This window comes from Micromonospora sp. NPDC049175 (genome assembly GCF_043197345.1).
Lineage (GTDB): Bacteria > Actinomycetota > Actinomycetes > Mycobacteriales > Micromonosporaceae > Micromonospora.
On sequence record NZ_JBICSY010000004.1, the window covers coordinates 57672 to 288357 of the forward strand.

At 71.4% G+C, this 230686-nt stretch carries 169 protein-coding genes, 32 tRNA genes and 3 pseudogenes (2 of these 204 only partly in view); 116 read left to right on the top strand and 88 right to left on the bottom strand.

The window, feature by feature from the left end; genetic code table 11:
- The 3 genes in view from ACGFH8_RS17475 to ACGFH8_RS17485 are tightly spaced (at most 41 nt apart) and all read right to left on the bottom strand, a layout consistent with a single transcriptional unit that may run on beyond the window.
- A protein-coding gene (locus ACGFH8_RS17475; protein ID WP_393368073.1) for a hypothetical protein crosses the window boundary here: on the bottom strand, nt 1-219 show its 5' portion. Its footprint begins 531 nt before the window's first position; the window shows 219 of its 750 coding nt (coding positions 1-219); the start codon lies at nt 217-219; the stop codon falls past the left edge of the window.
- Between the two features lie 41 nt (nt 220-260).
- Nucleotides 261-578 (bottom strand): hypothetical protein, encoded by a 318-nt coding sequence (locus ACGFH8_RS17480; protein ID WP_393368075.1) that lies wholly within the window; start codon nt 576-578, stop codon nt 261-263.
- 9 nt (nt 579-587) lie between these two features.
- Entirely contained in the window at nt 588-1277 is a 690-nt protein-coding gene (locus tag ACGFH8_RS17485; protein WP_393368076.1) for a hypothetical protein, read from the bottom strand.
- A gap of 172 nt (nt 1278-1449) precedes the next feature.
- On the opposite strand from ACGFH8_RS17485, the gene ACGFH8_RS17490 reads away from it, so the two are divergent.
- Nucleotides 1450-1905 carry a GNAT family N-acetyltransferase gene (locus ACGFH8_RS17490; RefSeq protein WP_393368078.1) on the top strand — a complete coding sequence of 152 codons (456 nt, stop codon included), beginning with the start codon at nt 1450-1452 and terminating at the stop codon, nt 1903-1905.
- Here ACGFH8_RS17490 and ACGFH8_RS17495 read toward each other — a convergent pair.
- Together ACGFH8_RS17495 and ACGFH8_RS17500 are read right to left on the bottom strand one after the other, a co-directional pair.
- On the bottom strand, nt 1860-2204 hold the full coding sequence (locus ACGFH8_RS17495; RefSeq protein ID WP_393368079.1) for a hypothetical protein: 345 nt from the start codon (nt 2202-2204) through the stop codon (nt 1860-1862). The genes ACGFH8_RS17490 and ACGFH8_RS17495 overlap by 46 nt on opposite strands.
- A 154-nt stretch (nt 2205-2358) precedes the next feature.
- A complete protein-coding gene (locus ACGFH8_RS17500; protein WP_393368081.1) occupies nt 2359-2733 on the bottom strand; it encodes a VOC family protein in 375 nt (124 codons plus the stop codon).
- A 173-nt stretch (nt 2734-2906) separates the two neighbouring features.
- Here ACGFH8_RS17500 and ACGFH8_RS17505 point away from each other — a divergent pair, with 173 nt between their 5' ends.
- Nucleotides 2907-3611, top strand: coding sequence for a hypothetical protein (locus ACGFH8_RS17505; RefSeq protein WP_393368082.1), 705 nt, complete (start codon nt 2907-2909; stop codon nt 3609-3611).
- Between the two features lie 281 nt (nt 3612-3892).
- The gene (locus tag ACGFH8_RS17510) at nt 3893-5107 is read left to right on the top strand and encodes a sialidase family protein (RefSeq protein WP_393368083.1); all 1215 of its coding nucleotides are present in this window, start codon (nt 3893-3895) and stop codon (nt 5105-5107) included.
- Nucleotides 5108-5188: 81 nt separating this feature from the next.
- Here the strand turns inward: ACGFH8_RS17510 and ACGFH8_RS17515 are convergent, their stop codons facing one another.
- Together ACGFH8_RS17515 and ACGFH8_RS17520 are read right to left on the bottom strand one after the other, a co-directional pair.
- A complete protein-coding gene (locus ACGFH8_RS17515) occupies nt 5189-5725 on the bottom strand; it encodes a hypothetical protein (protein ID WP_393368085.1) in 537 nt (178 codons plus the stop codon).
- 11 nt (nt 5726-5736) lie between these two features.
- Nucleotides 5737-5913 (bottom strand): hypothetical protein, encoded by a 177-nt coding sequence (locus ACGFH8_RS17520; protein WP_393368086.1) that lies wholly within the window; start codon nt 5911-5913, stop codon nt 5737-5739.
- A gap of 356 nt (nt 5914-6269) precedes the next feature.
- On the opposite strand from ACGFH8_RS17520, the gene ACGFH8_RS17525 reads away from it, so the two are divergent.
- Genes ACGFH8_RS17525 through ACGFH8_RS17565 form a run of 9 tightly spaced genes read left to right on the top strand, consistent with a single transcriptional unit; the run spans nt 6270 to nt 31949 of the window.
- On the top strand, nt 6270-9782 hold the full coding sequence (locus ACGFH8_RS17525; protein WP_393368088.1) for an AMP-binding protein: 3513 nt from the start codon (nt 6270-6272) through the stop codon (nt 9780-9782).
- Entirely contained in the window at nt 9779-12868 is a 3090-nt protein-coding gene (locus ACGFH8_RS17530; RefSeq protein WP_393368090.1) for a thioesterase domain-containing protein, read from the top strand. The genes ACGFH8_RS17525 and ACGFH8_RS17530 overlap by 4 nt, the downstream gene beginning before the upstream one ends.
- Nucleotides 12865-13023: a hypothetical protein gene (locus ACGFH8_RS17535; protein WP_393368092.1), complete on the top strand. Its 159-nt coding sequence runs from the start codon at nt 12865-12867 to the stop codon at nt 13021-13023. The genes ACGFH8_RS17530 and ACGFH8_RS17535 overlap by 4 nt, the downstream gene beginning before the upstream one ends.
- Complete coding sequence (locus ACGFH8_RS17540; protein ID WP_393368094.1) at nt 13020-16625, top strand: amino acid adenylation domain-containing protein; 3606 nt, start codon at nt 13020-13022, stop codon at nt 16623-16625. The genes ACGFH8_RS17535 and ACGFH8_RS17540 overlap by 4 nt, the downstream gene beginning before the upstream one ends.
- A 14-nt stretch (nt 16626-16639) precedes the next feature.
- Nucleotides 16640-22111: an SDR family NAD(P)-dependent oxidoreductase gene (locus ACGFH8_RS17545; protein ID WP_393368096.1), complete on the top strand. Its 5472-nt coding sequence runs from the start codon at nt 16640-16642 to the stop codon at nt 22109-22111.
- 22 nt (nt 22112-22133) lie between these two features.
- On the top strand, nt 22134-23087 hold the full coding sequence (locus ACGFH8_RS17550; protein ID WP_393368098.1) for a TauD/TfdA family dioxygenase: 954 nt from the start codon (nt 22134-22136) through the stop codon (nt 23085-23087).
- A complete protein-coding gene (locus ACGFH8_RS17555) occupies nt 23087-23275 on the top strand; it encodes an MbtH family NRPS accessory protein (RefSeq protein ID WP_355031384.1) in 189 nt (62 codons plus the stop codon). Before ACGFH8_RS17550 ends, ACGFH8_RS17555 begins: the two co-directional genes overlap by 1 nt.
- Complete coding sequence (locus tag ACGFH8_RS17560) at nt 23272-26385, top strand: amino acid adenylation domain-containing protein (protein WP_393368101.1); 3114 nt, start codon at nt 23272-23274, stop codon at nt 26383-26385. Before ACGFH8_RS17555 ends, ACGFH8_RS17560 begins: the two co-directional genes overlap by 4 nt.
- Nucleotides 26385-31949, top strand: a complete 5565-nt coding sequence (locus ACGFH8_RS17565; RefSeq protein ID WP_393368102.1) for an amino acid adenylation domain-containing protein — start codon at nt 26385-26387, stop codon at nt 31947-31949. Before ACGFH8_RS17560 ends, ACGFH8_RS17565 begins: the two co-directional genes overlap by 1 nt.
- An 11-nt stretch (nt 31950-31960) precedes the next feature.
- Here ACGFH8_RS17565 and ACGFH8_RS17570 read toward each other — a convergent pair whose 3' ends face one another.
- A complete protein-coding gene (locus ACGFH8_RS17570; protein WP_393368103.1) occupies nt 31961-32908 on the bottom strand; it encodes a helix-turn-helix domain-containing protein in 948 nt (315 codons plus the stop codon).
- Nucleotides 32909-33009: 101 nt separating this feature from the next.
- Between ACGFH8_RS17570 and ACGFH8_RS17575 the strand changes: the two genes are divergently transcribed.
- From ACGFH8_RS17575 to ACGFH8_RS17590, 4 genes are all read left to right on the top strand, one after another.
- Nucleotides 33010-34053, top strand: a complete 1044-nt coding sequence (locus tag ACGFH8_RS17575) for a saccharopine dehydrogenase family protein (protein ID WP_393368104.1) — start codon at nt 33010-33012, stop codon at nt 34051-34053.
- 559 nt (nt 34054-34612) lie between these two features.
- Nucleotides 34613-37264 carry a PKD domain-containing protein gene (locus ACGFH8_RS17580; protein WP_393368106.1) on the top strand — a complete coding sequence of 884 codons (2652 nt, stop codon included), beginning with the start codon at nt 34613-34615 and terminating at the stop codon, nt 37262-37264.
- A gap of 58 nt (nt 37265-37322) precedes the next feature.
- Complete coding sequence (locus ACGFH8_RS17585; protein ID WP_393368108.1) at nt 37323-37826, top strand: hypothetical protein; 504 nt, start codon at nt 37323-37325, stop codon at nt 37824-37826.
- Entirely contained in the window at nt 37823-38404 is a 582-nt protein-coding gene (locus tag ACGFH8_RS17590; protein WP_393368110.1) for a hypothetical protein, read from the top strand. Before ACGFH8_RS17585 ends, ACGFH8_RS17590 begins: the two co-directional genes overlap by 4 nt.
- A 168-nt stretch (nt 38405-38572) precedes the next feature.
- On the opposite strand, the gene ACGFH8_RS17595 is transcribed toward ACGFH8_RS17590, so the two are convergent.
- Nucleotides 38573-39514: a hypothetical protein gene (locus ACGFH8_RS17595; protein WP_393368112.1), complete on the bottom strand. Its 942-nt coding sequence runs from the start codon at nt 39512-39514 to the stop codon at nt 38573-38575.
- Between the two features lie 246 nt (nt 39515-39760).
- Complete coding sequence (locus tag ACGFH8_RS17600) at nt 39761-40354, bottom strand: hypothetical protein (protein ID WP_393368114.1); 594 nt, start codon at nt 40352-40354, stop codon at nt 39761-39763.
- Between the two features lie 495 nt (nt 40355-40849).
- On the opposite strand from ACGFH8_RS17600, the gene ACGFH8_RS17605 reads away from it, so the two are divergent.
- From ACGFH8_RS17605 to ACGFH8_RS17615, 3 genes and pseudogenes are all read left to right on the top strand, one after another.
- A complete protein-coding gene (locus tag ACGFH8_RS17605; RefSeq protein WP_393368116.1) occupies nt 40850-41275 on the top strand; it encodes a transposase in 426 nt (141 codons plus the stop codon).
- Entirely contained in the window at nt 41272-41643 is a 372-nt protein-coding gene (locus ACGFH8_RS17610) for a hypothetical protein (protein ID WP_393368118.1), read from the top strand. Before ACGFH8_RS17605 ends, ACGFH8_RS17610 begins: the two co-directional genes overlap by 4 nt.
- 67 nt (nt 41644-41710) lie before the next feature.
- A pseudogene (locus tag ACGFH8_RS17615) lies at nt 41711-41931 on the top strand (transposase); the annotation flags it as partial.
- Nucleotides 41932-41989: 58 nt separating this feature from the next.
- On the opposite strand, the pseudogene ACGFH8_RS17620 reads toward ACGFH8_RS17615, so the two are convergent.
- Nucleotides 41990-42259: pseudogene (locus tag ACGFH8_RS17620) on the bottom strand (transposase); the annotation flags it as partial.
- Between the two features lie 6 nt (nt 42260-42265).
- Nucleotides 42266-43246 (bottom strand): NADP-dependent oxidoreductase, encoded by a 981-nt coding sequence (locus ACGFH8_RS17625; RefSeq protein ID WP_393368119.1) that lies wholly within the window; start codon nt 43244-43246, stop codon nt 42266-42268.
- A 70-nt stretch (nt 43247-43316) separates the two neighbouring features.
- On the opposite strand from ACGFH8_RS17625, the gene ACGFH8_RS17630 reads away from it, so the two are divergent.
- Nucleotides 43317-44291, top strand: coding sequence for a GlxA family transcriptional regulator (locus ACGFH8_RS17630; RefSeq protein ID WP_393368121.1), 975 nt, complete (start codon nt 43317-43319; stop codon nt 44289-44291).
- Nucleotides 44292-44431: 140 nt separating this feature from the next.
- On the opposite strand, the gene ACGFH8_RS17635 is transcribed toward ACGFH8_RS17630, so the two are convergent.
- Entirely contained in the window at nt 44432-44629 is a 198-nt protein-coding gene (locus ACGFH8_RS17635; protein ID WP_393368123.1) for a hypothetical protein, read from the bottom strand.
- Between the two features lie 343 nt (nt 44630-44972).
- On the opposite strand from ACGFH8_RS17635, the gene ACGFH8_RS17640 reads away from it, so the two are divergent.
- Entirely contained in the window at nt 44973-45704 is a 732-nt protein-coding gene (locus tag ACGFH8_RS17640; protein WP_393368125.1) for a hypothetical protein, read from the top strand.
- Nucleotides 45705-46620: 916 nt separating this feature from the next.
- On the opposite strand, the gene ACGFH8_RS17645 is transcribed toward ACGFH8_RS17640, so the two are convergent.
- Nucleotides 46621-47847, bottom strand: a complete 1227-nt coding sequence (locus ACGFH8_RS17645; RefSeq protein WP_393368127.1) for a PP2C family protein-serine/threonine phosphatase — start codon at nt 47845-47847, stop codon at nt 46621-46623.
- 160 nt (nt 47848-48007) lie between these two features.
- On the opposite strand from ACGFH8_RS17645, the gene ACGFH8_RS17650 reads away from it, so the two are divergent.
- Nucleotides 48008-48475: an ATP-binding protein gene (locus ACGFH8_RS17650; protein WP_393368129.1), complete on the top strand. Its 468-nt coding sequence runs from the start codon at nt 48008-48010 to the stop codon at nt 48473-48475.
- Between the two features lie 214 nt (nt 48476-48689).
- On the opposite strand, the gene ACGFH8_RS17655 is transcribed toward ACGFH8_RS17650, so the two are convergent.
- A complete protein-coding gene (locus ACGFH8_RS17655; protein ID WP_393368130.1) occupies nt 48690-49043 on the bottom strand; it encodes an ArsR/SmtB family transcription factor in 354 nt (117 codons plus the stop codon).
- Nucleotides 49044-49141: 98 nt separating this feature from the next.
- Here ACGFH8_RS17655 and ACGFH8_RS17660 point away from each other — a divergent pair, with 98 nt between their 5' ends.
- The 3 genes and pseudogenes from ACGFH8_RS17660 to ACGFH8_RS17670 all read left to right on the top strand — a co-directional run.
- Nucleotides 49142-50161, top strand: a complete 1020-nt coding sequence (locus tag ACGFH8_RS17660) for an NADPH:quinone reductase (RefSeq protein ID WP_393368132.1) — start codon at nt 49142-49144, stop codon at nt 50159-50161.
- Nucleotides 50162-50227: 66 nt separating this feature from the next.
- Entirely contained in the window at nt 50228-50476 is a 249-nt protein-coding gene (locus ACGFH8_RS17665) for a transposase (protein WP_393368134.1), read from the top strand.
- Nucleotides 50440-50752: pseudogene (locus tag ACGFH8_RS17670) on the top strand (transposase); the annotation flags it as partial. The gene ACGFH8_RS17665 and the pseudogene ACGFH8_RS17670, both read left to right, overlap by 37 nt.
- A gap of 104 nt (nt 50753-50856) precedes the next feature.
- Here the strand turns inward: ACGFH8_RS17670 and ACGFH8_RS17675 are convergent.
- Nucleotides 50857-51360 (bottom strand): MarR family winged helix-turn-helix transcriptional regulator, encoded by a 504-nt coding sequence (locus tag ACGFH8_RS17675; protein ID WP_393368136.1) that lies wholly within the window; start codon nt 51358-51360, stop codon nt 50857-50859.
- A 31-nt stretch (nt 51361-51391) separates the two neighbouring features.
- Between ACGFH8_RS17675 and ACGFH8_RS17680 the strand changes: the two genes are divergently transcribed.
- Nucleotides 51392-52468: a GNAT family N-acetyltransferase gene (locus ACGFH8_RS17680; protein ID WP_393368138.1), complete on the top strand. Its 1077-nt coding sequence runs from the start codon at nt 51392-51394 to the stop codon at nt 52466-52468.
- Between the two features lie 465 nt (nt 52469-52933).
- Nucleotides 52934-53293 carry a VOC family protein gene (locus ACGFH8_RS17685; protein ID WP_393368140.1) on the top strand — a complete coding sequence of 120 codons (360 nt, stop codon included), beginning with the start codon at nt 52934-52936 and terminating at the stop codon, nt 53291-53293.
- 250 nt (nt 53294-53543) lie between these two features.
- Here ACGFH8_RS17685 and ACGFH8_RS17690 read toward each other — a convergent pair whose 3' ends face one another.
- From ACGFH8_RS17690 to ACGFH8_RS17705, 4 genes are all read right to left on the bottom strand, one after another.
- Nucleotides 53544-53984, bottom strand: a complete 441-nt coding sequence (locus tag ACGFH8_RS17690) for a hypothetical protein (RefSeq protein WP_393368142.1) — start codon at nt 53982-53984, stop codon at nt 53544-53546.
- A gap of 60 nt (nt 53985-54044) precedes the next feature.
- Nucleotides 54045-54440, bottom strand: a complete 396-nt coding sequence (locus ACGFH8_RS17695) for a hypothetical protein (protein WP_393368143.1) — start codon at nt 54438-54440, stop codon at nt 54045-54047.
- Between the two features lie 31 nt (nt 54441-54471).
- A complete protein-coding gene (locus ACGFH8_RS17700; protein ID WP_393369093.1) occupies nt 54472-56424 on the bottom strand; it encodes a hypothetical protein in 1953 nt (650 codons plus the stop codon).
- Nucleotides 56425-56641: 217 nt separating this feature from the next.
- Entirely contained in the window at nt 56642-57358 is a 717-nt protein-coding gene (locus ACGFH8_RS17705; RefSeq protein WP_393368145.1) for a hypothetical protein, read from the bottom strand.
- Between the two features lie 349 nt (nt 57359-57707).
- Between ACGFH8_RS17705 and ACGFH8_RS17710 the strand changes: the two genes are divergently transcribed.
- Together ACGFH8_RS17710 and ACGFH8_RS17715 are read left to right on the top strand one after the other, a co-directional pair.
- Nucleotides 57708-57911 (top strand): cold-shock protein, encoded by a 204-nt coding sequence (locus tag ACGFH8_RS17710; RefSeq protein WP_043326981.1) that lies wholly within the window; start codon nt 57708-57710, stop codon nt 57909-57911.
- A gap of 142 nt (nt 57912-58053) precedes the next feature.
- The gene (locus ACGFH8_RS17715) at nt 58054-58338 is read left to right on the top strand and encodes a hypothetical protein (RefSeq protein ID WP_393368146.1); all 285 of its coding nucleotides are present in this window, start codon (nt 58054-58056) and stop codon (nt 58336-58338) included.
- On the opposite strand, the gene ACGFH8_RS17720 is transcribed toward ACGFH8_RS17715, so the two are convergent.
- Both ACGFH8_RS17720 and ACGFH8_RS17725 read right to left on the bottom strand, forming a co-directional pair.
- Nucleotides 58332-58892, bottom strand: a complete 561-nt coding sequence (locus tag ACGFH8_RS17720) for an AAA family ATPase (protein WP_393368147.1) — start codon at nt 58890-58892, stop codon at nt 58332-58334. The two genes, ACGFH8_RS17715 and ACGFH8_RS17720, sit on opposite strands and share 7 nt — an antisense overlap.
- A 121-nt stretch (nt 58893-59013) precedes the next feature.
- Entirely contained in the window at nt 59014-59256 is a 243-nt protein-coding gene (locus tag ACGFH8_RS17725; protein WP_393368149.1) for a hypothetical protein, read from the bottom strand.
- 59 nt (nt 59257-59315) lie between these two features.
- Here ACGFH8_RS17725 and ACGFH8_RS17730 point away from each other — a divergent pair, with 59 nt between their 5' ends.
- Complete coding sequence (locus tag ACGFH8_RS17730; RefSeq protein ID WP_393368150.1) at nt 59316-60248, top strand: ABC transporter ATP-binding protein; 933 nt, start codon at nt 59316-59318, stop codon at nt 60246-60248.
- On the top strand, nt 60245-61048 hold the full coding sequence (locus tag ACGFH8_RS17735) for an ABC transporter permease (protein WP_393368151.1): 804 nt from the start codon (nt 60245-60247) through the stop codon (nt 61046-61048). Before ACGFH8_RS17730 ends, ACGFH8_RS17735 begins: the two co-directional genes overlap by 4 nt.
- A gap of 75 nt (nt 61049-61123) precedes the next feature.
- On the opposite strand, the gene ACGFH8_RS17740 is transcribed toward ACGFH8_RS17735, so the two are convergent.
- The gene (locus ACGFH8_RS17740) at nt 61124-65161 is read right to left on the bottom strand and encodes a hypothetical protein (RefSeq protein WP_393368153.1); all 4038 of its coding nucleotides are present in this window, start codon (nt 65159-65161) and stop codon (nt 61124-61126) included.
- Nucleotides 65162-65390: 229 nt separating this feature from the next.
- On the opposite strand from ACGFH8_RS17740, the gene ACGFH8_RS17745 reads away from it, so the two are divergent.
- The 3 genes from ACGFH8_RS17745 (at nt 65391) to ACGFH8_RS17755 (ending at nt 70251) form a co-directional block, all read left to right on the top strand.
- The gene (locus ACGFH8_RS17745) at nt 65391-65846 is read left to right on the top strand and encodes a hypothetical protein (RefSeq protein ID WP_393368154.1); all 456 of its coding nucleotides are present in this window, start codon (nt 65391-65393) and stop codon (nt 65844-65846) included.
- Nucleotides 65847-66003: 157 nt separating this feature from the next.
- Nucleotides 66004-69249, top strand: coding sequence for a BTAD domain-containing putative transcriptional regulator (locus ACGFH8_RS17750; RefSeq protein ID WP_393368155.1), 3246 nt, complete (start codon nt 66004-66006; stop codon nt 69247-69249).
- A gap of 222 nt (nt 69250-69471) precedes the next feature.
- Nucleotides 69472-70251, top strand: coding sequence for a BTAD domain-containing putative transcriptional regulator (locus ACGFH8_RS17755; protein ID WP_393368156.1), 780 nt, complete (start codon nt 69472-69474; stop codon nt 70249-70251).
- A 69-nt stretch (nt 70252-70320) separates the two neighbouring features.
- Here ACGFH8_RS17755 and ACGFH8_RS17760 read toward each other — a convergent pair whose 3' ends face one another.
- Nucleotides 70321-71109 carry an SDR family oxidoreductase gene (locus ACGFH8_RS17760; protein WP_393368157.1) on the bottom strand — a complete coding sequence of 263 codons (789 nt, stop codon included), beginning with the start codon at nt 71107-71109 and terminating at the stop codon, nt 70321-70323.
- Nucleotides 71110-71146: 37 nt separating this feature from the next.
- Complete coding sequence (locus ACGFH8_RS17765) at nt 71147-71509, bottom strand: nuclear transport factor 2 family protein (protein ID WP_393368159.1); 363 nt, start codon at nt 71507-71509, stop codon at nt 71147-71149.
- A 78-nt stretch (nt 71510-71587) separates the two neighbouring features.
- Between ACGFH8_RS17765 and ACGFH8_RS17770 the strand changes: the two genes are divergently transcribed.
- The 3 genes from ACGFH8_RS17770 (at nt 71588) to ACGFH8_RS17780 (ending at nt 74969) form a co-directional block, all read left to right on the top strand.
- Complete coding sequence (locus tag ACGFH8_RS17770; protein WP_393368161.1) at nt 71588-72382, top strand: MerR family transcriptional regulator; 795 nt, start codon at nt 71588-71590, stop codon at nt 72380-72382.
- 106 nt (nt 72383-72488) lie between these two features.
- Nucleotides 72489-73709, top strand: a complete 1221-nt coding sequence (locus tag ACGFH8_RS17775; protein WP_393368162.1) for a CynX/NimT family MFS transporter — start codon at nt 72489-72491, stop codon at nt 73707-73709.
- A gap of 207 nt (nt 73710-73916) precedes the next feature.
- On the top strand, nt 73917-74969 hold the full coding sequence (locus ACGFH8_RS17780; RefSeq protein WP_393368164.1) for an SdrD B-like domain-containing protein: 1053 nt from the start codon (nt 73917-73919) through the stop codon (nt 74967-74969).
- 163 nt (nt 74970-75132) lie between these two features.
- On the opposite strand, the gene ACGFH8_RS17785 is transcribed toward ACGFH8_RS17780, so the two are convergent.
- Entirely contained in the window at nt 75133-76047 is a 915-nt protein-coding gene (locus ACGFH8_RS17785; RefSeq protein WP_393368166.1) for an AEC family transporter, read from the bottom strand.
- A gap of 952 nt (nt 76048-76999) precedes the next feature.
- Here ACGFH8_RS17785 and metH point away from each other — a divergent pair.
- The 3 genes from metH to ACGFH8_RS17800 all read left to right on the top strand — a co-directional run bounded on the left by metH (nt 77000) and on the right by ACGFH8_RS17800 (nt 81782).
- A complete protein-coding gene (metH, locus tag ACGFH8_RS17790) occupies nt 77000-80614 on the top strand; it encodes a methionine synthase (protein ID WP_393368168.1) in 3615 nt (1204 codons plus the stop codon).
- 135 nt (nt 80615-80749) lie between these two features.
- Nucleotides 80750-81031 (top strand): aldo/keto reductase, encoded by a 282-nt coding sequence (locus tag ACGFH8_RS17795; protein ID WP_393368169.1) that lies wholly within the window; start codon nt 80750-80752, stop codon nt 81029-81031.
- Between the two features lie 220 nt (nt 81032-81251).
- On the top strand, nt 81252-81782 hold the full coding sequence (locus ACGFH8_RS17800; protein ID WP_393368171.1) for a hypothetical protein: 531 nt from the start codon (nt 81252-81254) through the stop codon (nt 81780-81782).
- 114 nt (nt 81783-81896) lie between these two features.
- Here the strand turns inward: ACGFH8_RS17800 and ACGFH8_RS17805 are convergent, their stop codons facing one another.
- Entirely contained in the window at nt 81897-82571 is a 675-nt protein-coding gene (locus ACGFH8_RS17805; RefSeq protein ID WP_393368173.1) for a GDSL-type esterase/lipase family protein, read from the bottom strand.
- A gap of 331 nt (nt 82572-82902) precedes the next feature.
- Complete coding sequence (locus tag ACGFH8_RS17810; protein WP_393368174.1) at nt 82903-84207, bottom strand: FAD-dependent oxidoreductase; 1305 nt, start codon at nt 84205-84207, stop codon at nt 82903-82905.
- Nucleotides 84208-84255: 48 nt separating this feature from the next.
- Here ACGFH8_RS17810 and ACGFH8_RS17815 point away from each other — a divergent pair, with 48 nt between their 5' ends.
- A complete protein-coding gene (locus tag ACGFH8_RS17815) occupies nt 84256-84879 on the top strand; it encodes a TetR/AcrR family transcriptional regulator (RefSeq protein ID WP_393368176.1) in 624 nt (207 codons plus the stop codon).
- A gap of 338 nt (nt 84880-85217) precedes the next feature.
- On the opposite strand, the gene ACGFH8_RS17820 is transcribed toward ACGFH8_RS17815, so the two are convergent.
- The gene (locus ACGFH8_RS17820; protein ID WP_393368178.1) at nt 85218-85757 is read right to left on the bottom strand and encodes an RNA 2'-phosphotransferase; all 540 of its coding nucleotides are present in this window, start codon (nt 85755-85757) and stop codon (nt 85218-85220) included.
- Between the two features lie 126 nt (nt 85758-85883).
- On the bottom strand, nt 85884-86837 hold the full coding sequence (locus tag ACGFH8_RS17825; RefSeq protein ID WP_393368179.1) for a DUF5954 family protein: 954 nt from the start codon (nt 86835-86837) through the stop codon (nt 85884-85886).
- Between the two features lie 396 nt (nt 86838-87233).
- Between ACGFH8_RS17825 and ACGFH8_RS17830 the strand changes: the two genes are divergently transcribed.
- Both ACGFH8_RS17830 and ACGFH8_RS17835 read left to right on the top strand, forming a co-directional pair.
- Nucleotides 87234-89114, top strand: a complete 1881-nt coding sequence (locus tag ACGFH8_RS17830) for an NAD-binding protein (protein ID WP_393368180.1) — start codon at nt 87234-87236, stop codon at nt 89112-89114.
- A gap of 165 nt (nt 89115-89279) precedes the next feature.
- Nucleotides 89280-90551 carry a CehA/McbA family metallohydrolase gene (locus ACGFH8_RS17835; RefSeq protein WP_393368181.1) on the top strand — a complete coding sequence of 424 codons (1272 nt, stop codon included), beginning with the start codon at nt 89280-89282 and terminating at the stop codon, nt 90549-90551.
- 192 nt (nt 90552-90743) lie between these two features.
- Here ACGFH8_RS17835 and ACGFH8_RS17840 read toward each other — a convergent pair whose 3' ends face one another.
- Complete coding sequence (locus ACGFH8_RS17840) at nt 90744-91379, bottom strand: hypothetical protein (RefSeq protein WP_393368183.1); 636 nt, start codon at nt 91377-91379, stop codon at nt 90744-90746.
- A 267-nt stretch (nt 91380-91646) separates the two neighbouring features.
- Here ACGFH8_RS17840 and ACGFH8_RS17845 point away from each other — a divergent pair, with 267 nt between their 5' ends.
- From ACGFH8_RS17845 to ACGFH8_RS17860, 4 genes are read left to right on the top strand one after another with little or no spacing between them, the layout of a single operon-like run.
- Nucleotides 91647-92783 carry a sensor histidine kinase gene (locus tag ACGFH8_RS17845; RefSeq protein ID WP_393368184.1) on the top strand — a complete coding sequence of 379 codons (1137 nt, stop codon included), beginning with the start codon at nt 91647-91649 and terminating at the stop codon, nt 92781-92783.
- A complete protein-coding gene (locus ACGFH8_RS17850; RefSeq protein WP_393368185.1) occupies nt 92780-93448 on the top strand; it encodes a response regulator in 669 nt (222 codons plus the stop codon). The genes ACGFH8_RS17845 and ACGFH8_RS17850 overlap by 4 nt, the downstream gene beginning before the upstream one ends.
- 57 nt (nt 93449-93505) lie before the next feature.
- A complete protein-coding gene (locus ACGFH8_RS17855) occupies nt 93506-94408 on the top strand; it encodes an ABC transporter ATP-binding protein (protein ID WP_393368187.1) in 903 nt (300 codons plus the stop codon).
- A 17-nt stretch (nt 94409-94425) separates the two neighbouring features.
- Nucleotides 94426-95157, top strand: coding sequence for an ABC transporter permease (locus ACGFH8_RS17860; RefSeq protein WP_393368188.1), 732 nt, complete (start codon nt 94426-94428; stop codon nt 95155-95157).
- Nucleotides 95158-95278: 121 nt separating this feature from the next.
- Here the strand turns inward: ACGFH8_RS17860 and ACGFH8_RS17865 are convergent, their stop codons facing one another.
- From ACGFH8_RS17865 to ACGFH8_RS17875, 3 genes are all read right to left on the bottom strand, one after another.
- Complete coding sequence (locus tag ACGFH8_RS17865) at nt 95279-96157, bottom strand: hypothetical protein (protein ID WP_393368190.1); 879 nt, start codon at nt 96155-96157, stop codon at nt 95279-95281.
- Nucleotides 96158-96405: 248 nt separating this feature from the next.
- Complete coding sequence (zwf, locus tag ACGFH8_RS17870) at nt 96406-97899, bottom strand: glucose-6-phosphate dehydrogenase (RefSeq protein WP_393368192.1); 1494 nt, start codon at nt 97897-97899, stop codon at nt 96406-96408.
- 218 nt (nt 97900-98117) lie between these two features.
- Complete coding sequence (locus tag ACGFH8_RS17875; RefSeq protein WP_393368193.1) at nt 98118-98774, bottom strand: TetR/AcrR family transcriptional regulator; 657 nt, start codon at nt 98772-98774, stop codon at nt 98118-98120.
- A gap of 187 nt (nt 98775-98961) precedes the next feature.
- Here ACGFH8_RS17875 and ACGFH8_RS17880 point away from each other — a divergent pair, with 187 nt between their 5' ends.
- The 3 genes from ACGFH8_RS17880 (at nt 98962) to ACGFH8_RS17890 (ending at nt 101285) form a co-directional block, all read left to right on the top strand.
- Nucleotides 98962-99852 (top strand): SDR family NAD(P)-dependent oxidoreductase, encoded by an 891-nt coding sequence (locus tag ACGFH8_RS17880; RefSeq protein ID WP_393368195.1) that lies wholly within the window; start codon nt 98962-98964, stop codon nt 99850-99852.
- Nucleotides 99853-99994: 142 nt separating this feature from the next.
- Nucleotides 99995-100336 (top strand): hypothetical protein, encoded by a 342-nt coding sequence (locus ACGFH8_RS17885; RefSeq protein ID WP_393368197.1) that lies wholly within the window; start codon nt 99995-99997, stop codon nt 100334-100336.
- Between the two features lie 175 nt (nt 100337-100511).
- On the top strand, nt 100512-101285 hold the full coding sequence (locus tag ACGFH8_RS17890; protein WP_393368199.1) for an HAD family hydrolase: 774 nt from the start codon (nt 100512-100514) through the stop codon (nt 101283-101285).
- Between the two features lie 71 nt (nt 101286-101356).
- Here ACGFH8_RS17890 and ACGFH8_RS17895 read toward each other — a convergent pair whose 3' ends face one another.
- A complete protein-coding gene (locus ACGFH8_RS17895; protein WP_393368201.1) occupies nt 101357-102001 on the bottom strand; it encodes an NAD(P)-dependent oxidoreductase in 645 nt (214 codons plus the stop codon).
- Between the two features lie 66 nt (nt 102002-102067).
- Between ACGFH8_RS17895 and ACGFH8_RS17900 the strand changes: the two genes are divergently transcribed.
- The 9 genes from ACGFH8_RS17900 to ACGFH8_RS17940 all read left to right on the top strand — a co-directional run bounded on the left by ACGFH8_RS17900 (nt 102068) and on the right by ACGFH8_RS17940 (nt 110926).
- The gene (locus ACGFH8_RS17900) at nt 102068-102595 is read left to right on the top strand and encodes a MarR family winged helix-turn-helix transcriptional regulator (protein WP_393368202.1); all 528 of its coding nucleotides are present in this window, start codon (nt 102068-102070) and stop codon (nt 102593-102595) included.
- Nucleotides 102596-102797: 202 nt separating this feature from the next.
- Nucleotides 102798-103997: a S8 family serine peptidase gene (locus ACGFH8_RS17905; RefSeq protein WP_393368204.1), complete on the top strand. Its 1200-nt coding sequence runs from the start codon at nt 102798-102800 to the stop codon at nt 103995-103997.
- A gap of 19 nt (nt 103998-104016) precedes the next feature.
- The gene (locus ACGFH8_RS17910) at nt 104017-104604 is read left to right on the top strand and encodes an RNA polymerase sigma factor (protein ID WP_393368205.1); all 588 of its coding nucleotides are present in this window, start codon (nt 104017-104019) and stop codon (nt 104602-104604) included.
- Nucleotides 104601-105089, top strand: coding sequence for a hypothetical protein (locus ACGFH8_RS17915; protein ID WP_393368207.1), 489 nt, complete (start codon nt 104601-104603; stop codon nt 105087-105089). The genes ACGFH8_RS17910 and ACGFH8_RS17915 overlap by 4 nt, the downstream gene beginning before the upstream one ends.
- 1 nt (nt 105090) lies before the next feature.
- Nucleotides 105091-107622: a CHAT domain-containing protein gene (locus ACGFH8_RS17920; protein WP_393368208.1), complete on the top strand. Its 2532-nt coding sequence runs from the start codon at nt 105091-105093 to the stop codon at nt 107620-107622.
- A 65-nt stretch (nt 107623-107687) separates the two neighbouring features.
- Entirely contained in the window at nt 107688-108641 is a 954-nt protein-coding gene (locus ACGFH8_RS17925) for a hypothetical protein (RefSeq protein ID WP_393368210.1), read from the top strand.
- Between the two features lie 130 nt (nt 108642-108771).
- Entirely contained in the window at nt 108772-109002 is a 231-nt protein-coding gene (locus tag ACGFH8_RS17930) for a hypothetical protein (protein WP_393368212.1), read from the top strand.
- A gap of 94 nt (nt 109003-109096) precedes the next feature.
- Complete coding sequence (locus tag ACGFH8_RS17935; protein ID WP_393368214.1) at nt 109097-110281, top strand: radical SAM protein; 1185 nt, start codon at nt 109097-109099, stop codon at nt 110279-110281.
- Between the two features lie 81 nt (nt 110282-110362).
- Nucleotides 110363-110926: an RICIN domain-containing protein gene (locus tag ACGFH8_RS17940; protein ID WP_393368216.1), complete on the top strand. Its 564-nt coding sequence runs from the start codon at nt 110363-110365 to the stop codon at nt 110924-110926.
- A gap of 504 nt (nt 110927-111430) precedes the next feature.
- On the opposite strand, the gene ACGFH8_RS17945 is transcribed toward ACGFH8_RS17940, so the two are convergent.
- The 3 genes from ACGFH8_RS17945 to ACGFH8_RS17955 form a co-directional block, all read right to left on the bottom strand.
- Nucleotides 111431-113590 (bottom strand): hypothetical protein, encoded by a 2160-nt coding sequence (locus ACGFH8_RS17945; protein WP_393368218.1) that lies wholly within the window; start codon nt 113588-113590, stop codon nt 111431-111433.
- Nucleotides 113591-113655: 65 nt separating this feature from the next.
- Nucleotides 113656-113784 (bottom strand) — tRNA-OTHER (locus ACGFH8_RS17950).
- A gap of 93 nt (nt 113785-113877) precedes the next feature.
- On the bottom strand, nt 113878-115725 hold the full coding sequence (locus tag ACGFH8_RS17955) for a glycoside hydrolase family 15 protein (RefSeq protein WP_393368220.1): 1848 nt from the start codon (nt 115723-115725) through the stop codon (nt 113878-113880).
- A gap of 495 nt (nt 115726-116220) precedes the next feature.
- Between ACGFH8_RS17955 and ACGFH8_RS17960 the strand changes: the two genes are divergently transcribed.
- The 29 genes from ACGFH8_RS17960 to ACGFH8_RS18100 all read left to right on the top strand — a co-directional run bounded on the left by ACGFH8_RS17960 (nt 116221) and on the right by ACGFH8_RS18100 (nt 119032).
- Nucleotides 116221-116293: transfer RNA gene (locus ACGFH8_RS17960), tRNA-Trp, on the top strand.
- A 109-nt stretch (nt 116294-116402) separates the two neighbouring features.
- A tRNA-Pro gene (locus tag ACGFH8_RS17965) sits at nt 116403-116478 on the top strand.
- Nucleotide 116479: 1 nt separating this feature from the next.
- Nucleotides 116480-116555 (top strand) — tRNA-Cys (locus ACGFH8_RS17970).
- Between the two features lies 1 nt (nt 116556).
- Nucleotides 116557-116630 (top strand) — tRNA-Glu (locus ACGFH8_RS17975).
- Nucleotides 116631-116647: 17 nt separating this feature from the next.
- Nucleotides 116648-116720 (top strand) — tRNA-Gly (locus ACGFH8_RS17980).
- A 7-nt stretch (nt 116721-116727) separates the two neighbouring features.
- Nucleotides 116728-116804 (top strand) — tRNA-Gln (locus tag ACGFH8_RS17985).
- Nucleotides 116805-116881: 77 nt separating this feature from the next.
- A tRNA-Gln gene (locus ACGFH8_RS17990) sits at nt 116882-116953 on the top strand.
- A 5-nt stretch (nt 116954-116958) separates the two neighbouring features.
- Nucleotides 116959-117036, top strand: a tRNA-Leu gene (locus tag ACGFH8_RS17995).
- Between the two features lie 2 nt (nt 117037-117038).
- Nucleotides 117039-117115: transfer RNA gene (locus ACGFH8_RS18000), tRNA-Thr, on the top strand.
- Between the two features lie 14 nt (nt 117116-117129).
- Nucleotides 117130-117201, top strand: a tRNA-Met gene (locus ACGFH8_RS18005).
- A 13-nt stretch (nt 117202-117214) separates the two neighbouring features.
- Nucleotides 117215-117288: transfer RNA gene (locus ACGFH8_RS18010), tRNA-Leu, on the top strand.
- Nucleotides 117289-117367: 79 nt separating this feature from the next.
- Nucleotides 117368-117440, top strand: a tRNA-Ala gene (locus ACGFH8_RS18015).
- Nucleotides 117441-117467: 27 nt separating this feature from the next.
- A tRNA-Asp gene (locus ACGFH8_RS18020) sits at nt 117468-117540 on the top strand.
- 5 nt (nt 117541-117545) lie between these two features.
- Nucleotides 117546-117628: transfer RNA gene (locus tag ACGFH8_RS18025), tRNA-Ser, on the top strand.
- Between the two features lie 115 nt (nt 117629-117743).
- A tRNA-Ile gene (locus tag ACGFH8_RS18030) sits at nt 117744-117818 on the top strand.
- 11 nt (nt 117819-117829) lie between these two features.
- A tRNA-Arg gene (locus ACGFH8_RS18035) sits at nt 117830-117902 on the top strand.
- A gap of 4 nt (nt 117903-117906) precedes the next feature.
- Nucleotides 117907-117980, top strand: a tRNA-Pro gene (locus ACGFH8_RS18040).
- Nucleotides 117981-117985: 5 nt separating this feature from the next.
- Nucleotides 117986-118059 (top strand) — tRNA-Pro (locus ACGFH8_RS18045).
- Between the two features lie 4 nt (nt 118060-118063).
- Nucleotides 118064-118149, top strand: a tRNA-Ser gene (locus tag ACGFH8_RS18050).
- A 1-nt stretch (nt 118150) separates the two neighbouring features.
- Nucleotides 118151-118226 (top strand) — tRNA-Lys (locus tag ACGFH8_RS18055).
- 3 nt (nt 118227-118229) lie between these two features.
- Nucleotides 118230-118302, top strand: a tRNA-OTHER gene (locus ACGFH8_RS18060).
- Nucleotides 118303-118309: 7 nt separating this feature from the next.
- Nucleotides 118310-118380: transfer RNA gene (locus tag ACGFH8_RS18065), tRNA-Lys, on the top strand.
- Nucleotides 118381-118382: 2 nt separating this feature from the next.
- A tRNA-Met gene (locus tag ACGFH8_RS18070) sits at nt 118383-118458 on the top strand.
- Nucleotides 118459-118460: 2 nt separating this feature from the next.
- Nucleotides 118461-118532: transfer RNA gene (locus ACGFH8_RS18075), tRNA-Val, on the top strand.
- Between the two features lie 6 nt (nt 118533-118538).
- A tRNA-Glu gene (locus tag ACGFH8_RS18080) sits at nt 118539-118612 on the top strand.
- Between the two features lies 1 nt (nt 118613).
- A tRNA-Asn gene (locus ACGFH8_RS18085) sits at nt 118614-118687 on the top strand.
- A 96-nt stretch (nt 118688-118783) separates the two neighbouring features.
- Nucleotides 118784-118855, top strand: a tRNA-Val gene (locus ACGFH8_RS18090).
- Between the two features lie 20 nt (nt 118856-118875).
- Nucleotides 118876-118949, top strand: a tRNA-His gene (locus tag ACGFH8_RS18095).
- Between the two features lies 1 nt (nt 118950).
- A tRNA-Tyr gene (locus ACGFH8_RS18100) sits at nt 118951-119032 on the top strand.
- Here ACGFH8_RS18100 and ACGFH8_RS18105 read toward each other — a convergent pair.
- A complete protein-coding gene (locus tag ACGFH8_RS18105) occupies nt 118998-119735 on the bottom strand; it encodes an LAGLIDADG family homing endonuclease (protein ID WP_393368221.1) in 738 nt (245 codons plus the stop codon). The two genes, ACGFH8_RS18100 and ACGFH8_RS18105, sit on opposite strands and share 35 nt — an antisense overlap.
- Nucleotides 119736-119935: 200 nt before the next feature.
- Between ACGFH8_RS18105 and ACGFH8_RS18110 the strand changes: the two genes are divergently transcribed.
- Nucleotides 119936-120008, top strand: a tRNA-Arg gene (locus ACGFH8_RS18110).
- Nucleotides 120009-120017: 9 nt separating this feature from the next.
- Nucleotides 120018-120088, top strand: a tRNA-Cys gene (locus ACGFH8_RS18115).
- Nucleotides 120089-120120: 32 nt separating this feature from the next.
- Here ACGFH8_RS18115 and ACGFH8_RS18120 read toward each other — a convergent pair.
- From ACGFH8_RS18120 to ACGFH8_RS18135, 4 genes are all read right to left on the bottom strand, one after another.
- On the bottom strand, nt 120121-120501 hold the full coding sequence (locus ACGFH8_RS18120; RefSeq protein WP_393368223.1) for a hypothetical protein: 381 nt from the start codon (nt 120499-120501) through the stop codon (nt 120121-120123).
- A gap of 141 nt (nt 120502-120642) precedes the next feature.
- A complete protein-coding gene (locus ACGFH8_RS18125; RefSeq protein WP_393368225.1) occupies nt 120643-121032 on the bottom strand; it encodes a hypothetical protein in 390 nt (129 codons plus the stop codon).
- 207 nt (nt 121033-121239) lie between these two features.
- Nucleotides 121240-122058 (bottom strand): inositol monophosphatase family protein, encoded by an 819-nt coding sequence (locus ACGFH8_RS18130; RefSeq protein WP_393368227.1) that lies wholly within the window; start codon nt 122056-122058, stop codon nt 121240-121242.
- A gap of 86 nt (nt 122059-122144) precedes the next feature.
- On the bottom strand, nt 122145-122696 hold the full coding sequence (locus ACGFH8_RS18135; RefSeq protein WP_393368229.1) for a GNAT family N-acetyltransferase: 552 nt from the start codon (nt 122694-122696) through the stop codon (nt 122145-122147).
- Nucleotides 122697-122855: 159 nt separating this feature from the next.
- Here ACGFH8_RS18135 and ACGFH8_RS18140 point away from each other — a divergent pair, with 159 nt between their 5' ends.
- Nucleotides 122856-123482: a class I SAM-dependent methyltransferase gene (locus tag ACGFH8_RS18140; RefSeq protein WP_393368230.1), complete on the top strand. Its 627-nt coding sequence runs from the start codon at nt 122856-122858 to the stop codon at nt 123480-123482.
- Between the two features lie 3 nt (nt 123483-123485).
- Here ACGFH8_RS18140 and ACGFH8_RS18145 read toward each other — a convergent pair whose 3' ends face one another.
- A complete protein-coding gene (locus ACGFH8_RS18145) occupies nt 123486-124274 on the bottom strand; it encodes a hypothetical protein (protein WP_393368232.1) in 789 nt (262 codons plus the stop codon).
- A gap of 184 nt (nt 124275-124458) precedes the next feature.
- Here ACGFH8_RS18145 and ACGFH8_RS18150 point away from each other — a divergent pair, with 184 nt between their 5' ends.
- Nucleotides 124459-125760, top strand: a complete 1302-nt coding sequence (locus tag ACGFH8_RS18150) for a M16 family metallopeptidase (RefSeq protein ID WP_393368234.1) — start codon at nt 124459-124461, stop codon at nt 125758-125760.
- Nucleotides 125761-125785: 25 nt separating this feature from the next.
- On the opposite strand, the gene ACGFH8_RS18155 is transcribed toward ACGFH8_RS18150, so the two are convergent.
- The 11 genes from ACGFH8_RS18155 to ACGFH8_RS18205 all read right to left on the bottom strand — a co-directional run bounded on the left by ACGFH8_RS18155 (nt 125786) and on the right by ACGFH8_RS18205 (nt 134066).
- Complete coding sequence (locus ACGFH8_RS18155) at nt 125786-126022, bottom strand: hypothetical protein (RefSeq protein ID WP_393368236.1); 237 nt, start codon at nt 126020-126022, stop codon at nt 125786-125788.
- 110 nt (nt 126023-126132) lie between these two features.
- Nucleotides 126133-126414 carry a hypothetical protein gene (locus tag ACGFH8_RS18160; RefSeq protein ID WP_393368238.1) on the bottom strand — a complete coding sequence of 94 codons (282 nt, stop codon included), beginning with the start codon at nt 126412-126414 and terminating at the stop codon, nt 126133-126135.
- 148 nt (nt 126415-126562) lie between these two features.
- On the bottom strand, nt 126563-126949 hold the full coding sequence (locus ACGFH8_RS18165) for a hypothetical protein (protein ID WP_393368240.1): 387 nt from the start codon (nt 126947-126949) through the stop codon (nt 126563-126565).
- Nucleotides 126946-128235, bottom strand: coding sequence for an NAD(P)/FAD-dependent oxidoreductase (locus ACGFH8_RS18170; protein WP_393368241.1), 1290 nt, complete (start codon nt 128233-128235; stop codon nt 126946-126948). Before ACGFH8_RS18170 ends, ACGFH8_RS18165 begins: the two co-directional genes overlap by 4 nt.
- 25 nt (nt 128236-128260) lie before the next feature.
- Nucleotides 128261-128686 carry a thiol-disulfide oxidoreductase DCC family protein gene (locus tag ACGFH8_RS18175; protein WP_393368243.1) on the bottom strand — a complete coding sequence of 142 codons (426 nt, stop codon included), beginning with the start codon at nt 128684-128686 and terminating at the stop codon, nt 128261-128263.
- Complete coding sequence (locus ACGFH8_RS18180) at nt 128679-129380, bottom strand: LuxR C-terminal-related transcriptional regulator (protein WP_393368245.1); 702 nt, start codon at nt 129378-129380, stop codon at nt 128679-128681. The genes ACGFH8_RS18175 and ACGFH8_RS18180 overlap by 8 nt, the downstream gene beginning before the upstream one ends.
- A gap of 26 nt (nt 129381-129406) precedes the next feature.
- Nucleotides 129407-129949 (bottom strand): hypothetical protein, encoded by a 543-nt coding sequence (locus tag ACGFH8_RS18185; RefSeq protein WP_393368246.1) that lies wholly within the window; start codon nt 129947-129949, stop codon nt 129407-129409.
- Nucleotides 129950-129954: 5 nt separating this feature from the next.
- On the bottom strand, nt 129955-130980 hold the full coding sequence (locus ACGFH8_RS18190; RefSeq protein WP_393368248.1) for an alpha/beta hydrolase: 1026 nt from the start codon (nt 130978-130980) through the stop codon (nt 129955-129957).
- Between the two features lie 15 nt (nt 130981-130995).
- On the bottom strand, nt 130996-132828 hold the full coding sequence (locus ACGFH8_RS18195; RefSeq protein WP_393368250.1) for an ABC transporter ATP-binding protein: 1833 nt from the start codon (nt 132826-132828) through the stop codon (nt 130996-130998).
- Nucleotides 132821-133690, bottom strand: coding sequence for a hypothetical protein (locus ACGFH8_RS18200; RefSeq protein WP_393368252.1), 870 nt, complete (start codon nt 133688-133690; stop codon nt 132821-132823). Before ACGFH8_RS18200 ends, ACGFH8_RS18195 begins: the two co-directional genes overlap by 8 nt.
- A gap of 112 nt (nt 133691-133802) precedes the next feature.
- Nucleotides 133803-134066: a hypothetical protein gene (locus ACGFH8_RS18205; protein ID WP_393368254.1), complete on the bottom strand. Its 264-nt coding sequence runs from the start codon at nt 134064-134066 to the stop codon at nt 133803-133805.
- A gap of 299 nt (nt 134067-134365) precedes the next feature.
- Between ACGFH8_RS18205 and ACGFH8_RS18210 the strand changes: the two genes are divergently transcribed.
- Complete coding sequence (locus tag ACGFH8_RS18210) at nt 134366-135709, top strand: cation:proton antiporter (protein WP_393368255.1); 1344 nt, start codon at nt 134366-134368, stop codon at nt 135707-135709.
- A gap of 180 nt (nt 135710-135889) precedes the next feature.
- On the opposite strand, the gene ACGFH8_RS18215 is transcribed toward ACGFH8_RS18210, so the two are convergent.
- From ACGFH8_RS18215 to ACGFH8_RS18255, 9 genes are all read right to left on the bottom strand, one after another.
- Complete coding sequence (locus tag ACGFH8_RS18215) at nt 135890-137344, bottom strand: amino acid adenylation domain-containing protein (protein ID WP_393368257.1); 1455 nt, start codon at nt 137342-137344, stop codon at nt 135890-135892.
- A complete protein-coding gene (locus ACGFH8_RS18220) occupies nt 137338-139599 on the bottom strand; it encodes an AMP-binding protein (RefSeq protein WP_393368258.1) in 2262 nt (753 codons plus the stop codon). The genes ACGFH8_RS18215 and ACGFH8_RS18220 overlap by 7 nt, the downstream gene beginning before the upstream one ends.
- A gap of 5 nt (nt 139600-139604) precedes the next feature.
- Nucleotides 139605-142460 (bottom strand): thioester reductase domain-containing protein, encoded by a 2856-nt coding sequence (locus ACGFH8_RS18225; protein ID WP_393368260.1) that lies wholly within the window; start codon nt 142458-142460, stop codon nt 139605-139607.
- A complete protein-coding gene (locus ACGFH8_RS18230) occupies nt 142457-143188 on the bottom strand; it encodes a thioesterase II family protein (protein ID WP_393368261.1) in 732 nt (243 codons plus the stop codon). The genes ACGFH8_RS18225 and ACGFH8_RS18230 overlap by 4 nt, the downstream gene beginning before the upstream one ends.
- Entirely contained in the window at nt 143182-144366 is a 1185-nt protein-coding gene (locus ACGFH8_RS18235) for an acyl-CoA dehydrogenase family protein (protein WP_393368263.1), read from the bottom strand. Before ACGFH8_RS18235 ends, ACGFH8_RS18230 begins: the two co-directional genes overlap by 7 nt.
- Entirely contained in the window at nt 144363-151868 is a 7506-nt protein-coding gene (locus ACGFH8_RS18240) for an amino acid adenylation domain-containing protein (protein ID WP_393368265.1), read from the bottom strand. Before ACGFH8_RS18240 ends, ACGFH8_RS18235 begins: the two co-directional genes overlap by 4 nt.
- Nucleotides 151865-157282: an amino acid adenylation domain-containing protein gene (locus tag ACGFH8_RS18245; RefSeq protein WP_393368267.1), complete on the bottom strand. Its 5418-nt coding sequence runs from the start codon at nt 157280-157282 to the stop codon at nt 151865-151867. Before ACGFH8_RS18245 ends, ACGFH8_RS18240 begins: the two co-directional genes overlap by 4 nt.
- Nucleotides 157283-157525: 243 nt before the next feature.
- Entirely contained in the window at nt 157526-158365 is an 840-nt protein-coding gene (locus ACGFH8_RS18250) for an ABC transporter permease (protein WP_393368268.1), read from the bottom strand.
- Nucleotides 158362-159390, bottom strand: a complete 1029-nt coding sequence (locus tag ACGFH8_RS18255) for an ATP-binding cassette domain-containing protein (RefSeq protein WP_393368270.1) — start codon at nt 159388-159390, stop codon at nt 158362-158364. Before ACGFH8_RS18255 ends, ACGFH8_RS18250 begins: the two co-directional genes overlap by 4 nt.
- A 108-nt stretch (nt 159391-159498) precedes the next feature.
- Between ACGFH8_RS18255 and ACGFH8_RS18260 the strand changes: the two genes are divergently transcribed.
- Entirely contained in the window at nt 159499-160146 is a 648-nt protein-coding gene (locus ACGFH8_RS18260; protein WP_393368272.1) for a TetR/AcrR family transcriptional regulator, read from the top strand.
- A 57-nt stretch (nt 160147-160203) separates the two neighbouring features.
- On the opposite strand, the gene ACGFH8_RS18265 is transcribed toward ACGFH8_RS18260, so the two are convergent.
- The 10 genes from ACGFH8_RS18265 to ACGFH8_RS18310 all read right to left on the bottom strand — a co-directional run bounded on the left by ACGFH8_RS18265 (nt 160204) and on the right by ACGFH8_RS18310 (nt 182501).
- Nucleotides 160204-160881, bottom strand: coding sequence for a response regulator transcription factor (locus tag ACGFH8_RS18265; RefSeq protein WP_393368273.1), 678 nt, complete (start codon nt 160879-160881; stop codon nt 160204-160206).
- A 205-nt stretch (nt 160882-161086) separates the two neighbouring features.
- The gene (locus tag ACGFH8_RS18270; RefSeq protein WP_393368274.1) at nt 161087-161467 is read right to left on the bottom strand and encodes a hypothetical protein; all 381 of its coding nucleotides are present in this window, start codon (nt 161465-161467) and stop codon (nt 161087-161089) included.
- A 62-nt stretch (nt 161468-161529) separates the two neighbouring features.
- A complete protein-coding gene (locus ACGFH8_RS18275; RefSeq protein WP_393368276.1) occupies nt 161530-161760 on the bottom strand; it encodes an MbtH family protein in 231 nt (76 codons plus the stop codon).
- 2 nt (nt 161761-161762) lie between these two features.
- On the bottom strand, nt 161763-172094 hold the full coding sequence (locus tag ACGFH8_RS18280; RefSeq protein ID WP_393368278.1) for an amino acid adenylation domain-containing protein: 10332 nt from the start codon (nt 172092-172094) through the stop codon (nt 161763-161765).
- An 82-nt stretch (nt 172095-172176) separates the two neighbouring features.
- The gene (locus tag ACGFH8_RS18285) at nt 172177-177174 is read right to left on the bottom strand and encodes a condensation domain-containing protein (protein ID WP_393368280.1); all 4998 of its coding nucleotides are present in this window, start codon (nt 177172-177174) and stop codon (nt 172177-172179) included.
- A gap of 18 nt (nt 177175-177192) precedes the next feature.
- Nucleotides 177193-178995, bottom strand: coding sequence for a non-ribosomal peptide synthetase (locus ACGFH8_RS18290; RefSeq protein WP_393368282.1), 1803 nt, complete (start codon nt 178993-178995; stop codon nt 177193-177195).
- Entirely contained in the window at nt 178992-180035 is a 1044-nt protein-coding gene (locus tag ACGFH8_RS18295; RefSeq protein WP_393368283.1) for an HAD-IIIC family phosphatase, read from the bottom strand. The genes ACGFH8_RS18290 and ACGFH8_RS18295 overlap by 4 nt, the downstream gene beginning before the upstream one ends.
- Nucleotides 180035-181042 carry a hypothetical protein gene (locus ACGFH8_RS18300; RefSeq protein WP_393368285.1) on the bottom strand — a complete coding sequence of 336 codons (1008 nt, stop codon included), beginning with the start codon at nt 181040-181042 and terminating at the stop codon, nt 180035-180037. Before ACGFH8_RS18300 ends, ACGFH8_RS18295 begins: the two co-directional genes overlap by 1 nt.
- Nucleotides 181039-182208 (bottom strand): acyl-CoA dehydrogenase family protein, encoded by a 1170-nt coding sequence (locus ACGFH8_RS18305; RefSeq protein ID WP_393368287.1) that lies wholly within the window; start codon nt 182206-182208, stop codon nt 181039-181041. The genes ACGFH8_RS18300 and ACGFH8_RS18305 overlap by 4 nt, the downstream gene beginning before the upstream one ends.
- An 11-nt stretch (nt 182209-182219) precedes the next feature.
- Nucleotides 182220-182501: an acyl carrier protein gene (locus ACGFH8_RS18310; RefSeq protein ID WP_393368288.1), complete on the bottom strand. Its 282-nt coding sequence runs from the start codon at nt 182499-182501 to the stop codon at nt 182220-182222.
- A 117-nt stretch (nt 182502-182618) separates the two neighbouring features.
- Here ACGFH8_RS18310 and ACGFH8_RS18315 point away from each other — a divergent pair, with 117 nt between their 5' ends.
- Nucleotides 182619-183392: an alpha/beta fold hydrolase gene (locus ACGFH8_RS18315; protein ID WP_393368290.1), complete on the top strand. Its 774-nt coding sequence runs from the start codon at nt 182619-182621 to the stop codon at nt 183390-183392.
- 7 nt (nt 183393-183399) lie between these two features.
- Here ACGFH8_RS18315 and ACGFH8_RS18320 read toward each other — a convergent pair whose 3' ends face one another.
- A complete protein-coding gene (locus ACGFH8_RS18320; RefSeq protein ID WP_393368291.1) occupies nt 183400-184155 on the bottom strand; it encodes an SDR family oxidoreductase in 756 nt (251 codons plus the stop codon).
- A gap of 364 nt (nt 184156-184519) precedes the next feature.
- On the opposite strand from ACGFH8_RS18320, the gene ACGFH8_RS18325 reads away from it, so the two are divergent.
- From ACGFH8_RS18325 to ACGFH8_RS18375, 11 genes are all read left to right on the top strand, one after another.
- Nucleotides 184520-185221 (top strand): hypothetical protein, encoded by a 702-nt coding sequence (locus tag ACGFH8_RS18325; RefSeq protein ID WP_393368293.1) that lies wholly within the window; start codon nt 184520-184522, stop codon nt 185219-185221.
- A 144-nt stretch (nt 185222-185365) separates the two neighbouring features.
- Nucleotides 185366-186052 carry a hypothetical protein gene (locus tag ACGFH8_RS18330; RefSeq protein WP_393368295.1) on the top strand — a complete coding sequence of 229 codons (687 nt, stop codon included), beginning with the start codon at nt 185366-185368 and terminating at the stop codon, nt 186050-186052.
- Between the two features lie 215 nt (nt 186053-186267).
- Nucleotides 186268-188784, top strand: coding sequence for a TIR domain-containing protein (locus ACGFH8_RS18335; protein WP_393368296.1), 2517 nt, complete (start codon nt 186268-186270; stop codon nt 188782-188784).
- Nucleotides 188781-191360, top strand: coding sequence for a hypothetical protein (locus tag ACGFH8_RS18340; RefSeq protein ID WP_393368297.1), 2580 nt, complete (start codon nt 188781-188783; stop codon nt 191358-191360). The genes ACGFH8_RS18335 and ACGFH8_RS18340 overlap by 4 nt, the downstream gene beginning before the upstream one ends.
- 3 nt (nt 191361-191363) lie before the next feature.
- Nucleotides 191364-191831: a hypothetical protein gene (locus ACGFH8_RS18345; RefSeq protein ID WP_393368299.1), complete on the top strand. Its 468-nt coding sequence runs from the start codon at nt 191364-191366 to the stop codon at nt 191829-191831.
- Nucleotides 191831-192403: a nucleotide exchange factor GrpE gene (locus ACGFH8_RS18350; protein WP_393368301.1), complete on the top strand. Its 573-nt coding sequence runs from the start codon at nt 191831-191833 to the stop codon at nt 192401-192403. The genes ACGFH8_RS18345 and ACGFH8_RS18350 overlap by 1 nt, the downstream gene beginning before the upstream one ends.
- Before the next feature lie 7 nt (nt 192404-192410).
- Nucleotides 192411-194354, top strand: a complete 1944-nt coding sequence (locus ACGFH8_RS18355; RefSeq protein ID WP_393368303.1) for an Hsp70 family protein — start codon at nt 192411-192413, stop codon at nt 194352-194354.
- Between the two features lie 5 nt (nt 194355-194359).
- Nucleotides 194360-195790: a hypothetical protein gene (locus ACGFH8_RS18360; protein WP_393368305.1), complete on the top strand. Its 1431-nt coding sequence runs from the start codon at nt 194360-194362 to the stop codon at nt 195788-195790.
- Nucleotides 195754-197667, top strand: a complete 1914-nt coding sequence (locus ACGFH8_RS18365; protein WP_393368307.1) for a tetratricopeptide repeat protein — start codon at nt 195754-195756, stop codon at nt 197665-197667. The genes ACGFH8_RS18360 and ACGFH8_RS18365 overlap by 37 nt, the downstream gene beginning before the upstream one ends.
- Nucleotides 197664-197900 (top strand): hypothetical protein, encoded by a 237-nt coding sequence (locus ACGFH8_RS18370; RefSeq protein ID WP_393368309.1) that lies wholly within the window; start codon nt 197664-197666, stop codon nt 197898-197900. Before ACGFH8_RS18365 ends, ACGFH8_RS18370 begins: the two co-directional genes overlap by 4 nt.
- 1 nt (nt 197901) lies before the next feature.
- Complete coding sequence (locus ACGFH8_RS18375; protein WP_393368311.1) at nt 197902-199413, top strand: tetratricopeptide repeat protein; 1512 nt, start codon at nt 197902-197904, stop codon at nt 199411-199413.
- On the opposite strand, the gene ACGFH8_RS18380 is transcribed toward ACGFH8_RS18375, so the two are convergent.
- The 4 genes from ACGFH8_RS18380 to ACGFH8_RS18395 form a co-directional block, all read right to left on the bottom strand.
- Entirely contained in the window at nt 199400-200065 is a 666-nt protein-coding gene (locus ACGFH8_RS18380) for a hypothetical protein (protein ID WP_393368312.1), read from the bottom strand. The genes ACGFH8_RS18375 and ACGFH8_RS18380 overlap by 14 nt on opposite strands.
- A gap of 89 nt (nt 200066-200154) precedes the next feature.
- Entirely contained in the window at nt 200155-202692 is a 2538-nt protein-coding gene (locus tag ACGFH8_RS18385; RefSeq protein ID WP_393368314.1) for a hypothetical protein, read from the bottom strand.
- Nucleotides 202689-204023 (bottom strand): SWIM zinc finger family protein, encoded by a 1335-nt coding sequence (locus tag ACGFH8_RS18390; RefSeq protein ID WP_393368315.1) that lies wholly within the window; start codon nt 204021-204023, stop codon nt 202689-202691. The genes ACGFH8_RS18385 and ACGFH8_RS18390 overlap by 4 nt, the downstream gene beginning before the upstream one ends.
- Nucleotides 204024-204118: 95 nt before the next feature.
- Nucleotides 204119-204757 carry a uridine kinase gene (locus ACGFH8_RS18395; RefSeq protein WP_393368317.1) on the bottom strand — a complete coding sequence of 213 codons (639 nt, stop codon included), beginning with the start codon at nt 204755-204757 and terminating at the stop codon, nt 204119-204121.
- A 220-nt stretch (nt 204758-204977) separates the two neighbouring features.
- On the opposite strand from ACGFH8_RS18395, the gene ACGFH8_RS18400 reads away from it, so the two are divergent.
- Together ACGFH8_RS18400 and ACGFH8_RS18405 are read left to right on the top strand one after the other, a co-directional pair.
- Nucleotides 204978-205622: an SMI1/KNR4 family protein gene (locus ACGFH8_RS18400; protein ID WP_393368318.1), complete on the top strand. Its 645-nt coding sequence runs from the start codon at nt 204978-204980 to the stop codon at nt 205620-205622.
- A 55-nt stretch (nt 205623-205677) separates the two neighbouring features.
- Nucleotides 205678-206913, top strand: coding sequence for a low temperature requirement protein A (locus ACGFH8_RS18405; RefSeq protein ID WP_393368320.1), 1236 nt, complete (start codon nt 205678-205680; stop codon nt 206911-206913).
- 13 nt (nt 206914-206926) lie between these two features.
- Here ACGFH8_RS18405 and iolB read toward each other — a convergent pair whose 3' ends face one another.
- From iolB to ACGFH8_RS18440, 7 genes are all read right to left on the bottom strand, one after another.
- Nucleotides 206927-207751 carry a 5-deoxy-glucuronate isomerase gene (iolB, locus tag ACGFH8_RS18410; protein WP_393369096.1) on the bottom strand — a complete coding sequence of 275 codons (825 nt, stop codon included), beginning with the start codon at nt 207749-207751 and terminating at the stop codon, nt 206927-206929.
- Nucleotides 207752-207797: 46 nt separating this feature from the next.
- A complete protein-coding gene (locus ACGFH8_RS18415) occupies nt 207798-208982 on the bottom strand; it encodes a glycoside hydrolase family 88 protein (RefSeq protein WP_393368321.1) in 1185 nt (394 codons plus the stop codon).
- Between the two features lie 84 nt (nt 208983-209066).
- On the bottom strand, nt 209067-209744 hold the full coding sequence (locus ACGFH8_RS18420; protein ID WP_393368323.1) for a hypothetical protein: 678 nt from the start codon (nt 209742-209744) through the stop codon (nt 209067-209069).
- 5 nt (nt 209745-209749) lie between these two features.
- Nucleotides 209750-210643 carry a carbohydrate ABC transporter permease gene (locus ACGFH8_RS18425; RefSeq protein WP_393368325.1) on the bottom strand — a complete coding sequence of 298 codons (894 nt, stop codon included), beginning with the start codon at nt 210641-210643 and terminating at the stop codon, nt 209750-209752.
- Entirely contained in the window at nt 210643-211506 is an 864-nt protein-coding gene (locus tag ACGFH8_RS18430) for a carbohydrate ABC transporter permease (RefSeq protein WP_393368326.1), read from the bottom strand. The genes ACGFH8_RS18425 and ACGFH8_RS18430 overlap by 1 nt, the downstream gene beginning before the upstream one ends.
- Nucleotides 211507-211622: 116 nt before the next feature.
- Complete coding sequence (locus tag ACGFH8_RS18435; protein WP_393368328.1) at nt 211623-212927, bottom strand: ABC transporter substrate-binding protein; 1305 nt, start codon at nt 212925-212927, stop codon at nt 211623-211625.
- Nucleotides 212928-212969: 42 nt separating this feature from the next.
- Nucleotides 212970-214973 carry a DUF2264 domain-containing protein gene (locus tag ACGFH8_RS18440; RefSeq protein ID WP_393368330.1) on the bottom strand — a complete coding sequence of 668 codons (2004 nt, stop codon included), beginning with the start codon at nt 214971-214973 and terminating at the stop codon, nt 212970-212972.
- Between the two features lie 266 nt (nt 214974-215239).
- Between ACGFH8_RS18440 and ACGFH8_RS18445 the strand changes: the two genes are divergently transcribed.
- The 4 genes from ACGFH8_RS18445 to ACGFH8_RS18460 all read left to right on the top strand — a co-directional run bounded on the left by ACGFH8_RS18445 (nt 215240) and on the right by ACGFH8_RS18460 (nt 221720).
- A complete protein-coding gene (locus ACGFH8_RS18445) occupies nt 215240-217189 on the top strand; it encodes a heparinase II/III family protein (protein WP_393368331.1) in 1950 nt (649 codons plus the stop codon).
- Complete coding sequence (locus ACGFH8_RS18450; RefSeq protein WP_393368333.1) at nt 217186-218325, top strand: substrate-binding domain-containing protein; 1140 nt, start codon at nt 217186-217188, stop codon at nt 218323-218325. Before ACGFH8_RS18445 ends, ACGFH8_RS18450 begins: the two co-directional genes overlap by 4 nt.
- Before the next feature lie 94 nt (nt 218326-218419).
- Nucleotides 218420-219868: a protein kinase gene (locus tag ACGFH8_RS18455; RefSeq protein ID WP_393368335.1), complete on the top strand. Its 1449-nt coding sequence runs from the start codon at nt 218420-218422 to the stop codon at nt 219866-219868.
- A 46-nt stretch (nt 219869-219914) separates the two neighbouring features.
- Nucleotides 219915-221720 carry an extracellular solute-binding protein gene (locus ACGFH8_RS18460; protein ID WP_393368337.1) on the top strand — a complete coding sequence of 602 codons (1806 nt, stop codon included), beginning with the start codon at nt 219915-219917 and terminating at the stop codon, nt 221718-221720.
- 25 nt (nt 221721-221745) lie between these two features.
- Here the strand turns inward: ACGFH8_RS18460 and ACGFH8_RS18465 are convergent, their stop codons facing one another.
- On the bottom strand, nt 221746-222960 hold the full coding sequence (locus ACGFH8_RS18465) for an MFS transporter (protein ID WP_393368339.1): 1215 nt from the start codon (nt 222958-222960) through the stop codon (nt 221746-221748).
- Between the two features lie 96 nt (nt 222961-223056).
- On the opposite strand from ACGFH8_RS18465, the gene ACGFH8_RS18470 reads away from it, so the two are divergent.
- The gene (locus tag ACGFH8_RS18470) at nt 223057-223386 is read left to right on the top strand and encodes an alpha/beta hydrolase (protein WP_393368340.1); all 330 of its coding nucleotides are present in this window, start codon (nt 223057-223059) and stop codon (nt 223384-223386) included.
- Between the two features lie 169 nt (nt 223387-223555).
- Nucleotides 223556-224650, top strand: a complete 1095-nt coding sequence (locus tag ACGFH8_RS18475) for an arabinogalactan endo-beta-1,4-galactanase (RefSeq protein WP_393369099.1) — start codon at nt 223556-223558, stop codon at nt 224648-224650.
- Nucleotides 224651-224724: 74 nt separating this feature from the next.
- Here ACGFH8_RS18475 and ACGFH8_RS18480 read toward each other — a convergent pair whose 3' ends face one another.
- Nucleotides 224725-225810, bottom strand: a complete 1086-nt coding sequence (locus ACGFH8_RS18480) for a hypothetical protein (protein ID WP_393368341.1) — start codon at nt 225808-225810, stop codon at nt 224725-224727.
- A gap of 274 nt (nt 225811-226084) precedes the next feature.
- On the opposite strand from ACGFH8_RS18480, the gene ACGFH8_RS18485 reads away from it, so the two are divergent.
- Together ACGFH8_RS18485 and ACGFH8_RS18490 are read left to right on the top strand one after the other, a co-directional pair.
- On the top strand, nt 226085-228718 hold the full coding sequence (locus ACGFH8_RS18485) for a hypothetical protein (RefSeq protein ID WP_393368343.1): 2634 nt from the start codon (nt 226085-226087) through the stop codon (nt 228716-228718).
- A gap of 237 nt (nt 228719-228955) precedes the next feature.
- Nucleotides 228956-230686, top strand: partial view of a toxin glutamine deamidase domain-containing protein gene (locus tag ACGFH8_RS18490; RefSeq protein WP_393368345.1) — the start only. It continues 16137 nt past the right edge of the window; only the first 1731 of its 17868 coding nucleotides appear in the window; its start codon is at nt 228956-228958; its stop codon lies off the right edge, out of view.

The following is a 230686-nucleotide window of genomic DNA, read 5'->3' on the forward strand; positions in this document are numbered from 1 at the left end:
CTCGACGCGATCGAGAATGGCATCCAGCCCTGCTCGGGTGGTGTCCAGGCTGTGTTTGATCCACAAGAGTGCTGCCGGTCCGAGGAGCCACTTCCACTGCTGTACCTGCTCGACGATCTCGTTGAATTTCGCGATCGCCGTGTCGGTGCCGGAGCGGATGTGGTCGAACGCCTTGTTGTACGGTTCCCCGTACTCAAGATCACTGTTGCCTGGCTGCATCGGTTGCTCCGTGCCCTCTCCGAACGTCGCGCGGCGGATCGCTAGGCCGTGTAGATCTTGTTGAGGTCCAGTGAGACGACCTCGTCGGCCCGGTCGTACTCGTCGGCGATGTGGCGCAGGGCCTTGCCCACCTGTTCGAATTCGGTCACGGCTCCGTTCAGGACGGCGACCATGAAGGTGTGGAAGTCGTTGTACGCCAGCGAATGGATTTGGGCGTTCGCGTCGCCGATGAAGAAGGCTGACGGGTCGAGGCGCAGCTGCTCCGCGGCGACCTTGATGGCGGCGACCTGGTCCGACAGTGTCAGCCACTTACCTCCCTCATCACGTAGGGAGTCCGTGATGACATTCAGTGCAACCATCTCACTACCTCACGATCCGGTCCGCTCGGCGCTGGCCAGGGCGAACGCGCGGAAGAGGGAATGGGCTTCGAACTGCAGCTGACCTGCGTCTGCCCGTGCGATCCGCCCGACGTCGCCGGTGATGCCGGTGATACCGCCTCCACGGAGGCGCAACGTCAGACAGCCGTTGGGGCTGGACATGCTGGACTCGTCCGTCCGCCGGGGCAAGCGAGCCGCAGCGTCCAACTCCGCGTCGAGGTCGTCCAGCGTCCGCCAGGTGTCGCGCAGCCAGGTGTGCTCGTCGACGTCCCGATCGGGGCTCCTGTCCAGCGGTTTCCGTTCCGGGGCTGCAGGACCACTCTCCCGATCCTCCGCCTGCAGATGAAGGAGCGCCGCCAATTCGAGGGCAGCCTGCACGGCGGCGACGTACGCCTCGAAGAGAGCATCGGCGAACCCGCTGGGGCCCAGCCGGCTGCGCCAGTCACGAGCGATCGTGACAGCTGAGACCTCCCGCTGGGTGTCGACGACCACGCGGACGGAGCCGGTCTGGTCGCCCCCGGAGCACCCCTCGGGTCGCATTTCACGTCCCGTCTCGCGCAGCGCACGATCGGCCTGCTCGCGCAGGGCGGAATCGTCGCCCAGGAAGTCCAGACTCGCCAGTTTGAGGCGTTCATGCCTGCTGCCCTGCTGCATTCGCCCCCCGGCTTCCTGCTCGGTCAACGCTTTCCGTGATGCGCCCGCCACGGCGAGGTAGGACCACGGTACGTGAATGACCAAGGTCCGGGGACCCCGGCGCTGAGCTGGTGCGGTGACCACATACGTTTACCGGCTTGGTGGCCCCGCGGTGAGTTTGTCGCCACTGCTGCCGGGCAGGCCGTCTTACCATCGCGGCATGAAGATCGTCGTGGATGACCTGTCCGGGCCTAAGATCAAGGCGCTTTTGCAGGAGCACCTCGATGAAATGCGAGCGGTCAGCTCGCCCGAGAGCAAGCATGCCCTTGACCTCGACGGGCTGCGCCAGCCCGCAGTGACCTTCTGGTCGGTCTACGACGGTGACGAACTCGTGGGCTGTGGAGCTCTCAGGAAGCTGGACAACACGAGCGCTGAACTCAAGTCGATGCGGACCGCCCGGACCGCGAAGCGGCGGGGAGTGGCCTCCGCGCTTCTCCAACACGTCTTGGCAGAGGCCCGCCGGCGCGGCTTCACCCGGCTATACCTGGAGACCGGCGCGGATGACCATTTCGCGCCGGCGCGGGCGCTCTACGCGAAGTACGGATTCACCCGATGCGAGCCGTTCGCCGACTACCCAGAGGACCCGAACAGCGTGCATATGACCAAAGTCCTGTAGTCGAGGCTGTCACAGGGCCCGATGTTCAGGCGGCTTTCCTGCGGCGCGGCCCCAGCGTTGCTGGCGTTCGCTGCGGACGCGGTGCGCGTTCGCGGCGTTGTGCGGCCAGGCGCCGTCCTCGCCGTCGGCGACTGCTGCGGCCGGAAGCCGGCGAAGAGCAGGTTGCGCTGCTTCTCGATGAGCACCGAGTGACGTTCCTCCTGGCCGACCACGAACTCGTACCGCTTGACGAGCTCGACCGACAGGCTTCCCCAGAACTTGCTGAACGAGAACGTCACCAGGACTGGCACCTGCTTCATCCGGCTGTCGTAATGGTCGGAAGCGCGCGACAAGCGGCAGAAGAGTGTGTCGACGGCTCCACGCTCTCGCGACCGCTTGTGATCAGTGTGCAACGACGACGGTGCGTACGACGCCATCAGCAGGTCTCGGATGCTCGTCGAAGGCCGAACCAGATCACACCCGGTAGTACTGCACGATGCAGAACTCGTTGTCCTCCGGGTCGGTCATGACGAGGACGGCGCCCTCTTGGTAGTCATGCCGTTCACCTGTCCACCGCCCGCCCAACATCCCGATCCGATCGACCGCTTCGTCAACGTCGGTAACGGCGATGTCGAGGTGTAGTCGCGTCTTGCCGGCCTTGGGCTCCGGGACCGGCTGGAATGTCAGCACCGGGCCGCCCCCGGCGACAGTGACGCGCCGCCAACCCGGAAGAGACTCCGTCACGCGTCCTCCAAGCACCACGGACCAGAAGTCAGCCAGTCGCTGCGGATCCCGGCAGTCGACCGTGACTCCGGCAAGTCGGCCCAGTGTCTCCACGACACCGACCATAGCGGGAATATGCAGCCCGATCCCAACGGCAATACGCCGTGGAGCGCAGTCAGAGATACGACGCCGATGCGACGTGGACTGATGACTCCGGCGGCATGCTCGCTCCGTGCATCAACAGAGGAGCGCAACACAGCCGACAGCCATCGTCGTCTATCCGGTGGGGAGGCCCCACCGTGCGTGAGACACCATTTGTGGCCTCTCGGCTGCACGCCCTGAGTGGGTTGCTGTACGTCCTGTCGTTCGCCGCCGCGATGCTCCTCCCAGGGCTGATCAGTTCACCCGGCGAGCCGCTGGTTACGCCGTACTCGTCCGACGCCGATGTCCAACAGTTCCTCAATAGCGGCTCACCCAGCGCACCGGTTGGCGCGTTCTTCCAGGCGCTGGCAGCGGTCGCACTGCTGGTGTTCACCGCGTACGTCGCCGTCACGATGCGCCGGCGGGGCGACGTCGGCCGAGCCGCTGGGCTGGCGCATGCCTCCGGTGCGGTCGCCTCCGCGCTGCTGCTGTCGTCGGCGGCCGTTCAATGGATCATGTCTCGTCCCGGCAGCGGATCGGATCTGCGGGTCTTCCGGTTCGCCATGGACCTCGCCTTCATGACCGGCGGTCCCTTGCACATCGTGACGCTCGGCCTGTTCGTCGGCGCCGCCTCCGCCGCCATGCTGCGGACCAGGGCGCTGCCGAGCTGGCTCGGAAGACTGGGATTCGGCATCGCGACGCTGTGCGTACTCGCGATCTTCTCGCTGCTGGCCTCCGCGGCGTCGGTCTTCATCCCGGCCGGAAGGTTCATCGGCTTCATCTGGTTCGCCGCCGCCAGCGTCCTGCTGGCACGACGCGGCCGACTCGCACCCGATCCGGTCGACCTGGCGCGCACGCGATGAGCGGACGAGTTCCTACCGCCCTGCTCGTCACGGCCCTGTTGGTGACCATGGCTCTCACGCCAGGCAGCAGCGCAGCGGGCGCGTCGGTGGCGCCATCGGAGGTGTCCACGGGTCCGGCGTGGGTCTCTGGGCCGAGCCCATTCGGCGCCTGCCCTTCGGCCGCTCTTGACGATCTCCTACCCGCCGGCGCGCTCGAACCGACGGTCGCCGCCAACCCCCGGAAACGTCAGCAGCTGGTGTCGGTGTGGACACAGGACCGGTTCAGAGGACTGGTCGCTGGGGTGAGCGCCGACGGCGGCCACAGTTGGCGGCGGGTGCTGATTCCGGGGACGAGCCGATGCACGGGCGGGACCTTCGACTACGTCGATGACGTGTGGCTGTCATTCGGCCCAACCGGCATGCTGCATCTGTCGGCGCATGTGTTCGACGCACCCGAGACCACACCCAGCGGACTCATCACGGCCCGATCCCTCGACGGCGGTCTCACCTGGAGTAAACCGGTCCTCGTGGTGGCGGAGCGCGATCCGGACGGCGGGACGTACGTCGGTGGGGCGATCGTGGCTGATCCGAAGGACCCCGCACGCGTCTACACGGTCGTACCGAAGATCATGGAACCCGACCAGGAGGGCGAGCCGTTCCGCGCAGCGGTGGCCTTCGCCGCCAGCGGCGATGCCGGACGCACCTGGCGGGCGCGGCAGATCTATGAGCCGGGGGAGAACCGGCTGACCACCGGACACCAGATCGTGGTGCTCCCCAACGGGACCCTTGTCGACTCCTTCACCCTGTTCGACCTCGCCGGCGAGCGGCCCACCCGGCACGTTGCCGTGATGCGGTCGCAGGACCGTGGCGCCACCTGGTCACCTCCCCACCTGGTAGCCGAGATGCGGTCGGCCGGCGTCAGCGATCCGCAGTCGCCGGGGGACCAGGTCTCCAGCGGCAGCGCCGCGCTCGTCGACGCGGCGGTCGATCCGGCCAGCGGGCGGATCTACCTGGTCTGGCAGGACGCCCGCTTCAGCGGCGGGCAGGCGGACGCAATCGCACTGTCCGTGTCGGACGACGGCGGGCGCCACTGGTCCACGCCGGTAAAGGTCAACCGCAGCCCGACGTACGTCCCGATCGGCAACCAACAGGCATTCACCGCATCCGTTGCAGTCGCCGCCGACCATACCGTCGCGGTCGACTACTCCGATTTTCGTCACGACGACCCCGCCGGGGCGCTATGGACCGATCGTTGGCTGGTGACCTGTCGCCCGACACCCAAGCTTGATTGCGCGACCGGGGTTGGGTTCGACACCGAGGTAAGACTCACCAAAGAGCCATTCGACATGCGGCGTGCCCCCTTCCTGAATGAAGTCGGCCCCCCGGGTTTTTTCCTCGGTGACTACGCCGGCCTGACCAGCGCCGGACCACACGACTTCGTCGCCACGTTCTCCCAACCCGACCCGGTGGCGTCCCCGCGCGTCGCCGCCGTACGGGTCCGGAACGCCAACCGATAGCCGCGTGGTGGCTGGCCGGGTGACGACCGGCGTGGCCGAGGCAGGACGTCCACGGGCGCCGGTGGTGAGGGCGTGCCATGTCTAGGGCCGGCGGGGGAAGCCGATGTCGTCGAAGAGTGAGTAGTGGTCGGCGAAGGCTTCGACGGCGCGCTGGGCGGCGGCTACGGTCTCGTCCACGGTGGTGAGTTCCTCGGTGGTGCGCATGACCGTGTGCTCGCCGGCTGGATACTTGAACACTGGCTTAAGGAGGTCGACATCGATCCCAGCGGTCAGCGTGAAACCGTCCTCGCGGAGCGTCAGCCGCAGGTAGAGGCGGATCTCGGAAGGGTAGTCCGTGACCTCCGCCGGGAGGTGCGGCAGCCTGATCGTTAGGGCGTCAAACTCCAGATGTCCGCCGGGCGATGGCTGGCCCACCCCGTCGTGCGGGTCGAACAGGAGCCGACTGCCCCAAATCATCACCTCATCATCCGTGCCATCGAACCGGCCGCGCATGCCGTCGGCGGTTGGCACGAAGAGGTCGTAGTTGAGGTAAAGCTCGGTGAAGGTGCGCTCGATCGCCCATGACGCCTCGGTCAGCCCCCGGAGCAAAACAGCCATCGCTGAACTCACCGACTCCATGGCGGCCGACTCTACGGCAGTTCCCGAATCACCTGGCCGCCTGCCAACGAGGTGCCAGTATGCGGTGCCACGAACGGGCGATACCCGGCGGCGACGAGCTTGCGGGCCATGATCATTCCGACGGCGAAGCGGGGCAGGACGATCATCCGCCAGCCGGCGTCGCTCTTGGTCCAGGGCTGGCGGAACAAGCCTTGGCGTCCCGCCGGAACCGTTCACGCGCTGAACCCACGGCGTGGTCCGCGGCGAGCGACCCGATGCCTCTGGTCGGGAAATTCCTCTACGCAATGAATGCGTGGCCGCAAAAAGAGCCCCTGGTGATCGTTCTAGGCGAAAATCCGCCGCTGCGCCAGGGGGATGATCGGACGATTTTCGTCATCCCTCGTCTGGTCACCCGCTAGCCCTTCGGGTCGACTCTAGTCAATGATCTTCCGCGCCAGGCATTGAGTCCTATGCTCCTTCCATTGTGAAGTCCTGGGGGGGACCATGATCAATTTAGCCGATCGCGGCGTGTCCATCTTGTGTGGAGCGATGTGCGCGTCCTGAGATGGAAAATTCGACGCTGATCCATCGCTTCGGCGCTGCCACTACCGCCCGGCCCAACCATCCCGCCGTGCTCGGTGACACCGGCCCGCTCGACTACGCCGGCCTGGCCGGCCTGGCCGGCGGCCACGCCGAGCTGCTGGCCGGGGCCGGCGTTCAACCCGGCGACCGGGTCGGACTGTTGACCACACACGGCGCCGGCACCATCGCCGCGATGCTGGGCACCCTCGCCGCAGGCGCCGCCTACGTGCCGCTCGACCCGGGCTTCCCGGAGCAGCGACTGCGCCAGCTCGTCGACGGCGCCGACGTCACCGTGCTGCTCAGCGGGGGCGAGCACACCGAGCTGGCCCGCCGGCTCGCCACCGACCGGCCCGGCACACGGGTCGTCCCCGCCGTCGACGTGCGGCCGGCGCCGCTGCGGCCGGTGTCGGTGGACCCGGACGCCCTCGCGTACGTGCTGTTCACCTCCGGCTCCACCGGCCGGCCCAAGGCGGTCGGGCAGACCCACCGCAACCTGCTGCACGTGGTGGACAACCAGATCGCGACCCTCGACCTGCGTCCGGACGACCGGCTCAGCCTGCTCGCCTCGTTCAGCTTCGACGCGGCCATCCCCGATCTCTACCCGGCGTTGCTCACCGGCGCCGCCGTCGTCCCGGTCGACCTGCGCCGCCACGGGCTGGCGTACGCCGTCGAGCAACTGGCCCGGCACGGCGTCACCGTCTACCACTCCACCCCGACGGTCTTCCGGTACCTGCTGGACACTCCCGGCATCGACCGGCTCGACCGGGTCCGGGTGGTGCTGCTCGGTGGCGAACAGGCCAGCTACGCCGACGCCGCCCGCGCCCAGGGTCACTTCGCCCCGGGGTGCGTGCTCGTCAACGGCTACGGTGCCACCGAGATGACCTTCGCGGCCCGGTCCGCGTTGCCGCTGGCCGACGTCGACCGTACGGCCACCGGGCCGCTGCCGATCGGCACCGCCCTGCCCGGGTACGCGCTGCGGCTGACACCGGACGGCGAGATCGTGGTGCGCGGCCGGCACCTCGCCCCCGGTTACCTCGACCAGGTCAGCGACCGGTTCGCGCTGGACCCCGACGGGGTGCCGGCGTACCGCACCGGCGATCTCGGCGAGCTGCTGCCCACCGGCGAGCTGCGCTGCCTCGGCCGCCTCGACCGGCAGGTCAAGGTGCGCGGGTTCCGGGTCGAGCTGACCGAGATCGAGTCGGTGCTCGCCGCCGAGCCGAGCGTCGCCGAGGTGCGTGCCGTCGCCCGCGACGGCGAGCTGCTGGCGTACGTCCGGTCGACCGGGACACCGGTGGACCCGGCCGCGCTGCGGGCCGCCCTGGCCCGGCAACTACCCGAGTACGCACTGCCCCGCGCCGTCGTGCCGGTCGCCGAGTTTCCGCTGACCGTCAGCGGAAAGATCGACGAACGGGCGCTGCCGGCGCCGGCCCGGGCCGTGCTGGCCGAGGACCTGCCGGCCAACCCGACCGAGCGGATCGTGCACGACATCTGGTGCACCGTGCTCGGCCGGGACGCTGTCGGCCGCACCGACAGCTTCTTCGACGTCGGCGGGCAGTCCCTGCTGCTCGGCCAGGTGCAGCAGCGGCTGACCGAACGGTTCGGGGGCCGGCTGCCGCTGCTGCGGCTCTTCGACCATCCGACGGTCGCCGCCCAGGCTCGACTGGTCGACCCGCCGCCGTCCGCCGACCTGCCGGCCCCGCCCGTCGCGACCGCCTCGGCGTCCACCGCGTCGCCGTCCACCGGCGGTCCGTACTCCTCGTCGGTCGGTGTCCGCGAGTACACCGGCGAGGAGATCGCCGTGGTCGGTCTCGCCGGCCGGTTCCCGGGAGCGGCGGACGTGGCCACCTTCTGGTGGAACCTGTGCGCCGGCGTGGACGCCATCCACGACCACAGCGACGAGGAGTTGGCGGCGCTGGGCGTCGGCCCCGGGCTGCGCGCCGACCCCCGGCACGTGAAGGCCACCGGGCGGCTCGACAACATCGCCGACTTCGACGCGGAGTTCTTCTCCTTCGGCGACCACGAGGCCGCCCGTACCGACCCGCAGCACCGGCTGTTCCTGGAGACCGCGTGGGAGGCGCTGGAGGACGCCGGCCACGACCCGACCCGGTTCCCCGGCCTCGTCGGCGTGTACGGCGCCACCTCGGTCAACCGTTACTTCCTCTTCCACCTGATGGACAACCCGGCCGTGATCGGTGACGTCGATCCGGACGACTGGGAGGCCCGCCTGATCGGCCGGCAGCTCACCGACCACCTGCCCGGCCAGGTGGCGTACCGGCTGGGGTTGACCGGGCCGGCGGTGGCCGTGCAGAGCGCCTGCTCCAGCTCGCTGGTCGCGGTCTGCCTGGCCGCGCAGAGCCTGGCCGACTACCAGTGCGACATCGCTCTGGCCGGTGGCGTGAGCGTCACCTGGCCCCGGCACCGGCACACCCCCGGTGGCCTGGCCTCACCGGACGGTCGCTGCCGGGCCTTCGACGAGGCCGCCCAGGGCGCCGGCTTCGGCTCCGGCGTCGGGGTGGTGGCGCTGCGTCGGCTCGCCGACGCGCAGGCCGACGGGGACCGCGTCCTGGCGATCCTGCCCGGCTGGGCCGTCACCAACGACGGTGCCGACCGGGCCGGCTACGCCGTCCCCGGGCCGGCCGGGCAGGCCGCCGCGGTGGCCGGCGCGCTCGCCGCCGCCGAGGTCGCTCCGGGCGAGGTCCGTTTCATCGAGGCACACGGCAGCGGTACGCCGCTCGGGGACGCCATCGAGGTGGCCGCGCTGCACGAGGTGTACGAGGGCGCCGCCCCCGCCGAGACCTGCGCGCTCGGCTCGGTGAAGACCACCATCGGTCACCTCGACGCCGCGGCCGGCATCGCCGGGCTGATCAAGGCGGTGCTGGCCGTACAGCACGGGGTCATCCCGCCGAACCTGCACTTCACCCGTCCGCACCCGGAGATCGATCTGGCCGCCGGTCCGTTCTACGTACCGACGAAGGCGCGGGACTGGCCCGACGTGCCGCGCCGGGTGGCCGGGGTCAGCTCGTTCGGGCTGGGCGGCACCAACGCGCACGTCGTGGTGGAGCAACCACCCGCGGTCGAGCCGGTCGACACCGGGTCGGCCGGCGCGCACCTGCTGCCGGTGTCGGCGCGTACCCCCGCGGCTCTGCGGGCGGCCCTGACCCGGCTGCGGCGGCACCTGGCGGGCACCGCGCCCACGCTGGCCGAGGTCGCCGCGACGCTGGCGCTGGGCCGACGGGAGTTCGGCTGCCGGGCCGCGGTGGTCGCCACCACTCCGACCGACGCGGTCGCCGCGCTCGACGCGTTACTGGCCACGGACACCCGACTGGTCGGTCCGGCCGGCCCGCTGCGCGACCTGGCCGCCGGTTGGGTGACCGGCCGGTCCCTGGACTGGACGGCCCTGCACCCGGCCGACGGCGTCCGACGAACCTCGCTGCCCACCTACCCCTTTCAGCGGCAGCGGTACTGGATCGAACCTCCTCAGAAAGGTGTTCGGTGAACTGGTTCCCGTCCGCCGGCAGCCGCGATCCGGCACCGGTGCAATTGTTCTGCCTGCCCTATGCCGGCGCCGGAGCCGGCGCGTTCCGCACCTTTTCGGGCCGATTCGGTCCGGACGTCGAGGTGCTGCCGGTGCAGCTCCCCGGCCGGGAAAACCGGATCAGCGAGGACCCCCGGTTCCGGGTGGTCGACGTGGCGAGCGCCATCGCCGGGCGGGCCACCGGGCCCTACGCCATCTACGGCCACTCGATGGGCGGTCGGCTCGGCTTCGAGGTGGTCCGCGAGCTGCGCCGCGCCGGGCGTCCACTGCCGCTGCGGCTCTACGTCGGCGGCGCCCGCGCACCGCACGTCACCGCGCCCACCATCTTCGACGGGCTGTCCCAGGTGGACGACGACGAGCTGCTGCGCCGGCTGCGGACCGGCGGCGGCCTGCCCGCCGGTGTGCTGGAGCACCCCGAGCTGGTCGACCTGCTGCTGCCGCTGCTGCGCGCCGACTTCGAGCGGGTGGACAGCTACCGGTACCGGCCCGAGGAGCCGCTGCCGGTGCCGATCATCGCGTTCGCCGGCCGGCGCGACCTGGCGGTGACCCGGGAGCAGAGCGCGGCCTGGCGGGAGCACACCACCGGCGGCTTCACCCTGCACGAGCTGGACGGCGGGCACTTCTTCCTGCACGACGCGTTGCCCGAGCTGGCCGACGCGATCCGCGCCGACCTGACCGCGGCGCTCACCGCCGAACCGCCGGCCGCCGCGCCGAGGGCGGCCGCCGCCGCGCACCGGGTCCCACTGGGCGACACCGGCTGGTCGGTGTGGCGCGACGCCATCCTGCGCAGCACCGGCTTCCCGGCCGACGGGCTGACCCTGCTGTCCGCGCCGCACGCCGCCGCGGCGGCCGACGAGCTGCTGAGCACCGGCACCGGCACCGGCGCCGACGTCTTCGACAAGGAGTTCGCCGAGGCGCTGTCCACCGCCACCCGGCGGATCACCGAGCTGGCCGCCGACCCGCTGCTCCGCGAGGCGGTCACCTGGCAGAACCGGGGAGTGCTGCCCACCCTGGACGGGCTGGTCCGTGGTGGCCCCGACGCTGCCCGCAACACCCGTAGGCGCGAGCGCGAACGGGCCGTCCTCAGATACTGGCAGCGCTACTGCGGCAAGAACGAGACCGTCGGCTTCTTCGGCCCGAGCTGCTGGGTCACCCTCGACCCGGAGCTGCCGGTCGCCGCCGAGGTCCGGCCGGGCGCGGCGCTGACCCGTGACCGCTGGGTGTGGTTCGAGTCCTGGGCGCTGACCGTGTACGCGCAGCGGATCGCCGAGGACCTGGCCGTCCGCCGCTGGTGGGCACCCCAGCTCGCCCCGCACCTGAGCCTCGCCGGCCGGGAGGTGCGCCGGCCGGGTCGACCCCCGGTGCCCCTGTCGCCGGTCGAGGCGGCACTGCTCGGTGCCGCCGACGGCCACCGCCCCGCCCACGAGCTGGTCACCGACCCGGCCGTCGGTCTGCGTCGGCCGGAGGACGGGTACGCGCTGCTCGACCGGCTGGTGCAGCGGGACCTGGCCACCTGGGACGCCGCGCTGCCGGTGAGCCCGGCCGCCGAGGACGTGCTGCGGCAGCGGATCACGCAGGTCGGCGACGCCCCCGCGCGGGCCGTCGCCCAGGCCGGCTTCGATCGGCTGTGCGCCGCCCGGGACGCGGTCGCCGCCGCGGCCGGTGATCCGGACCGGCTGCACGCCGCGCTGAACGCGCTCGACGAGACGTTCACCGACCTGACCGGGCAGCCGGCGCAGCGCCGGGCCGGGCAGATGTACGCCGGTCGGACGCTCTGCTACGAGGACACCAGCCGTGACCTGGACGTGGTCTTCGGCGCACCGCTGCTGGACGGGATCGCCGCCCCGCTCGCCGTGCTGCTGCGGGCCGCCCGCTGGCTGACCGGCGCCTTGGAGGAGGCGTACGCGGTGGTGTTCCGGGAGCTGTACGACGAGCTGCGCGCCGAGGCCGGCGACGCCCCGGTGGCCCTGTCCGACCTGTGGTTCCTGGTCCAGGGCATGTTCTGGGGCAGCGGGCCGCGCCCGGTCGACGCGGTGGCGGGCGACTTCGCGGCCCGCTGGGCGGGGCTGTTCGGGCTGGCCGACCTGCCGCCGGGCAGCACCGATGTGCGGCTGGACGTGGCGGACCTGGCCGCCCGGGTCGACGAGGTCTTCCCCGTTCTCCGGCCAAGCTGGTCGAACTCCCGGCTGCACAGCCCCGACCTGCAGATCTGCGCGGCCGACGCCGACGCGCTGGCCCGCGGCGACTACACCGTGGTGCTCGGCGAGCTGCACGCCGCCTGGCCGTCGTTCGACTGTGCGGTGTTCGCGGCCGCACATCCGGACGTGGAGCGGCTGCGCGACGCGCTGGCGGCCGACCTCGGCCCGAACCGGATCCGGCTGCTCTATCCCACCGACTGGCCGCGCCGCACCAGCCGGGTCGCCGAGGCGCTGATCGGCCCCACCGACCAGCAGGTGGCCTTCGCGTCCGCGCCCAACGCCGACCCGGGCCGGGTGCTGCCCACGGTGGCGCTGACCGTGCGGGACGAGGACGGCCGACTGACCGTCGTGGCCCCCGACGGGCAGCGCTGGCTCCTGACCGAGGTCTGCGCCGGGCTGCTCAGCCTGCACGCCGTGGACGGGTTCAAGCTGGTCGCGGCCGCCCCGTACACCCCGAGGATCACGCTGGACCGGCTCGTGGTGGCCCGGCAGACCTGGCGGACCACCGTCGGCGCGTGCGACTTCGGCGAGGCGAAGGGTGAGCGGGCCCGCTTCCTGGCCGTACGGGACTGGCGCCGCCGGTTGGGCCTGCCCGAACAGGTGTACGTCAAGCTCGGCACCGAGACCAAGCCCTGCTTCGTCGACCTGAGCAGCCCCGTCTTCGCGGACATGTTCTGCGTGCTGGTCCGGGCGGCCCGGCGTGACGGCGGCGACGACACGACGGTGGTGGTCAGCGAGATGCTGCCCACCGAACAGGACGCCTGGGTGCCCGACGGGGCCGGTCGGCGCTACTTCAGTGAACTGCGACTGCACATCGTGGACACCGACGAGCCGGAACCGGTCCGATGAGTCACGTGCTGCCATTGGGCGGGACGGGCTGGTCGGTGTGGCGGGACGTGGTGCCGCGTACCGCCGACTCCTCCGCGACCGCCGGCCGGATCGCCGCCGACCCGCTGCTGCGCGAGGCGGTCACCTGTTACCGGCACCCGGCGACAACTGGGTGACCGACGCGCAGGGCCGCGGCTACGTCAGTGAGCTGCGCCTGCAGATGACCGATCCGAACAGCTATCCCGGGGGGAAACGGGTGACCGACCTATTGTCCAGCAACGCCGTACGGGGCAAGGCCCTGCCCTGGCCGGACGCGACGATCGCCGAGCTGGTGGTCGCGCAGGCCGCCCGTACGCCGGACGCGACGGCGGTGCGCCAGTGGGACGTCCGGCTCAGCTATGCCGAGCTGCTGTCCCAGGCCGCCGGGGTGGCTGCCGCGCTGCGCGCCCGCGGCGTCGGCCGGCAGAGTCGGGTGGGGGTGTGCGGCAGCCGCCGGCCGGAGCTGGTGGCGACCGTGCTGGGGGTGTTGCTGGCCGGCGGTTGCTACGTGCCGCTGGAGCCGGGCGGCCCGCGTCGGCGGCTTCGTGGGATCGCCGCCGACGCGGGCATCTCCCTGGTGGTCGGCGACGCCGCCGAGACCGAGTTCGGTGACGCGCCCGGCGTCGAGGCGGTCGGGTTGCCCGGCCCGGCCCCACTCGCGCCCTGCCCGGCCCGGCCCGGCGACCCGGCGTACGTGCTGTTCACCTCGGGCTCCACGGGTCGGCCCAAGGGTGTGCTCACCAGCCACCGCAACGTGGTGGAGTTCGTGACGGGCGTGGCCGCGCTCAGCGGCGCCGACGCCGGCGTACGCAGTCTCGGCCTGGCGTCGCTCGGGTTCGACGCGGCCACCATCGACCTGTTCGTGCCGCTGCTGCTCGGCGGGACGGTGCAGCTCCTCGGCACGGCGGATCGCGCCGACCCGGTCCGGCTGACCCGGTTCATCGTCGAGCACGAGGTCAACTGGGGTTTCATCACGCCCACCGTGCTGGCCATGTTGGACCCGGCCGAGCTGACCGGCTGGCGTACGATGCTCTGCGGCGCCGAGGCGGTACCGGCCGCGCTGGCCGCCCGCTGGGCGCCCGGCCGCCGCCTTCTCAACGCGTACGGCCCCACCGAGACGACGGTGATGGCGGCCAGCGGCCCGTTGAGCGCCACCGAGGTCGACCCGGTACCGATCGGCCGGCCGATGCCCAACCACCGGGCGTACGTGGTGGACGCGGTGCTGGACCCGGTGCCTGCGGGCGAGACCGGTGAGCTGCTGATCGGCGGGCCCGGGCTGGCCGACGGCTACCTGGGCCGGCCGGCGCTGACCGCCGAGCGGTTCGTTCCGGATCCGTTCTCCGGGCTGCCCGGCGAGCGGTTGTACCGCACCGGCGACCTGGTGCGGCAGGACCCGGACGGACGGATCGTCTTCCTGGGCCGGGCCGACCGGCAGGTGAAGATCCGTGGGCAGCGCATCGAGCTGGGCGAGGTCGAGGCGGTGCTCGCCGACCTGCCCGGGGTGACCGGGGTGGCCGTCGAGGCGGTGCCCGGTCCGGCCGGCACCGAGCTGGTCGCGTTCCTCACTCCGGCGGATGCCCCCGACGACGCGCGGCTGCGCGCGTACGCCGGCAGTCGGTTGACCACGGCGATGCTGCCGGCCCGGGTGCTGCGCAGCGCGGCCCTGCCGATCAGCCCGATCAGCGGCAAGCTGGACCGCCTCGCGCTGCGCGCGCTGGCCGCGGCCCGCACCGCCTCCTCCGCCGACGCCGTCGCTCCGGAGGTGCCCGGTGGTCCCCTCGCGGCGGCCGTGGCCGGCATCTGGACCCGGCTGCTCGGCGCGGCACCCGGGCCGGCGACCGACTTCCTCGCCGCCGGTGGCAACTCCATCGCGGCGATGCGCCTGGTCGCCGCGCTGCGCGCCGAGCTGGGCCGGCAGCTCGACGCCCGTGAGGTGTTCACCGAGCGCACCTTCGGCCGGCTCGCCGAGCGGGTGGCCGCCGCACCCGTCGGCGACGACCGGCTGAGCACCGGCAACCCGCCCACCCTCTCCCCACCGCAACGCCGGCTCTGGTTCGTCGACCAGCTCGCGCCGTCCAGCGCGCCGTACAACATCGCGGTGGCGCACCGGCTGCTCGGCCCGCTGGACATCGCGGCCCTCGGCGCGGCACTGCGGACCGTCGCCGAGCGGCACGACGTGCTGCGCTGGCGCATCCCGCAGACCGCCGGGGTGCCCTACGCGGTCTGCGCCGAGCCGACCGACGTGGCGGTGCCGGTGGTCGACCTGACCGGCAGCGCCGAGCCGAAGGCGGAGCTGGCCCAGATGCTCGCGGCCGGTGCCGCGCATCCGTTCGACCTGGCCACCGGGCCACCCTGGCAGGTGACCGTCTACCGGCTCGGCCCGGCCGAGCACGTGCTGGCCGTCACCTGGCACCACGCCGTCTTCGACGGCTGGTCGGAGCGGATCTGCTACGACGACCTCGCCGCCGGGTACGCCCAGGCGTTGGCCGGCACGGCGCCCACACTGCCGGCGCTGCCGGCCCGGTACGCCGACTACGCGGTGTGGCGGGCCGAGCGCGACCGGCTGCGGGGCGGGCCCGACCTGGCCTGGTGGACGGGGCACCTGGACGGCGTGCCGACCGTGCTGGACCTGCCCCGGGACCGGCCGCGGCCGGCGGTGCAGACGTACGCCGGGGCGGAGGCGGCGGTCCGGCTGCCCGCCGACACCGACCGCGCGGTCCGCGAGCTGGCCGAGCGTCGCGGCACCACGGTCGCCGCGGTGCTGCTGGCCGCCTTCGGTGAGCTGATCGCGCGGCTCACCGGTGGCGACGACCACGTGCTCGGGGCGATCGTCGCCGACCGGCGGTTGGCCGCCTTCGACGACGTCGTCGGCTTCTTCATCGACACGGTGCCGGTGCGGGTCCGCACCGGCGGGGTGAGCTTCGCCGAGCTGGTCGACCGCTGTGCCGGGGAGTTGCACGAGGTCACCGCCCACCCGGGGGCCCCACTGGAACGCATCGTCGAGGCGCTCGGCGTCGGCCGGGACACCGCCCGCGCACCGCTGGTGCAGGTGCTGTTCAACGTGCTCAACTTCGCGCCGCCCGCGCTGACGTTGACCGGGTTGGCCGCCGAGCCGGTGTCGGTGCCCAAGCCGGGCTCGCCGTTCGACATCACCGTCTACGTGGTGCAGCACGGCGGTCGTACGGGCGTCGAGGTGGTCTACAACCCGGACCTGTTCGACGCCGGACGCGTCGACGACCTGCTCGCCGACCTGGCCGAGCTGGTGGGCGCGCTGGCCGCGGCGGCGCACACGCCGGCCCGCGAGGTCGCCACCGCGCTGCCCCGACCCACCGTGCGGGTGCCGCAGCTCGGCGCGATGACGGTCGCCGGCGGTGACCCGGTCGGCCCCCCACCCGCGCTGATGCCTGTCGGCCCGGACGGGCTCACCGAGACCGAGGAGCTGATCGCCGGGATCTGGCGGGAGGTGCTCGAGCACGACCGGGTCGGGGTGACCGACAACTTCTTCGACATCGGCGGGCACTCGCTGGCGCTCGCCGCCGTGCACGCCCGGCTGACCGCCGCGACCGGCCGGTCCATCCGCATGCTCGACCTGTTCCGCCACCCCACCGTCCGAGCGCTCGCCGCCAGCCTCGACGGTGCCGCCGACCGGCCGGAGCTGGCCCGGGCCGCCCTGCGGGCCGCCGCACGCCGCGGCCGTACCCGTCGTACCCCACCTCGCCGCCCCGGCGGCTCCGCGTGACGAAGGACAGCCTGATGAGCAACCCGACCGCAGCCGACCAGTCCGACGACGTCACCGACTCACCCGACCACGGCATCGAACCGATCGCGATCGTCGGCCTGGCCGCGCGCCTGCCCGGCGCCGCCGACGTCCACGAGTTCTGGCGCAACCTGGTCGACGGCGTGGAGTCCACCACCGAGCTGACCCGGGAGGAGCAGCTCGCCCGGGGCGCGACACCCACGGAGGTCGACGACCCGGGCTGGGTCAACCGCGCCCCGCTTGTCGACGGCTACGACGAGTTCGACGCCACGCTGTTCGGGATGACCGCCCGGGAGGCGGAGCTGACCGACCCGCAGCACCGCCTGTTCCTGGAGTCCTGCCACACCGCGCTGGAGGACGCCGGCTACGACCCGGCCCGCTACGACGGCGCGATCGGCGTGTACGCGGGCACCGGCGGCAACACCTACCTGCACCGCTACGTGCTGCGTAACCAGCGGGTCGGCGGCAACCCACACGGCGCGGTCTCCATCGCCACCGGCAACTCGCCGAACTACGTGGCCACCAACGTGTCGTACCGGCTGGACCTGCGCGGGCCGAGCCTGACCGTGCACACCGCCTGCTCCACCTCGCTTGTCGCGTTCCACCTGGCCTGCGAGTCACTGCGCAACGGTGAGTGCGACATGGCGCTGGCCGGCGGTGTCAACATCGAGCTGCCGCACGTCGGCTACCTCGGCATGGAGGGCTTCACCTCGCCCGACGGCCGGTGCCGCCCGTTCGACGCCGCCGCCAACGGCACCGTGTGGGGCAGTGGCGTCGGGGTGACACTGCTCAAGCGGCTCTCCGACGCGATCGCCGACGGGGACCACATCCGTGCCGTGGTTCGGGGCAACGCCATCAACAACGACGGCGCCGGCAAGGTGGGCTTCACGGCGCCCAGCGTCGACGGGCAGGTGGCCGCGATCGCCCAGGCCGTCGACATGGCCGACATCGACCCGCGCACCATCAGCTACGTCGAGGCGCACGGCACCGGCACCGCGATGGGCGACCCGATCGAGGTCGCGGCGCTCTCCGCCGTCTACAGCCGGGACACCGACGAGCGGGGCTGGTGCGGCATCGGGTCGGTGAAGTCCAACATCGGCCACCTCAGCCAACCCTCGGGCATCGTCAGCGTGATCAAGACGGTGCTCGCCATGGAGCACGGGCTGATCCCACCGACGATCAACTACGAGACGCCGAACCCGGCGGTCGAGTTCGCCGACACCCCGTTCTACGTGGCGAACATCCTCACCAAGTGGGACACCGACGGCGGGCCGCGCCGGGCCGGGGTCAGCTCGTTCGGCATCGGCGGCACCAACGCGCACGTCGTGCTCGAGGAGGCGCCGGCGGCGTACCGCACCGACCGCCGGGTGCGCCCGGCGCATCTGCTCCAGGTCAGCGCTGCCACCCCGGGCGCCCTGGACGCCGCGGTGCAGCGCCTCGCCGCCCACCTGGACGGTGCCGCGGACGCCGGGCCCGCGTACCTCGCCGACGTCGCGCACACCCTGCGTGCCGGGCGCCGCCCGCACCCGCACCGCCGCGCGGTGGTCGCGTCGGATCTCCCCAGCGCCGTCACGGCCCTGCGCGCCCCGAAACGCGGAGCGCAACCACCGACCGGGCGCCCAGCCCCGAAAGTCGCCCTCCTGTTCTCCGGTCAGGGTTCCCAGTACGCCGGGATGGGCGCGCAGCTCCACGCCGAGCAGCCCCGCTTCGCCGCCGTCGTCGACGAGTGCGCCGAACTGCTCCTTCCCGACCTGGGCATCGACCTGCGTGACCTGATCCTCGGTCGGGATCCGACGGCGGGGGAGAAGCTCGCCGAGACCCGCTACACCCAGCCGGCGCTGTTCACCGTCGAGTACGCCCTGGCCGCGCTCTGGCAGGCCACCGGCGTACGCCCGGCCGCGATGATCGGCCACTCGATCGGTGAGTACGTCGCGGCCACCGTTGCCGGGGTGCTGAGCCTGCCGGACGCGCTGCGGGTGGTCGCCGCCCGGGGCCGGCTGATGCAGTCGCTGCCCACCGGGTCGATGCTCGCCGTCTCGCTGGACGAGTCGGCGGTCGCCGACGTGCTGCCCGAGGGGCTCTCGGTGGCCACGGTCAACGGGCCGGGGACCTGCGTGGTGGCCGGCGAGACCGCCGCCGTCGAGGCGTTCGCGGCGACGCTGACGGCAAAGTCCAAGATGCTGCGCACCTCGCACGCGTTCCACTCGCCGATGATGGAGCCGATCCTCGCCGAGTTCACCGCGCTGATGGGCACGGTGTCGCTGCGCCCGCCGACCGCGCCGTTCCTCTCCAACGTGACCGGCACCTGGATCACCGCCGAGCAGGCCACCGACCCGGCGTACTGGGCGGCGCACCTGCGCCAGCCGGTCCGCTTCGGCGACTGTGTGGCCACCCTGCTGGCGGCGGGCACCTGGCAGTTGGTCGAGTGCGGTCCCGGCCGGCAACTGGCCAGCCTGGCCCGGATGCAGGTCGCCAAGGCGGCGCCGGAGCAGCGACCGCTCATCCCGCTGGGCAGCCTGCCCGCCGCCGGGGAGACCACCGGCGACCTGGCCGCTCTGCTCGGTACCGCCGGCGCGCTCTGGTGCGCCGGGCTGCCCGTACGGTTCGACGTGGACCCGGCGGCGCGGCGGGTGCCGCTGCCCAGCTACCCGTTCGAGCGCCGCCGCTACTGGATCGACCCGGACCCGGAGCAGCAGGTCGCCGCCGCTGCGGTGGAGACCGGGCCGCGACCGCTGCCCGAGTGGTTCGCGGTGCCGGTCTGGCGGCAGGCCGCGCCGCTGCCGCCGACCGGGGCGCTGGGCCGCTGCCTGGTGCTGACCGCGGGCGCGCGCGGCGACGCCCTGGTCGCCGGCCTGCGGGCCGCCGGCGCCGACCCGGTCCCGGTACGCCCCGGCGACGCCTTCACCGCCGACGGCGGCTACCGGCTGCGCCCCGGGGTCCGCTCGGATCACGAGGCGCTTGTCGCCGCGCTCACCGCCGACGGTGGACTGCCGACCCGGCTGGTGCACGCCTTCACGCTGGACGGTGCGCCGACCGGCACCGACATCGCGGCCACCTGGGCGGCCCAGGAGCTGGGCTTCTTCAGCGCCCTGCACCTGGTGCAGGCGCTGGCCGGCGCCGGCCTGACCGGCGAGGACGGCGACGTCGTCCTGGATCTGGTCACCGCCGGCACCGGCGATGTGCGCGGCGACGACCTGCGCCGCCCGGAGCACGCCACCCTCGCCGGGCTGGCCCGGGTGCTCCCGGCCGAACTACCCGGGTTGGCCGTCCGGCTGGTCGACGCGGACCCGGCCGACGACGACGTCACCGCGCTGGTCGCCGAGCTGCGCCGTCCTCGGGAGCCGGAGGTCGCCCTCCGTGGGGGCCGGCGTTGGGTGGCCGACGTCGAGCAGGTGACGCTCGACGCCGAGGGGGAGCCGGGCGCGCTGCGCGACGGCGGCCGGTACCTGATCACCGGTGGGCTCGGCGGCATCGGCATCACCCTGGCCGAGGACTTCGCCACCCGCGCCCGCGCCAAGCTGGTGCTGCTGGCCCGCTCCGGGCTTCCGGAGCGTGAGCGGTGGGCGGACCACCTCGCCGTGCACGGCGACGACCGGGCCGGTCGGGCCATCGCGGCGATCCGCCGGATGGAAGCCGCCGGCGCCGAGGTGCTGGTGCTCGCCGCCGACGTCACCGACCCCGCCGACCTGCGCCGGGTCCGCGACGCCGCGCAGGCCGCGTACGGCGGCATCGACGGCATCGTGCACGCGGCCGGTCTGCCTGGCGGTGGAATGGTCGAGGTCAAGGAGCGGGCCGAGGCCGAGCGGGTGCTCGCTCCCAAGCTCGCCGGCACGCTCGCCCTGGCCCAGGTTTTCGGCGACCTGCCGCTGGACTTCGTGGTGCTCTGCTCGTCCATCACCGCGGTGGTCGGCGGCTTCGGGCAGGTCGACTACTGCGCCGCGAACGCGTTCCTGGACGCGCACGCCCGCTCGGGTGCCGGCTGGCGGGCTCCGGTGCTGTCGCAGAACTGGGGCGGCTGGGCCGAGGTGGGCATGGCGGTGGAGACCGCCGCGCCGGCCGGGTTCCGGGCCGCCGGCCGCGACACGGTGACCAGCACCGTCGACCACCCGGTGCTCACCACGAAGGTCAGCGGGCCGACGGAGACCGTGCTGCACGGCCTGGTCTCCGCCAGCACCCACTGGCTGCTCGACGAGCACCGGATCGCCGGCGTACCTGTCGTACCGGGCACCGCCCACCTGGAGTCGGTGCGGGCCGCGGTGGCCGCCGCGATGCCCGCGCCCGACGGGGACGCGGCGGTGGAGCTGCGCGACGTGGTCTTCCTGGAGCCGTTCGCGGTGCCCGACGGCACCATCGCCCAGTACCGGGTGGAGCTGACGCCGGCCGACGACGGCGGCACCGACTTCGCCGTCCGGAGCCTGGCCAGCGGTCTCCTGCGCACCCACGTGCGGGGTGGAGCCGGCTGGACCGACGAGCCCACCCCGCCGGCCCACCGCGTCGAACCCACCGGTCGGCGGGTGGACGACGACGCGTCCTTCGGCCGGGGCCGCACCAGCATGCTCACCTTCGGGCCGCGCTGGGCCGCCCTGACCGAGCACCATCTGGCCGACGACACCGAGCTGGCGGTGATCGAGGCCCCGGCCGCCGCGCTCGGTGACCTGCCCGCCTGGGGCCTGCACCCCGCGCTGCTGGACGTGGCGACCGCGTTCGGCCGGGGCCAGGGCAGCGGCGCCTACCTGCCGCTGTCCTACGGCCGGATCGTGGTGCGCGGGCCGCTGCCGGCCCGGTTCACCAGCGAGCTGCGACACCGGCCCGGTCACACCGACGAGGTGGTCACCGCCGACCTGTCACTGCGCGACCCGGACGGCCGGGAACTGGTTGCGATCAGCGACTTCGTGCTGCGCCGGGTCGACCAGGGGGCGGTCACCGGTGGCCTGACCGAGACGTCCACGGTCGATGCCCCGTCGTTGGCCTCGACCGAGGACATCCGGCCGGTGGACGGTGCGGAGGCGTTCCGCCGCAGCCTCACCGCCGGTCTCGGCGCCCAGGTCGTCATCGCCACCCGGACGGTGGCCGACATCCGGCATCGGGCCGGTCGGGTCACCGCCGACGACCTCGCCGGCGACGACACGGTCACCGGCTCGACCCGGTCCGGCCTCGGGGACGGCGGCGCCGCACCGGGCACCGAGCTGGAAAAGATCATCGCCCGGGTGTGGGAGGACGGGCTCGGGGTGGCCGAGGTCGGCGTCGACGACGACTTCTTCGCCCTGGGCGGCAATTCCCTGGTCGCGGTGCAGCTCATCGCGGCGATGCGCAGGGCGACCGGCGTGCGGCTGCCGATGCGCAGCCTCTTCGAGACCCCCACGGTGGCCGGGCTCGCCGCCCGGATCGAGGAACTGCGTGCCGCCAACACCGACGATCCGGCCGCCCCGGCGCCGACCTCCGCCATCCCGCGACTGCCCCGCGTGTAACGAGAATCAGGAGTAGACAGCAATGAGCGACACGATCGCCACGCTGCCCGTGGTCGTCGAAGCCGACGGCCGGGCGCTGACCCAGCTGATCACCGATCGCCGCGCCGAGCTGCGGGCCACCCTGGCCGACCAGGGTGGGTTGCTGTTCCGCGGCTTCGACGTGGGCGGGGTGGACGGCTTCGACCAGGTGGTCCGGGCATTGTCCGGGGAACCATTGACCTACACCGAGCGGTCCTCGCCCCGGCACGCCATCAAGGGCCGGGTGTACACCTCGACCGACTACCCACCGGACGAGGAAATCTTCCTGCACAACGAGAACTCGTACCAGGCGCGGTGGCCGTTGAGCCTGTTCTTCTACTGCATCACCGCGCCGCAGACGCTGGGCGCCACCCCGTTGGCCGACATCCGTCAGGTCTACCGGGAGATCGACCCGGCGGTACGCGAGGAGTTCGTCCGCCGGCGCTGGATGCTGATCCGGAACTTCCACGAGGATTTCGGCACCACCTGGCAGCACGTGTTCGGCACCGACGATCGTGCCGAGGTGCAGGCGTACGCGGCGGCCAACCGGATCACGCTGGAGTGGGTGGGCCGGGACGGGCTGCGTACCCGTGCGGTGCGCGACGCCGTGCACCTCCGCCCCGGCTCGGACGTTCCCCGCTGGTTCAACCACGCCACCTTCTTCCACGTGAGCAGCCTGGCGAAGGACCTCCAGGAGGGCCTGCTGGACATGTTCGGCGCCGACGGGCTGCCGTCGAACACCTACTACGGCGACGGTGGCGAGATCCCCGCCGACGTCATGGACCACCTGCGGGCCGCCTACCGGGCCGCGAGCGTCCGCTTCGACTACCACCGCGACGACGTGCTGGTGGTCGACAACATGACCGCCGCGCACGGCCGGGAACCGTTCACCGGCCCCCGCAGGATCGCCGTCGCGATGGCCGAACCGCACACCCCCGACACCTTCGGAGAGCAGTGATGGCCGAGCCCCGATTCCTGGTCGTGCGCAACGACGAGGAGCAGTACTCGATCTGGTCGGCCGAGCGGGACCTCCCGGCGGGATGGCACGACACCGGCTTCGCCGGCACCCGCGAGGAGTGCCTGGCGCACATCGACACCGTCTGGACCGACATGCGCCCCCGCTCGGTACGCGAGGGGGCGTCATGAGCAAGGAGTGGACCTTCCCGGCGTCCTTCGCCCAGGAGCGGGTGTGGACGGCCAACCAGCTCGACCCCGGATCGCCGGTCTACAACGTCTCCGCGCCGTGGCTGTTCCCGGTCGGCGTCACCGCCGCACAGGCCACCGACGTGTTCGGCCAGGTGGTCGCCCGGCACGAGTCGCTCCGTACGCACCTGCGGATCGTCGACGGCGCGCTGGTGCAGGTGGTCCGGGCCGTCGAGCCGTTGGACCTGCCGGAGTTGGACCTGACCGGTCTGCCCGCCGACGAGCGGGAGACCCGCCACGACGAGACCCTCGCCGAGCTGGCGCGTAGCCCGATCCCGCTGGACACCCCGCCGCCGTGGCGGGCCCGGCTGGTCCGGTTCGCCGCCGACCGGGTCGGGTTGCAGTTCGTGGTGCACCACGCGGTCTTCGACAGCCACTCGGCGGTGCTCTTCGCCGCCGAGCTGACCGCGTTCACCCGGGCCGCGCTGGCCGGCGCACCCGCCGACGTGCCCGAGCTGCCCATCCAGTACGCCGACTTCGCCGTCTGGCAGCGCGACCAGCTCACCGACACCGAGTTGGAGCGGCAGCTCGCCTTCTGGCGCGGTCACCTGGCCGGTGCGCCGGCGGTGACCGGCCTGCCGCTTGACCGGCCGCGCCCAGCCCAGCTCGGCTTCGCCGGTGACGAGGTGCGCTTCGACCTCCCCGACGGGCTGCTGGACCAGGTCGGGCGGCTCGCCGCCGGCACGTCGACCACCCCGTACATGGTGCTGCTGGCCGCCTTCGCGGCGCTGCTCTCCCGGATCTCCGGTGACCCCGAGGTGGTGGTGGGCGTCTCCACCGCCGGCCGCGACACCGCCGAGCTGACGCCGCTGATCGGCATGTTCGTCAACCCGGTGGCGCTGCGGTGCGACCTCACCGGCGACCCGAGCGTCACCGAGGTGCTCGGCCGCGTCCGGACCGGCCTGCTGGACGCGATGGAGCACGGGCAGACCCCGTTCCAGCGGATCGTCGAGGCGGTCGCCCCGCAACGCGACCCGTCGGTGCAGCCGGTGTTCCAGACCGCGCTGAACCTGATCCCGGACTCCGGCCTGGACCCGGTGCCGCTGGGCACCACCAAGGACGACCTGGCCTTCGACATCACCGGCGGCACCAGCCGGCTGGTCTACCGCACCGACCTGTTCGACCGGGCCACCGCGGAGGCGGTCGTCGCCCGCTACCTGCGGCTGCTCACCGCCGCCGTGGCCGACCCGGGGACGCGGCTGTCGGCGCTGCCGCTGCTCGACGACGCCGAACGTGACCTGCTGCGCGCCTGGACCGACACCGGGCCCGCGGTCGCCCCGATCACCCTGGTGGCCGAGGTGGAGCGGCAGGTCGTCGCCACCCCCGCCGCGATCGCGCTGGTCTGCGACGGGGAGGAGCTGAGCTACGCCGAGCTGGGCGCTCGGGCCAACCGACTGGCCCGGCTGCTGGTCGAGCGCGGTGCCGGCCCGGAGACCCGGGTCGCGCTGCTGCTGCCCCGCTCGGTGGAGTTGCTGGTGGCCATCCTCGCGGTGCTGAAGGCCGGTGCCGCGTACCTGCCGGTGGACACCGGCTATCCGGCGAACCGGATCAACTACCTGCTGACCGACGCCGAGCCGACGCTCGTGCTGGCCACCTCGGAGACGGCCGCGCTGGCCCCCGCCGACGCACTGGTGCTGACCGACACGACCGCCGCCGACCTGGACTCCGCCGACCTCACCGACGACGACCGCCGTACGCCGTTGCGCGCGGAGCACCCGGCGTACCTGCTCTACACCTCCGGCTCCACCGGGCGGCCCAAGGGCGTGCTGGTCGAGCACCGCGCGGTCACCGCGTACCTGGCCTGGGCCCGGGACACCTACCCGGGGCTGGCCGGTGTCGCGCTGCTGCACTCGCCGGTCTCGTTCGACCTGACCGTGACCGGGCTGCTCGGCCCTCTCACCGCCGGGGGCACGGTCCGGCTCGCCGGCATCGACACCCCGGCGGCGCGGGCCGGTGGTCCGCCGACCTTCCTGAAGGTCACCCCCAGCCACCTGCCGCTGCTCGACGACGCCCTGTCGCCCACCACCGATCTGGTGATCGGCGGGGAGGCGCTGACCGGCGAACAACTGGCTGGCTGGCGTGCCGCCCACCCCCGGGTTGCGGTGATCAACGAGTACGGCCCCACCGAGGCGACCGTCGGCTGTATCGCGGCCCGGATCGCTCCCGGGCAGCCGGTGTCCGCCGGGCCGGTGCCGATCGGTAGGTCCACCCGGGACACCCGGGTCCACCTGCTCGACGCCGCGTTGACCCCGGTGCCGCCGGGTGTGGTCGGTGAGCTGTTCATCGCCGGGGCGCAACTGGCCCGGGGCTACCTGGGCCGGCCGGCGCTGACGGCGGAGCGCTTCCTGCCCTGCCCGTACGGGCCGCCGGGGGAGCGGATGTACCGCACCGGGGACCTCGCCCGCTGGCGGGCCGACGGGGCACTGGAATACCTGGGCCGCCGGGACAACCAGGTCAAGATCCGGGGGATGCGGATCGAGCTGGGCGAGATCGAGTCGGTGCTGCGCGCCCGCGCGGACGTGGCCGAGGCCGCGGTGGTGGTCCGCGCCGACAACGGCGAGCCAACCCTGGTCGGCTACCTGGTCGGCCGGGTCGACGAGGCGACGCTCGCCGCAGACCTGGCCCAGGAGCTGCCCGCGCACCTGGTGCCGAGCGCGTTCGTCCGGTTGGACGCGCTGCCGCTGACGCCGAACGGCAAGCTGGACACGGCCGCGCTGCCGGCACCGACCGCCGCCACCGCCGACGGCTTCCTCGCCCCGCGTACCGACGCCGAGGTGCTGGTCGCCGAGGTCTACGCCGAGATCCTGCACCTGGAGAAGGTCGGCGCGCTCGACGACTTCTTCGCCCTCGGCGGCAACTCGCTGCGCGGCATGCGGGCGATGGCCCGGATCCGCGCCGAGGTGGACGTGGAGCTGCCGATGCGGGCGCTGTTCAGCAGCCCGGTGGTGGCCGACCTGGCCGCCCAGATCGAGCAGCGGATCGCCGCCGAGTTCGACGAACTCTCCGAAGCCGAGGTCGCCGCGCTGCTCGCGGCGGAGAAGGACGCCCCCTGATGACCGACGTGAAGGACTCGGCCCGCGACGCCGCCCGGCAGGCGCTGATCGCCCAGCGGTTGCGCCGCCGGTCGGGCAACCCGCCCGCCGCGCGGATCACTCCCCGCCCGCCGGACGCCGAGGTGCCGCTGTCGTACGCCCAGGAGCGGGTCTGGTTCATGGACCAGCTCGCTCCCGGCGAGGCGGCGTACCACATCGCGGTGCCCTTGCGAGTCCGTGGCCCGCTGGACGTCGCGGCGCTGCGCCGCGCGCTGGCTGACCTGACCCATCGGCACGAGTCGCTGCGCACCCGGTTCCCGGCCGACTCGGACGGCCGGCCCACCGTGGTGCTCGACGAGGTCGTCGAGGTGCCGCTGACCGTGGTGGACGCCGCCGACGACACCGCCGCCCAGGCACGTGTCGACGAGGCGGCCGTCGCGCCGTTCGACCTGGCCAACGGGCCGCTGCTGCGGGCTCTGCTGATCCGGCTGGCCGCCTGCGACGATAATCCGGCCTCCGCGCCGCAAGACGGCACTCCGGACCGGATGAACGTCGACGAGCACGTGCTCTTCCTCGGCCAGCACCACATCGTCGGTGACGGCTGGTCCGTGGACGTGCTGCTGCGCGACCTGATCGCCCGCTACCGCGACCGGGAGCTGCCCGCCCTGCCGGTGCAGTACGGAGACTTCGCGGTCTGGGAGGCACGGGAGCTGGCCGGGCCGGGCGCGCTGCGGCACGTGGACTGGTGGAAGGAGCGCCTCGCCGGGATCACCCCGCTGGAGCTGCCGCTGGACCTGCCGCGGCCGGCCACCCAGACGTACCGGGGTGACTTCGTCGAGTTCACCCTGGACGCCGCCGCCACCGAGGGGCTGGCCGCGCTGACCCGCGCCTACGGCGGCACGATGTTCATGACGCTGCTCGCCGCGTACCAGGTGTTCCTGGCCCGGCACGCCGGGCAGGACGACTTCGCGGTGGGCGCATCGGTGGCCGGCCGGTCCGCTCCGGAGCTGGAGAACCTGGTCGGCATGTTCATCAACATGCTGCCGATGCGTGCCGAGCTGGCCGGCGACCCGACCTTCACCGAGCTGCTGGTTCGGACCCGCCGCGCGGTGCTGGACGGGCTGGAGCACGGCGAGGTGCCGTTCGCCCGGGTCGTACACGAGCTGGGCCTGCCGCGTGACGTCAGCCGCTCACCGGTGTTCCAGGCGATGTTCGTGCTGCAGAACTACGAGATGGGCCGGTTCGAAGGGGTGGCCAAGGACGCCGACGTCAGCTTCGAATGGCATCCGATGGAGCTGCGCGCCACCCGCTTCGACTTCGAGCTGCACGCCGTCGAGACCGGCAACGGGCTCTGGGGCAAGCTGGTCTTCAACACCGACCTGTTCACCCGGGCCACCATCGAGCGGATGGCGCACCGGCTCACCACGCTGCTACGCGCCGTGGTCGCCACCCCGGATCTGCCGGTCTCCGCGCTCGATCTGCTCGCACCCGCCGAGCGGGAGCTGTTGGCCGGGTGGAACGACACCGCCCACGATTTTCCCCGGCAGCAGACGCTGCACGCCCCGATCGAGGAGCGGGCCGCCCGTACTCCGGACGCGGTGGCGCTGCGCTTCGCCGGCCGTTCGGTGACGTACGCCGAACTGAACGCGGCGGCGAACCGGGTGGCGCACCGGCTGCGCGCCTGCGGGGTGGGCCCGGAGACCATGGTCGGTGTCTGCGCGGAACGCTCGGTGGAGCTGGTCGCGGGCCTGCTCGGCGTGCTCAAGGCCGGCGGCGCCTACCTGCCGTTGGACCCCGAGTATCCGGCGGACCGGCTGGCCTTCATGGTCACCGATGCCGCCGCGCCGGTAGTGCTGGTGCAGGCACACCTGCGCGACGTGCTGCCGACGACCGACGCCACCGTGCTCGCCCTGGACGACGAGGCGGTCTGGGCCGACCAGCCGACGGGTGACCCGACGCCGACGGCCGGCCCGGCGCACCTCGCGTACGTCATCTACACCTCCGGCTCGACCGGTCGGCCCAAGGGTGTGCCGAACACCCACCGGGGCATCGTCAACCGACTGGACTGGATGCAGCGCACCTACCGGCTCGGCGCCGACGACGCGGTGTTGCAGAAGACCCCGGCCAGCTTCGACGTGTCGGTGTGGGAGTTCTTCTGGCCGCTGCGCGAGGGCGCGCGGCTGGTGCTGGCCGAGCCGGGCGGTCACAAGGACGCCGGCTACCTGCGCGACCTGCTGGTGTCCGAGCGGGTCACCACCGCCCACTTCGTCCCGTCCATGCTCACCGTCTTCCTCGCCGAGGACGGCGTCGAGGCGGCCACGGCGCTGCGCCGGGTGATCTGCAGCGGTGAGGAGTTGCCGCTCGCCGCCGCCCGGGACTTCACCGCCCGGCTGCCCGGCTGTGGCCTGCACAACCTGTACGGCCCCACCGAGGCGGCGATCGACGTCAGCTCCTGGGCGTGTGACCCGGCGCTGCTGGCCGAGGTGGCCAGCGTGCCGATCGGTGCGCCCATCAGCAACGTGCGGCTGCACGTGCTGGACGCCCGGGGCAACCCGTGCCCGGTGGGAGTCGCGGGTGAGCTGCACATCGGGGGGGTGGGGCTGGCCCGCGGCTACCACCGTCGGGCGGCGCTGACCGCGGAGCGGTTCGTGCCCGACCCGTTCTCCGGCGAGCCGGGCGCCCGGCTGTACCGTACCGGCGACCTGGCCCGCTGGCAGGTCGCGCCCGGTGACCGGCCCGGCGGTGTGCTCGAGTTCCTCGGCCGGATCGATCACCAGGTCAAGCTGCGCGGCCTGCGCATCGAGCTGGGCGAGATCGAGAGCGCGCTGCGCGCCCAGCCCGGGGTGACCGAGGCGGTGGTGCTGGTCCGCGAGGACACCCCCGGCGACAAGCGGCTCACCGGGTACCTGGTCGGCGCGGCCGAGCACGACGCGGTCAAGGTGGCGCTCAAGGAGACCCTTCCGGAGTACATGGTGCCGGCGGCGTTCGTCACCCTGGACGCCCTGCCGCTGACCCCGAACGGCAAGCTGGACCGCACGGCGCTGCCCGCGCCGGTCGTCACCCGCGCCGCCTCGGTGGCGCTCGTGGAGCCGCGCGACGACACCGAACGGCTGCTCGCCGGGATCTGGTCCGAGGTGCTCGGTGTGGCCACCCTCGGCATCGACGACGACTTCTTCGACCTGGGTGGGCACTCGATGCTCGCGACCCAGGTGGTGGCCCGCATCCGCAAGGCCGAGCACGGTGGGCGGCCGGTCGGCGTGATGGACCTGTTCCAGCAGCGGACCATCCGCGACCTGGCCACGTTCATGTCCGGCGGCGGTGGCGACGGGCCCCGTCGGCTGCTCTACGAGCTGACCAAGCCGATTCCGCCGGCCCAAAGAGTGATCACTTACGTCTGCGTGCCGTACGGCGGCGGCAGCGCGATCGTCTACCAGCCCCTCGCGGACGCGCTGCCGGCCGGGCACGCGCTCTGGTCGCTGGCCATCCCCGGGCACGACGTGGGGCTCACCGAGGACGCGCTGCCCTTCGACGAGCTGACCACCCGGGTCGCCGAGGAGATCATCGAGCGCGTCGAAGGCCCGCTCGCCCTGTACGGGCACTGCGGTGTGGGCAGCGCGATCGTCGCCGAGGTGGCCCGCAAGGTGGAGGCCGCCGGGCGGGAGCTGACCGCGCTCCACATCGGTGCGATGTTCCCATTCGCCCGGCCCAAGGGCCTGTTCGCGGCAGTGCGCACCAAGCTGGAGAAGCTGCGCAGCAACAAGCACTACGCGAGCTGGCTCAAGTCGATGGGTGTGGACACCGACGAGCTGGAGCCGGAGCAGGCCGACCGGATCATCAGCAACATGCGGGCCGACTCCCGGGCCTCCGAGGAATACTTCACCGCCCTGCTCGACCAGGGCGCGGTGAAGCTGCGCGCCCCGATCATCTCGGTGGTCGGCTCGGAGGACCCGGTCACCGACTACCACATCGAGCGGTACGCCGAGTGGCAGTTCCTCAGTGACCGCCTCGGGCTGGTGGTGCTCGACCAGGCCGGGCACTTCTTCCTCAAGTACCGCGCGCAGGAACTGGCCGAGATCGTCACCCGGGTTCATCCGGCGCTGGTCGGCGGCGACGTCGGCGAGCTGACCCCGCAGGCACGGGGCGAGGACGCCGGCTGGGCGGTGGCCGACACCCGGGGCGTCGACGCCGTCGTCGTCCCGGACAAGCCGATGGTCCGGCCCAGCATGGCCCGCTTCGTGTCGGTCACCGTCGGGCAGCTCGTCTCCACCACCGGTTCGGCGCTGACCGCGTTCGCCCTGCCGATCTGGCTGTTCACCCGCACCGGCTCGGTGACCGACCTGGGTCTGCTCTGGGCCTTGGCGCTGATCTGCGGGGTGCTGGTGCTGCCCATCGCCGGGGCGATCACCGACCGGATCAGCCGCCGCAAGATCATGATGATCGCCAGTTGCAGTGCCGGTTCGGTCCAGCTCGTGCTGGCCGCGCTGCTCTGGACCGACAACCTGGCGCTCTGGCACATCTACGGCCTGGTGGCGCTCAGTCAGGTGGCCGGCTCGTTCCAACGGATCGCGTTCCAGTCGGCGGTGCCGCAGTTGGTGCCCAAGCGCTACCTGGGCCACGCGATGGGCATCACCCAGCTCTCCAACGGGTTCGCCATGCTGCTGATGCCGGTCTTCGCAGCCGGCCTGCTGGCCGCGATCGACCTCAAGGGCATCCTGCTGATCGACGTGGCCAGCTATCTGATCGCGGTGGTGACCCTGTCCGTGGTCCGCTTCCCCGACCTGCTCGGATGGCGACCCCGGGAGCGACTGCTGGTGGCGATCGCCAACGGTCTGCGCTACTCGTGGCGGCACCGAGGCTTCCGGCTGATGCTGGGCTACTTCGCGCTGGGCAACATCTTCCTGGCGCCCGCGCTGGTGCTCACCACCCCGTTGGTGCTCTCCTTCGGCAACGCGACGCAGGTAGCCCAGGTGGCCCTGGCCGAGGCTCTCGGCGCGGTCGCCGGCGGCGTACTCATGTCGCTCTGGGGTGGTCCCCGCAACCGACGCATGATCGGCGTGCTGATCGGCAACCTCGGCACGGCGGTCGGCTGCGTCCTGGTCGGCCTGGACGCGTCCGTGGCGATGATCTGCGTCGGTGCGTTCTGGCTGGCCATGTCGATGACCACGGCTCAGTCCATCTACGCCACGATCGTCCAGGTCAAGGTGCCGCAGCGCTATCACGGCCGGGTGTTCAGCCTCAACCAGACCATCTCCTGGTCGACGCTGCCCATCGGGTTCGCGCTGGTCGCCCCGGCGGCCACCCGCCTGTTCGAGCCGCTGCTCGCCCCGGACGGGGCTCTGGCCGGGTCGGTGGGCGCGGTGATCGGCACCGGTCCGGGTCGGGGCATCGGCTTCGCGTACGTCTGCTTCGGCGCGGCGCTGATCCTGATCACCCTGGGCGGGTTCGCGATCCGGCTGCTCCGCCGCTTCGACCTTGAGGTCGCGGATTCGCTGCCCGACGACCTGATCGGTGCGCAGGAGCGGGAGCGTCGGCTGGCGGCCCGGGCCGCGCAGCGCGAGGAGGAACGGGTGCCGGTCGGCGTGTGACGACTGCAGCCTCACGCCCGGAACGTGCGGCGGTAGGCGTCCGGCGGTACGCCGATCGTGCGGTGGAAGTGGCGGCGCAGTGTCGTCGCCGTGCCCATGCCCGCGGCCGAGGCGATGGTGTCGACGCTGTCGTCCGTGGTCTCCAGCAGCTCCTGCGCGCGGCGGATCCGCTGCGTCAGCAGCCACTGCAGCGGGGTGGTGCCGGTTACCGAGTGGAAGTGGCGGGCCAGGTGGCGCGAGCTCATGTTCGCCTGGCGGGCCAGGTCCTCCACGGTGAGCGGCTGGTCCAGCCGCCGCATCGCCCAGGGGAGCAGGTCGGCCAGGGGGTGGCCGTCCTGGGTGGGCACCGGTGTGGTGACGAACTGGGCCTGGCCACCGGCCCGGTGGGGCGGCACGACCAGGCGGCGGGCGACCACGTTGGCGATCGCCGAGCCGTGGTCGCGGCGGACCAGATGCAGGCACAGGTCCATCGCCGCGGCCTTGCCCGCAGACGAAAGCACGCTGCCGTTGTCGACGTAGAGCACGTCCGGGTCGACCGTCACCCGGGGATAGCGCGCGGCCAGCTGCGCGGTGTGGGCCCAGTGCGTGGTCGCGTGTAGCCCGTCCAGCAGGCCGGCGGCGGCGAGCACGAACACGCCCGTGCACAGGGAGACCACCCGCGCGCCCGACTCGTGGGCCGCGCGCACCGCCTCGACCAGGTCGGCCGGCGGGTCCTCGTCGACGTCCGCCAGGGCGGGGACGATCACGGTGTCGGCGTGCGCCAGCCGGTCGAGCCCGCAGTCCGGCTCCAGCAGGAACCGGCCGACCCGGACGGCGTGCGTGCCGCACACCTGGACGTCGTACCAAGGGCCTGGCAGGGCGGCCGGGGCGGAACCGAAGACCTCGTAGGCCAGGGCCAGCTCGAAGTGCAGCATCCCGTCGGTAGCGGCGACCGCGACGGAACGCGGGACAGAACTCATGTCGGGAATTGTACGGGTCGTGTCGTTCCGGACACTGTCACCGATGGGCAAACGGGGACAGGATTTCCGTAGTGGATCACTTCGAGCACGCGGGAGCAGACATGGGATCAGGTCGGAACGTGGCAGTGTTCGGGGCCTACGGGCACACCGGGCGGTTCGTGGTCGCGGAGTTGCGCGAGCGCGGACACGTCCCGCTGCTCCTCGGTCGCGACCAGGACAAGCTGCTGGCGCTGGCGCAGGCCCACCCGGGGCTCGAGGCGCGGCAGGCGTCGGTCGACGATCCAGCCTCGCTCGACCGCGCGCTGAACGGCGCGGCCGCCGTGATCAACTGCGCCGGGCCCTTCGCCACGACCGCAGCCCCGCTGGTCGAGGCGGCGCTGCGCGCCGGCATCCCGTATGTCGACGTGGCGGCCGAGATCGAGGCGAACCTTGACACCTTCGCGCACTTCGCGGGGCGCGCCCGCGCCGCGGGCACCGTGGTGGTCCCTGCGATGGCCTTCTACGGCGGCCTCGGCGACCTGTTGGTCACCACCGCGATGGGCGACTGGACGGCGGCGGACGAGGCGCACATCGCCTACGGCCTGAGCAGTTGGCACCCCACCGCCGGAACACGTGTTGCGGGCGCGGTCTCGGGGCAGCGACGGGGTGGCCGCCGTGTCCGCTACACCGGCGGACGGCTGGAGTACCACGACGACACTCTGCCGACCCTGGAGTGGCCCTTCCCGGCTCCGCTCGGCCCCCAGAGCGTCATCGCAGAGTTCACCATGGCCGACGTCGTCACCATTCCCAGCCACCTGGCCATCCCGGAGGTGCGCACCTACATGACCGCCAAGGCGGCCGCGGACCTGTCCGCTCCTGACGCCTCGGCACCGACCGCCGTCGACGAGCGCGGCCGCTCCGCGCAGACCTTCGTCGTCGACGTCCTCGTCCGCTCCGGCGGAGCGGAACGCCGCGTGGTCGCCGCCGGTCAGGACATCTACGCCATCAGCGCGCCGCTCGCGGTGGAGGCCGTCGACCGCATCCTCACCGGCCGGACCAGGACCACCGGCGTCGCCTCCGCGGGCGCGGCCTTCGACACCCCGGACTTCCTCCGCGCCCTGTCCTCGCACCTCTCGCTGCACGTCCCGCTCGACACACGCGGCTGACCCGGCGACCCGTGCACGGATCCAGACCGTGGTCAGTGCGGCCACTCCGCCAACTCGGCCGCGAACGAACAGCGCCCACGACGCACCCGAAAGGTAAGTCCGCTGACCTTCACGTCGCACAACGGCTACCCGATTTCACGCCCTACTCGGAGGTGTCGTCGCCCCCGAATGTGGGCCCCCGCGTCGACATCGCGGTCGGGTCGCATTCCCGATAGTCAATGTAAGAAGAAGACCGCCTTCGATAGTGTCTCGACCAGCGTACGACGGGGGCTTCGACGGCTGACTGCCGTCGCTGCACGTACGAATTCAAAGAGCGGTATGCCCCTTTCGGTCTCGCGTTTGCAGTGGTTGCTGCACGGAAGGGAGACGTGAGGCGCGGCATGCCGGCGTAGTCGCCGCATGTCGACGATCGAAAAAGGTGCACGCCGCTGACGCGACAGCGACGGTGCCGCCTTCGCCCTCATCCCCCTTCGGCCGGGTCTCGCGGACGCGCGAGCCAGGCACCTCAGCACACACCGCTGCCACATGTCCGCCGGCACGATGTTTCAGGGAGGGTGATATGCCGCGATTCTTCGCGCCACCGAAGGACAACCTCAGGCGAATTTCCAGAAGCCGCCGCAGCGTCTTCGTACGCCGGTTCGCCGCGATGACGGCGGCCGGCGTGGCGTTCGGCCTGACGGTGCCAGGTCAGGCGTTCGCCGAGCCCGGCCCGTCACCGACCACCGCGGAACGTTCCGCACCGACGCCGGTACGGAAGAACGGGCACAAGAACAGCGCGATGATCGACGGCGACTCCGGCGTCGTCGACGCGACGGCTGGCGCGGCTGCCGACGGCGGATCCGTGCCGCCGCGAAAGCAACCGAGCGGAAAGCCGTTCACCCAGAAGCAACTGGGCGACCGTGCCACGACGCGGGCGATTGCCGAGAAGCAACGGAGCTTCGTCGAGTCGTCCACCCTGGACCGGCAGCCGAGGGCGGCGGCCGCCGCACCCGGCATCGACCTGCCGACGAGTCCGCTCGAAGGGGACCAGAACGACTGTTTGAACTCCGCCGGCGCCGACTCGGATCACGGTCGGGTCCACAACCGGTTCCTGTACTGCCTGAAGAGCGACACGAACGTCGACTACTGGGAAGTCGACAACAAGGGCAACCCGGTCGAGCAGGTCGGGACCAGCAATATCAACTTCCTGGTCATGGCGTACGGGAGCAAGCAGAGTCGCAGCATCCGAGTGTTCCTCAAGACGATCGAGGACTCGGCCGACTACGAATGGGGTCCGATCGACAACATCACCAAGGCCCCCAAGCAGCACCTCGTCGTGGACGTGCGGTGCATCAACAACGTGTTGGACGACACCCGCTGCGCCCTCGGCGGCTCCGCGGTGTCCAAGACGTTCAGCGACTGGGACGACGGTCCCGACTGGGTTTCCTGGGACATCACCTCCGCCAAGCCCACGCAGTCCGAGAGCGACGTCGACTACAAATGGCTGCACGAGTGGCAGATCACGTTCCAGGGCGGAGCGGAGGACGAGTACAAGACGATCTTGCCAGGCCACACCGCATCACGATCGATGCGGTGCGACTCGGCGGCGTACTTCAACAAGCCGAAGCAACCCGAGGCGTGCATCTTCAACGACGTCATTCCTCACCTGGAGTACTCCACGCAGGACAGGGGTCCGAAACCCACTGACGGAGTCGCCGAGGTGGCAGTGCACATCCGCGACGCTCAGGACAACCCCAACCCCACGTACCCGCTCGTCAGTCCCCCGCGCGACAAGAGGATCCCGGGCAAGTTCACGGGCAGCCGCACCGATCCGCCGTTGCACCGCATCCCCAACACGGATCCGCAGTACAAGGAGAACGGCGTCCACAAGAACGCCGCCTGCTACGGAAAGGGAACGGAGCGCGACAACTACATCGGGCTCGGCCTGCCCACGCCGCCGGACACCAGCTATCAGGACTGTGACGAGTACCCGTTCGCCAGCACGAGCGAAGGCGCCGCGAGCACAACCTGGGACTTCTCGGTGAAGGCGGTGAACCTCTCGCAGAACCGCCGTGCGGGTCGTCGTCTGGGCGAGTACTTCAGCAGCGACCGCATCCTGCAGTACGACCGCGACGCCTTCTACGTCAACATCACGGACACCCCGGTGGACGACCCGGGCAACGACAATGTCGTCGACGCCGGCCCGGACGTCTCCGGCACGGAAGGCTCGATGATCCGCCTGGCCGGCGCCGCCGACGCGGCCGAGGAGGGCTCGGTGCGCTGGAGCGTACGGCCGGTGTCCGGCACCGACGCCGGCGCGACCTGCACCTTCCAGGATGCCGAGGCACCCGACACGTTCATCACCTGCCAGGACGACGGGCTGTTCGAGGTCACCCTCACCTCCGACGACGGAATCGACGCCGCCCGCAGCGACACCGCGCAGGTCACGGTGGGTAACGCCCCGCCGGTGCTACAACTCAGCGGGCCGCGTCCGTGGCAGCTGTTCAGGGTGAACACCCCGGTCGACCTGGCCGCCACCTTCACCGACTCCGGGGCGAACGACACCCACACCTGTGCCATCGACTGGGACGATTCCCGCAGCGACTCGTTCGGGGCGGCCGACAACTGCAACCGATCGCACACCTTCACCCGAGCCGGCATGTTCACCATCGGCGTGACTGTCACCGACGACGACGGCGCGTCCGACTCCGCAACTGTCATGATCATCGTCTACGACCCGCAGGCGGGATTCGTCAACGCCGACGGTTCCCTGGCCGCTCCGGTCGGATCGTTGACGACGACACCCGGCGCCTCCGGGGAAGGCTGGTTCCATCTCGCCGCCAGGTACTACGCGCCGAACGACACCGTGCCCGTGGGTGACGCCCGGACCTGGCTCACCGGGACCGGCTTCCGCTTCGACACCTCCGGAGGCGACGGCCTGGACTGGCTGGTGGTCACCCCGGACGGGAAGATGGCGGCGAAGGGCCGGGGCACGGTCGACGGCCAGGCCGGCTACGGCTTCGTCTTCTACGGCTATGACGGATGCGTCAACGGCGGCGCTCCGGGCTGTCGACCAGGACCGGACCAGTTCCGCATGGTCGTCTGGACCGGCGGGCCGAACAGCTATCCCACCGAAGCCACCACATTCGACACCAGCCGAGGCGCCGATTACGACGTCGACGCGGCCGTACCGAAAACCATAACCTCGGGGCGGGTGAACATCCAGAAATGATCACGGGGGTGCGGCGGCGGCAGCCGCCGCACCCCGCTACGGAGGTACATTGACCGGCATGGCAGTGCCACTCGCGGTCCATCGCGCGTCGGTCTGGGTGCAACACGGCCAGGTGCTGGTCAGCGACGCGGAAGGCGGCGACCTGGCAGGCCTCGACGACTCGTGGGACGACGCAGTCGAATCCGGGCGCTTCGTGGGCGCCGCCGACGGCATCGTGACCATCGTGACACCCCACGCGGACAGCAGCGGCACCCCATTCACCGTCGAGGAATGGGCCGACGAGCCGCCGGACGACCGACACGACTGGGATCACGAAGTCGACATCGACATCGACGCGCCGAGCGGGAGGCTGGAGCTCTTCCTCACGACCGGCGAGATAGAAGACGGCACCGCCCGCCTCACCAAGGCCGGCCCGTGCCGGCTGCGGGTGTCCGCCCGTTTCCCCGAGGCTGACGACGACGACGCCGCCGACGTGTACCGGCTACGGGTATGGCCGCGCACCGCCGACACGCCGCCGCAGCTCCGGCAGTCCTGGCCGCACTGGCCCAGCGTCCGGTCATGACACCACCGAACACGCCGCACCCGACTCGCCGCCGCCGGCGACTCGCGTCCTGGGCGGCCATCGTGACCGTCGCGCTCAGCGGCTGCGGGCCGGCCTCCACCGGCAAATCCGCCGGCCAGGACGCACCCGGTTCGTCGCGACCCGGTGTCGCCTGCATCAGGAACAGCGACGCCGACGCCGACTACTGCGATCGCTTCCTCGCCGACCTCGCCCGACGCACGCCGCTGGACCCCGCTCAGGCACGGGCCGCCGAGACCGCCCGACAGTCCGTCGCCCGCGCTCTCTCCGGTAACGTCATCAACCGCTGCAACGTCACACACGAACCCTGCGACGCCGTCATGGCCTGGGCCGAGCAACCGGCGACACCGGACCATGTCAGGTCACTGTTGGCGACGGTCAGCGAGAATCACCCCCAGGTCCGGTTGGCCCGCCCCGACGATCCCGCCGATGCCGACACCGTCACCTTCGGAGTCCTCGTCGGACAGGTCTGCGTCTACGGATACCAGCGCCTCCACAAGGATCCGGACCAGGTACACGCCGCCGGCCCGCTACCTCAGGGCACCTGCCTCGCACCCTGACCGCACGAACACCAGATGACAAAGGCCCTGGCCCCGCTGATTTCGCCGGACGTGACGTGGCAGACCACGGACGAATTCGTGACCGCCCTGGACGAGAACCTCGCCAACTCCCGAGCACGGGCCCAAGCGGGATGCGCCACCGAACGCGGTGGCGCACCCCGTTCCGTTTCAGGAGACCCAGCCCTTGTCGTACATGTAGTGCATCACGGGGCGGACGGCGTTCGGGTTGTCCCGAAAGAACTGCTGTGTCTCGGCCACACGGACCGGGTCCAGGAACTGTCGGAAAGCGGCAATGTACTGCGGGCGGGGCATGACGAGCGCATCCGGCACCGGTGCCAGGTGACCGCCGCCCAGCGCCACGGCGTCGCTTATGTGGTCCTCGCCGACCTTCCAGACCGTCGGCTGAGCGGCGTACTGCGCGAACCGGGTCAGGCGCAGCAGCATGGCAGCCGATCGGGCGACCTTTGGTCGGTCGGCGAACTGGGCGAGGCTCGGGTCCTCCAACGGCAGCGCCGATTTGATCTCGGACCGCAGGGCGACGACGTTCACCCTGAGAGCGGCCCGGGTAGAGGCGGCCGTCCGCATCCGGTCCATCTGGGTCGCGCGGTGGTAGGTGCGGACCGTGTCGGTGATGGACTGGACGTAGTTGCGCAGCATCTCGCCCTTCTTGGCGGCGGGGCTGTCCGTGCTCGCGCCGGTGCTCGCCAGCTCCTTCCTGAGCGCGGCGAAGCTGTCGCCGGCCGCCAGGTCGACGGCCTCGAAGTCGTCGACGAGCTTCTTCTGACGACTCCTGTCGCCGTCGGCAACCCACTCGTCGACGTGCTCGTCGGTGAGCAGCCCGGCGATCTCGCCGGCGCACGCGACGAGACCCATCAGCGGGCTGTCGAGTCCGATCGCGGCCGGCAGGCCGTGACCCGGGAGGAGGGGGAGCGCGCCCTCCTCGTACAGGACCGTGACGCCCTGTGCTCGCCAGATCGCGATCTCCTCGTCGTGCCTTATGCGGGAGTGCAGTTCGCCGGCCATAACCACACGGGTGCCGCCCGCGAAGGCCGCCATGACCGCGTTCTGCGGCGCGGCCGGCGCGGTGCCGGTGGTGATCGGTTGGGTCACGGAACTCCTCCTAAGTACTGAATCAACAACAGCCCTCACCATATGGAGTCGGCAACTGACGATCAGTAACGCGGGCGACAAGAGGGTTGTCCGATCAAGGACGGGCATCGCGAGGCATCTCGGCGGCCCGCTCCGGCGGGATTTCATTGATCAACGCGCTGGGCACACGTACGCACAATGCGTCGTTGGTCGTGCACATCAGGTCACCCTGCCATGGAGCTGGCGCACAGTGGACGATGCGACCAATTACGCCTGAGGCCCTTGGCTGGACGGGACGAGCGACATGCTCACGCCCAGGTCAGTACGCATCAAGTGCCGCATTTGGGTAACCAGGTCGAGTATCGTTCCATTGCAGAAAACGACGATCGTCTCAGGGTCGGGACCATCGGCTGAGGTGAGCCCCTGCACCTGTCGATACCCCGCGGCTAATAAGCGGTTGAGCTGCGAGGCGAGAGCGAGTATCTCGTCCGGCAAGATCATCTGCGCGCTGTCGTACCGGTCCTGGTACGCGATCCATGCCTCTCGCGCGGAAGTCACCTGCTCAGGAACAAGCGCATTCGACTTCGCAGAGCGAGCGCACGCCTTGAACTGGTTCCGACACGTACGGGCCAATGCATTGAGCGCCGTGTACTCGGTCCGCCGTTCCTCGAACGCGACCTGGCGGGCGACGGCGTCCCGTTCCTCGCGACGGAGTTTCCGATCCACCTCGGCCGCGACCCGATTCGCCCGGGCGGTGGACCGTTGAGCGAGGACGGGGGACAAGAGCGTACCTATGACGCCGACAACGGCCACTGCTAGCGCGGTGAGTCCCGCATCCATCACAACGCCTCCGATCGACATGTCCGTTATGCTAATGGTGGGACGAGAGTCCGACCACGGGCGTTGTGACGACCTAAGTGACGTGGGCCCACCTCCCGCCGGACATATGCGGACGATCGTGGACCGTTCTCGAGTGTGCGCTTCCACGGCCCGCAAAACCTCTCTCCAGGCGGGGAGGTGCGCGTCCGCGCACGTCTCTGATCTCGGGCACTGATCCACCGCTTTCCGCCTCATGGACGGAGCGCTCAGAACTTGTAGCGAGACGTCGGGTGACTGGCGTTGCCTGTCGACGGAGGGCTCACCGCAGCTCCGTCTGGAGCCCGGCCGGCTTCTAAGTCGTCGTGCAGAACCGCCTCTGGGTCTTCTGCGCCGAGCTGGGCGCGGACCGCGCGGCAGAACTCTTGGCGAGCGTCGTTGAGGCGAGCTGTTGGCGACTTGGAGGGGTACCCCGCTGCCCGAGGGTCCCGGCCGTCTCCGGCCTGAGCCTTACGCCATAGGCATGGCGAGTTACTACCCGTGCCGCAGTCTGGACCGACCTGGTGGCCCCACATCCTGGCATTCATCCGCACCGGCATCACCAACGCCGGCTCCGAAGGCACCAACCGTGTCATCAAGACCGTCGCCCGCGACGCCTTCGGCTTCCGCAACCCCGTCGAACAGCGACTACGCACCCGCTGCGCCACCCCCGGACCAGCTCGGCGGCGGCCTTCGCCTCAGCCGACGGCTCCGCCCGCTTCTTACCTCCGGTCTGGTCGTTCAGTGTCGCGGTCGTCACGGCACCCGCCTCACCAGGCACAACGCCCGATGGATCAGGCCGGAAACACCGTTAGATCCACACTCCCGTTGACTTCGCGGAGCCGTAATTTGCACAGCCCTGTCTTCGATCTTCATGGTGAGTTAGTCTCCAGTGGACCTTTTCCATTGTTGAAGGGGAATCTATGATTACTATTGCGCGCTCGAAGGCACGCATGCTTGCCGCGGTCGCAGTGGGAGTGTTGGCCAGCACATTCATCGTGGCGCCTGCATTCGCGAACTCCGTTAGTTGTACCGTCAGCGGTCCGATCTCGGGATCGTGCGAGACCTACTACATTCCGGCGAACGGATCGGGGCACTACATCAAGTACAATGTCTGTACGCCATTTCAGGGTGGCGAATCCTTCAGAATCCGCGACTACTACAACGGGAAGGTCGTCAAGTCGGGGAGCGTGTCCTATTTCGGGTGCACCAGTGGGAAAGTGAACGGCCTCTACGCTTTGTACCGCCTGGAAATCGAGGGCACCCCTTACGGATCAGGCAACATCAGCGACTAAGATCTCCTAACGAAATGATGTTGGGCGTAATCGCCGGGACGTGAGGAGGGGTGAGCAGCCGCCGTGGATCGTCTCGGACGACCTCTGGGCCGAGATCGAAGCGCTGCTGCCACCTCGACCGCCTCGCCGGCGCCGGTTCCCGGGCCGTACGCCCCTCGATGACCGCAAGGTGTTGTGCGGGATCCTGTTCGTGCTCTACACCGCGATTCCGTGGGAGTACCTGCCCAGGAACTCGGGTTCGGTTCGGGGATGACCTGCTGGCGCCGACTCCAACACTCAAAGAGATCCCCTTCTTCAGGAAGCCGGTCTCGTCGACGATCAGCGCCCCGTCGTCGTGACCGAGATGTTTCGCCACGTAGGCGAACAGGTCGTCGCGGACCGCGTCCGGGGCCCACGCTGACTTGTTGAGCAGCCGCTGCATCCGATCCGGCGTGGTATCGCCGGCGGCCTCGGCCAGGGTCCAGCCGTTCTTGCTCGCCAGCGGTGACAACAGCCCGACCAGGTAGGTAAGCGCCTGCCGGCGCGGCTCCGCACGCCCGAACCGGTGCGCGAACCGCGCCAGCAGATCATCCAGACCCGCCCGCCAGCCCACAGTCTCATCGATCACCACAAGCACGGGAGCCTAGGCCCGGTCGTCGGCGACGCGGAGCACGATCTTCCCCCGGGTGTGCCCCTGCTCGCCTTCGCGGTGGGCGGCCGCGACCTCGGCCAGCGCAAGGACCTTGGCGACCTCGACGGTGACGGTGCCCTGCTCGATCAGCGCGGCGATCCGCGCCAACGCCGGACCGTCCGGCTCGACCAGGAAGCCGGTGACGCGGACTCCGGCGGCGGCCGCGACCGTGGCCAGCTCCGGCGAGACCCCGGCCGGCACGGCCACCAACAGCCCGCCCGGACGCAGCGTCTCGACCGACCGGGTGCTGGTGGCGTCGTACGCGTCACCGACCAGGTCGAGCACCACGTCGACGTCCCTGACCTCCTTCTCGAAGCGGCCGGTGGTGTAATCGACGACCTCGTCGGCACCCAGTTCGGCAAGCCACTGCTGGTTGCGCGGGCCGGCGACCGCGATCACGTACGCGCCCAGGTGCTTGGCGAACTGCACCGCGAGGTGCCCCACCCCACCGGCAGCAGCGGTGATCAACACCCGCTGCCCCGGCCGCACGCCGGCGGTGTCCACCAGCGCCTGCCACGCGGTCAGCCCGGCCAAGGGCACGCCGGCCGCCTGCTCGAACGAGCGGCCGGCGGGCATCCGAGCGAACTGCCGCGACGGCGCAGTGACGTACTCGGCGTAACCGCCGCCGGCCCGCGGGAACCAGGGCATCCCGTAGACCCGGTCGCCCGCGGCCAGGGTGGTGACGCCGAAGCCGACCTCCTCGACCACACCGGCGACGTCCCAGCCCAGGACGAACGGTGGCGCGCCGAGCACCCCAGCCATGCCGGTGCCACCGCGGGTCTTCCAGTCGACCGGGTTGATACCGGCGGCGTGCACCCGGACCAACACCTCAGTGGGCAGGGGCGCGGGGCGCTCGACGCGTTCGACGGACAGGACCTCGGGACCGCCGAAGGTGTGCTGACGGACCGCGTTCATGGTGACGTTCTCGCTCATGATCCCAGTCTCGATACCGCGGCCGTCCTTCAACAGTGGCTATAACGACGTAGTGCGTAAGATTCGTGCCATGCCCCATCGTGTTGCCGTGCTCGCCCTCGACGGCGTCATCCCCTTCGATCTCGGCATCCCGGCCCGGGTGCTCAACGAGGCGCACGACGCGGCCGGCCGGCCGCTCTACGACATCGTCACCTGCTCCCTCGACGGCACGCCGATCAGCACCAACGCCGGATTCACGATCCAGGTGCAGCACGACCGCCGCGCGCTCGCCCAGGCCGACACGATCGTGGTCGCCACCCAGGAGCCGTCCACCGCCATGCTCACCGCCGGCCAGCTCGACCCCCGGGTCGCCGACCTGCTGCACACCCTGGATCCGGCCACCCGCGTCGTGAGCACCTGCACATCGGCGTTCATCCTCGCCGCGGCCGGCCTTCTCGACGGGCTCGCCGCGACCACCCATTGGGCGCTGAGCGACCGGTTCGCCGCACTGTTCCCAGCCGTCGAGATGCGCCCGGACGTGCTGTTCGTCGATGCCGGTCGTGTCCTGACCTCGGCGGGAGCGGCAGCCGGTATCGACCTGTTTCTGCACATCGTGCGCACCGACCACGGCGCGTCGATCGCCAACGACGCCGCCCGCCGCTGCGTCGTGGCCCCTTGGCGAGACGGCGGCCAGGCCCAGTTCATCGCCCATCCGCCTCTGCCCGCGTCGTCGGCGGGAACCGGCCCGACCCGGGCGTGGGCGCTGGCCCGGCTGGACCAGCCACTCTCCCTGGCCGACCTGGCCCAGCACGCCACCATGACGAAGCGGACCTTCAGCCGACGCTTCGTCGCCGAGATGGGCGTGACACCGTTGCAATGGCTGATTGCCCTACGCGTCGACCGCGCCCGGACCCTGCTGGAGAGCACCGACCTGCCGGTGGAACGGATCGCCACCGAAGCAGGCTTCGGCAGCGCCACCCTGCTGCGGCAACACCTGCACGCGGCGCTGAGAGTCACGCCGCAGCACTACCGACGCACGTTTCAGGCCCCTGCCCCGAAGACCTGACCGGCGAAGCCGCGACCCGACGGCGACACGACAAACGGGTCTGTAGAGCCGCGGCATCACCGTGGTATGTCGCGTTCCCACCGACACACTGCCCTGGTCAGCCAATCCGTTGATTTCCCCGCCCGGACAATGGGAACCCCCTACAGCTCGACGTTGATGTTGCCATCGCGGACATCGCTCAGGGCCGTCATGTAGCCGACCTCGAGCGCCCCGACGAACATGCGCAGCATGTCGGCCCGGGCGTCCAGGTAGCCGAACCGCGACCACAGGTTCGCTGCGGCCTGCGCGGTTTCTCGCTCATCGCCCGAGTCGCGGATCGGGGCCGCGTTCATGATCATGGCGACGCCGATGAGGCGGTGCCCACGCCGGCCTGGCGCCCATCAGCCGCGACTCCCGGCGCCACCTCCGGCAACCACCGCGGACCCCGCTTCGGTGGACGCTACGCGCTCGCCACCGATGCCCCACCAGCGACCCGGGTGGCCGCCGCGATCACCGAACTCGCCCGCGCGAGTGACCAGCGCCCGCGGACACAGCTCGGCGTGCCGACCGATCCGCCAACGCAACACCGTCCTCCCAAGCGGCTGAACGGCCGCGGCCAGCGCATCAGGTTGCCCCCCGGCGACATCATGGACCGGGAGGGCAGCATTCCTATGGGGAGACGAACGAGGGCGAGGTGGCGGGTTGTCCGGATGGATCCGCGATGGCAGCGGCCTGTACGTCCGGGCACGTCCGCCCGCTGTCGTCCCGCCCGATCCCGTTTCGCCCAGCCACAGCGCAGAGGATCGGCCAGGGCGGTCCGCAACGATCGCTAACTGGATCCAGACGGTTGCAGCACTCACCGCGACTGTCGTCTCATCGCTGGCGCTGGTCATCGCCATCGACGCGCTCCGCGACCAGCAGCAGGTCAGCGGTCTCGCCATGGATCGATTCGAGCGACGGTACGCCGAACAGGTGTCCTGGTGGGCTACCCGGCGTGACCGGGGCACCGTCTTCATCCAAAACCGCTCACCGGTGCCCCTCCTGGACGTGACCATCCAGATGGTGCAGGTCACCCACGTGGAAACCCGGGCGTTCACCGGGGCACACCAACGTCGGATCGGCGTCCAGATCTCCGACCTGCCGCCATGCACGATGACAAAAGTGAACCTGGCCGAGCCGGTCATGTCCGACAAGATCGACTCGGCGCTGAACGACGTCGCCACACCGGTCCCTCAGCCCGCCGCCGAAAGCCGTAGCGCCGAAGACGGTGCCGTGCTGACCTACGCTGTGCGTTTCCACGACGGCAACGCGCTGTGGGAGAGACAACGTTCCGACCTGCGACAACTGTCTGCGACGCTTGCCGAGCAGGATCTGACGATTGTTGCGACCACTCAGTCCATTGAGCCCGTCACCGACTGCGGCACCGGCGGTTGACTGAGCTCTCAAGCGGGGTTCGCGGTTCGGCGCGGGTGAACAGGGCGGACACCTTGCCGGCGACGACCTCGTCGGCGTTCGTGGCCTGGGCCGAAATCCGTCATCCCGGGCGGTAGTGACGTCACGACGCGTCCGAACACAAGCTGCAGCCGTCACCAGAGCACCGGACAGCCACCACCAGTGGAGTCGGCCCGCGCTGTACGCCTGGTTGCTGAGAACCGCCACCCCCACCATGACGATCGCCGCGCCAATTCCGACCAGCGGCACTGTCCACCTGCGAATCCATCGACGGCGCAGCACACCCGCTCCCCGCATAGCCAGCCAGCCAGCCCGGCCCGGACCGGACCGGCCATCTTCTTCCGAAATCGTCGCCATGCTGGTCAAGCAGGCACAACCCGTCCGTCCGGACGCAACGGCCTGTTGGTCTTCGATGGCCATCCTGGTGCCCATGAAGCGCTGGCGCTGCGCGGAGGCGACGCGCCGCCTCGACAAACCCCGTTCCGGGTATCGCGGCCAGCGCCACCCTGGAAATCCTCATCGAGGGCACCGACGGGTACCACAGCCCACGGGAGGTGTGGCGGACCGTCATCGGCTCGGTCGGACCCGCGGAGCTCGAACGCGCGTTCGCTCACCTGGGCGACCGGCTTGTCCGCTGCGGAGTGGTCGTTGGCATCGTTCATGTTTGCGAACCTGGCCAACTTGCAACAGGTTCTGTCCGCCCCAGAAGTGCAGGCGACGCCTATGCGCGAGTTGCCGGGTGGCGCTCATCCACGACGCGAGAACCTCCACCCGACCTGCCTGACGGGGACTATCGGTCAGTCGGTTCGACCAGCGCGCTGCCGGCGGCGGGTGAACAGCACGGGGCCGGTGCCGAGGCGGTGGTGTTGCCGGCCTGGCAGGGGCGCGGTACGGAAGGTCAACGAGCGTCGGTTGGTGATTGGCGGCCGATGGCCAGCAGGGCGATGTCGTCGTTGGGCTGGTCCTCGGCGGTGGTGGCCATGATGTGGTCGCACAATGCCTCGGCCGGCCCGGATCGCACGGCCGCGGCGAGGCGCTCGATGCCGGTGTCGATCAGTTCGTTGCGGCGTTCGACGAGTCCGTCGGTGTAAAAGACGAGCGTTGCACCCGGCGGCAGGTCGAGAACGGTGGTGCGGCGACTGGTCATTGGTCGGCCCACACCGAGTGGCCGGTCCACCGCCAGGTTGACGAGCTGGGTGGGTTGGCCGGGGACAGCCAGCAGCGGTGGCAGATGACCTGCGCAGGAGAGGTGAACTGTCGCGTGGTCGGGTGCGATGAGCGCGTAGACGGCGGTGGTGAGGGTGCCGGCCTCGAAGTGGTAGATCTTTCGGTCGAGGGAGGTCAGCGCCTTGGCGGGGTCGTCGGCATCGAGTGCGTAGGCACGCAGCGCGCTGCGGATGCGTCCCATGACGACGGCCGATGGCAGCCCGTGGCCGGAGACGTCGCCGATGACGGCACCCAGCCAGCCCGAGGGCAACATGAAGACGTCGTACCAGTCACCGCCGATGCCGAGGTCGTGGCCGGGTACGTACCGGGCGGCCAGGTCTAGGCCGGGAATCTCGGGTAGCCGGGCGGGTAGCAGGCTGCGTTGCAGGGCGAGCGCTGCCTGCCGGTCGAGGATCTGCGCTCGGGCCTGGCCTGCGGAGCTGGCTCGATCGGCGACGAGTTGTAACAGCCGCACATCGTCGGGACCGAACTGTCGCAGGGTCAAGGAGCCGACGTGCAGTACGCCGACGAGGTTGCCGTTGGCAAGCATGGGCACGCCCAGCAGGGCACGTACACCCGTGGTGAGCAGGATGGGATTGACCACGTCGTCAGGCGTGACGTCATAGATCGTGACCGGCGCCCGTGTGGCCGCCACCCGGCCGGCGAAGCCGCGTCCGACCCGGACGCGGAAGCCCCGGCGCACCTCCTCCTCCAGCCCTTTCGCCGCTGTCGCGACGAGCTCGCCAGTGTGACCCTCGAGCAGCAGGATGGTGGCGGTATCGACCTTGAGCAGGTCTCGGACCCGTTCGAGTAACTCGTCGAGCAACTCGGCGGTGGCCAGGCCCGACAGGGCGGCATCGGTGATCGCCTCGATACGACGCAGCCGCTCCTCATTCGTCACCACCTCGGCACCGGCCACTCAGGCAGCGTAGACGTCGGCACGCCGTCGATGGCGCGCCGGGATCGAGATCAACAGTGTCGCGTCTTCGACGTGGGGTACCTTCTCCTGTCGGATTGATGCCTTGTCGTCCGTGAGCCCGTTTCGGAGACCACACTCTGTCGCGCTATCGGCAAGGCCGATGGCCTCCACGTCCGGATGGAGAGGGGATGCAGTGGTGGTCCCACCTCGCGACCAGCATGCGCCGACCTCCGGGAGGCCCGTTTTCTCGACGTCGTTCGCCCTCACGGACCTCGCCCGCGTTCGCAACGAGGTGGAGGTAGTCAGTCGCCGGTGCGGCCTCGGCCACGACGAGATTGAGGACTGGGTGACCGCAGTCAACGAATTGTTGATCAACGCGATTCGACATGGGGGAGGTAGAGGTTTTGTATGCCTGCTCCTGGACGGTCAGCTCATGTGTGAAGTGACTGACCAGGGGCGGGGCTTCAACACCGCTCACTACGTTCCGGGCGCCGAGCGACCGCCCTTGACCGGCGGCGGAGGGATGGGCCTATGGATGGTCGGGCAAATGGCCGACTACCTTCTCGTCGCCAGCGGACCCGCAGGCACCACGATCCGAATCGCGGCTCGCACCCGCAACGTCGGCTAGCCGCTACCCCTTATCTGCCGCCACAACCTGTTAGGCAAATTGCCGCAAGCTGTCCGTTGACTCTCGACCTGACCTCGCTGTTTGCGAATGAAAGCACTGGGCTGTCAGCTCACGATCGGTCGGCGGTCGGCGGTCGGCGGTCGGCGGTCGGCGGTCGGCGGTCGGCGGCCCCGGGCCGCGACGGGACCCGCCATTCACCTCCCCGGTTCACGTGTCATGGGGTTGAGGCGGGTGCCTTCGCTGCGGCACGGGCAGGGTCGTGTTCGCGGAGCATGGTCAGCAGGCCGGGAAAGCGTTGTTCCACCTCGGCGTAGCGAAGCGTGACCAGTCGGCGGATGCCGTCGACGCGCGTGCGGATCAGGCCGGCACCGCGCAGCACCTTGATGTGGTGCGACAGCGTTGACTTGCCGATGGTGACGCCGGTGTCCTTGAGGACGTCGCTGCCGCAGGTCCAGTCCCCAGCGGCGTCGAGGGCGCGCACGAGCGTAAGCCGCACCGGGTCGGCAAGCGCGCTGAGCACGACGTCGATCGTCACGGTCTCGATGGCGGGTTCGATCACCTCGGTCACGAGACGAAGCCTAGCGACGTCTTGCGGAATGTTCGACTCTCGTCGTACTGTTCGACACGGCTCGAACGGTACGATGCAGATCGAACAAAGGATTGATCATGAAGGCGATCATCTACCGAGACACCGGCGGCCCCGACGTTCTCCAACTCGTCGAGCGTGACCGACCCACGCCCGCACCCGGCGAGGTCCGCGTCCGGGTTGCCGTGTCCGGGGTCAACCCGACCGACTGGCAGGCCCGCTCCGGCACCGCCCACCGCAAGCTGTCCTCCGCGATCACCCCGCACCTCGACGGCACCGGTGTGATCGACGCCGCCGGTGACGGCGTCGACCCGAGCCGGGTCGGTCAGCGGGTGTGGCTGTTCATGGCCGCCGCCGGGCGGCCCACCGGCACCGCCGCCGAGTTCACCGTCGTACCCGCCGATCAGGCCGTGCCATTGCCAGACGAGGCCAGTTTCGACGTCGGCGCCTCGCTCGGCGTCCCCGCGCTCACCGCACACCGCGCACTCACCGTCGCCGAGGACGGGCCACGCCGCCTACACCCCGGCGTACTCGACGGCAAGGTGGTGCTCGCCGCCGGCGGGGCCGGCGCGGTCGGGCACGCAGTGATCCAGCTTGCCCGATGGGCCGGCGCCACCGTGATCGGCACGGTCAGCGGCCCGCAGAAGGCGAAGCTCGCCACCGCGGCCGGTGCCCACCACGTCATCAACTATCGCGAGGGCGACCCAGCCGCCGCCATCCGTGCGATCGCCCCGGACGGCATCGACATCGTCGCCGAGGTGGCGCTGGGCGCGAACCTCACTCTGGACCTCGCCGTGCTGCGTACCCGCGGCACGATTGCGACGTACGCCAACCAGGGCGGACATACGGTCGAGCTGAACGTGGGGCAGAACATGGTGCTGAACACCCGCCTGCAGTTCCTGGTGCTCTACACGGCTGGCCCACAGGCACGCGCCGCAGCCGTCGAGGACGTCACCGCCGCTCTCCACGACGGTGCCCTGCCGGTCGGCGAAGAACACGGCCTGCCACTGCACCGCTTCCCGCTGCACCGCACCGCCGACGCTCACCGAGCAGTGGAGGCCGGCGCGGTCGGCAAGGTGCTGGTAGACGTCACGCTCTGAAGTTCAGCCAGCTACCGCATCTCCGCTTGCCCTGCCTGCCGCGTCGGTGAAGGGTCGTCCGCCGAAGTGGGAGAACGGCAGCTCATCGACGGGATCAGGGGGTGGATCCGGATCGGGTCGCCCTGGCGTAACGTCCCGGCCGAGTACGGGCCATGGCAGACGCTCTACGACCTGTTCCGTCGTTTGGCAGCGCGATGGAACCTGGGACAAGATCCTGGCCGCGTCACAGGCCACCGGAGACGCGGAAGACCGGATCACCTGGACGATCGTGGTGACAGCCGCAATTCATCCCGGTCCTGCGCCGTATCAAGGTGACCCGTCTCGGGGTGGGTCGGCCCCGCACCTGCCCCGAGCTGGTCCTGGCGGACAAGGCGTACACCGGCCGCGGTAACCGCGCCTACCTGCGCAAGCGTGGCATCAAAAGCGTGCATCCCGAGCAGGACCGACCAGGACGCCCACCGCAAGGCCAAGGGCAGCCGCGGTGGACGCCCACCGAAGTTCGACCGAGACCTCTACCGGATGCGATATGCCGTCGAGAACGGCATCAACAGGCTCAAGCGCCACCGCGGCGTGGCCACCCGCTACGACAAGTTGGCCGTCCGGTTCCAGGCCATCCTGACCATCGCGCGCTGCGCGGATGACGAACGACCGAGGCCGGAGCGGGAATCCGCGCCGGCCTCGGGCAAGACAACCCGCTATGTCGAAGGGTGCCGGTTGGGTGGTTGATCGTCGACGGCTTCGGGTTCTTCCAGCCTCCGGGAGATCTGTTCAATGGCGATGAGGTCTTCTGGGGCGAGCCGGTCGATGAAGTGGCGTCGTACCGACTCGACGTGGGCCGGTGCGGCTTTTTCGAGTGCGTCCAGACCTTGTGCAGTGAGGACGAGGATGCAGCCTCTGCCGTCGGTCGGGTCGGGTGTGCGCCTCAAGAGACCGCGCGTCTCCATCCGGGTGGCGTGCCGGGACAGCCGGCTGCGTGACCAGCCCATCTTGTCGGCCTGTTCCCCCAGGGTGCTGGTGTGGCCGGGTCGCTCCGACAGAGTGCTCAGTACCTCGTAGTCGGGTTCGGAGAGCCCGATCGCAGCCAGATCACGCGCCGTGCCGGTCTGAACGGAGACCACTACGCGCAGGAACGCCCGCCACGCTCGCTCCTCGTCAGGGTTCAACCAGCGTACCGTCCTGGCCGGCGGCTTCGTTGACATGTAATCAATTTAGCACCTACACTTCGTTTCCATGTCAACAAAACCAGTCCGTGTCCTTGCACTGGTGTGCAGCACCCGTCCAGGCGCCCTCGGCCCCCTGGTGGGACGGTGGCTGATCGAAGCGATCACCCCTCGTGCCGCGGAACTCGGCGTCGAGCTTGTACCGGTGGCTCTCGGTGATCTGAACCTGCCGTTCCTCGACGAGGAGGAACATCCGTCGTCGGGTGTCTACCAGCATGAGCACACACGCCGGTGGAGCGCGATCGTCGACGCGGCGGACGGGTTCATCGCGGTCACGCCGGAGTACAACTACGGAATGCCAGCGGCCCTGAAGAACGCGCTGGACTACCTCAGCCGCGAGTGGGCATGGAAGCCGATCGGTTTCGTCAGCTACGGCAACACATCAGCGGGCACCCGCTCGGTTCAGCACGCCAAGCAGGTGGTGACCACACTGCGCCTGGTTCCGCTGGGCGCCACGGTCGCGATCCGAATCGGTGACGCAACGGAGAATGGGCGACTGCGGCCCGACGCAGCCCGCGACACGGCGGGTATCGGCCTGCTGGACGAACTGGTCCGGGTCGCCCACGCCCTACGGCCGCTGCGCGAACGCGCACAAGTCGGGGCCCTGCCCGGCCCCCTGCCAGGGTCCTACGCGAGACGGCTGACCTCCGACGACGCGCCCCAGGTCACCGTGCTGCAGCGGTGCTGCTGGGTGGACGAGGCCGTCGTCAACGACACCATGGCCATACCGGCCCTGCACGAGTCGCCGGAGGAGGTGCGCGAGTGGCTGGCGACCTGGCACACCACGGGCATCTGGCTAGACGGTCGACTGCTGGGCATGGTGCGGACCCGTCGGATCGACACCGACTGGCACGTGGGTCGCCTCGCCGTCGTGCCCGACCTGCGAGGCCAAGGGCTGGGCCGGTGGCTGCTGCGCACCGCCGAAGCCGCCGCCGAACCCGACTGCCGTCGCGTCATGCTGGTCACCGGCAGCAAGAGCCTGCGGAACATCGACCTGTATCACAGCGAGGGATACCAGTCGGCGCCACTCGCCAGCCCTGACGGAACCACCTGCCTTACCAAGGACATACCCGTTAGGCGGCGCTGACACTGCCATGTCAAAGAGCGGCTGCCGAGAGTGTCTCTTTCGGTATTCGCGAGCGGACGAAACAGTGCGCGAGCCGGCTGCCACGAGCGGTCCCGCCTCGAGCGGGCGGCCACGGCACGACGATCAGCCCCGTGATGTGGTAACCGTCCTCATCGACGCGGGTGGCAGCGTCGAATTCGACTCGTCGCCATGGTGGGTAACCGGTGGACTTCCCAGTGGCGGTACCGCAGGTCGCGTAGCCAGGCCTGCGGTACCGCCACTCCCGCGACACGCATCGGTGATGCCGCCGGCGTTGGTGATACAGGCAGCCGTGATCTGCTGGGCAGGGTCGGGGCCTCTCGTCACGGTCACTTCCCGGATCGAAGGGCACCGGAACAGGTCGTCAGTTCGGCGCCACGATTCGTGGGGTACCTGCCAGAGTGGTTCATGCCCTTGAGCGCTTACCACCTCAGAACCTCGGTCGCCGTGTCCGACATTCAGAAGGCCGTGGCCTTTTACGAAGGCGCGCTGGGCCTGCGGGCGTTGCGGTCCGGCCCCAGCGCCACCATCGCCGACGGCAGCCGCGTCTATGGCTCCGGTGGCGGGCCGGCGTTGAATGTGTACCAGTCGGTCACTGCCGGGAAGACCCCGGCGACGCTGGCGACGTGGTACGTCGACGACATCGACCGGATTGTCGAGGAACTTTCCTCGTCCGGCGTCGAGTTCGTTCGCTACGAGCAGCTCGAGTACGACGCCAAGGGGATCACCGCGCGGGCCGGAGGTGGACGTATCGCGTGGTTCCAGGACCCCGACGGCAACACCTTCGCTCTCGAAGCCGACGTGTGACCTCCTGGCTCGCGATCTGGTCCGTCACCACCAGGCCGTCATCTCCGGTCAGGATCGCGGTGACCGGCGGATGCCTCCTCGCGGTGCTGATCGTGCGCCGCCGGATCGCCGTGACCACGGTCGCATGGCCCGCGGCCGGTGGGTGCCTGCCCGCTTTGAGCGCTGAGTAGCGCCAAGAGTCAGCGTCCCCGTGGGTGTTGCCGCACTCACGGGGACAGACCCCCCGACCGCGAAATGTCGGCTCGGCGGCTCAGGCCGGGCTGAACTGGATGAGGACCGACGCGGTCGGCAGCTCGTCCGCAGCGGGTGGCGCCTCGGTACGCCAGGCCAGCCGTACGCTCCATCGGCGGCCCGGCGGAAGGCGGTAGGCGTCGGCGATGCCGCCGGCCGTGCCGCTGGAGAACCCGAGGATGCCCGACTCGAAGACCACCTCGAGGACGTCGCTGCGGTCCCAGCCGGCCGGATCGAAGTCGGCTGGCCCGTCCCAGGTCTCCAGCCGAATGTCGCTACCCAGCACCACGGCGTCGTCGATGTTCTCGACCACCACGTAGCCCGGCGTCGAACTGACCCATTGATCGAGCTCGTGCGGCGGGTGCGGCACGTTGCGCCGGTCGTTGCTGTCGTCGATCATCGCGAACACTCGATAGTCGACATCGACGTACAGCTCGGTGCGCTCGACCAGCGCCGTCATGCTGCGACAGTACTTCTCGGCGATGTGCGGGCCCGCTGGCAGACGCTGATAGTCGGCAGGCTACAGGTTGTTGATTCGGGCCAGGAGGTCCTCCTCGGTCAGGTTCTCCAGGACCGCGTCCTGCTTGCGGCCCAGGACCGCCAGCAGCTTCTCCTTCTCCAGCTTCTTGGCCGCCGCCGCCTTCGCCGCCTGGTCCTCCATGATGCGGACGGCGATGACGTGCTTGACGACCTCAAGCTTGGTCTCCAAGGCTGCCTTGGCCGGATTGGCCTCGGTGGCCACGAACGACTCGGTGTCGACGGCCTTGAGCTCGGCGTTGACGGCCTTGGCCACGTCATCGAGGCTGAAGCCGGACTTGGCGGTCAGCGGAAGCTCCCACAGCTGTTCCGTGGTCAGCAGCCCCTTGGCCGACGGATAGCGGAACTTCTCCCGGGTGGCCTTCTCGAAAATGTTCACGGTAGCCTCTCTGGAAATTCTGGGCAGGGAATCAGAACTGGATGCTGACGAGGCGCCGCCGGCCGTTGGTCATGGTCACCTTGGCGACCACAGAGCTGCGGACCGTGGAGCTGAAGCCGAGGCCGGAAAGCTGATCCGGAGACGGCTCGCACTTGGTGCGGTCGCCGAGAACTTCGAACACCTTGCGGTGCGGTTGCAGGTCGCTGCGGAGGAACTCGTTGTATATCCCCCGCGTCGGCTGGTCGTTCACGCACCCCTTCAGGATGAAGAAGTAGTGCCGGTTGCCGACCTCGTTGTCGTCGAAGTAGTTCGGCGAGTACATGATGGTGGACACCGGTACGAACTGTTCGCTGGTGATGCCCCACAACTCCTTGCCGGCACTGCCCGGCTGCACGTCCTTACCCGGCCGGAAAGCGGTGATCACCCCGCCGGCAACCGTCATTCGGCCCACCTCGACGGTCTCCTTGTGGCCGACCGCGCGCTCGTGGCTGTAGTGCTCGATCTTCCCGTCGCTCTCGGTCTCGATCACGAAGCCGACCTGGGTGCTGTCCCGCTTGCGGTACTGGTTCACCTCGATCCGGTACTCACCGTCGGGGACACGGTCGGTCCAGGTGACGTTCTCCACGGGCTCGCGGGAGAGCGTCCCGCCGGCGTTCATGTCGACGTCCAGCTTGTTGCGCTTCTCCTGGTACCAGATGTGGTCGCCGTTCGGTTCGTACACGTGCAGATCCAGGTCGTCGTGGTTGAACCAGGACAGGCTCACCCGCAGCTTGCCGGTGACATTGCCGCCGGCCCGCTTGACCTTCTCCCTGATCGAGTCGGTGACGTTGCCGCCGTACGACCAGCCGAAATCGTTGTCCCACTTGAACAACCGCGGAGCAGCCGGGTGCCGGCCGGTGGTGAGGCTGACGAGGTGCGGCTCGTGGGTGTTGGCGACCCACAGGTCGATGGTGGCGGCGCCGGGCAGGATGTCCTTCATGAAGGAGACCACGGGAATCTCCTCCGGCTTGGCGCCGCGAAGGAGCGCACCTGACGACCGAGTGGCCTGCATGAGCAGCCCTTCGATGCCGTCCTTCATCCGTGCCTGGGCGTCGTTGTCGACCCACAGCACGTTGCTGACCGACACGTCGGACAGCCGGGCGAACCGTCGCTGCAACGACTCCTCGATGCCCAGCTCGGCAATGGTTTTCATGGCGGCCTTGACCATGCCCGGGGTGATCAACGCCGTGGGGCGCTGGTAATTCTGCGGCGCCACCTTCGCCTCGAACGACCGGACTGCCTGCTCCAGGTCGACGCCCGCGGAGAGATCCTGGACGAGGGTGCCGATCACCGTGTTGCGGAACCGGGCCGCCGGGTTCATGGCGTTGGCGAAGACGAAGGCACCTCGGTCGGTCGCCCGGGTCCACCGGTTCTGCAGCGAGCGGAACTCGGTCACCGCCGGGCGATGCTCCGCGCCGCGGTAGAGGGCGTTGTTGTCGACGAGGTCGACGACGGTGTCCAGAGCGTGCTGGGTCAGCTCGGCCAGGCCACGCTGGAAGACCTGCACGGCGGCGTCGAAGTTGCCCTGTGCCGCGCCGACGTCCTCGGTGCGATGCCGCTTTTCCACCCGGCCGTGCAGGTGGTGCCACACCTCGACCTGGCCGTCGCGCAGCGTTCGGGTGGTCTTCGTCCCATACTGCGCCTGGGTGGACCGGAAGATCGTGGACAACGGCAGCGAGCGAACGAACTCGTCCAGAGTGGCGGCGACGACGGAGAAGACCGGGTCCGACGCCGACACTCCGGACCACATGGTACGGACCCGCCCGTCGTGGATCTCGACGACGTTGCCGAAGTGCTTGATGAAACTGCGGCAGGTCGAGCAGTCGTACTCGGATCGCTCACGGAACCGCAGGTTGGTGCCGGCGGGGAAGGATTCGAGAAAGGTGAGCCAGAGCGAGTCCCGGTCGAGACCGTCGCCGACGGCGTACAACTCGCCCTTGGACATCATGGACAGACGCGAAGTCACATCCGTCACGAACTGCTGGAAATCGCCCACCGCTTCATCCCCCTCGATCGCCAGAGATCCTACGAAGCGAACGCCAATCGGCGAAACGTGTTTGCGGCTGTCCGCACGGTCACAGGCGGGCGCCGGTGGCCGGCGGTCAGTCGACCGGAGCGCGCACGGCGGTGGGGTGCCGGAGATCTGCCGCTGACGAGGCCTCCTAGCCCCAATCCTCCGGGGCCTCGACGAGTTGGCATCGGAGCGCGTCGCGGATGAGCGAGGCATCCTCGCCGAACGGGCTGCTGAGATCCCAGTACTCGTGGCTGAGCGCGTCATCTGGTTCGAGGCGGCCGATCAGGTCGGCGATGTCGTCGAGTCCGAAGTAGGTCGCGGCCGCCGCGAACGCGGCGATCTGCTCGACGGTGCAGTCGTCCAGCGGCCACGCGGCGCCGTTGGCCATCGCGCCGTTGTGGAACCACATCAGGTAGGACAGATGCATCAGGCCAACCGGGCCCTCCGGCACCGCCCACGGTTCCATGTCGAGGGCACGGTCGACGGTCGCCTCGACACGGTCGCGGTCGAGGTATTCGCCTGCGCCCCAGCGCCAGTCCAAGGAGTGCACCCAGCGGTAGTCCGCGCCGGGCGCGCGCAGGATCTCCAGGCCACGGGCGCGGGGCAGGACGCTCGTGCCGGACTCGACCAGGTGAAGATCCCGGCCGCCGACGCGCCGTTCGACCCGGCAGTGGTCGGGGTCGCTGACCCACACCATCACGCCGTCGTGCTCGAAGACCGGTTTCGTCTCGGGGTCGACCGCGAAGTAGGTGACCTCGAGATCGGCAGGATCGATGAGGCGCTGCCGTTCACGAGCCCTGTACAACCGCAGTCTGATCACGCCTCTAGTCTGCAGGCCGTCCGGCGAGGCGATCCTGTGCCGCACTGCGGTCGGGTGAGCGGCCCCGCAGGATGACATGGTTGTCGGAAGAGATCACCGCTTCGCGGGTGACCGTGCTCCAGCCGATCGTGAACCCGGTCAACGTGCCGTCCGACCGTGGTGGGCAAGCAGATGAGTGGCCAGGCCCACGCACTGCCAGGGGATCGGCGACGGATCATGTGCTACGGTAACCGGGTTGCAGTTTTGATTTCCGTAGACGTTATCCGGCGCCTGATGGGGTATCTAAAACCCATCCAGGCGCCTTTCGTTTTTCGTGTCGTTTCGACGCGGGTGATCAACGCAGCGGCGTAAGGGTCCGCACGATGCGGTCTCTGACAGCCTGCGAGGAGCAGACATGACTACAGGTACCGTGAAGTGGTTCAACGCCGACAAGGGCTTCGGCTTCATCAGCCCGGACGACGGCGGCGCCGACGTCTTCGCCCACTTCTCTGCGATCTCGGCGAGCGGCTTCCGCAGCCTCGACGAGAACCAGAAGGTGGAGTTCGACGTCACCCAGGGCCAGAAGGGCCCGCAGGCGGAGAACATCCGCCCGCTCTGATCCACATTCTGTGAGCGGCGGCCCGACTGGTTCAGCGGGCCGCCGTTTGGCGTCTCATTCGCATTGCGCCCTGACCGAACGATGAGGCTCCTCAGCCGGCTGAGCCGACGGGTGCTCATGCGGCGTTGGCTCCCGGCCGTGATTGACCACGGGGAGCTGGGGTGCGGCGCTATCCAACCGCGATGCGAGCACGACGCAGCTCAACGTTGGCTACCGCGGATCTGCCCTGGCGCGCGACGACCGCGAAGAGGATGCACCTCTGCGCGCCGGCGACCGCGCCCCCGACGCGACCAAGCTGACAACCGTGGAAGGCGACGGCTACATCGCGCTGATCTCCGACGCCGGTGACGTCTCGGCGGTGGTCGCGCTGATTCAACATTGGCCGCGACGACGGTACGCCCGGCTGCAGGACAACCGCCGTCAGTAACCGTCCTCGGGTTTCGGCGGTACAGAGCCCGGGCTTCCCGCAGTAGCTCGGAGGGCGATCTGCAGGGCGGCTTGGGCAGGCGTGAGGTGCGTGGTGTCGATGACCTCGGCCTCGGCATGTAGCCACGTGCGGGCCGCCTCGGCGTAGGGCTGGAGGTACTTCAGGCGGAATGGGGAGGGGACGGCGTGTTCCCCCTCGATACGCCCGCGGAGGGTGTCTTGGTCGGCGTGCAGGACGAAGTGCCTCACCGGGACGCCATGTTGGGCGAGGCCTGTGCTGATCTCGCGCCAGTACTGCTCCACCAGGACAGTCATGGGCATCACCAGAGTGCCCCCGGTGTAGTCGAGCACGCGGCGGGCGGTCTCGACGACGAGCTGCCGCCACGGCGGCCAATCCTGGAAGTTGTCCGTCTCGGGCAGCCCAGGCGTGATGTCCATGAGAGTCTCGCCGACCTTCTCGGCGTCGAACACCCGCGAATCCGGGATCAGTTGCTGCACGAGCGCGCTGGTCGTCGTCTTGCCCGCACCGTGGGTGCCATTGAGCCATACGATCACGGGACACATTCAACCGTGCGGGCACCACGGTCAGTCAGAGGGCGAGTCGGACTGGCCGGGTGACCCGCTGCCGCATCGTCACTGTCAGCGGGTGGAAGCAGCAATGACTGCGCACGCGCGCTCAGGGCAGGAGCTCAGCCGGCACCGCCAGGTCCTCACGGGCGTAGAGGTCGGCGATGGCGCCGTGATCGTCGGAGGCACATACGGCTGAGATCGTATCGATGAGTGCGTCGTAGTCGGGGCCGGTCTTGCCCTGGTAGGAGGTGTGCATGCGCCCCCATTCATCCCAGGGCACCCGGATGACCGCGCGGGAAAGGACCACGGCCGGGGGGTGCAGTGCACGGGTGACCCGTGCAAACGACACGGTCGAATCATGACAGCTCGGGGATCGGCATTGCGTTCCCGGATGGGCAGGCTGGAGTCATGGAAGACGTCGTCATTGAAGTGAACCAGCTGCGTCGCAGCTATGGGGAGTTCGAGGCGGTCCGGGGGGTGTCGTTGGCCATCGGCCGCGGCGAGATGTTCGCCCTGCTGGGCACCAACGGCGCCGGCAAGACCACCATGATCGAGGCGCTCGAGGGGTTGCAGCGGCCGACCTCCGGCGAGGTGCGGGTGCTCGGCCTGGACCCGATCGCCGACCGCACCGCGGTACGTCCGCGGACCGGCGTGATGCTCCAGCACGGCGGTTTCACCGGTGCCCTGACCGTGTGCGAGACGATCGAGTCCTGGCGTGCGCTCACCGTCCGTCCGCGCACCACCCGCGACATGCTCGAGACGGTGGAACTGGCCGACCGGGCCGACGTCGCCGTCGAGCAGCTCTCCGGCGGCGAGGGTCGGCGGCTGGAGCTCGCGTTGGCCGTGATGGGCCGGCCGGAGGTGCTCTTCCTCGACGAGCCGACCACCGGCATGGACCCGGCCTCGCGGCGCCGCACCTGGGATGTCATCCGCGAGCTGCGGGCGGGCGGGACCACCATCCTGCTCACGACGCACTATCTCGAAGAGGCGGAGGTGCTCGCCGACCGGGTGGCGATCATGCGGGGCGGGCACATCGTGTCTCGCGGGACGCCCGAGGAGGTGGTGCGCACGCTGCCGGCGCGGATCACGTTCCGCTCACCGGAGGGGTCCGACCTGCCCGATCTGCCGCACGGCACGCTCTCGGTGGACGGCGACCGCGTCGCCTACGAGACCCGCGACCTGCAGGACGACCTCTCCCGGCTGCTGGACTGGGCCAAAGCCACCGGAGTACGGCTGTACGGGCTCTCCGCGCGCCCGGCCACCCTTGAGGACGTCTTCCTGGACATCGCCGCCGAGCGCAGTAGCGCCGCGCACCGACCGGAACGTGAGGAAGTTCGATGACCACCATTACGACGGATCGGGCGGCGCGGTCGTCCTGGCAGATGCTCGCACTGCTGCGCATGGAGCTGCTGGCGCTGCGGCGCAACCGGACCGCCACCGCCCTCTCCGTGGTCACTCCGCTGCTCATCGGGCTGCTGTTGACCAGCGGATACGGCGGCCAGATGGTCCCCGGAGTGCGCCGGGTGGTCAGCGTAACCGCGTTGATCATGGTCTTCGTGGTGCACCACCACCTGACCACCGTCTACGCCTCGCGCCGGCAGGAGAACGTGCTCAAGCGGATGCGAGTGGGTCTGCCGTCCGACCGCACCATCCTGCTCGGCACCGCCAGCAGCACCGTGCTCACCTTCCTGGCACAGACCGCCGTACTGGTGCTCTGTGCCATCCTGGTGCTCGACCTGCCGGTGCCGCGACACCCGCTGGTGATCCTGCTCGCGCTGCTGCTGGGCGCCGCGGTAATGGCCGCCTTCGCCGCGGTGCTGTCCGCGGTCACCCGCAGCTCTGAGGCCGCGATGCTGACCACCCTGCCGTCCATGGTGATCTTCCTGGCCACCCCGGGTGCCCTGCTGCCGCTGGGCGCGCTGCCGGCGCCGATTGAGCGGGTGCTGTGGTTCCTGCCGACCGGCCCGTTCACCGAAATGCTGCGCGTCGGTTGGCTGGCACAGACCGACGGGGGTCGGGCGCTCGGCTTCTGGGACAGTCACCTGCTCGCGCTGCCCTCGGCCGTTGTGCTGCTGGTGTGGCTGGTCATCGGCGCCTGGCTGACCCGCCGCTTCTTCCGCTGGGAGCCACGGCACGTCTGATCCGCCGCAGCGCGAGCGTGGCCGGAAGCCCGGGCGGCCGCCGGCCGCCCGGGCTCCCGGATCGTCACGCGTTCGTCACGGGTACATCTGCGTGACGGTAAAATTCATCGATTGAGCGAAGAGGCTGACACCGGTCGGGCTGTTGGGGTGGAAGGACTGCTGCGACGCCGGGCCGCCCGGGGTGTCACCCGGCGACTTGTCCGTCACGATGCCGTGGATGCCCGCCGGCGAGCCGCAGGCCGCCTTGCCCTCGAACTCGTCGATCGGGTCGGAGTAGTACGCGATCGTCGCGCCGTGCGCGGTGTTGAAGTCGCGGACGACATCCAACTGCTCGCCACGCAGCAGCACGCTCATCTCGGACAGCCACACCCGTTCCTCGTCGCTGAGGACGAGCTTGAGGGCGCAGAGCGGGTCGCCGCCGATCTCGACGAGTTTCGGGTACCCCATGAGCATGATCTTGGCGTTCGGCGCCTTCTTGCGGATCTCCTCCAGCACCTTCGTGTTCGACCGGGGAAGCGTGTCGGTGATGCGGCGTCTGGTCGACACATCCACGGTGTCCGTCTCGCCCGACAGCTTCGCCTTGAAGCAGTCCAGCGGGCCGGCCATGAAGACGCACTCCCTGATCACCGAGCTGAACTTCGCGTCGTTGCCGCCGATCGAGATCGTGACGAGCGTGGTGTTCTCGTCCAGGTAGCCCTTGTCGAGCTGGGACACCTCCAGGTACTGGCCCTTGCCCCGTTCGTTGTCGGCGTTGCGGGGCTCGTTGCTGACGGTACGCAGCGGCAGGATGTTCTCCGTCTCCGCGCCCGAGCAGGCGATCAGGTGGTAGTCCATGTTGACGTCGTGCTGCTGGCTCGTGATGTCTGCCCGCGGCCCGATCGGCGTGGACGATCCGGGCAGCACCGCCTTGCGCGACCACGCGTTCTTCGAGCGGTGGCAGCCGTTGCGGAAGGCGTTGTCGCGGTTGTTGTCCGTCTCGCGGTAGTAGTCCGAGCCGTTCACCGGCGAGGCGCCCTCGCCCGACGAGAACGAGTCGCCGAGCGCCACCACCTGGTGCTGCGGCTTGCCCGGCAGCGGGATGAACGCCGCCGCGTCGAAGGCCACGTTCTCCTGCGGCCGGCCCAGGGCCAGGTCGCCCTGCCCGCTGGTCGGCACGTCGTTCCGCAGTTGCGCCAACTCCTCCGGTGTCAGGTCCGACACCATGTTGGTCAGCTCCACCTTCGGGACGTTGTTGAACTCGAACACACCGAGCGCCACCCAGCGGTTCGCGTACCCGCGTTGCTGGACCATGCGGGTCCTGACCACGCCGTTCTTCGTCGTGATCCGGTACGCCGCCTGCTGCGTGGTACCGAGGTGGTCGGGGATGTGGACCATGACCCGCATCCAGCCGTTCACCGTCCGGTCCAGCGTCCACGTCCCGCTGACGTAGAGGTTGCTGCCCGGCTCGCGGGTGTGCGTGAACCAGTAGTGCGCGCCGTACCCGCCGCCGACCTGGTGCAGGTCGATCTTGCCCGGATACTGGAGCGTGCCGTTCTGCGTCTCGCCGGCGAACCCGTGCGTGAACGTGCCGCTGTTCGTTCGTCGGGTGCAGAACCAACCGGCCTCGTCACGGCGTGGACTGACGACGTCGTCGATCACGTCGTCGACCACGAGCGCGTTCGCCGGGAGGTCGGTGCCGCACTTCGGGTAGTAGCTCACCCCGGCGGCCGGATACGCCCAGCCGGGGTCGTACCTGATGGCGGCGTTACCACAGTCCAGACAGCCCGGTTTCCAGTCCGCGGATTGGTTGTACCAGCACTTGAGGTCCCGTTCGTCGATGACGTTCACGTGGTGGCACGGGCCGGCCGGCTCGTCGATCACCTCGGGCGCCGTCGGCGGGAGGTTGTTGCCGTAGTAACAGTCGTTGGACTGGTCGCAGAACGTCTGCAGGTGTGGCTTCACCCGCTCGCGCCCGTCGTTCGTGCTCCACCACGCGTACCGGTAGCCGTCGGTGTAGGTGTCCGGCTTCTCGATCGCGTTGAGCGGGTGGCCGGCCCAACCCATGATCTTCTCCGGGTACGGCCAGTGGCTCGGGTGCCGCGCGTCGTCGTAGGTGAACTCCAGGAACGCCTTGCGGTTGGCCGGGTACCGCGGGTTGGCCGGGTTGTTCGCCCAGCCGACACCCCACGGCCCGTCCGTGCTGCCCTGCGGCTCGTAGAACCCGGTGTTGTAGGCCCACACCGCGAAGAACCAGCTCTCGATGTACTGCGGGTCGCCGCCGTTGACCTTCATGTTGTACGCGTGGACCTGGTTCCACTTGTCCTGCAGGATCCGCAGCGACTGGGAGATGTTCGCGGCGAAGTCCACGGTGATGGCCAGCTGCTGGTTGTGCGGCAGCGGGACCTCGTTCGGCTTCTGGAAACCGGGCTTACGCATGCCGTCGGTGACCTGCCCGACGCCGTAGCCGCAGTCGGACTTGTCCCAGCGGATCGTCCAGTCGTCGCTCGTGTCGGCGTCGTAGATGTCCAGCCCGTAGTAGTTGCCGATGAGCGGGTTGCCGAACTCGCCGGGCAGGACGTGCGGCGAGGCCTGCCACATGTTCGACTCCTGGGCGAGGATGCCGAGCATGATCTGCGCGGGCACGTTGCCACCGCCGTTGAGCGGCCGCATCGGGAACCAATCGGCGACGTTGTAGCCGGGCAGGCCGGACTGGTTGAAGTTGTTGCCCCGGTTGAGGATCAGCGTGTCCTGCACCGCCATGTCGACGACCCATTCGATCTCCCGGGCGCGCGGCTGGTACACCTGTACCCGCACGTCGTTGCGGGGGATCGCGCACCAGGCGGCCGTGTCGACCGGGTCGTGCAGTGGTGTCGCCAGCGTCGTGGCATTCGGTGCCGACCGGGCCCGCCCCGGCGTCTTCGGGTTCGCCCGAGCACCGGCGTCGCCCGACGTCGGCGTGGTGGGCGTGACCGCGAAGTTCACGCTGCGACCGGTCGCCGGCACCTTGGCCTTCATGGTGAGCGACCGTCCGCGGCTGCCGTCCGCGGTCTGCGCCGCCCGTGGGTCGGTCGTCCACCTGATGTCGTCCAGCAGCAGGTCACCCTCGCTGGACATCTCCGCCTGCACGCTCGCGTCGAGCTTCGCGACACCCGTGGGCAGCTTGTGCACCGTGCCGGGGGTACCGGTGATGCCGACCCGACCGCCCGCGCCCTTGACCACGTTCATGTCGGTCGTGCCGCCCTCGGCCAGCGTGGCCGTCGCGCCGGATTTCACGACGGTCCGCTTGACCCGGCCGGCCTTGCTGTCGGCATCCATGTAGACGACGGCGTCGCCGTTGGCCGCCAGCCGGAACGGTACGCCTGTGGTCCTCGCGACCGCCGACCGGCGACCCTTGCCGTCGACCTTGACCAGCGCGCCGTTGTCCGCGGCGATGATCTCGTCCTTGACCGGTAGCGCCGAGGTGAGCTGGCCCGCCACCTGGATCGGCGCGGCCACGGTGCCGGTCGCGGCGTCGAGCCGCGTCAGGCGGCTCTTGCCCGAGCCGGTGTCGCCGCCGGTGAACGTGCTCAGCACGACGTTCTCACCGGTCCCGCAACCGGGGCTGAAGTACGCGAGGGACGCGTGCGCGGCCACCTTCCGGACGGACTGGTCCTTGAGGTCCACGACCGCCACGAAGGCGCCGCGGTCGAACAGGTCGGGTTTGTTGGTGTAGGCGCGCGGCGCGTACGTGACGACCAGCCGCCGGCCCGACTCGGTGAGGCAGCCGTTGCCGATCCACTGGTCGGTCTCCAGTCCTGGCTCGCTCAGCGTGGCGGCGGTCGTCCAGCTGTAGCCGGAGGCTGCCGACGCCACGAGCACGTGCAGGCCGGTCATGTCGCCGGAGAGGGTCCAGGCCCGATCCTGCGACGTCCGCCAGCCCTGCTTGAGAGCGGAGTCCCGCTGACCGGGGGGTATCGAGGTGGACGCCACATCCTTCGGGGGCGGGTCCGGCGCCGCGGCGGCCGGCGCGGGGAGCACCACGAGACCGCCGCCGGCGACGATCGAGGCGGTGGCGAGCGCGATGGTGGCGCGGCGACGGGCGGCGCCGGGACTGAGCCCGCGCGGCGGCGCGGGGCGGGGCGGCGATGCGGACACTGCGTTCCTCCAGGATGGCTTGGGGTCGATGCAGTGTCGGAACCGCGCTCACCGTCGGCACATCACGACGTCATCGCCGGCGCCCACGCCCACCGCGATGGCGGCAGGACACCGCGCGGTGCCCTGACGATGCGGCCGCAGTGCGGCGACGCCGCAGGATCACCCCACGACGTGCAGTACGACTGAGGAGAACAGCATGAAGGTAGGAAAGGTTCGGAAGCATCGCCTGGTGCCGGCGCTGATCGCCCTGGTGGCGTTCCTGGGACTCGGCGTGGTCACCACGGCGGTACCGGCGTCGCCCGCGCTGGCCGCGTGTTCGGGCACCGGCTGTCACAACGTCAACCCCAACGGCCAGTGCAGCGGCACCCGGTACGGCTGGACCGGCGGCGGCTACGACAGCGGACTCGGCATCGTCGTCGTGAAGTCGCCCGGCTGCAGGGCGGCCTGGGCGCGCCTGCAGAACGACCAGTACGTCCGCTACGCGGGTGCGACGTTCACCGTGCGCATCGAGCGCCGGGTGTGGTCGTCCTACGGCTGGTGGTACACCGGCAGCCTCAGCAAGCAGTTCCTCTCCACCAACGGCGGGGTGTGGACCAACATGCTCGAGGATCTCGACTCCGACGAGCACCAGGCCTGCTTCAGCTTGAATGGCGGCGCCTGGACCTGCACCCCCTGGGTCAGCTGAACAGCAGGCGGACGTCAGGGTCCCCCGGCGGCGCGGGGGCCCTGAGATCCGTCATCCGGCAGGCTGGGTGTCGACCCGGGGAAACTGCCCGCCGGGTACGCCCCGCATAGACGTATGGCCCTCTGACGATGTCGGTTTGTCTTGTTAGCCTGCGGCTGTGGAGCTGCGCCTGCTTGGCCCCGTCGAGGCTGTCATCGACGGACGGGTCGTGCCCATCCGACGCCGTCAGGAGCGACGGCTGCTCGCCATCCTCTCGATGCGACCGGGCCAGTTCCACTCCGCGGAGCGACTCATCGACCTGCTCTGGGAAGATCGGCCTCCGACCCAGGCACGAGCGGGCCTACAGGCCATGATCTCGCACCTGCGCTCCACGCTGGAGCTGGGCCGGTCGACGGAGCCCGCGTTGCTCGCCCGACCCAACAGCTACGCACTGGAGATCCGGGCAGAGCGGGTCGACGTGCACCGGTTCACCGCCCTGGTGGCCGAGAGCAGGAGCGTCGCCGACGCCGATCAGCGCATCGCGATGCTCAGCATTGCGCTCGGTCTGTGGCGGGGCGCCGCCCTGGCCGACGTCTTCGACGACGCCCAGCGGGGCCGGATCTTCCCGGATCTCGACGAGGCACGTCTGACCGCGCGGGAAGAGTTGCTCGACGCGCGCCTCGACGCCGGCCAGCACCGAGAGATGTTGGCACCGCTGCACGAGCTGATCAGCGAGGCGCCGACACGCGAGCGCCCGGTCGAGCTGCTGATGCTGGCCCTGAGCGGGATTGGTCGTCGCACCGAGGCCATCGCGGCCTACACCGCCCTCACCGATCGGCTCGCCACCGACCTCGGTGTCGCTCCCGGAGCGCAGATCCAGGCGACCTACCGGACGCTGTCACGCGCCACCGTACCCTCGGACGCCGCGCCGACGTCTCCTGGCGGGCCGGCGCAGCTACCGCGTCCGCCGGGGCATTTCGTCGGCCGCGGCGCCGAGTCGCGTCAGCTCGACCGCCTGCTCGCCAACGCGGCAGGGCCGCAGGTCCTGATCCTCTCCGCGGTCGTCGGTACGGCAGGTGTCGGAAAGACGGCGACCGCCATCCGGTGGGCGCACAGCGTCCGGGACCGCTTTCCGGATGGGCAGCTCTTCCTCAACCTGCGTGGTTACTCTGCCGGCCGGCCCATGCGCTCGGCGGAGGCGCTCGGCGCGCTGCTGCGGGGTCTGGGCTTGCCGGCGGCCCGCATTCCGGCGGATCCGGAGGAGGCAGCGGCCCTCTACCGCACCGTCGTCGCCGACCGCCGGCTGCTGATCGTGCTGGACAACGCCCTCGACGCCGAGCAGGTGCGGCCGTTGCTGCCCGGGTCCGCGGCCAGCCTGGTGGTGGTCACCAGCCGCGACCGCCTGACCGGGCTCGTGGCCCAGCAGGACGCCCACCGCCTGACCATCGGACTGCTCCCGGAACCGGACGCGATCGAGCTGCTCACCGTCCTGCTCGGTGCCGACCCGCGAGCCGCCGAACGCGACGCGATCCGGGACCTCGCCCAGGTCTGCGGTCGGCTCCCGCTGGCCCTGCGGATCGCGGCGGCGCTGCTGCACGACGAGCCTGACCTCGCGGTGTCGGCCTACGTGCGGCAGTTGCGGCAGCGGAGCCTCGCCGCCCTGGCGATCGACGACGACCCGAGCGTCGCCGTGCAGGCGGCGTTCGACCTCTCCTATACCCGGCTTCCCGGTGAGGCCCAGCGGATGTTCCGCCTCCTCGGCACCGTTCCGGGGATCAGGCTGTCGGTCGACGCGGTCGCGCACCTGGCGCAGACAACCCTGGACGCGGCCCGTCGGACGTTGGCCCAACTCTTCTCGGCGCACCTGCTGGAGTTCGACGACGATCGCGTCGCGCTGCACGACCTGCTGGGGCGCTACGCGGGCCAGCACAGTGCGCGGCAGGCCGGCCGACCGGAGGCGCAGACAGTCCTCGCCCGCCTGTTCGCGTGGTACCTGGTCCGCGCACAGGCTGCCGGTGACCTGTTGGCGCCGGGGCGGGTCCGCCTGGAGCTGCCGGCGGGCCTGGCGGCCGGTGACGCTGGCCTCCCGGACCGTGACGCGGCACTGGCCTGGCTCGAGGCCGAGGAGTCGACCATGGTGGCGCTGATCAGAGCGGGGGCAGACGGCACGTCGAGGGCCGCTGCGGCCCTGCTCGCCGACCAGCTGCGAACGTACTTCTGGGTCACCCGCAATTCACTGAACTGGTTGCTCGTGGCGCAGGCGGCGCTGCACGCGTCGGGTGGGGACAGGTTCCCGGCCCTGCGGGCGTCGGCACACATGAGTCTGGGCAACGTGTACCACCTCACGGGCAACCAACTGGTCGCGATCGCGCACAACCGACGGGCGGGTCACCTGTTCCGCAGCGCCGGGCACACGCAGGGCCAGGCCGCCGCGGCCGGCTCGCTCGGCGCGGTCTTCGGCGACCTCGGTCAACTGGCGAAGGCGGCGGCCTGCTTCGAGCATGCGTTGCGGCTGTACGAGCGGATCCGCCACCGTTACGGCATCGCGGTGATGTCGAGCAACCTCGGGACGATCTACGCCATGGCGGGTCGACTGCGGCTGGCGGTCGAGCGGCTCAGCGCCGCCATCGTCATCCACCGGGAGGACGGCGCACGACCCAACGAGGCGGTCATCCTCAACAACCTCGGCCTCCTGCGCATCATCCAGGGTGAGTACCCGGCCGCCTTGAGTGATCTCCACGCAGCGGTGCGGACGGCCCACGAGGTCGGCATGGCGTCGATCGAGGCGAATGCGTTGGCCGGGATCGGCCAGATCCACACGCTACGCGGCGACGTGCCGGAGGCGAGGTCCGCGCTCGCCGCCGCGCAGCCTCTCGCCGACCGTAGCGACGACTGGCACTGCAAGGCGTCGATCGACATCGCCGAGGGGGGCCTGCTTCGGCTGACCGGCGACCCCACCCGTGCGGCGGCCACGTACACCCGGGCCGCCGAGTGGGCCAGGTCGGCGCGCCTGTTGGCGACGGAGGCCGAGGCCCTGGTCGGTCTCGCCGCATCCGTCGCCGAGCGGACGCCGCTGTTGGCCAACTCCTCCCTGGAGCGGGCGGTCACGTTGGCCCGACAGTCCGGCGCCGCGGTGATCGAGATCGACGCGCTGGCGGCGATGGGCGAGGTCGCCCGGCGGCACGGCGACCCCGTGCAGGCGGCCCGGCTCGCCGGCGAGGCGGCACATCGCGCGGAGGCGATCGGGGCACCCCTGGTACGCGCCCGCGCGCTGATCACCCTTGGCTACCTGGAGGACTCCTCGCGGGCCTGGCAGGAGGCGCTGAGCATCCTGGATCCGCTCGGCACTCCCGAGGCGGACATCGTCCGGGCCCTACTGGAGCGGCACGACGGCCGTCCGGTCGACGTCGTCCGGGCCGGATAGCCGACCGTCCCTCCGGGGGCGGGGCCGGTGCCTGGGTGACGCGGCGGTGCTGGCGGGCCGATGCTCCCGCTCTTGACGGCCGCGCCGTTCCGGTGGTCACGGACGCGGAAACTGGCGCCGATCACGCCACGGCGTACGGCGCTGCCAAGGAAACGCCAACCCGTGCTGGGCAACCTGATGACCAGGCCGTGCGCGGGGTGCGGTCGGCAGGGAGGTCATCGCATGGAGTTCCGGATCCTCGGCCCGCTGGAAGCGTCCGTCGATGGAACGCCCCTGCCGCTCGGCGGACGCCGGCAGCAGCGGATCCTGGCCGTGCTGCTGCTGCGGGCCGGCCGGGTGGTCCCGGCCGACAGCCTGGTCGACTGCCTGTGGCCGCTGCGACCGCCGGCCACCGCGGCGAGTCAGATCCGCAACTGCGCCGCGGCCCTGCGCCGTCAGCTCATCGCCGGCGGCCTGCCCGAGCGCTCGCTGGTACGCCGGCCGGGCGGTTACCTGCTGACGGTGGAGCCCGGCGCGCTGGATCGGACCCGGTTCGACGACGAGGCCCATCGGGCTCGGCGGGCGCTGGCCGCGGGTCGCGCGGCGGAGGCCGTCGGGTCCTTCCTGCGGGCCGAGAACCTGTGGCGCGGACCCGCCATCGCCGGTCTCGCCGACGGCGTGCTGGAGCCGGAGGCCATGAGCCTGGAGGAGTCGCGACTGCAGGTGATCGAGGAACGGCTGGAGGTCCAGCTGAGTCTGGGCCGGCACGCAGGGGCCGTACCGGAACTCACCGCACTGGCCCGGACCCATCCCGGCCGTGACCGCCTGCAGGCGGCCTTCATGGTCGCGCTCTACGGCAGCGGGCGGGGTGCCGACGCGCTGGCCTCCTTCGACCGGCTGCGCTCGTCGCTGCGCCGTGAACTCGGCCTGGAGCCGAGCCGGCGGCTGCGGGACCTGCGCCAGGCCATCCTCACCGAGGACGAGGCCCGGCTGCCGCCGATGGGCGTGGGGGCCGGCGCGTGACGGAGAGCTGCACCGGCGGGCATCTCCTCTCCCGACGCGTGCCGCCCACCTGTCCGACCGTTTGCGGGCTCAGACGGTCGGGACTGTTCCGCCATCGATCACGTACTCGGCGCCCACGATGGCCGAGGCGCGGTCCGAGACCAGGAACCCGACCAGGTCGGCGATCTCCTCAGTGTTGGCAAACCGTCCCAGGGGTACGCCTCCGAGGGAGTCGTAGATGCGCTGCTTGGCGTGTTCGCGGCTGATCCCGTTGCCCTCGGCGATTCGGTCCACGAACCTCTCGTAGGCCTCCGTCTCGATCCCGCCGGGGCTGATCGCGTTGACGCGGACACCGCGCGGGGCGAGCTCGTTGGCGAGCCCCTTGCTGTAGGTGCGCAACGCGGCTTTCGCCGCCGCGTAGGCCAGGGACGCGTCGTACTGAGGAAGTTCGCGCTGGATCGAGGTGAAGTGCAGCACGACCGCCGACCCGGACTCGATCATCGCCGGGAGGAGAGCGCGATCGAGCCGTACCGCTCCGAGGAGGTTCACGTTCAGCTCGATCATCCACTGCTCGTCGGTGATGACCGCGAACCCGCCGGACGGCGTCGAGGCACCTCCGACGACGTGCACCAGGATGTCCAGTGCGCCGCCGGTCTCGGCGATCCGGTCGGCCACCGCCTTCGTGCCCTCGACCGTCGAGGTGTCGGCCTCGATGAACCGGTCGGGGTGCTCGTACCCCTCGGGCATCGTCCGGGCCGTCACGTAGACGTCGGCGCCCATCTCCCGCAGTCTCTCGACGACGGCCTTGCCTGAGCCCTTCGATCCGCCCGTGACCAACGCGCGGCGTCCGTCGAGACGATCGCGATCCGAAGTAGCCATTCTCTCTCCTCTGAAGCTTGACGTGGCGCGGGTCGTATCAGGATCCGTGGTTGGCGATGACGAGTTCGGTGACGACGTCCTCACGGATGGTGAACCGGTAGTCGAGTTCGGCGACGCCGCCCGGGAAGGTTCCCTCGAGCCGCAGGGTCACCATCCAGTGGTCGTCGTCGATGCGGGCAGCGCCGATCTGGTCGGTCGTGTACTCGAACTCGGAGCCGGCGTCCCGCAGGAACGCGTAGATCTGCTCCCGACCGCGGAAGGACGCGCCCTGATCGACGGCCACCGCGTCCTCGGCGAAGAACGAGGATGCGGTGTCGGCGTCGCGAACGACGTGAGCGGCGAGGAAGCCGCTGACGGTGGCGGGGAGTGGATCGGACCGGAGGCCGTCGTGCTGTGTCATGAGCCCACCCTGTGGCCTCGCGATGCAGGAAGGTCAAGCGCTGGACTCTCCCCCTGGGGGAGCCTTCATACTGCGAGGATGCTGACAATCGGGGAGTTTTCGCGCCTGACCCACCTGAGCGTGCGGACCCTGCGTCGGTACCACGAGAGCGACCTGCTGGAACCCGCCGTGGTGGACGAGACCTCCGGCTACCGCTACTACGCCGTCGAGCAGATCCCGACCGCCCAGGTCATCAACCGGCTCCGCGAACTCGACGTCCCCCTGGCCGACGTGCAGCGGATCCTGCGGTCCCCGGACCCCGGTGTCCGCGCGACCCTGGTCGCCGACCACCTCCAACGCCTGGAGGCCGAACTCGACCGCACCCGAGCCGCGGTCGCGTCGCTGCGCCGCCTGCTCCGGCCCGCCCCCGCGCCGATCAAGGTGGAACTCCGTGCCGAGCCCGCGCGCACGGTCGCGGCGGTGGCGGCCGTGGTCGACGAGGGCGAGGTCGAAGCCTGGTTCGCCGGCGCGATGGCCGAGTTGGAGGTGGCCGTTGGCGACGCGGTAACCGGTCCACCGGGTGGCACCTACGACAACTCCCTGTTCGAGCAGGGCCGCGGTCAGGCGTTGGTGTACCTGCCGACGGCCGCTCCACCTCGTACCGGGCGGGTGCACGCCGCGACCCTGCCCGCCGCGGAACTGGCGGTGGCCACCCACGTCGGCGAGCACGATGGCATCGAGGTCACCTACGGCGAGCTCGGTTCCTGGGTCGTGAAGAACGCGATGTCGGTGGCGGGGCCCGTGCGGGAGGTCTACCTCGTCGGACCTCGGGACGCGAGCGATCCGGCCGCGTGGCGCACCGAGATCGGGTGGCCGGTGTTCCGAGTGGCCTGAGCGGGTCGGCTCACACTCGTCGACGACGAGTGCCAGGCGTTACGTCGGCTAGAGGTTGCCCGGGGCCCAAGGTCAACATCTCCGGACGGAGTACTAGGCTCGGGGGGTGTCCGAGCACCGCCGCCTTCCGCTGTGGGCGGGACGCACGGCCGCGCTGCTGGGCATCGTGCTCGTCGCATTCACCCTGCGCCAGGCGGTGGCGACGATATCGCCGATCCTCGGCGACATCCGGGCGGACATCCCGATATCGACCATCGGTGTCGGGCTGCTCGGCACGTTGCCACCGATCCTGTTGGCGGCATCCGGGTTCATCGCGCCGCGCGTCGCCCGTGGCGTCGGCCTCGAGGGCGGCATCGCGCTCGCGCTGCTGCTCATGACCCTCGGCCACCTCGTGCGCGCATGTGCCCCGGGCTTCGCGGTGCTGCTCGTCGGCAGTGTCGTCGCGCTCGCCGGCACGGGCATCGGCAATGTGCTGCTGCCGCCGATCGTGCGGCGCTACTTTCCCGACCGGGTAGCGCTGCTGACCGCCCTCTACGTCTGCATCGTGGGCGTCGGCACGGCCGTGCCCGCCGCGGTCGCCGCTCCAGTCGCCGAGCAGACCGGCTGGCGGTTCTTGCTCGGCGTCTGGTCGGTGACCTCGATAGCCGCGCTCCTTCCGTGGCTCGTCATCATCGCGCGGGAGCGCCGCCAGCGGCACTCGGATGGCGTCGCCGTCGAGTCCCCGCCTTCCGCAGTCGTCACGCGTCTGTGGCGGTCACGCGTGGCCCTGTCGATCACCGTCGTGTTCTCGACAAGCACGATCTGCACGTACGCGGCTTTCGCGTGGCTGCCCGAGATCCTCGGCGACATCGCCGGCTCGACGCCGACCGAGGCCGGTGTGCTGCTCGCCGTCACCGGACTCATCAGCGTGCCCGGCGCATTCATCGCGCCCCTACTCGTCGCACGGCTGCGCAATGTCGGCTGGCTGATCGCCGCCGGTGTCGCGAGCTTCGTGTTCGGCTACCTCGGCCTGCTGCTCGCGCCCGCGACACTCACACTGCTCTGGGTGCTGCTGATCGGCTCGGGGTCGATCCTGTTCCCGGTCTGCCTCGTGCTCATCAACGTTCGCACCCGTTCCCACGACGGCACCGTCGCGCTGAGCGGCTTCTCGCAGGGGGTCGCGTACGCGCTCGGCGCGCTCGGTCCGCTGCTGGTCGGGCTGCTGCACGACGTGAGCGGCGGATGGGCCCTGCCGCTGCTGTTCCTGCTCGCTGTCGCCCTCGTGGCGACCATCCCGGCGATCACGCTTGCGAGGCCCGCGTTCGTCGAGGACGAGCTCGCCCGTTGATCCGGGAGGCGGCTTGAAAGCAACAGAATGCGTACTCCCGCCTGTCCGTCGGTGAGTAACCGCAGGTGCCGCTGAGCGTTCACTCGATCATCACGCTGACCGTGACCGGGACGCCTTTCCGATCACGTTTTCGATCTTGGGGCAGCGGAGCGGCTCGCCCAGCCGCTAGCATCACGCTGATTCCCGTTCCCCATTACGGAGACCTCCATGCGCAAACTTGCCGCCGCCGCCCTCATGGGGGTGCTCGTGGCCGTCCTTCCGGCAACGGCCGCCCTGGCCGCCAAGCCCAAGCCGGACATCGCGGTGACCTCCGCGGCCGACAAGGCCAACTACGCCGAGGGTGAGACCTTCACCATCACGGTCACGGTGAAGAACAAGAGCTCCGTCGCCGCGAAGCACGTGCACTACACCGGCGGCGACAGCGGGGGCGTCGACGGTGTCGCCTACGGTGTGCTGTCGACCGGCTTCGACCTCGCCGCCGGCGTCACCAAGACCGTTCAGATCACCGGCAAGACCAACCACGTGGCGTGGAAGTCCGGCTACGGATTCGTCGCCTTCTCGCTTGCCGCGGACAACGGCGAGGCCAACGACGCTGACAACATCACCAGCGTACGGCTGCCGGTGACGGGCGCCTTCGGCGATCTCGGTGGCTACGTCTTCCAGGGTGAGTCCGATGCCGCCGAGTGGACGCCCCGGACGCCCGGCGTCCCGGGTGTCAAGGTCGTCGCCACCAGCGACGACGGCAAGACGAGGTACGCCGAGGCCAGCACGGACGCCAAGGGCCTCTTCCGTTTCGCCCACCTCCCAACCGGCGACGTCCTGCTGACCTTCACCGCCCCGGCGGGCTGGAAGATCCTGGCCGGCGAGAACGGCGAGGGCGACAACACGCTGGCGCAGGTCCGCGCCGGCGACAGCGACGAGCCGCGCATCTTCGTGGCGGCGAAGAAGGTCGCCGTGAGCTCGCCGAGCGCGACGCCGACCTCCACGCCGACCTCGACGGCGACGCCGACTGCGACGCCGACTTCGACGGCGACGCCGACCTCGACGGCGACGCCGACTTCGACCTCGATGCCGACTTCGACGGCGACGCCGACTTCGACGACGGCGCCGTCACCGTCGGCGTCGTCGAGCAACGGCCCGGGCCTGCCGATCACCGGCGACAACCCCATGCTGTTCGTCGGCGCTGCCGCGGTCGCCATCGCGGTCGGCACCGTGCTGGTGCTTGTCGCACGGCGCCGCCGCGTACGCCTGCAGGCCTGATCGACCGAGATCGCTCCGGCGGCCGAACACACGCAGGCTGTGGCGTTCCCCGCTGAGTCGAGCACGGCGAAGGACGCCGAGGCTCCAGCACCTCGCTGGAGCCTCGGCCAGCGCCATGGTCGGCGTGACTCAGCCCGATTGTTGGACGAGCGAGCTGACGGACCTACCCGAGCAGCGCTGCCGCCGTGGCCAGGGTGGCCAGCGAGAGCGTCGTGGTCACCATCACCGTGCGGTTCGCCACCGCCTCGCCGACGCCGTACTCCTGACTGAAGATGAACGTGTTCTGCGCTGTCGGCAGGCCCGCGCACACCACCACGGCGAGCAACTGCGGCGCGGACAGGTGCAGGGCCAGCCCGGCCGCGTACGCGATGACCGGCTGTGCGACGAGCTTCAGCGCGGTGATCACGGCCAGCTCGGCCGGCTTGGCCCGCGACGGCGCCGTGCGGTGCATCGACGCGCCGAGGGCGACCAGGGCGGCCGGAACCGCGGCGCCCGACAGCAGGGTGAGCGACGCGCCGGCCGTCGACGGCAGATGCAGGCCGGCAGCCGAGCACGCGACACCGAGCAGCGACGCCAGGATCACCGGGTTGCGGACCGGCAGGGAGGCGATACGGCCGACCCGTACCCGCCCGGCCGGGTCGCTGTGCCGGTCCAGAGCGACCAGGATTACGGGCGTCACCACCAGCACCTGCAGCAGCACCACCTCCGCCAGGAACGACACGTTGCCGAGAACCTGCGTCGCGACCGGGATGCCGAGGTTCGCCGAATTGACGTACCCGGCGGCCATGCCCCAGATCGGCCGTTCGCCGGGCTCGCGACCGAACAGCCAGCTCGCGCCGACCCACCCGAACCCGACGACCGCGACCGTGCTCACCCCGAAGGCGAGCAGCGAGCGGCCGGCGAACCCGGAGAGCGGCATTCGGGACAGGGCTAGGAACAGGGCCGACGGCATCGCAAGGTGGAAAACGAATCGGCCGAGCACCGACGCCGCCGCCTCGCCCAGCAGGCCCCACCGACAGGCCGCGTAGCCGACCGCGGTAAGGATCCAGATCGGTACGAACGCCGACACCAAGTTCATCCGGGCGTCAGCGGCGGGCGGGCGTCGCGCCGGCTCAGGGACTGGCGAGCCCGGTTCCGTAACACTCCACCGCGCTTGCGCCGGTCTCCGGACGCACCGACGCGTCCACGGTGCGTACCAGACCGCCGGGCAGCCGACGTTGTCCACGTGTACATCGATCCCGGAGCCACGCGTTCAGCCTCGCATCCCGTCCGGATCGGCGAACCTCCCGCTCGCCGACCCCGACCCCCAGTGCTCGACACCTCGACAAAACTGGTGGCCTCACCGGCCCGTCCCGCCCTACCGTGCAACTGGATCCTTCTTCTCCAACCCACTCGAGAGGACTTCACCCCGCGTGACGCCGCCTGCTCTGTAGACCTGACACCTCCTTTCCGTGCATCGGTCGCCGACGTCGACGTCGGCTCTTCTCCCATGCCTTCCGTCAGGTCTTCAGAGGGATCATGTCTACGCGTCCTCATCTCGTTTCGTCCTGGACTCCTCGGCGCCCGGCCCTTCCCCTACCCGGGCTCCGTCGCGTCCACTGCCATCCCGGCAACTCCTCCCGCCATGGGCCTGAGCTGGGCCGGGAGGCACGGTGGCCGCGCCGCGGACTGCATCACGCGGCGGTCCGCGCGCGGTCGTTTCAGGACGGGCGCGCACGAAGATCAGGGCCGGCCCGATACCGGCGACGAAGGTGAACGGCCCGGGTCCAACCAACCGATCCGGCGGACCTGCTGCCGTTTCTCCGGCTTCGGCTCCCTCTGATGGTCCCGCTCGACATCTCAGTGGTTGGCGCCCACGACGACGGTGACCGACAGTCGGGTATTTTCATGTGTTCGAGACGAGAGGCGCTGCGACGGGGCCCGCAAGATCGGGCCTCGCCACGCTCGTCCGGCCCACCCGTCGCGGTTCTGACTGTGGCAGGAGGGTGTAACCGACCAAGGGCGCCTCCGTTGTAACGGAGGTGGTCGGTGTGGAGAGAAGCGCGACAACTGCTGAGCTGCGACGTCTGCTGAGCGAGCGGGTCCTGGTCCTCGACGGGGCCTGGGGCACGATGCTCCAGGCGGCAAAGCTGACGCCCGACGACTACCGGGCCGGCGGTGTGGTTCCCCCCGATCATCCGCAGGACGTCAGTGGGGATCCGGATCTGCTCAACGTGACCCGGCCCGATCTGATCCTCGACATCCACCGGCAGTATCTCGCCGCCGGTGCCGACATCACGACCACCAACACGTTCACCGCGACCAGCATCGGCCAGGCCGACTACGGCCTGGAGTCGCTGGTACGCGACATGAACGTCCAGGGCGCTCGCCTGGCCCGGCGGGCGGCCGACGAGGCGGGCGGCCGATTCGTCGCCGGTTCGGTCGGGCCGCTCAACGTCACGCTCTCGCTCTCGCCCAAGGTCGACGACCCGGCCTTCCGGGCGGTCACCTTCGACCAGGTCAAGGCGTCGTACGCCGAGCAGATCGCGGCGCTGGCCGAGGGCGGCGTCGACCTGCTGCTGATCGAGACGGTCTTCGACACGCTGAACGCGAAGGCGGCCGTCGCGGCGGCCCGCGAGGTGGCGCCCGACCTTCCGCTCTGGATCTCGTTGTTCGTCGACCTGTCCGGCCGCACTCTCTCCGGGCAGACCGTGGAGGCGGTTTGGCGCTCGATCGAGCGGGCCCAGCCGCTGGTCGTCGGCGTGAACTGCTCGCTCGGCGCGCTCGAGATGCGCCCGCACGTGGCTGATCTGGCCCGGTTCGCGGGCACATGTGTCGCCTCGCACCCCAACGCCGGCCTGCCGAACGCGTTCGGCGGCTACGACGAGACCCCCGAGGAGACCGCAGCGCTGGTCGGCGAGTTCGTGGCCGACGGCCTGGTCAACATCGTTGGCGGCTGCTGCGGCACCACCCCGGCGCACATCGCGAAAATCGCCCAAGCGGTCGCCGGCCAGGCGCCGCGGGTGCTGGCCGGCGAGCCGCGGACGACCCGGTTCTCCGGCCTGGAGCCGTTCGCGATCGGCCCGGACACCGGATTCGTGATGATCGGCGAGCGCACCAATGTCACCGGCTCGGCCCGGTTCCGCCGGCTGATCGAGGCCGACGACTACCAGGGCGCCGTCGGCGTCGCGCTCGAGCAGGTACGCGGCGGCGCGAACCTGCTCGACGTGAACATGGACGCGGACCTCCTCGACAGCGAGCTCGCGATGACCACGTTCCTCAACCTGATCGCCACCGAGCCCGAGGTGGCCCGGATCCCGGTGATGGTCGACAGTTCCAGGTGGAGCGTTCTCGAGGCCGGTCTCAAGTGTGTGCAGGGCAAGGGTGTGGTCAACTCGATCAGCCTGAAGGAGGGTCCGGAGGCCTTCCTCCAGCAGGCCCAGCAGATCCGCAACTTCGGCGCCGGCGTGGTCGTCATGGCCTTCGACGAGCAGGGCCAGGCTGACACCCGCGACCGCAAGGTGGCGATCTGCGGGCGGGCCTACGACCTGTTGGTGCACGAGGCCGGGTTCGCTCCCGAGGACATCATCTTCGACCCGAATGTGCTGGCCGTGGCGACGGGCATCAGCGAGCACAACGGATACGCCAAGGCTTTCATCGAGGCGCTGCCGCTGATCAAGCAGCGCTGTCCCGGCGCGCGCACCAGCGGTGGTATCTCCAACCTGTCGTTCTCGTTCCGCGGCAACGACGTGGTCCGCGAGGCGATGCACTCGGCGTTCCTGTTCCACGCGGTTCAGGCCGGCCTCGACATGGGCATCGTCAACGCCGGTCAGTTGGCCGTCTACCAGGACATTCCGGCTGATCTGCTGGCGCTGGTCGAGGACGTGCTGTTCGACCGGCGGCCGGACGCGACCGACCGACTCGTCGAGTTCGCCGCCACGGTCAGGGGTGAGGGCAAGCAGCGCGCGGTTGACCTGTCCTGGCGGGAGGCGCCCGTCGACGAGCGCCTCTCGTACGCGCTCGTGCATGGCATCGTCGACTTCATCGAGGAGGACACCGAGGAGGCCCGGCAGCTGCTGCCCCGGCCGCTCGAGGTGATCGAGGGTCCCCTGATGGAGGGCATGAAAATCGTCGGTGACCTGTTCGGCTCGGGCAAGATGTTCTTGCCGCAGGTGGTCAAGAGCGCCCGGGTGATGAAGCGGTCGGTGGCCTACCTCGAGCCCTTCATGGAGGCCGAGAAGGAGCAGGCCCGCCTGGAGGGTCGGGTCGAAGCCGACCGCGGTCAGGGCAAGGTCGTGCTCGCGACGGTCAAGGGCGACGTGCACGACATCGGCAAGAACATCGTGGGCGTGGTGCTCGGCTGCAACAACTACGAGGTCATCGACCTCGGCGTGATGGTGCCCGCGGCCAAGATCCTCGAGACGGCGATCGCCGAGAAGGCCGACGTGATCGGCCTGTCCGGGCTGATCACCCCGTCGCTCGACGAGATGGTCGCGGTCGGAGCCGAGATGCAGCGCCGCGGCTTCACACTGCCCTTGCTGATCGGAGGGGCGACCACGTCCAGGCAGCACACGGCGGTGCGGATCGCCCCGGCGTACGAGGGGACGACGGTGCACGTGCTCGACGCGTCCCGGGTCGTCGGCGTGGTGTCCGACCTGCTCGACGCCGACCGGGCAAGCAAGCTCGACGAGAGCAACCGGATCGAGCAGGAGCGGCTACGCGAGCAGCACGCCAACCGGCACGCCCAGCCGCTGCTCACCCTCGAAGCCGCGCGGGCCAACCGCGAGTCGGTCGACTTCAGCGACCTGCCCACTCCGGCGTTCATCGGCGTACGGGAGGAGCAGCCCTCAATCGCCACTTTGCGCGAATTTATCGACTGGCAGTTCCTGTTCCTGGCCTGGGAGCTCAAGGGCAAGTTCCCGGCCATCCTGGAGCAGCCGGTCGCCCGTGAGCTCTATGACGACGCCAACGAGCTGCTCGACAAGATCATTACGGACGGCTCGTTCACGGCCCGCGGCCGGTACGGCTTCTGGAAGGCCCGCAGCGAGGGCGACGACATCGTGCTCGACAACGGCGTGCGCTTCCCGATGCTGCGTCAGCAGACCAGGAAGCCGGCCGGGCGGGCCAATCGCAGCCTGGCCGACTACGTCGCGCCAACCGGTGACTACCTGGGCGGCTTCGCGCTTGGCATCCACGGCGCCGACACTCTGGCCACGCACTACGAGGGCGAGCAGGACGACTACCGGGCCATCATGGTCAAGGCGCTGGCGGACCGGCTGGCCGAGGCGTTCGCCGAATACCTGCACCTGCAGGCCCGCCGCGAGTGGTTCGAGCCCGACGCCAAGCCCACGCTGGAGGACCTGCACGCCGAGCGGTTCCGTGGCATCCGGCCCGCCCTCGGTTATCCGGCCAGCCCCGACCACAGCGAGAAGAAGGACCTGTTCACGCTGCTCGGCACCGACACCATCGGGGTGGGACTCACCGAGTCGTACGCGATGACCCCGGCCGCCGCCGTCAGCGGCCTGATCTTCCAGCACCCCGACTCGCGTTACTTCACCGTCGGCCGACTGGGAAAGGACCAAATCACCGACTACGCCGCCCGCCGCGGGATGACGGTGGACGAGGTCGAACGCTGGCTGCGCCCCAACCTGGCCTACGAGGCCTGAGCTGCCCGGGCCTCGAACTCGTCCCGACCGCCCACGCGGAAGTTCCCATGCGCGTGGGCGGTCGGGTACCAGAGAGCCTTCTCGGGAGGCAGCCACTGGTTGGCGGCCCGGCGCGAGCCCGGTCAAGGGGGGTAGGTGGCCGACGCGGCAGGCATGCCGTTGACCCACCTCGCCATGGCATTCGCCATCGCACACCCCGGCGTGACCAGCGCAATCCTCGGCCCGCGCACGATGGAGCACCTCGACAACCTGCTCGCGGGCGTCGACGTCACGCTCACCGACGAGATCCTCGACCGGATCGACGAGATCGTCGCACCCGGCACCGATGTCACCCGGCTCGACCAGGCCTACCTGCCCCCGGCCCTGCAGAACCCGAGCCTGCGCCGCCGGCCGGTCAGCGAGCGTGGCGCCGCCTGATCATCAAGACACATCACCGCAGCACAACATCAGGCGTACGGATCTGCCGCCGGCAAGGTGCGGCGATCGTGGAGGTGCTTCCCGATCGACCGCTGCGGCTGGGCAGATCCTTGGACGCGGCCACGTCGACCATCGTGAGTGCGCCGACCATGGTCGGACTGCGACATCGGAGTGGTTCAATAAGTGTGCTGGTGGAGGCTCCCCGGGTGGGGTGATGGACATGTCCGTTGGCAAGGCGGTAAGGACCAACCTGCTCCAGGCGCTCGCGGTGTGCATAGTGTTCGCGCCGTGCCTCGTGCTGTGGGGCGGGCTGGTGTACTGGCACGACGAGAGCACCGATCCCACGCCGGGGCTGACCCACCAGTCCGGTGACCGACCCCGCGAGCACAATCGTCCGATCTGCGTTCAGCAGGGCGTCGCCAATTGCCCGCCCCGGCAGATGGTGTGGACGGTTCCCGACGGTGGTTCGGTCACCACCGGGTTCGCGCTCGACGATGCCGAGGACACGCGGGTGACCGGATCGTTGGAGTTGCGGGGCGGCTGCTCGCCGGTGGTCGATTGGGTCATCACGGCACAGGGACGGGCGATCGCCGGGGACAGATTGCAGGTCAGGTTGGTGGACGAGCAGTTCCTCGGCGAGGCCCGGTTGCTGCCGGGCGACCGGGAGGTGACCTTCACCGCGCGGCGCACCGATAGCGGCTCCTGCGAGGCGGTACTGGTCTGGAACGCCGCGGGTACGACGACCGACTAGTGACCCGGTGCAGATGCATGGATTGTCAGGCGCTCTTGAATTCGCCCCACCAGTGATCAAGTACCGCGAGAACCCGACGATGGTCTTCGGCGCTGCTTGCGGACGGTCAAGCCCTCAGGGATTTGATCCATCTGAGCACCCCAGGTCGGCTGGCATGCCGGCCAGCCACCGCAGGAGAACCGGCTCTACCAGGGCGGCGAGGCGGGCATAACCGGCCGCGAACGGATGATAGGCATCACCGGCAGCGATCTCCCGGCTCCAGATCGGGTCTGCGGCTAGCTCCGTGACATCGACGAACGGCACGCTTCGGGTGGTGCACACCTGCGCCATCGCGGCGGCGAGATCGGCTGCCCGTTTGCTTGCCTGCCGATCCAGCACCGGCGGCGGCCCCACAACAAGCGTGTGCCACCGTGCGGCGTGGGCGTCATCGAGCATCGCGGCAAGCAGCGCGAGTGATCGGCCCGGCGGGACACGAACCTGGCCGAGCTGCATGTCCACGTCATTGGTCCCGAACGCGAACACGACCCCGAAAGCCTGCCCGTCCTTGAGGCGGACACGGGCTTCGGGAAGCCAACGGTGGGCCACGTCCAGGGATGTGTCCCGGCGAACCCCCATGTTGTAGACGGTCAGATCATGGCCCTGCGCACGGGCGGCGGCGGCCACGAGCCCCACCCAGCCCAGACCTGACGGATCGCCAACCCCCACCGTGAACGAGTCACCGAAGAAGCACACCCGCAGGTCGCGCCGCGATCCCGTCGCGCCGGGCTCCTCCGGTGGCAGCAGGCTCACCCCACTCATCCGACTGTCAGGCGGCATGTGGCCACCGGGAGTGTCCGACTTCCCCCGGGTCGTAGACAGTCGACACAGGCACATGGACAGGTGGAGAACATACTCCGAGCATATCTATACGGTAGGCCGCATGGCTATGTCATTTGGGTGTCGATCTCCGTGCCTCCAGACTGCGGATTCTGCCGGTCGCCGTGTGGAGCCTGGTCACCCTCGTTACTGAAGCACCAGCGCAGTGACGTCCTCGGATGCCGGTCGATCGCCGAGGCCCGGCCGTCAGGGACTCGGCCGCTGACTGCGCGGCCATGTGGTGATCACCGTTCAACATCCGTCGCTATTGGCCGAGTTGGGTGGCCATCCGGCGGCGCAGCGGCGGCAAGGCATTGGCGGTACGCAGTGTCGCGCGGAGCGCGGCCCTGGTCAGGCGGTTGGTGGTGCTCGCCTGGCGGGCGTTGCGCAGCGACTGTCGTACCGCAGCGAAGCCGTAGTCGAGCATCTGACGTTCGTAGTCGTGCAGAGCCGACACCATCGCGGTCGTGCCGGCGTGGACCTCGGTGAGCTTGCCGCACAGCAGGGCGGCGTCGCGCAGTGCCGTGTTGGCGCCTATCCCCGCCATCGGTGTCATGTTGTGGATCGCGTCGCCCAGGAGGGTGACTCGTCCGGTCTCCCACGCGTCGACGGGGGTGGCACTACGCACCCGGATGGCGTTGATCGTCTGCGGGTCGGAGCCGATGATCACTTCCCGCAGCGCCGGTGCCCATTCGACCGTCCGGTCCAGGACGAGGCGCTGGAGGTCCGTTCCGGAGAGGGACTCGACGGCCTCGGTCGGGAAAGCCGTCGCCGCGTCGGTGTAGCCCCAGAGGAGGTAGGGCGTGGTGTTGTCGAGCAGGAACTGTTCCGGCGGAGCGATCACCTGCGGGCCGGGGTGCCACACCGCGGTGAAGAAGGATCCACGGCTCTTCGGGATCACGAGGTTGACGTCGTGGGTCAGCACCCTGGGTAGTGCGGCGTCGGCGAGGCGATGTTTGCCGGCGACCGCCACGACGCCGGTGTCGACGCGTCGCGCGTGGGGGAGTAGCTGGCGGCGTACTCGTGAGTTGGCGCCGTCGGCGCCGATGAGCACATCGGCGGTGGCCGTGCCGCCGTCGGCGAAGTAGGCAGTGACCCGTCCGTCGGCCGTGGCCTCATAGTGCGTGAACTCGTGGTCCAGCCGCACCACGTCATCCATGCCGGACAGCAGCACCTCGCGCAGGCTGATCCTGCTGACGCCATAGTGCCGGCTCTCGGGGGGAACGTCGGCAGGCGTGATCTCCTCGGCGGTGAAGCGGAGTAGATCGTTGAGCCGCTCGGTGGTGAACCCGAAGCCGCCGCTGTCGATCGAGACCGTGTCGAGGAAAGCCTGCCAGGTGGAGGGCGGAAGGCACGCGCGCAGCGCTCGGCTGCCGTTCGGGTTGATGTGGATGCGGTAGCCCTGCAGCCAGTCGGTGCGGGCCTTCGTGCGTTCGTGGACGGTCACCGACACCCCGGCGCGGCGCAGGCCCTGGGCCAGGCACAGGCCGCCGATCCCGGCGCCGATGATCATGACGTGGGGTTGGTCCATGCGACGACTATCACTTGAACGACTGGCATTGTCAATCAAACAGTTGATTAGAGTAGTTGCCCGCATGACCGTGTTACGGTGATCTTCATGGGCAAGCCTCGCCGGTCCCCAAGTGGTGAACAGCGCAAACGCGATCCGGAGCGCACCCGTGAGCGCATCCTCGACGCGGCGTTCGTCGAGTTCAGCGAGCATGGTTTCGCCGGTGCCCGGACTGGCGCGATCGCCGCTCGCGCCGGGGTCAACCAGCAGCTGATCTCGTACTACTTCGACGGCAAGGACGGCCTCTACCGGGCCCTTCAGCGCAAGTGGGAGACGACCAACGGCGTCGCCCGACCGGACCTGACGTTGGCGGAGATCGTGAGCGGGTTCCTCACCCCCGGTGACCCGCAGCGGTCGTGGGCGCGGCTGCTCGCCTGGGAGGGGCTCACCCGCGCCGAGGGGCCCACGGACCTCGATGCCGACCCGGCGACCGACGCCTACTTCGCCGCGATGGTCGACGATATGCGTCGCCGGCAGCAGGCCGGTGAGCTCGCCGACGATCTGGACCCGGCGTACGTCCAAGTGCTGCTCTTCGCGGCGACGCTGGCGCCGACGGTGCTGCCCCAGGTCGCCCGCCGGATGACCGGTCTCGCCGCCGACTCGCCGGAATTCCTCCAGGCCTACGCCGAGCAGTTACGTCGCGTCATCGCCCGCCTCGCCGAACCGGACTGACGCCCTCTCGTAGAGTCCAGTTGAGCGCAAACCATGCTCGAACACGCGAATCTGCCGCCGACCAGGCGGTGATCGTGAGGAATTCGCGCCCACCTGGACGGTCAGCTCCGGTCGGGCGGTACGTCGTGACCTCCCAGTAGGGGTCGAAGTGCTCAGCTGTTGCTGCTCCCGGGCCGGCTGGTGCCGACGGGCGTCTCGGGTCGCCCAAGGCCACATCTGTGGATGTGCTGCAGATCGGCTCCTGTCCGGGCCCGAGGTTGCCGCGCCGGATGTCTCGTGCCGTAGCCCGTTCGGGGCCGCACGACCCCGCCGGAACAGCGGCCGGGCCAGGCCAGGGCTCAGTCGAGCAGATAGCTGGCGGGGACCGCGTCGGTGAGCCAGACGCCGTTGGCGCTGCGGTGGAACACGTGCCCGGCGGCGGCCATCGCCGCCGCGTCGATGGTGAGGATCACAACCCGACCGGCCCGTCGGGCGCCGACCCGGTGGGCGGTCTCGGTGTCGGCGGAGAGATGGACGTGGTGCCGGCCCCCGCGGTGCAGCCCGGTGGCCCGGATCGACTCCAGCGCACCGGCGCTGGTGCCGTGATAGAGCCGGTCCGGTGGGGTCACCGGGGGCAGCCCCAGGTCCACCGGGACCGAGTGGCCCTGGTTGGCCCGGATCCGCAACACCCCGTCGGTGCCGCGCTCGACAGCGAACCGCTGCTTGTCGTTGCCGGCGACGACCGCGTCCAACTCGGCCCGCTCGATCCGTAGGGCAGCGAGTAGAGCGTCGACGGGAGTCCAACCCGCCGGATCGAGCACCAGGCCGGCCCGGTCGGGATCATGCCGGAGTGCCTTCGACATCCGTTTGCTCAACTTCACCAGGCGCTCGCGTTCCACTGTGGCATTGTGGTCGATCCCCGCCGCTCGAATCGAGAGGTTTTCCGACGACACCGAACCCGGGTCTCCTCTCCGGGCGGCCCGCCGGTCGCAACCTGCCTGCCGATGGTGCTGCCGTTGCTCGTCCTAGCGGTGGCGGTCCGCGCCCGGTGGCTGGTCTGGGTCGGGGTCCGACGGGCGGGGCAGTTCGGGACCGCTGGAGCCTGTGCGAAGCAGGGTCTCGATGCGGGTGACCCGGAAGTGGCGCCCGAGCACCGTGACGTCGTCGACGGGTTTGGCGTCGAGGGTGTCGGCGGTTTGTTGGTAGGCGGCCGTCTGGTCGTCGGTCAGCTTCAGGAGGCGCGGTTCGATGTGGCGCAGGCCAAAGGCGATCTCGTCGCGGGCCAGTTGCGGTGTGGCCACCGCGCGACTGTAGGGCCGCCACGACCCGCCGACGGATTCGGCGGCGGCGTAGCGGGTCGGCAGGATGACTCCGACCGGGTGGGAGGCGACGGCGGCGACGCTGTCGGCGTAGACGTTGGCGGGCACCTGGGCGCGGGGGTAGTGCGCGGTTGTCAGCTCCACCCGTAGCCTCGCCTCACTCAGGCCGGTCGCCGCGTCCGGGTCGATGACGATCTCTGGGGTGAGGAAGCTGTCGTGGTCCTCGGCGTCGCGGGGGTCGGGGTCGGTGGGGCGGGGCGGTTCCGGCCCGTCCGGGCCGAACCGCGCGAACGTGTCCACCCGCACGATGCGGTGTACGCGGCCAGTGATCACCACCTCGTTCACCTTTTCCCGGTCCAGGACGCCGAGCGTGGTGGTCAACTCCGCAGCCAGCGGGGGGTCGGTGGTCTCGTCGAGCTGCTCCATGAGGTGGTGCGCGAGGTCGTTCCGGGCGGCCTGCGGCGTGTCCGACACGACCGCGTACACCTGCCACCGCCCGTCATCTGCCTGTACGGCGTGGCCGAACAGGGGGGCACCGACGCGGATCTTCGGGTACGCCGCCGCTCGCCGTGCCGCGTCGTCCTCGGTGACCGCGCCGACCGGGTCGGTGGGCTGCTGGACCCGCAGGATCACCGGCGGCGGCATTTCGTCGGCACTCATGCCACGGATTGTGCGACGGCTCGATGGCCTGTGTCACGAGGGCGCGCCAGCACCGCGGTGGCATCATCGGCGCCGCTCGCCTCCGTTCAGGCTTGCGACGTCCTTCGTCGTCGGCTCGGTTCGTGGTCCAGTCGGCTTTGCGATGGACCGCGTTGAATTCGTACCGTGGCGATGGCGACCACAGAGGCAGCCAGTCGGACGAGGAGATTGTCGCGATGTGCCCGCGTGGCCATCCGGTGTCTTCCCCATTGGCAGTACGACTCAGCCTCGCGTCCCGGCCCTCCGGGCGACGGTCCCGACGCCGGTCAGAGGCCATCCGGATTCGTCCGACTGGCCATTTCTGATCTTGTCAGGCAGCAAAGGGGGCGTGGCGTCCGCGACGTCACGGCCGTACAGATGCGCCGGATCGGCCACCACCTGCACGCCGAAGCCGACCTCGTGGTCGACGTCACCCTGTCCCTCCTCGTTTACGATTCGACTGTGTCCGAAGACACCAGGCAGAGCTTTACCGCGGAGCCGGGACGGCGGCGGTTTGTCGTCTGTGGGGACGGTGCGGTGGCTCGCCGTCTGGTCCTTGAACTGGCAGACCGTTACGGTGTCGCGGTCACCGTGGTCCTGCCGTCGATGAGCGACCACCACGCACCCGACCTAGCTGACCTCGCCTCCGAATTCGGCGTGGCGGAGGGACAGCCGGAGATCATCACGGCCCGTCGTCTGACCGGGGAGGTGCTCGATCAGGCTGGGGTCCGGGAGGCTGCGGCCGTGGCGTTCGTCGGTGTCGACGACGTGACAAATGTGGACGCCGCCATGATCACCAGGGAGTTGGCTCCCGACGTGCGGATCGTGGTCAGACTGTTCAACCCGGTGCTCGGCGAGGGCGTGGCCACGATGCTCGGGGACTGCGCCGTACTCTCGGGATCCGAGATTGCCGCACCGGCGTTCGTTGCCGCCACGCTCGGGGACGCGACACCGACGTACCTGCGGCTGCCCGACGGTGAGCTGCTGCGTAGCGCGATGCGCAGCGCCGTTGACCCGGCCGGTGCGGATGTGGTTTGCGGCCTGGCCGACACGACCGGCACGGAGCCGGTCATCCTTCCAGCGGACCAGGATTCGGCCGACCTGGTACTTGTCCGCGCATACGGACGGCCCCGAACGGACCCGCCGCGTCGACGGCCGCGCCTCCTTCGGGCCCTTGGTCTGGTGTTCAGCCGCAATCTGCGACTGGCGTTGGCCGGCACGGCCGCGATACTCGCCGCGGCCAGCGTTCTGCTGGCGTACACCCGTGGTGTGAACCTTGGGGAGTCCGCCTACCTGACGCTGCTGACAGCGATGGGAGCCGCCGAGGTCGACTCCGCCGCACCGCTCACCGAAAAGGTGACCGCGGTGGTGCTGGTGGCCACCGGGGTGGCGCTGCTTCCCACCGTCACGGCCCTGGTGGTGGACTCACTTGTCCGCGCCCGGCTGGTGGTCGCCGCTGGCGGCATGATCGAGCCGATCGACAACCATGTCGTATTGGTGGGACTCGGCAACATCGGCACCAGGGTCCTGGAAGAACTGCACTCCGTCGGCATCTCCGTGGTCGCCGTCGACCGCACGGAGTCCGCACGAGGCATCGGTGTCGCCCGTGAGCTGGGACTGCCGGTGATTGTCGGCGACGCGACCCGCCCCGAGACACTGCGAGCCGCGTCCGTACACACCTGCCGGGCGCTTGTGGTGTTGACCGACGACGATGTCACGAACCTGGAGACCGCCCTGTCCGGGCGGTCCTCGCAGGAGGCGGACCGAGTACGGTCGGCAGCAGTCAGGCCTCCATTGCGGTTGGTGTTACGGCTGTTCGACGACGGCTTCGCGGAGCGTACGCAGCGCATCCTCAGTATCGACGAGTCACGCAGCGTCTCATCCCTGGCGGCACCGGCGTTCGCTGCGGCCATGATGGGCCAGCAGGTCATCGACACCATCTCGGTCGGCCGCCGGGTGCTGCTGGTGGCCGAGTTCCCCGTGGGTGCCGGATCCGCACTCGAGGGACGGTACTGCCGCGACGTCAACCAGCCGGGCGCGGTGTGGGTCATCGCGGTGCGGACCGGCCGGACGGGACAGACCATCTGGTCGTTGCCGGAACGTCGCCCAATGGTCCGCACCGACCGGCTGATCGTGGTGGCCACACGCGCCGGTCTCGCCGAGCTGCTGCCCCGCACCGTACCCAGCCCCGACGCTGAACCTCTGGCCGACGTCACGCCCTTGCGACTGCTTGCGCCGGCGCCGCGCGATGGTGAGTGAACGCTCCCCGTAGCCCGACCTGTACTCCGACGGTCGCACTTCTCGGCCGTTCGATCCGCGCGTGAGTCAGGGTGCGGCCGATGCGGTACGAGGCGTACCGCAGTGTTCGCCTGACCGACGACTCGGCGTGACGTCTCAGCCAGCTCCGTCGATCCCCATATATCCATGACTGGACATCACCCAGACCACTGCCATCATGACCATGGACCCGACGACGAGGTGCCGTACGGCCAGGTTCGGGTCCCCGCAGGCTTCGGCCGTCGGGCGCTTCTGGCCGGTGCCGGCGGGACGCTGATGCTGGCCGCGCTGCCGAGTGCGGCCCGGGCGGCCAACACGAGGATGGCCGGCGCCCCGACCGCCGCGGTTGGCGCCGGACGGTCATCCCTGATCACCGAGGGCACGACGTTGGTCCATGCGGACATGCACAACCACACGGTCATGTCGGATGGCGACGGCAGCGCCGAGGCCGCGTTCGCCTCGATGCGCGAGGCCGGTCTGGACGTCGCCGCTCTCACCGATCACGCGACGCTCTTCTCCATTGACGGGCTCAGCTCGTCCGAGTGGCGGACCACAGGTGACCTGGCCAACGCGGCCAACGACCCGGGTCAGTTCACCGCGATCCGCGGGTTCGAGTGGTCGCATCCGCTGCAGGGCCACATCAACGTCTGGAACACCTCCGACTTCGCTGACCTGTTGCGGGCCGGCAGCCCTGGCAGCCTGTACAACTGGCTCGCCGGCCGGCCCGGTGGCCTGGCGAGCTTCAATCACCCCGGTCGGGAGGTCGGCCGGTTCAACAACTTCTCCTTCAACGCCTCGGTCCGTGATCAGCTCGTGGGGCTGGAGATGTTCAACCGGACCGACGACTTCCTCTTCGAGGGCTGGTCGTCGGGTGTGACGTCACCGCTGGTCGCGTGCTTGAACGCCGGTTGGCGGCCGGCTCTGACCGGCGTCACCGACGAGCACGGCACCACCTGGGGCTTCCATGAGGGCAAGGGCCGCAGCGGACTGTGGGTCGCCGAGAACACCCGCGCCGCGGTGTTCGAGGCAATGGCCGCTCGCCGTTCCTTCGCCACACGCGTCTCGGGGCTACGAGTGGACGCCACCGCCAACGGTGTACGCATGGGTGGTGTACTGAACATCGCCTCGGGCGACGTTCGGTTCCTCCTCGATCTGGACCGCGGCTCAGCCTGGGACGGCAAGCCCCTGCGAATCCAGGTCCTCCGTCCCGGCACCTCGGCGCCGGCGGTCGCCGACGTCATCGACACCGTCAACGGCCAGGTCACCGACTTCACCGTGCCGCTCGACGTCACCGACGGCGACTGGGTGGTGCTGCGGATCTCCGACCCGTCCTTGGCCAACGGCACCCCCGGCCCAGCCGGTCATCCCTGTAACGACTTCGCGGTCGCCTACACCAGCCCCTGGTGGATCCGGCCCTGACCTTCGAGGTGCCGGTCCCGGCGCGGCGGGCCAGCCACGGGTGGCTGCGTCGGTCGTCCGGGATCGGCGTGAGGTGTCGGGAGGCTGTCGCGTCCGGCGTCGTCAGCGAGATGGTGGAGGCAGCGCCGGGCTGTCGAGCCAGGCGGCGAACAGATCGGCCAGGGGCTTGCGGGTGCTGTCAGCGGGCCACGATCAACTCCACCTGAAGCCGGCGAGTTGTTGTTTGAACTGCTTCAGAGTGAGGCCGTGGCCCTCTGGCGGTTCGAGCGACAGGGAGTACGTGACCTGCCCGACCTCCCACCAGACCGTCCACGAGCCCGTCGCGCCGTTGCTGGTGATGGTGCCCTGTCCTGAACGGACCGGGACCGTGGCGACAGTGGGCGACCGGTGTGCGCCAGGTGTGGGCTGCGCGGTGACGACAAGAGTTGTGCCGCCGGCGTTGCTGTAGCGCTGAGACCAGCGTGCGTCGCGGGACGTCAGGTGTCCTCCGGCGGGATCCCACCGCTTGTCGGCACGGAGGTCCGGCAGATCTCGCTCGTGGTACGTCGGATGCGGCCGGGGGGTGGCGGCGTCGCGCAGAACTCTGTCACCCAGGGGTTCCCGCAGCGACACGAAAGCGGGCGCGTCGTCACCGGTGGCGGCGCAGGTTTCTTCCTCTGCTCGCGCGATGCTCGTGGTCACCGAAATGACCACCTCGGTGTCGTCCTGACGGGTGATCGTCGCCTCCGGGCGAAGCTCGGGCTCTCCGCAGCTCGCGCTGTCCAGGGTGGTGGCCACGGTGATCGAGGTGTCGTCGCGAGCGACGATCGCTGCGACCCAGGGCAGCACAACGGGTCCATTCGGTGTCGAGCCTCGATCTCCAAGCTGCGGTGCCGCCGACGCGGAGGATGTCGCCTCGTGCGGAGGTTCGACTTCTGCGTCCCGGCGACCTGTTCCGCAGGCACCACACAGCAGCGCGACGAGCACTGCTGCGGTGGCGCGCACAACCTTGGGCGAGCTGACGATCACCGCCGTAGCCTGCCACGATGGTCGAGCTTCCGCCGCCCCTCACCTCGTGGAGTCGGTATCAGGCGCGGTGAGCCGTAGGCTGACCCAATGCGGTCCGGACGTGCCCTCGTCGGGCTCACCACGCTCCTGACCATCGTGTTCGCCGTTCCCGAGTGGCGGATCGTCGAGGAGTATCCGCTCCGCGCCATACCCCTGCTCCTCGCCAACACCCTGCCGGTTCTGGCGATCCGATGGAATCCCGTCGCGATCGTGCTCGTCTTCGGTGTCACGTACCCGCTCTGGCTCCAAACGCCGTTCGACGGAGCGCACGAGGGCCATTTCCTCCAGTCGCTGCCCCTGCTGGTCGCCCTCTACGCCGCCGGCGCCTGGCGCCGGCCGCTCTGGCAGCGGGCCATCGCCCTCATCACCCCCCTGTGGATGATGGCCGCGGTCATCGCCGGCCAGTGGCCGGTGAGCGTGACCGATCTGCTCTACGTCGCCGTGGTCTGCGGTGCGGTCTGGGCCCTCGGAGTCGCCATCGACGACCGGCAACGCTACGCCGAGGACCTGGAGGTCAAGGCGGAGCAACTGCGGGCGGCGCAGCAGGCGCTTGCCGAGCGCGCCATCGCCGACGAGCGGTCCCGGATCGCCCGCGAGCTGCACGACGTCATCGCCCACGCGATGAGTGTCATCACCGTGCAGGCCGGCGTCGGCGCTCACCTGGTCGCCGTCCGCCCGGCGCAGGCCGCCGAGGCGCTCACCGTCATCGAGCGGACCGGTCGGGAAGCGCTGTCGGAGTTGCGCCGCATGCTGACCGTGCTGCGCGACCCGGCCCGAAACGACCAGATCGGTCCGGCCCCAGCACCGCAGCCGGGCCTCGCCGACGTGCCATCGCTTGTGGCCGCCGCGGGCGACGCCGGGGTCGCCGTCACCGTGGCGGCCTCCGGACCGCCGGTGCCGCTCCCACCCGGCCTCGACCTGGCCGCCTACCGGGTAGTCCAGGAGTCGCTCACAAACGTCATCAAGCACGCCCCGGGCGTACGGGCCCAGCTCACTATCAGCTACCAACCAGACCGGCTCACCGTGGAGGTCCAGGACCCGGGCGCGGCCGATCCGGCGTACATTCCTGGCCAGGGCCTGCGGGGGATGGCCGAGCGGGTCGCCCTCTACGACGGTGAGCTGTCGACCGCTGGCGGACCCGACGGGTTCCGGGTAACCGCGACCTTCCCACTGGAGGCGCCGTGATCCGAGTGCTGATCGCCGACGACCAGGCGCTGCTGCGGGCCGGGTTCCGGGCGCTGCTCGACTCCGATCCACAGATCGAGGTGGTGGCCGAGGCCGAGGACGGGGAACGCGCGGTGGTCGCCGCCGCCGTACACCGGCCCGACGTGGTGCTGATGGACATTCGGATGCCGAAGCTGGACGGGATAGCGGCGACCCGCCAGGTGCTGGCCGCCGCCGACCCGCCGCACGTGTTGATCCTGACGACCTACGACACCGACGAGAACGTCTTCGACGCGCTGGAGGCGGGGGCGGTCGGCTTCCTGGTGAAGGACACCCCGCCGGTGCAGTTGCTGGAGGCGGTCAGGTCGGCGGTGCGCGGCGGCGCGGTCATCTCGCCGTCGACGACCCGCCGCCTGGTCGACCATCTGGTCGCCGCTCGGCTGCGGCGGGACCGCCCCGCGCCGCCCGCGCTGGCGGCCCTCACCGAGCGGGAGCGGGAGGTGTTGGGACTCATCGCCCGCGGCTGCTCCAACCGGGAAATAGCCGGCCGGCTCCACATCGCCGAGCTGACCGCGAAGACCCACGTCTCCCGGGTCCTGACCAAGCTCGCGGTGGAGAGCCGGGTCCAGGCGGCCGTGGTCGCCTACGAGACGGGGCTGGTCCAGGCCGTACCTCCTTCGGAGTAGCCGCGAACGCCGCCTTTGGCGGACGTGCCAGGCCCGGCCCTCTCGTAGCGTCACCTCATGGACGTCGTGAGGGTCGAGAATCTCCGCAAGAGCTACGGGTGCGTGGTCGCCGTCGAGGACGTGTCGTTCAGCGTGCGGCGGGGCGAGATCTTCGGATTGCTCGGCCCGAACGGCGCGGGCAAGACCACCACCGTGGAGTGCCTGCAGGGTCTGCGGGGACGCGACGGGGGCCGGGTCGAGGTCCTGGGCCTCGACCCGGCCCGCGAGCCGGAACCGCTGCGCCGCCGGATCGGCTCGCAACTGCAGTCCTCCGCCCTGCCCGACCGGCTGCGGGTGGCCGAGGCGATCCGGCTCTTCACCCCGCCGGGGTCCGCCGGAGACGTCGAGGCGACGCTGGCGGCCTGGGACCTGGCCGCGTTGCGTCGCCGGCCGTTCGCCGCGCTCTCCGGCGGCCAACGGCAGCGGCTCTTCCTCGCCCTGGCGATGCTCGGCCAGCCGGAGGTCGTCTTCCTGGACGAGCTGACCACCGGGCTGGACCCGCAGGCGCGCCGCGCGACGTGGGACCTGGTCCGAGGGGTACGCGAGCGGGGGGCCACCGTCGTCCTCGTCACCCACCTCATGGAAGAGGCGCAGGCACTCTGCGACCGGGTCGCCATCGTGGACGGCGGTCGGGTCGTCGCGCTGGACCGCCCGGACACCCTGACCGCCCAGCAGGGCGGCCCGATCACCATCACCTTCACCGCCGACGGCCAGGACGTCGGCTTCCTCGCCGGAACACCGGGCGTCAGCAACGTCAGCACCACCGGCGGTGTGGTCACCATCGCCGGGCTGGCCCCGGCCACGGTGCCGGTGGCGGCTGCCCTCGCCGAACGACGGCTGTTTCCCGACGACTTTCGGACTCACCATCCCACGCTCGAGGACGTCTTCCTCGCCACCACCGGTCGCCGGCTTCGCGACTGACCACGGAGGAGACCCCCATGACCGCCCGCATCGTCTGGACCGAGATCAAACTGCTCGGCCGGGAACCGATCACCCTGCTGATGAGCCTGGCGTTCCCCGCCCTCCTGCTGGTCCTGCTGGCCGGCTCGTTCGGCAACGAGCCCGATCCGGAGATGGGCGGCATCGGCGGCGTCGACTTCTACGTACCCGTGTACGCCGCCGCGGCGATCGCCGTGATGGGCTTCCTGGGCGTTCCCACCCACCTGGCCGCGTACCGCGAACGGGGAGTGTTGCGGCGGTTCCGCGCGGCCGGGGTCTCCGCCTGGCCGCTTGCGGGTGCACAGATCATCGTCACCGCGCTGATGGCGGCGGTCGCCGCCGCTCTCATGATCGCGATCGGATTCGGAGGGTACGACCTCAACGCGCCGTCCTCGGCCCTCGGGGTGCTGGCCGGGTTCCTCGTCGGCACGCTGGCCTTCGCGGCGCTCGGCGTCCTGCTCGGGACGCTGCTACCGACCGCGCGGGCCGCCCAGGGGGTGGGACTGCTGCTCTTCTTCGGGCTCTTCTTCATCGCCGGTGGCGGGCCTCCGCCGTACCTGCTGCCCGACGCACTCAACACCGCCGTCGACTTCACCCCGATGGGGCCGCTGATGGACGCGGTCGGCGACCCGTGGCACGGCGCCGGGTTCAACCCGACCGCCGTGGCGGTGTTGCTCGGCATGGCGGTGGTGGCCACGCTCCTCGCCGTCCGTCGGCTCGCCCGAACCTGAACCGCGGATCCCGCGTGTGATGCCGACGGAGGTTTCACGCCGTACTCGTGAGCGGGGGCGGCGCCGTTGAACGGGATGATATCGACCCGCCCGATAGCCTCACCGGGCAGCGTTGGACTGGTCAGGTCTGACGGGCGGTGATTGGCCGGCGCAGTTCGGTTACCAGCGACCGCACCCACGGCTGGCGCATGGTGGGTTCACCGGTTATCGCGGCGGCAAGCCCGGCTCGCCCTTCGGGCGAGCGGCCGTAGGCGACGAGGGCCACGGCTTCGGCGAGAGCGACCATCGCCTTGGGATCGCGTGCTGGGACGTGCGTGTCCTGGTCGAGCCACCGTACGACGGGGAACGAGCGGGTGATCTTGTGCTGGTGGTCGCCGAAATACTCCCAGATCCACCTGCGCAGGGACACGCCGACAAGGGCGCTACGCGGGAGGTGGGTGGCCCAGGGGGCGGCCTGGTACCAGCGCCAGGTGTTCGGGCTGGTCTTCGTGCGGGCGGTGATGCCGATGAACCGCACCTTCGTACGGATCACCGACCAGGCGGCCCTCTCCTCGCTGATCCAGCGTCGAAGCAGATAGAAAAGATTTTCGTAGGTGCGGCCGCCGAAGACGAGGTCAACGAATGCCACCGGATGCTGGCGATGGGCCAGCGCGTGCGGGGTGATTCCCAGGTGGCTGAGGTTGCTGCGGAACTGGGTGACCTGCGCCGGGGTCAGCGCATCCGGATCGCTCCACAGTGACAGGGGAAGTCGGTGGCAGCGGTCGCGCCACGTGGTGGCGGCCAGCGCGCCGCTGAGCAGGTCGAAGATGCTGTCGGGGGAGCGGCCGACGAAGTAGAGGTCCGCGTCGGCGCTGCGGGCAAGGACCTTGCCGGCACACTCGAGCAGTTCGGGTAGGAACCATAGATCGGGCTCGGGGACAGCGTTGAGGAGAGCGCCGAGTTGGGCCGGAGAGACAAGATCCCAGCGGAAGGGACCTGTCGGTTCCGGTACTGCTGTCACGGCCGAGATCTTATCCGGACGGTCGCGTCTGAAGGGTTCACCTCGATGGAGCGCAAGGAATCGATCTGGGCAGGTGTCGGCATCTCGGGAATGCGGTCGTCGCCGATCGGTAGATCTCGATGCCTTGCGCTGCCCCGCAAGGGCGGCCAGCGACGTCGATGGCCGACGCACTGAGAGGACCGCGCTGCGCGTCGATGGTGAGACCACGCCATCGGCTCAGCAGCGCGGTCACACTCGCGGTGGCAGGGTCACGCGGAGTTGCGCCACTTGCGGCCGTTGCGGCCGATGAGCCGGTCGGCGTCGGTCGGGCCCCAGGAGGCGGCCTCGTAGGTGGGTATCGGCGAGTTGTCCTTCGCCCAGTTGTCGATGATCGGGTCGACGATCCGCCAGCACTGTTGCACCTCGTCGCTGCGGATGAACAGCGACGCGTCACCGATCAGCGCGTCCAGGAGCAGCCGCTCGTACGCCTCCGGGGATTCCTCGACGAACGTCTGGTCGTAGGAGAACTCCATCGTCGCGGTGCGGACCCGGAAGGAGTGGCCCGGCACCTTGGCGCCGAAGCGCAGCGAGATGCCTTCGTTCGGCTGGATCCGCAGGATCAGCGCGTCAGCATCGAGGCCGGTGAGCTGGTCGGTCGGGATCGGCAGGTGCGGCGGTCGCTGGAACTGCAGTGCCACCTCGGTGAGCCGGGCCGGCAGGCGCTTGCCGGTGCGTACGTAGAACGGCACCCCGGCCCAGCGCCAGTTGTCCACGTTGAGCCGCATCGCGGCGTAGGTCTCGGTCCGCGACAGGGGGTCGACGCCGGCCTCCTCGCGGTAGCCGGGCATCAGCTCCTCGCGGGTGCCGCCCCGGGTGTACTGTCCCCGGACCGCGGCCTCGGCGATGTCCCGGTCGGTGGGGAGCCGGATCGCCTGTAGCAGCTTCACCTTCTCGTTGCGCAGGCCCTCAGCCTCGAATGAGGCCGGTGGCTCCATCAGTGCCAGCGCGAGAACCTGGAGCACGTGGTTCTGCACGATGTCCCGCATCGCGCCGGCGTCCTCGTAGAAGCCGCCGCGGCTGCCGACGCCGAGGGTCTCGGCGACGGTGATCTGCACGTGGTCGACCCAGGAGCGATCCCAGATGGGCTGGAAGATCGAGTTCGCGAAGCGCAGCGCCAGCACGTTCTGGACGGTGTCCTTGCCCAGATAGTGATCGATACGAAAGACCTGGTGCTCGTCGAAGGCGTTGTGCACGACGCCGTCGAGCTCGCGGGCCGTGACCAGGTCGCGCCCGTACGGCTTCTCGATGACCAGGCGGGAGAAGGAGCCTTCGGCCGGCTGGTTGAGCCCGACACCGGCCAGTCCGTTGATCACCGGTTCGAAGGCCCCGGCCGGCGTGGACAGATAGAAGAGCCGGTTGCCGGACGTGCCCCGCTGTGCGTCCAGCTCGTCGAGGGTTTCCACGAGCTTCTTGTAGGTCTCCGGGTCGTCATAGCCGCCGGACACGTACCGCACACCGCCCTGGAGCTGGCGCTTGCTGACGAGGGTGCGTTCGCCGAGGGCGCTCTCGGCGAACTGCTCGTCGGTCATCGACGTGCGCGCGACGCCGACCAGCGCGAACTGGTCCGGGAGCCGCTCGTGCCGAGCCAGGCTCTCGATTGCGGGCAGCAGCTTACGCCGGGTCAGGTCACCGGAGGCTCCGAAGATCACCAGCGTGGCCGGCGGGGCACTCCGCTCCTGGATGAGCTGAGATGCGTGGTCCATGGTCTGCGTTCCTCCGGGCACAAGGGGTGTGGGGTTGGGGGATGCCGTGCTGTCAGGCCAGGAATTGTGCGGGCTTTGGCGGTAGTGTCCGGGCCACCGCGGCGTGGCCCGTTGGTCATGGAGCTTCAGCGTCGCATGCCGGGCCGACGGGTACGCGATTCGGTGCGGTCCGTCGCCGTGCGCGGTGGCGGTACGAACGAGCGGCCGCCGCTGAGAGATCAGCCGCGCCCGCCGTACGCCATCAGGAAGGTGCGTACCGCGCTGCGGGCGACGCGTTCGAGCTCCTGTTCGTCGACGGCCTTCGTGCCGAGATGCGAGCGAGCCTCCATCGGGCCGGTCAGCAGCGCCAGAAACTGCTCGGCCGCCTCGCTGGGGTCGGGCGTGTCGAGGTGGCCAGCCAGTGACAGCCGGGCCAGTCGGTCGGCGAGGGCCTCCCGCAGGCGGCTCGCGCCGTGCCCCCACACGACGTCGAGCAGGTCGGGAAACTGGTTGATCTCGGCGTAGAGCAGTCGGCGCAGCGCCCACGACCGCCTGTCACACCATCGGTGCAGCAACTGGCGGCCGGCGTCGTGCAGGGCTAGCTCCGGGTCTGCCGCGGCGTCGGTGCCCAGGGACGTCTCGACGATCGCCAGGTTGCCGGCCATCATGTCGCCGGCGACGGTGGCCAGCGCCTCACGGAACAGGGACTCCTTGTCGCCGAGGTGGTTGTAGACGGTGTGCTTGGCCACGCCGGCGACCTCGGCGATCTCCTCCATGCAGGCCCTCGCGAAGCCGCGGTTGGCGAACACGGTGAATGCCGCCGCGAGGATCGACTCGCGTTTGTCGATGCGCCCGCGGGCCGGTGGACGGCCGGCGGTGGCGATCGTCGATTCCACGATGGGGTCTTCCCTCTCCGTGCGCCTAACTGGACTATCCGTTACAGCTAGTTAACTTTGTGTATTGCGCCACCCTATCCTGCTCCATAGACTGCACTCATCAGTGCAATCGCTTGGTCGAGCTAGTGGAGATTGTGGTGAGTCTGGACAGCTCGATGATCGCTGTGGCCGGTGCGGAGAAGCGGGGATGACCGTTGTCGTGATCGCCGGCGGCACCGACGGCATCGGCCGTGCCGTGGCGCTGCAACGGCTGGCGGCCGGCCACACCGTCGTCCTCGTCGGCCGGGATCCGGTCAAGGCCGACGCCGTCCGGATGCGGGCGTCGCACCTGGATGCGGGGGAGCGGCTCCACTTCGTGCACGCCGATCTCAGCCTGCTGCGTGAGACGTCCCGTGCGGTCGAGCACATCCGCACGGCGTACTCGTCTGTGGACGCCGTCGTCCTGTGCGCCCGCCACTACCACTCGCGGCGCAGCGTGACCGCCGAGGGTGTCGAGGAGAACTTCGCCCTCTTTTATCTCAGCCGCTACCTGATGAGCCACGGTCTCGCGCCCGTGTTGCGCCGGGCGCCCCGAGCGGTCGTGGTCAACGTGGCCGGTCCCGGCGCCGATCTGGGCGTGGTCCGCTGGGACGACCTGGAACTACGCCGGGACTACCACGGCGGCGCCGCCCTGGGGCAGGGAGGCAAACTCAACGACCTGCTCGGCGTCGCGTTCGCCGAACAGCACGGCCCGGCCGGCCCCCGTTACGTGCTCATCCATCCCGGCGTCACCGCCACCGGCTTTTCCGGCACCTACGACACCGCCACGCTGCCGCACATCCGTGCCATGCAGCAGAGCGCCAAGCCGGTCTCGGCCGTGCTGCCACCCATTCTCACCGCTCTGGACGATCCGCCGGACGATCCGCTGACCGCCTTCGTGGAAGGTGTCAGGCTCCGCGTCGACACCGCCGGCTTCGATCCCCGGGCCGCGCGGCGCCTGGACGAGCTGACCCGGCAGCGGCTGGCCGCCCTGTCCCTCGAAATCGATCGGGGTCCGGGCGACTCCTGGACTACCGGCCAGAACCTTGCGAACTCCTGACGATACGACCCTCCGCCCGATGATCCTGCGGTGATGGACTTTCACGAGGTCCGTCCGCGAATGTCGCTCGCCACCATCGCGGAACTGCCCGTGCGATTCCGGCCGCGGTAGGCGGGTGTGGAGGCGCGCGTATCGTCGTCGCATGACGACGGACGAAGATCGGGACCGTCTTGCCGAGCAGCTCGTAGGGCTACCGGTCTACGAGCTGGTCGACGTCATGCGGCGGGTCCTGCCGCATTACACCGAGGAGCGGTACGGCTGCCAGGAGAGGTTGATCCTGGCCACGTCGTATCGATGCGAGGAAGCGCCGGACACGGTCCTCAGCCTGGTCGCGTGGCCGGACCGCGATTACTACGACGGCGGCCTTGGACCCGACCAGGGTTTGTGGGAGGGGGGCCCGTGCTCGACCTGCGAGATCGACGTGAGCTCGAACGCGAAGCGCGGGTACTGCCCGGCCTGCGACACCAGGTTGGGCATGACCTGACCTGACCCTTGGTGTGTGACACCGTGCGGGAGTACCGCCGGAAACCCATGCCGCGGTAGAGCGTTCGGGGTCGGGTACGCGTCCTCGCCACGGGGAGACACGACGGCCATCCCGCCGCCCAGTTCCCGGAGCGCGTGCGGAGCGGCGAGGCCGCGGCGACGACTACGCTGCGAACGTGATCAAGGGACTGCTGCTGGATTTCTACGGCACGGTGGTCGAGGACGACGACGCGATCATGCAGGCGATCGCTGACCAGGTAGCCGCGGGCGCCTCCACATCCGTCTCCGGGGGCGACGTCCTGGATGCCTGGGCCCTGCGGTACGAGGCGGTCGCCGACGGCCCGCGGTTCCGGACCCTTCGACACTGCGCGATGCGCAGCCTGGCCACGGTCATGGCCGAGGTGGGCTGCGCCGGTGACGCGGCCACGCTGTGCGCGACGCAGTTCAGGTACTGGCAGTCGCCGCCGTTGCGTCCGGGTACCCGGGAGTTTCTCTCCCGGGTCACGGTGCCCATCTGCGTGGTGTCCGACGTCGATCGCGCCGACCTGGACGCGGCGATGGCGCACCATGGCCTGGCCTTCGCCGCCGTCGTGACCAGCGAGGACGTCCGCGCCTACAAACCGGACCGCGCCATGTTCGCCCGAGCGCTCGCCGCGCTGGACCTGGGTGCGCACGAGGTGCTGCACGTGGGCGACTCGACGAGCGCCGATGTGCGCGGGGCGCACGCGGCCGGCATCCGGGCGGCGTGGATCAACCATCGCGGGCATACCCTGCCGGACGATACGTCCGTCGAATACGAGATCACGGACCTGACCGGCCTTACCGACATCATCGGACAGTCACGGTCGGCACGCCCCGGATCCCTCGCCGCTCATCGGCGTTCGGATCAGCAGGATGCTGTACGCCCCGATCCATACCAGCCACAGGAGCCGACCGGCGAGGCCGAGTAGGGCGAGTGGGTTGACGCGCGAACGGCCAGGGTCATCGCGCATCCTTGGGGATAGACGACAGACGGCGGCGGTCAGTACGCGATGCCGATCGCCCGGTTGATCGTCGCGGGGTCGTCTGCGGCGGCGAGCATGGCGTGGGCCACGTCGGCCCGCGAGATCGTGTAGCCGCGGGCGACGTTGCCGCCGATGGCGGTGCGGTAGCGGCCGGTCAGTGTCTTGTCCACGAGCTTCGGCGGCCGCACCACCGTCCAGTGCGCCGGGCTGTTCGCCATCGCGTGTTCCATGGCACGCAGGTCCGCGTACAGATCCCTGAGTAGGGCACTGATGACCGGCAGAACAACGCGGCGGTTGAGGAAACTGTCGCCGTCGGGTGTCGGGCCGACAGGGGCGGCGCTGACCGCGACGAGCCGGTGGACACCTTCGGCGTGCATCGCTCCCAGGATCGCGCGCGTGGCGGTGGAGGCGACCGGCCCGTCGTGGCGTCCGCGTGGGCCCACACCGGACAGGACCGCGTCACTGCCGCGCACCGCGGGCCCCAACGCGTCGGCGTCGTCGAGCGTGGACACCGTCGTGACCTCCAGTGCCGGATGACGCACGTCGAGGCGGGCCGGGTCGCGGACGACCGCGGTCACGGTCATCCCGCGGTCGAGTGCCTGGCGTACGACGTGGCTGCCGATGCCGCCGGTAGCACCGAAGACGGTCACCTTCATCAGCATCTCCCAAATGTGGATCGCCAGTGACTGTTACCGTATAGGACAATAACGAGGAAGTACAATGTTCGAGTGCTCGACGACTCCCCACCAGGCACGGACCGGCCGTTGGCCGGTCGGGCCACCTTCCTGCTGTCACAACTCGGGTTCCACGTCGCGCAGACGTTCGCCGCGCGGCTGGCGCCGCTGGGCATCGCGCCGAACCACTTCGGGCTGCTCATGCACCTGGAGCGAAGTGAGGGCACCACCCAGCAACAGCTCGCCGACGCGCTGGGCATCCACCGCAAGGTCATGGTTGGCCTGCTCGACGACCTCGAACAGCGCGACCTGGTCGAACGTCGGCGGCACCCCCGCGACCGTCGTGCCCACGCCATCCACCTGACCGATACCTCGCGCAAGCTGCTGCCTCGTGCTCGCCGTGTCGCCGACCAGCACGAGGGCGAGATCCTCACCCCGCTCGACGCCAGCGAACGCGCCCGGCTTGTCACTGTCCTGCAACGGCTCGCCGAGCACACGGGGAGCCCGGCCGGCGTCCACCCGGGTCTGCACCAGGCAGCCGCGCGACTTCGCCATCCGGACGACTCGTCGGGCGCCCGGTAGGGCCTCGACCGCGGGCGGACGTGGGCCCATCTGCGGTAGGGGAGCGGACGGACCCTCAGATACGCATCGAATGGTTATGGTCGATGCGCCGGGCGGGCCATTGGCGGCGGCAGCGGAACGTGCTCAACTGTGCTGGCGACCACCGACCCGCGCCGCGCGCGGGGCGGTCCTGAGTGAATCAGCCGTACTACCAGGAGGTCAGGTGTCCCGACCCCCTTACCGTCCTGACGTCGTGCTCGTGCCCGCGTGGGTGGCGGAGCGTCCGGAGACGGTCGAGCGGCTCAACGGGCTGCTGGCCGAGGCCGGTCTCGGCCGGCCGTTGTCCCCGCCGGCCGCCCCCGCGCCGCCCGCCGTCGAGCTGGTCGAACTGCCCGTCCAGGGTGACCCGGTGGCCGTGGCCCGGGCCAGCCGCCAGCTGGCCGGCCGACCGGACACCGACGTGCCGGAGTGCCTGCCCGACTACGAGTGCGTGGCCGCCACCGTGGAGGACGACGCCCGGCCGGAGGCACGTCTCTTCCCGTACTTCCGGGCCAGCGGCCGCAAGAGCGGACACGGCACCGTTTCCTGGCTCCCGGCCCCCGACCACGTGATGCTGCCGAAGCCCCCACGGCGCCCGGCCAGCCAGTTTCCGGCCGGGCGGCCCGTGGTGGCGCTGCTCGACACCGGGGTGCGGGAGCACGACTGGCTGGTGGAGAGCGACGGCGAGCCGTACTGGGAGGAGGCGCGGGGATGGACGCCGCTGCGCGCCATTGCGGAGATCGCCGGCCAGGAGAGCCACGGCCAGGAGAGCGACGAGACGGACTTCGGCAGTCACTGGGGGCACGGCACCTTCCTCGCCGGACTCGTCCGCCGTGCGGCGCCCGACGCGCGGATCCTCTCGGTGCGGGTGATGAGCGACGCGGGCCGGGTCAGTGACCTGAACGCGGCGCACGCGTTGAACTGGCTGGCGGACCGGGTGCGCGACGGCCACCGGGTCGACGTCGTGCTGACCGCGTTCGGCCGCCCGGGTGTCGGCGAGGAAGCTGAGATGAAGCCGGTCCGGGCGGCGCTCAAGCGCCTGGCGGACCAGGGCGTCGCGGTGGTCGCCTCGGCCGGGAACGGCGGTACGGACAGCCCGGTCTATCCGGCTGCCTTCGCGGTCGATCCGGCGCTCACGGTGATCAGCGTCGGGGCCTGCGCCTCGCCGACCACCCGGGCGCCATACAGCAACCACGGGGTGTGGGTGCGCCAGTGGCACGAGGGCACCAACGCGGTGAGCCTCATGCCCCTGACCACGGCACCGATCACCGGGCAGGGCGCGTACGCCTACTGGAGCGGCACGTCGTTCGCGGCGGCCCGGTACGCGGGCCGGCTCGCCCAGGAGTTGGCGCCGACGCCGGCGTCCTCGCGGCTGCCGGACTGACGCGATGTCGAATGTGCCGGTGGACCGCGCGAGCGCATCGCTCGACCGCGCGGCACGCCTCGGCGAGCGCCTCGATCGGGCCAGGACGGGCGACCGGGACGCCCTCGACGAGGTGGTCCGGGAACTCAACCCGCTGCTGTGGCGCGTCGCCCGGGCGCAGGGCCTCACCGCCGAGGAGGCTGCCGATGTCGTCCAGACGACCTGGCTGGAGCTGGTACGCGGACTGCACACCATCCGGTCCTCGAGCGCCCTCACCGCGTGGCTGGTGACCACCGCCCGCCGGGAATCCTGGCGGGTCCGTGGGCTCGCGCAGCGGCAGACGCCGCACGACGCGGCGACGCTGGAGTCCTCGCCCGACCCGGATCCCGGCCCCGCCGACCTGCTGCTGTCCGAGGAACGTGACCGGGCGCTGTGGCGGCACGTCGCGCGGCTGCCGGAGCGGTGCCGGGCGCTGCTGCGGATCGTCGCGCACGTCGACCGCCCCGACTACACGGCGGTGGCCGAGGCGCTGGACATGCCCCGTGGCAGCATCGGGCCGACCCGTGGCCGGTGTCTGGCGAAGCTGCGGGAGATGCTGGCCGCCGACTCGACGTGGAGCCCGACATGACCTCCCCGCACTCCGCCGACCAGCCGCTCGACGGCCTGGACCAGGCGATCCTGGACCAGTTGGCAGCGGTGCTCAACCATCTCGACCCGCCACCCCCCGACCTCGACGACCGGGTACGCCTGGTGCTGGCACTCGACGACGTCGACCGGGAGGTCGCCCGGCTGCGCGAAGAGCAACTCGTCGGCGCGGTGCGTGGCACGCAACGGACCCGCACCCTGACCTTCGACGCGGAGAGCCGAACCGTGATGATCACGATCGTGGACCGGCCCGACGGCCTGGTCCGGATCGACGGCTGGCTCGCGCCCGGCGCCGCCGTACGGGTCGAGCTGCGGCACCCCGCGCCCGACCCGTCCCAGACGGTGGAGTCCGACGCGTCCGGCCGCTTCGTGCTGGACGGTGTGCCGCACGGCCTGGCGCAGGTGGTGGTGCACCCGGCACGGGGTGAGCACGCACCGCAGGTGGTCACGCCGGCCCTCGCCCTGTGACATGGACCAGGCCGCACTCGCTCGCCGGGCCACCCGCTGGCACGCGGCGGGCCTGGCGTCCAGTGACGCCGGCCAGCCGGGGCGGGCCGCCCGGGAACTGCGGGCGGGCCTGCGGCTGGCGAAGAGCCACCCCGGCCTGCGCGACATCCACGCCCGCCTGCTGATCAGCCTCGCCTGGGCCGAGTCCGAGCGGGGCCGGGTGGAGCTGGGCTTCCGGCTGCTGGACGAGGCCGAGGCACTCGTGGCTCCACCGCAGCGGCCGATCCTGCTCGGCCAGCGGGCCCTGCTGCTCAAACGCAGCGGCCGCAACGCGGAGGCGCTGCGCCAGTACGACGAGTCCATCGGCCTGTTGGGCGACCTGACACACCCGCCTGATCTGGTCAAGGCGCTCAACAACCGCAGCCTCGTGCACCTGGAGGCGGGCAACGTCCGGCTCGCCCGGGCCGACCTGCGGCGCTGCGCCGAGGTCGCCGCCCGGCACGGGCTCGGCCTGCACGTGGCCATGGCGCGGACGAACCTGGGTTGCCTCGACGTCATCGCCGGTGACCTGCCCGCCGCGCTGCGTGCCTTCGCCCAGTCCGACGCCGACTACCGGATGCTCGCGCCGGGCCGGCTCGCCAACCTGGCCGTGGAACGGGCCCGCGCGCTGGTCGCGGCCGGGCTCTACCGCGAGGCCGAACGGCAACTCGCCAGCGCGGTGGAGCGGGCGACGCGGCAGCAGCTCGGACACACCTACGCGGATGCTCTCCAGGTTCGCGCGGAGGCGGCCCTCCTCGCCGGCGAGCCGGTCGCTGCCGCGCACTGGGCCCGACGCGCCCGCGCCGCGTTCCTCGGCCGTACCAACGTCCGCCGCGCGGCCCTCGCTGCCCTGCTCGAGCTGCGCGCCGACCAGGCGGTCGGCGAGGTCGACCAGGCGACGGTGGCCCGGCGCGCCGGGGTGCTGGCCGGCCGGCTGGCCCGGCTCGGGCTGCCCGAGGACGCCCGAGTCGCCGGTATGGTCAAGGCCCGGGCGCTGGTGGCCGCGGGACGACCCCGCCGGGCGGCGGAGCTGATCGGGCGACAGCCCGGACCACGGCGGAGCGATCGGCTCGACACGCGCCTGCTCTGGCACATGGCCCGCGCGGAGGTGGCGGCCTCGACCGACCGGTCGGCCGAGGCCCGGCGCAGTCTGCTGGCCGGAATGACCGCTCTGCACCGGCACCGCGCCCGGTTCGGCTGCGCCGACCTGCAGACCGGGGCCGCGGTGCACGGCCGCGACCTGGCCCGGGCGGGGCTCGCCGCGGCGTTGGCAGAGGGCTCCGCCAGCGCCGTCTACCGGTGGTCCGAGCGGGCCCGGGCGCAGGCGCTGCTGCTGCCGCCGGTGCGGCCACCCGACGACCCGGTCGCCGCCGAGGCGCTGGAGGAGCTGCGCCAGCTACAGCACCGCGTCCGGCAGGCGGAACTCGCAGGCCACCCGACCCTGGCCTCTCACAGTCGACTGGAGGCGCTCCAGCGGGTGATCCGGGAGCGCGCCTGGGCGACGCCGGGTCCCCGGGACGCGGCGCCGCCGACGCCGGCGCCGCTGACCGCCGTGACGGCGCAGCTGGCCGGCGCGGCGCTCGTGGTGTACGTGGCCACCGGGGACGTCCTGCGCGCGCTCGTGGTCACCGACCGGGGGACCTCGGTGGTGGTGCTCGGCGACCGCGGCACGGCCGAGGAGGCGGTACGACGGTTGCGTGCCGACCTGGACGCGCAGGCGGGCCGGGCCATGCCCGCCCGGCTGGCGGCGGTGGTCCACGCCACGACGCGCCAGGACGCCGACCGGGTGGGCTCGATGGTGCTCGATCCGGTTCTTCCGCTGGTCGGCGACCGAGACCTCGTGGTGGTCCCGACGGGGCTGTTGCTGACCACGCCGTGGCACGCCCTGCCAGCGTGCGCGTCCCGGCCGGTCACGGTGGCGCCGTCGGTCGGGGTGTGGCTGGCCGCCCGGCGCCGCCTGGACGCCGGCCGGCCCGTCGCCGGGTCGGCTGCGGTGGCGGTGCTGGCGGGACCGGGAATCCCCCGAGGGGAGGCGGAGGCCCGGGCCGTGGCGTCGCTGCACCGCGGTGCCGTGGTGCTCACCGGGCCGGAGGCGACCCCGGCGGCAGCACTCGCGGCGATGGCCGGCGCCGACCTCGCCCATGTCGCCGCACACGGCCAGCACCAGACCGAGAACCCACTGTTCTCCACGCTGGAGCTGGCCGGCGGCCCGCTGATGGGCTATGACGTGCAGGAGCTGCGGACCGCGCCGCGTACCGTGGTCCTGTCCTGCTGCGATCTGGGCCTGACCGACGTGCGGCACGGCGACGAGGCGCTCGGCATGCCGACCGCTTTGCTCGCCGCCGGCACCGCCACGGTCGTCGCGAGCGTCGGTCGGGTCGCCGACGAGGCGGCCACCGAGATCATGGTGGCCTATCACCGGGCGGTCGTCGCTGGCCGGCCACCGGCGGCGGCACTGGCAGAGGCCGTACGCGACAACCAGCCCCCGAGCTTCGTCTGTTTCGGCGCGGGCTGAACCGACAGCACCAGAGTCGCGCCGACAGCAGGTATCCAGGACGCCGCCCGGCCCCCCATCAAGGCATGACTGACCACAATGTGAGGAAGCTCCCCCGCCGGTCGGGTCTCGCCGCCGGCCTCACCGTGCTCGCCCTGGCGGCCGGTCTCCTGACGGGGTGCCGCCCGAACGGCGGCGCGGCCGGCGGCGGTGCCGAGAACCGCCCCGGCACGGCCAACGGTCTCGCGAAGGTCGCCGGAGGCGGCTGCCCGCCGGCCGGCACCCGCAGCGGCGGACTGCTGCCGAAGTTGGACCAGAAGAACTACACCTCGATCGAGAACCCCTGCCTGCCGCACGTCGACCTGGTGAGCGAGGTGACCCAACGGATCGTGCCCGGGCAGCGGCCCCGGGTCGGCCAGTTCCTCGACAACGTCGGCCGCTTTGCCGACCGGCTCGGGCAGGTCAACGACGCCGTCCAATGCGCCTACGAGACCGACCGGCTGGCGGTACGGATCTACCAGAGCCGACGCGACTCGTGGGCGGTCGGCGTCGTCGCGGTCCTCCGTGGCCGCCTCGGCGCGGTCGCCGACACCACCGCCTGCTTCCTGATCAAGCAGATTCCGCTCTTGGACCTGGCCACCCGGGGCAATGGACCGGAGCAGGACAAGCCGGCGTACTGCTTCGACACCAGCCACCAACGACGCGACGGCGAGGACTACACGATCATGTGGATCGGCTCGTCGGCGAACACCTGCCGGGGCCTCCAGGACGGCCTGGTTCCCGGCGACGGCCGGCTTGTCGCGGTGAAGGCCCAACCCGACGTGTCGATGCGCGCCGGCCCCTCCACGAGCGACCGGGTGCTGCGGACGGTGCCCGACGGCACGCTGGGCCGGGTGACCTGCCACCGCACCGGGGAAGCCGTCAAGGGCGACGACGTGTGGGCCCGGACGACAGTCCTGGGCGACACCGGCTGGATCGCGGCGGCCCACCTGGACAGCGCTCTGCCGATCCGCGGCACCCGGTTGTGCCCGGACAACTGAGCGGCACCGTCCCCGCTGGCGGCATTCGGCCGGGGAAAACTCGACGGATCGGTATCTGCCGGCGACCCTCCCGCCACGTATCCAGGAGACCGGCCGGAAGTCGTTCCGGCCGGAGAGGGGAGCAGGACAGATGTGCGGTATTCAGATCGGTGCTGAAGAGCTGGAGAGCATCCTCGTCAACCGGGGGCCGGACGTCTCCGTTGAAGAGGCCCTCGCCTGCGGAGTCCAGATCGGGGCGCCGGAGGTCAGCCGGGTTCTCGCCAACCGCAGCTCCGCGCAGCTCACGGACGCCGCCTGCGGGATCCAGATCGGCGCGCCGGAGAACGCCACGCTGCAGCAGAACGCCGGCCCGGACGCCTAGCCAAGGTGCGGTACCGCGGGGCCCGTGGGCGGCGGTGACCCGCCTACGGGCCCCGCTGACCCGACACGCAGCACCATCGAGGGAAGGAAAAGTCATGATCGGTACCCGTCTGGACGACACCGACGCGCCGCGCCTGATCCGCAGCGAACACGGCTGGTGGTTCATCGGGAACCAGACCTGGACACTGCTGCGCCCCGAGTGTGTGGGCCCCGACGGCACGGTGGACGACGCCACCACCGGCATCCTGCGCCGCACCGGGGCGTTCCAGCCGCGTGTGCCGGCCTCGTTCTCGCTGACCGTGCTCACCACGACCACCTGCAACCTCGGCTGTGGCTACTGCTTCCAGAACACCGGGCTGGACGACACAGGCGGCGCACGCCCACCGCGGATCCGGCGGGCCTGGATGGACACCGACACCGTCGAGCGCATCGTCACCTTTGCCCGCGACCGGATGCGTCGGTGCGAGCTTGATCGCCTCTACCTGCTGCTGTTCGGCGGCGAGCCGCTGCTCAACCCGCGTGGCTGCCTCACCCTGCTGGACCGAGCCCGCGGCATCGGACTCGACCAGTGCGCCATGACCACGAACGGTGTCCTGCTGAGCCCGAGGCTGGCCCGTGAGCTGTACGCGGCGGGTCTCAACGGCGTGCAGGTGACGTTCGACGGCAGCCGGGCAGACCACGACCAGATCCGGGTCAAACGGTCCGGGGCACCCACCTTCGACACCATCCTGCACAACGTGGCCCGCGCGACCGAGGTCACCGGGCTCAACTGGAATCTGCGGGTGAACGTGTCGCACCACAACTTCGACCGGATCGCCGACCTCGTCGGGGAACTGGCCGCCGGCCTGAGCCCCGACCGGTGCACGGTGACGTTCGCCTGGGTGGGCGACGCGGGCTTCGGATACCGCAACACCATGCGACACATCGACGACGTCAGCGATGCGTTCGCGAGCTGGAGCATCGCGGCACTGGAAGCGGGCTTCCGGATGGTCCGACCCAGCATGAGAACCACCTGCCACATCTGCTCGACGCCCGGAGGCCGGTACGGCGCCGTGGTCAACGCCGACGGTCAACTCTTCAGCTGCTGGCAGTCGGCCGGAAAGCCCGGCTTCGAGGTGGGCAGCATCGACGAGGGGTACCTGGACGTGGCAAGCGTCCCGGACCGCTGGGTGCGCTGCGGTTACGAGTACGACCAACCGCCAACCGCGCTGGCCGACACCTTCCAGGACCGGGTGGACGGCCGGTTGCTGGACTACCTCTACACCAGCGGCCGCCTGTAACCCTGCCGACAGACAACGCCGTATCTGGCGCTGGCCGGCTACCCCCTTCTCGATATCGTCAACTCCCCTGGAAGGAACGGCATGAAGATCCTCCGCCGGACGTCCATGGTGCTCGCGGTGTGCGCCGGACTCCTCGCCACCAGCCTGGTGGCCACCTCGCCCGCCAGCGCCGCCACCGAGTACTCCTTCAGATCCGCGAGTTCCGCCACCAGCGAGCACCCCTTCGGCAGCCTGTGCATCGACGTGTCGTACGCCAGCACCGCCAACGGCACGGCCATCAAGCAGTGGCCCTGCGACGGCGGCGCGGCCCAGAGGTGGACCATGGTCTACGAGGGAAGGTGGGGCGGCGTCGTCTACTACCAGCTTGTCAGCTCGCTCTGGTCACCCGACGGCCCCAAGTGCCTCGACCTGCCCTGGGGCAACCCGGCATCCGGTCAGACCCTCCAACTCTGGGACTGCCTGGGTGCCGCCCGGCAGCTCTGGTCCGTCGCGCAGGTACCCGGCGTGGATGGCTACGCGCTGCGCAACCTCCAGACCGGGCAGTGCGTCGATGTCCCCTGGGGCGACCCCGTCGCGGGCAACGCCCTGTGGCAGTGGACCTGCAACAACACGCCCGCCCAACAGTGGCTCCTGCGCGGCTGGTAGACGGGCCGCCGCCTGATCAACCGAGCGGTTGATCAGGCGGTGGGCGGGTGGCCCCGGAGGCCGCCGCGCCATGGCTGCTGTCGTCGGCGCGAGCCCTGTTCCTGACCCAACCGCCTCCGACTCGGATGCGGCCAGGATGGATGTTGTGACTCACCTACGGCAGTTCACCTGGACGGACTACGACGCCGTCGCCGACAACGTGGAGGCACTGCGGTTCTGGCAGGCGCTGGGATATCTGCCGTTGCCGGACGTGCTGTGTTCCAAGCCGATGGGCGCTGAGGCCGATAATTCAGGGAGGTCGGCAACGAGAGGCGCAGGGGATGGACAAGCATTCCGCTGAGCAGGAGGGACCGCCCGAAGGGCCGTTGAGAGCGCGGACGCCCGATGCGTGGCGAGAGCCGAGGAAAGCGCGGGAGCTGAACAGCCACATCCCCCGCTTGCGCGGAGGTCTCCGAGTTGAACGGAAATAGAAGGAAGCGCCCGCATGGCCTCGGCTGTCGCCGCTCACTCAGGGATCAGCTCACTGAGTCGATCAAGTGTATACACCTCCGACCCGTCCGGCAGGTCCTCAGGCGCCTGAAGGCCGACGAACGTGATCGGCTCGTCCGGTAGCCGGCCGTTCCACGTCGTCACCTCGGCCCGTGTCCGCCACCTGTCGACGAGGTAGGACACGGTCAGGTAGCGCCGCTCCAACAGTGCTCGTACCCGGTCGGCTGTGGTGAAGGTGTTGTCCTCCACCCGGTTGAACGACGGCGCGCCGGGCAGGTAGAGGTGCAGCCAGACGGCCTGCCAGCCGTTCTCGGTCCGGGCGAACACCATCGGCAGCGCGATCCGGCCCTGGCCGCGCAGGTGCGAACGCGCCCGGACCGTCCGTGCGTCGAAGGGGGCACCGAGCTGGTCTCGTGAGCGGGCCTGATACCCGAACATCGACTCGGCGACCTCGTCGAACGACTCGCCCGCGTAGATGAAGACCTGCGGAACCACGTAGCGTCCGCCGGTAGTCAGGGGCACGTCGATGAACTCGGTCGCCCCGTCTGCCGCGTCGGTGACGTCGCCGGAGTGCACCACGCCATCGTGGCGGTAGTTCGTCCACGACACCTGGCCCGCGCTGTGGAACTCGTCATCCAGCAGGAGCACCGACAGGTCGTAGTCGGTACGACGACGTGCCTGGCGCCAGTAGGTGAAGAACCGCAGCAGCTCACCGGAGACCGACGCCCGGGAGCCCCTCGGCAGGACCGCGAATCCGCCCTCGGCCGCCTTGCCGGACAGCGGCAGTGCCACGTCGAGCACCTCCGGGTCCACCACCAGCTGTCGTTGCGGCTGCGGCAGCCGGGCGCTGATCTCGGCGTCGAGCAGCGCCGACAGCTCGGCCACCAGCTCGGCCGGCAGCGGTGGCCGCTCGTCGGGGCCCACCCACGAACTGCGGGAGCGGCTCGCGTAGATCCGGGCCGACAGGGGCGTCAGCCGGTTGTCCACATGCTCCCGCAGGGAGAGCAGCACCCGGCCCGACGCCGAGCCGAGCGCGCCGGTGACCGCGTCGACAACACCACGTCGCTCCGGCTCCGCCGCCACCCGCAGCAGCCGGTCCGCGGATCGCAGGAGCAGGCCCGGCGCCGCGGACAGCACCGAGGTGGCCGAACCGACGGCGCCGGCGCGGATCGCTGCCTCCGCCCGACCGGCGAGAGTGCGTACCCGCCGCTCGCCACGCGCGACCTCGAACACCGCCTGTGCGTGCGGCCACCTGTCGTACTCGTGCGGGTGGAGTCGTTCCCCGAGCCGCTTCCACCGCTCCGCGTGGCGCACGACGTCACCGAGTTTGTCTGGACTCGCGCCGACGACGTCGTTCAGCGCGGCCAGAAGCATCCGCCGCTCCGGGCGCCGGAAGGCGCGGAACCGCGTGGGTGTCCGAAGCGAGGCGTCCCCGCCGGAGACCTGGCAGGCAAGGCGCAGCACGTCGGTGGTCGTGTCCACGCCGAGCAGCGGCCGGCCGAGGACGAGCCGAATCCCGTTGAGCACGGCACGGTTCTCCCGTACCGGGATCTCGGCGGGCTGCGCGTCGTCCACGCAGGCGACCGCGAGCTCGCTGAGGATCGCGAGGTCCGCCTCGCCATGCGGCGTCGAGCTACCGGCCAGGGCCAGATACAGCCGTGTCGCCTCCACGTCGGCGGCGTCACCGAGGCGCAGCAGCGTCACCCGGTCACCGGCCGCGGTGACCAGCTCGTCGTGCGCGGCCAACAGCTCGGCGTAGGTGTGCTGGTAGGTCCCGTAACCCGGCAGGTCCAGCAGGTTCACCGCACCCGAGGCGACCACGTCCCGCAGGTGCTCGTCGGATGCCGTGCGGCCGGCGGTGAAGACGGCCGCCCGCAGCCGATCGGCCCAGAACTCGGCGGTGTCCGGCACGTCGTCCGGGAAGCCGATGAAATACGCGTTGTGCCGAACGTGGTCGCCCACCAGTTCGCGTACCGCCGAGACGACAGTGGCGGCCAGGTCCATCGCCGGGGCGGGGGCCAGGACGCCGATGTGCTCCAGCAGAGCCCGCGACGCCGAGAACCCGACATCGAGGAGCGCCACGTCCAGTTGCCGGGCCACCGGCGTGCCGTCGCCAGCCGTGCCACTGCTGGCCGGCACGCGCAGGGTCTTCTGGATGATCAGCTTCTCGAACACGTCGTCCCCCGTTCCGGTCGACACCGGCGGTTGCCGGCGGATGCCGGCCCGCAGCCGCGGCACCGTGGGTCGCCGGGGACTCGAACCCCGAACCTTCCGATCCAACTAGGAGAAGGAAGCGCACCCATCACCGCGCAGGCGGAGAGCGGACGCGCTACTCAGTCGGATGCTCTATCCAGTTGAGCTAGCGACCCAGATGTCGATCATCGCACCGGCCGGACCGACCTGGCTATCCGGTTTCGACGCGGTCCTCTGGCAGCCGGGCTGTCGGCCGGAGCGTGTGCGCCCTACCGACGGCGGCGGGCCTCGCTCTCGGCGTCGAGCAGGTCGTTGAGCGTCAACGCTGAGTTGATCAATGAGAGGTGGCTGAACGCCTGGGGATAGTTGCCGATCTGCTCCCCGGTCGCGGCGATCTCCTCGGCATAGAGACCCAGGTGATTGCTGAACGTGAACATCTTCTCGAACGTGAGTCGGGCGTCGTCGAGGCGGCCGGAACGGGCCAACGCCTCGACATACCAGAAGGTGCACATGTTGAAGGTCCCCTCGTGACCGGGGAGACCGTCGGGGGAGTGCGCCGGGTCGTACCGGTGGACCAGGCTGTCGGAGACCAGTTCACGTTCGATCGCGCCCAGGGTCGACTGCCACAGCGGGTCACTCGGCGTGACGAACCCGACCGCGGGCATGGCGAGCAACGCCGCGTCCAGCACGTTCTCGTCGTACGCCTGCACGAAGGTCCCACGGGCCCGGTCGTATCCCCGGGCCATGACCTGGTCGTAGATGCGGTTGCGTTGCTCGGTCCAGCAGGTCAGATCCCCGGGACGGCCGGTGCGGGTGGCCAACCGGATGGCCCGGTCCAGCGCGACCCAGGACATCACCCGGCCGAACGTGTAGTTACGGGGGTGGTGGCGGCTCTCCCAGATGCCGGCGTCGGGCTGGTCCCAGTTGTGGCAGAGCCAGTCGACGAGCCGGATGGTGCTCTTCCACACCTGGTGCGAGACGCGGATGCCCTGCTCGTCGGCGAGGTGCATGGCGTAGAGCGCCTCGCCATGGATGTCGAGCTGGATCTGGTCGGCCGCGCCGTTGCCGATCCGCACCGGCCGCGAGCCGCGGTAGCCCTCCAGATGGTCCAGCACCTCCTCGTGCAGGTCGGAGGAGCCGTCCACCCGGTACATGATCTTCAGGGGGTCCTGGTGCTCGCCGGCCTCGCGGATCCGCTCGTCCAGCCAGTTCATGTACCGGCTGACCTCCTCGGTGAAACCGAGGCCGAGCAGCGCGTGCACCGAGAACGACGTGTCGCGTACCCAGGTGTAGCGGTAGTCCCAGTTACGGGTCCCGCCCACCAGTTCCGGCAACGCGGCGGTGGGCGCGGCGATCATCGCGCCGGTCGGCGCGTACGTCATGAGTTTGAGCGTGATGGCGGAGCGCTCGACCATCTCCCGCCAGCGGCCGGTGTAGCGGGAGCGTTCCAGCCAGCGCCGCCAGTAGTCCCGAGTCCACTCGAACATGCCCTGGATCTCCTCCGGCGGGATGATCCGCGGCTCGGTGCCGGCGGTCTCCAGGACCACCCCGCCGGTGTCGCCCTCGTTGAGCGTGCCGTACGCGACCAGGTCGCCGCCCTCCAGATGGACGTCGCCCTGCTCGGAGATCAACCGCCGTACGGGGTCGACCGGATTGAACGTCAGCGTCGCCGACCGGCTGCGGAAGACGTAGCCGTTGTGGTGCCGCTCCAACTGATGCTCTTCGCGGGCGTAGTCGAACCGCGGCCGGCACTCCACCTTGAAGCGCATGCTGCCACGGACCATGGTGACGATGCGGACCAGACGATGGGCGTCGGTGGCCTTCTCGCCGGTGACCGGCATGAAGTCCATCACCTCGGCCACACCGTCGGCGCTGATGAACCGCGTGATCAAGATGGGTGTGCCGGGGAGGTAGAGCTGCTTGGTCACGTACCGCACGTCGTGCGGCGCGATCTGGAAGTAGCCGCCCTTGTCCTTGTCCAGCAGCGCGGCGAAGATGCTCGGCGAGTCGAACCGCGGCGCGCAGAACCAGTCGACCGTCCCGTCACACGTCACCAGCGCGGCGGTCTGCAGGTCGCCGATGAGTCCGTGATCCTCGATCGCCGGATAGCTGTCCACGTCTCTCCCCGGTTCGGCTGCGTCCTGCGCATCGAACCTAGGGGGAGGAACGTCGAGTCAGGCGAGTTTCGCGTTCAGCCACCCTGACGCGTACCCGATGGGCCTCGACCGGCCGGGAAACTGCTGATATTTCGACCGCCGGGAGCCTCAGCCGGCCGCCCAACGCCAGTGACCCGCCACCGCCGGCCACTAGCCACATGAAGGTGGCTCGGAATATCCATTGCCATCCGAGCGGCACAACGCCTACCTTGAATGAGCAAGGCCGATCCGACAAACCCAAGGAGCTCCCCGTGTTGCAGTATGCCTACGCCGAACCTACGCGGTTGACGCCGCGCGGCGGTGTCGTGCTGCCCTCGATCGGGCGAGCCCACGATCTGTGCGCGAGTGAGCAAAACTGGAAGCCGGGGTGGCGGCGCGAATAGCGTCAGCGCAAGCTGCGAAGCCGCCCGCCCCGACAGGGACAGGGCGGCTTTCTCGTTACCGGAACAACCCCGTAGGGGCGTAGCTCAACTGGTAGAGCACCGGTCTCCAAAACCGAAGGTTGCGGGTTCGATTCCTGCTGCCCCTGCTTTTCGTCTCGGCTGCGGCCGGCGGCATGGCAGATTCTCAACTCCACAGTGGATGGCATGAACAAGACCCCGGCCGGCGCCTGCGCGGGCCGGCCGGGGGCACAACCTCCGGGACGAGGGAGACGGCTGACCCGCTCGCTTTGGGAGCGAGAGACACGGGGTTCGACACCCCGGTCCCGGACCATGGGGATGTAGCTCAGCGGGGAGAGCGCCGGCGCGGCAGACCGGAGGTCGAGGGTTCGAATCCCTTCTTCTCCACCATGGGCCGTTGGAGCAAGGTGGCAGCTCACCTGGTTCTCAACCAGGAGGTTACGGGTTCGAGCCCCGTACGGCCTACGTAAACGAAATGCCATGCGGTCGTGGTGAACTCGGCGGACACGTCGGTCTTCCAAACCGAAGAAGCGGGGTCGGTGCCCGCCGACCGCTCGACCGTTCCGGGATGCTCTGCTGGCAAGGGCGACGGGACTTTGGATCCCGGTACAGACGCAGGTTCGATTCCTGCTCCCGGAGCTGACACGCGACCGGCGCAGAGTTGCCAATGCGGCGCCGGTCACCGGACGGCGAACCCGCCGTTCGTCGACCACCATTCCCGGGTCGTCTATTCGGTAAGACGCCGCACTCTGGATGCGGAGAGCTGGGTTCGAATCCTGGCCCGGGAGCGCAAGCCCTCGTAGTCCAACTGGCAGGAGACGCGGCCATGAGGCGGCCGACAGTGCAGGTTCGAATCCTGTCGAGGGCACCAGTCCGGTGTAGCTCACGGCGGCGCTGCACCACACTTGTCATGTGGCGGACGCGGGTTCGATTCCTGTCTGTCACCGGCGCTGGCTCACTTCTCGCCGACGTAGCTCAACGGCAGAGCGTCCGGCTCATAAACGGAAGGCACCCGGCTCGACACCGGGCGTCGGCACTCAGCAACCCATGCCCGGGTAGCCCAATGGCAGGAGGCACCTGGTTCAGGACCAGGACAGTGCGCGTTCGAGTCGCGCTCCGGGTACGCGAGGTCGGAGGAGTGGTGTGCAACTCCACCGTGCGTTAGCAGGAGGCCCGGCTCGACTCCGGGCGTCCGAACCAAGGGGGACGTGGCCCAGGTGGTAGGGCGTCTGTTTCGCACTCAGAAGGTCAGGGGTTCGACTCCCCTCGTCTCCACTCTTCCGGCCCTCGGGCCGAGACCATGCTGGCGTAGCTCAGTGGCGAGAGCATCCGGTTGTCAGCCGGAAGGCCGCGGGTTCGAGTCCCGTCGTCAGCGCGCACGGAGGGTTTGCCATAGGTAGGGCAGACGGACTGCTAATCCGTTGCGGCTCCGGCCGTTGTGGGTTCGACTCCCGCACCTTCCGCAATGGGTCGACAGCGACTGCCCCTGCCTGCTCCCACAGACAGGAACCGCTCCTCGAAGTCGACCTTCGCCGCCCGCGTCTCGGGGGTGTAGTGCCCGGAAGTCACTTCCACCAAGCCGTCGTAGCTCAGCCCGGTAAGAGCACCGACCTGATAAGTCGGGGGCCGCTGGTTCAAATCCAGCCGTCGGCACGCAGCACAATGCCCCCGTAGCTCAGTGGATAGAGCGCGACGCTACGAACGTCGAAGTCGCTGGTTCGATTCCAGTCGGGGGCTCTTTCGGGACGTGGCGCAGTTTGGTAGCGCATCCGGCTGGGGGCCGGAGGGCCGTCGGTTCGAATCCGGCCGTCCCGACTCAACGGGTACTAGCTCAACTTGGTGGAGCGCCGGCTTCGGGAGCCGGAGGATGGGCGTTCGAATCGCTCGTACCCGACAATGAGGGGTAGCGCCCAGTGGTGGGCAACCGGTCTTGAAAACCGGGCCATCGGAAACGATGAGGGTTCGACTCCTTTACCCCTCGCCATGCGCCGGTAGCTCAGCGGCCAGAGCTGCTCACTCTTAATGAGTATGTCGTGGGTTCGAGTCCCACTCGGCGTACCAGATCCCCCGGTAGCTCAGCGGATAGAGCGCTGGTTTCTAAACCGGGTCGTGGCAGGTTCGATTCCTGCTCGGGGGACGTTCACGCCGCTCGCGCCTGATGGCCGGGCTCCGGACTTTTACTCCGGACTGCGGGGTTCGATTCCCTTCGGCGGCACTTGCGGGGTGGAGGAGTTCGGTCGTCCTCGCCGGCCTCATAAGCCGGACATCGCGGGTTCGAATCCCGCCCCCGCTCCCGCCCCGGTAGCTCAGCGGGAGAGCGTCGGCTCGACAAGCCGAAGGTCGCTGGTTCGACACCAGCTCGGGGTACGCAGACGCGCGTTCGGTTATGGGTAGGCCCCTAGTCTTTCAAGCTGGTGAAGCGGGTTCGAGTCCCGCACGCGCGACCATTCCGGCGTCGCCCAATCGGTAGGGCAGCGGATTGTTAATCCGTACAGGTACTGGTTCGAGTCCAGTCGTCGGAGCGATGGAGGGGTCCCGGCGGTCACGGGGACGCCGTTGGAAACGGTGTAGAGGGCGGAAGTCTCCTCGCGGGTTCGAACACCACCCCTTCCGCGCATGCCCGCGTAGCTCAACGGGAGAGCGCCTGGTCCACACCCAGGGGGTCGGAGGTTCGACACCTTCTGCGGACACTGGCCTTCGGGCCGTAGATGTGGCTGTAGCTCAGCGGTAGAGCGCCCGGTTGTGGTCCGGGTTGTCGCGGGTTCGAGTCCGCCAGTCACCCCAAGCGCGTCGTGAGCGGCTGGTCGCTCCCCCGCCTGTAAAGCGGGCGCCTTACGGCACGCCTGGTTCAAGTCCAGGGACGCGCACCGATATCAAGCGGTCCACAGCGCCGGCACGACGAGAGAGCATCCATGGTCTTATGGCATCGAGAAACGGCAGGAGAAGCCCCTTCCGGTAGAGCTGCCACCTGTGGGCGGGCCGATGGTTCTCTCGGCTGCGCTTGACCGCTCCGATGGATCCGCCGCCCGCGAGCTGCGCGAGCCGTTCAAGGACGTCAAGGTCGGTCGACGTCACCTCCAGGTGCGGTGGCCCGATCCATCCCTCGCCCTCAACCACCCCGGCTGCCCATGCTGCGCCTGGCGGGTCGCTCAAGGTGTAAGACCACGAGGGCGTAGGCAGGTCTGGCGGGTTCGTGAAGTTATCAATGAGGAGAGCCGCCGCTTCCCGTCGCCGCTCGGAAAGTAGCGGGTGGATCTTCTGGACCAGCCAAAACAGATCGTCGCGCCGCTGGATGCCAAGAATCCACGATGGCTTGTGATGGTCCACACTTGGGGTGTATGACCACATTCGCGGGGTGAACGGAAGGTGCTCGGCCAGCTCCTCGATCACATCGAGATCGGTCATCTGGATTCGGACAATGCCGCCACCGGAGCGTCGCCGAACGAAGGTGCCCTCACCTTCGATGAGGCCAGCTATCCAGGCCAGCCGCGCCGGGTCGGGCTCGTTGGCGATCGCGGTGCTGTCGTACGTACAGGAGCGGCACTGTTTGGCCTTCAGCGACTTGGGCACCCCGCACGCGCACGGAGCCTTGGCCTGCCGCCTCCGGTACTGACACCCGCCGCACAGTCGGTGTCTCGTGGTAGCGACGAACTGTCGAGAGCAGCCGGCGCAGACTCGCGGTCCGGCAGAGTTGGTCATGGGCCAATGATAGGGGCAGCAGGTCCCCTCCGCCCGCACGCCTCGGTTCGAATCTCTCCACTCCCACGCATGCCCGCGTAGCTCAGGGGACGGAGCACCAGCTTCCGGAGCTGGGTGTCGGGGGTTCGATTCCCTCCGCGGGCGCTTCTGTCTGGTCGTGTGCCCGAGTGGTGAGGGAGCGGTCCGCAAAACCGTCTACGCCGGTTCGATCCCGGTCACGGCCTCAACTGCCATCCGCTGTGGACACGAAGCTCGGTTACGGCAGGAGCCCGCGACGTCTCGGCCGATGCAGCCAGGGTGCGACCCTGGGTGCAGCGGTGACAAGGGCGACCGCGAGCACCGTGATGACCGCTTGCCCGATCCGGCCGAGCGTGATCCCGGGAGCGGCGTCCAGTACGTAGTTGGCGTACCCGTTCGCCACCGCGTCGGTGGCGAGCACGACGCAGCCGAGCACCAGCCCCTCAAGCCGGCGCAGCGCCAGCAACAGCGCCGCAAGCGGGTCGAACACGGTCAGGGAGGTGAAGTACCACATCAGCCACACCGGCGTGGAGGGACTTGGACCACCCGGCCGGACACCGAGCACGTCGCCCAGGTGGACAATCCCGCCGTACGCGAAGACGCAGACGGCGGCGATCACCGCAACCCGAACCCATCTGGGTGCACCGACCCACAGGCGCAACGATGTCCGTGTCGCCGCCAATGATCCCCCTCGGTCGGGCAGTGGCCGACCGATCGATGCTAACGCGATGCCCCAAGACGGCCCGACGGATCCGCTCGGTCAGCCGCCCGGGCAGCGGTTGTCACCGCCGCTGTGCACCACGCAGTGTCCCGGCGGGCCGGGCGTGGTCGCTGCCGGCGCCGGATCGAGGCTCCCGCCGACAGCGACGGCGAGCGGCATGGCGGGTATCGCGATGACGACGGTCAGCACCAGGAAGACGACCGTGGTGCGTACCAGCCGCAGGTGGTACGCGACGAGCGCGATGAGGGCCGGCCCGGCGGTCGCCGCCATCGCGGCGACCAGCAGGGCCTGGCTTGCCCGACGTTGGATGTCCTCGAACTCGCCGGGTTGGTCGTCGTAGGTGGCGCTCCACTGCTCCAGGGCGATGCCCATCCACCACAGGGCCACGGCGATCAGTCCGCAGACCCAGACCAGTGTCAGGAATCCCACGATCGGACCACCTCGTCGGCCTGTCGCTACCTCTTCAGACGTCACGCGGTCCAGGGTGCGGGGCCTGACCCGGCCGGGCATGAGGTCGTGTACTCAGGTTTGCCCGGTGAGGACATGCGGGAACTGCCGCGGGTAGCGGATGCGGCGTGTCGCGGGTCGGGCGGACCGGTCGGCTTCGTCGACCTGACGGGAGGCCGAACGTGTTGGCTAACGCCCTTCGGTCGCTTGAGGTGCGCCGGCCCCGAGGACGTCGAGCGCTGCGGTGTGCAGGGGGCTGCTGCGGGCGAAGAGGGCTGGCCCGGGGGTGGGGTGTGTCTGTCCGTCGAGGCCGCTGTAGCGCCCGCCCGCCTCTTGGACGATGAGCGAGGTGGCGGCAAAGTCCCACACCTGTCCCCGAGTCTGGATGGCGAGGTCCAACTGTCCGCTGGCCACGAGCAGCGCGGCGTGGGTGCTCCACGGCACTGTCGATGTCATGGCGTTCAGCGGCGCTATCATTTCGCGTTCAGCCGGGAGGAGTTCGTCGTCGGTGGGGATCACGCCGAGCCGACTTCCGCGGAGCGTCTCCCGTCCGTCGACGTCGACGGTGATCCGTCGCTCGTCGGTCGTCGTCAGCCCGGAGAAGTCCGCTCGGAATGCTCCGCTGTCCCGCTGCGCCCACCAGATGTTCCCCTGGGCTGGTACCGCTGCCACCCCGACGACGATCTCGCCGGCCTCTTCCAGGGCGACGAGCACCAGCCATCTGTCGTCGCCGGCGATGAACAGAGCGGTCCCGTCGATCGGGTCGACGATCCAACGGCGCCTGCCCCGACCGCTCTGCCCTTCCTCCTCGCCGAGGATCGCGTCGCCGGGCCGCGCGTCGGCTAGCACCTCTCGGATGGCCGCTTCGACAGCGCGATCAGCTTCGGTCACCACGCTGCCGTCCGACTTCAGCTCCCGGGGTAGCTGCGCGAGGGTCGCAAAGTATCGCAGACCCACTGCGGCGCCGGTCAGAGCGGCACGGCGGGCAAGCGAAAGATCATCTTCCATGACCGCCATTATCCCCAGGTCGGCCACCTGGTGCCGGCGCCATCGGAAACCGTGGAGCGAGTCGCGGCACCGATGAGATAGCTGGTCTACTCGGCGGTCTGCCACTGCTCCAGGTACTCCTCGGCGGTGATGCCGAGCAGGACGATGTCGTGTTGGCGACCCCGCCCGAAGTGGCTGCGGCGTCGGCGTCCCTCCTCGATGAACCCCAGGCGTTCGCAGAGCCGCAGGGACGGCTGGTTGAACGGCAGCACCTCGACGTTGCATTTCTGGTAACGCCGCTCGCTGAACATGTAGCGCAGCAGGAGGACTGCCGCCTCGGTGGCGTGCCCCCGGCCGCGCCGCTCCGCGTCCAGCGCGATGCTCGCACCGAAGGTGCCGTTCCAGGGTTGCGCCAGCCGGGTCGACACGGTGCCGAGGATCTCGTCGTCGTGGGTGGCGACGATGGCGAGGGTGAACTCGTCGTCCTCGCGGGCGGTGAACTCGGGGGAGGTGCGCCGCTGGAACACCGTGGCCGGCCGGGGTGGTACGACGCCGCCCTGTTCGGCGTACTCGGCGTCCTCGGCGATGCGGCGCAGGACCGGCCAGTCGCTCGGCTCCAGGGCGCGTAGCCGGACGCTCGTGCCGGTCCATGGATGCATCGTCGTCACCTCTCGGTCGAGCTATCTTTGAGGAAAGCTCAATATAGGACACTTTGGGTGACGGAAAATACCACCAAATAGAGTGTTGGTGCTTAGATCGTCAGGAAGTCACTGATAGTGCCACCTGTGGTACTCCCAGGTCGTGACATAATCATCCCGATGGATGAGCATGGCCGTGAGGCCCAGTCGGTGGCCCGGTTCAACGAGTGGGCGCCGCGCTACGACGACGATGGTGTGCAAAGGATCTTCGCACCCCTGCATCGGACCACTCTCGACTGGGTGGCCGCGCTGACCACCGAACCGGCGTCGTTGCTCGACGTCGGCTGCGGCACCGGGGCCCTGTTGGAGGCGGCGGCGTCCCGCCTCCCCGGCGCGCGCCTGGTCGGCGCCGATCCGGCCGAGCAGATGGCGCGCCTCGCCCGCCGACGACTGCCAGCCGGGGCGCAGGTGGTCTGCTCCGGCGCCGATCCGCTGCCCTTCGCCGACGGCGCCTTCGCCGTGGTGGTCAGCACCATGGCGTTCAACTTCTGGCCGCGTCCCGTCGAAGGGCTGCGCGAGGCGGCCCGGGTGCTCGCCCCGGGCGGGCTGCTGGTGATCGCCGACCTGTTCGCGGTGGGCTGGCTGCGTACCGTCGCGCCGATGGTGGGGGCCGGCAACCGGCCGCGCAGCCGGCCCGCGATGGGCCGGCTGCTGGCCGATGCCGGCCTGCGGGTCGTCGGGTGGCGCGCGGTGAGCCGGCGCGGGCCGGTGCCGATCCTGCACGCCGTGGCGGCGACCCGCCGCTGACGCTCAGCTCGCGCTGATCGTGCTGCGCCAGCCGCCCCGGCGGAACTCGATGTCGCCGGCGTAGGTGGGTGGAAGGCCGAACTCGGCCAGCCGGGTGCCGGCGTCGATCGTCACGTCGACCGTCGCCACGCTGGAGGGGCGCAGGGCGTTCTGGTACGCCATCGTCACCTCGCCACGGCGTCCGGCGGCGTAGATCGGGGCGCTCGGCGCCTCGTTGACCGGCGTGGCCGCCGGTTCGGTCACCAGGGCGCTACGCCTGTGGTCCAGTCCGGCGCCCTGGAAGGCCATGGTGACCCGGTTGCGGCCATCGGCGTCGGCCACGACGGACTGGGTCGCGGCCACCGGCCGGACCTTCAGGCCGAGCAGTTGCGCCTGCGCCACCAGGGACAGGTTCGTCGTGCCGTACCAGAGCTGGAAGAACGCCTCCTGGGGCACGCCGTCGCGCGACTGCAACAGCGTCAGGCCCATTGTGGTGACGTGCCGTCCCGGCCACCGGTGACCGTTGACCTCCACCCGCCCGCAGTGGTGGTCGGAGACCAGGAGGTAGCCCAGGTCCGGGCTCGGCGGGAACGGTGCGATCTCGTAGCGTGCGGGTATCGCCGCGCGCAGCTCGGTCATCGGCGCGAGCAGCATCTCGTTGAACTCGTAGCAGTCCTGCTCCACCGTGGACACCGACCGGGCGCTGGTGGCCGCGGACGCCGACGGTGCCTGGAGGGCCACGGCGAGCGCGACGACCAGCGGGCACAGCGCGATGGCGACGGCGCGCAGCGCCGCCCGTGGGTATCTGGTCATGGCTCCCGCCCTTCGGTTGCGACCCGGGTCGGGTCCGTCAGCCCGAATTCTTTCCCGACGCCGGCCGTGGGCGGCAGACCAACCGACCTGACCGATGGGCCAGCGCCGGTCGGGGTCGCCGAACGGGCAGGGGCCGTGCGGGCACCCGGTGTGCGACGGTGTGGTGCGAGGAAGGGAGGGCGGCGTGGTCGAGGAGAGCGAGCTGGCGGCGACCATCCGGGAGACCACGCTGCCCGGCGGGCTGCGCGTGATCACCGAGACGGTGCCCTCGATGTCGTCGGTGGCTCTGGGCGCTTTCGTCGACGCCGGCTCCTGCGACGAACCGGCAGCTCTCGGCGGCCTCTCGCACTTCCTCGAACACCTGCTCTTCAAGGGCACCCAGCGACGCGGCGCCCTCGAGGTGGCCCGCACCATCGACGCGGTGGGCGGCGACTCCAACGCGCAGGCGTCCAAGGAGCTGACCTTCTTCCACGTGCGGGTGCGCGACACCGAGCTGCCCCTCGCCGTCGACCTGCTGCTCGACCTGCTCACCTGCCCGCGGCTGGACGCCGACGACGTCGAAGCCGAGCGGCGGGTCATCCTCGGTGAGCTGGCGATGCAGGAGGACGACCCGGGCAACGTGGTACGGACGCTGCTGGGCCGGACGCTCTTCGGCGACGGCTCGCTGGCCCGCCCCGCGGTCGGCACCCGTGAGTCGGTCCTGGCGATCGACGCCGACGACGTGCGCGACTTCTACCACCGGCACTACCGCCCGGACCGGGTGCTGATCGCCGCCGCCGGCAACGTGCGCCACGACGAACTGGTCGAGCTGGTCGCCGCCGCGGTGGCGCGCGCCGGATGGCAGGGCGCGGCGGGCGGCGCGGACGCCGCCGCCGTCGACGCCCGGATGCACGACGGCGGGCCGCGGGTGCGGGTGCTGCAACGACCCTGGGAACAGGCGCACGTCACGCTCGGCGTACGCGGTCTGGGCCACACCGACCCCCGGCGGTACGCCATGACGGTGCTGGGCACCGCCTTCGGCGGCGGCCTGTCCTCGCGCCTCTTCCAGGAGGTACGCGAGAAGCGCGGTCTGGCCTACGCGGTCGGCTCCTACGCGATGAGCTACCGGGAGACCGGCACCTTCGTGCTGTTCGCGGGGTGTGCGCCCGCGAAGGTCGACGACCTGCTCGCCTGTCTCGGCGAACAAGTCGTCGACCTGCGGGCGCGCGGCCTGACCGACGACGAGCTCGACCGTGGAAAACGGCAACTGGCCGGCAAGTTCGTGCTCGGCCAGGAGGACACCTACTCCCGCATGACCCGGATCGCGAGCAGCCGGCTCTTCACGGGCGTCGCGGAGTCGGTGTCCGATGTTCTCGACGGTATCGCCGCCGTCCGCGCGGAGGACGTCGACGCGGTGGCGGCCGAGCTCTGGGACGTCGGTCGGTCGCGCTTCGCCGTCGCCGGGCCGATGGACCCGGACCACGACTTCGCGGCGGTACTTCCGTGACGAGCCGGCGCGGCGCAGCGCCGGGTCATCCCACCAGCCGTGGGTCGTGGGGTCCGGTCCGGGTGGCGGCCCGTTGGTCGCCACCCTTGCGGCCGGAGACGACGTACGCGAAACTGGAAGCCTTCGCCGGTGCCGGGGATGCGGTCGGTGCGGCGGGGGCGGTCGCTGTCGGCGCGGTGGAGCGCGCCGAATCGAGCTGCCACAGTTGGCCACTGTCAACACGGGCCTCGACATCCGCGGCGACGGTCTCGATGCGGTTCATCGTGATTCTCCGTGACGCGGACGGGCACGGCCTGGCAGTGGACGGTGTGGCGGGGTTCCCGTCGGCCGGGTGGAGCCGGCCGACGGGAACCCAGGAATGCCTTACCGGGGTCAGGAAAGCCCGCCGATGGCGGCCTGACGGGTCGCGACGAGCTCGTTGACCGGCATGTCGACGAAGTTGCCACGCACGCCGGTGAACGCGCCGTAGCCGGCCTCCGGGCCGTTGAACACGGCCTGCATGAACTGGTAGCCGGCGCCGACGCCGAGGATGAAGCCGGCGACGGTCGGGCAGGTCATCGTCGGAACGGTGGCCTGCACGGACTCCAGCGGCCGCAGGTAGTCGCTGTCGACCTCGGGCAGCAGGTTCTGGGCGACGGTCTCGATGCGGTTCATCGTTCTTCCTCCCTTGGTAGGTGTACCGGTGTTCCGGTGACTTCTACGTTAGGAAGACGAGCAGGGAGAATCATCCCTCATATTGTTGGTTTGGATCGGGGCCGCCGGGGGCATGATGGTCGATCGCCCCCGACGGCCCCGGATGTGTTCAGCCGCGCGCCACCCGAGCGGCGCTGACCAGGCACACGGCGGCCGGCAGCAGCCCGACGACCCAGGCCCAGTCCTGGTCTCGCAGCAGGTAGTAGCCCACCAGGGCGGCCACCAGCGCGATCCCGTAGGCGTTCAGCGTCGCCGCCGCGGCGCGGGCCGGCTCGGCGCCGGCGCCGGAGCGCCGGCGCAGCGACGAGTTGAGCCACGCCAGCGCGCCGACGAAGAAGATGACACTGAAACCGAGGACGGCCTGCACACCTGACGGCAGGCGGCCCGCGCCGAAGAAGATGACGACTGTCAGCGCGGCCAGGGCCAGCACCCCCGCCACGTAGCGGCTCCGGGTCGAGTCGCGAGACCCACCGTGGGCATTGGGTCGTGCGGTCATACGCGTTCTCCTTCCGCTGCCGCGGCCGCCGGGGTGGCGTCGGGGATGTCGAAGTAGGTGGACATCGCGGCCGTGCCGGAGATGACGGCGATGAACGCCTCCCGGGCCGACCCCAGTTGCTCGTTGAAGGCCATCATCGCCTCCGCCTGCTGGAAATAGTCCTCCACGTCACGGTTCGGATTGTAGAAGAACCGGACATACTCCAAGAAACCGGAAACCATCTCGTGGTAGCCGGCGTGGTACCCCTCCAGCGCCCGCTCGGCCAGGTCGGGGCGGCGCACCGCGACGTCCGCGGCCCGCGCGGCCGGGTGGGAGGCCAGGATGGACAGGCAGACCCCGCCGGAGAACAGCGGGTCGATGAACGCGCCAGCGTCGCCGACCGCGAGCCAGCCCGGCCCGGAGAACCGATCGGTGAGGTACGACCAGTCGCGTGTGGTGCGGAACTGGTCGACCTGCTCGGCGCCGGCCAGCAGGTGCTTGAGCTGACGGCTCTCGGCGATGCCGCGGGCGTACAGCTCGGCGATGTTGACGTCGGCGGCCTTGACCGTCTCGGTGGGCGTCACGTAGCCGACGCTCAGCGTCGGCGGCGTGGTGCCCACCGGGATCGCCCAGAACCAGCCGTCGGTGACCTTCTCGACGAGGATGTTGCCCTCCTGCCCGGCCGGCAGGTCGCCGGTGGGGGAGAAGTACGTCCAGTAGGCGAGGCTGCGCAGGTCCTCCTGCCAGCTGATGGTGGCCAGGTGCCGGGTCAGCGCCCGGGCCTGCCCGGAGGCGTCGACGACAAGCGCCGCGCGCACGACTCGGGGCGCCTCGTCGCCGATCGTGTACGAGACGCCGACCACCCGGCCGTCCTCGATGACCGGCAACCCGACGGTGGCCTGGAACCGCACCTCCGCGCCCAGCTCGACAGCGCGGTCCAGCAGCAGCTTGTCGAAATCGGCGCGGCGCACGTGGTACGAGTACGGGTAGGGCCCGCCCAGCTCGGCGAAGTTGACGTTCCACAGCTCGCGCTTGGCGCCCCAGACCAGGCTCAGCCCGTTCTTCTTGGGAAAGCCGTACGCCTCCAGGCGTTCCAGCAGCCCCAGATCCTCCATCACGCTGAGCATGCCGGTGATCAGCGACTCGCCGATGTGGTAGCGGGGGAAGGTCTCGCGCTCCAGCACCAGCACGCGGTGCCCGCGCTGGGCGAGCTGGCCGGCCGTGCACGAGCCGGCGGGGCCACCGCCGACGATCACGACGTCGAAGAACTCGTCTCCGGCGGTTCCCGATCCGGTCGGATCTGCCATGGGAAGTCTCCTTCGTTATCGGTTCTCAGGCATTGGGGGTGGGCGGACGGGGGATCGCGCACGCCGCGGTGCCGCCCGGCAGCCGCATCCGGTTGTCGGCCACCAGGCGGTAGACGCCGGCGGCGAGCCAGCGCGCCGGCGGTAGCGCCAGCAGTACGCCCACCGGTCGCCAGGCGGGCCGGCCGGTCCGCAGCAACCGCGCGAACGCCTGCGCGCCGCCGCGCACCCGGCCCGTGGCGTCGATGTAGAGCACCTCGTGGTCGGCGCGCGCGGCGGTCACGCCCAGCGGGGCCAGGTCGACGCTCTGGTACGCGGCGATCGGCACGTCCGGCCGTACCCAGTCGCTGATCCGGTTGATCGACTGGGTGCAGAAGCCGCAGTCGCCGTCGTACAGCAGGATCGGGCCGGCCGGGGCGGCCGGGATCCGGCGGGGGTACGCGTGGTCAGCCAACGGGACCTCCGGTGGGTTGTGGCGCCAGCGCGCCGAGCGCGGCGTGTCCCTGGCACAGCAGGCCCTGCTGCTGGGCGAAGACCACGGCCTGGGTGCGGTTGTTGACGCCGAGCTTGCGCAGGATGCTCAGCACGTGGCTGTGCACTGTCGCCGCGGAGATGAACAGGTTCTGCGCGATCTGCTTGTTGGGATGGCCCTCGGCGAGCAGGCCCAGCACGTCCAGCTCACGGTCGGTCAGGGCGTAGTTGACAGTCGACTTCGAGTGGGCGCAGGCCAGCCGGCACAGGGCGGTGGCCAGGGTGGCCAGGATCGACGGCGGCACGAAGGGGTGACCGGCGGCGACGGCGCGCACGCCGATCATCACCTCCTCGGGCGGGCTGTCGAGCAGCAGCACACCACGGGCGCCCGCCGAGATGGCTCGTGCCATCTCACCTGCCGACTCGAAGGCGGTCACCACGATCACGCCGCCGTGCCGGCCACGGTTGCCGGGGGCGGTCGCCAACCGCGAGAGGTCGGCGGGGGACACCTCGATCGGCACCAGGCCGACCGCGCCGAGCGCGCCGCGAAGCCGTACGCACATGACGTCGACCGAGTTCACGACGACGACGTCGTGGGCCAGCCGCGGCGCGCGCAGCACGTCGATGATCCGGTCGAACGTCGTTGGGTATCCGTCCAGGACGATGACGGTGGTCACCGCGGCCTCCCCGCTGTGGGTCCAGGTCAGGCAATTGGGTGTCGATTGGACAGGAAGAGCATCACCGGCTCCTCGTCGACGTCCCGGCCGGACGATCGGGCGACGAGGAACTGGGTCCGCCGCGCCCCGGTGTCGTGGCGCTGGCTGTGCGTGATGTAGTTCAGCAGCGTCAGGTAGGCCACCGAGACCTGGATGTCCTCCTTCTCCAGTGTGGGCTCCTGAGTGATCTTGATGATCTCGTTCATGGTGTCGAAGACGATCTTTTCGCCGCGCCGGTTGGGGTGCCAGAACGCGTGCCGCAACGTGCGCTCGCTGGCGACCAGCACCTCCTTCCACTCCGTGACGCTGTCGTCGGCCAGCTCGTCGCGGAAGAGCAGGTGGTTGTCGTAGGTGCCCGGCTGCGGCGCGAAGAAGCGCCAGTCGGGCAGGAACACACCGTGCGGGTCGAACCGCTCGGACAGCTTCGACTTGCGCGTCGGGTCCTGCTTGATGGCACTGGCCACGAACCAGGTCCCCAACACCCCGTAGAGCGCCATCCTGCGGATCGCGCCCCTGTTGATCCGACTCATCTCGATCACCGCTCCTTTCCGGACTTGTGGTCCGCCGGGTGCAGCGCCCGCTGCTCCCGGACGGCCCGGACGACGTTCTGCACCGCGGCGACCACCCGTGCCGCCGGCTCCTCGTGGGTGATCAGCTCGATGTGCTCGACCTCGTCGACGATCTCGTGCACCGCGTCGTCGGAGAGCCGGGCCAGCTCCTCCTGCAACTGCAGGTGCACCGGGTCGCCGGTGACGGTGGCGCCGGCCGTCAGCACGTACAGCCGGCACTGCGGCGGCAGCTTCGCGTCGCGTACCTCGGCGTTGACGTCGCTCTGCCACGCCTCGAACTCGGCGTACGAGCCGTGCCACATCTGCCGGGTGCAGAAGGCCGCTTTCGCCGACAGGCGCGCCTCCTCGGGCAGGCCGTCGATGCGGAAACGCCTGTCGCTGTGCGGGTTGAGCCGGATCATCCCGATGGTGCTCTGCCACATCGAGTCGCGGAGGTACTGCTCCACGAACGGCAGGCCGACGCGCTGACGTTGCGAGCGCACCAGCTCCTCCGGATGCGCGACGTCGGCGAGGACCAGGCCGGCCACCTGCTCCGGGTGCCGCTCGGCGAAGTGCCGCACCAGCAGGCCGCCGTACGAGTGGGCGACGAGCACGTACGGCGGCTGGGCGCCCACCGCCTCGAGCAGGGCCTCCAGGTCGTCGGTCGTGCACTCGGCGGTGCGCGGCAGCGGGCCCGGCGCGCTGCGGCCGATCCCGGCGCGGTCGTAGGCGACGGTGGGCGCGAACCCGGCCACCCCCTCCTGGATCCACGCCCACAGCTCCAGTGGGGTGGCCATTCCGCTCTCGAACACGACGGTGGGCCCGGGCTGCTCGCCCAGGCCGGTGGTGTGCACCCGCAGGGTGCGGCCACCGATGTCGACGTCGCTGCCGGGGCCGGGGATCAGGCGGCGGTCACGGCGGGTCGCGGCGGCCTGGTAGGTCGCCCCGGCCGCCAGGGCCACGGCGCTGACGCCGAGCCCCGCGGCCAGGATTCGCGGCATCATGGTGGGCATGGCGGTCCTCCGGTCTCAGGAGGCGGTGGACGCCGACAGCGCCGGCACCGCGGTGAACTGCGTACGCACCAGCCGCTCGTAGAGCGCGTCGGTGGCGAGCAGGTGGGCGTGGGTGCCCTGGGCGCGTACGGCGCCGTTCTCCAGCACGACGATGTGATCGGCCCGCACCACGGTGGACAGACGGTGGGCCACCGCCACCACCGCCCGTCGCTCGGCGATCTCCGCGACCGAGGTCCGCAGCGCGAACTCGGCCTCGGCGTCGAGTTGGGAGGTCACCTCGTCGAGCAGCAGCACGTCGGGGTCGGGCACCAGCATCCGGGCGATGGCGATCCGCTGCCGTTGGCCGCCGGAGAGCGTGCGGCCCTCCTCACCCACGGGAGTGCCGAGCCCGTCCGGGAGCGTGTCGATCCAGTCGGTCAGGCTGGCCTGCCCGACGGCCTCGGCGACCCGGGCCGCCGGGGCGTCCGGCTCGGCGTAGCGGATGTTCTCCTCGATGCTGCCGTCCATCACCCGCGACTCCTGCTCGACGAACCCGATGCGGCTGCGCAGCGTGTCCAGCGGGATCTCCCGCACGTCGGCGCCGTCGAGCAGCACGCTGCCGGCGGGTGGTTCCCAGAGCCGGGTCAGCAGGCCGAACAGCGTCGACTTGCCGGAGCCGGACGGCCCGACGATCGCCACCAGGCCCTGCCGGGGCACGTCGAAGGACACCCCGCGCAGCACCGGGCGATCCGGCAGGTAGGCGAAGTGCAGGTCGCGTACCCGCAGCAGCGGCGCGCTCGGCGTGGCGCGGGCGGCGGGCGCGACCGGGGCGGCCGGCGACACCGGGGCCGGCGGCACCGTGGAGTCGTCCTCCTGCGGGAAGCGCAGCAGCATGTCGATCCGGCTCACCGAGGCGAGCCCCTGCTGGAGCTGACCCATCGCCGCGAAGAAGCTGACCAGCGGCGCGATCAGGTAGAACAGGTAGAGCAGGAAGGTCGCGAACTCGCCGATGGTCAGCGCGCCGGACCCCATCCGCACCGCGCCGACCGCGAACACCACCGCGAACGAGCCCTGCACGCCGGCGTCGGCCGTCGGCGCGAGCAGGGCGTTGAGTCGTACCGTGCGCATGCCGGCGTCGTGCGCGGCGACGGCCTTCTCGTTGACCCGGTCGGCCTCGCGCTGCTCGGCGCGGCTGAGCTTGATCGTCGTCACCGCGGCGAGCGCCCGTTGCAGGTCGCTGCCCAGCTCGCCGACCCGCGACTGGGTGGCCTCGGTGGCGATCCGGATCCGGCGGGCCAGCATCACGCTGCCGCTGGCGGCGACCAGCACGCACAGCAGCGCGGTGAGGCTCAGCACCGGGTCGATGACGGCCATCAGCACCACCGTGGCGGCCACCGTGATGCCGGTCAGGAAGAGCACGGCCAGGCTCTGGGTGAGCGCGGTCCGCAGCAGCGACGTGTCGGCGACCAGCCGGGTGAACAGGTCGCCGCGTCGGTGCTGCCAGTGCGCCGGCAGGGTGGCGCGCACCAGCCGGGTCACGATGGTCCGCCGTACGGCGAGCACCACGTGGGTCCCGGAACGCCCGATGATGTAGGACTGGAAACCGGCGAGGGCGGCCTCGGTGACGAACAGCGTGATCAGCACGAGCAGCGTGCCCACCGCGAAGCGCTGCGCCGTGAGCTGCCCGACCAGCTTGCCGATGACGATCGGCTGCACCAGGGCGGCTGCGGAGCCCAGCAGGCCGAGCAGCACCGCCAGGGCCAACCCGAGGCGGTGCGGCCGCAGCAGGCGCATGGTCACCCGCAGCGGGCCGACGGCGGGCGGCGCGGCCGGCTCCGCCTTCCGGTCCGGCCGTCCCCGCTCAGCCACGGCGCAGCTTGCGGAAGAAGTCGGCGAGCAGGTTCACGTCGCTCGCCGACATGTGCTTGGCGACGTGGACGATGGCCGGGTAGGTGCCGACGAACGAGTACACGAACCGGTTGAGGCCCATGAAGACGGCGTTGCCGACGTGGAAGCCCCCGCCCATGCCGAGCATGGCCCACGCGGGCAGCTTGGGGGCGGCCATCATCAGCGGCATCGCCAGCTCGCTGGCCACCACACCCCAGCCGGCGGCCTTGGCGAGCCGTGGTCGCGACTTGAGCAGCTCGTAGACGCGCTTGTCGCCGTACACGGTGGTGCGGAAGATGCCCGGCATGGCCATGCCGTTGCGCCACGGCGAACCGACCAGCTTGGACAGCCCGGCGGCGAAGTACGACAGGTTGGTCTGGCCGGCCAGGAACCAGGCGCAGGCCTCCTTCGCCTTCTCGTCGTCGGAGAAGATCCGGCTCGCGGTGAGGGTGGCGTAGGTCAGCAGCGACATGTGCTCGGTGCCGTCGGTGCCGTAGCGGATCCGGAAGTGCAGCAGGTAGTTCGTCGCCGCGATGTAGGCGACCGAGACGTCGCGTACCTTCTTGCTGCTGTACGGGTTGATCAGCGCGACCGCCGCGGCGAGGCGGAGCTGGTAGATGAGGTAGATGCCCGGCGGCTTGAACAGGTAGTCCAGCAGGTCGCCGAGCTTGCCGGCGGTCAGCTTGTGCCGGGACCGCTCGACCTGCCAGCTCAGCAGGCCGGTGTCGGTGAAGACCTGCGGCTGCGTGAGGAACTCCAGCGACGCCAGTGCCAGACCGAGCGATGAGATCTGCTCGACCTGCTTGAGCGCCTTGTCGACGGGGACAACTTCGTTACCGGCCATCGGCTTCTCCTGCAACGTCGATCGGGTGGTGGATGGGGTGCCGAGGCCGCTTCCGACGCCGACGCGCCGGGGAGTCTGCGCCGACTCCCCGGACACGTGGCGAGGTCCTTGCTTAGCGCGTGACCGCCTGGCGGCGGCTCTGCACGAGCTCGGAGACGGTCATCTGGTCGGCGGTCTCGCTGTCGAGGCGGTAGCCGGTCGGGGTCTCCTCGGCACCGCCCCACTTGTGGTACGCGTAGAGGCCGGCGCCGACGGCGACACCGACGGCGAACGGGGTGAGGACCGGCGCGGCAACGCCGACCAGCTCCAGCGGCTCGAGAACGCCCTCGCCAACGGCGGGGATGTGACGCTCGGCCGCAGCCTCCATACGGTTCATTCAGTCCTCCTGTGGATAGAACCGGCTGTTGTCGAAAACTCTATTCTTCGATCGGTTCCTTCGACTCCACCAAAGTGCTGAACAATGAACTCAGTATGGTTCGGGGCGGTAATCACGGTAAATACCCGAGTGGGCTGACGGCCTGGTCACACCCGGATATAGCCAGGTGGCTAGGTCCCCCCTAGCCACCTTTCCCGCCCGACCGGTGCGGTCATTGGAATAGGTCCAGAAAATGGTCGTGGCCCTATTATTTGGTGCCCGTTCGGGCCGGTTGTAAAACTGCCTAAAAGGAGGCGACCGTGCCGAGTTCCGTCGCGTTGACAACCCATCTGTTGGTGCAGTTGGCAGTGGTGCTCGGCGCCTGCCGGCTGGCCGGCGCCCTGCTCGGCCGGCTCGGTCAGCCGCAGGCGGTGGCCGACATGATCGCCGGGTTCGCGCTCGGCCCGCTGGCGCTCGGGCTGCTGGCCCCCTCGGTGCAGCTTGCGCTCTTCCCCCGCGAGTTGGAGCTCGCCGGCGCCACCGTCGCCCACCCGTCGGCCCAGATCCTGCACGTGCTCGGCCAGCTCGGCGCGACCCTGTTCATGTTCCTGGTCGGCCTCTCCTTCGACGGCGCGGGCGCCATCCGCCACCTGCGTACCGCCACCACCACGGCGGTCGCCAGCCTGGCCGCGCCGCTGGTGGTGGGCGGCCTGCTCGGCCTGGCGCTGGCCGGCGGCGCCCTTGGCATCGCCGCGTCCGACGACGGCTGGTTCGGCGCACACATCCCCGGTTGGCAGGCGGCGTGGTTCCTCGGTCTCGCCGTCGCCGTCTCCGCGTTCCCCGTGCTGGCCCGCATCCTGGAGGAGACCGGCGCCACCCGCACCACGGTGGGCACGGTGTCGCTGGCCTGCGCGGCCACCGACGACGCGGTGGCCTGGATGATGCTGGCCGGCCTGATGGCGACCGCCGGCGCCGCCGCCCACCTCGGCGTCCTCGCCGTCGCGGGCGGCCTCGTCTACGTCGCGGTGCTTGTCGCCCTGCGGCCGCTGTTGCGGCGCTACGCCAGGTGGGCGACCGAGGGCGGCGACGCGCTGCGCCCCGCCGCCGTCGGGGCGGCACTCGTGCTGCTGACCGCCTGCGCCGCCACCACCGAGATGATCGGCCTGCACGCCGTCTTCGGCGCGTTCGTCTGCGGGATGGTCATGCCCCGCGAGCTGACCGCCCACCTCACCGGGCGCATCGCGCCGCTGACCACCACCCTGCTGTTGCCGCTCTTCTTCGCCTCCGCCGGCCTGCGCATCGTCACCGACACCCTGCTGGACCCGAGCGGTTGGTTGGTGCTGGGCGCGGTGGTGCTGGTCGCCGTGGTGAGCAAGGGCGGGGTGAGCGCGCTGGTGGCCCGCTGGTCCGGGCTGAGCTGGTCGCAGTCCGCGTCCGTCGGCGCGCTGCTCAACGCCCGCGGCATGATGGAGCTGGTGCTGATCGACGTGGCGCTGCGCGCCGGACTGATCGGGCCGAAGCTCTACACCGTGCTGGCGCTGATGACCATGGTGACCACGTTCGCGGCGGCGCCGGTCTTCGCGCTGACCCGCCGCCGCTGGCCCGCGTCGGCCGCGCCGGTGGACGTCGAGCGGATGCCGGCGGTCCCGGCGGGCACCACCTGACGGCGGGAAGGCCGCGAGGCGGCGACGGGGTGCGGACGGTGCCGCGACGCCGAAACCGACGAGCGGTACGACTCCACGTCAGGTGTGACTCGGAGTCGTACCGCTCGTCGGCGTCCTGCCCCCGCCGCCCTCCCCGCCCAGGTGTCCCGACCACGCGGGCGAGCACGTCCAGCGGGGGTGTCACCTGCCGACAAGCGCCGCCAGGTCGACCTTGTCGTGGGCGGTACGCGGCAGCGCCGCCATCCGGCGGATCCGACTCGGCACCAGATGGGCGGGCAGACACCCCGCCACGTGGTCCCGTACCTGCTCGGGCGCGAGGTCGGCGCCGGCGCGCGGCACGTAGTAGGCGACCAGCTGAAGCTCGCCGAGCTGGTTGGCCTCGGCGAGCACCGCGCACTGGGCCACCGCCGGATGGGCCGCGATGGCCGCCTCCGGCTCGCCCAGCTCCACCCGGAACCCGCGCAACTGCACCTGGCGGTCGCGGCGACCCAGGTAGTGCAGCCGCCCCTCGGCGTCCTGCCGCGCCCAGTCGCCGCTGCGGTAGTACCGCTGCCCGTCCACCGTGACGAAACGCTGCGCGGTCAGCTCCGCGCGCCCCAGATACCCGTGCGACACCGACGCGCCGGCCACCAGCATCTCGCCCGCCTCGCCGACCGGCACCGGGCGCAGGTGCTCGTCGACCAGGCGGACCCGCAGGTGCGGCAGCGGCCGACCGATCGGCGTGGCGCCGGGCAGGTCGCCCGCCTCCTCGTCCAGCGCGACGAACGTGACGTGCACTGTGGTCTCGGTGATGCCGTACATGTTGACGAGCGTTGCCGCCGGGGCGACACCCAGCTCCCGCCAGGCCCGCACGGCGCCGGTGTGCAGGGCCTCGCCGCCGAACACGACGTAGCGCAGCTCGGGCAGCGGCACCGGCTGGACCTCCAGCTCGGCGACGAGGTGCCCGAACGCGGTGGGCACCTGGCTGAGCACGGTGACCCCCTCGTCGGCGAGCAGCTCGCCGAACGCGCGCGGATCGGCCGCCACCCACGGCGGTACGACCACCACCCGGCCGCCGTGCAGCAGCGCGCCCCACAGCTCCCAGACACTGAAGTCGAAGCTGTGCGAGTGGAACATCGTCCACACGTCGGCGGCGGACAGCGTGAACCGCTCGGCGCAGGCGTCCATCAGCGCGCACACGTGCGCGTCGCCGACCACCACACCCTTGGGCGTACCGGTGGAGCCGGAGGTGTAGATGACGTACGCCGTGCCGGCCGGCACCGCCCGCGGCGGGCCGCCGCCGGTGCGGACCACCACCGGCCGCCCGGTGCCCGGCTCCACCTGCACCAGCGTGTCGATCCCGGCGTCGCCGACGATGTGCTCCTGCCGGGACGCGGGATACGCCGGGTCGATCGGCACGTACCCGCAACCGTGCTCCAGGATGCCGAGGATCGCCACGACCACCTCGGCGCAGCGGGGCATCCGCAGTCCCACAAGTGTGCCCTCGGGCACCCCGGCCTCGGCGAGTTGGTGGCGCAGCTCCCGCGCGGCGGCGGCCAGCTCCCCGTAGCGCAGCTCCCGGTCCCCGTCGACGACCGCTACCGCGTCCGGGTCGCGGGCGACCTGCTCGGCGAAGCGCCGCGCCAGCGTCAGCACGGCACGGCCCGGCGTCGCATCGGTGCCACCACGACCGTCGACACAGGCCCTGGCGGTGCGGGGGACCTGGTGAACAGCAGGTCCACGCTGCCGTCGGTGGTGTCGTCGGCCCAGCCGATGGTCACCTCGTAGCCGGCGTCCTCGCCGAGCGCGGCCAGGTCCTCCGGGTCGACGGCGCCATGGTCGCTGCCCAGTCGGCGCCGACAGGCCGCGACGGGCATGCCGGTGGCGAGGGCGTTCGCCGCGGACACCTCTCCGGCGAGGCGGGCGTTGGCCAGACCGGTCACCCGGACGGCCGGCACACCGGCGGCGAGCGCCGCCGGCAACCCGGCCAGGTCACAGGACGCCGGGGGAGTGCCGGAACGGGCCGGCGCGGCGGTGTGCAGCACCACGTCGTACCGGTGCCGGGTCAGCTCGTTGTGGCACCGACCCCGCTTGACTCGGACGTCGACGCACGCCACCCCGTCCAGGCGCGCCGGGGCCTCGGCGAAGAAGTCCGGATCCACAAGCAGCTCCTTGTCCAGCGCCACCGCGCGGGTGACGTCGGCGCGGATCTGCGCCGGGTCGTCGCCGGGGGTGGCGCGCAGCAGCCGTACCGCGGCCTGCATGGTGAAGGCCAGGCGGGCGTTGCGGACGTCGCCGACGAACACCGCGCCACCGGGGCGCAGCAGCCCCACGACGCGGGCCAGGACGGCGTCGAGGTAGTCGAGGGTCGGGAAGTACTGCACCACCGAGTTGAGCACCACCAGGTCGAAGGACGCGGCGGGCAACCCGGTGACGTCGTGCGCGGCCTGGTGGCGCAGCACCACCCGTCCGGTGAGATCCGGGCGGGCGGCGGTCTGCTCGGCCAGGCGCCGCACCACCGCGCCGGACAGGTCGGTGGCCCAGTACGCCTCGCACTCCGGCGCCAGCCGGCCCAGCAGCAACCCGCTGCCGGCGCCGATCTCCAGCACCCGCTCGGGGCGCAGGGCGCGAATCCGGTCCACCGTGGCCTGCTGCCACTCGCGCATCTCGGCGAGCGGGATGGGCTGGCCGGTGTAACTGCTGTTCCAGCCGGAGAAGTCGGCGCCGAGCCCGGCACCGTCTCCCGCGTAGAGCTGGTCGTAGATCGACTCCCAGTCCCGGACCACGGCGGCGTCGCCGGTGTGCACCGGTGGGGCGCACCGGGCGGCCGCGCGGCCCACCAGGTCGACGCAGCCCTCCGGGCGACGGCGGCCCAGGTCCCCGGTGCGCCGCAGCCGGGTGCCGAACGGGTCCACCACCACGTCGTCCGGTTGGTCGCCGCCGGGCCGGGCGGCCGGAACGGACTCGCCGCCGACGTAGAGTTCGCCGACGTCCCCGGCGGGTGTGGGGTGCAGGTCGGGGTCGAGCAGGCGCAGGGAGGTGCCGGGCAGTGGCAGCCCCACCGGCAGCCGGTCCGGCAGCGGGGCGCCGGCCGGCAGGCGCAGCGCCGCGCAGCCGAGGCCGCCCTCGGCGGGCGCGTACTCCCAGGTCAGTGCCGCGCCCGGATGCCGCTGACGCCACCGGGCGACCTCGTCGCGCGGCAACCGCCCCCCGGTGAGCACCAGCTCCCCGGTGGGCGACGCCTCGTCCGGCAGCGCGGTGAGCGTCGCCAGGTCGGCCGGGGTGAGCTTGGCGAAGGTGGGCCGCCAACCGGACCAGGCGGCGTCCTCCAACTCGCCCACCTGCACGCAGCCGCCGGCCAGCAGCGGCACCAGCAGCGCGGCCAGTTCGCCGGCGGTGCCCGGCAGCGTCGGGAGCACGGCCACGCCACCCGCGGCGGGGTAGGCGGGCAGCGCCCACCGCAGGTACGCGCTCAACGCCCGCCCGCTCAGCGCGCCGTCGTCGCCGACCAGCACGTCGTCGTCGACGGCGCCGCCCAGCACGACGCGCAGCCCGTCGACCGTGGGCGGATCGGTCGGGGCGGCGCCGAACGGCAGGACCACGGCGGTGCCCGCCGGGTGGGCGTCCGGGTCGGCGGTGAGCACGACGGCCGGCACGGCGCTGGCGCCCAGGCGGGTGTAGGCGGCGCCGACGCGCAGTGTGGCCAGCAGCGCGGCCACCGCCCCCGGGACGTCGTCGTCGGCGGCGATGCCGACCAGGGTGCCGGGGCCGACGCCCCGGGCGCGCAGCGTTTCGGTGAGCTGTCGCGTCCAGCCCTCGAGCCGGCCGTGGGTCACGGTCTCGGCGTCGGTGACGAGGGCGGGACGCTCCGGACAGGCGTGGGCGACGGTGAGGCAGCCGGAGTCGGTCATCGTGCTCACCCCCGCACCGGCTCGGCGTCCGCGGTCGCGGAGGGGGCGGGTACGTGGCCGATGGCGGCGAAGTAGTCCAGGCACTGCCCGATGAACGCCCGCCCGACCTCGGGGGCGGGCACGTCGTCGCCGAGGACGGCGTGCGCCCGACTGGTGTCGTACAGCGGTTCGCGCCACCCGTCGGCGTTGGCCCGCACCCACGGGCCGAGCACCGACAGCACCAGGTCCCACCTGCCGTCCGGGTCGCGGCGGGACAGCCGGACCAGTTCGGCGTACCACTGCTCCAGCGGCACCCCGACGGCCTGGTAGCCCCGGTCGGACAGCGCGCCGGCCAGCTCGGCGAAGGTGAACGGCGCCGCCGCGGTCAGGTGGAACGCCTGACCGAGGGCGTCCCGGCGGCGGGCGAGCGCCGCCATGCCGGCCGCCACGTGCTCGACGGTGGACACCGGAAGCGCGATGTCGCTGTCCGGAACGAGGCCCAGGGCGACGCAGCCGCGCACGATGTCGCTGACCACGTCGCCGACCTTCCACCGCCCGGTCACCGGGCTGCCGATCAGCCGGGCCGCCCGGGTGAGCACCACGGGTACGCCACGTGCCGCCGCCTCCCCGACGATCCGGTCGGCCACCCACTGCGACTGGATGTAGCCGTTGTAGAGGTGTGGCGGCGGAGTGTCCACGAAGACCTCCCGGCCGGCCCACTCGACGTCGGCGAGGTCGGTGACCTCCGCCGGCGACACGTAGTGCACGGGGACGGTTCCGGCGCTGCCCGACGTGGCCAGCCGCAGCACCTCGCGGGTGCCGCCGACGTTCGTCGGCCGGACCCGCCGGTAGGGCGGGAGGATGTTGACCACCGCGCCCAGGTGGTAGATCTCGTCGAGGTCGTCGGCCAGCGCCCCGAACGTGTCCGGGGCGAGGCCCAGGCGCGGCTGCGACAGGTTTCCGGGCAGCACCTCGATCCGGGCGTCGAACGCGTCGTCCCAGCGGCCGGCGGCGGCCAGCGCCTCCCGTACCCGGCGGCGGCCGTCCGCCGGGTCCAGCGAGCGGACCAGGCACACCACCGTGGCGGGCGTGTCGCGCAGCAGCCGTTCCAGCAGGGCGCTGCCCAGGTAGCCGGTGGCGCCGGTGAGCAGAACCCGCCGCGGCTCGGCCGCCCACCGCACCGGCTCCCGGCCGGTGATGTCGTCGTCGAGCACCGCCTCCCGGAGCACGTCGACGTGGCCACGGGGGTCGCGGGCGCGGTCGTCGGCGACGCCGCCGGCCTCGATCAGGGCCGCCAGGCGGGCCACGGTCGGCCCGGCGAACAACGCCTGCAACGGCAGCAGGGTCCGCCACTCGTCGTGGATCCGGTTGGCCGCGCGGGTGCCGAGCAGCGAGTGCAGGCCCAGTTCGACGAGGTTGTCGTCGCGGCCGACGTGCTCCAGCTGGAGCAGGTCGGCGAAGAGGGCGCTCAGCGCGGCCTCGGTCTCCGTCCCGGCGGCCGGCGCGGGGGTGACCGGCGCGGGGGCCGGGTCCGCCGCCCGGTCGGTGGACGGCCGCGCCGGGGCGGCGGCCTCCGGGATGTCGCCCAGGCGCGCCGGTTCGTCCCGCACGATCGCCGCGAGCACGTCGTGCACGCCCGCGACGAGTGCCGGTGCCCGGGCACCGTCAACGCGTCGACGGTCGTAGATGAGGTGCAGTGGCAGGTCGTCGCCCGGAAGCACCATCAGCACCAGCGGCGTGTGCGGGCGGGTGTGCAGCTGGAAGCCCTCCAGGCCCAACCCCTCCTCGCCGAGTGTGAACGGCGGCAGCGGCATGTTCTGGAAGCCGACGATGCTGTCGAACAGTTCGGTGCCGGCCGGTGCGCTGCTCCACCGCTGGATGTCGGCCAACCCGGTGGCCGCGTTGTCCCGGACCGCGATGATGTCGTCCTGGATGGCCCGCAGCCAGGGCACCACCTGGCGTTCCGGGCCCAGCGTGCTGCGTACCGGCACGGTGCCGACCAGGCAGCCGACCACCGACTCCGCGCCGGGCAGGTCAGCGGGACGGTGGGCGAAGGTGGTGCCGACGGCCACGTCGGTGCTGCCGGTGGCCCGCCCCAGCACCAGCGTCCACGCCCCCTGCACGAGCGTGTGCAGGGAGAGCCGGTGCCGCTGCGAGTATCCGCGCAGCTCGTCGGCGAGGTCACCGAGGGACCTGTCGACCCAGTCGAAGGCGGGGCCGTCGGCCGGGGCCGCGCCCCCGTCGAGGCGCAGCGGCGCGGGCTGGTAGCCGGCCAGGTAGCGGCGCCAGAACGGCCCCACGGCCTCCGGGTCCTGCCGCTTCCACCAGGCCACGTAGTCGCGGAAACGGCCCGGCGCCAGCAGCACCGGCTCCCGGCCGCGGACGTACGCCTTGTAGGCCGCGGTGAAGTCGGACATCATCAGGCCGATCGACCAGCCGTCCACCACCAGGTGCGACAGGCGCAGCGCGATCTGGAAGCGGTCGTCGGCCAGCAGGCACAGCCCGACCCGCATGATCGGTGGGGTCTCCAGGTCGAAACCGCGCCGACGCTCGTCGCGCAGCAGCTCCTCGAGGAGACGACGCTGCTCGGCGGCCGACAGGGTCCGCCAGTCGTGGGTTTCCCGGGGTAACGCCGCCCGGGCGTGCACGGCCTGCACCGGCTTGGCGATGCCGTCCCAGCGGAACGCGGTCCGCAGCGCCGGGTGGCGGTCCACCACCAGCTGCCAGGCCCGCCAGAACGCCTCCTGGTCCGGGCTGCCGGTGAGGGAGAGCACGGTCTGCTCGACGTAGAAGCCCTCGTTCGGCGCGTACAGGTGGTGGTAGAGCATGCCCTGCTGCATCGGGGTCAGCTCGTAGACGTCGTCCAGGTTGGTACGGCTCATGCCCGCCTCCGTAGCGGTGTCGGGCCGGCGATCGGGGCTAGCGTGCCGGCCAGGCGCGACAACAGCTCGTCCCGCGCGGTACGCAGGAAGAAGTGGTCGCCGGGGAACATCTCAAGGGCGAACGGGCCGGTGGTGCAGCCCGTCCAGGCGGTGAGCGCGTCGGGATCGACCCCGACGTCGCCGAACCCGCCGAACGCCGTGACCGGGCAGCTCACCGGCAGTCCGTGGTACGAGTAGTCGTCCACCACCGTGAAGTCGGCCCGCAACACCGGCAGCAGGATCTCCATCAGCGCGTCGTGTTCGAGCACCTCCGGCGGCGTACCGCCGAGGGAACGGATGTGTTCGCGGAACAGGTCGTCGGGCAGCGTCGACACGGGCGGTTCGACCCGGGGTACGCCGGGAGCCCGCATCGCCGCCACGAACAGGTGCTCGGCGACCAGCCCGTAGTAGTGCTCCAGCCGCCGGCACAGCTCGAAGGCGAGCAGCGATCCGTAGCTGTAGCCGAGCACCGCGAAGCGCTGCCCGGGCCGGGACAGCACCGCGCCCAGCAGTTCGGCGACCAGGGGCTCCAGCCGGTCCACCGGATCCTCGTGGAAACGCAGGCCGCGTCCGGGCAGTTCGAGCGCGTCGAGCGTGACGCCGGGCGGCAGGCTGTCGGCCCAGTCGGCGAACACCCGCGCCGAACCCCCGGCGTACGGGAGGCAGTAGAGCGTCAGCGCGTTCACCACGGCCGCTCACCGCCCGCACCGACCAGGATCGCGCCGATGGTCCGGAACTGGATGTTCGACGTGCCCTCGTAGATCTTGCCGACCTTGGCGTCCCGGTACAGCTTCTCCACCGGGTGGGCGGTGGTGAACCCGTTGCCGCCCAACGTCTCCACCGCCTGCGAGGCGGCGCGCTCGGCCACCTCCGACGCCAGGTACTTGGCCATCGCGCTGACCCGCAACCGGTCGGTGGGCGTGCCGTGGTGCAGCACCCGCACCGCGTCGTAGAGCAGGACCCGGGCCGCCTCCAGCTCCGCGGCGAGCCGGGCGAGGGGGAACAGCACCCCCTGGTACGCCACGATCGCCTCGCCGAACTGCTCGCGCCGCTGCGCGTAGGCGAGCGCCTCGTGCAGGGCCCCCCGGGCCAGACCGACGAGCTGCGCCGCGATGCCCAGCTTGCCGACGTTCAGCGTCTCCATCGCCAGCAGGTCGGCGGCGCCCACCCGGCCCAGCACGTTCTCCCGGCCCACCGGCACCCCGTCGAGTCGCACGTCGCAGGTGGAGCTGGCCCGGATGCCGAGCTTGGCCTTGGGCGGGCCGACGCTCAGCCCCGGCGAGTCGCGGTCCACCAGGAACGCGGTGAGCCCGCCGGACGCGCCGTCGACACGTGCGAACACCAGGAACAGGCCGGCCTCGGCGGCGCTTGTCGTCCAGCACTTGCGCCCGTGCAGGAGGTACCCCTGGCCGTTGGCCTCGGCGCGGGTGGTGAGCGCGAAGGCGTCGCTGCCGGCCTGCTCCTCGGAGATCGCGTACGCGCCGGCCAGGCCGGTCGCCAGCCGGGGCAGGTACCGGCGCTTCTGGTCACCGGTGCCGTGGCGCAGCACCGCGCTGGCCACCAGCGCGTTCTGCACGTCGACGAAGACGGCGACGGCCGGGTCGACGGCGGCCAGTTCCTCGATCGCGATGAGCACCGCGAGCAGGTCCTGACCGGCGCCGCCGTACGCACGGGGGATCTCGATGCCCATCAGGCCGGCCGGCACCAGTTTCTTCAGCAGCGTCGGGTCGAGGGCCGACGCGGCGTCCATCTCACCGACCAGGGGTCGCACCTCGGTCTCGGCGAAGTCGCGTACCGCGTCCCGCCAGGCGGTGTGCCGCTCGGACAACGCGGTGACCGGGCGGGCGATCGTCTCGGTGGTCGTCACAGCTCCTCCTCCATGTCGTTGAGCACCGCGGCCAGGTCGTCGGTGCCGAGGTCGGCCAGCGGGAAGTCGCCCGCCGACACCTGGCCCGACCCGAGGTCGCGGCTGTGCGCGGCGATGTCGCGCAGGGCGGTCTCGAAGGCGTCCGCGAGGCTCGGCAGCTCGACCGCCGGGTCGGTGCTGCTCCAGTGGATGTGCAGAGCGCCCGCGTAGTCGACGACGGTGAGCCGCACGGCCGCGCCGAGGCTGTCCCGCTCCCAGCGGGGCCAGGGCGCCGGGTTGCCCGGCGGCAGCAGTCGGGCCAACCGGGACCGCTCGCCGAAACGTTCCAGCACGTGCAGGGCGACGCGAGCCGGCCCGTACGCGCCGTCGGCGGCGGAGCGATTCCACTCCTTGACCGCCGGCAGCAGCGCGGCCAGGTCGTCGGTGCCCAGCGCGCCGGGGACCTCGGCGACGGACAGGATCGCGCCCACCGTGCGGGAGGCGTCCACAGTGCCGTCGTCGCGCCGGTCGCCGACCACCAGCAGCGGGCCGTCCAGGCCGGTACGCCGGGTGGCCAGGGTGAGTGCCGCCAGGGCGGTCTCGGTCAGGCTCAGCCGGTAGCCGCGCCGGGTCGCGTCGGTGAGCCGCTCGGTCTCGTCGGCGGTGAGCTGGCTGACGGCCTGGTGTGGGGTCCCCTCCGGCGCCGTGGCCGGGGCCACGACCGCGGCGCTGGCCTGCGGGGACTGCTCGGCCCACCTGGTGAACGGGTCGGTGGGCGGTGCCAGCACGACGCTGTCGCCGTTGCGCAGCTGCTGGGTGATGCTCAGGAACTCGGAGACCACGACCTCCCACGAGCCCGCGTCGACGACCAGCTCCGAGGCGAGCAGGGTGAGCACCCGGCCGTCGGCGCCGAGGTCGAACAGCGCGGCGGTGAAGACCGTGCCGCGCTCGACGTCGAGCTCCTCGCGCATCTCGTCGACCATCTGGGCGACCGCCTCGGCCCGTACCTCGGCCGGCAACGTGCCCAGCTCGATGACCGGCAGGTGGGCGGAGACCTCGTCGGCCGGCACGGCCGCCTGGCACCAGCCGTCGTCGCCGGTCGCCGCGAAGCGGGTCCGCAGTGCCGGGTGCCGGCCGATGATCTGGCGGACCGCCGCACGGGCGGCGTCGAGGCACAGCTCCGCCTCGACGTGGAGGTCGACCCGGTGGGCGCCGGCCGGCAGGCCGGGCGCGGCCACCGCGAGCAGGCGCCGCTGGAACGGCGTCACGCGGGTCGCCGCGACGTCACCGCCCGGAGCCGCCGCCACGGCGCCGCGCGCCTCCAGCCGCTCGGCGAGGTCCACGATGGACTGTGCTTCGAAGAGGTCCTGGAGCCGCAGGTCGATGCCCTGGTCGTTGACCTGCGTGATGATCCGGACGCCGATGATCGAGTCGCCGCCGAGCTGGAAGAAGTTCGCCCACGGGTCGACCTCGTCGACGCCGATGGCGTGCGCCGCGATCTGGCACAGCCGTACCGCCAGCGGGGTCAGCTCGCCCCGTTCCCGCTCGACCGCGACCACCCCGGGTTCGGGCAGGTTGTTGCGGTCGACCTTGCCGTTCGCGCTGAGCGGCAGGGCGTCCAGGACGGTGATGGTGCTGGGAATCATGTACGGCGGCAGCAGGGTCGCGGCATGCGCGCGCACCGCGTCGACGAGGTCCGGATCGCCGACGTGCTCCGGGCCGGCGACGATGTACGCGGCGAGCCGGCGGTGGTGGCGGTCGCCGGTGGCGATCGCCACGGCGGCATCCACGTCGGGGTGACCCACCAGGGCGTGTTCGATGTCGCCGAGTTCGATGCGGTAGCCGCCGATTTTGACTTGGTGGTCGTTGCGGCCGGCGAATTCGATGGTGCCGTTGGGGAGGCGGCGGCCGAGGTCGCCGGTGCGGTAGAGGCGTTGGCCGGTGGTGGGGTGGGTGATGAAGGCGGCGTGGGTTTTGTCGGGGTCGTTGTGGTAGCCGTTGGCGAGGCCGGTGCCGCCGATGTGGAGGTCGCCGGTGACCCAGGTGGGGCATTCTTGGTGGCGGTCGTTGAGGACGTGGAAGGTTTGGTTGGTCATGGGTCGGCCGTAGGGGATGGATTCCCAGGTGGGGTCGATGTGGTCGATGTCGTGGAGGATGGACCAGATGGCGGCTTCGGTGGCGCCGCCGAGGCTGGTGATTTTGGTGTGGGGTGCGGTGGTGGTGATGCGGTTGGGGAGGTCGGTGGGGATCCAGTCGCCGGAGAGGAGGACTTGGCGGAGGGTGGGTGTGGTGGTGTTGGTGGCTTCGAGGTGTTCGACGAGCATGGCCATGAGTGCGGGTACGGAGTTCCAGATGGTGATGTGGTGTTCTTCGATGAGGTGGTGCCAGCGGGCGGGGTCGCGGTTGGCGTGGGGTTCGGGCAGGACGAGGGTGGCGCCGGTGGCGAGGGCGCCGAAGATGTCCCAGACGGAGAGGTCGAAGCTGAGGGCGGAGAGGCCGAGGATGGCGTCGGTGGGGGTGAGGTGGTAGCGGGTGTTGATGTCGACGCAGGTGTTGACGGCGGCGCGGTGGCAGATGGCGACGCCTTTGGGTCGGCCGGTGGAGCCGGAGGTGTAGATGATGTAGGCGAGTTCGTCGGGTTGTACCTCGGCCGCGACGGCGGGCGGGTTGTGTGCCACCGCGGTGTCGTCGTCGGCGTCGACCACGACCACGGGTAGACCCGAGCCGGCGTCGTCGGTGTCGGCGCCGGCGCGGAGCAGCACCGCCGAGCAGGCCGCGTGCTCGATGACGAACCTCTGACGCTGCGCCGGCACCGACGGGTCCACCGGCACGTACGCGGCGCCCGCCAACCCGACGCCCAGCACCGCGATCACCTGTTCGACCGACTTGTCGATGACCACGGCGACGCGGTCGCCCCGGGTCACGCCGGTGTCGACGAGTTGGTGCGCGACGAACGACGCCCGGGTCAGCAACTGCCCGAAGGTCAGCCGTCGGCCCGAGGCCACCACGGCCAGCCCGTCCGGATCGGCGGTGGCGTGCTCGACGAGCCGGGTCCACAACAGCCCGGAGGGCACCGGCGCCTGGGTGGCGTTCACCTCGGCCACCAACTCGGCCAGCCCGGCGGGGGAGACCTCGGCCGAGCCGGTCCAGCCCGTGCCCGAGCCCAGGCGGCGCAACACGTCGACGAAGCCGCCGAACATCTGCTCCACCAACCCGTCCGGGAACAGCTCGTCCACGCTGGGCCAACCGACCACGAGACCGGCCTCCACCTCCAGCGCCGCGGCGTCGATCCACACCTGCGGAGTCTGGATCACCTGGTGTTCGAGCTGCCCCAGCCAGTCCACCATCGACGACTCGTTGGCCTCGCTCTCGTTGACCAGGGTGCTGGTGAACACCGCCGGCATCATGGCGGCGTCGGTGCCGCCACGCTGACGGGCCAGCTCGCGGAGGATGTCGACGCCGTTGACGTAGCGGTACTCCAGGTCCTCCCAGTTCTGCTCCTGCAACCGGCGGGCCACCCCGAGGATCGAGTCGTCCTCGACCAGGTCGACCGGCAGCAGCGTGAAGGACGCGAACCCGCCGACCAGGTGCTCCGCGTCGGGGTGCACGGGCAGCCGGATGTTCGTGGTCACGTTGAGCGTGAAGCGGCCCGACCGGGTCCACCCGCCCAGCACGCAGGCGTACGCGGCCAGCAGCACCGCCGACGGAGTGACGCCGTGCGCGGCGGCCTCCCGCTTGATGGCGTCCCACTCCGTCGCCGGGATCAGCGCGCTGCGGGGTACGAACTTCGGCTCCCGCACCAGCTCCGGTGAGGTGGCCAACGGCAGCTCCGGCGGCGAGGGCAGGGTGGCCACCCGATCCCGCCAGTAGTCCATGGATCGGCGGTAGAGCGAGGTCTCCTTGAGCTTCTCCGCGGCCAGCCGGTAGTCGCGGAACGAGATGCCCAGCTCGGGCAGCTCCTCGGCCGGCCGCTCGTAGTAGGCGCGCCAGTCCGCGAGCAGGATCCGGACGCTGCCCATGTCGGCCATCATCAGCTCGAAGCTGAGGAACAGTCGGGTACGCCCGCCGGGCAGGTGCACCACCCGGATCTCGAACAGCGGCCACGCGTCCTCGGGTCGCATCTCGTGCGACATCGCCTCGCGCATCTCGGCGAGCCGGCCCTCGACCACCTCCGGCGTCTCGTCGCGCAGGTCGACAACGGGGAAGTCGTACCGGGTGACCTCGGGCAGCACCCGCTGGTGACCGTCGCGGGTGAACACGGCCCGCAGCATCGCGTGCCGGGCCAGCACCCGGTTCCACGCCTGGTTGAGCCGCTCGACGTCCAGGTCGTCCCGGTCCACCTCCCAGTACATGTGCGCGCCGACGTTGCCCATGCTGAAGTTGCCCATCCGGCCGATCCACTGGGCCTGCTGGATCTCGCTGAGCCCGAACGGCTCGTGCAGGTGCTCCCAATCCGGCACGGCCACCGGCATCTCGTCGTCGGCCGCCGGCGCCGGCTCGGCGGTGGTCGGCGCGGCCTCGGGCAGCAGCTCCGCGACCACCTCGGCGAGGGCGGCCACCGTGGACGCCTTGACCAGGCGGCGCAGCGGCACCTGCACGCCCAGGTCCTGCTGGATCCGGCTGACCACCTTCGTGGCGAGCAGCGAGTGGCCGCCCAGCTCGATGAAGATGTCGTCGACGCCGATCGGTGCCACGCCGAGCAGGTCCTGCCAGATGAGCGCGATGCGCCGTTCGACGTCGGTCCGTGGCGCCAGGTAGACGGTGGTCAGCGCCGGGCGGGTGTCGGCCTCGCCGAAGTCGATGTCGTCCGGCTCCTCGACCACGACGCCCGGTGCGGTGCTGCCGGTGGCGGTGGGCGCCTCCACGAAATAGCGCCGGCGCTCGAAGGGGTAGGTCGGAAGGGCCACCCGGCGACGCCGGGCACCGTCGTGCACGCCGTCCCAGTCGACCTCCACGCCGCCCAGCCAGAGCCGACCGACAGCCTCCAGGGCCGCCGCCTCGTCGGAGCCGTCGGCGTCCGGCGCGCGCATGGTGGGCACCGCGACCACGCCGCGCGCCTCGGGCGCCAACCGGGCGAGAGTGCACAGGGTGGTGCCGGGGCCGACCTCCACCAGGACGCCGATGCCCTGCTCGTGCAGGCGGGTCATCCCGTCGGCGAAGCGGACCGGCTCGCGGAGTTGACCGCTCCAGTACTCCGGGCTGACGGCCTCCGTCCCGGTCAGCCAGGTGCCGGTGCGTCCCGAGAGGATCGGCGCGGTGGGCGCCGAGGGCGACGCGGCGGCCACGGCGGCGGCGAACGGGCCGACGACCGTGTCCATCATCCGGGAGTGGAACGCGTGCGAGGTGTGCAGCATCCGGTGCCCGACACCGTCGGCCTCCAGCACCGCCGCGAATGCCTGGACGTCCTCGACGGTGCCTGCGACCACGCAGACCTCGGGCGCGTTGTACGCCGCGATGTCCAGGCCCACCGGCAGTCGTGCCACAAGCGCCTCGGCGGGCAGCGCCACCGACAGCATCGCGCCGGTCGGCTGGGCGCCCATGAGCCGTCCGCGCTCGGCGACCAGCCGGACCGCCTCCTCCGGCTCGAACACGCCGGCCAGAGCGGCGGCGGTGAACTCGCCGACGCTGTGCCCGATCGTCGCGTCGCGGCGCACCCCCCACGAGGTGAGCAGGCGGGCCATGGCGTACTCGACGGTGAACAGCGCCGGCTGGGCGACCGCCGTGTCCGCCAGTCGGGCCCGGGCGGCCCGGTCGGCCGGGTCCGCGGCCACCAGCAGGTCGCGCAGGTCGACGCCGAGCGTCGACGTCAGCGCCTCGGCGCAGCGGTCCACCTCGGCGCGGAACACCGGCTCGGTGCGGTACAGCCCGGCGCCCATGCCCGGGTACTGGCTGCCCTGCCCGGGGAAGAGCCACGCCACCTCGGGCTCCTCGGTGGGCGCCCGGCCGGAGAGGGTCCGCGGACCGGTGCCGCTGCCGAGCGCGCCGGCGGCGGTACGGACGTCGTCGACCACGACGGCCCGCCGGTGCGGGAAGTGGGTGCGCCCGGTCTGCAACGTCCAGGCCGCGTCGGCGATGTCGAGCAGTTCCGGCGCGTCGTCGGGCGCGTCGGCGTCGGCGAAGGCGGTGGCCAGCCGGTCGGTCGCCGTGTCCAGCGCGGCGGCGCTGCGTGCGGACACCACGATCAGGTGGCGGTCGCGGCGCGCGCCGGACAGCTCGCGGGCCGGCGGCTCCTCCAGGATGGCGTGCACGTTTGTGCCACCGAACCCGAAGGAACTCACGCCGATGCGCCGCGGATCGCCGTTGGCCTTCCACGGCTGGAGCTCCGCGTTGACCCGGAACGGCGTCGCCGCGAAGTCGATCTCCGGGTTGGGCGCGGTGTAGTTGACGTTCGGCACCAGCTCGCCGTGCTTGAGCTGGAGCACCGCCTTGATCAGCGAGGCGATGCCGGCGGCGCTGTCCAGGTGCCCGATGTTGCTCTTCACCGAGCTGACCGCGCAGTAGCCGCGCCGGTCGGTGTGCCGCTGGAAGACCTTCGTCAGCGCGGCGATCTCGATCGGGTCGCCGAGCGCGGTGCCGGTGCCGTGCGCCTCGATCGCCTTGATGCTCTCCGGGTGCACCCCGGCCAGCCCGATCGCGGCCGACACCACCCGCGCCTGACCCTGGATGCTCGGCGCGGTGTAGCCGACCTTGGCGGCGCCGTCGTTGTTCGCCGCGGTGGCCCGGATGACCGCGTCGATCCGGTCGCCGTCGGCGAGTGCGTCGTCGAGGCGGCGCAGCACCACCACGCCGGCGCCGCTGCCGCTGACCGTGCCCCGGGCCTGCGCGTCGAACGGGCGGCAGTGCCCGTCCGGCGAGAGGATCATGCCCTCCTGGTAGAGGTAGCCGCGGGTCTGTGGGAACCGCACGGTCACGCCGCCGGCCAGCGCCAGGTCGCACTCGTCGGCCAGCAGCGCCTGACAGGCCTGGTGCACGGCGAGGAGCGAGGTGGAGCAGGCGCTCTGCACGCAGACCGCCGGGCCGTCCAGGTCGAGCTTGTAGCTCAGCCGGCTGGCCAGGTAGTCCTTGTCGTTGGCCACCAGCAGCTCCAGGCCGTCGGCGGAGGCGTCCAGGCCGCGACCGGGCAGCAGGTGGGCCAGCAGGTACGACGACAGGCTGGCGCCCGCGTACACGCCGATCGAGCCGGGGTACGACGCCGGGGTGTGCCCGGCGTCCTCCAGCGCCTCCCACGCGCACTCCAGGAAGATGCGGTGCTGCGGGTCGAGCAGCGCCGCCTCCCGGGCGCTGTATCCGAAGAACCGGGCGTCGAAGAGTTCGGCGTCCTCCAGGGCGCCCCACGCCTTGACGAAGCGGGGGTCGGAAATCAGTTCCGGGGAGACGCCGGCGGCGAGTAGCTCCTCGTCGGTGAAGTGGCGGATCGACTCGGTGCCCGCGCGCAGGTTGTGCCAGAAGCGGGTGACGTCGGGAGCCCCCGGGAATCGGCCGGCCAGGCCGACCACGGCGATGTCGACGGTGTCGGTGCTCATGCCCTTGTCTCCTCTTCCTGTCCGGACCGGGCGACGCGTCGCCGGGCTCGACGGTTGCGTTGGCCGCGGGCGAAGGCCGCGTCCAGGTCCGCGTCGCGGTCGTCGGTGCCGGTGAGGACCCCCGCCAGGCGCCGCACGCTTGTGTGTTCGAACAGCAACGTGAGCGGGAAGTCGCGCCCGAGGGCGGTCCGCAGCTCACGGTGCAGTCGCAGGATCAGCACGGAATCGAGCCCCAGCTCGAAGAAGTTGGACCGCACGCACACCTGCGGCATGCCCAGGACCTGGCCGAGCTGCGTGGCCACGGTCCGCTCCACCGGGGTACGCGGTGGCGTGTGGTCGGTCGCCACGACCCCGGGTTCGGGCAGGTGGGCGCGGTCGACCTTGCCGTTGGGGGTGAGCGGCAGGGTGTCCAGGACGGTGATGGTGCTGGGCAGCATGTACGACGGCAGCAGGCCGCTCGCGTGCTCCCGGACGGCGGCCCCGAGGTCCCCGTCGTGCTCTCCGGGGTGTGGCAGGACGTACGCGGCCAGGCGGCGGTGGTGCCGATCTCCCGTGGTGGTCGCGATGGCCGTGCGCACCGCCGGGTGGCTGGCGAGGGCGTGTTCGATGTCGCCGAGTTCGATGCGGTAGCCGCCGATTTTGACTTGGTGGTCGTTGCGGCCGGCGAATTCGATGGTGCCGTTGGGGAGGCGGCGGCCGAGGTCGCCGGTGCGGTAGAGGCGTTGGCCGGTGGTGGGGTGGGTGATGAAGGCGGCGTGGGTTTTGTCGGGGTCGTTGTGGTAGCCGTTGGCGAGGCCGGTGCCGCCGATGTGGAGGTCGCCGGTGACCCAGGTGGGGCATTCTTGGTGGCGGTCGTTGAGGACGTGGAAGGTTTGGTTGGTCATGGGTCGGCCGTAGGGGATGGATTCCCAGGTGGGGTCGATGTGGTCGATGTCGTGGAGGATGGACCAGATGGCGGCTTCGGTGGCGCCGCCGAGGCTGGTGATTTTGGTGTGGGGTGCGGTGGTGGTGATGCGGTTGGGGAGGTCGGTGGGGATCCAGTCGCCGGAGAGGAGGACTTGGCGGAGGGTGGGTGTGGTGGTGTTGGTGGCTTCGAGGTGTTCGACGAGCATGGCCATGAGTGCGGGTACGGAGTTCCAGATGGTGATGTGGTGTTCTTCGATGAGGTGGTGCCAGCGGGCGGGGTCGCGGTTGGCGTGGGGTTCGGGCAGGACGAGGGTGGCGCCGGTGGCGAGGGCGCCGAAGATGTCCCAGACGGAGAGGTCGAAGCTGAGGGCGGAGAGGCCGAGGATGGCGTCGGTGGGGGTGAGGTGGTAGCGGGTGTTGATGTCGACGCAGGTGTTGACGGCGGCGCGGTGGCAGATGGCGACGCCTTTGGGTCGGCCGGTGGAGCCGGAGGTGTAGATGATGTAGGCGAGTTCGTCGGGTTGTACCTCGGCCGCGACGGCGGGCGGGTTGTGTGCCACCGCGGTGTCGTCGTCGGCGTCGACCACGACCACGGGTAGACCCGAGCCGGCGTCGTCGGTGTCGGCGCCGGCGCGGAGCAGCACCGCCGAGCAGGCCGCGTGCTCGATGACGAACCTCTGACGCTGCGCCGGCACCGACGGGTCCACCGGCACGTACGCGGCGCCCGCCAACCCGACGCCCAGCACCGCGATCACCTGTTCGACCGACTTGTCGATGACCACGGCGACGCGGTCGCCCCGGGTCACGCCGGTGTCGACGAGTTGGTGCGCGACGAACGACGCCCGGGTGAGCAACTGTCCGAAGGTCAGCCGTCGGCCCGAGGCCACCACGGCCAGCCCGTCGGGATCGGCGGTGGCGTGCTCGACGAGCCGGGTCCACAGCAGACCGGAGGGCACCGGCGCCTGGGTGGCGTTCACCTCGGCCACCAACTCGGCCAGCCCCGCCGGCTGCACCTCCGCCGGAGCGGTCCAGCCCGCACCGGAGCCCAGGCGGCGCAACACGTCGACGAAGCCGCCGAACATCTGCTCCACCAACCCGTCCGGGAACAGCTCGTCCACGGCGTCCCAGCTCACCAGGGCCGCGCCGTCCTCCTCCCGGACCTGGTGGTCGATCCAGATCTGCGGAGTCTGCGACACCGAGAAGGCGGTGTCGCCCAGCCACCGGGTGTGGATCTCGCCGTTGTCCCGGCCGCTTGTGAACACGACAGGCACCGGCAGCGCGGCCCCGCGCCGGCGGGCCTGCTCGCGCAGCACCTGGACACCGCTGAAGTGCCGGTGCTCCAGGTCGCGCCACAGTTGGCGCTGAATCCGGATGGCCAACTCGGCGAGGCCCGGCCCGCCGCCCAGGTCGATCTCCAGCAGGGTGATCGACGTGAAGTCACCGACCACCGCGTCCACGTCGGGGTGCAGCGGCAGCCGGTTGAACAGGGTCGTGGCCACGCAGAACCGCGAGGTACGGCTCCACCGGCCGAGCGCCGACGCGTACGCGGCGAGCAGCACGGCCGACGGGGTGATGCCGTGCGCCGCGGCGTCCCGCTTGATCCGCGACCAGGTCCCGGCGTCGATCCGGTGCTCGTGGCGGTGGAAACGGGACCGGCGCAGCTCCGCCGCGCTCGGCGCGAGGGGCAGGTCGGGCCCGCCGGGGAGGGTGTCCAGTCGGTCCAACCAGTAGGCCCGGGAGCGGGCGTACTCCGGACCCGCCTCCATCGCCCGCGCGGCGAGCAGGTAGTCGCGGAAGGACACCCCGATCTCGGGCAGCGTGGCGCCCGGGTCGAGGTAGAGCCGACGCCACTCGTCGAAGAGCACCTGCACGCTGCGGACGTCGCCCACCAGCAGGTCGAAACCGATGTGCACCCTGGTGTGCCCGAGCGGGAGCCGGCTGATCCGGACGTCCAGCATCGGCCCGGTGTCCAGGGGCAACACCTGGTGCGACATCTCCGCGCGTACCGCGGCGAGGGCCTCGTCGGCCTCGTCCAGCGAGGCGTCGCACAGGTCGATCTCCCGCACTGGCACGGTGCCGGGCGCCGCGAGGATCCGCTGCGTGCCGTCGGAGCCGATGACCGCGCGCAGCATCTCGTGCCGCTCGACGAGCGCGCCCAGGGCCCGTACCAGGCGCGGCACGTCCAGCGACGCGGAGTCCAGCTCGGTGTACCAGTAGGTGGAGACACCGCCGAGGCGCGCGGCGCCGCTGCGGCCCACCAGGTAGGCGTGTTGCAGATCGGTGAGCGGGAACGGTTCGCCCCGGCGGGCCGGGTCGGCGACCAGCGCCGGCAGGGCCGTGGCCTCGGCCGGGTCGTCGGCCCGCGGGGCGGCGAGCCGCGCGGTCACCAGGCGGGCCAACTGGTCCACTGTGGCGTCGGCGAACTCCTCCAACGGCAACCGCACGGCGAGGTCGCGTTCGAGGGCGCTCTGCACCTGAAGTGCCCGCAGCGAGTCCAGGCCCAACAGGGTGAGTGGGATGTCCGGGGTGATGGCGGCGGCGTCGACGCCCGGGGTGGCGGCGAGCCGCCGGCAGATCTCGGCGCAGACCACAGGTTCCCGCATCACCTCGGGCAGTGCGTCGAGCAGGTCCCGCACCTGGGTCGCGCCGGCGGTGTGGCTGCCCGCACCGGCCGCGACCGGCCCGGTGTCGGCCCGGCACGTCCCGTTGTCGGACCCTCCGACCGGTGCGTCCGGGTTGGACCTGTCGTCGGCCGGCGTCGGGAGGGTCGGCGTCGAGGTCGGCTCGTCGGCAACCCACCTGGTGAGTTCGGTCAGGCTGCCCTCGGCGTATCCCTGCTTCGCCGCGTGTCGCTGCACCTTGCCGCTGGAGGTCCGCGGCAGCGTGCCGGCGCGTACCAGCACCACGGCGTGCACGGCCACCTCGAACTCGGCCGTCACCGCCTGCCGGATCGCCGTCACGATGGCGTCCACGTCCGGCTCGGTGGCTTCGCGGCGTACCTCGGCGACGACGAGCAACTGCTCTCCGGCCGGGGTCTCCAGCCCGGCCGCGGCGGCCAGGCCGGAGCGCAGCGCCGGGTGGCTGGTCACCGCGCACCGCTCGACGTCCTGCGGGTAGAGGTTGCGACCCCGTACGATGATCATGTCCTTGATCCGGCCGGTCACGTAGAGCTCGCCGTCGTGGACGAACCCCAGGTCGCCGGTCCGCAGGAACGGCCCCTCGCCGGTGGTGACCCGCGCCTGGAACGTCTCGCGGGTCTGCTCGGGCCGCCGCCAGTAGCCCTGGGCGACGCTCGGCCCACTCACCCAGATCTCGCCGACCTCGCCGGCCGGCAGCAACCGGCGGTCCGGCCCGTCGACCACGACCACCGACTGTGCCGGGTCGATGCCGGGCCCGACACTGACCAGCCGGCGGCGGTCCGTCCCGTCGGCCGTCGGGGTGATCTCCCCGCGCTCCAGCGCGCTGGCGCTCACGTCCAGCTCGGCCGGCGCGGTTCGGGTGATGGTCACGGCGAGCGTCGACTCGGCCAGCCCGTACCCGGAGCGGAACGCCTCGGGGCGGAAGCCGCAGCCGGCGAACGTGGCGGCGAAGCGCCGCAGTGTGTCGACCCGGGTCGGCTCGGCGCCGAGCACCGCGCTCGTCCAGGTCGACAGGTCCAACCCGGCCCGCCGCTGCTCGTCGATCCGGTCGGTACAGAGGTTGTAGGCGAAGTCGGGGGCGTACGACGTGGTCCCGCCGTAGCGGGAGATGGCCTGCAACCACTGGAACGGGTCGAGCGCGAACGTCGCGGGCGCCAGCAGCACCGCCTCGAACCCGCCGTGGATGGGTTGCAGCACGCCCGCGATCAGACCCATGTCGTGGTACGGCGGCAGCCAGCTGACCATCCGGTCACCCGGGTGGTAGCCGACGGCGTCGTGCAGCGTGCTCGCGTTGCGCAGCAGGTTGCCGTGGCTCACCATCACGCCGCGCGGGTCGCCGGTGGTGCCGGAGGTGTACTGGAGGAAGGCCAGCGAGTCGCCGTCGATCCGCGGTGGGCGCCAGTCGGCGTCGTCGTCGGCGACGGTGGCGGTGTCCAACCAGTCGAAGCCGACAAGTTCCTCCGCCTGGGCGAAACGGGCGCTGGCGGCGGCGCTGATCCGGTCGGTGGTCAGCGCCAGAGCGGGGGCGGAGTCGCGGACCAGGCCGCGGATGCGTTCCAGTCGGCGGGTGAAGTTGGGCGGGTAGGCCGTCACGGCGACCACACCGGCGTAGAGACAGCCGAAGAAACAGGCGATGTACTCCAGCGACGGCGGGTGCAGGATCAGCACCCGGTCGCCGGGTGCGGCGTGCTGGCGTACCCGGGCGGCGATCGCCCTGGCGCGCTGGTCCAGGGCCGCGAAGGTCAGACTCTCCCGTTCCCGGCCGTCGCGGTCGAGAAAGAGGTAGGCCCGCCGGTCCGGCTGCTCCCGAGCGCGGATCCGGAGGAGGTCGACGACGGTGTGCGTGGACTCGGAGGCATGCGTGCGCATGAAATCCCACCTTCTGTGCGCTGGCGTTTAGCGACCGGGCTCTGTGGAAATGTTGGTCAGACCGCAACAGCTTTGAAATGCCCGGGCGGGGTGTCATCTCGGCTAGGACCGGGGTAGTCAGGTGGCTACGTCCACCGGCCTGGCACGCCGGTGACCCGCACAGACACCGGCCCGTGGCTGGTGGGAAGCCACGGGCCGGTGAGTCCTGCGCGCTGTCGAATCAGCGGCGGGAGGGGGAAGGGATCAGCGGCGGGAGCGGGAAACCCTCCCGCGCAGCGCGAGGTACGCGAGGGTGTGCGCCAGGATGCCCACTGCCACGATGGCGATGAACCCCTGCAGCAGCGGGGTCGCCGACCACCCCTCGGTGATCAGGGACCGCAGCGCGCCGTAGACGTAGGTCAGCGGGTTGACCCCGGCCACCGCGTCCATCCACCCGGTCATCTCCTCGCGGGGCACGATGGTCGTGGAGAGGAAGACGAACGGGAAGAACAGCAGGAAGGTCTGGGCGGTCACCGTCGGGTTGGCGGTGCGCAGCGCCACCGCGTAGAGGATGCCGACGTACGCCAGGGACCAGGCGAGCGCCACCCCGATGAACGCCAGCATGCCCAGCACGCCGGTGGTGAACTCGACGCCGACGATCGCACCCATGATCAGCACCGGCACGGTGAGCGCGGCCACGATGGCGAGATCGGCGACCATCATGCCGAGCAGCAGCGCCAGCCGGTTGACGGGGGAGAGCAGCAGCCGGTCGAAGTAGCCGTTCATGATGTCGGTGACGACCGACGGCGCGCGGGTCACCCCGGTCACCGCGATGACGATCGACACCGGGAGCTGGAAGGCCCGGAACTCGTCGATCCCGGCCTGACCGAAGATGCTCTCCAGCGAGCCGATGAAGATCGCGAAGAAGAACACCGGCACGAAGATCGGCGGAAACAGCGTCTCCGGTTCGCGGCGGGCCTGCCGCAGCGAACGGCCGGCGATGTGGATCACGTCGCGGACGAAGCCGGCGCGCCGGGCGAGGTTCGGCCTGGGCGTGGGCACCTGCGTCCGGGTGGCGGGCAGGGCGTCGGGCATGGTGGTCATCGGGGTGCCCCTCCTGCGGTGGCGAGCTCCGCGTCGGCCTGGTCGCCGGCCAACCGCTGACCGGTGACCGAGAGGAAGACGTCGTCGAGGGTGGGCCGGCGCAGCGTCAGGCTCTGCACCGGCACGCCGGCGTTGGCCAGCGCCACGGCGACCGGCGTGACGGCGGTCGGCCCGTCGCCCACCCGCGCGGTGATCTCGGGGCCGATGACGTCGACGCCCTCGACCTCCGGCAGTGCGCGCAGCGCCGTGGCGGCCGACTCGGCGTCGCCGTCGACCCGGGCCACCACCATGTCGGCGCCGATGCGCCGCTTGAGCGCGTCCGGGGTGTCCTCGGCGACCAGCCGGCCGTCGGAGATGATGCCGACCCGCTCGGCGAGCTCGTCGGCCTCCTCCAGGTACTGGGTGGTGAGGAAGACGGTGGTGCCGCTCTCGGAGTTGAGTCGGCGTACCTCGTCCCAGAGGGCGAACCGGCTGACCGGGTCGAGGCCGGTGGTCGGCTCGTCCAGGAAAAGCACGCTGGGGTTGTGGATCAGGGCCAGCGCGAGGTCGAGGCGACGCCGCATGCCGCCGGAGTACGAGCCGGCCGGGCGCCCGATGGCATCGCCGAGCTCGATCAGGTCCTGCAACTCGCTGATCCGGCGGTCGATGTCCGAGCTGCGCAGGCCGTACAGCCGGCCCTGCAACTCCAGGTGCTCGAGGCCGGTCTGCCGGTCGTCGATGGCGGTCGCCTGGAGGGCGGCGCCGATCGACAGGTGCACGCCGACCGGGTCGGTCGCGACGTCGTGCCCGGCCACCGTGGCGGAACCGCCGGACGGGGTGAGTAGCGCGCAGAGCATGCGGACGGTGGTGGACTTACCGGCTCCGTTGGGGCCCAGGAACCCGTAGATCTCACCTGTTGGCACGCACAGGTCGACGCCGTCGACCGCCCAGTGCGCGCCGAATCGCCTGCGCAGGCCGGTCGCGATGATTGCGGGAGCAACTAGTCCTCCACCTGGTGGAGGTGAGACAGCCGTTCTTGGGTCCATACTGGTCTCCTCGGGCCGATATACTCAGGAGTCTCCGAGACAGTGCGTCTGGTGTCAATACATTGTGTCTCGGTAGTGCGCCGAGTCGGGACGGTTTTGGAGGCAGCTGTGGCGGAGGACTGGCGTGACACCATCGAGACCCACAAGGCTCGATACCGCGAACGGATCATCGACGCGGCGATCGAACTGGTGGCCGAGGAGGGCGTCGCCAAGGCGTCGATGGCCGCGTTGGCCCAGCGGGCCGGGATCGGCCGAGCGACGGTCTACAAGTACTTCCCCGACGTCGAGCACGCGTTGCTCGCCCACGTCGAGCGGGAGGTCGACGACTGCCAGTCGGCCCTGCTGGCGGTCCGCGCACGCGAGGAGGACCCGGTCGAGCGCCTGCGCGGCTGCATCGAGGCGCTGCTCGGCTACTTCGCGAGCCAGCGACACCGGTTGAGCTGGGTGACGCTGGAGCAGGCGGATCTCTCGTCGGCGGCGGTCTCCCGCCTCCGTACGTTGATGACCAATCTGCCGCAGGCCTTCGTCGAGACGATCTCGGCCGGCATCGACACCGGCGGCCTGCGCGGCGATCTGCGGCCGGACGTGCACGGGCTGCTCATCTTCAAGATGGTGGTCAGCCTGCACGACTACCTCGTCTCCGGCGCGCTGACCCAGCAGGACGCGGCGCAGACGGTGTGGCAGTTGATCAGCGAGGGCGTGCTTCCCCGGGAGGCCGGCCACCTCACCCCGGTGGCCAGCGCCTCGTCGGTCTGAGCGCGAGCGGGGCCGGCCCCGGGTACACCGGGCTCCGGCCCCGCCGCTTGCGACGCCTCAGACCTCTTCGAGCAGGCCCTGCTTGATGGCGACCGCGGCGGCGAGGGTGCGGTTGGAGCAGTTCAGCTTGGCCAGGATGTTGGCCACCAGCCGCTTGACGCCGTGTTGCGAGATCAGCATCCGGCGGGCGATCTGCTTGTTGCTCAGGCCCTCGGCGAGCAGGATCAGCGTCTCGCGCTCCCGTGGCGTCAGCTTGGTGCAGTCGGCGCGGACCTGCGGCGCGGTGCCGCGAGCGCGCTCCAGCAGCCGGTTGGCCAGCATCGCCGGCATCGGGATCTCCCCGCTGTCGATCCGGCTCAGCGCCTGTGCCAGCACGTCCTCGGTGACGTCGTCCTGGATCAGGAAGCCGTTGCTCGGAAAGCGGGTGACCGCGTCGAGGCTCTCGCAGCGGCGCCCCAGCAGCAGCAGGATCTTCGCGCCCTGGCTGAACGCCGCGTCGGCGACCCGGTAGGGCCCCGTCGCCGCGAGGTCCTCGCAGGCCAGCACCAGGATGTCGTACGGCCGGCCACACGGTACGTGATCGGGATAGGCGGCGACGAAGGTGTTCACCTCGGTCACCGAGTCGAGTGAGCTGAGCATGTCGCTGAGGCCGCGACGCGCCAACTCGTTGTCGGCGAAGACGAGGACGCTGAATCCGCCTCGGCCTTCTGTGAACGGGTTCCCAAATCGTTCCACGTCGATCAACTCTCCCCCGGTTGGCCCCGTGACAAACGAAGTGTAGAGCCCGTGACAAAGTGTCGCGAGTGCCACGCGAGATCAAGATTGCAGAAACGAAAGTCTATGTCCCCTGATCACAGCATCAGCGCATGTCGGTCGCGGTCGGAGCCAACCGGCCACATTGCTCAACCGAAAGTGGGATGGGCCGAACGGTGATCGACCATTATCGACGGTTTCGTCGCCACTGATCGACGGCCAGCACCGCCACCAGCAACGGCACCACGACCCACAACTGCGCCGTCGTGTAGTGCCGGAGTTCGCCCGGAACGTCCACACCCCGGATCTCCGCCTCCAGCGCGCCGGGACGGATCAGCGTGAGCGCGTGCACCGACAGCGGTACGTAGTTGACGGCCAGACCGATCAGCCACCACCCCACCACCGTGCGCAGGCCGCCGCCGGAGGACACCGAGAGGACGCCGAGCGCGCCCGCACCGACGACGCCCAGCAGGAACTCCGCGAGGATGACCCACCGTCGCCACTGGACCCCGGCGGATCCCCACATGTCGATGGCGGCCAGGCGACGCACGTCCAGTCCGAGAACCATGCCCGGCATGCTGTCACGGGCCGGTCCCGGCCCGCCATCACTTCCCGAGGACACGGCGCTGCCTACTCCTGCAGCCGGACGTCCGGAGCGGTCAGGGCCCGGACCAGGCTGCGGGGACGCATGTCCGTCCAGTGCGTCTCGATGTGCCGCAGACACTCCGCCCGACCCGCGGGCCCCAGCGTCACGCTCCACCCGGCCGGCACGTCCGCGAACGCCGGCCACAGCGAATACTGGCCCTCCTCGTTGACCAGGGACAGGAAGGTGCCCTCGTCGTCCTCGAACGGGTTCGTCATCGTCAGCTCCTCACCAGGGGTTCGGCCCGTACGGCGGCGACCCGCCGCTCCGGATGGTCGACAAGCAGTTGCAGGGCCCGCACCATGGCTGCCACCAGCCGCTCCACCTCCGCGCGCGGCAGCAGATCGGGCCGGTGGGTGACCCGGAAGGCGATCCGCTCGTACGGCAGCACGGCCAGCCCGAAGGTGAAGTGCGGGGTGTCGTGGCCGGTGGCGCCGCTCATCCGCAGGCCGCCGTTGGCCTCGGTCAGCGCCTCCATGTCGAGCGGGAAGTTCTCGAAGACGACCGCGCTGTCGAACAGCTCGCCCACCCCGGCGGCGCGCTGGATCTCACCGAGACTGAGGTACTGGAAACCGCTCAGGTGGGACTGCTCGTCCTGGACCCGGGCCAGCAGCCCGGCGAGGTCCTCGTCGGCGCGCAGCCGGACCCGGACCGGGAGCGTGTTGATGAACAAGCCCACCATCTTCTCCACACCCGGCAGCTCGGGTGGCCGGCCCGCCACGGTCATGCCGAACACCACGTCGTCACGGCCCAGCGCGTCGGCGAGGGTGAGCGCCCAGGCCGTCTGGACGAAGGTGTTGACGGTGAGCCCACCGGCCCGCGCCTGCGCGCGCAGGGCCGTGCTGAGCGGCTCCGACAACTCCGAGATCACGTGCTCCGGAAGCACCGCCTCCTTCTCCGGCGCCGGCTCGGCCAGGATGGTCGGCCCGGGCAGGTCGTCGAGGACGTCCCGCCAGGCGATGCGAGCCGCCGTCCGGTCCTGGCGGGCGATCCAGGCCAGGTAGTCGCGGTACGGGGGCGGCGGCGCCAGCGCCGTCCCGCGTACCTCCGCGTGGTAGAGCGCCAGCAGGTCGGTGATGAGCAGCGGCGTCGACCAGCCGTCCAGGAGGATGTGGTGCGCGCCGATCACCAGGGCGTGCCGCTCGGCGGCCAGCCGGACCAGCAGCAGCCGCACCATCGGCGGCTGCGTGGGCTGGAAGCGGGCCGCCCGGTACGCGTCGACCAGATCCGCCAGCCGGCTCTCCTGCTCCGCCGGGGCGAACTGGCTCAGGTCGATCTCCCGCCACGGCATCCGGGTCGTCTCGCCGATCACCTGCACCGGCACCGGCAGCCCCTCGTGCAGGAACGCGGCACCGAGGTGCGGATGCCGGCGCAGCAACCCGTCGCCGGCCCGGCGCAGCGCCGCCCCGTCCAGCGGGCCGTCCAGGTGCAGGGTGAACTGCACGACGTAGACGCCGCGGGCCTCGTCGGCGGAGACCGCGTGGAAGAGCAGGCCCTCCTGCAACGGCGCGAGCGGCAGCACCTCGCTGGGGCTGGGGACCTCGGCGGTGATCGCGTCCACCTCGTGCTGGGTGAGGCGCAGGAGAGGGAAGTCGCTCGGGGTGCGTCCGCCGACGCTGACCCCGGCCAGCGCGGCCAGGCCGCCCAACGCCTGTCGCCACGCCCGTGCCAGCTCCTCGACCTCGGCCGCGTCGACGACCTGGCTCCCGTACATCAGACTCGCCGACAGCGACGGACCCTGCGGGCCGTCCACCGACCAGGCGGTGACCTCCAGGACGTGGTCGAGCGCGGTACGCGGATCCGCGCCGCCGTCCAACCCGCCCGACTCCGGAGCCGGACTCCAGGCGTCCGATCCGGCGCTCGGGTCGTCGGCGCCGCCGGCGAACCGGCCCAGGTAGTTGAAGCCGACCTCCGGGCGCCCGGCCGCCGCCAGCAGCGGCCGGGTGTGCGGGTTGAGGAAGCGCAGCAGGCCGTATCCGATGCCGTGGTCCGGCATCGACCGCAGCTGCTCCTTGACCCGCTTGAGCGCCGACTCCAGGGCCGGCCCACCGGACACCACCTGCTGCCAGTCGACCGCGCCGGGGTCCAGGCGGACCGGGAACATGCTGGTGAACCAGCCGGCGGTGCGGGTCAGGTCGAGCCCGTCGACGAGCGGTTCGCGGCCGTGCAGCTCGCTGTCGATCACCAGCGCCGAGCCGCCGTCGGCCCGGCCCCGGTCCCGGCGTCGGTGGGCCGTCGCGAGGGCCAGCGCGGTGGCCAGCACCACGTCCGGCGTGCAGTGGAACAGCGCGGGCAGCCGGACCAGCAGCGCGGCGCTCTCCTCCGGTGGCAGCTCGACCGGCACGACGGCGGCGCTCGCGATGACGTCCACCGCCGGGTCGAGCGGCCGGCTGCCCAGCGACGGCTCACGACCGGCCAGCTGGGCCAGCCAGTGGTCCACCTCGTTCTCCCGGTCGGGGCGCTGCGCCTCCTCGGCGAGCAGCCCCGCCCACCGGCGCAGGGACGTGCCGACCGGCGCGAGCGCCGCGCCTGCCGAGGTCCCGTCGCGCACGGCCCGCCAGGCGGCCTCCAGGTCGGCGCCGAGCACCCGCCAGGTGACGCCGTCGACGACGAAGTGGTGGGCGAGCAGGAACAGCCGGCCCGTCCGTTCGCCGCCGGCGTCGGCGTGCACCACCCGGAACATCCGCCCGTTGGCGGGCACCAACGCCCGGCGCGCGTCCTCCCGCGCCGCGTCGAGGAGCGCGTACGCCTCGGTGTCGTCGAGGTCGGCGACCCGGACCTGGTCGACGACGGTGCTGGCGTCCACCGACCCGACCGGCAGGATCTCGCACCCGCCGGCCGCGTCGACCCGCATCCGCAGCGCGTCGTGGTGGTCGAGCAGGGCCTGCACGGCCACCACCAGATCCGCGTGGGCGAGGCCGCCCGGCACGGCCAGGGTGATCGACTGACTGAAGCCCTCCACCGGCCCCGGCCGCTCGTGGCACCACCGCATGATCGGTGTGAGCGGCATCGCGCCGATCGCCTCCTCACGGGTCTCGACGGCCGGCGCCGTCACCGCCTGGGCGACCGCCGCGATGGCCGCGACCGACTTGTGCGCGAAGACCTGCCGCGGCGTCAGCGCCAGACCCGCCCGGCGGGCCCGGCTGGCCAGTTGCAGCGCGGAGATGCTGTCCCCGCCCAGGTCGAAGAAGCGGTCCTCGACGCCCACCTCGTCCAGTCGCAGCACCTCGGTGAAGAGCCTGGCGACGACCCGTTCGGCGTCGGTGCGCGGCGCGCCGCCCCGCCCGCCGACCACCGGCCCCGGCGCGGGCAGCAACGCCCGGTCCAGCTTGCCGTTCGCGGTCAGCGGGAACCGCCGCACCACGACGACGGCCGCCGGCAGCATGTGGTCGGGCAGACGCGTCGCGGCCCACTCGCGGACCGCCACGCCGTCGGCCTCGGCGCCGGTGACGTAGGCGACCAGCCGGCGTACCCCGGGGTGGTCCTCGCGGGCGACGACGACGGCCTCCGCCACCGCCGGATGCTCGCGCAGGGCGGCCTCCACGTCCCCCGGCTCGATCCGGAAACCACGCACCTTCACCTGGTCGTCGGCGCGGCCCAGGAAGTGCAGCACCCCGTCGGCGTCCCACCGGGCCAGGTCGCCGGTGCGGTAGAGCCGGCCGCCGGGCGGGCCGAACGGGTCGGCCGGGAACCGCGACGCGGTCAACGCCGCGTCGTCGAGGTAACCGTGCGCCAACCCGGCGCCGGCCAGGTACAGCTCGCCCGGCACGTCCGGGCCCACCGGCCGCAGCGCCGGATCCAGGACGTACGCCCGGGTGTTGTCCATCGGCCGGCCGATGGGCAGCGGGCCGTCGACCGGATCACCGGGGCGCACCGGCCAGGTGGTGGCGAACGTGGTGTTCTCGGTCGGGCCGTACCCGTCGACCACGGTGATGCCCGGCACGGCCGCCCGTACCCGGGCCACCGCGTCGGTCGGCACCACCTCGCCGCCGGTCCACACCTCCGCCACCCCGGCCAGCGCCTCCGGCGCCTCCCCGGCGACCAGCCGGAAGAGGCTGGCGGTCAGCCACAGCGCGGTCACCCGGTGCCGGGCGACGAGCTGACCGATGGTCGCCACGTCCAGGTCGCCGGGTGGCGCGACGACCACGGTGCCGCCGCGCAGCAGCGGCACCCACAGCTCGTAGGTGGCGGCGTCGAAGGTCACCGGCGAGTGCAGCAGGACGCGCCGGTGGGCGGCGGCGTCGAAGCGCCGGTCCAGCGCCAGGGCGACGATGGCGCCGCCGGACACCACCACGCCCCGGGGCACGCCCGTCGTGCCGGAGGTGTACATGACGTACGCCGGCCGGCCGGCCGCCGCCGGGACGCGGGGTGTGGTGATGCCGCCCGGTCCGTCGGGACGCAGCCGGGGGCCGGGGAAGTCGGGCAGCGCCGCGTCGTCGGCCGTGACGAGGCAGGTGGGGCGGGCGTCGGCCAGGATGGCCGCCAGTCGCGCGGATGGGTAGTCGACGTCGACAGGCAGGTACGCCGCGCCGGCCCGGAGGGTGGCGAGCAGGCTCACCACGAGCGCGGCGCCCCGGGGCAGGGCGACCGCCACCCGGTCGCCCGCCGCGACGCCCGCCGCGACCAGCGCGGCGGCCAGCCGGTCGGCGCGGGAATCCAGCTCGCGGTAGGTGAGCGTGGTGTCCCCGTCGAGCACCGCAACCGCGTCCGGGCTGGTGGCGGCGACTCCCGCCACCAGCTCGTCCGGCCCGAGCGCGGGCAGCGGCGCCGCCGTGTCGTTCCACCCGGCCAGCGCGTCACCCCCGCTCGGATCGGCCAGCCGGAGCCGACCGACAGGTGTGTCCACGTCCGACACCAACGCCTCGAACACGCGGCGCAGCGCGGTCAGCAGGCGTCCGACGCGTTCGTCGTCGACCACGTCCGGGCGGTGGTCCAGCCGGAGCTGGACCCGCCCGCCCCGGGCGTACACCCGCAACGTCACCGGGTAGTGGCTGCCGTCGTGACTGGCCAGGCCGACCACCCGCAGGTCGCTGCCGTCGGGCTGGAAGCTGCCGGTGTCCATCGGATAGTTCTCGAACGCGAACACGCTGTCGAAGAGGGTGGTGTGCCCGACCGCCCGGTGGATGGCGCGCAGGCCCAGGTGCTGGTGCGGCATGAGGGCCGTCTGCTCGACGCGCAGCCGGGTCACCACCTCGCGCAGCGACGATCCGGCGGCGCAGCGGACCCGTACCGGCACCACGTTCATCGACAGGCCCACCATGGCCTCGATGTCGTCCAGCTCCGGTGGGCGTACCGACACGGTGGCGCCGAACGCCACGTCCGCGCTGCCGGTGGTCGCGGCCAGCGCCAACCCCCAGGCCGCCTGCACGACCATGTTGAGGGTGACCCCGCAGCGACGGGCCGCGTGCGCCAGTCCGTCGGAGAGCGCGTCCGGCAGGTCGACGGCGACCTCACTGGCCGGCACCGGGTCCCGCCCGTCGCTGCCGGGCGCGAGCAGGGTCGGCGTCTCGAACCCGGTGTACGCCGCACGCCAGGCCGTCGCCGCGGCGTCGGTGTCCCGGCTCACCAGCCACGTCACGTACTCCCGGTACGGCGTCAGCGGCGGCAGGTCCCGCGCGGCGTCGCCGCCCGCGTAGAAGCTGAGCAGGTCCCGGATCAGCAGGGGCGTCGACCAGCCGTCGGCGACGATGTGGTGGCAGAGCAGGGAGATCCGGTGCCGCTCCTCGGTGAGCCGGTGCACCGAGATCCGGACCAGTGGTGGCCGGGCCAGGTCGAAGCGCCGGGCACGGTCGGCGGCGAGCAGACGCTGCGACTCGTCCTCCCGGGCGGCCGGATCGAGGCCACGCAGGTCCGTCTCGTCCACCGGTGGGTGGCCGCCCCGCGGGATCACCTGCACCGGCCGGGTCAGCCCGTCGTGCAGGAAACCGGCCCGCAGGTTGGGATGCCGGCGCAGCAGGTCGTCGGCGGCGCGACCGAGCCGGGCCACGGCGAGCGGGCCCTCGACGTCGAGGATCAACTGCACCGAGTAGACGTCCAGGGCGTTCTCGTCGAACCGGGCGTGGAAGAGCATCCCCTCCTGAAGGGGCGCGACGGGCAGCAGGTCGACCGGGTCCGGCACCGCCGCGACCACCACGTCCAACTCCTCCGGGGTGAGCGGCGCCAGGCTCAGGTCCAGGTCCGGGTGCGTGGTGTCGCCGGAGCCGGGCAGGGCGGTGTGCGCGGCGAGCCCCACCAGCGCCTCCGCCCACCGGTTGGCCAGCTCGGCGATCTCCTCCTCGCCGAACAACTCGCCGGCGAACATCAGCGAGGCGGTGAGCTGCGTGCCGGTCGGGCCCTCCTGCGCGACCATGCCGATCTCCAGCTCGTGCGGCAGCGGGGAGTCCGGGTCGGCCCCGCCGCCCAGACCGTCGAACTCCTTCGCCGCGCCCCACCCGGTGCCGGCGCCCTCACCGCCCACCGCCGCGAACCGGCCGAGGTAGTTGAAGCCGATCTGCGGGCGGCCGGCCTCCGCGAGCACCGTCGACGTGTGCGGGTTGAGGTAGCGCAGCAGACCGAAACCGACGCCCTTGTCCGGCAGCGACCGGGTGAGCTGCCGGACGCGACGGATGGCGACGCCGACGGCCGGTCCACCGCAGCGGACCTCGTCCCAGTCCGGGGCGCCCGGGTCGAGGCGTACCGGGTAGATGCTCGTGAACCAGCCCACCGTGCGGGACAGGTCGACGCCGGGCACGACGGGCTCCCGGCCGTGACCCTCGATGTCCAGCAGCACGTCCGAGGCGTCGCCCCGGCCGCGACTCCGCCGCCACGCCGCGACGGCCAGCGCCAGGCCGGTCATCAGCACCTCGTCCGGTCCGCAGTGGAACAGCGCCGGCGCCCGGGTGAGCAGCAGCTCGGTCTGTTCCGCGGGCAGCCGCATGGCGAACATCCGGCTGGTCCGGGTCACGTCGCGGGTGGCGACGAGCCGGTCGGTGCCGAGCGTGGGGTCCTCGCCCGCGAGCTGGTCGAGCCAGACGTCGACCTCGTCCTCCCGCTCGGGGCGGCGGGCCTCCTCGGTGAGCAACTGCGCCCAGCGCCGGTACGACGTGCCGACCGGCGGCAGGTCCGCCGACGTCCCGGCCCGCGCCGCGCTCCAGGCGGCCACCAGGTCGGGCACCAGCACCCGCCAGGCGACCCCGTCGACGACCAGGTGATGCGCGACCACCAGCAGCCGTCCGGGGTGCCGCGGACCGGCGTCCAGCCACACCAGCCGCAGCATCACTCCGTCGGTGGGAGCGAGTTCCCGGCGGGCCGTCTCGGCCTCGCGCCCCACCGCCTCCGCCAGCCCGCGCTCGTCCAGGCCCTCGACGTCCACCCGGCGTACGCAGGACGCGGCGTCGACCGCCCCGCGCGGCCGGACGTCAAGCGTCCAGCGGGCGACCCGGGTGCCGCCGCCCCGGCGGGTCAGGGTCAGCCGCAGCGTGTCGTGGTGGTCCAGCACGGTACGCAGGGCGGACACCAGCCGGTCGTGACCGAGGTCGGCCGGCACCTGGAGCCCGACCGACTGGCTGAACCCGTCGCCGGGACCGCCCCGCTGGCGGAACCACTCCATGATCGGTGTCAGCGGCACCCGTCCCACGCCGTCGTCGGCGACCTCCGCCGGACCGTCGTCGACCCGGCCGCAGATCGCCGCGAGAGCCTCGACGGTGGGGTGCTCGAAGACGTCCTGGGGGGTGAAGGAGAGCCCGGCGCGGCGGGCGCGGCTGACGAGTTGGATGGCGATGATGCTGTCGCCGCCGATGTCGAAGAGGCTGGCCCGGTGGTCGACCGACGGCAGGCCGAGCACGTCGGCGAAGACGCCGGCCAGCACGGTCGCGGCGCTGGCCGTCGGGTTGGCGGCGGCGGCGAAGTCGGGCGCGGGCAGGGCGGCCCGGTCCAGCTTGCCGTTGGGGGTGGTGGGCAGCCGGTCCAGGACGACGACCGCGCTGGGCACCATGTGGTCGGGCATCCGGGCGGCGGCCCACGCCCGTACCGTCGCGCCGTCGACCGACCCGGTGACGTACGCGACGAGCTTGCGATCGCCGGGGCGGTCCTCCCGGGCGACCACGGCGGCGGCGGTCACCGACGGGTGTCCGGTCAGCGTGGCCTCCACGTCGCCGGGCTCGATCCGGAAGCCACGAACCTTCACCTGGTGGTCGGTGCGCCCCAGGTAGTGCAGGACGCCGTCGGAGTCCCAGCGGGCCAGGTCGCCGGTGCGGTAGAGCCGGGTGCCGGGCGGGCCGAACGGGTCGGCCGGGAAGCGTTCGGCGGTCAGCGCGGGATTGCCCAGGTAACCGTCGGCGATCCCGTGACCGGCCAGGTACAGCTCCCCGGCGGTGCCGGGCGGAACCGGCTGCATCGCGCCGTCGAGGACGTACGCGCGGGTGTTGGGCAGGGGCCGCCCGATCGGCGGAGGGCCGTCGACCGGGCCACGGCCGTACCAGGCGGTGGCGTAGACGGTCGCCTCGGTCGGGCCGTAGACGTTGCCGAGGCGGGCGTCCGGGAATCGCTCGCGGACCGCGCGGGCCACCTGCACGGGCAGCGCCTCGCCGGCGAGCAGCAGCGTGTCCGGGGACAGGTCCAGTCCACCGTGCGCGACCAGGTGCCCCAGCACCGACGGCACGGTGCTGACCAGGCTGACCTGCCACCGCGCGGACGGCTCGGCGATCAGGGCCAGCGGATCGGCGACGAGTTCCACGGTGTGCCCGGCCAGCAGCGGCACCACCACCTCGAAGACGGAGACGTCGAAGCTGAGCGAGGTGGACGCGAGCACCCGGCGCAGCGCCCGGTCGCCGATGTCCCTGCGGGCCCAGGCGAGCAGGTTGGCGACCGACCGGTGGGCGACCACCACGCCCTTGGGCCGGCCGGTGGAGCCGGAGGTGTAGATGACGTACGCGGGGTGCGCCGGCAGCAGCGCAACGGGCCGGTCGGCGTCGCCGGGCCGCCGGGCCGGACGCCCGTCCACGTCGGCGCGTACCGCCGGGTCGTCCAACCGGACGGCTCGGTGGTCGGGGTGCCGGGCGGCCAGGTCGCCGCTCGTCACCAGCAGCGCCGGCCGGGCGTCGGCGAGCATGCCGGCGACCCGGGCCGCCGGGTACGCCGGGTCGACCGGCAGGTACGCCGCGCCGGTCTTGGTGATCGCGAGCAGCGCGACCACGGTGTCCGCCGTGCGGGGCAGCGCCAGCGCGACGAGGCGGCCCGGCCCCGCGCCCGCGGCGAGCAGGTGGTGCGCCAGCCGGTTGGCCCGCTCGTCCAGATCCCGGTAGGTCAGCCGGGTCGCGCCGGCGACCACGGCGACGGCCTCGGGGTCGCGGTCGGCCGTGGCCTCGAAGAGCCCGGGGACGGTCGCCGGGACGACGGGGGTCGCCGTGTCGTTCCACTCGGCCACGGCGCGGCGGACCGGATCGCCGACCAGGTCGACACCGGCCACCGGCTGTCGGGGGTCGGCGGTCAACGCCCGGCGCAGGCCGGCCAGGTGGGCGGTCAGGTCGGCCGCGTCGAAGTGGGCGGCGTCGCCGTCGAGCAGCAGGCGCAGGCCGTGGTCGACCGGGTCCTCCACGACGCGGACGACAAGTTGCGCCGGCTGCCCGGTGCCGAGGTGCCGCACGGTCGCGGGGACCGGGCCGAAACGGGCCGGCGCCGCCGCGGGGACCGCCTCGATCAGCACGCCGTACGGCCCGACGTCGGTGACCGGTTGCCGAAGGTGGCGGCGGGCCCGGCGGGTCGCGTCGGCCACCCGGCGGACCACGGCGGCCACGGTGTGCTCGGGTCGCACCGGCACCCGCAGCGGCAGCACCCGGACGAGCGGGCCGGGGTCGCGCAGGTCGCCCCGTTCGGTGCGCCCGGCCACCCGTACTCCGGTCAGCACGTCGGTCCCGGCGCCACGCCGGTGCAGATAACAGGTGACGGTCGCGGCCAGCCAGATGGGCCACGCGACGCCGGCGGCGCGCGACGCGGCGCGTACCGTCGCCGTCTCGCCCGCGTCCAGCGGGGCCTCGGCCGTCACCCGGCCGACGCGGCGGTCGTCGAGGGCTGTCGACAGGCTGGCCGGCTGGGGCGCGTCCCGCAGCTCGCCGGCCCAGTGCCGCCGTGCCGCGTCGGCGCCCGGCGACTCCGGGCCCGGTGGGATCGTCGCGCGCAGCGGCTCCCCGGCGGCGCCGCCTCCCAGCAGTCCGGAGTAGATCTCGGCGGCCCGGGTGGTGACCAGCTCCACGCCGTGCCGGTCCAGGTGGCGGGCGGGGTAGCGCTGGTACCAGCCGCAGCGGCCCGCGCCCAGGTGCAGCAGCGCCTGAGCGGGCCCGCGGTCGGCGCCCCGGCCGCCGGTGGCGTCCGTGCCGTTACCGATCCAACCCTCGGCGGCGCGCTCCGGGTCGGGCTCGTCGCCCAGGTCGACAAGCTCCACGTCTTCGGGCGCGGGTAGCCCGGTGGCGGTCTGCAGTTCGTCCAGCGCGCGGCGAACCGCTGTGCCGAACAGCGCCGGGTCGAGTATGCCGTCCGGTGTGACGAGTGCGGCGACGGCGCCGGTGTGGTCGGCCACGGTCATCTCCCCCTAGAGGACGCGGGTGTGGGCGTAGTGGTGGAAGCCGGGGCCAGCCTTGCGCCCTCCGGTTGCTTCCCGGTCATCCGGTCGCCGCCGGCAGCCACAGATCGAGCACCGCCAGGCCCGGCTCGGCCGCCGCCGCGCGCAGCACGCCGACCAGCTCGTCGGCCAGCGCCGCAGTGGTGTCCGGGTCGAAGAGCGCGGTGCGGTAGGTCAGGCTCGCGGCCACGCCGTCGCCGTCCGGCCGCACGGTCAGCGCCAGGTCGTACGGGTGCTCGACGGCCGAGGCGTCCACCGGCCCGAACCACATGTCGAACAGCGGGTGGCGGCCCGGCAGCGGCGGCAGGTCCAGTGCCCGCGCCAGCGCGTCGACAGGCACGCCGAGGTGTTGGCGCGCCCCGGCGAGCGTGGCGTCGACCCGGGCCAGCAGGTCGCCCCAGGTGGGGTCGTCGGAGAGGTCCACGCGGATCGCGGCGGCCTGCGACCCCTGGCCCCCGTCCAGCGCGGCGCCCACCACCACGTCGTCGGTGCCGGCCCGCGCCGCGACCACGGCGAGGTACGCGCCCAGCAGCGCGGTCACCGGATCGCCCCCGGCGGCCGCCACCACGTCGGCGGGCACGCCGAACCGGTGCACGGCGGTGGCGGCGTCCCCACCGGTCGGGCGGGGACGGTCGGTCGGCAGCTCCATCACCGGCGCGTGGGCGAGCACCTCCCGCCAGTACGCGACGTCACCGTCGGCGCCCCGGCCGGGCTCCTCGACCTCCGGAGCCGGAGACCCGGGCCGGGCGGCCGAGACGGTGCCGGCCACCTCCCGCACGGGCCGGTCCGGGTCGGCCGCGAGCGCCCGCAGCAGCGCCACGAACAGCTCGGCCATCCCCACCACCGTGGAGTGCTCGAAGAGTTGGGTGCTGTATTCCAGGATGCCCACCAGGTCCCGCATCTCGGCGTGCTCGCCGAGCACCAGGCTGAGGTCGAACTTGGCGGTGCCGGGCGGCAGCCCGGGGAACGGGTCCTCCCGGTCGCCGCCGCCGAGCACGTTGCCCCGCCCGATGTCCCGCGAGACGGTCGGCGGCAGGGTCTGGTGGACGTACATCACGTCGAACAGCGGGCTGCGCGACGGGTCGCGCGGCCCGGCGACCGCCTTGACCACCCGGTCGAAGGGCACCTCCTGGTGCTCCAGACCGGTCAGCACCGTCCCGCGCACCTGGCGGACCAGGTCGCGGAAGGTCGGCTCACCGGACAGGTCGGCGCGCAACGCGATGGTGTTGTTGAAGAAGCCGATCAACTGCCACAGCTCCGGGCGGGTACGCCCGATCGTCGGGGTGCCCACCACCACGTCGTCCTGCCCGCTGTAGTGGCCGAGCAGCACGTACAGACCGGAGAGCACGACGGTGAACAGCGTCGCGGTCTCCGCCCGGCCCAGCTCCCGCAGCGCCTCGGTGACCTGCTCCGGCAGGATGAAGCTGTGGTGGTCGCCCGTGTGGTCGCGGCGGGTCGGCCGGGGATGGTCGGTGGGCAGGTCGAGCACCGGCGGGTCGTGCAGCTTCTGCCGCCAGTAGTTCAGCTCCGCGTCCAGTGCCGGGCCGGTCAGCAACTCGCGCTGCCACCGGGCGTAGTCGCGGAACTGGATGGGCAGCGGTGGCAACTCCTGCCGCTCGCCCCGGGTACGGGCGGCCAGGTGGGCCGCCAGTTCGGCGGAGAGCACGGCCGGGGCCCAGCCGTCGTTCACCGCGTGGTGCATGAGCGTGATGCTCAGGTGGTCGTCGGGGGCGAGCCGGACCAGCACGACGCGGACCAGCGGGTCGTCGGCGATGTCGAAGACGTGCCGCTGCTCGGCGTGCAGGATCTCCCGGGCCGCCGCCTCCGGGTCGGGTGCGTCGGAGACGTCGACAACTGTGAAGAAGTCGCCCAGGGCGGGGCGGATCACCAGGCGCGGCCGGCCGTCGTCGGTGACGAAGTTGGAGCGCAGGACCTCGTGGCGCGCCGCGAGATCCTCCCAGGCCAGGCGCAGCGCCTCGGCATCGAGTGGGCCGCGTACCCGGGCCGGCGCCGGCAGGTTGTAGAGCGTGGTGCCCGGGTCCAGTTGGTGGTGGAACCACATCCGCTCCTGGCCGAACGAGACCACGAGGTCGTCGCCGGGCACGATCGGTGGCAGCCCGCGCGTCGTCGACGCGCGCCGGCCCGCCGGCCTGGCCGGGCGGTGCGCCGGGTCGGCGACCGGGGGCGCGGCGGTGGCGTCGGGCTGCGGTACGGCGGCGGACGGGGATGACTGGGCGGCCGGACCCCGTTGCTGGGCGGCAGGGGCGGAGGGCTCGGCGGCCTCCGGCTTGGCGGTCTCGGGCTTGGCGGCCTCGGGCTGGGCGGCCTCGGGCTGGGCGGGGTCGAGCGCCTGCGGATCGGGCGTGACCCGTGCGGGGCCGGCGGGTTCGGGGTCGAACGCGCCGGCGCGTTCGGCGATCACGCCGGTGAGGTCGTGCACGTAAGGGTGGTCGTAGATGTCGATCAGGCCGAGGCCGACGTCGTAGGTCTCGGCGACCCGGTCGATCAGTTGCAGGGCGATCACCGAGTTGCCGCCGAGCGCGAAGTAGTCGGCGTCCGCCGGTACGTCGTCGGCGTGCAGCAGGGCCCGCAGTGTCTTCCGCAGCCACGGCCCGACCGGCGGCCCGACGGGCTCGGCGGTGGTGGCGGGCTCGGCGACAACGGCGACGGCAACGGGCTCAGCGGTCGCCGCCCGCGCGATGGCCGGCTCGGTGGTGGTTGCCCGCGCGATGGCGGGAGTGGCTGCCCGCGCGATAGCTGGTTCGGCGGTGGTCGTCCGTGCGATGGCCGGCTCGACGGCTGTCGCCGGGGGCGGCGGCGTCTCGGCGTCCGCAGGAACGACGGCCACCTCGGCCGGAGCCGCGGGCGGGCCGAGGCGGATGATCTCGCCCAGTGGCAGCGGCCAGCAGCGTTCCCCGCGCAGCGGGGTGCCGGGCAGGTGGATCCGGCGCGCGGGCGGACCGGCCGGCACCTCGGCCAGGGCGGCCCAGTCGAGGTCGACCCCGGCGGAGTACAGCGCGCCGAGCACGTGCAGCACCCCGTCGGGGCCGGGCGGCACGCGCAGCACGTCGTGCGGTCCGCCGGGCGTCGCCGGGTCGGCGAGCGCGTCGCCGAGTTCGCCTCGCAGGCCCAGCTCGACGACGGCGACCGGGCCGTCGGCGAGCACCGCGGCGACGGCGTGCCGCAGCCGCTCCGGGTCGGCGGCGGGGAACGAATCGCGGCCCGTCAGCTCGACGGTGTCCTCGGGTGTCAGCTCGTCGCGCAGCCAGCGCACGGCGTAACGGGCCGCGCCGGAGCTGAGCATGCCGTGCACCGGCACTCCGGCGGCCACCAGCCTGCGGTGCGCGTCGAGCTGCCAGGCCACCGTGTCGGCGCGGGGTCCGCGCAGCGGCAGGGACGTCGGCAGCGGGGCAACCGTGGCGTCGACCGGCACCTCGGCGTCCCCGGAGAGCAGCAGCACCACCCGCGGCGTGCTCCCCGCGTCCGTCGCGCTCCCCGACAGGGCGCCCGCCGGGTCGGCGGTCCGGCGCCAGGTCGCCTCGGCGGCCAGGGCGGTCGCGGCCGTGCGGGTGTCGGTGGCCACCACCGCGAGTCGTACCGGGTGGTGGTCGCGGCCCGCGCCAAGCGTGACGGCCACGTCGGCGAGGCGGGCCGTCCCGGGCCGCAGGGCGACCGCGACCCGGGTGCAGGTCTGCAGCAGGTCGTCCGGGGTACGGGCGGAGATCGGCAGGAGCTGCGCCCCGCCGTCGTCGGCGGCGGGTGGCTCGGGTGCCTGCTCGACCACGCAGTGCGCGACGATGCCGCCCAGGCTGAAGGAGCTGATGCCGGCCCGGCGCGGCTGATCACGGCTGCCCGGCCACTGTTCCAGCGAGGTCACCACCCGCACTCCCGCCGCCTCCGGGTCGACGCCGTCGGCGGGGGAGCGGTAGTGCAGCGACGGGTAGCGCTCGCCGTGGCGGACGCTCAGGATCGCCCGCACCAGACCGGCCACACCGGCCGCGTGGTCGAGGTGACCGATGGCGGTCTTGACCGAACCGATGGGCAGCGCCGCGCCGCGCCGGGTGCCGGCCCGGCGACCGGCCAGGCCGAGCCCTTCGATCTCCACGGCGTCGCCGAGCCGGGTGCCGGAGCCGTGGGCCTCCAGGTAGCCGGCGGTGGAGAGGTCCAGACCGGCTGCCCGCCAGGCCCGGCCGATGACGTCGGCGTGGGCGACGGCACTCGGTGTGCTGATCGTGGCGGACCGGTGTCCGTTGTGGCCGATCGCCGTACCCCGGATGACGGCGTGCACGGGCAGACCCTCGGCCCGTGCCCGGGCCAACGTGCTGAGCAGCAGCACCGCACCGCCCTCGCCGGCCGCGGTGCCGTCGGCGTCGGCGTCGAAGGCCCGGCACCGAGCCTGCGGGGAGATGATGGCCTGGAACGCGCCGGTGTCGTCGGCGGGTGGGTGCAGGGAGCGCACCGCGACCCCGCCGGCCAGCGCGAGGTCCGCGTCGCCGGCCCGCAGCTCGCGGCAGGCGTGGTGCACGGCGATGAGCGAGCCGTTGCATCCGGTGTCCACGCCGTAGGTGGGGCCGACCAGGCCGAACAGGTGAGCGACCCGGGACGGCAGCGCGCAGGGCACGGTGCCGAGCATGGCCAGGGTGCCGGTCTCACCGACGAGCGCGGCGTAGTCGGCGCTCGGTGAGCTGAACACCACGGCCGTCCGGCTGTCCCGCAGGCTCGACGGGGCCAGGCCCGCGTCCTCCACCGCGCCCTGCGTCAGGTGCAGGGCGATGCGGTGCTGCGGGTCCATCAGCTCCGCCTCCCGGCGGGACAGGCCGAAGAAGCGGTGGTCGAAGAGGTCGATGCGGTCCAGGTAGCCCAGCTCCGCGTACCGGACGTCAGGGTCGACGTTCGTGCTCTCCATCCGCGTCGCGGGCATCGGCCGCACACTGTCCCGGCCGGCGCGCAGGTTGGCGCGGAACGTGTCGAGGTCGTCGGCCTGCGGGAACCGCACGGCGACACCGATGATCGCGATGTCCTCTCCTGGCTGGCCCATCGTTCTCCCTCCCGGGGGTCACACTTCGAAGCTGAGCGCGGCGGCGGGCGGCGGCCCGGCGCGGTCGGCGGCGGGCGTGTCCGCCACTCCGGCGATGACCGCCGCCTGCGCCGCGATCGTCTTGGCGTCGAACAGCTCACCCACCCGGACCGCCCCGGACCACCGGCGGTCCAGGCGCTTGTGCAGGTCGACCACCTTGAGCGAGGTGCCGCCGGCGTCGAAGAAGTTGTCGTCCAGGCCGCAGCCCCGGTGCCCCAGCACCTCGGCCCAGATGTCGGCCACCGCGCGTTGCAGCCCGGTCCAGTCGTGATCAGCGGGCGCGTCCACCGGGTCCTCCTCGCGTGCGGCGCCGAGCCGCGCGAGGGCGTCCCGGTCGAGCTTGCCGTTGACGGTCAGCGGTATCGCGGGCACCGCCACGAACCGCGCCGGCACGGCGGCCGGCGGCAGCGACTCGCGGCACAGCGCCCGGAGCACCACCGGCGACGGGGGCGGGCCGTCGCAGACCAGGTACGCGACGAGCACCGGCTCGGGTACCAGCGGGTCGAGCAACACGGCGGCCTGGCGTACCCCGGGGTGGACACTCACCACCTCGGCCACCTCGGCCGGCTCGACCCGGTGCCCGCGTACCTTGACCTGGTCGTCGGCCCGTCCCCGAAACTCCACGGTGCCGTCGGCGCGGCACGCGGCCAGGTCCCCGGTGCGGTACAGCCGGGCGCCCGGCTCGGCGGCGAACGGGTCGGCGACGAACCGCTCGGCGGTGCGGGCCGGTTGCCCGGCGTAGCCCTGCGCCAGGAACGAGCCGCCGACGTACAGCTCGCCGACACGGCCCGGCGGCTGCTCGCGCAGCGCGGCGTCGAGGACGTGCACGCTCGCCCCGGGCAGCGGTGCGCCGATCGGCACCTCACCGTGGCGGTGCGTCGGCGCCACCCGCAGGAAGGTGCACGAGACGATGGCCTCGGTCGGCCCGTACTCGTTGGCCAGCTCGGTCTCCGGCAGCAGGTGGCGGTGCCGACGCACCAGGTCGGCGTCGCACCGCTCACCGCCGACGCTCACGTGCCTCAGCGTGGGCGGCAGCAGCGCGGCGTGGTCGAGGAGCAGCCGATAGTAGGACGGCACGCAGATGAGGTGGGTCGCGGCGTGGGTGGCGGCGAGCGCGGCGACGGCACCGGGGTCGGCCATCCGCTCCTCGTCGGGCAGCACCACCGTGCCGCCTCGGCGCAGCGTCCACAGGGTGGCGCCCAGGCTGCCGTCGAACGACAGGCGCAGGGCGGACAGGAACGTCGGTGGCTCGGCGCCGTAGAGCACGCCGCGGCAGCGGATCGAGGCGTCCAGGTTGGCGTGGCCGACGACCACGCCCTTCGGCCGGCCGGTCGAACCGGAGGTGTGGATGACGTACGCGGGCAGGTCCAGTGGCAACATCGTTGGCAGCGGCACCGGTGGCGCGGCCACCAGGTCACGGACGTCGAGGTGGGCCAGCGTGTCCGCGCAGGCCGGGCGGCTGCCGGCGTGCACCAGCACCCGGCAGTCGGTGTCGCGCACCACCGCCGCCAGCCGCCCCGCCGGCTGCCCCGGCTCGACCACCGACCACGCGGCGCCCACCCGTGCGGCGGCCAGCATGGCGACCACCGTGGCCGTCGACTGTTCGAGGTGGACGGCCACCACGGTGCCGGGCAGCACACCGGCGGCGACCAGACGCATCGACAGGTGGTCGACGGCGTCCGCGAGCGCGCCGTAGCTCAGCACCTCGTTTCCCACGACCACCGCCGGCGTCTCCGGGGTCTCGCTCGCGTGGGCGAGGATGTCGACCACCAACGGCGTCATCGGGGCACGCCCGTGCGGTCGTCGACGCGTACGTGACCGGGGCGGGTCGGGGGCAGCAGGGCCGGGTTGGCGGCGAGCAGCATCCGGTCGGCGTCACGCCGGACGATCTCGAAGCCGCTGAAGCGCAGCGTCACCAGCATGATCCGGTTGACCGGCGTGGGCACCAGCTCGGCGACCGGGCGGCGGCCGGCGGCGACCGCGGTACGCACCAGGTGGTCGAGCAGCACCGCGCCGACGCCACGGGAGACCACCCGGCAAGACATCAGCAGCAGCTCCAGCACCGACTCGGTGTCGGTGAGCCGGGTGACGGCCAGGCCGATCGTGCCGTAGGAGCCGAAGCGGTCGGACAGCTCGGCGACGGTCACCTGGTAGCCGTCGTCACGGCACATGGCTCGCAGCTCGTCCATCCCGTACGTGATGCCGGTGCTGTTGAGCTGGTGGGTGCGTACGGTCAGCTCGTGGGCGCGTGCCAGGTCGTCCTCGGTGGCCCGCCGGACGGTCAGCACCAGGTCGAGGCTCGCCAGGAAGTCGGTGTTCGGCTGGTCCCAGTCCTTCTCGGCGGCGGCGCGACGGTGCTCGGCCTGGTACATCCGCCGGCGCCGCCGCGACTCGTCGGTGACGAACGGCGGCTGGAACTCGACGCGGGCGGGCAACTCGCCGACCTGCGTGGCGTCGTAGCAGCGCACCAGCGGCAGCGCGTGGGCCACCTCGGCCCGCTCCACCGGGTCGTTGTCGACGAAGGCGAGGGTGTCCGAGCCGATGCCGAGGGTCTCGGCGATCCGCCGTACCGCCGTCGACTTGTCGCCCCAGCCGACCTCGACGGCGCAGAACATGTCGGCCAGTCCCACCGCGTCGAGGTGGGCGGCGGCGGTGTCGTGGTGGCCACGGCTGGCCACGGCGTGCAGGATGCCCCGCTCGTCGAGGGCGTGCAGGGTGCCGACCGCCGCCGGGATCGGCGCCGGCTTGTCGCCCTCCAGCACGACGCCGCCCCACAGCGTGTCGTCGAGGTCCCACACCAGGCACTTCACCGTCTGGCTCATCACTGGTCCGTCCCGCGCACCAGCAGGGCGCTGCTCCAGGCCGCGACCGGGCTGCTGTTCATCACCAGGACGTGCCCTCCCGGTGCCACGGCGTCGGCGGTGTCGTCCAGGTTGGCGAGCACGTCGATCGGGCCGAGGTGCCCGTAGCGGGCCAGGTTTGTCGGGCAGGCGTCGTCGATCGTGACCTCCAGGGCGCTCTGCCAGAACGCGAACGCGCCGCGGGACAGGTTCTGCATGAGCACCGCGTCCAGCCGGTCCGGGGTGAGGCCCCGGGCCGCGAGGACCTCCCGGTTGAGGTCGCGCAGCCGGTTGCGGCTCTCCATGGCCAGCCGGAACGAGTAGGTCAACTCGTCGGAGCAGGTCTCCCGCCAGTCGCTGGCCGGAACGTCCCGGTAGTCGATGTGGAACAGGTCGGCGTAGCTGCCGTCGCTGCGCAGCGCGTGCTCGACCCAGCCCCACCGACCCGTCTCCCGGCCGAGCAGCACGGCCGCGCCGGCGTCACCGAGGACTGTCATCGGAGGCCGGTAGCGCTCCTCGGTGGCGGCGGCGGCGCCCATGGCCACCAACACGTGCCGCCAGGCCGGCCGACCGCGCAGCAGCGCCACGCCCACGTCGATCGCTGCGGACACCGACACGCAGCCCAGGTCGCCGACGCTGAGCGTGGCTGCCCGGGTCGCGCCGATGCGGGCCTGCAACCGGGTCGCCTCGGAGGCCAGCAGGTACTGCGGCGCGCGGCCCTGTACGAGGATCAGCGCGTCCAGGTCGTCGGCCGCCAGGCCGGCCCGGTCCAGCGCCTGGCGCGCCGCGGCGGCGGCCAGGTCCACCTCGGCCCCTGGTCCCGGCCGGCCGTGGTGGTCGCGCAGGCAGCGCACCTCGTCGATGCCGAGGGACAGCACGTGGGCCCGGCGCGCCTCCGGCAGCGCCGCCACCTCCGGTAGCGCGGCCACCGCCACCGCCTCCGGCGGCAGGTGGACGCTTACCGGGCCGAGCCAGACCGGTGCGGTCACGACGGCACCACCACGGGTACCGGCGTGGTCGGCGTCGCCGCGTCGCGGCGCCGGTGGGCGCGGATGGCGTGGTCGGCGAGGTGCAACTCGCTCACCTCGTCGGAGCCCTCGATGATTCGCATGACCGTGGCGTCGCGCAGGAACCGGCCCACCAGGCTGTCCGCGTCGCAGCCGGCCGCGCCGTGCACCTGCACGGCGTCCCGGCTGACCTGGGCGGCGGCGCGGGAGGCGGCGTACTTCGCCAGGACGGTGCCGGCCACGGCGTCCGGGTCACGGGCGGCGCGGAGCCGCGCCGCGTGCCGGCAGAGCTGTTCGGCGGCGGTGACCGCGACGTGTCCCCGGCCGAGCATGGCGCGCACCACCTGGTGGTCGGCGAGGCGTACCTCGCCCTGTGTGCGGTCCACGGCGTGCCCGGTGGCGGCCCGCTGGCAGGCCCGCGCCATCCCGACGCACCCCCACGCCACGGTGTAGCGGCCGTGGTCGAGCGCGGTGCCGGCGACGTGGGACAACCCGAACCCGGCGGGTGCGACGAGGTGCGAGCGGGGGACCCGGACGCCGTCCAGGTCGAGGTGGGCCACCTGGGCTGCCCGAAGGCCGAGCTGACCGCGTACCGGCTCCCGGCGCAGGCCCGGTCGGTCGCCCTCGACCAGCACCGCGGCCGGTGCCCCGCCCAGACGTCCGATCACGAGCAGCAGGTCGGCGGTCGCGCCGAACGTCACCCACTGCTTGCGGCCGGTGACCCGCACCGAGTCGCCGACCGGTTCGATGCTGGTGGCCACGGCGGACAGCTCGGTGCCGGCGCCCTCCTCGGTGGCGGCGAAGCCGGCGACCCGCGCGCCGGTGGCCAGCGCCGGCAACCACCGCTCCCGCTGGTCGGCCGAGCCCCAGCGGGCGAGCGCGGCGGCGACCATGCCCTGCACGGTGAGCAGCGCGCGCAGCGAGGAGCACACCGCACCGATCCGGGCGGTGGCCTCACCCAGCGCCTCCGGCGACGCGCCCGCGCCGCCGTAGCGTCGGGGTAGGTCCCGGGCGAGCAGACCGGCCGCGCCCGCCTCCGCCACGACGGCGGAGGGCAGCGCGCCCGTCCGGTCCCATCCGGCGGCGGCGGAGCGTACCGTGTCGGCGAAGTCGGTGGCCTCGGCCACGACGGCGTCGTCGGTGTCCACGGCGTCCCCGCTCAGCCGCGATTCGCGGCGGCACGTTTGCCGCCCACGAAGGCGGTGACCGCGTCGATGGTCCGGAAGTTCGCGAAATCCAGGTCCTCGGGCTCGACCTCGATGCCGAAGGTGTTCTCCACGAAGGCGATGAGCTGCAGCGCGAACAGGGACGTGACGGTGCCGCGGGCGAAGATGTCCTCGTCCGGGGCCGGGGCATCGCCGACCACCTCAGCCAGGAACGCCCGAATCGTGGCGGCCACGTCGGTCGGGGGGGCAGCGGTAGCCGGGATGCTGTCGCTCATGAATGCGAGTATTCCACATGGACATTTACCGCAGTCCATAGGATAATTCGGCGACGGCGTCCGGTGTAGCCGATTGGGCAGCTACCGCCCGTGATCACCTGCGTTCACCATGGAGCCATGGGTTACGCGCCGGCCGAGGGTCTCGACGTCTACTACGAGGAGCACGGCGAGGGCGATCCGATCCTGCTGCTGCACGGCTCGCTCGCCACCATCGAGACGTCGTTCGCCACCCTGCTGCCCGCGCTGGCGAAGAGCCGCCGGGTGCTCGCGGTGGAACAGCAGGGGCACGGCCACACCCGTGCCGCGGACCGCCCGCTGACGCTGGAGTCGATGGCCGACGACACCGCGGCGGTCCTCGACCACCTGGGAACGGGGCCGCTCGACGTACTCGGCTACGACCTCGGCGCCGGCGTCGCGCTGCACCTCGCGGCACGGCGGCCCGACCTGGTCCGCAAGCTGGTCTTCGTGGGCCACGCCTTCGACCGCGACGGTTTCCACCCGGGTGTGCTCGACGGCGTCGCCCACCTCACGCCGGCCATGCTGGCGGGGTCACCGTTCGAGCGCGCGTACGCCGCCGTCGCCCCCGACCCGTCGGGGTTCGCGGCGCTTGTCGAGCGCACCACGGCGCTGGAGACCGGCATGACCGACCTGACCACCGACGAGGTCCGCGCCCTGGCCGCGCCCACGCTCGTGGTGATCGGCGACGCCGACCTGGTGACGCCCGAGCACGCGGTACGGATGTTCCGGCTGCGCGGCGGCGGCGTACCCGGTGACCTGGTCGGCCTGCCGCCGTCGCAGCTCGCGGTGCTGCCCGGCACCTCGCACGCCGCGCTGCTGGCGTGCCCCGACCTGCTGCTGGGGCTGGTGCTGCCGTTCCTCCAGGCGCCCTGAGGGTCGGTCAGCCCAGCCCGCCGGCGGCGTGGATGTTCTGCCCGGTCACCCAGCGGGCGTCCGGACCACAGAGGAACGCGACCACGTCGGCCACGTCGGCCGGCTGACCGAGGCGACCCAGCGGGGTGACCCGCGCGGCGATCTCCACGCTCTGTGCGCTGTTCGTCGCGTGCAACAGGTCGGTGTCGGTGGCGCCCGGGGACACGGTGTTGACCGTGATGCCCCGCGCCGCCAGCTCCCGGGAGGCCACCGCGGACAGTTGCTCCACCGCGCCCTTGCTGGCCGCGTAGGCGGCGATGCCCGGCCCCGGCATGACCGTGTTGATCGTGGACAGGTTGACGATGCGACCGCCGTCGCGCATGTGCCGGGCGGCGTGCCGCAGCGCCAGGAACACCGCGCGGGCGTTGACCGCCATCAGCCGGTCGTACTCGTCCTCGGACAGGTGGACCAGGGGCGCCGGCGTGTGCCGGGCCGCGGCGTTGTTGACCAGCAGGTCCAGGCCGGCCAGGTGGGTCTGGGCCTGCGCGAGGAGGGTGGACACACCGTCCGGCTCGGCGAGGTCGGCCTGTACGCCGTGGGCGACGCCGCCAGCGGCCGCGACCGACGTCTCCACCTCGGCGGCGGCCTCGGCGTCGCTGCGCCAACCGAACACGACTGTCGCGCCGTCGCGGGCCAGCCGCTGCACGACCGCGCGCCCGATGCCCCGCGAGCCGCCGGTGACCACGGCTGCCTTGCCCTCCAGAACCCGCGTTTCCTCGGCCATGGACCGACGATAGGGCCGTCGGCGGCCGAGGGGCAGGCCCCCTCTGGCCATGCCTGATCGGTCAGGCCACCGCTCGGGACCGGCGGTCGACGAGCGGTGGACGGCGGTTGATCGGGGTGACCCGTCACCGATACCAACACGGATCACCCCCACCCGATCACTGAGGGCGGCGAGCTGCTCACACCCGTTGATGCGGGGGCCGCGAACTCCTGCCCGCGTTTCGCGGGGTCGCCGGATCGGCACCGACCGGGCATGATCCTCTACGCGCCGGACCCGGCGGATCCCTCACCCCGCGCGACGAGACATGCGATGCCCAGGTCACCTGGCCCAGCGACGTCTCGGCCGCGCCGCTCAGGAGAACACGTTGCACTGCACGACATGCGGAGCCGAACTCGAACACCCCGGCCAGGGCCACACGTGCCGGTCCTCCACACCTCCGCCCGCGGTCCGGACCGCGGGCTGGAACGTCGCGACCTGGTTCACGGTCGGGTTCGCCGTCCTCTTCGTCGTGGCCGCCATCGCTGCGGCCGTCTTCAGCAGCATCGCGAGCGACCGGGCCCGGCCGCTGCCCCCGTCGGATCTCGGGGCGGCGATCGGTTTCGTCCTGGCCAACCTGATCCTGGCCGCCGCCGTCATCGGCCTGGCTGTCAGTGCGTTGATCTGGGGCCGTGGCACCCGCCAGCTCGCCGAGGCACACGGCTCCTCGGGCCGCTTCTACAGCCGCCACTGGGGCACGCGCGTCTTCCCCGCCTGCGTCGTGGCCAGCGCCGCCATCGCCTGGCTGGCCGCCGATCGGACCGCCCCGGCCATTCTGTTCGGCCAGGCGGCCCTGCGCACCCTTGGAGCCGCCGCGCTGATCGGGGGCATGTTGCACAGCCGGGCGCGGGTCCTGCGGCTGATCGCCCACGCCAACCGAGTCGGCGTCGGACACTACTCGCCGGTTGCCGGGCAAGACCCGGCGTGGCCGCTGTCGCCCACTCCGACGAGCGAAGACTGGAACGCCGGCCAATGGGACCCCGAGGTGCAGCGCGACATCGAGGCTCGCCGTCGCCGCAACAACACCTGATTCGCTTCCGGGATATGTGAGAACGGTTGTCGGCTGACGGACCGAACTGTCCGACGCCAGCGGACGGGCCCCAACGTCTACAGTGGCCGGAGTTTGCCATGCTCTACTACTCGGGGACGGTGAGTTTTCTCGGGGCGGGGGATCATGAGCGATTTGCGGCACCGGAGGGTTTACACACGTTGGTTCGCCCTGCTTGTCGGGCTGGTCACCGGCGCGGTCGTCGGCTTCGCGGTCTACTGGGGGAGCCAACTGACCGGTGCGGCGCTGTTCATGTTGTGCGGCACCGTGGCGGGTGGGGTGGCCGCTCTGGTGTTCTACGCGTACTCCCGGACGATGTATCTCACGGAGCTGACCGTGTCGATCCCGAACTTCACCGATCTGACCTTCGCGGTTACTCCGTCCAACGAGGGAGTGGCGTGGCGGCTGTTCGTCGAGTCCGTCACTCGCGTCTCCACGCAGCCGCTGACCGAGGGCACCGGCGTTGTCCGTGAGACGCTCAACTCGCTCTACTCCCTGTTCCAGTCGGTGCGCCAGACCCTGGTGGAGGCGGGGCCGACGGCCGGCGCCGGCGGCACGCAGACCGTCGAGCACCTGGCCATCGGCATGCTCAACGCCCAGATGCGGCCGTTCCTGGCCAAGTGGCACCCACAGTTGCTGCAGTGGGAGAGGGTGAACCCCGACGTGCCCGAGTCGCAGTGGCCGGGCAACGCGCAGTGCCGCGCCGAGCTGGAGGCCATGCGCCTGGGCCTGCTCGACTACGTGCGGGGCCTCGGGCAGTTGGCCGGGGTGCGCAACATCGACGTGATGCTGGGTCATTCCGCGGATCAGTGACATCCGGCCGAGCCGGTGTGCGGATTCCGCGCGGGCCCGCCGTTTGCCTTACATATCCGCTGTCGACGATCCGTCAGATGAGGACGGTGCGCGGCATCCGGATCACCGCATAGCCTGGGCAGCACTCTTGACGTTCTTGCACAGAACCGGCAGGGGGTTGCCATGGTTACGTGGTTCCGGTGCGTGCACGTCCGGGGCGGGGAGCGGGGTCGGTCGTGAGCGCACCCGTCGGATTCGACATCTTCGTCAGCTACGCCACGGCCGACATCACGCTCGTGATGCCCTGGGTCGAGCGGCTGAGGGGTGACGGGTTCTCGGTCTGGTTCGACCAGGACCAGATGCGCGCCGGGCGCAGCATCATGACGCAGTTGAGTATCGGGCTCGACGACTCGGTGCAGACGATTGTCTTTCTCACCGACACCTACCTGCGCCGCGAATACACGCAGTTCGAGATGGTGTCCAGCAGCAACGACGATCCGGCTAGCCTGCGAGGACGCACCATCCCGATCAAACTCATGCCGCTCACCGTGGAGCTGCCGCGCTTCATCCGCAACGTGACCATCTGCGACTTCACCGATCCGATGACGGTGGACAAGGCGTACGAACAGGTCAAGCGGAGCATCCGGGACGCGCCGCCCCGGCCGCGGCGCCACGTCGACGAGGAGAGCGTCCTGGCGGCGTGCGAGGCGCCGTTCGAGCATCTGTCCGAGCCGGACGTCGCGCTCTTCCTGCTGCTGAAGGCGGCCGGGAATCTGGCCTGGTTTCTCCACCGCCGGGAGATCGGCGAGCCCGGGAGCGGCACACCGCTGGAAACGATCTTCCACGAGCTTCTCGTCTCCGGGAAGCTCCCCGCCGAGGTCGCGCGGTCGCTGACCTACATCCGGACGTTCGGCACCATGGTGGTCGGCGAGCAGATCGACCGGGCGACCTTCACCCGGGAATCGATCGATCCCGCCCTGGCGGCGCTCGACGGCCTTGCCGACTGGGCGTTCCCGGACCGCCCGCGCCGGGGCGGCCCGCAGCGGATCCTGGCCGCACTGCCGCGGCTCGGCGACCCCGGCGAGGTACGGCTCCCGGGCACCAGCCTGCTGCTGCGCGAGCCCGAGCTGGCCCGCACGGCGCTGGGCCCGCTCTTCGCCGGGCGGGACACGGCGGTCGGCGAGGAGATCTCGATCGTCCTGGCGGAGATTCCGGCCCAGGGGGAGGTCCGGTTCGCCGAGCTGATCGGCCGGTACGCGAGCGTCGCCGGTTCCGAGGCGATAGTGCCCCGCGACACCGGGACCCTGCGCGTCGGTGACGGCCCGGACTGCGTATATCTGGTGTTCCCGCCGGTCCGCGACATCTCGGCGGCGGAGCTCGCGGCCCGGCACGGAGGGCGGTTGCCGGCCGGCCCGGCGTACGAAATAGGTCTTGGCGTGGCCCGCGTGCTGGCGCGTCTGCACGGAGCGCGACCACCGCTGGCCCACGGCCGGCTATCGCCGTCCGACGTGCTGCTGAGCCGGTACGGCTCGGTGCGGCTGCGCGTCCCGGGCCGGGACCCCGACTCGCCGGAGGCCGACCTGCCGGCGGTGCCGGCGCTGCTGCGCACCCTGCTCGCCGGCGCGCCGGAGGCGGGCGACGAGGCGCTGCCGGCCGGCGCCGCGGAGACGCTGCGACGGCTGGCCGGGTGCCGCAGCGTGGCCAGCCTGCGCGGCCTCCTGGAGGAGGAACACGGCCGGCTGCCAGACGAGCCGGACCTCGGCTCGCTGCTGGGGGAGCTGGCACCGCCGGCCGCACCGGCCACGTCCGCGCCGGAGCTGATCGAGTCCTATCCGGTGGTTGCCCGGCAGGCCTGGCCGCTCGGCGCCGGGCGGGTGCTGGTCTGGGAGGCCGACACCGAGACGCTCGCCGTCTATCACGGACCCCGGGCGCACTGGCGTGACGACGGCCCGGTCCCCGTGCGGCTCGCGGTCACCGGTCGGGACGCCCAGGTGGCCGTCGGCGGCTGGGACGGGACGGTCCGCTACTTCGCCGGCGGCGAGCTGGTCGCCGCGACCCGCCTGGACGGCACGGTCGGCGACGTGCGGTTCACGTCCGCTGGTGTGGTAGCCGGTTCCTGGAAGAAGGCGCTCGTGCACCTGACCGCGGGCGGCCAGCGGCGCGCCCTGCTTGACGTGGCCGCCGGGGTGCACCGGATCGCGGTGGCGGAGCAGAGCGACCGGTTCGCGGTGGCGGACCTCTCCGGGCGACTGGCCATCTACCACGGCGAGACGCGGGTGCGGGACTGGCAGCGATTCGGTTCGATCGCCGACATCGCGTACGCCGGCTCCCGGCTGGTGCTGCTCACCGAGGACGGGCTGACCGGGATGGGCGTCGACCACCGGACCGACGCGGTCGAGCCGAAACCGGGTGCCCTGCGGCTGCTGGCGGGCGCCGCCCCCGGGACCTGCCTGCTGCTGGTCGCGGCCGACCCGAACCGGCTCCTGGCGGCGCGGCTCGAAGCCTGGTCGATCGACCAGGGCGACAGGCACATCCTGCACACCACCTTCCCGGCCGGCTACCGGATCGGCTCGTCCTGCGACGTGCCGGGCCGGTACACGGTGGACCTGCCGGATGGCGGCTGCGCCTATTGGCGCGACGGCGCCGAGCGGCAGGTCTGGCCCGACGCGCTCGCCGCCACACTGACCAGGGACGGGCGGCTGCTCGCGGTGTGCCTGCCCGGCCGGGTCGAGCTGTACGCGGAGCACGAATGACGGCCCCCGCCACGCTGCGCGCCGCCCTGGACCGGCTGCGGACGATGGGTGACAGCCCCCGGGTGATGATCGCGCGGGCCGAGGCCGAGTTCCGGCTCGGGGTGCACCCGGAGACGAACACCGGCGAGGGGATCGAGCTGCTGCGCTCGGCGGTGCGGCACGACCCGTTCCTGGCCAAGGGATTCCTGCACCTGGGCCTGCGGCTGCACCGGGCCGGGCGCTTTCGTGCCGCGGTGCCCGAATACCTCGCGGCCCTCGAACTGGCCCCGGCCAGCCGCCGCGTCCACCTGCTGCTCGCCGAGGCGCTGCTCGAACTGGGCAAGGCCGAGCAGCAGGCGGGCGACGAGCTGATCGCGGCGCTGGCCGCGCGCGAGCCGGAGCGGCTCAAGGCCGCCGTGGCGGAGATCGGGGGCGTACTCACCGGCGGAGAGCCGGACGCGGAGGCGGAAGCCGCCGGGGAGAACGAGAAGGAGAAGAAGAAACCCCGCAGACGCGCCAAGCCACCCACCGACCTGACCGGGGTGTGGCAGGTCTGGCTGTTGGCCCAGCTGAGCCGTGCCGCGAAACGGGCCCAGCCGGTCGCGTGTCTGAAGGCCGGGGCCAGCCGGATCGGCGTGGACGGCCCGGCCGACGTGGCACTCGGCTGCCTGATGCTGTTGCTCTCCGGTGACCCGCCCGCCGGGGTGCGCAAGGAGATCGCTGCCGCCGGGGTGGACCCCGAGGTGGGGAACGACCCGGCGCTGCGGGCGCTCGCGGCGGCACTGGAACTGGCCGAGGCCGGCGACCCGGTGCTGTTCGTCCGGGGCGCGTCGGAGCACCTGCTCGCCGGGGTGCTGCCGGTCGCGGTGGTGTGCGCGCTGCACTACCAGCGGTTCGGGCCGTCCGCCGCGGTCACGGTGACCGACGCTCTGCGGCTGCTCGACGTCTACCCGTCGGCGGTGCGGGATGACCACTGGTTCCAGGAGCTGCGCATCGCCGTGCTCGACGGGTACGCCGCGCGGGCCTGGACCGACGGCGCGCTGGGCCAGGCCAGGCTGCTGTGGCGGGAGACGGTCGGGCTGGATCCGTACCGGGTGCCGGTGGCGGTCAACCTGGCCCTGGTCGCGGCCCGGATGAAGGCCGCCGAGGAGTACGGGCCGGCCTGGGAGCGCCTCTTCGAGCTGACCTATCTGCTCGCCGGCGGGGTGGGCGACGTGCAGCTGCTGCTGGACGAGCGGCGTGACCTGCACCTCGCGTTGACCCGGCAGAGCTGGCAGCGCCACTGCGGGTCCGCGCCGCCGAGCGGTACGCCCACCGAGGACGACCTCGACGCGTGGGTGGCGGACGGGGACGCGCTCGCCGTCTGGCTGCGGCACTGGGACAGCTACTACCTCAACGCCCGGCTCTCCTTCCGCTCCCCGATCCACCTGCTCGGCACGGCGCGCGACGTGGACACCGACGAGCTTGCCGAGGCTCGCGACGCTCTGGTCGCGCTGGCCGACACGGCGGTCGTCGGGCGTGACTGGGCCGGCGGCAAGGCCTTCCGCGAGCTGGTCGCGGGGCTCGCCGAGGACGCGTACACCCAGTCGGCCGATCCGGTGGACCGGGCCCGGGACCGGTACTACGAGACCGAGAAGCCCCGGGCCGACCGGCTCGCCGAGGAGCTGCTGCAGCGGACCCTGGTGCTGATCTCGCTGCTCCGGGCGCTGGGCCGGGTGCCGGTCGCGGCGGCGCGGGAGGGTCAGGCGGCGGCGGTGATCCGGCACCAGCGCAGCCTTCCGCGGCGGATTCTGCAGTCGATCTTCGTCAACCGGGGCCTGGTGCAGGACGACATCGAGGTGGCCGCGTATGTCGAGCAGCGGGTGCTCGAACTGGCCGGAATCTGGTCCCGCGCCGAGCCGTCCACCGACGCCGACCGAAACCGGCAGGTCGCCCGCCTCGGGGAGATCGTCGAGGCGCTGCCGGACCGGTTGGCCCTGCGGGCCGCGCACTGCGACGCGCTCCTACAGGCGAAGCGGCCGGGAGAGTGCTACCGCGCCGCGGTGGCGGCGCTGCAACAGCCGTCGGCGGACCCGCCCGCCGACGTCGAGCACTACCGGACGGTACTGACCGCGCTGATCGACCGGATCGGGTACGAGGACATCCCGGAAGAGGCGCTGCGCCCCGGCGACATGGCCTCCGCCGAGCTGGCCGTGCAGCGGATCAGCCAGTCGCTGGAACGATATCCGGCCAGCGCAGCGCCGTATGTGTTGCTGGCCTCGCTGCTGCTCCAGATGGGCGGCGAGCAACGGCAGCGCAGGGCGGCGCGGGTGCTCGTCGACGGCATCCTCGCGGCACCGGCCGAGGAGACGCTGCCCCAGATGTGGCGGATGCTCGACGACATTCCGCGGCCGATGGTCACCGGCGTGGCGACGTCCGCCTGCGCCCGGATACGCGGAAAAGTGCTGGACCGGCTGTCGGCCGGGGGCGGGCCCGAGTTGCTGGACGAGGCGACGAGATGTCGCGAACTGGCCCGGCGGTTCGGGCTCGACGGCGAGCTGGCCGCGTTCGACGAACTCCTGGCCCAGCTCGGCCGGCGGCGGGACGGAGGGGAGTGACAGATGTTCATGATCGACCTTGACGGCTCGTCGCCGTACACGCTGCTCGGGGTGGCGCCGACGGCGACCATCGCGGAGATCCGCACGGCCCGCGACGAGCTGATCAACCGACTGCGCACCGAGGCCCGCGGGGAGAGCGACCCGGCCCGCAAGGAGGAGCTGGAGGAGAAGCAGCGTCGCATCAACGCCGCCGCCGATCCCCTGGTCCGGCCGGCCCGCCGGGAGGAGTTCGACCGCGAGCACCCGGAACTGCGCACACTCACCGTCCGCTCGGCGGCCGCGCCGTTCTTCACCGACCCGGCACACCGCACCGACGTGCTCTACCGGGTGCTCTTCGCGCACCTCACCGCCCGGGGGGCGCGGCTGCGCCCGTCGTCCGACCTGTACCGCACCGGCTTCACCACGGACGAGACGCCCAACGAGCTGCTCGACGAACTGCTCGACGACCCGACCGCCCAGCGGAGGCCATGATGCGACGACAGAGCCGATCCGTCGAACCGGCACCGGCGACCACGGACCTGACCGAGCGCCTGGACCAGATCCACAGCCTGCTGGAAGAGGTGGCCGAGGACAACACGGCCCTGGTCGCCCGGCTGGACCAGGCCGGTCAGAACCAGGCCGGCCAGGCCGGGGACGCGCTGCGCGAGATCGCGGCGCTCCGCTCCGACCTGAGCGGGCAGCTGGCGTTCCGCGCGTTGCGCGACCTGGCCACCGAGCTGATCGGGCCGCTCAGCGCGATCGACGCCATGCTGCAGCGAGCCGACTTCTCCGACCCGGTGGCCACCGAGGGGCACGTCCGCAGCCTGTCGCTGACGCTCTCCGGCGTGCTGTCGCGCCTCGGCGCCGAGAGGGTGCCGATCGACGTGGGCGCCGAGCTTTTCGACCCGAGCCGGCACCGCTGCGTCAGCACGGTGAAGCCGGCCGAATCGTCCTTCCCCGACGCGCCGCCGCGCACCGTCGTCCGCATCGTGCAGGACGGCTACCTGCTGCACGGGCGGCCACTCACCCCGGCGACCGTCGAGATCCAAGCCGGCGACGAATAGGAGAACCATGCCATTCCACAAGGTGATCGGCATCGACCTCGGCACCACCTACTCGGCCGTGTCCATCTGGGACGGCAAGGACGTGCGGATCATCGAGACCGCGTTCGGTCTCAGCACCGTTCCGTCGGTGGTCGGGCTGGACGCCGACCGCGCGGTGATCGTCGGCACGCCGGCCCAGAACAACCTGGTCAGCGATCCCACAAACACGGTCATCGAGGTCAAGCGGGAGATGGGCACGTACGAGGTGGAGCCGGCAAACCCCGGCGACCCCGGTGTGCCCCGGCGGATCAGGTTCCGCGGCCGTGAGTACCTGCCGCAGGAGATCTCCGCCTTCATCCTGATGGAGCTCAAGCGGCAGGCCGAGAACATCGTGGGCGAGCCGATCCACGACGCGGTCATCACCGTGCCGGCGTACTTCAAGGATCCGCAGCGCGGGGCCACCGAGGACGCCGCCCAGATGGCCCGGCTGAACGTACGCATGCTGCTCAACGAGCCCACCGCCGCGGCCGTCTGCTTCGGCGCCGACAAGATCGACGACGACCAGACCCACACGTACGCCGTGTACGACCTCGGTGGCGGCACCTTCGACGTCTCCATCGTGCAGGTCAGTCCGGGCAACGTCAGCGTGGTCGGCACCGGCGGTGACGCCCGGCTCGGCGGCGGCGACTTCGACGACCGGATCACCGGGTACGTGCTGCAGCAGATCCAGAAGCAGCACGGCGTCGACCTCACCGGCGACCCGGCGGTCTGGCAGCGGGTCAAGCGGGAAGCCGAGATGCGGAAGCGGGAGCTCTCCGTCGCCAACACGGCCACGCTGAACCTGCCGTTCCTCACCCCGACGCTGAGCGTCAACATCCCGTTGAGCCGGGCCGTCTTCGAGAGCCTGATCAGCGACCTGCTGCAACGGTCGCTCGAGTGCCTGGACGAGGCGATCGAGTCGGCGCACCAGAGCAACGGGATCGAACGCGACGAGATCGAGCAGGTGTTGCTCGTCGGCGGCTCCACCAAGATCGCCTGCATCCGGAACCTGCTCGCCGACCACCTGGGGCTGGAGCCGAAGGACATCCGCGCGGACATCAAGCCGGACGAGGTGGTGGCGCGGGGCGCCGGGATGGTGGCCCGCGAGTACACGCCGTCCGAGTCGTACGGCGGCGAGGAGATCGCGATCGACCTGAGCGAGGACCGCCCGGCGGCCAGCGAGGGCGCTCTGGTGTTGCAGGACGTCACCAGCCACACGCTCGGCATCCTGGCCAACCGGGCGGACATGGTGCCGATCCTGGAGAAGGACAGCCGGATACCGGGCGAGGTCACCAAGGACAACTTCACGAACGGCGCCGGGGCCAAGGAGATCGACGTCCTGATCTTCCAGGGTGAGCACCCGGTGGCCTTCGAGAACGACCTCATCGGCACGCTGCCGATCGTCCTGCCCGAGGCCAAGGAGCAGGGCTACTACCAGTTCGCCGTGACCTTCTCGCTGGACGTGCACGGGCTGCTCAAGGTCGCGGTGCGGGGCCTGCCGGACAACCAGGTGTGGCAGACCGAGCTGCAGTGCAACGTACGCGCCTCCAGGGAGCAGATCGAGGAGAGCAGCAAGCATCTCTCCGCGGTGATCGCCGGCGCCGCGACCGAGGAGCCGCCGCCCACGACCACCACCCTGCCCAAGCCGCGCACCAACCTGCCCAGGCCGCCGGACAGTGGCCTGCCCAAGCCGCCGGGCAGCCGGCCGCCGGCGAGCGCCGAGCCCCTCCCACCGCCGCCCGCCGAGACCCCGGACGAGTTCAAGTCCACCGCCCGCCGCGTCTACAAGCTCGTCCCGCAGCTCAACCCGGTCGGCCGGGAGCAGCTCACCGAGAAGTACCGCGCCTTCGTCGCCGCCGTGCAGTCCGGCTCGCCCGACGTGGAGGATCTCGGCGACGAGCTCTACGACCTGTACCGGGAGCTGAGGGGGTAACCCAGGTGGAAGCCCCGAACGGTATCCGGCTCGGCGAGCCGCTCGGCGTCACCGACCGCGGGTCGCTGTGGCGCGCGCACCGCGAACCGGAGCAGCCCCGGATCATCCGGTTCGTCGGCCAGCGGTTCAGCGACCGCCAGTTCCGGGACGCGCTTGCCGTGCTGCGGCAGCGCGAGCACCCGCGGATGGCGCCGATCGCCGGGCACGGCTTCTCCGGCTCCCACTACTACGTGGAGTACGAGGCCGGCGCGGAGTGCCGGACGCTGGAGGAGGGCATGTCGGCCGCGCCGCACTGGCGTGACCGGCTGCTCCTGCTGCGCCAGGTCTGCGACGTGCTCCCGCAGTGGCTGGCCGGCCCGGTCCGGCCGCTCGGCCTGAACCTGCGCAACATCGTGCTGCGGCGCACCGCCGGTCGGTGGTATCCGTGGCTGCTGCCCTGCCCTCCGGTCAGCCTTCCCTCACCCCGCGACCTGCTCGGCGTCGACCGGCACGTGTTGGCCGCGATCGCACCGGAGGCCGTCCGTGGCATCCACGCCGATCCGCGGGCCCAGGACTGGTACGCCCTCGGCACCCTGGCCGCGCAGGCCGCCGGCTGTGCTCCGGGCGAGCCGGCCGGCGACGACGCGGTCACCGACCAGGCACGCAACGCGCTGCTGCACCCCGCCGCCGGGACCAGCGAGATCCCCGCCTTCCTGGAAGCGTCCGCCGAGGTGCGCTCGCTCTTCGAGGTGGTCCGGCACTACCGGTTCGCCGACCCGGCCGTACGCCCCGCCGAGGTGAATGGCCTGCAGGCGGCGATCGACGCGGTCACCGACGTGCTCGCCCTCGCCGAGGCGCGCCGCAGCGCCAACCCCGACCATGCCGTCGAGATGCTCTCCTGGCTGCGGCGCGACGAGGGCGGCCGGTACCTGCGGGGCGCGCTGCTCGCCGCCGAGGTCAGCGCCGAGCTGGGCGACGTACGGCGGGTGCGGGACCTGGTCGGCGAGGTCCTCGATGTCCTGCCCGGACACCTGCCCGACGCCCGGCGGGCCCGGCGGCTGCGGGCCGACGCGCTCTGGCAGCTGGCCGAGCAGGCGGATCCACCACCCGGCCCGGACGACCCGGCGAGTCGGGAACTCCTCGCCGACCTCGACGCGCTCAAGAGCGACCGGGACGCCGGGACCGACCCGTACCTGCGGGCCGCCCGGCTGTACCGGCGATGGCACCAGCCGAGCCGGGCCGCCGACGAGCTGTACGCGGCCGCCGAGGCCGACCCCAGCGATCTGGAGGTGCTCCGGCTCTACCGGGAGTGCTGGCTCGAGCTGGGCGAGCAGGCGAACGCCACCGAGGTGTCGAAGATCGGGCACCACCGCGCCGACCGGATGCGGGCCGTGGGAATGCTGACCGAGACGGAGGCGCAATGGTGGCACGAGGCATTCGACCGGCCGCTGTCCTGATCGCCGCGCTGATCGCCCTGATCGCGATCGGGTCGCCGGCCGCGGCCGAACCCACCCCGGGCGGCCCGGTCACGGTGACCGTTCCGGAGGGGCAGAAACTGGCGCCGGGCGAGTACCCGGCGACCGTGCGCAGCGGCGACAAGGACATCAACGTCACGATCGTCGTGCCACCCGAGGCCGCCGGCCAGGCGGAGGGCCAGACCGGCACCACGACCACCGGGCCGGCCGCCGGCGGCGGCGCGGCCGAGGAGACGGAGAACTCCGGGGGGATCGGGCAAACCCTCCTGCTCGGCGTGGTGCTGCTCCTGGTGGCCGTCGGCGGCGCGATGCTCTACCTGCGGGTGCTGGCCCCGCGCCGGTACCTGCGGCCCTACCTCCAGGCGCTCGCCCAGATCCAGGCCAAACGGTACGACCTGGCCCTGCCCGCGCTGACCCGGCTCGAGGCGACCCTGCCCGAGCAGGCCCGCGCCGAGGCCCGGTTCTTCATCGCCTTCGCCATGTACCGCCTCGACGACCGGCGGGCCGCCGAGCACCGCCTCGCCGAGCTGCACCGGGAGGATCCGGCCAACGTCGAGGCGGCGTACCTTCTCGCCCAGCTGCGGGCCGACCGCCGTGACTTCGACGGGGCCGAGGCCGTGCTCGACCGGCTCGACCCGGCCGTCCGCGAAGCCCCGGGTAACGTGCGCAAGCTCTACGGCGTGGTCACCGCGCAGCGGGCGTTCGCGGCGTTCCGGGACGGCCGCGTCGACGCCGCGGCCGAGCTGTTCGAGAAGGTCGAGCGGCTCGACGACTTCGCCGAACACGTCCCGGTCGACCTGCGCAACCGCAACATACTGGTCGGCACCAAGGCCCTCTTCGAGAAAGATGTGCCGGCCGCGCGCGAGCAGTTCGAGTCGCTGCTGCGGGCCGCCGGCCGGATCGACGGTGCCCAGCGCGGACCGCTGCTGGCCTCGGCCGAGCTGGGCCTGGCGCTCAGCACCTGGCTGGCCGACGGCACACACTCGGCAGCCGAGACCGAGCGACATCTGGTGGCCGCGCTGGCCCTGCTGAATCCGGCCGAGGCGCTGACCGCCACGTGGCCGCCGCAGTCCGCCGACCCGGGCCTGACCGCCCGGATCGAGGAGATGATGATCCGGGCGAACCGGCCGGCCGAGGAGATCGAGGCCGAACGTACCCTGCGCGACATCCACTTCCTGCGCGGGATGGCGGTGCTGCGCGCCTGGGCCGAGGCCGACCCGCGCTACGCCCAGTCCGCCGCCCGCGACTACATCGACCGGGCCCTGCAGCGGTTCGCCCGCGCCCGGGAACTGGACCCCGAGTTCAGCGACGTCTACGTGGTGGTCGGCCTGCTGCGCTACTACCTGGCCGAGAGCGAGACCGACTCCCGGGCCGCCGTGGCCGTGCTGCGCGAGGCGCAGAAGCTGGGCACCCGCGATCCCGAGGTGCTCCAGATCCTCAACCACGACGAACGGGCCCGCCGGGCCAACCGCGACGCGGCCGAGACGTACCTGCAGATCCTCGACCGGTACGTGCAGGACTCGACGGTTCGCGAGCAGGTACGCGAGGCGCTGCTGGCCCGGATGTCCCGGTACGGCAAGGTGCGCGACTGGGACACCCGGCCCGCGCTGATCGGCAAGCGGGTGTCGACCCCCACCGTGGCCGAGATGCACGCCCGGTCCGAGCTGCTGATGGCCCGGATCAACGACCTCGTGCAGCACCAGGGTGGCACCGCCGACCTCAGCGGCGCCCGGCAACTGACCGTGAGCATCGAGCAGCGCAGCCGGGAGATCGCCGAGTACGCCCGGGCCATCGAGGACCAGGAAGCCGAGCTGCTCGCGCTGCTCGGCGACAAGCTGCTGAGCGAAGTGGAGACGTGACCATGACGGCACTGTGGCGGCGCCGGCAGCGACTGACCCCAGCCGACTGCCTGCGTACCCTGCCTGACCCGACGTTCGACATCGCCGCGCTGACGCCCGGCGACGAGCTGCGCGGCGCGGAGCTGCGCCGGTCCGTGCTCCTGATCGCCCAACTCGACCACGTCAGCGAGACGGCGCAGGTCCGCGGGGTTGTGGTGAATGTCCGCGGCGCGGTTCCGCCGGTGGGGGACTGACATGGGTGGCCTGCACTACGAGCCGAACGGCGACGAGGCCTTCGACCGGCTGCGCCGGCAGGCCGAGAGCCTGAGCCGCGACCTGGGTGTCGACATCGGCCGGACGCGGACGTTCGCCACCGCGTCGCCCGACGACGTGGCGATGACCGGCGGCCTGGTGACCGTGGACGACCCCGCGGTGCTCGCCGAGCAGATGCGCGCGGTGCGGGCCCGCGAGTCGGATCTCAAGGTCCAGCGGCTGCTGGAGCGTGCCGAGCGCGCTGCCGGCCAGGACGACTATGACACCGCCCTGGACCTGGTGGACGAGGCGCTGGAGTTGACCCGCAGCAGCCTTTCGGCCTGGCTGCTGCGAGGCCGCTGCCAGATCGCGCGTGGCGAGTTCGCCGAGGCCGCCAAGACGATCTCGGTGGCCCGGCAGCAGGCCAGGGATCCGCAGGGCATCCGGCTCGCGGCCGCGCTGGCGGCCGAGTGTGACCGGGCCGAACTGAGCGCGTTCGCCGCCGAGCTCAACCACCTCATCGACCAGGGCCTGCTGGACAAGGCGGAACAGCGGATCCGGGACCGGCTGCGTGACCGGCCGGACCACCCGACCCTGCGACAGAACCTGTGCGTGGTCCTCCTGCTCGCGGGCAAGCTCGGCGAGGCCCGGGCGACGGCCGAGGCCGGCCGCTTCGAGAAGCTGTTGCGGGTCATCGCCCAGCGTGAGAGCGAGCCGCAGATCGAGGCCGCGCGCCACGCGCTGCGCCGTGGGAACACCCGTGCGGCCCTGGACCTCCTGGAAACGTGTGCGGGCGCGATCGGTGACAGCGAGCACTTCGTGGCGATCCGCTCGTATGCCCAGGAACGGGCGGCCGCCCGTGGGTTCCGCCTCATCGGGCGCGCACGACGGAGGGCGGACGCGGAGCCGATCGACGACGACACCCTGCAGTGGCTCATCGAGTGGCTGGTCCAGGACGAGTTGACAGTCGGCATGGAAGCCCTGGAGAACGAGGACTACCAGGGCGCACAGCCGTACTTCGAAGCGGCCGAAGCGATCGACGACCGCTGCAACCTGGTCGCCTTCCTGCACGCGGTGGCGCTGTTCCGCAGCCTGTTCGACCAGTTCGAGGGGCAGCGGACGCCGACTCTCGACGAGGCGCACGACGTGCTGGTGGAGGCCGAGCGTCTGGCCGCGCAGGCCACCGGGGACCCCAAGGTGGGCGCTCCCAGCCGCGACCTGGCCGGGACGATCCGGGCCAGCCTGGACACTGTCCGGGAGGTGCAGAAGCAGGTGGCGCGCGCCGAGGCCGTCGCCGCCTGCGTGGCCACGTTCAACTCCCTGGTGCAGCGCTACGAAAGGTCCCCGATCCGAACGATCGAGCAGCTCAACAGCGCCCGATACAGCTTTCGCGCGCTCGCCCGGGACGTGGACCGGCTGAGCCGCGAGGGTTCGTCCGAGGCACGGGAGGTGACAGCCCTGCACGAGCTGACCCAGGCGATTGCCCGGATCCAGCAGCAGCTCAACCGCCACTGAGCGCGGCGGTGCCCGTTGGGCCCGCAGGTGAACGCTGCTGGAGAGGCGTGCCATGGCTGGCCGGCGGTGTGAGATCGGTGATGACCCACCGTTCCCAGTCGGCGCGCCAGACGGTCTTGGCCACCAGCAGGGTCTGCTCCATCGCCCTGCGGTATGTCGTGCAGCTGGGCGTTGCCGGTTCTTTCGGGCACGCCAGCTGTGCCAGAAGGACCGGGAGTAGCACGGGTCCGTGCGTGTAGGGCGCGGTGCCGTTGCATCCCAGATAGGCGGCTGGCGCATCGACTCGTCTGCCGACGGCGGCGATGAAGTCTTCTGTGCCGCTTTCACAGCAGTCGAAGACGATCCCTGCTGCCTTGATCGTTGTGCCCTGGGGGTCAGGCAGATGGTCCAGGTACAGCGACTCGTCACCACCGCCCAGGTAGGGGCTTCCCTCCTCCACGCCGGCATGGCCGCCGTACACAAGGAGATCCGACTCGGTCGAGAGGAGATCGCGAAGGTGCTCGGGACCGGTGGCGAGTTCGACGCGCGCCTCGACTCTGCCCGGGTGGTCGTGGCGCATGGTCTCGACCAGCCCGTGCAGGCTGTTCAGGTAGCGGACGGCGGCCCGGTCGGAGGCGTATCCAACGAAGAGATAGGTGTACGGCTTATTCACACCCCTCAGTATGTCCGGCACCGGGTCGGGCTCACCCCTGGTTGGGGTGCGGGTTGTTGTTCACCCGACCAATCCCCCTCGGCCAGGCGTCACCTGTCGAGAGCGCCGGCCAGGCGCCGCGCCTCGGTGACCAGCCGGCTCGACCCGCCGCGCGCGGCGACCTCGGCCAGGCCGGGCACGTCGATCCGGGCACCGGTCGCGCCCGCCGTCTCCGCCGCCAGGCTCAACAGGTCCGGGGTGCCGCGCGGGGCCTTCGGTGAAGCCAGCAGCGGGGGCAACGCGGCGGCGAGCAGGCGCCAGATGCTGAGCGGGGCACCGGCGGCGGCCGCGTCGCGCAGCGGCTGCACGGCGCGGTTCGGCGTGAGGTCACCGACGGCGGCGAGGGTGCCGAGGTGGGCTCCGACCCGGGGGGCGTCCAGGTCGCCGGCGGCGGCCAGCATCAGCAGGGCGTCCACGGTGGCGACCCGGTCGGACTCGTGTCGGGCGCCCAGGCCGTAGGCGAGGGCGAGACCGACGGCGGGACCGCCGTCGCCGCCGCACTCGGCGAGCATTGGCAGGATCGCGGCGCCGCCGGACACGTCCTGGTCGGCGCCGCTCGCGATGTCGGGCAGCGCGTACGCCGCGACCAGCCCCCGGTAGCCGGGCAGCACGGCTGGCCAGAGCCGGGCGGCGTCGCCGACGTAGCTCTCCACGGATCCGGCCGGCACGGTGAGCAGGCCGAAGGGGTCGTCGACGCCCTCCGGCGGGCTGAATCCCACGTGGGTCCGCTGTTGAGGCGGTTCGTCGTACCCCCGGTAGTAGCTCTGTCGGCGCTCCTGGCGGGGCAGGATGACCACCTGATGGTCCGGCGTCGGCAGGCCGCCGGCCCGCAGCCATCCGGCGAGCCGGTCACCGGCGGGCGTGCCGAGCGCGGCCGCCCTGGCCGCGAGGGGCTCGTCGACTCGCGCGGGCAGCCGCAGCAGGGCCTGCGTCAGGTCCACTTCCCACGCGTCGCGCTGGCCGAGCAGGGCCAGACGGTCGTAGAGCACCTCCGGGTCGATGGCGCCGTTCGCCGTGGTCGGGGCCGCGAGCAGACCGGGGTGCTGGGGCGCGCCGACGCGGTCACCGATCTCGGCCAGCCGGGCGCGTAACAGCCGATGCGGCGGGGGTACCCGTGGATCGCGGGACGGTCCGCCCGGCGTGCGGCGTCGCAACGCCGCGAGCGTCGCGGCCCACCGTCCCCGCCGTGCGCCCGCCTCGACCGGGTCGGCCGCCGCGTGCAGCACCCCGCCGAGGAGACCGCACAGGCAGCACGGATCCCACGGGTGTTCCTCCGCGCTGGTGCGGTGCCGTCGCAGCACCGGCAGCAGGGCGTCTTTCAGTCGGGCCCGGTCGGCACCGGCGAGGCGGACCACCGCGTCGAGGACCCGTTCCAGACCGGACGCCGTCATGGGGCCGCTGAGCAGGGAGGCGGCCTCCTCCGCCAGCTCGTCCGGGTCGGTGATGGCCGCGGGCGCGGGCAGCGGTCCGGCCGGTGGCGGCAGGTCGTCGCCCACCACGCCGATGACGACCCGTGGGGCGACCACGTGCCCGTGCCGGGCGGCCAGCGTGCCAGCCCGGTCGCGGATGTCCGCCGCCGGATGGTCGACAGCCGTCGCGACGACCTCGGCGATCTCCGCCGCCCGGTCGGGGTGCCGGCGGGCGAGCTGGTCCAGCCAGCCGAGCTGGGCGCGGACCAGCGCCTTGTCGGGCCGGACGAGAACGGCCCGCGACGCGTCGAGCAGCCCCTCGACCTCCACGCCGTCGAGAGCCCGCAGCGTCTTCTGCGCCATCGACGCCACGTTGCCGGGGGCGTCGGCGAGCAGACGCAGGTAGTCGCCGCGACGCCTGTCGACCTCGCTGGCGGTGGGCTCCAGCAGGCCGTGCAGGGTGACGAACGCGCGCAACGCGGCCGGTCGGTCGCCGCGCAACAGCCGGCTCACACAGCCGTCGACCAGCATCGTCCGGTCCAGACGGCCCTCGCCGGCCAGGCGCGTCAGCGCTCGCGGCAGGGCGAGATCCTCGTCGGTCATGAACTCGTCGAAGGTCATCCGCGTCCCGACGCCGTCCACCTCGAACAGGCGCGGCACCAGGGCGTCGAGGAACACGTCCGCCCGGAGCCGGTCCACGAGCGGGACCCGTCGCTGCGCCTCCGGCGGCCACGCCATCAGGGCGAGCCACCCCTCGACGAACTGGTCACCGGTGGGCGCCGCCGCCTTCTCGGCGGTGATCAGCTCGGCGACGAACGCCCAGCCGTCCATCGGGTCGCCCCGGCGGAGCCGATCCGCCAGCCGGGTTGCCAACTCGGCCAGCCAGGGCACCCCGCGCGCCCGCGCGACCTGGACCACCAGCTCGGCGTCGGCGCCCCGCAGCGACACGTTGCGCCGGCCGAGCAGCTCGGCCGTCGCGGCGGCGGTGGGCAGGCACCCCACCGCGGTCACCGCCAGGGCCGTCGCCTCGGTGTTCCACCACCAGTTGTCGCGCCGACGGCGCACGTGGGCCACCAACCCGTCGGCGAACGACCGCCGTCCCTGCTCGTCGAGGCCAGTGACCGCATCGACGGCCGCGCCGACGTCACTCCGGGCCAGGAAATCGTACGGATCGCTCACGCCCCGACCTCCACCGAAGCGCCCACCATCGTCGTGGCGAGCGCGTGTTTGCACGGCCCGCGCTGGCCGCGGTGTCGCGCCCACCAGGGGCAGGAGCAGGTGTACGAGCCGTCCGGCCGGCGGCGGACCCGGTAGACCTCGTCGCCGTGGCGTACGGTCGCCGCCTCGCCGTCGGGGGTGACCGCGCCCGCCTCGACAAGCGCCCGCGCCCCGACCAGCCGAGGATTGTCCCGCTCGGCACGGCCGGCGTCGTAGGGCAGCACCCGGTGGAAGTAGCCCCCTTCGGCCACGTCGAAGCCGACCCGGCCGGCGGTGCCCAGCTGGGTCAGCGCCGCCCGGACCCGGTCAGCCGAGATCCCCGCCGCGGCGGCCATCGCGTGGACGTCGATCGTCGGCTCCCAGGACAGCAGCGTGGCGACGAGCGCGGCGTCGTCGGCGACGTCGTCCGAGGCGAGCGCGGTCAGCGCGCCGCCCTCGCCGGAGAAGCCCCGGTAGGACTCCGGTGACAGGGTCAGCGACAGCCGCAGTGCTCCCGTGTCGAGCTCCCACACGCTCGGCAGCGGCGGCGACCCGGCCGCCGCCGGTGGCCCGTACACCCGCAGGGTCTTCGCGTACCGGAGCAGCCCACGCAGCGTGGTGAGCCGTCCGGCGCCGGCCAGGCACACCGCGCCGGGCACCGGGCACGAGGTCGGCCGCAGCGAACGCCCGGCCGGCACGACCCAGAGCACCGACCGGTCGTTACCCGCCGGCAGCCGGCGCAGGAAAGCGGCCGCCTCCGCCGCCGGGACCTCCGCCCGCCGTCGCATGGTCGTGGCGATCAGATGGACCTCGGCGAACCCCCGTAGCCACCGCCCGGGCAGCGGCACCTTCTTCTCCACCACCGCGGCGTCCAGGGTGGACACCGTCAGGTCATCCGGCCCGACCGACAGGTGCAACGGGTCGATGCCACCCACCCGGGCCAGAGCCTCCCGCAGCGGCGCGTTCACGTCGACGTTCGTGGTGCCGTGCTCGACGATGTCGCCGTCGAACCCGGCCGGCACGACGTCCAGCCGCGCGTACACCCCGCAGCAGCCGGAGAACGACTCGAAGCGCATCCGGTCCCGGCTGCCGGTGACCACCGGATCGAGGCTCGCCGGGCTGACCGGCTGGTGGTAACGGGTCCGGGCGACTTCGGCGACCGCCAGCAGCCCGGCCGCTGCCGCCTGCGGAGTGGTCAGGAAACCGGAGAAGAACCGCGGATTGGTCGCGGGCCCGCCGCTGGTCTGCAACGCCAGGTCACCCCGGTGCAGCGTAGACGGCTGGCGATAGCGGTAGGTCTGAAGGGCGCTCACGGTTGCAGAACCTACGACCGACCCCCGACACCCTGCGGGGATGCTGCCGCGACCAGGTATTCCGCCTCCCGGACGCACTCCGCACGCTTACCCGTTCACCTCCCGAGGTCTCCGCGATCAGCCCCGTTGTCGAAAACCACATCGCAGGTCGTGTGCGGCAGGTGCTTCGCGCGATAGGCCAGCTCCGAGCGTTCCCAGACATCCCACAAGGCGGAGTCGTAGATCCCCCGCCGGATGTCGCGCTGCTTGGCTCGCTCCCTCGCCACCTCCATCGGCGCGTCGACCCAGATCCGACAGTCGTAGTAGCGCCACAGTTCACCGAGGTACGCGGACACGCCCTCCACGATCAGGTACCGCACCGCCGGGACCCGCACCCGCCGGCCCGGTCCGCCCTCGACCCCCGTCAGCGTCCGGTACTCCTGCAGCTCTCCGCGCGAAGCCGGCGCCAACACTCGACTGGCGAACTCCGCGCGATCGAAGTCACTCTTGTCCTCGTCGCTGACCACACCCTCGACGAGAAACTCATCCAGGTGCACCGGATGGGAACTGCCCAGCGCACGGGCGAGCCGTCGAGCGAAGACTGTCTTCCCGGCACCACCGAACCCCTCCACCCCCACCAACGTCGGCCGACCCGACGGGGCGATTCGGCTGACAAGTGCCACGATCGCCGCCAGGTCCAGCCGCGCCGCCGCCCCCGCACGGCGATCCGCCGGCGCTGGCACCTCAGCCGTCACCCCGACCACACCCCTTCCGACCAGGCTTCACCCACGTCAGACAACCCACATCGAATCATCCCGGGGTCGGTGGGCGGGCACGCCACGCTCCGCACAGGCGAGTACGGCAGGGCGACGCAGGCGGTCGTACCCATCGGGTGATGCCCCCGGCGGTCCTCCTCGGACGGTCTCTGGCCTCCCGCGGGCATCGGCCGGGTCGACCGGCGGGGATACTGAGCGGGTGCGCGAAGACGACGTACTGCGGGGCATCGCCGCTCGCGTGGCAGCTCGCGACTACAGCGATGACGTGTCGATCCACCCCGGCCACCTTGACGCGGACGGCACGTGGATAGTGAGTCCCCTGCCCGAGGACACCCGGATGCTCGTGGTGCGGGGGTCGCAGGAGCATCGTGCCGCGCTGGCAGCCGACGCCGTCGACCCGTTGCCGCGGCTCGTGCCTGCCTCCGCGCAGGCGGTGGACGACGCGGAACAGGTGCTCGGGCACCCGCTGCCGCCGCTGCTTCGACGCATCTACCTGGAGGTCGCCAACGGCGGCTTCGGTCCCGTGCTGGGCGTCGCGGGCGGTGGCACGGACGACCTCGGGCGTACGGCGATCGACCGGCTCAGCCCTCGAGAACCCGCCGGCCTGTTGCCGATCGCCTATTGGGGATGCGCGATCTACTCGTATGTCGACTGCCGGGGTCGGGGCGCGATGATGTGGGGCTTCGACCCGAACTCGGGCCTTGGCGAGCACTCGTTCTACGCGGAGGGGATCTCTCTCGTGGATTGGCTCGACGGGTGGCTCACCGGGAGCCTCGAGCAGCCGCACCTCGAACCCGATCAGACGCGTTCGTGGAGCGGGACCACCTCCGAGGGAGCGAGCTGACGCAACTCCTGCGGCGGCCGGCTCGTTGGTACGTCGGGGCGGATGGAGGCGGACGATGGCGGCGGGGCGGGGTGCCGAGCTGCTTCGTCCTCCCAGCAGCGCGGGCCGCGCGACGTTCCTCGAGCTGTTCTTCGACCTGGCGTTCGTGGTGGCCCTCACCCGGGTCTCGCAACGATTCGCCAGCCTGGGCGATGACACCGGCTGGACGCTCGTCACCGGCTTCGGACGTACGCTGTTGCTCTTTCTCGCGCTCTGGCTGATCTGGTCGCACACCGCCTGGATCACCAGTCGCTACGAACCGGAGCAGCCGCTCATTCAGGCCGTCGTGGTCGGCACCATGTTCGCCGGCCTGATCATGGCGGTGACCCTGCCACGCGCCATGGAGGAGCGAGCGCTGCCGTTCGCGGCCGCGTACCTGATGGTGATGGTGGTGCGGCCGCTTGTGGTCGCCGCCGCGCTGCGTGGTCACCCGCGCCGGCTCGTGCCGATCCGGCTCGCCGTGTGGGCTTCGGCGAGCGCGCCGCTGTGGCTGGCCGGCGCGGTGGGTCCGGACCGGCTTGTCCTGCCGCTGTGGGCTGTCGCGCTCGCGATCGACTACCTCGCCTGGATCCTGGGCTGGCCGCTGCCGTGGCTCGGTGCCTCGAAGGTGGGCAGCTGGCGGATCGCGGGAACCCATCTCGCCGACCGTTACCAGCAGATGTTCCTCATCGCACTCGGAGAGTCGATCCTGGTCATCGGCGTGGTTTTCAGCGGCACTGACTACTCCGCCGGGCGCGCCGCCGCCTTCGCGGTCGCGTTCGCCACCAGCGCGCTGCTTTGGCGGATCTACTTCCACCGCGCCGGCCTGCTGCTGACCGACGCGTTGGCGCGGACGGTCCTGCCCGGCCGGCTGGGCACGGTGTTGGAACGGACGCATCTGCTGATCGTGCTCAGCGTGCTCGTCACGGCAGTCGGCTACGAGTTGGTGATCGACCACCCGTTCGGGCCACCGCAGCCCGGTTGGCTTCTGTTCGTGATCGGCGGTCCGATGCTCTTCCTCGTCGCCCGGATGCGCCTGGAGTACGAGATCTTCGGCCGGGTGTCCCCAGCCCTCGTCCTCGGGTCGGTGGCCCTGCTGCTGGTCACGCCGGCGTTGGCCCACTGGTCGCCGATGGCCGGGCTGAGCGTGGTGGCCGGAGTGTTGACCCTGGTCGCACTGCTCGACATGCTGCGCGGCAGGGGAGCGCCGTTGGAGCCTCCCGCCCCGCCGATCGGGCGGGAGGCAACCGACGTTCGCGACCCCGAGGCGTGACCCGGGGCCGTCGCTACAGGCCCAGACTCCGCAGGGTCGGCACGGTCTTGCCCACCCAGGCGAGGGCGGCGTCCTCGCGGGCACCCTGGGTGCGCTGTGTGCCGGCCAGGAACCACAGGAAGTAGGTGGTGTAACCGGGTGCGCTGACCACGGTGTGGTAGCCCTCGGGCATCATCTGCATCACATGCTCGCGGATGGTGACGTTCTCCTCGTACCCCTCGTCGGTGTAGACCCGGCTGATGCCGAACCCGTCCGCCGGGTTGACGCGGTAGTAGTACATCTCCTCGTGTGCGGCCTCGGCGGGCAGGTCGTCGACCTTGTGCCGGTGCGGCGGGTAGGTGCTCCAGTTGCCCGAGGGCGTGTAGGTCTCCCCGACGATGAGCCGACGCGCGGGCAGGTCCGGTTGGGCGACCTCGGTGAGGATCTGGTGGTAGTCGCGGCCGAAGTTGGCCGCACCCCAACGGCCGGTCGCGACCTGCTCCGGCGCGATGACGTAGGGGTCGGTGGCCAGGTCGCTGGGGGCGCTGGGGAGGGCGATCTCCACGTCGGTGACGGCCTCGACGGTGATCGAGGAGCCGGCCGGGAGGTAGACCGAGTGCGGCTTGCCGGAGAACACGTCCGGGCGGCTGCCGACCTGCGGGAAATGGTGGTCGGCGACGGTGAAGTTGGCGGTGCCGCCGAGGATGACGGCCAGGATCTCCCGGTCACCGGACTCGCCGGTCCAGGACTCACCGGCCGACAGCCGCAGCAGGGTGAAGTCCAGCAGCCGACAGGGATTGACGGGCAGCGTGTTCCGGCCCTCGGCGGCGGGAATGGTGCAGTGGTAGCGGTAGTCCATGGTCACCTTTCACAGGATGCGGGGCGGTGCGGGTCGGTCAGGGTGCTCACCAGGGGCTGGTCCAGCCGGGGATCGTGGCGCGGGTGAGGGCTTCCAGGTAGAAGTAGTCGCCCCACAGGGTTCCCTCGTCGACGCCGACGTCCTTGGGCTTGTCGTAGACGCCGTGCAGGATCAGCGCGTTCGAGCCCGGCCGGCCGCCGGTGGAGTAGTGGTCGATGAGCGAGCGCAGGATCTCGGCGGCCGCCGCCCGGTACCGGCCGGCGCTGGTCGGGTCGGTGAGGTTGTCGGCGAGTTCGAGCAGGCCGCAGACGGCGATGGCCGCGGCCGAGCTGTCCCGCTCCTGGCCGCTGCCGTCGCCGAACTCCAGGTCCCAGTACGCGACGCGGTCCGCGGGCAGGTGGGCGAGGAAACGGTCGGCGCAGGTCATCGCGGCGGCGAGCAGCGCGGGGTCGCCGAGGTGCCGGTGGTTGAGGCTGAACCCGTAGATGCCCCACGCCTGCCCGCGCGCCCAGCAGGAGTTGTCGGCGTGGCCCTGCTCGGTCTCCCCGCGCAGCGGCGCGCCACTGGCCGTGTCCCAGTAGAAGGTGTGGAAGGTGGTGCCGTCCGGACGCAGGATGTGCTGGCGCAGTTGCGCGGTGTGCCGGCCGGCCGCGGCGGCGTAACGGTCGTCGCCGGTGGTCTGGCTGGCCCAGAAGAGCAGCGGCGTGTTCATGAGGCTGTCGATGATGGTGCGGCCCCGTTGGCGGGGGTCGTTCAGGTCGCCCCAGGCCTGGATGATTCCGGCCGGTTCGAGGACGCGCGTCATCAGGTGGTCGGCGGCGGCGAGAGCCGCGCCTCGGGCCCGCGGATCGTTCGTACGGCGGGCCGGGGTGACGCAGGAGAGGGTGTAGAGGAACCCGAGGTCGTGGGTGTCCAGGTCGACGCCGCGGTCCACCCGATCTGCGAAGCTGTCCACGTGCGACAGCGCGGCCCGCAGGTGGCGGTCGTCACCGGTCAGGTCGTGGGCCAGCCAGAGCTGGCCGGGCCAGAAGCTGGTGGTCCAGCCGACGTTGGCGCCCTCGGGTTGGCCGGCGCTCGGTGGCCGCAGCGGGTAGCTGTTGGCGTCGGTGGTGTCCGCGGGGTACCGGTCGCCGAAGGTGGCGATGTTCGCCTCGACGGTACGTATCGCGGCGGCCACCGCGGCCGCCGTGGCCTCTGCGTCGGAGCTGGGACGGACGTCGGTCGCCGTCATGGATGCTGTTCTCCCTCGTGGGTCCGGTCCGGTGCCGGGCGGGTGTGTCATCGGCGTCCCGGCTCGGTGGCCGGGACGTGTGGGTCAGGCGCGCTGGGGTGCGGCCGTCGGTGGGTCGAGGGCGGCGCGCAGGGTGAAGCGGCTGTTGGCCCAGACGACGTAGAGCAGCGGCGCGGCGGCGAGGCCGAGCGCGATCGCGGGGCGGGCCGCCAGGAGTTGGGCGAGCAGCACGAGCACGAGCAGGGACACGGCGGTGAGGTACCACCGACGCACCGCCAGGTACACGCAGGTGCGGGCCACCTCGCGCAACCGCGCGGTGGGCCGGTCGGCGAGGGTCACCAACCCGAGCAGCGCGGTCGCGACGGTGAGGACGATCAGGGTCGCCAGCACCGGCAGGGCAAGTGCCCCGACCCGGTGGCCCCACGCGGCACGGGCGTCGACGGCGAGTACCACCAGGGCGGTAATGGCCGCCGCCGTCCAGAGCATCGCCGGCCGGGCGGTGGCTCGCCAGGCGCGGCCGTAGGTGCGCAGCACGCCGCCGGTGTCGCCGGCCGAGTAGGCGGACATGACCGCGAAGGCCGCGCAGAGCCCGGGCGCGCAGAGCGGGGCGGTCAGCGCGTACAGCGGCCAGGACCGCGCCGCGTCGGTGGTGAACGCGAGCGTCACCAGTGGCAGGCATCCGAGCACCAGCAGCAGGTTGGTGGTGAGCGCGACGTAGACCCCGTCGAAGACGGCGGTGATGGTGTGGTGGCGCGAACGCACGGGCCTCAACCCTTCAGTCCGGTCGAGGCGACGCCCTCGATGAAGTAGCGCTGGCCGAGCAGGAAGATGACGGCGACGGGCAGCACGGACAGCACCGAGCCCGTCATGATCAGCGCGTACTCGGCGTTGTACTGGGAGATGAAGGTGTTCAGCCCCAACTGGATGGTGCGCAGTTCCGGGCTGCGCAGGTAGACGAGCGGGCCGAGGTAGTCGTTCCAGGTGGTCGTGAACATCAGCAGGGCCAGGCTGGCGAGCGCCGGCCGGGACAACGGCAGAATGATCCGCCGGTAGATGCCGTACTCGCTGAGCCCGTCGACACGCGCCGCTTCGCTGAGTTCCTCGGGGATCGTCTCGTAGAACTGCTTCATCAGGAACACGCCGATCGCGCCGAACGCCTGGATCGCGACGATCGACCACAGCGTGTTCGCCAGGTGCAGCTTCGACATGAGGATGAACTGCGGGATCATGTACGACTGCCAGGGCACCGCGATCGTCCCGACGTACGCCAGGAAGAGCAGGTTGCGGCCGGGGAAGCGGACGCGGGCGAAGCCGTAGGCCGCGAAGCTGCCGGTGAGCACCTGCAGGAAGGTGACGATCACCGACAGCAGCAGGGTGTTCCACAACCACGTCGTCATGTCCGAGCGCTGCCAGATGTCGACGTAGTTGCGCCACACCACCGGATCGGGAAGCCAGGTGATCGGGATGGTGAAGACGTCGTTGTTCGTCTTCAACGACGCCACCACCATCCAGAAGAACGGCAGCAGCAGCCCGGCCGCCGCGAGCACCAGGGCGGCGTACCCGAGGAGCCGCCCGCCCAGGGACCGGACCCGTCGGCGGGGCGCGCGGTTGCCGGGCGCGGCGAGGGCCGGGGTGGGCAGGGAGAGGTCGGTCGCGGTCATCAGCTGTTCCTCCGCTTGTTGACCATGAACTGGATGACCGTGATGCCGAAGCAGATGGCGAACAGGACGATGGAGACCGCCGATGCGTAGCCGAACTGGTTCTCCTCGAAGCCCTTCTGGTAGATGTACTGCGAGAGCACGAGTGTCGACTGGCCCGGTCCGCCGCCGGTCATCACGAGGATGAGGTCGAAGACCTTGAAGCTTTCGATGGTGAGCAGCACCGTGACGAAGAAGGTCGTGGTGCGTAACCCGGGGAGGGTCACGTGCACGAACCGCTGCCACGGTGAGGCGCCGTCGGTCTCGGCCGCCTCGTAGAGCTGGGCCGGGATGGTCTGTAGGCCGGCCAGGAACAGCAGCATGTAGTAGCCCATGTACCGCCAGGTGCCGACGATGATGACCGCCGGCATCGACCAGGTCGCCGACGCGGTCCAGCCCGGCGGATTGTCCACACCGAGGGCGCCGAGGAGAGCGTTGATCGGGCCGTACTCCGGGCTGAACAGCTGGTTCCAGACGACAGCGATCGCCACGATCGAGGTGATGTAGGGGAAGAAGGCGATGGTGCGGAAGAACCGTACGCCGCGCAGTTTGCGGTTGAGCAGCAGCGCCAGCCCGAGTGCCGCCGCGAGGGTCAGCGGGATGTGGAAGACGGCGTAGTAGACGGTGTTGCGCAGTGCGGTCCAGAAGCTCGAGTCGTCCCACATCCGCCGGAAGTTCGCGGTGCCGGTCCACTCGGCCACCCCGAAGACGTTCCAGTTGGTGAACGCCACGTAGAACAGCACGACGACGGGTAGCAGGGTGAGCAGGGCGAAGCCGAGGAAGTTGGGAAGGATGAACGACCAGCCGGCGACCGTGTTGCGCGACACCAGCCGCCGGTTCCTGGGTCTCGTGCGCGGCAATGTTGCCATAGGGAGTCTCCGGAAGCGTTCAGCATGAGGGCGGGACCGGCGTGCGGCTCAGGCGCGCCGGGCCCGCCATCAGCTCACTGGTTGAGGACTTCGTTCTTGGCGCGGGTCTGCGCCTTGCTCAGCTCCTCGTCGACGCCCTTGCTGTCGGAGAGGATCGCCGAGTGCGTCTCGTTGAGGAGGTTCTGCAGACCGGCGGTGTGCTTCGACACCGGGTTCTCCGGCTTGATGGTGTGCTTCGAGTAGGCGAACTTCGACAGCTCGTCCTGCGGTACGCCGTCCAGCCCGAACAGCGACGTGGTGACCGCGTCGGTGACCTGGGCCGGGGTGATGCCGATCCCGGCCAGCGCCTTGCCGGCCTCCGGGCCGGCCGCGTACTTGAGGAAGTCCTTGGCCGCGGCGGTCTTGGACTTGCTGATCTTCGGGTTGATCCCCAGGCCGGTCGGGTCACCGAAGGTGACAGGCGTGGCCGAGGTGCCGGTGGTGGACTTGTCGAACTGGGGCGCCGGCGCGATGCCCCACTGGAACTTGTCGGCGTCACCGGTCTTTCGCTGGTTGAGCAGCGTGGCCACGTACCAGGTGCCCATCAGCAGCATCGCCGACTGCTGCTTGCCGAACTGCGCCTGGTAGGTGAGCTTGTTGGTCTTCGCCGTGCCGAACGTCGGCTGCGCGCCGGACGCCTGCAGGTCCAGTGACTTCTCGTAGTACGGCTTGAGGAAGCCGAAGTCCCCGGAGAGCAGGTCCGCGTTGGGGGTCTGGGCGAGCGCGAATCCCTGCACCGTCGACTGGAAGGTGTGCTGGTAGGCGCCTGTCGCGTTGGAGCCGGCCCCCTTCAGCCCGGTGTGCAGTCGCTTCGCCGCGTCGGTGTAGTCGTCCCAGGTCCAACTGCCGTCCGGCGGCGTCACCTTCGCCTTGGCGAACAGGTCCTTGTTGTAGAACAACACCCACGAGTCCTGCCGGTACGGCACCGCGTACGCCTTGCCGTCCACCTGGTACGACGCGAGCCCGGGGGTCGAGCCGAGACCGGAGGCGGCGTCGGAGACGTCGAGCAGCTGGCTACCGCTCTGGTACGTGTAGAAGTTCTTGAGGTTCTTCATGACGTAGACGTCCGGGGCGGTGCCGGCCGCCAGGTCCGTGATCATCTGGGTGTCGTAGTCGTTGCCCGGGGCGTACTCCTTGAGCTCCACCGTCACGTTCGGGTGGGTCGCCTTGAAGCCGTCGGCGAGCGTCTTGAACTCCGGCGTGGACGACAGGCTCCAGCCGGCCAGGGTGATCGTCACCGGGGCGTTGGGGTCGACTGGCTCGTCGCCGCCGCCGCAACCGGCGAGAACAAGTGTCAGGGCCGTCGCGGCGCTGATGACGGCCGGTATCGCACGCTTCATCCCTCTCTCCTTCAGGTCAAGGGCCCGGACGGGCCCGCACTGCTACCAGGCCGCTGGGGTGGGCCGGGCATGCTCCGTGTCCAGACGGGACGACGTGCTGATCCCGTCGGGCCAGTCGACCGCCAGGTGGAGGCCGTGGCCGTCCTCGTCGACCACGGCCTGGCATGCCTGCCCGCCCGTGGTCACCGGCGTCCTGGACAACTCGGTGAGGGCGGCGACCCATGCGCCCGGCCGGACGGGGTGGTCCAGCCAGGGCACGACCAGCCCGCCGGCCAGGGGCCCGCCGTGCGGGACGGCGGTGACGCCGGCCGTCCCGCCGCCGAGCACGCTCTCCAGCCTGCTGGTCAGGCCGGCGGCGGTCACGGCCGCCACCCCGCCGCGGAGGTCGGTCGTCGCATCCCCGGCGATGGCCCAGCCGCCGACGCGCAGCCGCAGCGCAGCGGCCTCGACGCCGTCGGCGAGGTCGTCGACGCGGGTCAGACGCAGCTCCCAGGGGCCGCGGACCAGCGAGTACACCGTGAGGTGCCCGGCCGCTCGGGACCGGCCCCGGAGGCCGCCGCCGTGATCGCGCTGACCCGGATCCGGATCGACCCAGTGGGCGAGGGCACGTGACCCGGCCACACCCACGCCGTCGGCGTCGACGCGCACGGTCAGCAGGCGCATGCCGGCGCGGTGGGTGACCCGACCCGCGTCGTCGACGAGAGTGACGGACTGGTCGAGCGGCGTGGCCCAGCCGCTGTCGTCGAGGACGGGGGTGGTGGCGGTGGAGTAACCCAGTCGGGCGTAGAGCGGGGAATCCGAGACGGTGGCACCCTCGACGGCGTGGTCGGTGCCGTGGTTGACGACGCGGACGATCCCGTCGGCACGGGTGCCGGAGACCAGCCAGCCGGGCGCGTGTATCGCCCGTACCGCGTCCCGCTCCTCCACCGGCAGCGGCTCATCCGGGGCCGTCCAGACCGGATGGTCGGCGGGTAGCGCGATGCCGAGCAGGCCTTTGCAGGCCCAGTACGGCGAGCCCGGCCCGGAGTACGACTGCGCGAGTCGCGGCCACGGCCCGTGCCAGCCGAGGGTGAGCAGGCCGCGCTCGTCCGGGGCGCCGTTGGCGACGAAGTGGCGCACGATGCGGGTGGCCGCGCCGCGCAGCCGGCCGAGGCTGACCGAGGGCACGCCGGCGATGGCGCCGACCCAGAACGGCGCCGCCGCGGCGAAGCGGTAGGTCAGGCTTCGCCCCTGGATCAACGGCGACCCGTCGGCGCCCACGAGCGCGACCGCGTCGCCCAGGAAGCGGTCGAGGCCGGCCAGGTCCCGTTCGCGGCGCGGCTCGGCCAGGTCGGCGGCGCCGGCCATCCGGGCCCACAGCGTCGGGTAGAGGTGCAGGGCCCAGCCCACATAGTGGTCGTAGGCGCGCTCCGGCCCGTCGGACATCCAGCCGTCCCCACGGACGAAGCCGTCGTGCGTGGTCAGGTCCTCGTTCATCTCGTCGAGCGAGTGCGGCCCGCCCACCGAACGCAGGAACGTCTGGACGACAAGCCGGAACCAGACCCAGTTGATCCGGGGGTACGTGTCGTCGCCGACCGCCGGACGCAGATAGTCCACCACCCGCTCCCGCACCGCCGACGGCAGCCGGTCCCAGATCCACGGGCGGGTCAGGTCCAGGACCAATGCGATGGAGGCGGCCTCCACCTTGGCCTGGGGGTGCTCGTCCAGGCGCACCCAGCGGTCCGGAGAGCTCGGGTCGGTGCCGGCGGCGAGGCCGGCCGCGTACCGGTCCACGAGGTCGTCCACGCCCACTCCCCGGGCACCGGCGATGCGGAAACCCGCCAGCAGGAAGGTGCGGGCGAAGCCCTCCAGGCCGTCGACGGCCCGCCCGTAACCGCCCTCCGGCCCGGGAAAGGTGACCAGGGCGTGCCCGGGTGACGCGTACGGCCGGGTGGCGGCGAGCATCCGGTCGGCGAGGGCCAACCAGTCGTCCCGGCTCCAGGTCGCGGCGGTGGTGGCAGCCGGGTCTGTCCCCGGTGCCGGCCAGCCGGCCGTCCCGAACGTCATCCGAGGTCCTGTCGCATCGAAACGTCTCCGTGGAAGGTGGCGAGCGGGGCGTGCCCCTGAATGTGACGCGCAGGCATCCGCAGGGTTTCCGAAGTAAAACGCTCACAACAGAGCAAGTCAATGCTTCTCCTCGACCGATGTGAACACACCTGATCAAAAGAACGCACGTTGCGGCCTCGATGGGGCGTCCCCGCAGGACCCCGACTGCCATAAGTGCTCTGATACGATCAAAATCGTTCAGACTCGCTCTACCAGTCCGAGGGGCCATGACCGTCGCAGAGCGCTTCGCGGGCCCTCTGGCCGCGGCCTGGCCGGGCAACCGCACCGACCTGCTGGCACGGGCACTCGCGCCACCGGACCGATCGTTGCCGGTGCCGCCGGCGCGCGAGCGTGCCGTGTGGGCGCACCCGCACCCACCCACGCTACGACAGCTGCGCAGCCGGGCCGAGGACGACCTCGCCGCCCCCTGGCCACTCCCACTGGCCCACCAGTACGCCCGGTACTTCCGCGACGGCGAACGCGACGCGTACGAGCAGTTGGTCTTCGCCCGGCAGCGACGCCTGACCCGGGCCACCGTGCTCGCCGCGGTCACCCTCGATCCGACCTGGCTGGACGAGGTGGTCGACGGCGTGACCCTGCTGTGCGAGCAGAGCAGCTGGTGCTGGCCGGCGCACGACGACACCCACACCGTGCACGGCGCGGTGCTGCCGACCGTGACCGATCCCTACCTCGACCTCGGCGCGGGGGAGGTCGCCGCTCAACTGGCCTGGGTCGACCACCTGCTCGGCGAGCCGCTCGACGCGCACGCCCCCGGCCTGCGGGCCCGGATCCGGCACGAGGTCGAGCGGCGCGTGCTCACACCGTTCGCCCAGCGCCGCGACTGGCACTGGCTCGGCCTCGACGGCGACGTGCACAACTGGAACCCGTGGATCCACGGCAACGTGCTCGTCGCCGTGTTGCGCCTGGTGGAGGACCCAGGCCGGCGCGCCGGGCTGGTCGACCTGGTCATCGAGGGGCTCGACAGGTACGTGGCGTCGCTGCCCGCCGACGGCGCCATCGACGAGGGCTACGGCTACTGGTGGAACGGCGCGTGTCGGGCCCACGAGGCACTCGACCTGCTCGCCCACGCCACCGGTGGCGCGCTCGACGGCGTGCCGGCCGACGCCCTGCGGCACACCGTCGCCTTCCCACACCGGATGCACCTGGGCGGCGACTGGTACCTCAACCACGCCGACGGTTCGGCCCGACCCTCCGGGGGCCAGCCCTGGCACGCCCTGCACCGGGCCGCCCGCCGGGTCGAGGACTCCGACGCGTTGGCGCACGCCGCGGCGCACCGCCGTCCCGACGCGCCCGTCGCGGACGAGGCACACGGCCTGGGCCGGCTGCTGCTGGCGTTGACCGACCCGGCGTGGATCTCCGCCACCCCGGCGTCACCACCGCTGCCACGCGACGTGTGGCTGCCCTCCGTGCAGGTGCTGCTCGCCCGCGCGGCGGCCGGCAGTCCCGACGGGCTGACCCTGGCGGTCAAGGGCGGACACAACGGCGAACACCACAACCACAACGACGTCGGCAGCTTCGTGGTGGCCCTCAACGGGGTGCCGGTGATCGTCGACGCCGGGCGTCCCACCTACACGGCGCAGACCTTCGGCCCCGGTCGGTACGACATCTGGACCATGCGCGGTGACTGGCACAACGTCCCGCGCGTCCGCGGCACCGAGCAGGCGCCCGGCCGCACCCACGCCGCCCGGCACGCCACCGCCACGACCGACGGCGCCGACGCCGAGTTGCGTCTGGACCTCGCCGGGGCGTACCCGCGCGCGGATGCCCGGCACTGGTGGCGCAGCTCCCGACTGGAGCGCCACGGTGGACGGGTCGTCATCGCCGACGCCTGGGAGTTCGACCCCCCAGAACCCGGCCAGGCTGCCCCGCCGACCCACGTCCACCTGCTCGTCGCCGGCCAGGTCCGGCTCGGCGACGGCCGCGCCGAGGTCACCGCGCCCGACGGCGCCGGCCGACTCGGGCTGCGCTGGCAGCCGGCATCGGCGCCCTGCGCCGCGACGATCCGGCAGATCACGGACCCCCTGCTCGTCGACGTGTGGGGAGAACAGCTGACCCGGCTCGCGATCGACGTCACCGCGTTCGGCCCGGCCGGCGAACTCGTCGTCATCATGCAAGAGCTCCCACCGCACGAAGCGTTCCTCGGAGGTCCCCCATGACCAAGGACAATCCCGTCGTCACCACGGCGGAGTCCTCCCGCGGGCCGCTTCAGGTCGTCCGCCGCCAGCAACTGTTGGCAGCCCTGCACCGCGACGGCTCGATGCGCGTCTCCGACCTGTCCCACGCGCTGGGCGCCGCGCCGGTCACCATCCGGCGCGACATCGCCGAGTTGGCCGCCGAGGGGTTGGTGCGCCGCGTCCACGGCGGGGTCGCCCTGATCCTGCCCGACGACGTCCCGGCAGCAGACGAGGCACCGGCCGCCGGCCTGGACCCGCTAGTCGGGCGCGCCCTCGGCATGCTCGTGCCCTCGTTGGACTACTATTGGCCGGACGTGGCGCGCGGGGTCGAGGGAGCCGCCCGGGAGCTCGACATGCGCGTGGTTCTGCGCGGCTCCTCCTACGACACCGAGGACGACCAGCCGCAACTGGCCCGCCTGGTGGAGCGGATGGACGTCGACGGGCTCATCATCGCGCCGAGCATGGACGCGCCGAGCGCCGAGCGCACCATCGACTGGCTCGACCAGGTCGGCGTCCCGGTCGTCCTGCTGGAACGCACCGCCACGGTGGGCAGCCACCACGCGGTCATGGAGTCGGTGGTCACCGACCACGCGCTCGGCGCGGCCATGGCCGTACGCCACCTCACCTCGCTCGGACACCGCAAGGTCGGCCTCGTGCTCGACGCCAACAGCCCCACCAGCCAGCACGTGCGGCGCGGCTGGCTCGACGCCACGACCGAGTGCGGCCTCGACTCGGACGCCACGGTGGTGGCCGTGGCACCCGACGCGCGGTCACCGGAGCGAGATGCCGTCCTCAACGACGTGCTCGACAGGTGCCGGGCGACCGGGACGACGGCGTTGCTCGTGCACGCCGACGCCGAGGCCATCGCGCTGGTGCAGCACTGCGAGGAGCGGCACCTCTCGGTCCCCGGTGACCTGTCCATCGTGGCGTACGACGACGAGGTCGCCGGCCTCTTCAGCCCGCCGCTGACCGCGGTCCGACCGCCCCGACGCTCGATCGGACGGGCCGCCGTGCGCCTCGTCGCCGACCGGCTCGTCGACCCCGACCGCCCCACCCACCGGATCGTCATCAGCCCGTCACTGCGGATCCGGGGCTCGACGGCGCCGCCACGCGCGTAGGTTCCCTTTCCGTCCTCGGCCACCGGCGGTGGACATGGCACGATGGCCGTGTCCTGCGCCGCCGGTGGCCGGGCGCGACACGTATGGAGTCGGGATGTCAGAGCTGGCCGGCGCGCCGGTGCCGGGGTTGGCGAAACTGTGGACGCACGACCCGGTCACCGCAGGCCCCTATCGGCTGGTCGGGCGGCTGGGCGCGGGTGGTCAGGGGGTCGTCTATCTCGGTGAGGACGACGCCGGTGACCGGGTCGCGGTCAAGATGGTGAACGTCGATCTGAGTGATCCACGGGCGCGGTCGCAGTTCGTGAAGGAAATCGCCGCCGCACGCCGCGTCGCGCCGTTCTGCACCGCGCAGGTGCTCTTCGCCGAGGTGGACGGTGATCGGCCCTACGTGGTCAGCGAGTTCATCGAGGGCCTGACCCTGCACCGGCACGTCCGCGAGCGCGGTCCGGTGACCGGCAACGCCCTGCACCGGCTCGCGGTCGGCACCGTGACCGCGCTCGCGGCGATCCACAGTGCCGGCGTGGTGCACTGCGATCTGAAGCCGGACAACGTGGTGCTGGGCGAGGACGGTCCCCGGGTGATCGACTTCGGCATCGCCCGCGCGTTGGGCGTCACCGACACGGCGACCAGCCGGGTCATGGGGACCACCGCGTACATGGCGCCCGAACGGTTCCGCAACGACGCGGTCGGTCCACCCTGCGACGTCTTCGCCTGGGCGGCCACGATCGCCTTCGCCGCCGGTGGTCGGCCGCCGTTCGGCAACGACTCGCTCTTCGCCGTGATGCACCGGGTGCTGAACGATCCGCCCGAGCTGCCCGCGTTGCCGCCCGTGCTGGACGAGCTGATCCGGGAGTGCCTGGCCAAGGATCCGGCGGACCGGCCGGCCGCCGAGCGCGTGCTGGTGCGGCTGCTCCGGCAGGACGGCAGGGTCGCCGCTCCGCTCCCTCGGGAGAGCCTGCTCGAGGTCGGCAACGAGACCGCGGGCGCGCCGACACCGAACCACCCGCTGCCCCCGGTCACGCCGACGGCAGCGCCGCCGCGCCCGACGCAGCCGCGGATACCGACCCAGGTCCAGCCGACCCAGCCCGTACCCCTGCCGGCGGCGACCCAGCCGGGATACCAGCCGGTGGCGACGCAGCCGGCATACCCGCAGGCGCCGACGCAGCCGGGATACCAGCCGGTGGCGACGCAGCCGGCGTACCCGCAGGCGCCGACCCAGCCGGCATACCAGCCGGTGGCGACGCAGCCGGGATACCCGCAGGCGCCGACCCAGCCGGCTTACCCGCCGGCGCCGACGCAGCCGGGATACCCGCAGGTGACGGAGCGCGGCGGTGGCGCGTTGCGGCGGCTGCGTCGGGAGGCCCCGGACGCCTGGGGCATCTCGACCGCGCTCTTCCTCGGCTCGGTCGGCGCCGCCGCCGGTTACGTCGCGTCCAGCGCGGTCGGCCCGGCCGCCGCGGTCGGGGCGGTCGCCTTCGTCGTGGTCTACCTGGTCCGGCTGCTGGTCGCGACGGCGATCGGGGGGCGGTCCGACCGGCTGTGACAGGTGCGCCGGGGTCGGGGTCGGCGGCTGGCGCCGGATCGATAGGTTGACTGCCATCGCCCCGCCCGCCGAGGAGGACGTCCCGATGCCCCCACCCGCCACGCGTACGCGGCAGTGGTTGCCGTACACCGCCGCCGTCACCGCCGGGCTGGTGGTCATCGCCGGGGCGTTCGTGGTCGTCCGGCAGCGCGACGCCGACTGCACCACCACGCTCGAGGTCAACTCCTCGACGGAGAAGGCGGCTCTGCTCGTCGACCTGGCCGAACGCTACAACCGCAAGGACCGGTCGATCGATGGCGGCGGCTGCGCCCAGGTGCACGTCAGCGCGTTGAACTCGGGCAAGGCCACCGAGGCGCTGGCCGCCGGCTGGATCAACACCGGCCTGCCGCAACCACAGGTCTGGTTGCCGACGTCGAGCCTCTGGACCGGCCAGCTCCGGCTGCTCGACCAGGCCGCCGGGCGGGATCCGCAGACTCCGGCCCAGTACCCGTCGATCGCGAACAGCCCGCTGGTGATCGCGATGCCGCAGCCCAAGGCCGACCTGGTACGCCAGCGCGGGGCGCTGGGCTGGGGCGAGATCCTGGGCCTCTCCGGGCGGGACGGGTGGGCGGGCTTCGGCAAGGCGGAGTGGGGCCGTTTCACCTTCGGCAAGGACAACCCGAACCTGTCCACCTCCGGGCTGGCGGCGACCATCGCCACCTACTACGCGGCCGCGCAACTGTCCAGCGACCTGACCCGCGCCGATCTGGCCAACCCCGCGGTCACCCAGTTCGTCAGGCGGATCGAGGCCAACGTGTCGCACTACAGCGACGACTCGGTGGACCTGCTGCGCAGCCTCGCCGAGGCGGACCTGGCCGGCGGGGCGGGCAGCACCGGCGACATGAGTGCCATCGTCCTGCAGGAGGAGCTGGTGGACCTCTACAACTCGGGTGCGCTGAGCCCCCGGCAGGACGGGCAGGAGCGGGGCCGCCGGCCGAACGTGCCGCTGGTCGCCGTACATCCGAAGGAGGGCACGTTCAACCTGGACCACCCGTTCGTGGTGCTGCCCTCCGCCGATGGGCGGCAGCAGGCGGCGGCTGCCGACTTCCAGAAATTCCTGACTGAGGACGACCAGCAGAAGAGCTTCACCCGCCTCGGCTTCCGGGATCACCAGCAACGCGCCTCGGCGGAGTTGCTCGCCAGCGTCGGCCCCGAGCCCACCGCCGGACTCACCTACTTCAAGCCCCCGGATCCGCAGGTGGTCGGCGCGATGCTGGACGATTGGCGCACGCTCCGCAAGAAGGCGAACATCCTGATCGCCCTGGACACCTCGGGGTCGATGGACGTGCAGGTCGGCACCGCAGGTAACCGTTTCCAGGTCGCCTCCGCGGCGGCGGGCAAGGGCCTCGCGTTGCTCAACACCGAGGACCGGGTGGGTCTCTGGTCGTTTTCCTCGGAGCCGCCACCGAAGCGCCCCTACCGGGAGGAGGTCCCGCTCGGCGAGTTCGACCAGAAGCGGATCAAAAGCAAGATCGCCGGCCTTCAGGTCGCCGGCGGCACCGCCCTCTACGCGACGATCCGGGCCGCACACCGGGAACTGCTCGAGAGGTACGACCCGCAGCGGATCAACGCGATCGTCGTGCTGACCGACGGCAAGAACGAGTACAACCAGGACAACGACCTGGACGGGTTGCTCGCCGAGGTGGCCCTGGACCCGGATCGTCCGGTGAAGGTGTTCTGCATCGCCTTCGACCGCGATTCGGACTTCGCCACCCTGGACCGGATCGCCAAGGCGTCGTCGGGCAAGGCCTTCGACGCCACCGATCCGGCCACCATCGACGAGGCGTTCGTAAAGCTGGTCAGCAGCTTCTGACGCCCGCGACGGGGGCGGGGGAGGCTCACCGGCCCTCGGGAGACCTGCCCGCGTCGACAAGACCGGTGGGGGAGGGCGTTCGGCGTCGGCCCGAGGCCAGCAACGGCTCACCCAGCAGGAGGGCGACTGTGGCGAGGGTCAGCAGGGCCCCGACGAGGAACGCGCCGCGGACCCCGAATGCCGACAGCGCGGCCCCGCCGACGAGTGCGCCGGCGCCGACGCCGACGTTGAAGGCGGCTGAGTTCGCGGCGAAGCCGATCTCCGTGCGGCCCGGGCTGACGTGCAGGATGCGCGCCTGGGTGGCCGTGAAGATGGGTGCGGCGGAACAACCGAGCAGCGCGAGGCCGGCGATCACCAGGGCCGGACTGCCCGCTGACTGGAAGAGCAGCAGCATTGCCGCCGCCTGCGCGGAGACCGCGAGCACCAGGGCCGCGCGCGGACGTCGGTCCAGCAGGTGGCCGAGCGTCACGACGCCCACGATTCCGGCGCCGCCGTAGACGAACAGCAGCGGGCCCACTATGCGTGCCGGGAAGCCGGCGACCTCGGTGATGAACTCACCGATGTAGGTGAAGCCGGTGTACAGACCGGTCATCGCCACCGCCGTGGTGAGCAGTACGACCACGAAGTGCCGGCGGTCCGGGGCCGAGCCGAACGCGGCGTGGCTCTCCTCCGGTCGGGTGGTGGGCAGCAGCACGGCGATGAGGGCGGCGACGACGAGCGCGCTGATGCTGAGAACGATGAACGGCAGCTGCCATCGGCTGTGTTGCGCCAGCCAGGTGCCGGCGGGAACGCCGAGCAGGTTCGCCAGTGAGCCGCACACGGAGGTCACGGCGAGGACCCGGCCGCGAATCGCGGGTGTGAACAGCCCCACCGCCACCGAACCCATGACCGCCCAGAACACCGCCTGTGCGACGGCCACGACGATGCGAGCACCCAACAGGACGCCGTACGAGTCGGTGAGTACGGACCCGACGGTCGCCACGGCCAGTACGACAAGCACGCCGGAGAGCACGAAACGGCGGGGCAGGTGCCGGGTGAGGTGCGCCATCGGCAACGACACGATGGCGACGGCGAGACCGTAGCCGGTGACCAGGAAACCGGCGGCCGGGAGGGACACGCCGAGGTCGGACGACATCAGATTGAGCAGGCCGATCGGCAGGTTCTCCGTGGTGTTGAAGATGAAGGCGGAGAGGGCGATCGCCAGCAGGACGCTGACGCGGCGTCCGACATCGAACGACATTCGTCTGTCGTTCCCTTCGAGTCAACGGGTGTCTGCCGCCAGCTCGCCTTCAGGATCAGGATGGTGCCAATCCCCTCCGACGACGGTGGCACGGCAATGGATCAGTACATCCTGCAGGACAAGTTCCCGGAGGTGTTCGCGGCCGACGTCGACCCCGGCACCGCCGAGATCATGGCGGCGACGCAGCGGCCCGCCTCGGCGAGCGCCCAGGAGGAGGGCGTGACGAAGGCCGCCTGGAAGACGATCCCCTCCTGGACCCTCATCAGCACCCAGGATCAGGGCATTCCTCCAGACCTACAGCGCTTCCTGGCGAAGCGGGCGGGGTCCACCACAGTCGAGGTCGCCGCCTCCCAGGCCGTGGCGGTCTCGCAACCCGGCCCGGTCGCGGACCTCATCGACACGGCCGCCCGCGCCACCGCGCGCTAGACGACTATCCCTTTTCGTCCTCCGTCGCCCGAGTGGGGTCGGCCGAGGCGTGAGACACGTTGGCGATCATCGATGGATTGGCGCATCGTCGACCTATGACATCGCGGCGCCCGTGTCCTACCTCGTGAACACCTCTTCGGCCACACCGCACCGCCGCCCCCGGACCCTGATCGGGGCGGTCACGGCCGGCCTCCTCGTCGTCTGCGCCACGCTCGGCGGCGCGCCCGCGCCCGCCTCCGCCGCGAACACGCTCAGCATGCGGGGCGCCGACGTCTCCTCGTTGCAGCGCAGCCTGGATCTGGGCGCCAGGTACTACGACGCCGGAGGGGTGGCCCGCGACCCACTGGACATCCTCAGGTCCGTCGGCGTCAACTACGTCCGCCTGCGTGTCTGGAACAACCCGGCCAGCGGCTACAACAACAAGAGCAGGGTGTTGGCCCAGGCGAGGACGGCCAGGGCGAAGGGCCTCAAAGTGCTTATCGACTTCCATTACTCCGACACCTGGGCCGACCCCGGCAAGCAGTACAAGCCGGCCGCCTGGGCCGGCCACAGCCTGAGCCAACTGGGCACCGACGTGTACGCCTTCACCTACGACGTCTGCTCCAGCCTCGGTCGGCAGGGCACCCCACCGGACAGCGTGCAGATCGGCAACGAGATCAACGTCGGGATGCTGTGGAACGAGGGCAAGGTCGTCAACAACGACTTCGCCCCGCTGGCCGGGCTGCTGAAGCAGGGCTACAACGCGACGAAGGCGTGTGGCGGCGGCATCCCGGTGATGATCCACACCGCCAACGCCGACAGCACCGCCAACGCCAGGTGGTTCTACGACGGCATCCGCGCCCAGGGTGTGCAGTGGGACATCACGGCCCTGTCGTACTACTGCATGTGGCACGGCACCCTGGCGAACCTCTACAACGCAATCGTCGACCTGCGCGGCCGCTACGGCAAGCCGGTGGTGATCGCGGAGACCGCGTACCCCTTCACCCGCGACAACGCCGACAGCGAGCCGAACGCCATCGGCAACGCGACGTGTGACGGCATCAGCGCCACCTGGTCCGGGCAGGCCCAGGAGTTCGACTGGGTCCAGAACACGGCCCGCAACGCGGGGGCCGTCGGCGTCTTCTACTGGGAACCGACCTGGTACGCCGTCCGTGGCAACGGCTGGGACCCGGCCAACATCAACGGCACCGGAAACCAGTGGGACAACATGGCCGTCTTCGACTGGTCCGGGCGGGTGAACCCGGGCGTGCGCTGGACGCCCTGACCCGCCGATGACCCGAAGGCCGCCGCCGGGCCCGGCGGCGACCTGGGGACGGCCACCGCCGGTCCGGTCCGGCGTCAGAGCCGGGAGGTGAAGGTGGCCAGGAAACGGTGTGGGGTGACCACGCCGGCGTTGTCGAAGCAGATCACGTCGACGTCGGCGTTCGTGGCGTACGGCCAGGGTTGGGTGAGGTGGCAGTAATTGCTGCCGGCGCCCTGCGCGACCACCTGGACGTGTGTCTCCTTGAGACCGACCTGCGGGAAGGTCGCCAGGTAGCGACCGGCGGGCGCCAGCGGCGCCACCGTGTTCGCGCCGACACCGAGCACCGAGTTGTCGTTTGTCGGACCGCCCACGGCGGTACCGAGGTAACCGAAGTGCGACGGTGGCGCCAGCGAGCCGATCACCGGCCGCCGACGGTGGTAGGAGAGGACGAAGTCGGTGTTGACGAACGCGCCGGCCTGGTCGTAGCAGAAGACGTACACCTGCACGCCGGTGCCGACCGCGCTCCAGGAGTAGACCTTGCACCGACGCGGGCCCGCGTTCGGCTGCACGGCGGTGACCTGCACGTTGCCGGCGAGCACCCCGGCCAGCCCCACCCCGGGCAGCCGCACCAGGTACTGCCCGACGCCCACCGGTCCGGCCGTGTTCACCGCGCCCGTGGAGTTGTACGACTGCGCCACCAGGGCGCTGCTCCACTGCACGTACGCGTGGGAGGTGCCGGCCGGCAGCACGCCGGAGCTGGTCGTCCAGAGCACTGTGAACGGGGTGTCGTCGCGTGTGCCACCCGGCTTGTGGCACTGCACGTCGACGATCTCGTCGACGCCGGACTGGAACCAGCGAACCACCTCGCAGTAGTGCCCGGTCCGGTTCACCGGGGTCACGTGCGGCACGCCCCGCGCGCCGGCGCCCACCTGCGGGAACCGTACCTGGAACCGGCCCGGCGCGAGCTTGATGCCGGTGGCCCAGGCGGCCGGGAACGCGGTCTTCCAACTACCCCACTGCCGGCTGGTGTCCAGCACGGTCCAGACCGCGACGGTGGGGTCCTTGACGTACGCGAAGCCCCAGCGGTCGGCGGTGGCCGCCGCGGCCGGCGCCGCCGGCACGAGCGCGCCGGCGGCCAGGACGGCGGCCAGTGCCGCGGTGACGAACGATCGGAGACGCATCTATTCCTCCATTCGACGGGAACATGTCGGAGAGGAGTGTGCGCGTGGTGACTCCATGGTCACAGTCGGCAAGCGTGTGCGGCGATGTCGGCTGTCCGCCACTCCTGACCGAGCTGCCGCACGAGCCTCCGGCGGTCTGGCCGCTGGCGGGGGATTTCCCCCGGAACCGACACCGCCGGCCGGCGGCCGACGCCGTGGCCGTGGCCGTGCGTCAGTCTCAGCACATCGGGGTGCGGCTGGTGCGAGACTCCGACGAACTGGGGGGCCGAGGCCGATGGCGCTGCTGTGGTCGCCGCGCTGGCTCCGCCGACCGGTCCGCGTCGCACCGCCCCCCGGCCACGAACTCTTCGTGGAGTGGCACGGCTCGGCCGCGGTGATCTCACACGGGGACGATCCGCCGTCGCTGCTGTGGCAGCTGGTGCGTACCGCCGTCGCGGCGTCCGACGACGTGCTGGTCCTGACCTCCGAGCGCGCCGTGCGCAGCGCCGCCTGCGGTGGCGTACTGCGCGGGGTGGTCGAGGACGCGGCCCAGGAGTGGGGCGTCGGACGGGTCTGGGTGGCCGCGAGCGGCCTCGGCCGGCCGGACGAGGCGTACGCCTCCTGGCTGACCCGGCTGGCGGCCCGCACCGGCGTCGAACTGCTCGCCCCGGACGGTCCCGTACACGCCACACCGGACGGCACCCTCTACGCGGCGGGCGGCACGGGCGCCTGGGGTTGGCGGTCCTTCCGGCCGGGCGTCAGCAGCCCGGTGGTCGGCAACCGCTACCCGGCCCCGTCCTGGGAGCCGGCGTTGCCGGACCAGGCCGTGGTGCTGCCCGGGTTGGTGGCCGACCCCGTCCCCGCCGGAGTGCTTCTGCGTGCCTCGGCCGCCGCACCCGCCGCGGTGGGTGACCCGGCCTACGACATGCCGGTGGACCGATACCGGCCGACGCTGCTCCTGCGCCATGTCGGCGAGCCACCACCGGATCCCTGGTCGCTCGCCGGGATCTTCGCGGGTCTGCCGGCGAGGACGATCGTTCGGATCGAGACCGCACTGCTCGACCCGACGGCACCGCCGCCGCGCGCCGACTGGGTGACCGCACTCGCGGCGGCCCTCGACGAATCGGCCGCCGTCGCCGAGCCCATCGGGGTGCCCGAGCCGGGCCAGCACCGACGGGCATCCGGCCAGTCACCACCCGTGCTGAGTGACGGTTGGGTACGCGCCAGCAGCCGCCTCTACCGCCACGCGATGGTGCCGGACCTGCTCGCCGAGGTGGTCCCATCCGGCGTCCTGTTGCGCACGGCTGGTGCCCGTCAGCCCGACGGCATGGCCTTCGTCGACCCCGCCGAGTGGGTGCTGGCGGTCGACGTCCGCGACTCCGATCGGCTCGTAGACCAACTGTGCCGGATGCTCGTCGCGGCCGGCGGAGCACCGGGCCTCACCCTGGTGGGGCAGACCGGCGAGGCGACGAGGGTACGCCTGGAAGCGGCGCTGCGCGCCGAGGCGGCACCCCTCGCGGGGCTGCCGGTGGACGTCCGGGCGACCTCGGCGACGGGCACCGGTCAGCCTTCCGTGGCGACCGATCGGCGGAGCAGCGTGGCGAACCAGGCGACGCTTGCGGTGCCGCTGTCACCGCGTCCGCCGACGGCGGCGGTCGCGGCCACGTCGGTGGAGGCCCCCGCGCGGGGCTGGCCGCCGGCGACCGCGCACCAGTTCGTGGATCCGGCCAGGGCGGCGCAACGTTCGGCGGAGCCGGCCGTGGCAGCCGGGGCCGTGCACCAGTTCGTGGATCCGGCGGCGCCGGCCGCCGGCGCGCGGCGGCGTGTGGAGTCCCTGCCGGTCACGAGACGGTCGGCGGCCGCTGCCGAGGCGCTGCCGGGCGCCGGCGGCCAACCGGCCGTGCAGGATCTGACCGGCGAGCCCTCACCCCCGCCTCGACCGGCCGCCGGTCCGCCACCGGTGATCACCAGCTCCGGGCCGTACCTGGGCGAGCCCGAACGCCCGGTTGTCGCCAGTGCCCCCACCTCGGCAGGCGAAGGAGCGCTCACCCCCTCGCTTCGAGGCGCGCCTGCCACGTACCCCGGCGGGCGCGCGGTGCACCGTTACGCGCCGGCCGTGGCGGACCCCGTCGAGGACCGGGCGAGCACCGCAGCGGAACAGCGCGACCTCGCTGCCAGCCTCGGCCCGGCCTTCACCGACTCGATCACCACCGTCAACGCCGCACTGGCCGCGTGGCCCGCGTTGCGCCAGGGCATCTCCGCGTCGGCGAAGACGGACTTCGTCGCCGTGCACGTCTTCTTCGGCCGGTCGGAGGCGGGGGCGGCCCGGCTCAACGCGGGACTGCGGGCCGGGCGGGCACCGACCCTGCCCGGCTACCTGCCGTGCCTGGTGTCCGGGTTGCGTCGCCTCCCGCCGTACCGCCGGGCCATGCTCTGCCAGGGTCGGGTGGCCGACCAGGCGCGGCACCTCTACCCCGAGGGTGGCCTGCTGGTGGAGCCCGGCTTCCGCAGTGTCAGCGGCGCCACCGACCTCGCCGTGGAGGGTGCCGACGTCGACTACCTGGTCTGGTCGCGTACGGCGCGGCAGGCCGGCGCGCTTGCCGAACAGCAGGATCTGGACGAGGCGGTGTTCCTGGCCGGGGCCCGGTTCAAGGTGCTCGCCGTCCGTGAGGGAGCGGTGGCGGCGGATCGCGTCGGCATCCCGACGACGGCCGTACTGTTGCGCGAGGTGTTGCCCGACGAGCAGTCCGTGTCCGGTCTGGACGATGCCGACCGGAGCGTTCTGAGCCGCCTGGAACGGGCGCTGACCCGGCGGAGAGCGGCCTCGCCTCGCCTGCTCACCGACGCGCACACCATCGAGCGGCTGCTCGGTCCACCGCTCGGTTACCTGGAGGAAGCCGGGGCGTCTGTCGGTGCCGGCACCGACTGACCCTCCGGTCATGAGGGATAACCCCCAACTCCGCCGGTACGGCGTCGGAAACCGCCGCGTCGGCGTTCGCCGTCGCATGCTCATCCGGTGCGGGTGTGACAGGGGGGTGGAGCCGAGATGCGAACGCTGTCACTGCGACCGCGCGGCAACCTGACGGTGGGCAGCCGGGAAAGCGTCGACGGGTCGGCGTACGCCGTCGCGCCGTCGACGAGCACCGGATAGCGGGAGCGGCCCGGCATGGACACCCCCATTCCTGACTGGTTGAACCACATCTTGAACTTCTTCGTCGGCGCGACCTGGCCGACGGGCAGTGAGAGCGGGATGCGGGCGCACTCCGGGGAGTGGGAGCGCCTTCGGGACGTTCTGGATACGGCCCAGGAGACGCTCGTGGCTGAGCGTTCTCGGGTGCCGGCCGTGTTGAGCGGAGTGTTCGCCGACGGGGTCACGAAGTCGCTGGACAGCCTCGTCGACTACATCGACCAGTTGCGGTCGACCGTGGAAAGCATGCGCAAAGACCTGAAGAACGGTGCGGCCGAGCTTCAGGAAAAGAAGATCCTGCTGGTGGTGCAGTTGGCGCTGTTGGCCATCCAGTTGGCCTGGCTCATCGCGTCGCTGTTCGGAGCGTTGGCGATTCCGCTGGTTGTTGGTGGGTTTCGCGCCATCATCACCGCGATTCTTCGCAACCTCTTCGTCGAGATCGGGCAGGAGATCGCGCAGGAGCCGCTGCTGATGATCGTGATTCAGGCGGCGCAGGATGCCGATGGGGTGCGGGAGGGCATCGACTGGGACGCGATCAAGAAGACTCTGGTTCAGACGGTGATCGCGGGTGCGGCTGCCGGTCTGGCCAATTCCGCTGCTTCGGGTGCCGTCGACTGGGCGGCGGGGAGGATCGCCAAGGTCGACCGGGTGGGTGCGGACGGCACGCTCTACATCACCGACGGTGTGTTCCGGGCCGGCGCCCTCTTCACGAAGGGCACGGCGCAGGCGGCCGTGGCGATGCCGGCCGAGGCCGCCGGACAGGCTGCGGTGGGGGCGCCGATCGAGTGGCGGTGGGGGACAGCGACCAGCGCCTTCGTCGGCGGCCTGTACGAGGGCAACGCCGCTACTCCGGAGCAGTTGGCCAACGGCCTCAACCTGCCGGACCTCAACGGGTACGACAAGGCGACCCCTCTGGGCGGCGACGGGCAGCAGGGCGGTGGCGACTCCGGCGTCAACGGCGAGCAGGAGAAGCCGACGAGCGAACCACCCGCCTACTCCGTCGACGACGGCAACAACAGCGGCATCGACGGGGACAACGAGAAGCTGGTCGGCGACGAGAAGAGTGACGCCGGGACCGGAGAGACGTCGGCCGCCACCGATGAGGTTCGGCAGTCCCTCCTCGGGGACAGCGGCGCCGGCGCCGGGCTGGGTGCCGGGTTGGGCGCTGGGCTGGGTGCCGGGCTGGGTGCCGGCGCGTCGAGCGCAGCGGATCAGCAGGCGTCGACAGGCGCGGGAACCGGCGGCATTTCGGAGGGTAGCGCGGCAGGCTCCGGCGTTCAGTCGTCCAACGGCGACGCCGGCGCGGCCGTCAGTCGTGGGGCGGGGATCGCCGATGGCGTAGCGAGTGGTGGTGTGGCGGACGGCCACGCGGCCGGTGGCGTGGCCAGTGGTGGTGTGGCGGCCGGTGGTGTGGCGGCTGGTGGTGTGGCGAGTGGCGGCGTGGCCAGTGGTGGTGTGGCGGCTGGTGGTGTGGCGAGTGGCGGCGTGGCGAGTGGTGGTGTGGCGAGTGGTGGTGTGGCGGACGGCCACGCGGCGAGTGGTGCGGCGGACGGTGGTGTGGCGAGCGGTGGCGTGGCGGCTGGTGGTGTGGCGAGCGGTGGCGTGGCGGCTGGTGGTGTGGCGAGTGGGGGTGCGGCGGCTGGTGGTGTGGCGAGTGGGGGTGCGGCGGACGGTGGTGTGGCCAGTGGTGGTACGGCGGACGGTGGCGTG

What these genes read in the sequence shown, in the direction of transcription:
- ACGFH8_RS17480 (WP_393368075.1), bottom strand. Translation starts at nt 578, where the DNA reads ATGGTTGCACTGAATGTCATCACGGACTCCCTACGTGATGAGGGAGGT.
- ACGFH8_RS17490 (WP_393368078.1), top strand. Translation starts at nt 1,450, where the DNA reads ATGAAGATCGTCGTGGATGACCTGTCCGGGCCTAAGATCAAGGCGCTT.
- ACGFH8_RS17495 (WP_393368079.1), bottom strand. Translation starts at nt 2,204, where the DNA reads ATGAAGCAGGTGCCAGTCCTGGTGACGTTCTCGTTCAGCAAGTTCTGG.
- ACGFH8_RS17500 (WP_393368081.1), bottom strand. Translation starts at nt 2,733, where the DNA reads ATGGTCGGTGTCGTGGAGACACTGGGCCGACTTGCCGGAGTCACGGTC.
- ACGFH8_RS17515 (WP_393368085.1), bottom strand. Translation starts at nt 5,725, where the DNA reads ATGGAGTCGGTGAGTTCAGCGATGGCTGTTTTGCTCCGGGGGCTGACC.
- ACGFH8_RS17525 (WP_393368088.1), top strand. Translation starts at nt 6,270, where the DNA reads ATGGAAAATTCGACGCTGATCCATCGCTTCGGCGCTGCCACTACCGCC.
- ACGFH8_RS17535 (WP_393368092.1), top strand. Translation starts at nt 12,865, where the DNA reads ATGAGTCACGTGCTGCCATTGGGCGGGACGGGCTGGTCGGTGTGGCGG.
- ACGFH8_RS17545 (WP_393368096.1), top strand. Translation starts at nt 16,640, where the DNA reads ATGAGCAACCCGACCGCAGCCGACCAGTCCGACGACGTCACCGACTCA.
- ACGFH8_RS17550 (WP_393368098.1), top strand. Translation starts at nt 22,134, where the DNA reads ATGAGCGACACGATCGCCACGCTGCCCGTGGTCGTCGAAGCCGACGGC.
- ACGFH8_RS17555 (WP_355031384.1), top strand. Translation starts at nt 23,087, where the DNA reads ATGGCCGAGCCCCGATTCCTGGTCGTGCGCAACGACGAGGAGCAGTAC.
- ACGFH8_RS17560 (WP_393368101.1), top strand. Translation starts at nt 23,272, where the DNA reads ATGAGCAAGGAGTGGACCTTCCCGGCGTCCTTCGCCCAGGAGCGGGTG.
- ACGFH8_RS17565 (WP_393368102.1), top strand. Translation starts at nt 26,385, where the DNA reads ATGACCGACGTGAAGGACTCGGCCCGCGACGCCGCCCGGCAGGCGCTG.
- ACGFH8_RS17570 (WP_393368103.1), bottom strand. Translation starts at nt 32,908, where the DNA reads ATGAGTTCTGTCCCGCGTTCCGTCGCGGTCGCCGCTACCGACGGGATG.
- ACGFH8_RS17575 (WP_393368104.1), top strand. Translation starts at nt 33,010, where the DNA reads ATGGGATCAGGTCGGAACGTGGCAGTGTTCGGGGCCTACGGGCACACC.
- ACGFH8_RS17580 (WP_393368106.1), top strand. Translation starts at nt 34,613, where the DNA reads ATGCCGCGATTCTTCGCGCCACCGAAGGACAACCTCAGGCGAATTTCC.
- ACGFH8_RS17585 (WP_393368108.1), top strand. Translation starts at nt 37,323, where the DNA reads ATGGCAGTGCCACTCGCGGTCCATCGCGCGTCGGTCTGGGTGCAACAC.
- ACGFH8_RS17590 (WP_393368110.1), top strand. Translation starts at nt 37,823, where the DNA reads ATGACACCACCGAACACGCCGCACCCGACTCGCCGCCGCCGGCGACTC.
- ACGFH8_RS17600 (WP_393368114.1), bottom strand. Translation starts at nt 40,354, where the DNA reads ATGTCGATCGGAGGCGTTGTGATGGATGCGGGACTCACCGCGCTAGCA.
- ACGFH8_RS17610 (WP_393368118.1), top strand. Translation starts at nt 41,272, where the DNA reads ATGATTACTATTGCGCGCTCGAAGGCACGCATGCTTGCCGCGGTCGCA.
- ACGFH8_RS17625 (WP_393368119.1), bottom strand. Translation starts at nt 43,246, where the DNA reads ATGAGCGAGAACGTCACCATGAACGCGGTCCGTCAGCACACCTTCGGC.
- ACGFH8_RS17630 (WP_393368121.1), top strand. Translation starts at nt 43,317, where the DNA reads ATGCCCCATCGTGTTGCCGTGCTCGCCCTCGACGGCGTCATCCCCTTC.
- ACGFH8_RS17635 (WP_393368123.1), bottom strand. Translation starts at nt 44,629, where the DNA reads ATGATCATGAACGCGGCCCCGATCCGCGACTCGGGCGATGAGCGAGAA.
- ACGFH8_RS17650 (WP_393368129.1), top strand. Translation starts at nt 48,008, where the DNA reads ATGGCCTCCACGTCCGGATGGAGAGGGGATGCAGTGGTGGTCCCACCT.
- ACGFH8_RS17660 (WP_393368132.1), top strand. Translation starts at nt 49,142, where the DNA reads ATGAAGGCGATCATCTACCGAGACACCGGCGGCCCCGACGTTCTCCAA.
- ACGFH8_RS17675 (WP_393368136.1), bottom strand. Translation starts at nt 51,360, where the DNA reads ATGTCAACGAAGCCGCCGGCCAGGACGGTACGCTGGTTGAACCCTGAC.
- ACGFH8_RS17680 (WP_393368138.1), top strand. Translation starts at nt 51,392, where the DNA reads ATGTCAACAAAACCAGTCCGTGTCCTTGCACTGGTGTGCAGCACCCGT.
- ACGFH8_RS17690 (WP_393368142.1), bottom strand. Translation starts at nt 53,984, where the DNA reads ATGACGGCGCTGGTCGAGCGCACCGAGCTGTACGTCGATGTCGACTAT.
- ACGFH8_RS17700 (WP_393369093.1), bottom strand. Translation starts at nt 56,424, where the DNA reads ATGTCCAAGGGCGAGTTGTACGCCGTCGGCGACGGTCTCGACCGGGAC.
- ACGFH8_RS17710 (WP_043326981.1), top strand. Translation starts at nt 57,708, where the DNA reads ATGACTACAGGTACCGTGAAGTGGTTCAACGCCGACAAGGGCTTCGGC.
- ACGFH8_RS17730 (WP_393368150.1), top strand. Translation starts at nt 59,316, where the DNA reads ATGGAAGACGTCGTCATTGAAGTGAACCAGCTGCGTCGCAGCTATGGG.
- ACGFH8_RS17735 (WP_393368151.1), top strand. Translation starts at nt 60,245, where the DNA reads ATGACCACCATTACGACGGATCGGGCGGCGCGGTCGTCCTGGCAGATG.
- ACGFH8_RS17755 (WP_393368156.1), top strand. Translation starts at nt 69,472, where the DNA reads ATGGAGTTCCGGATCCTCGGCCCGCTGGAAGCGTCCGTCGATGGAACG.
- ACGFH8_RS17760 (WP_393368157.1), bottom strand. Translation starts at nt 71,109, where the DNA reads ATGGCTACTTCGGATCGCGATCGTCTCGACGGACGCCGCGCGTTGGTC.
- ACGFH8_RS17765 (WP_393368159.1), bottom strand. Translation starts at nt 71,509, where the DNA reads ATGACACAGCACGACGGCCTCCGGTCCGATCCACTCCCCGCCACCGTC.
- ACGFH8_RS17770 (WP_393368161.1), top strand. Translation starts at nt 71,588, where the DNA reads ATGCTGACAATCGGGGAGTTTTCGCGCCTGACCCACCTGAGCGTGCGG.
- ACGFH8_RS17780 (WP_393368164.1), top strand. Translation starts at nt 73,917, where the DNA reads ATGCGCAAACTTGCCGCCGCCGCCCTCATGGGGGTGCTCGTGGCCGTC.
- ACGFH8_RS17785 (WP_393368166.1), bottom strand. Translation starts at nt 76,047, where the DNA reads ATGAACTTGGTGTCGGCGTTCGTACCGATCTGGATCCTTACCGCGGTC.
- ACGFH8_RS17800 (WP_393368171.1), top strand. Translation starts at nt 81,252, where the DNA reads ATGTCCGTTGGCAAGGCGGTAAGGACCAACCTGCTCCAGGCGCTCGCG.
- ACGFH8_RS17815 (WP_393368176.1), top strand. Translation starts at nt 84,256, where the DNA reads ATGGGCAAGCCTCGCCGGTCCCCAAGTGGTGAACAGCGCAAACGCGAT.
- ACGFH8_RS17825 (WP_393368179.1), bottom strand. Translation starts at nt 86,837, where the DNA reads ATGAGTGCCGACGAAATGCCGCCGCCGGTGATCCTGCGGGTCCAGCAG.
- ACGFH8_RS17830 (WP_393368180.1), top strand. Translation starts at nt 87,234, where the DNA reads ATGCGCCGGATCGGCCACCACCTGCACGCCGAAGCCGACCTCGTGGTC.
- ACGFH8_RS17835 (WP_393368181.1), top strand. Translation starts at nt 89,280, where the DNA reads ATGACTGGACATCACCCAGACCACTGCCATCATGACCATGGACCCGAC.
- ACGFH8_RS17845 (WP_393368184.1), top strand. Translation starts at nt 91,647, where the DNA reads ATGCGGTCCGGACGTGCCCTCGTCGGGCTCACCACGCTCCTGACCATC.
- ACGFH8_RS17855 (WP_393368187.1), top strand. Translation starts at nt 93,506, where the DNA reads ATGGACGTCGTGAGGGTCGAGAATCTCCGCAAGAGCTACGGGTGCGTG.
- ACGFH8_RS17860 (WP_393368188.1), top strand. Translation starts at nt 94,426, where the DNA reads ATGACCGCCCGCATCGTCTGGACCGAGATCAAACTGCTCGGCCGGGAA.
- zwf (WP_393368192.1), bottom strand. Translation starts at nt 97,899, where the DNA reads ATGGACCACGCATCTCAGCTCATCCAGGAGCGGAGTGCCCCGCCGGCC.
- ACGFH8_RS17880 (WP_393368195.1), top strand. Translation starts at nt 98,962, where the DNA reads ATGACCGTTGTCGTGATCGCCGGCGGCACCGACGGCATCGGCCGTGCC.
- ACGFH8_RS17885 (WP_393368197.1), top strand. Translation starts at nt 99,995, where the DNA reads ATGACGACGGACGAAGATCGGGACCGTCTTGCCGAGCAGCTCGTAGGG.
- ACGFH8_RS17895 (WP_393368201.1), bottom strand. Translation starts at nt 102,001, where the DNA reads ATGCTGATGAAGGTGACCGTCTTCGGTGCTACCGGCGGCATCGGCAGC.
- ACGFH8_RS17915 (WP_393368207.1), top strand. Translation starts at nt 104,601, where the DNA reads ATGACCTCCCCGCACTCCGCCGACCAGCCGCTCGACGGCCTGGACCAG.
- ACGFH8_RS17920 (WP_393368208.1), top strand. Translation starts at nt 105,091, where the DNA reads ATGGACCAGGCCGCACTCGCTCGCCGGGCCACCCGCTGGCACGCGGCG.
- ACGFH8_RS17925 (WP_393368210.1), top strand. Translation starts at nt 107,688, where the DNA reads ATGACTGACCACAATGTGAGGAAGCTCCCCCGCCGGTCGGGTCTCGCC.
- ACGFH8_RS17930 (WP_393368212.1), top strand. Translation starts at nt 108,772, where the DNA reads ATGTGCGGTATTCAGATCGGTGCTGAAGAGCTGGAGAGCATCCTCGTC.
- ACGFH8_RS17935 (WP_393368214.1), top strand. Translation starts at nt 109,097, where the DNA reads ATGATCGGTACCCGTCTGGACGACACCGACGCGCCGCGCCTGATCCGC.
- ACGFH8_RS17940 (WP_393368216.1), top strand. Translation starts at nt 110,363, where the DNA reads ATGAAGATCCTCCGCCGGACGTCCATGGTGCTCGCGGTGTGCGCCGGA.
- ACGFH8_RS18130 (WP_393368227.1), bottom strand. Translation starts at nt 122,058, where the DNA reads ATGGAAGATGATCTTTCGCTTGCCCGCCGTGCCGCTCTGACCGGCGCC.
- ACGFH8_RS18135 (WP_393368229.1), bottom strand. Translation starts at nt 122,696, where the DNA reads ATGCATCCATGGACCGGCACGAGCGTCCGGCTACGCGCCCTGGAGCCG.
- ACGFH8_RS18140 (WP_393368230.1), top strand. Translation starts at nt 122,856, where the DNA reads ATGGATGAGCATGGCCGTGAGGCCCAGTCGGTGGCCCGGTTCAACGAG.
- ACGFH8_RS18145 (WP_393368232.1), bottom strand. Translation starts at nt 124,274, where the DNA reads ATGACCAGATACCCACGGGCGGCGCTGCGCGCCGTCGCCATCGCGCTG.
- ACGFH8_RS18155 (WP_393368236.1), bottom strand. Translation starts at nt 126,022, where the DNA reads ATGAACCGCATCGAGACCGTCGCCGCGGATGTCGAGGCCCGTGTTGAC.
- ACGFH8_RS18160 (WP_393368238.1), bottom strand. Translation starts at nt 126,414, where the DNA reads ATGAACCGCATCGAGACCGTCGCCCAGAACCTGCTGCCCGAGGTCGAC.
- ACGFH8_RS18165 (WP_393368240.1), bottom strand. Translation starts at nt 126,949, where the DNA reads ATGACCGCACGACCCAATGCCCACGGTGGGTCTCGCGACTCGACCCGG.
- ACGFH8_RS18170 (WP_393368241.1), bottom strand. Translation starts at nt 128,235, where the DNA reads ATGGCAGATCCGACCGGATCGGGAACCGCCGGAGACGAGTTCTTCGAC.
- ACGFH8_RS18185 (WP_393368246.1), bottom strand. Translation starts at nt 129,949, where the DNA reads ATGAGTCGGATCAACAGGGGCGCGATCCGCAGGATGGCGCTCTACGGG.
- ACGFH8_RS18190 (WP_393368248.1), bottom strand. Translation starts at nt 130,980, where the DNA reads ATGCCCACCATGATGCCGCGAATCCTGGCCGCGGGGCTCGGCGTCAGC.
- ACGFH8_RS18200 (WP_393368252.1), bottom strand. Translation starts at nt 133,690, where the DNA reads ATGGCCGGTAACGAAGTTGTCCCCGTCGACAAGGCGCTCAAGCAGGTC.
- ACGFH8_RS18205 (WP_393368254.1), bottom strand. Translation starts at nt 134,066, where the DNA reads ATGAACCGTATGGAGGCTGCGGCCGAGCGTCACATCCCCGCCGTTGGC.
- ACGFH8_RS18220 (WP_393368258.1), bottom strand. Translation starts at nt 139,599, where the DNA reads ATGACCGACTCCGGCTGCCTCACCGTCGCCCACGCCTGTCCGGAGCGT.
- ACGFH8_RS18225 (WP_393368260.1), bottom strand. Translation starts at nt 142,460, where the DNA reads ATGAGCCGTACCAACCTGGACGACGTCTACGAGCTGACCCCGATGCAG.
- ACGFH8_RS18240 (WP_393368265.1), bottom strand. Translation starts at nt 151,868, where the DNA reads ATGAGCACCGACACCGTCGACATCGCCGTGGTCGGCCTGGCCGGCCGA.
- ACGFH8_RS18245 (WP_393368267.1), bottom strand. Translation starts at nt 157,282, where the DNA reads ATGCGCACGCATGCCTCCGAGTCCACGCACACCGTCGTCGACCTCCTC.
- ACGFH8_RS18250 (WP_393368268.1), bottom strand. Translation starts at nt 158,365, where the DNA reads ATGACCACCATGCCCGACGCCCTGCCCGCCACCCGGACGCAGGTGCCC.
- ACGFH8_RS18255 (WP_393368270.1), bottom strand. Translation starts at nt 159,390, where the DNA reads ATGGACCCAAGAACGGCTGTCTCACCTCCACCAGGTGGAGGACTAGTT.
- ACGFH8_RS18270 (WP_393368274.1), bottom strand. Translation starts at nt 161,467, where the DNA reads ATGGTTCTCGGACTGGACGTGCGTCGCCTGGCCGCCATCGACATGTGG.
- ACGFH8_RS18275 (WP_393368276.1), bottom strand. Translation starts at nt 161,760, where the DNA reads ATGACGAACCCGTTCGAGGACGACGAGGGCACCTTCCTGTCCCTGGTC.
- ACGFH8_RS18285 (WP_393368280.1), bottom strand. Translation starts at nt 177,174, where the DNA reads ATGGGCCAGCCAGGAGAGGACATCGCGATCATCGGTGTCGCCGTGCGG.
- ACGFH8_RS18290 (WP_393368282.1), bottom strand. Translation starts at nt 178,995, where the DNA reads ATGACGCCGTTGGTGGTCGACATCCTCGCCCACGCGAGCGAGACCCCG.
- ACGFH8_RS18295 (WP_393368283.1), bottom strand. Translation starts at nt 180,035, where the DNA reads ATGAGCCAGACGGTGAAGTGCCTGGTGTGGGACCTCGACGACACGCTG.
- ACGFH8_RS18310 (WP_393368288.1), bottom strand. Translation starts at nt 182,501, where the DNA reads ATGAGCGACAGCATCCCGGCTACCGCTGCCCCCCCGACCGACGTGGCC.
- ACGFH8_RS18315 (WP_393368290.1), top strand. Translation starts at nt 182,619, where the DNA reads ATGGGTTACGCGCCGGCCGAGGGTCTCGACGTCTACTACGAGGAGCAC.
- ACGFH8_RS18320 (WP_393368291.1), bottom strand. Translation starts at nt 184,155, where the DNA reads ATGGCCGAGGAAACGCGGGTTCTGGAGGGCAAGGCAGCCGTGGTCACC.
- ACGFH8_RS18330 (WP_393368295.1), top strand. Translation starts at nt 185,366, where the DNA reads ATGAGCGATTTGCGGCACCGGAGGGTTTACACACGTTGGTTCGCCCTG.
- ACGFH8_RS18340 (WP_393368297.1), top strand. Translation starts at nt 188,781, where the DNA reads ATGACGGCCCCCGCCACGCTGCGCGCCGCCCTGGACCGGCTGCGGACG.
- ACGFH8_RS18345 (WP_393368299.1), top strand. Translation starts at nt 191,364, where the DNA reads ATGTTCATGATCGACCTTGACGGCTCGTCGCCGTACACGCTGCTCGGG.
- ACGFH8_RS18350 (WP_393368301.1), top strand. Translation starts at nt 191,831, where the DNA reads ATGCGACGACAGAGCCGATCCGTCGAACCGGCACCGGCGACCACGGAC.
- ACGFH8_RS18355 (WP_393368303.1), top strand. Translation starts at nt 192,411, where the DNA reads ATGCCATTCCACAAGGTGATCGGCATCGACCTCGGCACCACCTACTCG.
- ACGFH8_RS18365 (WP_393368307.1), top strand. Translation starts at nt 195,754, where the DNA reads ATGGTGGCACGAGGCATTCGACCGGCCGCTGTCCTGATCGCCGCGCTG.
- ACGFH8_RS18375 (WP_393368311.1), top strand. Translation starts at nt 197,902, where the DNA reads ATGGGTGGCCTGCACTACGAGCCGAACGGCGACGAGGCCTTCGACCGG.
- ACGFH8_RS18405 (WP_393368320.1), top strand. Translation starts at nt 205,678, where the DNA reads ATGGCGGCGGGGCGGGGTGCCGAGCTGCTTCGTCCTCCCAGCAGCGCG.
- iolB (WP_393369096.1), bottom strand. Translation starts at nt 207,751, where the DNA reads ATGGACTACCGCTACCACTGCACCATTCCCGCCGCCGAGGGCCGGAAC.
- ACGFH8_RS18415 (WP_393368321.1), bottom strand. Translation starts at nt 208,982, where the DNA reads ATGACGGCGACCGACGTCCGTCCCAGCTCCGACGCAGAGGCCACGGCG.
- ACGFH8_RS18425 (WP_393368325.1), bottom strand. Translation starts at nt 210,643, where the DNA reads ATGACCGCGACCGACCTCTCCCTGCCCACCCCGGCCCTCGCCGCGCCC.
- ACGFH8_RS18435 (WP_393368328.1), bottom strand. Translation starts at nt 212,927, where the DNA reads ATGAAGCGTGCGATACCGGCCGTCATCAGCGCCGCGACGGCCCTGACA.
- ACGFH8_RS18440 (WP_393368330.1), bottom strand. Translation starts at nt 214,973, where the DNA reads ATGACGTTCGGGACGGCCGGCTGGCCGGCACCGGGGACAGACCCGGCT.
- ACGFH8_RS18445 (WP_393368331.1), top strand. Translation starts at nt 215,240, where the DNA reads ATGACCGTCGCAGAGCGCTTCGCGGGCCCTCTGGCCGCGGCCTGGCCG.
- ACGFH8_RS18450 (WP_393368333.1), top strand. Translation starts at nt 217,186, where the DNA reads ATGACCAAGGACAATCCCGTCGTCACCACGGCGGAGTCCTCCCGCGGG.
- ACGFH8_RS18455 (WP_393368335.1), top strand. Translation starts at nt 218,420, where the DNA reads ATGTCAGAGCTGGCCGGCGCGCCGGTGCCGGGGTTGGCGAAACTGTGG.
- ACGFH8_RS18465 (WP_393368339.1), bottom strand. Translation starts at nt 222,960, where the DNA reads ATGTCGTTCGATGTCGGACGCCGCGTCAGCGTCCTGCTGGCGATCGCC.
- ACGFH8_RS18470 (WP_393368340.1), top strand. Translation starts at nt 223,057, where the DNA reads ATGGATCAGTACATCCTGCAGGACAAGTTCCCGGAGGTGTTCGCGGCC.
- ACGFH8_RS18480 (WP_393368341.1), bottom strand. Translation starts at nt 225,810, where the DNA reads ATGCGTCTCCGATCGTTCGTCACCGCGGCACTGGCCGCCGTCCTGGCC.
- ACGFH8_RS18485 (WP_393368343.1), top strand. Translation starts at nt 226,085, where the DNA reads ATGGCGCTGCTGTGGTCGCCGCGCTGGCTCCGCCGACCGGTCCGCGTC.